The organism is Halorussus limi (genome assembly GCF_023238205.1).
Lineage (GTDB): Archaea > Halobacteriota > Halobacteria > Halobacteriales > Haladaptataceae > Halorussus > Halorussus limi.
Genome location: NZ_CP096659.1, coordinates 2,111,750 through 2,329,310, shown reverse-complemented (window position 1 = coordinate 2,329,310; position 217,561 = coordinate 2,111,750). Strand labels below are relative to the sequence as shown.

Below are 217,561 nucleotides of genomic sequence, written 5' to 3'. Positions count from 1 at the left end.
GCGGTGGGCGAACCCTACCAGTCGGAGGGCGAGGGGTGACGAAGCACGGCGCTTAACTAGTCGGGTCCGCTACGCCGTGACAACAATGGAGTTCTGTGACGAGTGCGGTTCGATGATGAAGGCGGAGGACGAGCTTTGGGTCTGCGATAGCTGCGGCAACAAGACGCCGAAGGACCCCGAGGCCAACTACGTCGTGACCGAAGACCAAGAGGCCAGCGAGGTCATCGAGACCAGCAAGGGCGACGAGCAGAGCGCGCTCCCCACGACCGAGGCCCACTGCCCGGAGTGTGGCAACGACCGCGCGCGCTGGTACATGCAACAGATTCGGGCGGCCGACGAGAGCGAGACGCGGTTCTTCATCTGCACCGAGTGCGAACACAAGTGGCGGGAAGACGACAACTAACGACCTTTTACTGCGCTCGGCAGTTCGCCTCCGTCGAGGGATTCCGTGGCCCGCTCGTTCAGTCGCTTCGCTCCTTCACTCGCGGTAGAAGTACAGGCGTGACGGCGAGAGTCAGTGCGCGAGCCTTCGGTTCGCTGTAACGTGGTTTCCGAGGTCCGCCACGGCTACCCGACGACCTGCCGGACTCGGCCCTTCCCCTCCTTGAGGACGTACTTCAGCACGTCGCCGCCCTCCGGGAGCGAGTAGAGGTCCCCGAGTTCGTCGGGCGACTCGGGGTCGACGCCCGACGCGACGTTCCGGACGCCCTTCACCAGCACGTCGTCGGAGACCGCGAACAGGCGCTCGCGGACCTCCGACCACGTCCGGGCGTCGGCGATGTCGACCGGTTCGTAGGCCACTATCGACCCGCCGTCGAGCGTCTCGGTGAGTCGCTGGAGGGTCACGCCCGCGGTCTCCTCGCCGTTGAGAAACTCCCAGAACCCGCAGGGCATCCCGCGGTACTCCCGGAGGTCGCCGTGGTGGAAGCTCAGGACGCCGTACTCCGGCGCGTCCAGCACGTCGCCCTTCAGGATGCCGAACCCGAAGCGAATCGCCACGTCGGTCTCGCCGACGACCTCGACCGCGCGGTCGGGCAGGACGTTGCCGAAGTCCGGGGCGGGGTCGGGGTCGACCGCCAGCGTCTCCGGGTCGCCGAGTCCCTCGATACTCCCGACCGCTCGCGGTCGCTGATAGGCCGGCGGGTCGCCGAGTTGGACCGCCGCGCCGACCGGCGTCCAGAGCGGATACTCCCGGACCCGGTCGAGGTAGTGGTCGAGACCGCCCCGTTTTCCGCCGGTCGATTCGGTACACCGGACGACCGTCGTCACCTCGGCGTCGGTCCGCGCGAGCATCGACTCGACCGCGCTGGCCTGCCACGCCGGAACGTCGGGCCCGCGAACGAGAAGCGCGACTGACAGTGTCTCGGACATGTGAGTGGTCGCCTCCGAAGACGACGAGTGTCGGCTTTGTTATGGACAGACTTTGCGCTCGAACGCTCGGCCTACGGCAAAACAGGTCGCGATTGCGTTACGGTCGGCGCGCGAAGGTGAGATAGCCCGTGTGACCGACACCCGCGGTCGAGGGCCGCGACCCCCGGTCGTCGAAGTCCATCCGGCGCTGGATGGTCTCGAAGGTCTCCACGTCCGCGAGACCGGCCTCGCGGGCCGACTCGACGGTCTCGCGGGTCTGCTCCACGAACGGGGAGTAGACCGCGACGTAGCCGCCGCGGGCCAGCAGGTCGGGCGCGCGTGCGACGACGTCGGGCGCGTCCTCCGTGTCGAGGGTCAGCACGTCGAACTCGCCGAGGTCGGCGGAGTCGTCGGCCAACGCCTCGGTCAGGTCGCCGGCGCGCACGTCGACTCGGTCGGACACGTCGGCGAGTTCCATGTTCTCGCGGGCCACCTCGGCGAACTCGGGGTCGCGCTCGTAGGTGGTCACGTCCGCGCCCGCCCGACCGAGGTAGGCCGAGAGAACGCCGGTTCCGGTCCCGGCGTCCAGCACGCGGTCGCCCGCCGCGACGCCGGTGTGACCGACGATGAGACCCACGTCGCGGGGCATCATCGGCGCGCCGGTGCGCTCGAAGTGGTTGAACAGGTCGGGACCGCGGAGTCGCCGGACCTCGAACGGTTCGCCCAGATGGGTCTCCAGCGTCTGGCCGGGTTCGACGTCCTCGGGCACGTCGAGGACTCCGAGGTCGGTCTGGAGTTCCTCGCCGGGTTCCCGGAGGTACTCTCGGTCGCCGTGAACCAGCAGGACCGTCACTCTAACCGCTCGACCGCGGCCGCGAGGTCGCCGTCGGTGGCTTCGAGCGCCTCGCGCGCGTCGTCCTCGGTCGCGCCGGTCCGCTGGGCGACGAGTTCGACGTCGCCGTCGGGAATTTCGCTCCCGGCGTCGTCGCCGTCCGCGTCGCCGGACTCGACCGCGCTGGCCTCGCTCGCCGCGCGGGTCTCGGGTTCGCCGACGACCTGATACGTCTCTTGGCCGCGAGCGTCCATCACGGTGATGTCGGGGTTGTCGAACACGAGTTGCTCGCCGTCGCTCTTCGTGATGACGACTTCCTCGGCGTCGAGTTCGTCGACGTCGATACCCATCTGCTTCATCATCTGTTGCATCTTACGAGGGTCGAGACCCCCGCCGCCTCCTCCGAACATACTCGGTTCGTCGGAGCGTGAAGAAATAAGGTTGGCGGACCGCCACCGACGGTGGTCGATTCGGGTCCGTGGTCGTGTGTCGGCAGTCGAGAGATGATTCCGCGGCCGGAACCGCCACCGGAAGCGACCGGGGGCTACTCGTCGGCGCCCTCGCGGACCATCACGGCCATCCCGGTGTCGAAGTCGCCCATCGCGTCGGCCGAGAGTTCGGCCCGGCCCACGCCGAGAAGAGAGCCGTCCTCGTGGACGATTGCCACCTCGTCGCCGGGTCGGACCTCGGGACCGACCGCGGCGACGAACTTCGCGAAGACGTTCTTGCCGTCGCGGACGAACGGTTCGCTCTCGTCGCCGACGACGACTCGGCCCGCCGGAGGTTCGAGGGCGGCCGCGACTCGGCGACCGCCTTCCAGTCCGAGGGTGAACCGGCCGTCGGTGCCGTAGGTCACGAGTCGCCCGGCGTCGGCGATGACCTGCTGTGGCCGCCCCGACGACGACCGCTTGACTTCGAGGTCGTCGCCTTCCGGGAACAGCGTCGCGCCGACGCCCGCCCCGAACTGGTAGTCGGCGGTCGTCCGGAGTCGCGGGAGGTCGTCGGTCTGACTCGAACTCATTGGCCGCGAGTTGGCGTGCCGCGGCGAAAAGGCTTCGTTCTCGTCGTCGCCCCGAGTTTGATACTTGCTAACTAGGGTCTCGACACACCGAAACAATTTAATTATCTATCATTACTTTTATCGGCGGTTACGGTTTGATTTATATTCTTGGAGCGCCTACCCACAGGTACGATGAAAGCAAACCTCGGCCTCGCACTCGTCCTCTTGGCTGGCGTAGTCGTCCTCGGCGTCGCGACCATCCAGACGTTCCCGACCTACGTCCTCTCGGCCGTCGCGGTGCTCGTCATGGCGGCGGGGGCGCTCCTCAGCGGCACCGCGAACGAAGACGGCCGCCCGGTCTGAGGCGGCGCCAGCGGCGAAACTCGTTTTTCTTCAGAGTAGGAAGGTGTCCGGACGCTCGGACATATCCACGAACGCGTCGGCGGCCTCGATGAGTTCCTCGGAGGTCGATTCCGCGAAGCTAGTCACCTCGGTCCGCACGCCCTCGTGGCGGAGATGCGAGCAGAGTCGCGAGAAGTCGCCGTCGCCGGTACAGAGGATGACCGTATCGACGTGGTTGGCCAGCGTCACCGCGTCCAGACTCATGCCCACGTCCCAGTCGGCCTTCTTCGACCCGTCGCCGAACGTCTTGAGTTCCTTGATTTTCGTCTCGAAGCCGATGTCGGCCAGCGCCTCGAAGAACCGCTCCTCGTCCGGACTGTCGGCCTGAATCACGTACGCGATAGCCCGCGTCAACTCCCGGTCCTGCACCGACTTTTCGAGGAGCGCAGAGTAGTCGATGTTTCGGCTATAGACGCTCTGGGCGGTGTGATAGAGGTTTTGGGCGTCAGCGAGGACGGCGACCCGCTGATGCGGGTGAATTTCGGTCATAGAGCATGCTTGGTACTCCCGGCGGTATAAAGGTCCGCCACACCGCTCGCCTGCGACCGTCTCTGGCGCTCGCTCGGGGGAGGTAGCCGCGCACCTGAGACCACTCACTCCGTCGGCGTCGCGCGGTCGGAGAGGTCGAGGGTCTCGGGGTCGAGGTAGTAGTATCGCTCCCACGCGGGCGCGAGACTCACGACCCGAGTGTCGCCGTAGGTCGCTTCGGCGTGGCGCTCGTGGTGGCCGACCAGACAGAGGTCCGGTTCCAGCGCGTCGAGGAGTTCGTCGATTCGCTCGCACCCGGCGTCGTAGCCGTAGTATATCAGGCCGTGCGGGGCCTCGTGCGTGAGAAGCACGTCCACGTCCTCGACCGCCTTCAGGCGCTCGACGTCCTCGCGGACGAAGTGTCGCCTGCGCTCGCCCGCGAGGTCGGCCCGGGTTTCGTCGTACTTCGTCGGTGCGTAGTTGCCCGACAGGCCCGCGACCCGGAGGCCCCGGACCTCTGCGACGGTGCTCGCGAGCAGGTGCGCGTTTCGGACCCTCGCGCCCTCGGGGTTCTCGCCGCGCCGAAGCGCGTCGATGACGTCGAAGTCCTCGTTGTTGCCCGCGACGAAGTAGGTCGGAATCGGCAGGTCGTAGTGGAGCAGGTCGCCGGTCTGGAGTGCGACCTCGGCGTCGCTCTCGCGGTAGGCCGCGAACAGCGCGCGCCGGTCGTCGGGGTCGTCGGCGTGGGCGTCTCCGAGGACGAGCATCGCCGAAGTATCGATGGGCCCGGAGGTAAGGGCTGTGGCCCGGACGGGACGCGTCTACGACGGCGGCGTCGGGTAGGAGGTCAGTTCGAGCGTCGCGGGGTCGAGTTCGTAGTACCGCTTGCCGACCGACGCGATGCCCACGACCCGGGTGTCGCCGTAGGTCGTCTCGGCGTGCTGGTGGTGGTGGCCCACCAGACAGAGGCGGGGTTCGACCGCCTCTATCAGTTCGTCGATGTACTCGCACCCGACCTCGTAGGACTCCGAGACCGGCAAGCCGTGGGGCGCTTCGTGGGTCAACAAAACGTCCACGTCGTCGAGTTGTTTGACCGCCTCCACGTCCTCGCGGACGAAGTGGCGGCGGCGTTCGCCCTGCAGGTTCGGCCGCGGCCGTTCGTACTGGGTCGGTGCGTAGTTGCCCGACAGGCCCGCGACGCGCAGGCCGTCTACTTCGACCGCTTCGTCCGCTATCAGGAAGGCGTTGGTCACGTCGGAACTCTCGACGCGGCCGTGTCGGAGCGCGTCGATGACGTCGAAGTCCTCGTTGTTACCGGCGATGAAGTAGGTCGGAATCGGCAGGTCGTAGTAGAGTAAGTCACCCAACTGCAGCGCCACGTCCGCGTCGGACTCCCGGTAGGCGGCGAACAGCGCGCGCCGATTGTCGGGGTCGTCGGCGTGGGCGTCTCCGAGAACGAGCATTAATCACCGCTTCGGCCGTCGGAAAGATAAAACCCACTCTCGGGCGGCCGCGTTCGGCAGGTTTCGCTGTCGACCCAAAGGTTAAGTTCCCGGCGGTGAGTGGGACGCATATGCACCCCGACGCCACCTCGGCCACACTCGACGCCTCGGCCAGCGGTGGGTCGGTCGGTTTCGCGGGGCTGAAACGCACAAAACCCGGTTACTGATAGGTCCTCGGCGGCGTGGCGACCCGTCGCGGGCCGTACTCGTTCTGCACCACTCTCCGACCAGTCACCAGCGACCCAGTCCCGAACCCAGCACATGACACGCACCGACGAACCCTTCAGCGGGGTCTACCCGGCGATGACGACCCCCTTCGACACGGACGACAGCATCGACTTCGAACAACTCCGAGCGGACGCCCGGCGACTCGCGGACGCGGGCGTGGACGGACTCCTCGCGGTCGGGTCGACCGGCGAGAGCGCGACCCTGAGCCACGACGAACACGTCGAAGTCGTGGACGCCGTCACCGACGCCGTGGACGTGCCCGTTATCGCGGGGTCGGGAAGCAACAACACCCGCGAAGCCCTCGAACTCTCCCGGCGCTCGGCCGACGCCGGGGCCGACGCCCTGCTCCTCATCTCGCCGTACTACAACAAGCCCGAACCCGAAGGGATGGAGCGCCACTACCGGACCATCGCCGACGAGGTGGACGTTCCCCAAATCGTCTACAACGTCCCCTCCCGCACGGGCCGCAACGTTGCGGTCGAGACCGCGGTCTCGCTCGCCGAACACGAAAACATCCAGGGTTACAAGGCCGCCAGCGGCGACCTGAACCGAATCGGCGAGGTAATCGAGCGGACCCGCGACGAGGAGTTCTCGGTCCTCTCGGGCGACGACTTCCTCACGCTCCCGATGCTGTCGCTCGGCGCGACCGGCACCATCAGCGTCTCGGCGAACGTCGAACCCGAGCGCACCGCGGCGCTGGTCGAGGCCGCACGGTCGGGCGACTTCGCCGCGGCCCGCGCGGTTCACGAGGAACTCGCGCCGCTGGTCCGGGCGCTGTTCTCTGAGACCAATCCCATCCCGGTCAAGGAGGCGATGGAGATTCGTGGCTACGGTCCGGCCCACCTCCGCTCGCCGCTGAGTCGCCTCTCCGAGCGACACCGCGCAGAACTTGCGGGTATCCTCGAAGAGTTAGAGGGGGAACCCACTGGAGTACACCAATGAGCGTAGGGGACGACGGAGAATCGACGAACGTCTCGGTCGCGGTCACGGGCGCGACCGGCGAGATGGGCCGGGCGGTCCTCGACGCGGCAGGGGCCCGCGAAGACGTGTCGGTCGCGTTCGCGGTCAACCGCGACGCGCCCCGAGACCCCGCCGAGTCGGTCGCCGGCGTCCGCGTCGAACCGGCCCGCGAGTTCGACCGCCTGCTGGCCGACCGGAGTCCCGACGTCGTCGTGGACTTCACCGGCCCTGCGAGCAGTCAGAACTACGTCGCGGTCGCCGCCGAGGCCGGAGTCGCCAGCGTCGTCGGCACGACCGGGTTCGACGACGAGGGCGAGGCGGCGCTCCGGGAACTCGCCGAGTACGCGCCCGTGCTGAAGGCCTCGAACTTCGGCCGGGGCGTGCAGGCGCTGGTCTCGGCGGTCGAGTCGGCGGTCGCCGACCTGCCGGGCTACGACGTGGAGGTCACCGAGACCCACCACAACCGGAAGCGAGACGCGCCGAGCGGCACCGCCAAGACGATTCTGGAGGCCATCGAAGGCGCTCGCGACGGTGGGACGGCGGACGGCCAGCGCGTCCACGGCCGCGAGGGCGAGGCGCCCCGAGAGGCGGGCGAAATCGGCGTCCACGCGCGCCGGGCCGGCACCATCACGGGCGAACACGAGGTCTTGCTCGCCGGGAATCACGAGGAGGTTCGGCTCACCCACCGCGCCGAGGACCGCGGCGTCTTCGCCGAGGGCGCGCTCGACGCGGCGGTCTGGTTGGCGGGGCGGGAGCCGGGCTGGTACGACTTCGCCGACGTAGTAGACGGAGCAGAGTCGAACGACGCGGAAGCGACCAACGACACCGGAGGCGACGACCGATGAGTCTGGAATCCGACATCGACGACCTGTGGCATCGCTACGACGAAGGCAACCTGTCCGCCGATTCGGCGGGCCCCGAGGAACTCGACGCGCTCGACGCCTTCCTCGACGCGCTCGAAACCGGCGAGGTCCGGGCCGCCGAGAAGCGCGGCGGGGAGTGGGAGTCCAACGAGTGGGTCAAGCGCGGCATCCTGCTGAACTTCGGCCTGCGGTCGATTGCCGGCCGGGAGTACGGCGACGTGACCTACCACGACGTGCTTCCCCTGCGCGAGACCGGGGACCTGCCCGACCGCGGCACCCGAAACACGCCCGACGGGACCGTAATTCGCCGGGGCGCGTACCTCGGTTCGGACTGCATCATGATGAGTCCGAGTTTCGTGAACATCGGCGCGCACGTCGGCGACGGGACGCTCGTGGACTCCTGTGACACCGTGGGGTCGTGCGCCCAAATCGGCGCGGACGTGAAGTTGGGCGCGAACACGCTCGTCGGCGGCGTGCTGGAACCCGTCGAGGACGCGCCGGTCGTGGTCGAGGACGGCGCGTCGCTCGGTGCGGGATGCCGCGTCACCTCCGGGTTCGTCGTGGGCGAGAACTCGGTGGTCGCGGAGAACACCCTGCTCACGCCCCGCATCCCGGTCTACGACCTCGTGGACGAGGAGGTGCTCTACGGCCGCCTGCCGCCCGAGCGCCGGGCGTTCACCCGGTTCGTGGAGTCGTCGGTCGGCGACCACGACCTGTTCGACGGCGGGGCCTACAAGCCCGCGGTCGTGGCGATGGACGTGGAGGAGACCACGATGGAAGCCGTCGAGCGCGAGGAGGCCCTGCGAGAATGAGTAGCGAGAGCGGGTCGACGGCACGGAATCCCCCGGTTCGACGCCTCGCCGACTGGCCCGCCGAGCGCCTCCGGTCGCTGGCCGACGAGTACGGCACGCCCCTCTACGTCTTCGACGTGGAGCGGGCCCGCGAGAACTACCGGCGGATGGCCCGGGCGTTCCCCGAGGCCGACGTCTACTACGCCGCGAAGGCCAACACCGCCCGGCCGGTCCTGCAGGCGCTCGCCGACGAGGGCGCGGGCGTCGAGTGCGCGTCGGCGGGCGAGTTGGCGCGCGCCCTCGACGCGGGAGTCGATGGCTCGCACGTCCACTACACCGCGGTCAACCCGCCCGCCCGGGACCTCGACGTGGCGGTCCGCCTCGCCGAGGAGCATCCGGGCGTGACCGTCACGGCCGGGGCCGAGGACACCCTCGACCGACTCGCCGACCGGGGCTACGACGGCCGGGTCTGCCTGCGGGTCAACCCCGGCGTCGGCGCGGGCCACCACGAGAAAGTATCGACCGGCGCCGACGCCAAGTTCGGCGTGCCCTACGAGCGCGCGGCGGACCTCGCGGAGTCGGCCGACGACGACTTCGAGGTGGTCGGAATCCACGCCCACGCCGGAAGCGGCATCTCGGGCGACGACCTCTCGGCCCACCGGGACCTCGTCGGCCGAATGGGCGAGTTGGCCCGCGAAATCGAGGGTCGCGGCCTCGACCTCGACTTCGTGGACGTGGGCGGCGGCTTCGGCGTTCCCTACTCGCCCGACGAACACCCGCTCGACTTGGAGGCGGTCGCGGAGGCCACCCGCGAGGCGCTGGGCGAAGTGGACGCGACGCTCGCGGTCGAACCCGGCCGGTACCTCGTGGCGGACGCGGGCGTCCTGCTGACCCGGGTCAATACGGTCAAGGAGACGCCGTCGAGCGTCGTGGTCGGGGTCGGCGCGGGGATGACGACGCTCGCGCGCCCCGCCATCTACGACGCCCACCACGAGATTCGGAGCGTCGCGCCCGACGCCGACGAGCGCCCCGAGCGCGAGGTCACGGTCGCCGGGCCGGTCTGCGAGAGCGGCGACTCGCTGGGCGACCACCGGCTCGCCGACCCCGAGCGCGGCGACCTGCTCGCGGTCGGGAACGCGGGCGCTTACGGCTACGAGATGGCGAGTCAGTACAACTCCCGTCCCCGCCCGGCCTCGGTCGTCTTGGACGGCGACGACGACCGACTGGCGCGGCGACGCGAAACGATAGCGGACGTGACGGCGGTAGAACCCGAGGTTGACAGATGAGCATCGAATTCGAGAAGTTCCACGGCACCGGCAACGATTTCGTAGTAGTAGACGCGGACGAGTACGTCCCCGACCGGGGCGCGTTCGCCCGCGAAGTGTGCGACCGACGCGACGGCGTGCGCCTCACCGACGGCGGCGCGGCCGACGGCGGCGCGACGACAGCGCCGACCGACTCGGTGGGGGCGGACGGGGCGCTGTTTCTGGCGCTCGAACCCAAGTTCTCGCCGCCGCGGGCGGTGATGACGCTGGTCCAACCAGACGGGTCGACCGCCGCGATGTGCGGCAACGGCGCGCGGTGCGCCGCGAAGTGGGCCGCCGAGCGTACCGGTGCCGACACCGTGATGCTCGACACGCAGGCCGGGACCCGCCGGGCCGAGATATCGGACGACGAGGTGACCATCGAGATGGGGGCGCCGTCGTTCGCGCCCGGCGACGTACCGCTCGCGCCCGACCGCGAACAACCGCTGGTCGAAGAGACCGTCGAGGGCGTGGAAGTGACCGCGGTGAACACCGGCGTGCCCCACGCCGTCGCATTCGTCGAGGACGTCGACGAGGTGGACCTCGACGCGGTCGCTCCCGCGGTCCGTCACGCCGACGCCTTCCCCGAGGGCGCGAACGTCACGTTCGCGTCGCGGCGGAGCGAGGCCGGCGACGGCGACACCGTCGCCTTCGACCAGCGGACCTACGAGCGCGGCGTCGAGGGCGAGACCAGCGCCTGCGGCACCGGCGCGGTCGCAATCGCGGCGGTCGCCCGGCGAGCGGGCGAAATCGACGGCGACGCGTCGGTCGGCGTCTTCCCGCCGGGCGGTCGCCTCGGCGTGACGTTCCGCGGCGAGCGCGCGAGTCTGACCGGCCCGGCCGAGCGCGAGTTCACGGGCGAGATTTCCTCGACGCCCGAACCGCGGCGAGTCTCCGAGGCCTGAGCCGAAACCGACGGACACCTTCTCATGACATTCGACCCGATAGACTTCCTCGAAGACGCGGTACAGACGACCTCCCACGAGGGCGTGACCGAGATGCGCGACCTGCTGGTGGCGACGCTCGAATCCGCAGGTGCGGACCCCGCCGTAGAAGTGTCGGTGGACGACGCCGGCAACACGCTTGCAGTCCGGGACTCCGGACGGGAGGGACCGCACGTCGTCCTCAACACTCACATCGACACCGTGCCGCCGCACGTCGAGTTCTCCCGAGACGACGAACTGATTCGAGGGCGAGGCTCCTGCGACGCGAAGGGACCGCTGGCGGCGATGCTCGCGGCGTTTCTGGGCGTCGAGGTAGAGCGCGGGCGGGTGACGCTCGCGGTCACGCCCGACGAGGAGACGAACTCGACCGGCGCGGCCGCCCTCGACTTCGACCCGGCCCCCGACGCCGTAATCGTGGGCGAACCGACCGAACTCGACGTGTGCAACGCCGCCAAGGGCCGGTTTCAGGCGACGGTCACGGTCCGGGGCGCGAACGCCCACGCCGCGGAACCCGAGTCGGGCGTCAACGCGGTCCGGGCGGCCGGCGACTTGCTCTCGGCGCTCGACTCGTTCGACGACCGGGAGGACCGCCCGGACGAGAGCGACGCCCTCGGCGACTCGACGCTGACGCCCACGACCATCGAGGGCGGCACTGCCACGAATCAGGTGCCCGCCGAGTGTTCGTTCGTCGTGGACCGCCGGAGCGTCCCGCCCGAGACCGCCGAGGGGTTCCGCGCTGCGCTGGCCGACCACCTCCGAGCGCACGCGCCGGCGGACGTCGGCGTCGAGGTGTCGCTGGCCGAGCGCGAGACGCCGTTTCTGGCGGCGTTCGAGACGCCCGGAGACTCGACGCTGGTCCGGACGCTCCGGGAGGCCGCCGGCGGGACCGTCCGGCCGTTCGGTGCCGCGACCGAGGCGTCGTACTTCGCCGAACTCGCGCCGACGGTCGTGTTCGGACCGGGCGCGCTGGCCGACGACGAGGGCGCGGTGGCCCACGCGCCCCGCGAGTACGTCCGCGTCGCGGAAGTCGAGCAGGCCGGTGAGGCCGTCGAAGAGACGCTGGCGTCGCTCCTCTCCTGAGCCAGACGCTGGTCACGATTCGGAGAGAAAGAGACTCTTGTGACGTTGTGAAAGAATTCTATAGCTGTTTCTAAGGGCGCTAGATATTTCTCTCGGCTCTGTTTCGCCTTCGACGCGCCGTGCGGAGAGCGACCGATTCGTCGGAGCGGCGTTTTATCTAACAACAATTATAGTAGTTAATTATAAGTCTTAGAAGTGTGCAATATATTGCGTAGCATGACAGACGATTCGTCTCACACGAACCGCACCGACCGTCGAACGCTCCTGCGCGCGACCGGCGTCGCGTTGGCCGGCGCGACAGTCACCGCGAGCGGCGCGGCCGCCCGCGGTCCGCCCGAGAGCGACTCACACGTCGCCAAGGCCGACTTCGCGAACGGCATCTCGACCGACCGCATCCGAGAGGTCCGCCGGGCCGCCCGCGCGGAGTACAACGCCCGCGGCGGCGACCTCGACGTAACGCCCGCCGTCTCGAACCCGGACCCCGAGGACGGAACCGTCGTCGCCTACTCTTACAAAATCGACGCGAACGGCGTTCCCCGCCAGTACACCGGCGTCGCAGGCGACGCGAAGTCGGCCGCGCACCTCCACGGGAAGGCCGCACAACGCGCGACGGCCTTCGACCGCGCCTCGACCGCGACCGCCGACGGCGTCACGACTCAGAGCAGTTCGTGGAACGACGTGCTACACGACGAGGCCGACTTCTGCAAGGACCCCTACGGGTGCGTCACGAACAACCTCGACCTCAAGCAGTTGGACGGCGACGGCGATTCCGCGCAGGACGCCTACGCTGTCAAGCACTTCTTCGTGATGGAACCCGGCACGCAGAAGTACGGCTCCGGGTGGGTCAACGACGTCGGCGAACCGAAACACGACTGGAGTCAAAACGACATGGGCAGCGCCGACCTCGACGAGTACGACCCGCTCGGAACCCACGACGGGAGCCAGAGCATCAAGGTATCGGTCGGCACCGGCGGCGCGAATCTCGGCTGGAGTTACACCCAACCCGCGGTCACGACCGTCGACGAGTCGAGTCCGAGCGGCAACTACGCGACGTGGAACGAGGAGTTCAACAGCGACAGCGCCCGCCAGAACACCAACGGCATGAAGCCCGGTAGCTCCTGCTGGATAGACCAAGAGGCCACCGGGAGCGGTCAGTACGACCTGATGGACCTCGTCTCGAAGGGGACCTTCTACGACGGCGGGTGGAGTTCCGACACCTACTACCTCAAGCACACGTTCCACGTCAAGGTGAATTACTGACGCCGAGGCGACCGGACGGGTCGCCGACTCCGCTCAGCGCCGCGTCCACGCCACCGTGCGGTGCGGGAAGTGGTGTCGCCGGACGGCCTCGCTGACGGCGAGGAGACCGGCGACGGCCATCGCCACCGCGCTCGCGCCGAACTCGGTCCGCCAGTTGAAGAAGATTCGACGCGTGAGCAGGTACGTCTCGCCGCCGCGCTCGACGGCCAACGTCCCCTTGGTCTTTCGCGGCCCCGGCAGTTCGGTCGGGTCGCGGAAGACGAGGCGCTCGCCCGCGATGGCCCGCTCGACGGTCCGCTGGTCGCGCGCCGAGAGGTCCCCGAAGGAGACGAGCGACTCGGTTCCCTCGGGGATTTTCTCAACCGTGCCGAGGGACTCGACCTCGTACTCGAGCGCCCCGACGCCGAAGACCATCGCGCCGGTCAGCAGGAAGATACCCGCGAGGAAGAGGCCGAAGTGGAGGGTGTCGCTCATACTCCGAGATGTGTCACGTCTTATAAATTTGTTTCGCCGACGCGAATTCGCCCGCGGTCCGGCGTCACTCCTCGTCGAGCGAACCGGCCATCTCGCCCGCGACGCCGGTGTACCCCGCTGGCGTCAGGTTGAGCAGTTCCTCGCGGGTCGCCTCGTCCACGTCCAACTCCTCGAACAGGTCCCGGAAGTCCTCCAAGGTCACGCGCCGGCCGCGCGTGAGGTCCTTGACGCGCTCGTAAGCGTCGGTGTGGCCCTCGCGCCGGAGGATGGTCTGGACCGCCTCGCCGATGATTTCGGGGGTGGATTCGAGGTCCTCGCGCATGACCTGCTCGTTGGGAACGACCTTGCCGAGTCCGGCCTGTAGTTTGACGTAGCCAAGCAGGCAGTAGGCGAACGCCGCGCCGACGTTTCGCTTGACGGTCGAGTCCGAGAGGTCGCGCTGGAGGCGCGAGGAGGTGACGTAGTCGCCGAGGAACACGAGGTCCGAGTTGGCCTTCGAGAGGTTGCCCTCGCTGTTCTCGAAGTCGATGGGGTTGACCTTGTGTGGCATGGTCGAGGAACCGGTCTCGCCCTCGGCGGCCTCCTGACCGAGGTAGCGGTCGCTGACGTAGCGCCACGCGTCGCGGTCCAAATCGAGCAGGACGTTGTTCGCGCCCCGGAGGGCGTCGAACAGTTCCGCGAGGTCGTCGCAGGGGTTGACCTGCGTGGTGAGCGGTGCCCGTTCGAGACCGAGTCGCTCGACGAACTCGCGGGCGAACGCGGGCCACTCCACGTCGGGGTAGGCCGCGACGTGGGCCGCGTAGGTGCCCGACGCGCCGGCCAACTTGCCCTGTAGTCCGTCGCGGGCGTCCTTCACGCGCCCGATTGCGCGGCCGAGTCGCGAGGCGAAGACGGCCATCTCCCTGCCGAAGGTGGTCGGGGTCGCGGGTTGGCCGTGGGTCCGGGCGAGCATGGGCACGTCCGCGTACTCGCGGGCGAGGTCCCCGAGCGCGTCCCGAACCGCGCGGAGTTCCGGCAGGAGAACCGACTCGACCGCCCCCCGCACCAGCAGGCGGTAGGCGAGGTTGTTCACGTCCTCGCTGGTCAGCGCGAAGTGAATCCACGACGCGGCCGACTCCGCGCCCTCGGGCAGGTTCTCGCGGACGAAGTACTCCACGGCCTTCACGTCGTGGTTGGTCGCCGAGTAGTCGCGGTACCCCTCGGTCTCGATGCGCTTTATCAGGTCGGCGTCGTCCTCGTCGAACTCCTCGTAGAGGTCGCGGAGTCGGCCGCGGGCCGAGTCGTCCAGTTCCAGCGGCGTCGCGTCGAGGTCGGCCAGCGCGACCAGATACTCGACCTCGACCCGGACGCGGGCGCGCATCAGCGCGGCCTCGCTGGCGTACTCGCGCAGGGGTTCGGTCCGCCCGGCGTACCGGCCGTCCAGCGGCGACACGGCGTAGAGGGGGTTCATGTGGCAATCTGGCCGTGCTGTCGGCAAAAGAGTGTCGGTCCGATTCGGCACACTCGTGCATACAACGGTAATAGAAACCGGAATAGCCGCCTAAAGTATGCTCGTTCGTGCATATCATCTCGGTCGAGACCGCAATGCCTTTTTCCTCCGCTGGCGGGAATTCGAACATGACCCGAATCGCTGGGCTCGCAAGCAACCGCGGACGGAACCTGCTCCACATCGCCGACCGCACCCCCGGCGGCGCGCAACTCGAAGTCGTACTGACCAACGACCCGGACGCGCCCGCGCTGGAGGCCGCCGAGAAGCGCGGCGTCCCGACGGAAGTCGTGGCCCGAGACGAGGGCGAGACGCGGCGCGAACACGAACGGCGCGTCGTCGCCGCGCTCGAAGACTACGACTTCGACCTCGTCTGCCTCGACGGGTACATGCGCATCCTCTCGGACGCGTTCCTGGAGGAAACGCCGCTCACGCTCAACGTCCACCCGTCGCTGCTGCCGTCGTTCCCCGGCACGGACGCCCACCGACAGGTCCTCGACGCGGACGTGAAGACCACCGGTTGCACGGTCCACGTCGTCACCGACGCCACCGACGAGGACGGTGCGGTCGTCGAGGACGAGGTGGACGCCGGCCCGGTCGTCACCCAAGAACCGGTTCCGGTCTACGAGGGCGACGACGAGGACGATCTGAAAGAGCGGGTCCTCTACGAGGGCGAGTTCAAGGCCTACCCCCGCGCCGTCCGGTGGTTCGCCGAAGGGCGACTCGACGTTGACACCGAGGCGGGCGAGGTCCGCGTCGAGGGCGACGGAGACGGACAGTTCCCGGCCCGGCGACTCGAAACCGCGGACCGCGCGGCCGACCTCCGGTACGGCGAGAACCCCCATCAGGACGCCGCGCTCTACGGCGACGCCACCTGCGAGGAGGCCAACGTCGTGGACGCGCCCCAGTTGAACGAGGGCGCGAAGGGGATGGGATACAACAACTACAACGACGCCGACGCCGCGCTGAATCTGGTCAAGGAGTTCGACCGGCCGGCCGCCGCGGTCATCAAGCACACCAACCCGGCGGGGTGCGCCACTGCGGACTCGCTCGCGGACGCCTACGACCGAGCGCTCGCCACCGACGCCAAGAGCGCCTTCGGCGGCATCGTCGCGCTCAACCGGGAATGTGACGAGGCCACCGCCGAGCAGATTATCGACTCGTTCAAAGAGGTCGTGGTCGCGCCGGGGTACACCGACGACGCGCTGGCGACCCTCCGAGAGAAGGACAACCTTCGCGTGCTGGACGTCGGGGACGAAGAGACGTTCGCGGACATCTCGGAGACGACCACGGAGAAGGACCTCGTGGGCGGCCGACTCGTGCAGGAGCGCGACCTGCAGGCTCCGACCCGCGACGAGTTGGAGGTCGTCACCGAGAGAGAGCCGACCGACGACCAGTACGAGAGCCTGCTGTTCGCGTGGCAGACCATCAAACACGTCAAGTCCAACGCCATCCTGTTCGCCGACGGGACGGAGACGGTCGGCGTCGGCGCGGGACAGGTCTCGCGGGTGGACGCCGTCGAAATCGCGAAGATGAAGGCCGAGAAGGACGCCGAGGGCAAGTCCGCGGAGGGCGCGGTCATGGCCAGCGACGCCTTCTTCCCCTTCCCGGACGCCGTCGAGGCGGCCGCCGAGGCGGGCATCGAGGCCGTGATTCAACCCGGCGGGTCGGTCAACGACGACGACGTAATCGAGGCCGCCGACGAACACGACATGGCGATGGTGTTCACCGGCAGTCGGTGTTTCCGACACGACTGAGCGAGCGCTAAAGGTCTCTTCTCCGCGGCAAAAGCCGGACGCCTCGGCCGACTCAGTCGGCCTGCGGCGTCCCCTCTGGGCGGTGGTTTGCGCGGCCACTCTCGGCGTACGGGATGGCGCTGACCGCCCGGAACACCGTGACGGGGTCCCGAGACTTCCGCCAGTACCAGCGCGTCTTCGCCCAGAGCCACGCCGCGCGGAACGCCCCGACCTCGGGCGGCGACGAGAACACGTCGTAGTCGAGCGCCCGGACGAGGCGGTGATGCTCGGCGTAGAGTACCGCGGCGTACAGCACCGCGAACTGGCAGTCTTCGGGTAAATACTCGATTCCCGCGACGCCCTCGCGGTACTTCCGTTCGGCGCGCCGCAACTCGTCGGCCATCGCGGCCCGGAAGCCGTCGGTCGGGTTGCAACGCCGAACGTCGGCCTCCGTGACGCCGTGGCGGTCGCGGGTGTCGCCGGGCAGGTAGATGCGGTCGTGGTCCTCGATGTCTTCGCGCACGTCGCGCAGGAAGTTCGTCAACTGGAACGCCTCGCCGAGCGCGACCGCGTGGGGTTTCGCGCGCTCGGGGTCCTCGACGCTCATCACGGCCTGCATCATCACACCGACCGCGGCGGCCGAACCGCGCATGTACTCCTCCAGTTCGTCGTAGGACTCCCAGCGACTCTTCTCGATGTCCGAGAGCATCGCGTCGATGAAGATCTCTATCTCCTCGTCGGGAATCCCGCGCTCCTCGCTGACCTCTTGGAAGGCCGCGAGGACTTCGTCGTCGGTCTCCTTTCGACCCAATGCCTCCGCTCGGAGTCGTTCGAGTCGCTCGCGTTGCTCCTCGGGCGGTGCGTCCGTCGCGCCGTCCACGACCTCGTCGGCGACGCGGAAGAACGCGTAGAGGACGTAGGTCGGCTGGCGAATCCGCTTCGGGAGCAACCGCGTTGCGAAGTGGAACGTTCTGCCGGTTCGCTGCTGAATCGCCTTGCTTCGTCGGAGTTGTCGGTCGGTGACCATTATGTCTCCTGTGTTGTGCAGAGTCCGGCCGAACAGCAGCGCCTCGCAGCATACTGTCTAGGGAATCGTGTGGGTTAATTCTTGGCGTTGGGAAACTCCGCGCGACCGAGGGAACTCGGCGGGCCTTTTTTGTCGCTGGGACGTGATTCGTGTTACCAAGCACCTCACTGGCCGAAGACGATTCCCATGACGAACTCAGACTCCCCCACGACCGACGACGCCGCCTCGACCGACGCACCGTCCGCGGCCAACGAACCGTCCGCGACCGACGTTTCCTCGGCAGAGAGTCCCCCCGAGACAGACGACACCGACCGCGCCGAGGAGTTACAGGCCACGGTCGCGGCGCTGACCGACCGAGTCGCGCAACTCGAACGAGCGGTGACGTGGATGGCCCGCCAGCAGGCCGCCGAGACGGGCAACAGCGTCTGCCCCGAGTGCAACACCGGCGGGGCGCTCCGGGTGTCGCGCTCGCCGACCGGCAAGAAGCAGGTGAAGTGCAAGAACTGCGGCGAGAAGATAAATTGACGGGACGACCGCCGCGGACGAGCGGCGCTGTCCCCCGTTTTGATTAGTCGCCGGTGAGTCGTCCGGTCTATGAACGTTCGACACGGCTTCCTCGTAGAGCGGCTCGCGGACCTCGACGCGAGCGCCGACTGACGGCCGACCGCCACCACGCCTTTTTGCGTCGCTCCCCTCGACTCGGACATGAGTTCTTCCGACGCCGTCACCGAGACGTTAGACGAAGGAACCAACGGACTCGCGGGGAGACTCGGGTCGCTGGCGGAGACGGTCGGGCCGCAACTGGCGCGCCACGCCGAGTCGGGCAACCTCGCGGCCGCCTCCGGCGTCGTCTCGCTGGTCCGCGCCGGGCAGTCCTTCCTGAAGGGCGACCGTAAGCGCGGCGTCCTGCAGGCGCTCGGCGGTCTGTTCTGGGTAGGCGTTGCCCTCGCGCAACGGCGGTCGGGCGGGTCCGGCGGACCCGGCGCGTCCGACGAGCGTCGCGAGTCGGACCTGACCGAAGTCGCCGACACCTCCCCGGACGTGGAGGACGCCGTCGAACCGGGCGGCCGGGACGCGGACCACGCCACGGGCGAGAGCGTCGTCGACACGACCGACGCCGACATCGAGGAGTCCGACACCGCACCGGAGGTCGAGACCGACGCCGACGACGTGGACCAGCGCGACGTGACGGGGGCGACCGACGTGGAGGACGCCGTCGAGGGCGAGACGGAGACCGAGACCGACCGACCCGCGACCGAGAGCGAGGACGCGACGGAACTCGACGAGTCGGCGGAGACGGACGACTCCCCGGAGACCGACGAGGCGACGGCGACCGAGGGCGACGACTGAGGACCGCATCGACCGAGCGGTTTGGGACGTTTCTGCGGACGCGCGTCGGCCCCGCGAGTTTTACGCCTCACTACCCAATTCGGGGATATGACCGACGAACTGCTCATCTACGGGTCGTACGGGTACACGGGTGCGCTCGTCGCCCAAACTGCGGTGGACCGGGGGATGACGCCCGTCCTCGGGGGCCGGACCGCCGAGACGGTCGAGCGACAGGCGACCGACCTCGGTCTCGACCACCGGGTGTTCAGCCTCGAACACCCCGAGGTAATCGAGCGACAGGTCGAGGAGTTCTCGGCGGTGCTGAACTGCGCGGGACCGTTCTCGGAGACCGCCAGACCGCTCTACTCGGCGTGTCTGGACGCCGGGACCGACTACCTCGACATCACCGGCGAGATAGACGTGTTGGAAGCCGTCGCGGGACGCGCCAACGAGGCCGAGGCGAGCGACGTGACCCTGCTCCCGGCGGTGGGGTTCGACGTGGTGCCGACCGACTGCCTCGCGGCCTACCTCGCCACCGAACTCCCGTCGGCGACGCGACTCACGCTCGGTATCGACGGGTTGGGGACGTTCTCGCCGGGCACCGCCAAGTCCATCGTGAAAGGGCTGAGTCGGCCGGGCGCGGTCCGTCAGGACGGCAGGATTCGGACGGTCCCGGCGGCGTGGAAGACCCGCCGCCTCGACTTCGGTCGGGGTCCCAAGCCCGCCGTGACGATTCCGTGGGGCGACGTCTCCTCGGCCCACTACACCACCGGAATCCCGAACATCGAGACCTACGCCACGGTTCCGGAGTACGCCGCGAAAGTGATGACCAAGACCCGGCCGCTCGCGCCGGTGTTCGGGTCGTCCCCGGTCCAGCGCGCGCTGAACGCCGTAATCGACGCGGTCGTCTCGGGACCGACCGCCGAGGAGCGCGCCCGGAGTTCCGCTCGCGTCTGGGGCGAGGTCGAGGACGACGACGGGAACCGGTTCGCGGCCAGAATGCGGACGCCCGACACGTACGACCTGACTGCCCAGACCGCGGTCGAGGCCGCCCGACGCGTCGTCGCGGGCGAGGTCGAGGCGGGGTTCCACACGCCGGCGTCGGCGTTCGGACCGGAGTTCGCGCTGGCGTTCGACGGCGTGGAGCGCCAAGACGTGCGCGAGTCATCGGACGTGGGGGTCGGTATCGAGCGGTAGGGACGCCCGAGAGAAACGAACGGAAAGGCGAACCGTAGCACCGAGCGGGAGAGGCGAACGGAACCCGTCTGTCAGCCGTAGAACTCGTCGCCGCCCGCGCCGCCCGCCCGGAGCATGGCGACCGCCGCCTCGTAGGTCTCGGGATAGGAGTCGGCCTCGACGGCGGTCGTCCGGCCGCCCGCACGCTCGACTCCCGGCGATGCCGCGGCACGCACCGCGAGGTTCGTCGTCGCCCAGTCAGCCTCGATTCGGGTCGGCGACTCCGCGCCGCGGGTCTCGACCTCGCCGCGCTCGGCCCGTTCGACCGCGCGCCGGGCCGCCGCGCGAATCTCCTCGGTCGTCTCGTCGGCCGGGCGACACGCCGCCGTGAAGCGGTCGATTCCCTCCTTGACGGCCACGGTTTCGGGCGCGTCGCCGAGTTCGCCGCGCGCTTCGGCGACCGTCGCGTCGTCGCCGGTGACGAGTCCGACCGGGACGCCCAGCGCGGCCGCGAGTCGAGCGTTCCAGCCGAGTTCGCCGATTTCCTCGCCGCCGACGCGGAGGCGGAGCAGTTCGTGGCCGAAGAAGGTGTGGTTCAGCACCGCGCCGGGAGTCCCGGCCTTGGCGTGGTAGCCGACCAAGAGCGCGCAGTCGTGGTCGGCGTCGAGTCCCTGCATCATCGACCGGGGCTTGGTGTTCCCGCGGACGAGCGTCGCCCGGTCGTCGACCGCCGCCCGGTCGAGGTTCCGCATCGACGAGTGGGAGTCGTTGACCAGTACCTCGGTCGCGCCCCCGGCGCGGGCGCCCTCGATGGCGGCGTTCACGTCGCCGTGGAGCAGTTCCTTCCCGCGGTCGTACTCGGGTTCGCCCCGGACCACGTCCTCGGCGGCCGCGACGCCGGTGATGCCTTCCATGTCTGCGGAGATGAAGACTCGCATGGTCGTACTCACCGAGAGCGAGGATAAAAGCGTTCGGCGGGGAGCGTGTGCGACGAAGCGAAAACCAGTCGCTCTTCGGGTAATTCGGAGTAGAAAAGCCGGTGGAGGGGATTGTGAACCACGGTCGGAGCGAAAGCTCCTCCCTGATTCAAATCCATCCACGTTGGTCTTTCGACGCTCACGAGTAGCGAGCACACGAGGTGCTCAACCTATAGTTCTCGTCAGAAAAAGCCGGTGGAGGGATTTGAACCCTCGGCCTATTCCTTACGAAGGAATCGCTCTAGCCAGTCTGAGCTACACCGGCACGCTCACATTCGTTCGCGTCCCGAGCCTGACCTCGCTGTACTCAGTCAGACACCGGCACGGCACCGTTCTCCGCACCCAAATATAGTCACCAGAAACGGCTTAAGCGTTCCGAAATCGCCCGACGTTAGCGAGACAGTCGCACGTCGAGACAGACGTTGAGTTCGTGGGGCGCGTACGACCGGACGACGTGGCGGGTCTCGACGTCGACCTCGTACTCGGGGTCGGCCGCGGCGCGAATCGCGGCCTCGCCCGGACCGAAGGGGTCGTCCTCGTGCTGGATGTCGTAGTAGTGAATCACGCAGTCGTCGCCAGCGAGTTCGACCGCCGAGTCGAGGAACTCGTCGGCGCTGTGGGGCAGGTTCATCACCACGCGGTCGGCCCAGTCGGCGTAGTCGGGCGCGATTTCTCGAATACCATCACTTCCCTGCGGTCGTGACGAACCCGAGACTACGTCTCGAACGTCCCCTTGAATCGCGGTCACGCGGTCGGCCACGTCGTTGCGGCGGGCGTTCTCCCGGAGGTACTCGACCGCGCGCTCGTTGAGGTCCACGCCGACGACCTCCGCGCCGCGCTTGGCGAACGGAACGACGAAGGGGCCGACCCCGGCGAACATGTCGAAGGCGCGCTCGTCGGCCGAGACCTGCTCGGCGACCCGGTGACGCTCGGTGGCGAGTCGCGGCGAGAAGTACACCTCGGCCACGTCGAGCAGGTACTCACAGCCGTACTCGCGGTGGACCGTCTCCGTTCCGTCTCCGACCAGCACCTCCCAGTCGCGGACCCGCAACTCGCCTTTCACCTTCGAGGCGCGGTTGACCACCGTCTTCGCCGGGACGTCCGAGGCCATCACGGCGTCGGCGATTTCGCGGGCGGTAGCGGGGTCGTCCTCGTCGACGATGACGATGTCGCCGAGTCGCTCGTAGGTGGGTTCGAAGCCGAGCAGGTCCGCCGGCGCGTCGGGCGTCTCGCGCTCACCGACCGACCGGGAGACCACCTCCAGTTCCTCGGGCACCGCCTCGGCGTCGGTCACCGGCAGGTAGAGGAAGCCGTCTTCGACCTCGATTTCGAACTCGGCGGCGAGCAGTCCACGGTCGGCCAACCGCCGGCGGGTCTCCTCGCCACGCTCGCGCTCGACGCGGACGCACGGCACTTCCATGCCTCTCGCTTTTCGGAGCGTCGCGGTAAGCGTGACGCTTCGGGACCGTCACCCGACGCGGGTCGGCCTCCCGATTCGGCGGTGGTCGCGCAGGTGCGCACCGAGGTCGAGCGCGGTCTTGAGCGCGACCAGCAGGACCAGCGCGGGGAGCGGCGACCCGAGCGAGGCGACCAGAAACGCGCCGAAGACGATGGTGAGGTGGAGGACCATCACCCGGCCGTAGGGTCGCATCATCTGTTCGTCGGGTGAGACCGTCAGGTACTCGCCGCCCCGGAGGTAGTTCGTGACGAACGAGACGCCGTGGCTGACCACGAACGACCCGACCGCGAGCAGGAAGGTCGTCGGCGAGGCCCAACCCCACCCGAGGGACCCGACGGGACCGCCGAGAGGACTCGTGCCGACTCCGCCGCCGGGTCCGGCGAGCGCGAACAGCGGGAGCGCGAACACGAACGCGCCGTGAACGACCCAGAAGATTCCGTAGTGGACCACGAAGAAACCCGCCACGGCCGCGTTGTCGGCCCGGTCCGACCGCGGGTCGATTCGCCCGGTCGGCAGGCCCTCGATTCGCCACTCCCACGTCGACTCGGCGTCGGTCCCCTCCGAGCCGTCGCCGGACCCCTCGCTCGCGTCTCCTCCGGCGGCGAGCAGGATTTTCGGGACGTTGAGCGCACCGACGACGCCGCTCTCCAGCCAGTAGAGCAGGAGAACCTCGAAGCCGCTCCACTCCCACCAGACGACGCCCGCGAGCGGCAGGAGGTTGGCGGCGAACAACGCGACGAGGGCACGAGGCGACGAAGCGCGCCGGGGGACGACCATCGACGGGACGACGACGGCGAGGGATATACGCCTTCGGAGCGAACCGGCGGGACCGGCGTCGGTTACGAGGATTCGGGGTCGACGGTCTCGGCGACCTCGCCGGACGCGGGGTCGTCTCGTCGCGTCCGGTCTAGCGCGTCCATCACCCAATTGGCCGAGATACCGTGAACGACGATGGACGCGAGCACGACGAAGCCGACCAGCGCCCAGAGCTTGTCGGCCGCGACGAGTAGCTCCATCTCTCCGAACGACGCCTCGTTGAGCGCGAACGCCAGATAGTAGAACGAACCGATGCCACGGATGCCGAACGACGCGACGACTAGCCGCTCGCTCCACGGCATCGACGTGCCGAGCAGCCCCACGACGCCGGCGACCGGACGGACTACGAGGACGAGCGCGAGACCCACCGCGACGTCGAGCAGAGTCAGCCGAGCCAGCAACCCGCCCGCGATGGCTCCGCCGAACAGTACCAGAACCGTCGCCATCACGATTCGCTCGACCATCACGGCGTAGTCGTGGAGCGCGACGTAGTACTCGTGTTCCCACTCGTAGTGACGGAGTTCGAGCGCGGCGACGAACACCGCGATGAAGCCGTAGCCGTGGACGAGTTCCGTCGCGCCGTACGTGACGAGCGTGACCGCCAGCGCCTCCGCGCCCTCCATGACCTTGCCTAACTGGGTCGTGACGCTCTCGCTGAAGATGACGCGCGCGAGTAGCTGTCCGGCGAGATAGCCCATCACGACGCCGACCACGATTTCGTAGAGGAAGTGGACGAGGAACCACTCGCCGAGCCAATCGAGCGACGTCGTTCCGGCGGCCGCCGCCGTGGCGATGGCGAGGTGAGTGAACGGGAAAGCCAGTCCGTCGTTGAGACCCGCCTCCGAGGTGAGCGCGAACCTGACTTCGCCCTCCTGCTCCTCGGGTTCGATCTCCTCGTCTACCGCTTCCGTCGGGGCCGTGGCCTGCACGTCCGACGCCAACACCGGGTCGGTGGGCGCGACGACGGCCCCGAGCAGGACGGCGGTCGGCAGGAGGGTTCCCAACACGCCCCACCCGAGGAGAGCGGCGGCGACCATCGACAGCGGCATCGTGATGCCGAGGAGACGCCACGTACTCGACCACGCACGCCAGTCGAACGGCCGGTCGAGCTTCAACCCCGCGCCCATCAGCGCGATTATCACGACGAACTCCGTGAGCCGTTCGGCGAGGTCCCCGTGTCTGACCGGGTCGGGGATTTCGACGCCCAACGGGAGTGAGAACAGCACCACTCCGGCGGCGACGTATATCAGCGGGAACGACAGCGGCTTGTCGGAGAGAACGCGCGGCAGGACGACGGCCCCGAAAATTGCGATACCGGCGACCAGTAACGCGGCTTCGTAAGCGGCCATTCGTCACACTATACCGAGTTTTCGCGTAAATGTCCGGGGGCCGGAACCGGAAGGCGGGCCGGTTGCTCGCTCGCAGTCAGACTCGAAAGGCTATAGCATCCCTCGACCCCTACCACCGCTATGCTCACATTCGTCGGTCTGGGTCTCTACGACGAGCGTTCGATTACCGTCGAGGGCCGCGACGCCGTCCGCGACGCCGACCGCGTCTTCGCCGAGTTCTACACCAGTAAACTCCTCGGAGCGACCGTCGAGGACCTCGAAGCGTACCACGACGCCGACATCGAGGTCCGGGACCGCGCGGGCGTCGAACAGGACCCCGAAGCCGTCCTCCGGGCGGGCGAGGAGGGCGACGCGGTGTTCCTCACCGCGGGCGACACCATGATTTCGACCACGCACGTCGACCTCCGACTCCGGGCCGAGGAGCGCGGCGTCGCCACTCGCGTCGTCCACGCGCCGACCGCCGAGTCCGCCGCCAGCGGTCTCACCGGCCTCCAGAACTACCGGTTCGGCAAGGCGACCACCCTCCCGTTCGAGTACGCCCACGGCGCGGACGGCGTCCCGGCCAGCGTCACCGACGCCGTCGACGGGAACCGCGGGCGAGGCCTCCACACGCTGGTCTACCTCGACATCAAAGCCCGGAACGACGAGTACATGACCGCCGACCACGCCGCCGACCTGCTCGCCGACGACTACGGCGACCTACTGGCGGTCGTGGTCGCGCGCGCCGGCAGTCCCGACCCGCTCGTGACCGCCGACCGACTCTCGGAACTGGCCAAGCGTGACTTCGGCGACCCGCTCCACCTGCTCGTGATTCCGGGCGACCTCCACCACGTCGAGGCCGACGCGCTCCGCGAACTCGCGGGCGCTCCGTCGGAACTAGTCGCAGTCGAGTAACGGTCTCTCTTCTCAGCGGCCCTTGCCGTCGGTGGCGACGGAGCGCTCGGCGCCGACTGCCTCGTGGAGGTCGTACTCGTCGCCGGTCACGATGTAGAGAACGTCCTCGCCGACGGTCAGCAGCTCCGGCACCTCGCGGGCGACCGCCCAAGCGATGCCGACCAGCGCGACCACCGAGAAGCTCTGGGCCAGCACGCGGTCGGAGATGAAGTACGACACCATGTTGGGGTTCTCGTAGCCGAGAAGCGCGACGGTCGGGTCCACGAACACCTGAAGCCACTGCTGGCTGAACGCCAGCGTGATGAACACGACCCGCACGAGATTGAGGAACCAGATGATTGGGATGGCGATAGCGATACCCCTCAGCTTCCGGCGGAGGGGCGCCCGCACCGCGGCGATGAGACCGCCGAAGATGGCCATGCTTCCGATGCCTGTACACGCCAGCAAGACGTTCACCGTGAACACCCCGTGGGTGGGGTTGTCGAAACGGTAGGTTCCGTCGATGCCATTCGCCCGCTGTACGACCTCAAACTCGTATCCCAACTGAGTCATCACGAACTCGCCCTGCCACGCGACGGTCTCGATGAGCCACTCCTTCGCGGGCGGAATCATGGTGAACGGCATGTAGATGAGGCCCATGAAGGCGATGGCTCGCGAGAGCAGGAAGAGCGTCTCTCGGCCCTGCAAGAGGAGGTACGCCGCGTAGAGGCAGGCGGGGAGCGCGGCGAGACTCAGCGCGCCCTCGACGAAGCTCTTCTGCTCGAACGCGAAGTGCGGGAACAGCGCGAGCCAGAAGACGCCGAAGACGAGCCACGCGCCCGACGCGAGGTAGCGCGCCCGGCCGCGTCCGCGGCCGTCGTCGTACCAGTCGAGCGACGCCGCCGCGGCGAATAGGCCGACTGCGAGCCACGCGAGTCCGTCTATCAACGCGGAAGTCACTGTTAGACGTGTGAAAGCGACCCCCGGATAAAGAGTTGACGGCTCCGGCCGCGTCGGGTAAGGTCGGCTTAGCGGTACGGAAACAGCTCGTTTCTTCGAGCGAGGGTGCCGTCGCTATCGGGTCGAGTGCACGAAAAATGGGAATCGCGGAAACCGGGAAACCCGGTGGTTAGTTAGCTACGCTTAGTTGCTGCGGCGGAGAGCCAGCAGCGCGGCAGCGACGAGCGCGACGAGCGCCATGCTGACACCGAAGCCGGGGATACTACCGCTGCCACCGTTGGTGGTGGTCTCGGTGGTAGTAGCCTTGGTCGTCGTCTCGGTGGTGGTGGTCGACTCGGTCGTGGTCGTCGTGGTCGTAGTCGTCGTGGTCGTCGTGGTCGACGTACCGTTGTCGGTCGTCGTCTCCTCGACGACGTTCTCGACGATCTGACCGTCGACTTTGTCGCTCGCACCGCTGGACTTGGCGGAGACCGTCAGCTGCGTACCGGTCTCGACGCCACTGAAGTCGAACGGAGCCGAGAAGGTACCGTTGGAGTCAACGGTGGCCGTCGCGGTCCGGACGAACTGGTCAGACTGAACCTGCACGGTGAACTCGCTGCCAGCGGCGATGCTGGTCTCACCGGTGATGTTCGTCTGGCCAGCCTCGACTTCCAGCACGTCGCTGGAGTTCAGGTTGTTGAACTCGAGCGTGCGCTCGGTGACGCTGAAGTTCGTGCTGACCGTCTGGGTGTTCTTCGTGAGGGGGCTGCTCTTGTGGAGCTTGAACTGCGCCATGTACTCGTCGCCCGCCTCGATACCGAGACTGCTCTTCTGGGTGTTGACAACGGCGTAGAACGTGTTGTTCTGACCGTCGAAGTAGACCTTCTGGACGTCCGAGCCGTTGAAGCTGTTACCGTCGGCGTTCGCGCCGGCGTTCGTCTGCGTGAAGTTCAGCGCGTAGTAGTCGTCGGTGCTGTTGTCGAGCTGATCCTGGTTGGTGAGGTTGCCGTAGAGGCCCGATGCCTCGACCTGGACAACAGCGAAGTCCTTCATGGCCGTGGAGTCGTCCTCGGCAACGCTGTCGAGGAGACTGCTCACTTCGTCAGGAACGCTGCTAGCCTGGGGGTGGGTCCACGCCTTCGCGCTGTCGACGGAGCCCGTGCTAAGGACGAGCTGGGTGACGTCCTGGGTCGAGTTAGCGACGCCAGTCGTCATCTCGTAGGTGCCCGAGCCGGATGCGCCCGCGGCGATCGGGGCCGAAATACCGCCCTGGGTGAGGGGGTTGCCCGAGTAAACACTGTGGTTACCGGGAGCCGTGATCGTGTCGTCGCCCTGGGCAGTGAGGAAGTCGGTCGGGTCGTCAGTGTTAGCGGTCGCGTAGGTGTTGAAGTCAACGGTAACCTGGCCGTCTTCGTTGTTGTCGTGAAGCGTGAAGTTGGCCTTCCAGTTGACGTCGGAGCCGCCGATGGTGGCGGTGGTAGTCTTGGTGTTAGTGAGGTTGACGGTGAACGTCGCGTTGTCACCGCGCTGCTGGGAGACGACGCCGTCCGTCGCGAACGACGACTCGGCGTTGCCACCCTCGGTGACGTTGATGCTGGCGTCTGCCGTCGCGCCAGTGTCGTTCACTTCGACGGTGTACGTGTAGTTACCGGCGTCGACACCGCTGAAGTTGACGTTGAGACTGTCCGTCTGGATGTTGTTGATCGCGACACCGCCGTCCTCCAGCACGATAGTCTGGAAGTCGTCGTTCAGCGTGTCGTTCAGCGTGCTGTCCGACAGACCCTCAGCGGTGAAGGTCGCGTTGAAACCAGCGCGCTTGGAGTTGAGGTTGAGCGTCGTCGTGGAGTCGAAGGTGTTGTCGACCTTGTCGTCCTCGAAGGACGCGCTCAGATCCTGGCTCGACACAGTGAAGTTGACGAGGTTCGTACCGTCCGTCTTCTGAAGGATGTAACTTCCGTCAAGGTTGGACGTACCGAACCGGATGTCGCCTTGGTTGTCGGTGAAGACTTCTTTGGCGAGGTCGTTCTGATCGTCCTGAGAGACGATTTCGAGCTTTTCGTTGTTACCAACGGCGGGTTCGAGACTGCCGTTGTAAAGATTCTGTCCTTGCCAGTAGCGCGTGTTGTCGTCCAACTCCGAAGTGCCCTCTGTCGAGTAGTCCGTTACGGCGGCCGCCGACCCTGCAAAGGCGACGGTGCCAGCGAACACCGACAGGACGAGCATCGCAGTCAGGAAGACACTGCGGAATTTGTCGTTTGTCGTTGTCATGGTTTGGATTGGTTATTCGGTCGGCGACAGCACCTTTCCGCTGCCCGTCGGGGGAACCCGGTACCACACCGGGAGTGGGCAACCTGTACTCGCTACTGCCACCATGGGTAGGGGTACAGACGAAAGGTTACGCGCCGGTTATAAGTGCTTTGTGGTCTCGGAATTCCCCCGTTACTGCTTCGCACGCAAATTCGACGAGGCGTTAAACGGACGATTGAAGCTTCGAGAAGGCCAAAACACATGAGACGTTGACGTAGCAGTTCGGGAGAATCGAAATCACAGATATTCGCCGGTTAGAGGCTGTATTGCCGGGATTAACGGGCCAATACGGAAGTTCCGAACGGTGTCACGTCGAACTTCGGAACGTCGATTTTTGCTTATAAAAGAATAGTGAGTGAACGAGTACGCTCGGTGACGTGACGATTCGGGCGTTCAGGGAAAGATAGTCGAACGAATGGTTCTACAACGACAGGTACCCGGCCGAGAAGTTACTACCTAAAGGCGTTCTTCGACCGTAGCTGGCAAAAAAGAGACGCGAATCGTGAACGACCTTATCGACTTCGCCGAAGCGCGAGTAGCGCCGCCGCGAGGAGTGCGACGAGCGCGACACCGATACCGAAGCCGGGGATGCCACCGCCACCGCCGCCCTCGGTGGTCGTCTCCGTCGTCGTTTCGGTGGTCTCCGTCGTCGTGGTCGTCGTGGTAGTCTCAGTCGTGGTCGTCGTGGTGGTTTCAGTCGTGGTCGTCGTTTCCGCCGCCGTGGTCGTCGTCTGCACGGCACCGCCCTCGACGACCATACCGTCGACCTCGGCGCTCGCACCGTTGGCCGTCGCGGAAACCGTGAGTTCGGTTCCCGGTTGCACGTTGCTAAAGTCGAACGGGGCCGAGAACGTTCCGTTCGAGGTGACCGTCGCCTGCGAGGTCCGGACGAACTGGTCGGACTGGACCTGCACGTTGAACGTGGTACCGGGAGCGATGCTGGTCTCCCCGGTGATGTTCGTCTCGCCGGACGGGACGGTGAGCACGTTGCTGGAGTTCAGGTTCGTGAACTCCAAGGTGCGCTCCACGACGCTGAAGGACGCGTTGGCCGTCTGAGTCTGGCTTACGAGCGGACTACTCTCGGCTATCTTGAACGAGGCCCGGTAGTCGTCACCGACCTCGATGTTGTTGGACTGCGTGTCGACGACGGCGAAGAACGTGTTGTTCTGCTCGTCGAAGTAGACCTTCTCGGCGGCAGAACCGTTGAAGAAGTTGCCGCGCGCGTTCGCGCCGGCGTTCGTCTGCGTGAAGTTCAGCGCGTAGGGGTCGCCCGTGCCGTTGTCGAGTTGCGCCTGACTGGTGAGGTTGCCGTAGAGACCGGAGGCGCTGACCTGTACGACCGCGAGGTCCTGCATGGCGATGGAGTCGTCTTGGGCGACGTTCTCGAGGAGTCCGCTGACCTCGTTCGGGAGGTTCGCAGTACTCGTCCGCGGATGGGTCCAGACCTGAGCGCCCGTGACGGACCCGTCTCGCAGGACGATTTGGGTCACGTCCTGCGTCGAATTACCGACGCCGACGGTCGTCTCGTAGGTGCCCGACGCGATGGGGTCACTGATAGCGCCCGGACTCAGGTTGCTCCCGGAGTAGACGCCTTGGGCGCCGTGCGTTCTTACAGCGTCTTCGCCCTCGGCGGTAACGAACGTCGTCGGGTCGGTGGCGCCAGCGGTCGCGTAGGTGTTGAAGTCGAGAGCGACCTGTCCGTCGGTGTTGTTGTCGTAGACGGTGAAGTTGGCCTTCCAGTTGACCGCGTCGCCGCCGATGGTGACAGTGGTACTTCTGGTATTGGTGAGATTCACGGTGAACGAAGCGTTGTCACCGCGCTGCTCCGAAATGACGCCGTCCGTCGCGAACGACGACTGGGCGCTGCCGCCTTCGGTGACGTTGATGTCCGCCGTGGCCGTCGCGCCGGTGTCGTTCACTTCGACGGTGAACGTGTAGTTACCGGCGTCGATACCGCTGAAGTTAGTGGCGAGATTCTCCGACTGGATGCTGTCGATAGCGATTCCGTCTTGGGTCTGAGTCGGCGACTGCGCTCCCTCGTCGAAGACGTTCTCTAGTTGACTCGGCGACAGACCGTCGGCGGTGACTGTCGCGTTATACCCTGCACGTCGGGAGTTGAGGGTGAGTTGAGTCGAGGTGTCGAACTGATTGTCCACCGAAGCGGCGTCGAAGGACGCGGTCAGGTTCTGCGACGCCACCGAGAAGTTCGCGATCAGGTAGTTGTTCTGCGCAGTCTGCAGACGGTAGTCACCTGAAAGTCCCGAAGTTTGCAGCGTAAGACCACCTGTGCCGTTGGTGAACACCTCTTTGGCGAGCTCGGTGGCGTCTCCGTCGCTATCGACCTGCATAACTTCGAGTTTCACGTTGTTTCCGACAGAACCGCTCTGTGCTTGGACGCTTTCGTCGTACTGGACGTCCTGCGACCGTACTGTCTGCCCTTGCCAGTAACGTTCGCCGTCGTTCAGGTCTGCCGCAAGGGCCGTCCCGCCGAACGCGACCGTGCCCGCGAACACGGACGCGACCAACGTGGCCGTCAAGAGAACGCTACGAATCTTGTGATTTGTCGTTGTCATGGTTTGAATCTGTTTGGAGTCGGCGACGGTAGTTTTCCCGGCGAGAGGACGCACAACCGCAGGAGCGCGAGTCGCTCGTACTCGCTACTGCCGCCATGGGTAGGGGTACGATTCAAAAGTTAGGCGCTATTTATAAGTGCCTTGTGGCGCGCTTATCGAGAAATCACCGGTTAGAACTCCCGTAATGCCCGGTTACGAGGATTTCACTCGGGATATTTCTCCGGTGGAACTACGAGCGTTCGGAAGTCGTAGAGTCCCCCGAAGTAAGTAGAGAACGGCGGCGTCACGTGGGACGAAACACGTCGCGAGACGGCCGCAGTACCGACGACGAGCGACCGAAAGCCGAGTCGGGCAGGATCCCGAACGGACCGCTGTCGGTAGAAAAGAGCCGGCGGAGGCCGCTATTCGTCGCGTTCCAGAATCTCGATTTCGTGACCGTCCGCGTCCTTCGTGAAGGCGTAGCGGTTGTCGCAGGACTCGGGGTCGCGGTAGTCCTCGGCGTCGCGTTCCATCAGTGTCGCCCAGTCGTCCTGCAAGTCCTCGGCGCGAACGGCGAGGTGTCCCCACGCCTCGCCCAAGTCGTACGTCCGGCCGTCGTAGTTGTACGTCAGTTCGACGGCCATCGCTTCGTCGGCCGCGCCCTCCGGCTTCATGAAGTAGTTTGCGAAGGTGTCGGACTCCCAGCGGCCGGTGTGTTCGTACTCCAGTTTCCGGGTGTACCAGCCGAGCGCTTCGTCGACGTCCTCGACGCGAATCATGGTGTGGTCGAGGCTCCAGCGCGCACCGTAGTCGCGTTCGACGATTTCGACCTCGTGGCCGTCGGGGTCCTTGACGAAGGCGTACGACCCGCCGCAGGAGTCGGGGTCGCGGTAGTCCTCGACGCCCTCGTCCATCAGTTGCTCGTAGGCGTCGTACACGTCGTCCACGCGCACGGCGATGTGGCCCCACGCGTCTCCCATCTCGTACGTTCGGTCGTCGTGGTTGTACGTGATTTCGAGGACCGCGCCCTCCTCGTGGAGGTCCTCGGGCCCGAGGTAGACGTTGGTGAAGGTGTCGGCTTCCCAGCGACCCTTCTCCTCGTAGTCGAGGTGGTCGCCGTACCAGTCGAGCGTCTCCTCCAAGTCCTCTACGCGCACCATCACGTGGTCGAGCGTGGCGTTCATGACGTTCGAAACGTTGGGTTCCGACACGAAAAGGGCACGGTTCCCGGAACCGAGTGCCGCACAAACGGGGTCGCGCGTACGCGTGAAAGATTTACCAAAGCGCGGTCCGGAGGTCCGACCAGTGGAACCACCACGCCGCGGTCCAGAGCAGGACCGACCCGACCGGAACCGCGAGCAACCCCGGTCGTGCCATTCCGAGGGCGAACCAGAGGTCGCTGATACCCGCCAGCGCGAGCAGACCGCCGGTCACGCGCCGGTCCTCCCAGTTCGGTTCGAGCGTGCCCAGAAGTGCGTTCCCGACAGCGAGGAGGTAGAGCAGGACCGCGACGGGCCACGCGAGCAGTCGGTTCGGGAGTCCGCGCGTGTACACCAGCAGGTAGTCCCAGAGGATCGTGACGTGAATCGGGTCGAGCGACGCCAACCCCCACGCGAAGACTAAATCGCCGGAGGCGAGAACGGTCCACGGGAGCGCGGCGAGCGCGAGTAGCGCGACCGGTCGCCGAAAATCGAGGTCGGCCATTCACTTGCGAACGACGAGTCGAAGCACGTCCTCGTCGGCGAGTTCGTGTTCCGTGCCGACCTGCTGCTCGTCGTGCTTGGCGCTCGGCCCGCTGACGCGGGCGAACCGGAAGCGGTCTTCGAGTTCACCGCCGAGTTTCCGGGCGGCGTCGCCGACGGTCGACCCCTGTTTCATCACCAGCGGTTCGTCGCGGTCGACGCCGCGGCCGGGCTTGTCCATGTAGATTCGCATGAGGCCGAGTTCCTCCCAGATGGTCTGCTTGAGCGAGTCGAGTCCCTTCTCCTTCTGGGCGGAGATGAAGATGGCCTCCTCGGGGTCGATGCCGTGGTCGCGCAGTTCCTCGTTGACGGTCTCGACGTAGTCGGGTTCGATGAGGTCGACCTTGTTGACCGAGACGATGGAGGGGATGTACTCGCGGTTGTCCATCACGCCGTCGACGAGGCGGTCGACGTCCAACTGCTCGCGGATGGTCACGTCGGCGTTGACGTAGCCGTACTCCCGGAGGACTTCCTTGACCACGTCCTCCGAGAGTTCGAGGTCGACGCTCGACGTGACGCGGATGCCGCCTTTGCCCTTCTTCGAGATTTTGACGCTGGGCGGCTCTTGGTCCAGCCGAATCTTGTTCTCGTAGAGTTCCTTCCTCAGACGCTCGTACTGGTCTATCTCGAAGACCGAGAGGACGAACACCACGAGGTCGGCCGCGCGCACGACCGACAGGACCTCCTGTCCGCCGCCCCGGCCGTGGGCCGCGCCCTCGATGAGACCCGGCACGTCGAGCAGTTGGATGTTCGCGCCGTTGTACTGCAACATCCCGGGGTTGACGTTGAGGGTCGTGAACTCGTAGTCCCCGACCTCGCTCTCTGCGGCGGTCAGCGAGTTGAGCAGCGTCGACTTGCCGACGCTGGGGAAGCCGACGAACGCGACGGTCGCGTCGCCGTGCTTCTCGACGTGGTAGCCTTCGCCGCCGCCGGCGGAGGACTGGTTCTCGAGTTTCTCCTTCTTCTCCGCGAGTTTGGCCTTCAGCCGCCCGATGTGGCTCTCGGTGGACTTGTTGTACGGCGTCTCGGCGATTTCCTCGCGGAGGTTCTCGATTTCTTCCTCCAGTCCCATTAGCAGAGAGTGGGCCGTGCGCGCCGAAAAAGCCTTTCTTTCTTGGCAGTCCCCCGACCCTCTGCGAGCGAGAGTACGACGGTGGCGGGCTGGAACGGCCGCCGAGAACGCCCGCCGAGAGAGGACGACGGGATTGGGCGACCCAGAGCGAACGGCCGGGTGCGGTCGACTCCGTGTCAGCGAGTGTCTCGACTCGACGCTTCCGGACGACTGACTTAGCAAGTCTTAAAACCGCTCCGGAGTGTTCGTTTAGGTATGGCTGAGACGATAGAAGTACTCGTCCCCGGCGGGCAGGCGGACCCCGGTCCGCCTCTCGGTCCCGAACTCGGACCGACGCCGGTCAACGTACAGGAGGTCGTCAACGAGATAAACGACCAGACGGAGGCGTTCGACGGTACCGAAGTCCCCGTGACCATCACAGTCGAAGACGACGGTAGCTTCGACATCGAAGTGGGCGTCCCGCCGACGGCGGCGCTCATCAAGGACGAAGCCGGGTTCGACACCGGAAGCGGCGAACCCCAGAAGGACTTCGTCGCGGACCTCTCCATCGACCAGGTCCGAACCATCGCCGAGCAGAAGTCTCCCGACCTGCTCGCGTACGACACCAAGAACGCCGCGAAGGAGATAGTCGGCACCTGCGCCTCGCTCGGCGTCACCATCGAGGGCGACGACGCCCGCGAGTTCAAGGAGAAGGTGGACGCAGGCGAATACGACGACGTTCTGCTCGGCGAAGCGGAAGCGTAACGAGACGAGACTCGGAAAACAAGCGGAGCGAGTTTTCCGGCGTGCTTCCGGAAGAAACCCGAACGTAGACCGCGGTTCTTTTCACTTCCTGCTTCCCGCGTTTCGACAGCGACGGGTCGGTCGCAGACGGTTGGGTCCGTCGGTCGTAGATGGGGGCAATTCGTCCGTCGTGACGAGCGTGTTCACTGCCGACTGGACGGAAGAAGACGAGAAACACCGGCAGTCACGCCACCGACCGACGACGCTCGGACGCTCAGATTTCGAGGGCGCGTTCGAGGTTGGAGGTTCGGGCGGCCCGAACCAGTCCCGGTTCGCGTTCGCTGGTCCGCTCTAAGAACGGGTCGAGGCCGTCGGTGGTTTCGGCGAGTTCGACGGTCCCGGCCTCGCGGTCGTACTCGACGACGCCAGCGTCGACCAGTTTCGGGAGGTGCGCGTGGGCGAGCGACGTCTCGACGGTCGCGGGGTCCGGCGACTCGTCGCCGTCGGCGGTTTGCCACGCCGCGATACGACGGGCGAGTTCGGAGACCGAGGTCCGGCCGTTTCGCTTCACCGTGTAGATGACACCCCGGCGTCGGGCGTCACGGAGGAGGTCGAAAGCCGCGCTTACGTCGTTGATGTTCTGGGTTCCGGTTTGCTCCGACATACATGCATCTCCTGGGTCCGGGGGTACATTAACCGAGGCGACGGTCCCGTCAGTTTCGACGGTCGCGTTCCGACCGTTGCAACTGTTTCAATGTGTGCTTACTGTTTTTTAATGTACCCTGCTCACCCGGTCGGGCGACGGAGGGTCGCGCCGACTCGTCGGCCGCAACCCGTACTGCTTTAACCTATCAGGAACCGAACGTCGAACAATGCTCGCGGGAGTCAACGTCGCGCTCGGGGTGACCGGTAGCATCGCGGCGGTCAAGGTAGTCGAGTTGGCCCACGAACTCCGCCGGCGGGGCGCGTCGGTCCGGGCGGTGATGACCGAAAGCGCTCGGAGCATCGTCCATCCGTGGGCGGTCGAGTTCGCCACCGACAGTCCGGTCGTGACCGAGATCACCGGACAGGTCGAACACGTCGAGTTGTGCGGCCGCGAGGGATGGGCCGACGTACTGCTCGTCGCGCCCGCGACCGCCAACACCGTCGGCAAGATGGCGGGGGCCATCGACGACTCGCCCGTGACCACCTGCGCGACCACCGCGCTCGGGGCGGACGTGCCAGTCGTCGTCGCGCCCGCGATGCACGAACCGATGTACGACCACCCGGGCGTGCTCGACGCCATCGACCGCGTGGAGTCGTGGGGCGTCGAGTTCGTGGACCCGCGAATCGAGGAGGGGAAGGCGAAGATAGCCACCGAGGACGCCATCGCGCTCGACGTCGCGCGCGCCACCTCGCCCGACCGGTTCGCGGGCGCGAACGTCGTCGTCACCAGCGGTGCGACGAGCGAACCCGTCGACCCAGTGCGAGTCCTCTCGAACCGCGCTTCGGGCAAGACCGGCCGGGCGGTCGCGCGCGCCTGCTACGCGCTCGGCGCGGACGTGACGTTGGTCCACCGGGGCGAGGACGTTCCCTACGCCGAAGTCGCCGAAGTCGAAACCGCCGCGGAGATGACGGAGGCGGTCCTCGACCGCGTGGAGGGCGGGGCCGCGGACGCGCTCGTCTCGGCGGCCGCCGTCTCGGACTACACCGTCGAGACCGCCGACGAGAAGATTCGCTCCGGGCAAGACCTGACCCTCGACCTGACGCCGACTCCGAAACTCATCGACGCCGCGCGAGACGCCGGCGACCTCCCCATCGTCGGGTTCAAGGCCGAAACCTCGGGCGACGACGAGGCGATGGTCGCCGCGGCCCGGGAGACGCTCCGGCGCGCGGACCTCTCGTTCGTGGTCGCCAACGACGCCAGCGTGATGGGCGACGACCGGACTCGGACGCTGTTCGTCCGCGAGAACAGCACGCGCGAGTACGAGGGGAGCAAGGACGAGTTGGGGTGGCGGGTCGCCGAGCAGTTGGCCGAGGAGTTGTAGCGCAATCGGATTTTCGACCTCGGCGCGCGCTGAACTGTTTTCGGCGCTCGCGAGGTGCCGTGCGGTCGCGGTGCGATACGGTCGTTGTCGGCAGTAGCTAGCTTCTCGTCGGAGTCCCGATTCACCCGCCGAAACCAACAACCGGACCCCGACTCGTCCGACGCGACAAGCAATCAGAGCTAGCTTAGACAAATATAGAGATGTCTCTTACACCACTATATCCGCGTCAAAGAAATCTACGTCCGAGTCAGTCCGACCGAGACTCGTCCGGTTCTTCGGGCCACTCGGCCTCCTGCCCGTAGAACGGCACGCCCATCTTGTGGGCCGACCGCGAGATGAGGTGCGCGCCGGTCGGCGCGGTCACGAACAGGAAGACGATGCCGACCAGCGAGGTCAGGCCCGCGCCCTGCGGGCCGTAGTAGACGAACCCCGCGAACAGCATCGACGAGGCCCCCAGCGTGGCCGCCTTACTGCTGGCGTGCATCCGGTTGTACACGTCGGGGAACCGAATCAGGCCGATGGTGCCGACCAGCAGGAAGAAGGTCCCGACGGCGACGAGCGCGGCGACGACGAGTTGGTGAATCGCGTTCATGGTTATTCGATGATGTCTCCCTCGATGACGTACTGACTGACCGCGATGGTGCTGATGAACCCGATGATGGCGAGGACGAGGCTCACCGTGACGAACAGGCCGCGACCGGTGGCGAGCGCGAACAGCGCCGCGATGGCGACGACGTTCGTGCCGATGGTGTCGAGCGCGACCATGCGGTCGGGGACCGTCGGCCCCTTGATGACTCGGTAGCCCGCGAGCAGCGTGACCGCGGCCGCGAGTATCAGTCCGGCGTTCACGACCGGTTGCAGGAGCGCGGCTTCACTCGCCATCGGACTCACCTCCCGCGTCCCGCTCGGAGTCGTCGCGCTCGGCCTGTGGACTTCCGGCAGACTCGCTTCGCTCGTCTGCCGACGTTCGAGACTCGCGTCTCTCGCCGCCGTCGGTGCGACCGTCGGCGCGGGGCACGCCCGGAACCTCGGGCACCGGGTCGCCGGGCTTGCGGTCCTCGTCGAAGATGACCAGCGCGTAGTCCTCCCACGCGCGGATGGGTTCGAGAACCGCCTCGCGGTTCCGACCGGTGATGCCGTGGACGTACAGCGTGTTGGTCTCGTCGTCGTAGTCCATGGTCAGAGTGCCGGGAGTCAGCGTGATGGAGTTGGCAATCGTCGTGATGGCGGCGTCGGTCTCGACCCGGAGCGGTACGACCACCACGTCGGGTTCGAGGGGCATGCTCGGCGAGAGGACGCGGTAGGCCACGTCCACGTTCGCGGTCGCCAGTTCCTTGAGGAACAGCGCGACGTAGAGGCCCGCGTAGGGGAGCGCCCGGAGGTTGCGCACGAGCGCGGTCTCCTCGGTGTAGAACCGCCGGAACGCGAACGCGACCGGCAGTCCGAACGCGAGACCGATGAGGAACTCGCCGACGACGGTGGCCGGGTCGAGCGCCACACCGCGGACGAACAACCAGAGGACCGCCAGCAGGACGCCGACGACGGGCCACTTCCGGGACGTCACGCGTGACCACCTCCCCCGGAGCTTTCGACGCCGCCGAGGACGGTGTCGACGTACTCCTGTCGGTTCAGCGCGGCGTGTGCGCCCGCCTCCGCGGCGCGCATCACCACGTCGAAGCCGACGCCGAGCACCGCGATGGCGACGGCCAGCGCGACCACGACCGCGACCAGCGTGAACCGGGTGTCGCCGTGCTGGACGAGCATGGAGGGTTCACCCCAGAAGCCGCGGTTCCACGCCCGCGAGAAGTACGCGATGGTGAGTATCGCGCCGAACAGCGCGACCGGCAGCCCGAGGCCCGACTCCGTCCGACCGGCCGCGTCGAAGACGAGCATCTTCCCGAAGAAGCCCGAGAGCGGCGGGATGCCGACGAGCGCGATGATGCCGACGAAGAACCCGCCCGAGAGCCACGGCGCGGTCTCCGAGAGACCGCCGAGGTCCGGGAACTGCTCGGTGCCGACCGCGTCGTACACCGCGCCGCTCGCCATGAACAGCAGACTCTTCGCGAAGCCGTGGTTCAGGGCGTAGACCAGCGCGGCCGCGACGCCGAGGACCCGAACCTCCGGGTCGGTCGCCGTCGCCGCGATGGCCAGCGGCAGGACGATGAACCCGACCTGTCCGATGGAGGAGTACGCCAGTAAACCGTCGAGGTCGTCGCGGCCGACCGCGCCCAGTCCGCCGACGACGATGCTCGCCCCGGCCATTACGAACAGAATCGGGCCGTAGAACGCCAGCAGGGCGCTCTCGCCCTCGGGGACCGAGAGGCCGGGCAGCGACAGGCCGGAGAAGGCCGCGCCAGCGAACACGGTGAAGTAGACCCGGATGATGGCGTAGACGCCGACCTTCTTGACGACGCCCGCGAGCATCGCCGACACCGGAGCGGGCGCGGCGCGGTACGCGGCGGGCACCCAGAACTGGAACGGCGCGAGTCCGGCCTTGAGCGCGAAGACGGCGAACAGGAGCGCCGAGAGACCGAGGACGGGGGCGACCGAGAAACCGCCGAACGCGGCGGGGTCGGCCACGCGCCGGGAGAGGTCGGCCATGTTGAGCGTCCCGGTGGTCGAGTAGAGGCCGCCGATGGCCAGCAGCATGACCGCGCTCCCGACCAGATTCAGGACGACGTACTGGAGCGCCGCGCGGGTGTGTTCCGGACCGCTGTAGAACACCACGAGGACGTAACTCGACATCAGCATCACCTCGAACCAGACGAACAGGTTGAAGATGTCGCCGGTGAGGAACGACCCCGTGACCCCGACCAGCATGAAGTGGTAGAGGGGGTGGTACGAGACGCGCTGGCCGAAGGTGTCGACGTACGCCGACGAGAACACCAGCGCGGCGAGCGCGATGACCGCCGAGAACGCGAGCATGAACGCCGACAGCGAGTCGGCGACCAGCGTGATTCCGAACGGTGCCTGCCAGCCCGACACTTGATAGCTGTAGACGTTCGTCGCGCCCAGCGGGTCCACCTCCGAGACAAGCCACGCGACGGCCCCGAGGTAGCCGAGGCCGCCGAGCAGGCTGAGCGTCACCTGCGCCCGGCCGAACCTGCGGGTCAGCAGGGTGGCTATCGCCGTGACGAGCGCGACCAACAGCGGTGCGATAACGAACTGTCCGCTCATGCCTTCTCACCCAGTTCGAGCAGGTCGATGGTTCCGTGTTCCTCGTATACCCGGTAGGTCAGCACGAGCGCGAACGCGGTCGTGCCGAAGCCGATGACGATGGCGGTCAGCACGAGCGCCTGCACCAGCGGGTCGGTGACGTGGCCGCCACCGCCGTGCCCGCCGTGGGCGAGGACGGGGACGCTCCCCGAGAGACCGCCCATCGTCACGAGGTAGACGTTCGCCGACTGGCTGATGATGGTGACGCCCCAGACGACGCGCACGATGTCGCGGCGCAGGACGAGGAAGGTCCCCAGCGCGAAGAGGACGCCGAGGACCCCCGCGAGGACGAACTGGGTCATTCGGTTCCCACCACCGCGAGAATCGTGAGGAGCGCTCCGACCACGACGAAGTAGACGCCGAGGTCGAACGCCAGCGCGCTCGCGACGTGCAGTTCGCCGTAAACGGGCAGGTGGTGCAGGACCCAGTAGTCCTGGAGGAGGAAGTTTCCGCCGAACAGGAGCGGAACCAGCCCCGCGACCGCGGCGACCGCCAGTCCGAGTCCGAACGCGAGCTGATAGTTCCCGACGATGCCGTGCTGGATGGACTCTATCAGGACCTCGCGGTTCTGGTGGAGCAGTTCCTCCTCGAGGTAGTTCAGCCCGTAGATGATGTATATCAGCGCGAACGCCGTCACCGTCAGGACTCCGCCGATGAAGCCGCCACCGGGGAGGTTGTGGCCCTGCAGGAGCAGGGCGACGGCGGTCACGAGGATTATCGGTACCACTGTGCGCGTGACCGTTCGTGCGATGACCGTACTCATTGAGTCTCACCTCGTTCGCGCATCGCGACCAGCGTCAGCACCGAGAGGGCGGCCATGGCGACCACAGAAATCTCGCCCATGGTGTCGAACGCCCGGAAGTCCACGAGGATGACGTTGACGATGTTGCCGCCGCCGCCCTCGGGGACCGCCCGGTTCACGAACTCCTCGGCGATGCCGTCGGCGGGCGTGGCCGCGGTCGAGACCAGCACGGTCACGAACACGGTCGCGCCGACGACCGCCGAGAGCGCGCCGTCTCGAATCATCTTCCCGCGGCCAGCGTTCCCGTAGAACGCCGGGAGTCTGTCGAGGACCAACAGGAAGATGACCAGCGTGAGCGTCTCGACGACCAACTGGGTCAGCGCGAGGTCCGGGGCCGAGGCGAGGACGTAGAACACCGCGACCATGAACCCCAGAATCGAGAGCGTCAGCACGCCCGAGATGTGCGAGGGCGCGATGGACACCGCGACCGCGCCGACGATGGCTATCAGCAGGACGAGGACGATGGGCAGCGTCATCCCCTCCGCGAGGGCGAACTCGGGGAGCGTGACGCCCGACGCGGCGTAGCCCGCGAGCGTGAGCGCCGCGACGGTGGCGAGCGCCCACGTCGCGTAGGTCCGCAGTAGACCGTTCTGGACGGTCTCGGCGACGGTGTCGCTGAAGTCGTTCGCGCCGAAGACCGTCGAGTCGTAGTACCAGTTCGCGCGCAGGAGGTTCACGTCGGTCAGTCGGTTCACGCCCCGGTGGAGTCGCCCGTAGAAGGGGTAGGCCGCCGCGCCGAGTACGATAGTCACCGCGCTCATCGCCGCGGCGGGTGTGAGGTGGGTCGGGACGTGGTAACTGAAGCCGCCATGGAGGTCGGCGTCCGGCGCGACCGTGCTGGCCCAGACCTCGGTGACGAAGTGGTCGAACGGCTCGAAGTGGAAGCCGAACGTGCCGAGGACGCCGCCGAGGCTGACCAGCGCCGCCAGAATCCCGAGCAGGAGCGGCGGCGCGAGCATCGCCTTCGGCGGCGAGTGGACCTTGTGGAGGCCCGTGGGCTTCTCGCCGAAGAACAGCATCAGGAACCGAATCGAGTAGAGGAACGTGAAGACGCTCCCGAAGACGGCGACCGCGGGGTAGAGCCACGCGAGACCGCCCGCGTGAGCGGCGGCCTCCCACGCGGCCTCGAACAGGAGTTCCTTCGAGTAGAAGCCGTTGAACGGCGGCACTCCGGCCATCCCGAGCGCCGCGACCGCCGTAATTCCCGCGGTGATGGGCAGGTCCTCGCTGAGACCGCCGAGATTCTCTATCTTCCGCGTCCCGGCCTCGTGGGCGATGATGCCCGCGACGAGGAACAGCGCGGCCTTGAACGTCGCGTGGTTGATGATGTGGAACGCGCCGGTCTCGCCGCCGAGGTCCGAGACGAATCCGAACCCGGCCACGATGAGACCGAGGTGGCTGGCGGTCGAGTACGCCAGCAGTTCCTTGATGTCGGTCGCGCCGACCGCCAAAATCGCGGCGACGGTCATCGTCGTGAGGCCGAGAATCGCGAACGCGAGTTCCCACTCGTGGCTGACCAGCACGGGCCGGAAGCGCCCGAGCAGGTAGACGCCCGCCTTGACCATCGTCGCCGAGTGGAGGAACGCCGAGACCGGGGTGGGCGCCTCCATCGCGTTCGGCAGCCAGATGTGGAGCGGGACCTGCGCGGACTTGGCGGCCGCACCGACCCCGATGAGACCGAGGACGGGCAGGAACAGTCCGGCCTGTCGGAGTTCCTCCTGCACGAGTTCGGGGTTCTCAAGCATGTAGACGATGCTGAACTCGCCCGTGACCGCGTGGAGCAGCAGGAACCCCACGAGCATGAACAGGCCGCCCGAGACGGTGATGAGCATCGACTTGCGGGCGGCGTACTGCGAACTCTTCTGGCGCTGGTAGTGACCGATGAGGATGAACGACGAGAGACTGGTCAGTTCCCAGAACACGAACAGTGCGATGAGGTCGGCGGCGAACGCCACGCCGAGCATCGACCCCATGAACGCGAGCAGCGCCGCGTAGTACTTCGGCTGGCCCGGTTCGCCGTGCATGTACCCGCCCGAGTAGGTCAGGATGAGCACGCCGACGCCGCTGGCGAGGAAGCCAACGAGCAGCGAGAGGCCATCGACGTAGAAGCTCACCGAGACTCCGAGCGAGGGAATCCACGGGAAACTCACCGTTCCGTGGGTGCCGTACTGGCTGGCCACGAGTCCGAAGCAGGCCAGCGCGACCGCGGCCGCGTAGTACGCGGTGCGCTCGCCCAGCGCGCGGTAGACGAGCGGCACCAGTGCCGCGGCGACGAACGGCAGGAACACGACGGCGAGGACCGCCGACGCTGCCGGGTCCGGTGTCGGTTGCACACCCGAGAGTGACTTCGGACCGGACTTAACAGTTCTCAAATCGGGGTCGGACGCAGAATGGTCTCGGCTCGGAACCGCCCCGTCCACATCGATAACCACCCGCAAAGCGCCGCGCGATACCGTCACCTTTTATTCCCGTGTCGAGTACCCCCGACATGGATAAGCTGAAGCAGTCTCTGCTCGACGCGCCGATCATCGAGAAAGACGGCTATCACTACTTCGTCCACCCCATCAGCGACGGGATTCCGGTTCTCGAACCCGGACTGCTCCGAGAGATCGTCATCCAGATTATCCGGAAGGCGGAGTTGGAGGACGTGGACAAAATCGTCACGCCCGCGGCGATGGGCATCCACATCTCGACCGCCGTCTCGCTGATGACCGACATCCCGCTGGTCGTCATCCGCAAGCGCGAGTACGGACTCGACGGCGAGGTCGCGCTCTCCCAGCAGACCGGCTACTCCGAGAACGAGATGTACGTCAACAACGTCAACGAGGGCGACCGCGTCCTCCTGCTCGACGACGTTCTCAGCACCGGTGGCACGATGAAGGCCATCACGGAAGCGCTCGAACACATCGGCGCGGACGTGGCCGACGTGGTCGCGGTCATCAAGAAGGAAGGACCCAACGAGTTGGACGACACCGACTACGACGTGAAGACGCTCATCAACGTGGACGTACAGGACGGCGAAGTCGTCATCACGGACGAACACGGCGACGGGTAGGTCTCCGACGAGAGCGTCTCGACGCGTTTCGGTTCGCGTCCCCGTTCCGGTTCCTTGCAATTTTCTTCCCGTCTACTGATAGGCGGTCTCACGAGTCGCTGAGCCGCGACTATCCGAGTACTAACAGGATATTCGAGAAACCACTAGCCGGAGCGGCGAGAGGACGGAAACCGGGGATTTCGGCAGGCTTCGATGGATGAGAATCCCTGCCGCGTGTGTATGTGTATGATTATCCGAGTACATTGATATTCGACCGGTTCCAAGGGAGAATTACGATGTACACAGTCTCTCAGACTCGGACTGGACGCACAGCCTCCGACGTGAAGAACGGCCGAACCCACCGACGCAAGACGCAGTTCGCGTTCCTATAGTCGGCACCGATTCGACGCTTTCGAGCGACGAAACGAAGCGCAGAACTCGGCTTTTTCGGACGATGTACGGAAGTAGAAGCGAGACGCCGAGCGGTCAGTCCGAGCGCAGCGTCCCGAACGCCGCCACGCGGACGAGGAGGCCGTTCGACGGCGACGGCGAGCGCAACAGCGCGATGCCCGCCCAGAGCATCCCGGTCAGGAACGACCCGGACGCCGAGAACCCCATCCCCATGCTGTAGAAACTCGCGCCGTAGACGACCCCGATGGCGGCCGACGGCAGACTCGTGCCGAGCGGAATCCGCGCGGTGTGGTCCTTGAGGGTCGGCGCGAGGAAGACGATGGAGAAGACGCTTCCCACGAGGAAGACCAAATCTTGCCACATTACGCTACCACCTGCGTCGAGAGTGGTACAGTCATCACTACTCTGTAGAGGCGTCACGGGTGTAACGCTGGTCGGTATATCTATACGTCCGGTCGGCGACCGGGGGTTCGATAGCTAGCGCTGCGGTTCGGTGTCGCGGTTCACGGGTCGCCGACGTCGACCGTTACGCCTCCGCTCGGACGTCGTTCTCTCCGGACGCTACACGCAACGCTCTCGGTCTCGCGTTGCTCGACACGAGAGCGGTGACGGGACCGAGCAAACGCGGTTTGTTTGCGAGGGTCGTCACGCCCGCGAAGCTGAGCGAAGCGAAGTCGAGCGGGCGTGACGGGATTCGAACCACGGTCGGACCCGCTCACTCCGCTACGCGCGACCTCCCTGCTTCGAATCCCTCGGCCCGTTTTCACGCTCGCTGGCGCTCGGCGGAAAACGGGCGTGACGGGATTCGAACCCGCGGTCAGAAGGTTAGGAACCTCCTGCCCTATCCACTAGGCCACACGCCCCGCAAAAGAGGTGAATTATTCGTTACTGGCGTCGGTGGTGCCGGTGTCCGTCTCCGTCTCGGTCACCGGCTCGGTGTCGGTGTTGAGCGACTCCGTGCCGCCCTCCTGCATCTCCTGGAGTTCTTCTTCGACTTCCTGACGCCCCTTCTTGAACTCGCCCATCGCCTCGCCGGTCGAGCGGGCGAGTTTCGGAATCTTGTTCGCGCCGAACAGCAGGACGGCGATGAGGAGGATAACCATCATCTCCATCCCGCCCGGCACGGGTCCGAACAGTGGAATCATCTGTACCATCTCTACCTGAGGATAACTGATTCTAAACTATAGGCTTTTTGCTCGTTGTGCGACGCCGGGAATCGGCCGAACGCGTCCGCACCGAGCGACGCGCGGGGTTTCCGAGACGGTGGCCGGAAATCCCGCGGTCAAGCCGACGCCGCGTCGAGACTCCGGACTCGTCGCCGTCCGTTTCGGTCCGTCGCTGGCCGTCGTTGTCCGTCGTCGGTTTCGTCCCGCTCATCCGCAGATGTCGGAAGAGAACGAGATGGGCCACGAAACGAGGAACCGCCTGCGGGATTCGGAACTGTCTTTTCGCCGACGCACGAACGTCCGGGTACACATGGTCGAAGTCGGAGACACCGCACCGGATTTCACCGCACCGCTCGCGAACGGCGACGTCGAGGAGTTCACCCTCTCGGAGAACCTCGACGAGGCACCCATCGTCCTCGCGTTCTTCCCCGGCGCGTTCACCGGGGTCTGCACCACCGAGATGGCCACGTTCGAGGAGAACCTCGACGACTTCGAGGACGCGACCGTCTACGGCGTCAGCGTGGACGCGCCGTTCTCGCTCAACGAGTTCCGCGACCAGCAGGACCTCAGTTTCGGTCTCGTCAGCGACTCGAACAAGGAGATAATCGACGACTACGACGTCGAGATGGACTTCGACGACATGGGCTACTACGGCGTCGCCAAGCGCGCGGTCTTCGTCGTGGACGACGACGGCGAAGTCGCGTACGAGTGGGTCAGCGACGACCCCGGCGTCGAACCCGACTACGACGAAGTCGTGGACGCCGCGACCGAAGCGGCCGAGTAATCGAGAGTCCGTCCGCGGACTCTTCCGTCGGACTCGCTCCGAAATTTACCGAATTCGCTCGTGAGAGAGTCGTTCGTCTCGGGCGAATTCGCGGTGGCCCGCGGACCGAAACCCGCGGCCGAGGGCTTTTTCTGCTCGGGCACGACTATCCGGTATGAGCGACACCGACGCCGAGGAGTCCGACGACAGTCGCACCTACGACCCCGACGCCGAACACGCCTTCCCCGACCACCGCCTCAACGAGGTGCTGGCGTTCGTCCGGGACGACCCCGAGATACAGACCTACCTCGACGCCCAGAACGTCAACCCGGTCGTCCGGAAGGGGTACAACGACCACGGGCGCAAGCACATCTCCATCGTCCGCAACCGCGCGCTCGGCCTGTACGACCTGCTCAAGCGGGGCGGCGTCGAGTTCAACGGCGCGTCCGAACAGGGTCTCGACGAGGCCGACGAGAGCGTCATCGTCGCGCTGGCGGCGACCATCCACGACATCGGTCACGTCGTCCACCGCGACGAACACGCCTACTGGTCGATTCCGCTCGCGGCCGATCTGCTCGACCGCATCCTCCCCCAGTTCGACTTCTACGGCACCGAGGAGGTCGTCCGGGTCAAGGGCGAGGTCCTCCACGCCATCCTCTGTCACCACACCGAGGAGGACCCGCTCACGACCGAGGCGGGCGTCGTCCGAGTCGCCGATGCCCTCGACATGGAGAAGGGTCGCTCGCGCATGCCCTACGAGAAGGGCGGCCGAGGCATCGACACCGTCTCCAGTCAGGCCATCCAGCGCGTCTCGCTGATGGCCGGCGACGCCGTGCCCGTTCTCGTCGAAATCGAGATGCTGAACGCCGCGGGCGTCTATCAGGTGGACAACCTGTTGAAGGCGAAACTCCGCGATTCGGGGCTGGAGAACGACATCCGCATCGTCGCGGTCAACATCCGCGACGGCGAGAACAATCTGGTCGAGCGGGTCGAACTCTAAAACGACACCTCGAAGCGCGCGCCGCGGTTCGGCCCGGACGCCGACGTCTCCGGGCCGCCGTCCGACTGAACTTTTCGGGGGCGCCCCTCGTCGCCGTCGCCGACGCTCTCGGTTACGCGGACCGACCAGCCGTGAGCGTCGACGACCTGTTTCACGATGGCGAGACCGAGACCTGTCCCGTCGGCGGTGGTCGAGTAGTTGGCCTCGAAGACCGCGTCGCGGTCGGCCGACGGGACGCCGGGGCCGTCGTCCTCGACGTAGAACCCGCCCTCGAACGCACCGACCGTCACTGTGGTCGCACCGTGTTCTACCGCGTTCCGGAACAGGTTCTCGAAGACGTGCGCCAGCAGACTCGAATCGGCCGAGAACGCGGCCGACTCCGCGACGGATAGCGCGGCGTCTCCCGTCTCGACCTGCTGCCACGCGCTCTCGGCGCACGCGTCCAGTTCGACCGTCCGCGCGTCGCCCACGGGGTCGTCGGCCGCCAACACCAGCGCGTCCTCCACGATGGCCTCCATTCGTTCGAGCGACCGGACCAGAATCTCGGCGTCTTCGCCGTCGAGGAGTTCGGCACGGCCGAGCGCCACGTTCAGCGGGTTGCGGAGGTCGTGACTCAGCACGCTCGTCACCGTTTCGAGTCGGTCGTTCTGGGCCGCGAGTTCCAATTCAGCGCGCTTGCGCTCGGTGACCTCGTGGTGGTGGACCAGCACGTACGACTCGGCGTCGTGGACGAACGTGACGGCCCGCATCGTGAACCACCGTCTCCGGTCGGGCGAGTGGCAGGGGTACTCGACGGAGACCGCTTCGCGTTCGCCCTCGACCAGCGACCGAATCGCCTCGCCCGTCCGGACCGCCTCCTCGTCGTTGCTCGCGTCACAGACGGTCAGGTAGTTCTGCCCGACGTGGTCGCGGTCCACGCCGCTCGCCGCCCCGAACTCGCGCCACGCCCGGTTCGTCGCGAGGATGCGACCCGACCGGTCCAGCACCGCGGCTTGGCCCGGAAGCGCGTCGAAACCCGCGCCGAGGGTGGCATCTGAGATAGTCATGCTTTTAGCTGGGTCCGCTACGTCTTATAAAGTACGGAATATGTCAGCGTCGGCGGCCGATTACCGGATGCGGTCGTACACGTCCCGCAACTTCTCGACGGCGTGTTCGACGCTGACCTCGTCGCGGCGCGCCAGACACCGCTCGCGCAGGTCGTCGCGGTCGGTCAGCGTCCGGCGAATCGCGGCCCGGAAGTCGTCGATGTTTCCGCTCTCGTAGTGGTAGCCGGTCTCTCCGTCGTCGATGGTGTCGGCCAGCGCGCCCGCGTTCGCGCCCACGACGGGCGTCCCGCAGGCGTTGGCTTCGAGCGCGACCAGTCCCTGCGTCTCGACCGGACTCGGGAACGCGAAGGCGTCGAGCGCCGAGTAGAACGCGGGCATCTCCTCGCGTTCGAGGAAGCCGAGGAACCGGGCGTCGGCGCCGAGGTCGCTTGCTTGGGCCTCCAAGTCCTCTCGGGCCGGGCCGTCGCCGCCGAAGACGACCGTCACGTCCATGTCGGCGGCGGCCGCGACCAGTTCCGAGAGGCGCTTCTCGTAGCCGTGTCGCCCGGTGTAGCCGACGAGGGGTCGGTCGTCCCGGAGGTCGTGGCGGGCGAGAAAGTCGTCGGTCTCGACGGGTTGGAACCGTTCGGTGTCGATACCGTTCGGTACGACCTCGACGTCCGTGTCCACGCCGACCTCCTCAGTGAGATGGTCGCGGGTCGCCGACGAGGGCGCCAGCACCGCGTCGGCCCGGCCGTAGAACCACCGCTCGTAGGCCTCGGAGACCCGCCCGACCAGCGACGCGACGGAGTCGGTCGGCGAGACGTACGCGGCGTACTCGCGAGTGGGAGTGTGGTACGAAGCCACCAGTGGCACGTCCGTCTTCCGGGCGAGTCGCAGACCGCCGAGACCGATGTTGAAGGGCGTGTGAGCGTGGACGACTTCGGCGTCTCTGACCGCCGCGGGCACCTTCGGCGTCCCGAGTCGGAAGCCGTCGTAGAAGGGAAGCGGGAGGCTCCCGACCGGATGCTCACCGTCGCTCGGTCGGTGACCGTCGGCGTTGGGGTAGACCACGTCCATGCGGCCGCCCGCTCGTTCCCACCGCTCGCGCCACGACGCGATGGTGTAGGTCACGCCGTTGACGGTCGGCAGGTAGGTGTCGGTGAACGCGGCGACCCGTTCCATTGTTGGCCTCTTTGGCAACCGGTAGTTAAGTCCTTTTGAAGTCCGCTCAGGGTCGCACGTCGGGGTCGAACCGTCGAAAGCGGACCGTCACGCCAATCTTCGGTACAGCGACACGAGGTCGTCGCCGACGGCGTCGAGTTCGAACTCGCGGCTCTTCGCGGCGGCGTTGGCACCCAACTGCTCGCGCAGGTCGGGGTCGCGCAGGCGGTCGAGGTTCGCGGCGAAGTCCGTGACCGCGCCGCTCGCTTTCAGGCAGTGGGTGCCATCTTCGAGCCACTCGTAGGTCGGAATGTCCCGGATGACCAGCGGCTTACCACAGGACATCGCTTCGAGCAGCGCGATGCCCTCGTTCTCGTTCTTGCTCGGCCAGAAGAACACGTCGCCCGCCGCGAACGCGCCTTCGATGTCCTCGACGTAGCCCGTGAACTGGCAGTTGTCGGGCGCGCTCTCGACGAGTCGCTTGGTGTCCCTGCTCTTGAGGAACCGGTCGAGTTCGCCGCCCGCGGGGTTGAGGTAGCCGAACCAGACGAAGTCGAGGTCGGGCATCTCGCGGGCGGTCTCGACGAATGCCTCCAGTCCCTTGCGCTTGATGACGTGGCCGACGTTGAAGACCACCGGCGGGTCGAGGTCGTAGCGGTCGAGGTATTTCTGCCGGAGCGACTCGTCGTCGTGGCCCTCGACCTTCGCGGGGTCGAACCCGTTGCTGATGACGGTCTTGGGCGCGTCGGCGTACGCCTCGACGACCCGCCGGTTGTGTTCGGAGGGACAGACGAGGTGGTCGGCCAGCGAGTAGGCGTACCGGAGGTAGGGCTTCATCGGTTTGGCGAGGGCGTTCGAGAACGCGAAGCTCTCCTCGAAGTCCTCGGCGGTCTGGTGAGTGTGGACGAGGACCGGGACGCCAGCGCGCCGGGCGCGCTTGGCGTAGTAGAGCGACTTCGGGCCCATGTTGTTGAGGTGGAGCAGGTCGGCGTCGAGGGTCGGTTCGGCGGTGTACTCGATGCCGTGGCGGTCCAGTATCTTGCGCTGGTTGTCCACCGACTGGGCGTGGCCGCCCGTGATGTACTCCTCCCACTCGAAGTAGTGGCTCACTCGCATTGTCGTCTCTCGGGTGCAGATTCGAAGACGTCGGTTCGGCGGCCGTACAGCCCTGTCACTGTCCGAGCGATGCGTCGGCCCCGACAAAACCCTACCGGAACGGAGCGACCACGCCGAACGGCGACGCGAACGAGTCGACGTCCGGTCGAAGGTGGTCCTCGTTTCAAATAATGGCATCATTTCATATCCTCTGCCGAGAAATCAGTTCCATCGAGTGAAAACCAAAAACTATATTATCCACTCCGAGAATTGGCCCCATGGGGCAACACAGGAACCTTCTATCCTTGTCCTGTCTCGCCCCGGAAACCCCCACCCCCCATTCCCATACTTCATGACGATAGCTCAAGAGCGCATCGAGCGACTCGCTTCGCTCGCCCGCGAGGCCGCCGCGGAGTGTCACGACGACCGCGCCAGAGACTACGTTCGACTCGCGCGTCGGTTGGCCGAGCGCAACCGACTCTCGCTTCCCACGGAGTTCAAGCGCTTCACCTGCGACGCCTGCGACGTTTACCTTCGACCGGGAAAGAACGCCCGCGTCAGGCTACAGGACGGCCACGTCGTCGTCACCTGCGACTGCGGCGAGCAAGCCCGGTATCCCTACGAATGAGCGCGCTCGCGGAGTCGGCACGCCGGGGTAGCACGTGGGTCGGCGACGAACGCGTCCGAGTGTGACCGCGTTCGGCGACTCAACGGGGAGGGACACCTCTATCGATTTGTAATCGAAACAGGAAGAGAGTCAGTCACACACCTCTATCGAAGTGTTCTATCGGATTTCAGTCGTGTAGCGTTCGGCGCGCCTCCCCGGCCGGGGACACGTCTATCGAAGTGTAGCGAACGACGGCGATGGACGGAGAGACACCTCTATCGAAGTGTTCCGGCGTTCGGTGCATTCGACCGTCCGACGGAGAGTTCTGGTCGCTTAGTCTTCGCTCGGCTATCTCGATTCTACCGTTTCACCACGTCCCACTGGTACTCCCCATCACACTACGTTCCACTGTCATTCAACCCTACATCACGTATCACCACTTTCTCGATTCGCCTTCGTCTTCACGGCACTCCGAACTACGGAACACATCGAACACTTCGATAGAGGTGAGTGGGAGGTCTCTCTAGAAGGGGATACGAACAGGTAGATAGAACCCCGGAACGCATCGAAACCACGTCTAGTCCGAGATTCCGAACGTGAACTCCGAATCGACCGTAATCGGACGGCCTCCCACCCACCGTCCCTCCCCGAACACTTCGATAGAGGTGTCTCTCTATTGGACGTAAATCCACAATCAGTGGCGAGAAAGTGACGTTCCACTCGACACGAACACTTCGTCAACACCCCCCGAAAAGCCGAGCGCGTAGCACTGAACCGCGAGAATACGCTATCGTCGGTGAACCTGGAGGCGGAATACACATCGATAACGGCAAGGTTTAATGGGAGGACCGAGACGCCCGTAGCATGGATTCCGACGCCTCAGTTGGAGATACCGAAGAGGGGGACCCTTCTCTCCGCGACGACGAGGCCGATTCGCTCTCCACGGACCCGAAGGACAAGGCGGTGGACGCGGGCGACCCGGAGAAAACGGTCAAGTCGGGTGACACTGCCGAGCGAGCAGCGACGGTCGGTTCGGACGAGGCGATCAGTTCGGGCGGGACGGGCCGTTCAGACGAGACACTTGATTCGGAAGAGAACGTCGAGCAGAGCGAACCACTCGAACCGGGGGAAACGCTCGAACCGGAGGACGCAGTCGCCCCCGGCGACGAGTCGAAGTCCATCGAGGAGATGCTGCTGGACTTCGACGAACAGCAGTCGCTCATCCGGAATCGGTCGCTGCTCAATCCGAACGAGGTGGTAGAGGAGGAACGCATCGTCGGCCGCGACGAGCAGTTGACGCAGGTGACGAAGATGCTCCGGGTCGCAATCGGCGACAACCGGCCGCCGAACCTCTTTCTCTACGGGCCGTCGGGCACGGGGAAGTCGCTCATCATCAATGCGGTGTGCGAGAACATCGGCCGCCTCTGCGATAGCCGGGGGATTCGGTTCGGCGTCATCGAGATGAACTGCCAAGACATCGGTACGCTCGGGTCGGCCGTCTACGAACTCGCGATGAAGGTCGCCGACGAAGCGGGCGTTCCGCTGGAAGTGCCACAGCACGGCGTCTCGACCAAGGAGAAGTGGCGGGAACTCTACCGACTGGTCAACGAGAACTACGACACGGTCGTGTTCGTCCTCGACGAACTCGACATGCTCGTCGGGCGGCGCGACAAGGACCAACCCGCGTTCTCGCGACTCCTCTACCAGCTCTCGCGGGCCGGGTCGAGCAACGACATCACCGCGCAGGTCTCCATCGCGGCCATCACGAACGACACGAAGATGCTCGAATCGGTCGGGAGTCGGGCGCTGAGTTCGTTCACGCCCGAGGACGTCCACTTCGACGACTACGACGCCAACCAACTCCGCGCGATTCTCCGCCATCGCGAAGACGCCTTCCGAGACGACGTGTTGCAGGACGACGTGATTCCGCTCGCGGCCGCGTTCGCCGCCCAGAACCACGGCGACGCCCGCAAAGCCATCGACCTGATGCGCGTGGCGGGCGACCTCGCGGAACGCGAGGGCGCCGACCGGGTCGCCGAACAGCACGTCCGGAAAGCCCAAGACAAGGTCGAGCGCAACCGCGTCCTCGAAGTGACGCGGGGCATCAGCACCCAGAAGAAGCTCTGTCTCTACGCGACCGCCGCCGTGGCGAACGAGGCCGGGAACAGTTCCGCCCGGAGTACGACGGGGTATCGGGTCTACTGCTTCCTCACCGACGCGCTCGACGCCGACCAGTACCACCAAGAGACCTACGTCAACAAGATGAAAGAGCTGACGACCTACTCTATCGTGGAGTCCGAGCGCAAGAGCCACGGGCCGTCCTCAGGGATGTTCATCGAGTTCACGTTTAACGAACAACCCGCGACCATCATGGAGACGCTCGGCGAGGACTCGCGTCTCGGCGACCTGTCGAGCGACGAGGTGACGGCGGTCGTCCGCGCGCAACTCTCGACGGGCGGATAGCGTCGAACAGTTTCTCGCGGCCGCCCGAGTGCTGCCCCAGCGACGCCCCACCGCCGCCCAGCCACGACGCCGAAGCTACTCGGCGAACCGCCGGGCGAGAAACGCGCTGGTCGCCATCTCCACGATACCGAACAGCACGGCCGGGAGCGACGCGCTCGCGGGGAACCCCGCGGCGGTCACGAGCGCCGCCGCGACCGCGAAGTCCCGCATCCCGACCGAGAGGGTGCTGGCGACGCGAACCGGACCGTCCGCCGACAGCGTGCCGACCCATCCGAGCGCGTAGCCCGCGAGGTTGACCGCGAGCGCGCCGACCCCGACCGAGAGGAGTAGACCCGTCTCGCCCCGAATCAGGTCGGCGTTCGCCGCGGTGACGCCGCCGATGATGACGACCACCATGACCGCCGAGACGGTCGTGTAGTACTCGTCGTACCGGCCGACGCGGTCGGTCCATCGCGTCCGCGCACCGACCGCGACTGCCATGGGAGCGACGACCGCGACCGCCAGACTCTCGGCGATGCGCCAGCCGTCGATTTCGAGGCCCGCGCCGAGCAGCGCCGCGACCGCCAGCGGCGTGAACAGCGTGCTTCCGACGCCGATGATTACCAGCGCGGTCGAGGCGAGCGCGGTGTCGCCGTCCGCCAGCGCGGTCATCGTCGGCGTCACCAGTTCGGGCGTGACCGCGCCGAGCAGGACGAACCCCGCGGTCAGACCGGGCGAGAGACCGAGGGCGCGGGCGACGCCGAACGCGACCACCGGCATGGCAGCGTGGCCGAGGAGGATGCGGGCGAGTGCCGACCGGTCCACCGACAGGAACCTCGACGCCGAGAGCGTCAGCGAGACGCTGCCGACCATGACCGCGAGAATCGGGGTCGAGAATCGGACGATGGCGGCGAGTTCGGGAACCGCCACCCCGAGCGCGACCGCCAGCAGCACCCACCCGAACAGATAGTCGTCCACGAGACGCGTCACCCTCATCGAGCGGCGATTGGGCCACGCCCGTCAAAAGGCCGCCGACCGTGCCGGTGCAAGCCCTTTAAGGCGGTTGGCTTCCCAAACGGAACCATGACCGACGAAGACCTCCGAAAGCAGGCCCACGACCTCGACGTGACCGTCTGGGTCGGCAAGTCCGGAATCGACGCGGTGACCGACGAACTCGCCGACCAACTCGCCGACCGCGAACTCGTGAAGGTCAAGTTCCTCCGGGCGGCCCGCGGCGGCACCACGACCGACGAACTCGCCGAGGAACTCGCCGAGCGAGTCGACGCCGACCTCGTCGAGACGCGAGGGAACACCGCGGTGCTGCACTGATGGTCGAGGCGCTACCGTTCTTGGAGCGTCTCCTCGGCGACACGGGCTACGCGCTGGCCGTCACCCAGGCGCTCTACTTCGTCGTCTCGTTCGTCGCCATCTACGTCATCGGCCGTCTGACCGTGATTCCGCTCGCCGGGCGGTTCCTCGACCGGCGCGACCTCGACAACCACGCCAAGAAACCGCTGGTCAAACTCACGAAGTTCGCCGTCGTGTTCGTCGCGGTCACGGTGGCGTTCGGGTTCGCCGACTACGGAAACTTCCTGACCGCGCTGGCGACCATCGCGGCCGCGGCGACCCTCGCCATCGGGTTCGCCATGCAGGACGTCATCGCCAACTTCGTCGCCGGCGTGTTCATCTACACCGACAAGCCGTTCAAAATCGGCGACTGGGTCGAGTGGGACGGCGGGAACTACTCCGGCGTCGTGGAGGACATCGGTCTGCGCGTGACCAGAGTGCGCACCTTCGACAACGAACTGCTGACGGTGCCAAACTCTCAACTGACCGACGGCGTCATCAAGAACCCCGTCGAGGGCGACCGACTCCGCCTGAAGTTCCTGTTCGGCATCGGTTACGACGACGACATCGACCGCGCGACCGAGATTATCGTGTCGGAGGCCGAGGCCCACCCCGACATCATGGACGACCCCGCGCCCTCGGTCCGACTCACGGAACTCGGGGACTCGTCGGTTGGCCTCCAGTCGCGCATCTGGATTTCCGACCCCTCCCGGGGCGACTACGTGAAGACCCGCGGCGAGTACGTGACCGGCGTGAAAGAGCGATTCGACGCGGAGGGAATCGACATCCCGTACCCGAACCGGACGCTGGAAGGCGGACTCGAACTGACGAACGTCGAGACGACGGTCGAAGCGACCGGCGACGACTGAGGCGACCCGCGCCGTTCTGTTTCTCCGTGACCGCGACCGCGCACCGCCAGCGTCGGCGACGGCGGCGGTGACGGCGATAGTGGCGGCATGGCGAGGGTGACGACATGGCGACGGCGGTCACGCACCGAAAACGACAGCGGCCGACGCCGCACCGATTCAAGGTAGAAGGGCAACTTATAAAAGTTGGATTCGAGATGCTGCCACTTGCATGGCACGCGAGCGGTTGGAGAATCCCCCTCCCAGAGTAACGGTTAGTAGCAACACTCCCGATAACGAAGCGCCCTCCCCGCCGACCCACGGTGGTCCGCCGCGATGAAGTACGCCGTAGCGGTGGTCGCCGCGGTATGCGTAGTCGCCGGTGTAAGCACCGGCGCGCTGGCGTACCTCGGCGACGGCGACGACCTCTCGACGGTCGACGAACTGCTGGGGCCGACCGACATCACCGCCGCCGACACCGACGGCGACGGACTCACCGACGGAACCGAACTCGACCGCGCGACCGACCCGACGGTCGCCGACGCCGACGCAGACGACCTGAACGACGGCCGCGAGGTCTCTGCGGGAACTGACCCGGCGGTCGCCGACACTGACACGGACGGACTCGACGATGGCGTCGAACTCTCCTCCGAGACGAATCCGGTCGGCGCGGACACCGACGCGGACGGTCTCGACGACGGTCCGGAGGTCAACGAGTACGGGACGGCCCCCGACGATTCGGACACCGACGGCGACGGCCTGCCCGACCGCGAGGAAGTCACCGCGCGGAGTACGGACCCCGCGCAGGCCGACACCGACGCGGACGGACTCGGCGACGCCGCCGAGGCGAACCAGCGCCCGACGAATCCCACCCGGAGCGACACGGACGGCGACGGACTGGCCGACGGTGCCGAAGTGAACGACCGCGCGACCGACCCGACGGTCGCCGACACCGACGGCGACAACCTCGACGACGGCCCCGAGGTCAGCGAGTACGGGACGGCCCCCGACGATTCGGACACCGACGGCGACCGGTTCCGCGACGGCATCGAGGCCCGGGCCGGGTCGGTACTGTCGGCCGCCGACCCCCTCCGCAAGGACGTGTTCCTCGAACTCGACTACATGCGGGGAACCACCGTACCGGAGGAGAAACTGGAGAAGGTCGAACGCGCGTTCGCGAACGCGCCCGTCGAGAACCCCGACGGGTCGCGCGGAATCTCGCTCCACGTCGACGTCAGCGACTCGCCGGTCGCGCCGGCCAAGAACACGTCGCTGTCCGAGTACGCCCGCACCTACTACCAGTCGGAGTACGACACGCGAGGCTACGGCTACTACCACGCGCTTCTCGTGCGGGAAGTCCCCGACCGCGGCGCTGGCAACCGAGTCGGTCTCACCTCGACCGGGGTCGACGGGATGATAGTCGAACATCGCCCGAGTCGAGTCCGGGTCGCGAAGACGGTGATGCACGAACTCGGTCACAACCTCGGCCTCCATCCGGGCGAGCACCGCGGCATCGACTCCTACGCGGTGAAGCCCGAGCGGTATCCGAGCGTGATGAACTACCACCGACTCGGCCGGTGTGACTGTCACTACGACTACTCGGACGGGTCGAACGCGTCCGGCGACTTCGACGACTGGGCGCACATCGCGTCGGCGCTCGACGAACGGGCACCGAACGCGAGCGCGGCGCCGTCGCTCGTCGGGTAGTCTTCGACGACCGCCGAGTACGTTTCGCGGAATCGAAACAGAACGCAACCACTCTCGCTTCTCTCGGTGCGGTCTCTCGATTAGAACGCGTCGGCCACCTAGCGACCGCTGGTGAGCGTAGCGTCGGAACGACAGTATGAGTGTGGACGCCCGAATTTGCCCGGCGTTCCGTGCCGGGGAATCCCGGTCGCGTCCTCCACCCCGCAACCCTACGAGCGACAGGTGTCCAATGGTCCGCTGCTCGCTTCCGCGCCTGACGGATTGCCATCGGCTAACTCCGACTGCGACACTCCTGCGAGTGCCCGCCGGAGACCGCTGTCCCCGCAGGACGAGGCTTCGAAGTCGGCTTCCGGGGCCCGGCACGGTCTGACCGGACGCCTCCGGGGTTCGGTCCCCGCTAAAGGCCATAGTGCGGGTGGAGAAGCAGGGCCTAACTGCCCGACCTAGTCCATTTCTACGTAAGCAGGTACGGACTTAAGGACTTTTCGCTAATCGCTCGACAGCGGTGTTCCCGAGACGTCGCGAGGAGGAGACGGCCGCCCGAATCACACGAGGGGAATCACGCGGCGGCGAGGATAGCCCACGCGTTGCCCGCGACGACCAGCAGGCCTACGAGGAGGTAGACCGCACTCCCGGCCCGGAAGGTCTGGCGAGCGTCGCTGGTGACGCCGGGCAACAACAGGAGGACCATAGCCGCCATGGTCTTCAGCAGGACGAGACCGCCCAGACCCGCCTCCGCGATGACCGCGGCGGCGACCGGGTTCGCCTCGTCGAGTCCCATCGCCAGACCGATACCGGTCGTAATCACGTCGCCGACCATGACCGTGAGGACCGCGCCGAAGACGGCCGGCGAGACGTAACTCCACCACGACCGGCCCTCGTCGCGGAGGACGTACTCGCGGTCCTCGTCGAGCAGGAACTCGTCGTCCCGGAGCATCCACCGCTCGCGGGCGGCGGGTTCGTCGGCGAGGTCGCCGAGTCCGTCGTCTCGCGCGGCGGTCCGGCGTCGCGGGGACGATGCGGGCGTTCGAGGTGTCTCGGTACCGGCGTCGTTCTCGGACACGACGCGGAGTAACCGCTCTCGGGGCTTTGTTATGCGTCGGCTGACAGGCGTTCACAGGCGTCCTGCGGCGGAGTAACGAGTCGCTACCGGTGGACGGGGGGTCGTCCTACAGCACTTCGCGAGCGAACCATCCGGCGCTGGCCGCGACCGCGACCGACGTCGCGAGGAGGAGCCATCGGTGGTAGTCGAAGGTCGCGTTGGCGGTGAGACTGCCGACGAGGTCGCCGACCGAGACGGCCCACCAGAGGACGAGCAGAGCCATGAACCCGCCGAGGACGACGGTCACGCCCGCCGCGGTCGGCGCGTCGGTCCGGCCGTTGCGCCCGGCCGCGAACACCACGACGGCGACGGTGGCGAACAGGCCGACGACGAGGTGAACCGGCACGAACGTCGGTTCGCTGTAGTAGACCCCGGCCGCGGTGGCGTCGATGAGGAAGTACGGTGCGACGATGGCGGCCAGAACCGCGAGCGCGGCGACGACGCCGACCGTCGGCGCTGGCGTCTCGGACAACCGTTCCTGCGACATGCGCGATGCTTTTCGGGGCGAGAGCAAAAGACCAGCGGTCGAGTCGGAAAAGTCACGTATCACGCGGCGCGACTAGTAGGCATGGGATTCGGAAGCACGGCCAAGAAGGTCCAGAAACTCGCCGACACCGCCGAGAAACTGTACAGCAGGCTCAACGACCTCCGCGAGCAGGTCGCCGAGATGCGCGAGAAACTGGACTCGACCAGCGAGCGCGTCGAGCGACTGGAGCGCGAGAACGCCGAACAGCGCGCACTGCTGGAGGCGCTGGCCGAGGAGCGAGGCATCGACGTGGACGACGTCGAGGCCGCTCCCGTCGAATCGGACGACGGCACGGAGGCCGAGGCGTAGCGTCCCGGAACGCTCGGCGTCGCCCCGCCGGCGATTCGCGAGCGCCGCGAACGCCACACAAAAAAGGTTAACCGCGTTCCCAACTTTTGCCTACCCAATGACGGACCACGAGACGCCGCTCGATTCGGTGCTGGAGACGGTCGGCGAGACGCCGCTCGTCCGGGTGCAGGCGTCGCCCGACGAGGCGCCGGTGTACGCCAAGGTCGAGTCGTTCAACCCCGGCGCGAGCGTCAAGGACCGCATCGGCAAGTACATGGTCGAACGGATGCTGGAGCGGGGCGAACTCGAACCCGGCGGGACCGTCATCGAACCGACCGCCGGGAACACCGGCATCGGGTTCGCCGTCGCGGCGGGCCAGTTGGACGTGAACGCGGTCTTCGTCGTTCCCGAGCGGTTCAGCGTCGAGAAACAGCAGTTGATGGACGCGCTCGGCGCGGAGGTCATCAACACCCCGACCGAGGACGGGATGGGCGGCGCTATCGACCGCGCCCACCAACTCGCCGGCGAGATGGAGAACGCCGTCGTGCCACAGCAGTTCTCGAACCCGCTCAACGTCGAGGCCCACTACGAGACCACCGGGCCGGAAATCTTCGATGCGCTCGACGGCGAGGTCGGCGCGGTCGTCGCCGGATGCGGCACCGCGGGCACGCTGATGGGCATCGCGGAGTACGCGCTGGAGCAGGACCCCGACATCCACGTCACGGCGGTCGAACCCGAGGGGTCGCTCTACTCGGAGACGCAGGGCGAGGACGTGGAGGAAGCCGACTACAAAATCGAGGGCATCGGCACGCACGACCTCGACACGAACGAACTGTTCGACCCGAAACTCGTGGACGAGGTGTTGCAGGTCTCGGACCGCCACGCCCACGACGAACTGAAGCGTCTCGCCGCCGAGGAGGGCCAACTCGTCGCGTCGAGTTCCGGCGCGGCCAGCGCGGCGGCCCGCCACGTCGCCGAGCGCATCCGCGACGGCGAACTCGACGCGCCCCACGACTCGGTCGTGACCGTCTTCGCCGACTCCAGCGAGCGCTACCTGTCGAAGGGCATCTACCGCTCGTTCGAGGAGTGGGAGGGGTAGCGACACGGGAGAACATCCTCTGTATTTCTCTCGACCGCATTTTTGTTTCCCTAAGCAGTGGATTACCGGCCGAGTGCGAGGCCATCGGTCGGTTCCCCTCGCCCCGGCGACGACCCCCGCAAACATTCAAGCGCGCCGACACCCAAGACGGAGGCATGGACGCCGACGCCTTCCCGGACGCGATTCGAGACGCCAAGGCGACCGAACTCGACCGCCTCGGCTCTCAGCAGGCGCTCGTCGCGCTGACCGACGCGGACCTCGACGCCGAACGGGTCCTCCGGGCGGCGGCCCGGAGCGAACGCGCCGCCCGCGAGACGTTCGCCGCGTGGGCCGAGTCGGCAGAGACGGACGGCGAGGGCGACGCCGCCGACGCGTTCGCCGCGCTGGCCGACGAGGAGCGCGACCACTACGACCGGGTAGCGGCCGAACTCGACGCCGAGTTCGACCCCGCCGACGAAACCGACCCGATGCACGACTACCTGCGCGGCCTCGACACCACGGTCGAGCGCGCGGCGGGACTGGTCGGCCGGTCGCTGGCGAGCGACCGGACCCAGTTGCAGGTCGTGAACTTCTTCGTCAACGAGGCCGACGAGCGCCGGGCCGACCTCTTCCGAGACCTGCGCTCGGACACGCAGGCGGGAGTGTCGACCGGAACCGACCTGCTGGCCGCTCACTGCGACGGCGACGAGTGGGAGCGCGCCCGGGAAACCGCCGAGCGGACCGTCCAAATCGCCTACGACGAGTACGCCGAGACGCTGCAGGGGATGGGACTCGACCCGAAGCCGATTTGCTGACTCTCCGCGGGTTTCGGCGGTTCTCTCGGCCTCGGTGTCCGCAGTGAGACCCCGCGACAGCGCGGGCGGGCAGTCTACCGCCAACCGCGTGACTTAGCCGCTTCCCGCAGACCTAACCGTCTTCGTCCCCTACCTATCGCCAATGACGACGAACAGTGCCACTCTCGCCGGTGGATGCTTCTGGTGTACCGAAGCGGCGTTCAAGGAACTCGACGGCGTCGAGGCAGTCACCTCCGGGTACGCGGGCGGCCACGTCGAGGACCCGACCTACGAAGCGGTCTGCTCGGGCGACACCGGCCACGCGGAGGTCGTGCAGGTCGAGTACGACACCGACGTTCTGAGCTACGAGGGCATCTTGAAGGTGTTCTTCACGGTCCACGACCCGACGCAACTCAACCGGCAGGGGCCCGACGTGGGGACCCAGTACCGCTCGGCCGTCTTCTACCACGACGACGACCAGCGCGCGACCGTCGAGCGATTCATCGAGGAGTTGGAGTCCGAAGGGGCTTACGACGAAGACGACATCGTGACCGAAGTCGAACCCCTCGAAACCTTCTACGAGGCGGAGGAACACCACCAGGACTACTACGAGAAGAACCCCAACGACCAGTACTGCTCGATTCAGGCCGAACCCAAGGTCCAGAAGGTCCGCGAGAAGTTCAAGGATAAGGTAAAGCAAGAAACGAGCATGAAGTAGGAGACGCGGGTTATTCCACGTAGATTTTGTAACCGGTATTCATCCGGGGCGAACCGGACGTGAGAGAGCCACACACGTGATTTTCGGCCTAATCTATTAGGTAGTGCTTCTATTATCAACCCCTGTGGAAATAGGAGTAGCGGCAGTCCCCTCCAAGTAAGAGTGCCTCTGACAGCAATCTACTGCCGCATCCATGGGTGACTACTCGATGCCCATGGCGCTTCCCCGCTATTTCGGATTCTGACCCCACTTCATCGAACAGTTCGTAGTGCAGAATTGCGTAACCGTTGTTACGATTTGTAACTCGTCCGGCCTAAATAATTCACCCTAATAATCAAAAACACATCTTGAGTGAAATACTAAATAATACTTATAGCTGAAGTCCGTGATGTGACTCATCGACAGCAACAGCATCTGTCTGCGGCGGACCGAGAAACTTCACGTCGCGTACGATAATTCAGATATCAATCGATCACGTGGCACACCCTGATTGAGACAGCATGGGAAACTCTCACCTATTCTATCGGTTGGATTGCGAAGAGTGCGGTGCTCCCCACATCGGACGAAAGCGGGATGGAACCGTAGAACCTCTCCGTGATGAGTGCCAGATATGCGGTTCGGCAACGTACACCCATCCCCAGACAGATAACAAGGATAGCCACGAAAAGTAGACGCCCTGAATCGCGCAATCCGTGTGCAAACTGAGTACGGTGTTCGCCCGAAAAACGACCCCGGATAAATTAACGAGACGGAAATTTCGGTCCGTGACTCATTCATGGATGTGGTCGAACGCTGTTCTATCTCCCTCCGAAGGGAAAGCCAGCAGACTCTTTGGGTCGCGACCCCTAGGACGTTTGAGATTATAGATGAGTAATCGCACTACAGACGACGAATACGACGTGGATCGCGACGTAGACAGGAACATGGACCCGAACCCGTACGAACGGGGGAAGTGGCTCTCGGGAATCATCGCGCTCCTGGGAGCGTGGCTGATCCTGCAGACGTTCCTGTTCGACATGGTCGCCTCGCAGTTCTGGAACGACCTCATCGTCGGGGCCCTCCTGCTTGGTATTGGCGGCTACAACTACTCGCGGCAGGGCAAGGATCAGGTGGGTAGCGTCGGTGCCGCCGCGATCGCCGCACTCCTCGGCCTCTGGCTTATCGCCGCCCCGTTCATGTTCGGCTGGGACGCCGGAGCTACGGAGGCGGTGAATCCGCTCGTGTTCTGGAACGACATCGTCGTCGGCCTGATCACACTCGGTATCGGTGCCTTCAGCGCGTACGCGGCCCGCGACCAGAAGCGGAAGGCGCGGCAACTCGGACGCGAAACCTAACGCGGTGGCGCCGAGTTTCGAGTTGTGCTACCATGGGGTGGCTTTTGTTCGGCGATAGACCGCAACATTATACTGGGTAAGTATCGCCGAGAATGCGACGACGAGGTCTGCGAAGAGGCTAAAGATGAGGAATAACTGAAATAGCCATTTCTAGAAAGGAACCCGGTTTTCAACAGATAATAGGGTGAACTTCGAGGGTACTCGTATTCCGACATCGGATTATCGCCACTTATTCCGGATAATACTGCGGAAAGCCGAATTGGCTTGAATTCTTTCACAACAGAGTTATCTGTCGGTCTGTCCCAGTTTACCGTAGAGGGAGGGAGACCGATCAATGCGGAAGCAATCGGGCTCGTTGGGACTCCCTCGACACCTCCGAATCGATAGTCAATACGCACCACGAATATTTGATTCTCTGTCTTCAGCACGCATCGACTTGACCTACCGAACAACTGCCAAAAGCGTCGTGCTGAATAGAGGGCGCGTATCTCGCAAGATATGGTCCAAAGCTTGCTACTGGAATCGTTCAATACAGAAGATGAGTTTAGCATAGGAGTATGTTCGTTTCGGCATGGACGATCGAAACAGGCGATAGGTACGTTGCATGCCTATTAGCCTGTGTGCGCTTTACTATCGCCACGAGTGTGGAGCCAGAGTGTTAGCGTCCCAGTTATCACGACCATGCCTGCATTTACGACGAGTAAGAGGAGGCCGCCACTGGCCTTGGCAGGCGCTCGTGACAGCAATGTTATTCCCCCAGCAGCTGCGGCCGGGACGAGTGCGAGGGCAGCGACGACGCCGACTAGCGTGTCTGTCCGTTCTTCGTCGGTCGCTATCCCCGCCGCGATACCCGCCGCGGCAGCGGCAAGGACGCTGTACCAGCCGGCCGTAACGCGTTCCTCAAGTAGTGGTTTCTCAATGAGGTTCTCCGCAGGTGGGAGAACTCCTGTCATGTTCAGTATCACCGTCGTTACCATCGCCCCAGCAGTCGCAGCCAAAAGACCGCCGAACGCGACCAAGGCCCCGAATCCGGCTCGCTTCAACCGGTTGGCAGCAAGGCCAGCGGAAACGAGTTCCAAAGGCGTCAATGCTGGGGCAATGACCATCGCGCCGATGAGGATTGGAATCGAGTTGGTGAGGAGAGCCACGCCAGCAAGCACACCGGACATCGTCATCAAAACAAGATACGACGTATCAAGCCCGACCTGTTCGTAGAGGTTCTCGCACTTTTCGCTGAGTGAGACTCCGGCACACATCTCGAAGAAATACAGGCGTGTCGGGTGAAACAATTGCGGCTATGCGAGAGTGTCTAATAATGGACCTCCTTCCGTAATATTATGCTCTTATTCGCCCATCTACCCTCTCTATTCAGCACGGACCACAAAGACCTGCTCAGTCACGGTCAGAAGCCATGCGCTACAGAGAGGGCGCGTATCTTTCAGCCGTGTCCAGTACTGACCTCGACCACGTGAAATGAGTTGATGTACTCGATACTGTCGGACAGACCAACGTTTTCACTTCGTCCCGACGGCGATATGCATCCGGTTGGTCAGGACGGCGGGCCCGCTCCCTCCGGAACGGTCACGGAGTTTGGTGTCCAGGATTCTCTGAACCTCGGCTATTTGCTCTTCGGTCAGGTCGGCGACCAGTGTTGCGGCGATTGGGTTGCTGTTGACCACCATGTCCCAGAGGTGCTCGGCGGACTGGATCTCCATGTCCCACGTCTCGGTGTCAATGCGGATATCGTTCAGTCTAGCGTCGGCAAGTTGTGCGCGCAGCTTCTCGGCATCCGCCGCCTGGAACGGTAAGGGCGGGGGGTCCATCGGGAGGCCATCGAACCCAGGAATGGCCGCTTGCATTGCCCCCATGAAGAACGTGAGAAACTCTGCCTCCGTCGGCGGACCAAACGCGAGAATCAACACTTGTCCACCCGGTTTCGTGACACGTACCATCTCGCGCACCCCGCGCTGCATGTCCGGAAACAGCGAGACACCGTTCTGGGATGCGGCGACATCGAAGGTGTCGTCCTCGAACTCGAGGGCGTGGCCATCCATGACACGGGCCTCGATATCGGTCAGTTCCTCATCCCGTGCGCGTGCAGTGAGCAACTCGACCATCGCGGGAGAGATGTCGGTCGCCACTACCTCCGCGCCGAGTCGTGCCGCCGGAATGCTGAGTGCTCCGCTGCCGGCGGCCACGTCGAGAAACCGCGTCCCTGAGCCGACATCGACTCTGTCGAGGGCCATCTCCGCGAAGGAGATAGTCAATGGTGTGGCGTACTCGTCGAAGCCAGCTGCGACCTCGTCCCATGCGACCTGCGTTTCGCGGAGGTCCTCAGCGGTCATGGGTGTTCCCCGCTTTGTCAGGCCAGAGGACGGGGCTGTGAAGTCTCCCTCGGAAGTCTATAACTGCATTACCATCTACCGGGTTTGCCTGTATTGTCATAGCAAGACAGGTCCTAGATACGCTACGAGAGAGCAAATAGTTAGCCATCAATTTCCATTGTATTCCCGTGCCATCACGAGGGTGCGAGGAGAACTTCTTTGGAACTGCACCTCTGCTAAATCCACCCACTATATCTTGCACCACCAATACCGACCTGCTCAGAAGTTGTCAGGAAAGCCGTGCTGAATAGATAGCGCGTACGCATCAGAGGCTTTTGACGAAATCGCTCACTACCTGATTGAATTTCTCTGGTTCTTCGACAGTGAGACTGTGTCCACTTTCCTCGAACAGTTCGAATCGAGCCTCGGGAACAAGATCGGCGGTCCGCTTGACCACCGGGACCGAGCGCCACTTTTCGTCCGCGCCAGCACACACCAACATTGGAACGTCTATATCGGGAAGAACTTCTCGGTAATCGCACAGCGTCGCGTCGATAATAATGGCGCTCTTGACGGTTGGCGGTGACCGCGAGTCCTCATCGAGAATCGTCGTCCGCAGATCGTCAGTAGGCGGGTGTTTGAAAGATACGTCGATTGTTTGCTCGATGAAGGCCAGATGATCTGCCTGTATACTTCGGTTGATATCACGGAATCTATCGAGGTCGTAGGTGGGAGCCTCCTCGTTCCCGGCCGGTCCAGGCGCGGCCTCCATATCGACATTCACGAGGCCTCGAATACCATCGGTACCGAACTGATCGACGTATTCCCAGGCGACGAGTGCCCCGAGTGACCATCCGACGAGAACAATCTCATCGAGGTCTTGGTGATCGAGGAAGGCTCTGACGTCACGCGCGTACTGCGGAACCGTGTGCCCCGCTTCCGACTTTTCCGATCGACCGTGACCTCGAAAATCAAGCGCCACAGTCTGGAACTCGTCTGAAAGGTTCATCAGTTGAGGCTCAAAAAATCGAAGTCCGGCCCACGCTCCGTGGAGGAAGACGATCGGTCGCCCCGCCCCTTCCTCCTCGTAATAGAGGTTCGCACCGTTACACTGGCTGACTGGCATAGCAGTGTCGCTACGTTACGCTCAACGATAGTCGTACCGAGGAGACGCAAGCGCCACACTGCATACACCCTCTGTATTCATCACGACCGCCACTGACTTACCCACATACTGTCAGAATTAGCATGGTGAATACAGGGCGCATATCGGTCACGGTTGCCCCGTCGCTAAAGGGAGAAGCCGTCTAAGGAAATGTATGGGGACGATCTTCGTAGCGTTTGGGGGTTCTGAGCACCGAAACACCGTCTTGGAATTCGCCGTTGAACAGGCAGCAGTGAGTGGACACGACCTGTTCGTGTACCACGTTCAGGAATCTGAAGACGAATCTGTCGAGCAAATCCGCGACGAGATCGAGACGGTAATCCAGCGAACAGCTCCGGACGTCACTTTCGAGGTAAAGATACAGGGGAGAGGTGAATTCTCGGATCGAACGAACATCGCGGAAGAGAAACTCCTCACCGACGCGATTCTTGAATCCGACCGCGATTACGAATACGTCGTTATGGGTGATAGGGAACACAATTTCGTCGATGAGCTTCTGCATCCCAGTATGATAGAAACGGTTCTCAAAACACACGCCATCCCCGTCATGTTAGTCCCCGTTTGAGCGATTGAAATATGATCCGGTGACGTTTCGACCCGTAAAACTTAGTGGCTCGATTCGCAACATCTCGCACTCCATTCCTGACACCTTTTCGGTAGGTCATCACAGGACGTGCGAGATACAGGGCGCGTATGCGACACGATAAATGTCCCAACTGAACTCAAGACAGATTGGCACGCAAAGGGGAGATATGCACTAGTTTCCCACAATGAGGTGACCTTCGAATCAGCGCCAGTCTTGGCACTAAAGGGCCCAAAGAGTGAGGCTAAAGCTAGAGAAAGACCTGTCCATTCGTCCTCTTCACCGGATTAGGTTACACCGGTCGCTTCGAGAATACTTGTCATCGACAGTCCCTGGATGATCATGCTTGCGATGACAACTCCAAACACCGCCGACTGAGCTGACCTCCGAAGGGAATGGAAGGTCCGAGACTGAGCGCGAGAGCGATTGGTATTACGCCGTGCATTCCACCCCGAATTATAACGTGCTGATAGCTTACGGGGATGGGGTCCTTGATCACCTGATTCAGGAGATTCACGATTCCGTAGATCACGCCAGCACGGACACCGATCAGAAGAAGAAGCGTAGTTAGCACGACCGGAAGGGTCCTGAGTACTTGGATTGACGATACCTCGATGCCGATGGCAACGAACAGCATCGTTTCGGACAGGAAGACGATTTTCTCCCAAATCTCCCCCAAATACTCGAGGTTCTCCTCACTCAGTGCATACTGTCTGGAGAATGTTCCCAAGACGATGCCTGTGACTACCGTGGCGAGAATTCCACTTACGTGGAGCACGTGTTCCGCGAGGTAAAAGCCCCCGTAGACCCCAACGACCGAAATCATGAAGAGATTCGTCTTGTCGTTCACTACCCGTTGTGTTCGGTACGTGGCGTATCCAATTCCAACACCGACAAGAATGCCACCGAGACTTACAATGAGAAAATTGGTCAAGAATGCCCCCAACCGGTCAAACGAGAAGAGCCCCGTTCCAGTAAGATCCGTGGGTCAGCATCACGTACGAGTGCTAACACCGCCGAGAACAAAACGATAGCAAGTCCATCATCGAGAAGGCTCTCCCCCTCGACAAGAACCGCCAGTCGTGATGGAGCTCCTGATTCCTCAAAGAGCGAGAGGACGGCAACGGGATCTATCGGATAGGCCATCGCTCCAAATAGTAGCATGATTAACAGCGGGATTCCGAAGAGCTTCGCGCCGACCCAGCCGATTGCTAAAATAGCGACAGGGAGCCCAACAAGAACGGTTATTGCAATGATTGGCAGGTTGCGTCGAAACAGATCGTGATCAATCTCCGCGGCGCCATAGAACAGAATCGCGGGTAGAAACACGAAGAGGATCACGTCGTGCGTAAAGAGAGGGGTGAGGCTGAAGCCGAGATACGTCTGGAGAGGAAAAATCGTCAATGTGAATCCGACTGTGACAAGTAAAACGGTGTATGGGAACGTGACTCGGTCTGCCAGAAACCGGACACCGATAGCAATGATGAAGGAGACGAGCACTCCCAATACAACAGCGGTTGTCTCGGCCATGAGTTGTTTGCTCTCTACTGTACCCCTAGCATTTCCGTCTGCTTGAATGGTAAGCAAGAGAGAATGGTCGGTGCGCCATCCTACGTGGCAGCTGGTCTCCCTCATTCTCGATATCGACATGACCGCTGGAAGCAGTGTACCGATCGACCTTCACGCTGCGAAGATGCTTCAACGGGCACAACGTGAAACGATTGCCCTCGATGGAGTCGACCCTGAGAGCATTCTTACTGCTGTTCGAACTGGTGAGTTTGAGGAGACGAGGATCATCTCGGATCAGAGAAACGATCCCCCTCGCAGACCAACTTAACGGCTATTTTGCCGCTGAGGGATTGAAACAAACTGTTGCCGTCTACTGCATACATCCTCTAAATCGCGCAAACCGTGGTGCGTATTGACCATCGATGCAGAAATTTTGGGGGAGTCCCAACGGGACCCGTCGGCACGACTGTGTGGTCTCACTCTCTCATTGTGAGGTGGGTGGGTCGTACGGATAACAGTGTTGTGAAGGGATTCGTACGTCCCCGTCACTCCCGAGATGCCCGTTGATTACGTCCGCATATCCTGTCACTCACTTTCTCAAAACAACAATCTCTGATGAAATTGACAGGGTTTCACGTGATTTGGGGCCGTAGTAGAGGCATGAGTATGAGCAATCAGTCACCGGAGTCTTCGTTCGACGACCAATTGAAGGCGATGGGTCGTCTCGAACGACGCCGCCTGTTGCTCCGGTTAGCGACGGCAGACCGACACACCGAACCTTGTATCGACTTCAGCGACATGGAACGCACTGCGGGGGAACACGACCCGTTAGTAACGATGCACCACCTCCATCTGCCAGTACTGGAGGAACGCAGGTACATCCAGTGGAATCGCGAGACTGACCGGGTTACGAAGGGGCCGCGGTTCGATGAATTGGAGTCGTTTCTTAACCTGTATCAAGACCTGCGACGCGACCGCCTCACCGATTAGGTCCGGTCGATGTCGTCGAGAAGGTCACGCAACGGTTGCCGTCTCCGAGGCCTCGTAACCGACACCGGCGCGGTCCGAACTCCGTCTCGCAGTCGTGCCGGACGTTCGGTCGCCAACCTCCTCCCGAAGTGATGCTCGATTAGCGGGACGTTCGGTTCGCACTAGTGACTGACAGTTTCACAACCACTATGGCGTTGGAAGGCGACTTCTCGCACCACCCGTGACGCAGGAATTAGGCCCTCTCGCTCGAAAGCTGTCGCTACCCTATTACGAAGACGCCCTCCCGGCGCACGATAGATTCCACGCCGAACGAGTCCGCGATTTGGCGATTCGATTGGCGAACGAGTCGGAGGCGACTGTCGACAGAGGCGTTCTCTCCGCAGCAGCGTGGTTACACGACATCGGCCGGCCGCTCGAACGGGTCGGGGAAATCGAAGACCACGACAGGTGGGCCGCGCTCGAAGCGGAGCAACTCCTCGAAGCCGAAGGGGTGACTGCCGACCGAATCGACGCCGTCGAACACTGCATCCGAACGCACAGCATTCGGTCCCGTTCCCCGGAGCCAGAGACCCCCGAGGCGAAGCTACTCTTCGACGCGGACAAGTTGGAAGCCGCCGGCGCACGCGGTATCGTTCGGATGGCGTGTATCGTCGGCGAGCGGTCGGGGAGAGCGGGCGAAAGATACGCGGCAATCGACGACGCGTCGGAGTCCCGAACGGCTACGGCCGACGTCTCGGACATCACTCTCCTCCGAGAGTGGGCGGAAGAACGGCTGAGTTCGTTGCACACCTCGCCCGGCCGTCGCCTCGGAGAGACTCGGCGGAGCTTCATGGAGGACTTCTTCGCGCAGTTCGACGACGAAATCGGCGTCGACGGAGAGCGATAATCCGCTTCGACGCGAAAATCGCCGACTCCTGCCAGTTCTGTCACCCATTTGATTTTAAATCAGTCGAATCGGCGAGTAGATTTATATGAAATTGTCGGAAACGCGAGTTCACGATGGACGACACAGACGATGCGAACGCTGACACGGTGGATTCTCCCCCCGGAAGTCGGCCACTTCGGAGCCGACTCCTCGCCGCTGTGACACCGGCGGCCGTCCGCCGGCGGTACGCGGCGAAGTTCACGCTCTCGATTACGCTGATTATCCTCGTCGTCGGCGCGGCGGGCGCGATAACCTACGTCGACGCGCGGGAGATGGCCCGCGACGAGGCCGAGGCGCAGGTCGCGTCCACCGTGACGCTACAGGCCGACTCGCTGAGTCGCTGGATAGCGGGCCTGCGGACCCAGACCCGCACGCTGTCGGCCCAACAGTCGCTGGCCGACGGTAATCGGACCGAGATACGAAACAGACTCGACGCGGCCCAGAGCCGCTCTTCGATTAACGTGCGGGCGATGTACGTGGTCGACGCCGAGGAGGGCGTGGTCGTCGCCAGCACGAAGCGGACCGTCGAAGGCTGGTCGCTCGACCGCGTCGAGATGCCGTGGTCGAACGCTTCGGTCGCCGCCTCCTTCGAGAGCAGCGACGACGTGTGGACCTCCCGCGCTTACGTCTCGAAGACTACGGCGTTCACCGACAAGGACTCGCCGTGGTACACCGACGACCACAAGTTCATGGCGGTCGCCAGCCCCGTGGCCGGCGCTGACGACACGTATCTGGTCGTCGCGGGCGGCATCGACGACCGCGTGGCGAACCTCCACCAGCCGTCGACCAACCAGACGACGTGGATAGTCGACAGGGACGGCGAGACCGTGCTGGAGAGCGACGCGACGAACGTCTCGTCGGCGGGTCTGCTCGCCGACGGCGGCCCGTCCCTCTCGGATACGGCGGACGGAAGCACCGGAGACGGCGGGAACGCGACGGCCACCGCGGTCCGGGATCGCGGCGACTACGTGGTGGCCTACTCCGCGATTCAGGGCACCGATTGGGTCGCGGCGACCGCGATTCCCAAGCGGGAGGCCTACGCGCTCGGAACCGCCGTCGGGGAGAACATCGGTCTGCTCGTGGCCGCGAGTCTGCTCTCGCTGCTCGCGGTCGGCGCGGTCCTCGGCAGACGGACGGTCCGACCGCTGGCCGACCTCCGCGAGCGGAGTCGACGCATGGAGCGGGGCGAACTCGACGTCGACCTCCGGACCCACCGCGACGACGAGTTCGGCCGACTCTACGCCGCGTTCGCCAGCATGCGCGACGAACTCCGCGAGCAGATGGAGGAGACCGAGCGCCTGAACCGCCACCTCGAACGGAAGGCCGACGACTACAGCGAGGTGATGACCGACTGCGCCGACGGCGACCTCACCCGCCGCATGGACCCCGAGAGCGACAGCGAGGCGATGACCGCCATCGCCGAGGCGTTCAACGGGATGGTGGCCGACATCGAGGCGACGATGGCCGACCTGACCGCGTTCGCCGACGACGTCGCGGCGTCGAGCGAGGTCGTGACCGCCTCCTCCGAGGAGGTCTACTCGGCCAGCGAGCAGGTCACGGCGTCGATTCGAGAGATTTCGGCCGGCGCGGACGACCAGCACGACCAGTTGGGTACCGTCGCGGACGAACTCAGCGGCCTGTCGGCGACCACCGAGGAGATAGCGGCCTCCTCCAACGAGGTCGCGGACTTGGCCGAGGAAACCGCCGAGACCGGCCGCGAAGGCCGCGAGGCGGCCGAAGACGCGGTCCGCGGTCTCGACAAGATCAAGCAGACCTCCGACGAAGCGGTCGCGGAGATAGAGCGCCTCGAATCCGAAGTGACCGAGGTGGACGAACTCATCGAGTTCATCGGCGACATCGCCACCCAGACCAACATGCTCGCGCTCAACGCCTCCATCGAGGTGTCCCGGTCCAGCACCGACGGCGGGAACCCCGAGGGCTTCGCGGCGGTGGCGAACAAGATCAAGGACCTCGCCGAGGAGGCCAAAATCGCCTCGGAGGACATCGAACAGCGCCTCGACCGCATCAAGTCCCAGACCGAGCGCACCGGCGAAGGAGTTCAGTCGGCGAGCGAACAGGTCTCCGAACACGCCGACTCCATCGAGCGCGCGGTGGACGCGTTGGAGGAGATTGCCGACTACGCCCAAGACACCAACACCGGCGTTCAGAAGATAAGCGACGCGACCGAGACGCAGGCCGACGCGACCGAGGAAGTGGTCGCCATGTTCGACGAGGTGTCCCGCATCAGCGAGGCGACGACCGAGGAAGCCGAGAACGTCGCCGCGGCCGCCGAGGAACAGACCACCGCGCTGACCGAGGTTTCCCGCTCGGCCAGCGACCTGACCGCGCAGGCCGAACGCCTCAGAGAGGCGCTCGACCGCTTCGAGACCGACGCCGAGGTCAGCGACCGGTTCACCGGGGACGCCGAGTCCGCCGACGCGACCGAGGACGTTGCACTCCCCGCCGGCGGCGTCGAGGCGGTACTGGACGACGGGGACAACCGGTCGACCGAACCGTCGGACTCGACGTAGCGCGTCGTCCGCCGCATTTCGTGTTCTTCCGTTTCCCGACGGGGGAATCTTGACATAAGGTGATCCGGAGAGGCACACTATGGAACGAGACGCCCGTGGACTCGCTATCAGTCTACTCGGTCTGGCGGTGTTCGTCGTCGGCGTCGGGCTACTGATCGATCTGACGTACTTCGAGAATATACTCCCGCTTCAGGCGATAGAAGGGTTGGGACTGCTGGTCCCTAACCTCGTCGTCGGGGGATACGGGCTGATGGAACTCGGCCGGTACTACGGGACTGCGGGCGGAACTGAGGAATCGAACTACTTCGGACCCCGCTTCTCGGTGCTCAGCGGTCGGAACCCGGCGGCCGTCGAACCGCGCCAGTCGAACGCCACGGCGCTGTGGTTCCGCGTCCTCTGGGTTGGTCTGGCCGGACAGGTCGTCTGGGCGGGACTAACGCTGGCGGGCCTCGTCGAGGGGTTCCCCGGACAGGTGCTGCGTTACACGACGCTGCTGGCGACGGTGCTGGCGGCCTACTACGATATACAGTACGTCGCCAAGTGTGCACGCTGGCCGTGGCCACAGCGGTGGCTCGTGGGCTTCGCCGTCTTTCCGGTGAACCTCGCTATCGCCGTTGCCTACGTCCGGCTCCGCCGGCAGCGACTGACTGAGGCCGGACCGTGCGGTGGCGATGGAGACGCAACTCGACCGACCGACGGGACCGACCGCTCGTGGGCCACTCCCGGGTGGCACTACGTCGTCGCGCTCGCCACTGTCGGCTGGCTCCCAATCCTGCTGGTCAGGGACATCGCTATCGGCACTGGTCCACTTGTCGCGGTGGCCATCCTTGCCGTCTGGCTGGCGCTCCCGGTGGCCATCGCGCTGGACAGCCGCAAGTTCACCGACAGCACTTGGATACCGAAGCGGCGTCGCTGGATAATCGGTGGCCTGCTGCCGGTGTGCAACCTCGTCGTTGGCCCCGCATACCTCCTCCGGCGATACGAGACGACACGGTGAGCGATGCGACGGCTTCCGTCGTAGCCCGGCCAGTGATACACGCACTTAGGAATTGACGCCGAGAATTGCACACGCTGCACGTCGTCCGCGTGTGCAAAACTCCTCCGTTGGTCCGGCGGGAGTCCGGCGTGACGTGCGCCTCGCAGTAGTCGCAGGTGGTCCGCTCAGTGTCCCGTTTCGAGTAGCCAATTCGCGGAAAAGTGATTCGCCATATTTACCAACAACTGATGTCTCTACGGAGGAATACGGATTAGCCACAGAACGATTCGTTTCGGGATGGGCGCTGCAGGATTTGAACCCGCTTCCCTCACCCGTGAAAATAACCTGCGGGCGTGCGGCCCAAGGGGCCGTTCCGGCAGTCGTTTTCACGGGTTCGGACAGGGCCGGTAACACCACTTCGTCTCGGGAGTCCGACACCGAAGTCGCGTGCAGAGCAAGACCCCGCACGCCGCGCGGTGGATTGGGATTCCAATGTCCACCGAAAACGACAACCTCGAACGCATCACCGCAGAACAGGCACTCGAACTCTACCTCCAAGACCGAGAACAAGACGGCGCCGCCCCCAGCACGGTCGCCAGTCATCGCCGACGCCTCCGCCACTTCGTCCGCTGGTTCGACGAGGAAACCGACTACAACGCGCTTGCCGAACTCAACGGGATGGACATCCGCCGGTGGAAGCTCTGGCGGTTCGACGAGAAAGCCAACGGCGACGACTTCTCCCAGAACACGGTCAAGACCCACCTCGACACGCTCCGCGTGTTCGTGAGGTGGGCCGAACAGGTCGATGCCGTCGCCGACGGTCTCGCCGAGAAGGTCAAGTCGCCGAACCGGACGGACGGCCAGCGCGACAACGAGATCGACGACGACCGCGCCAAGGAGATCCTCTCCCACCTCGACCGCTACCGGTACGCCTCGCTGGAACACGCCCTCTTCCACACGCTCTGGTACGGCGTCATCCGCATCGGGGCCGCTCGCTCCATCGACCTCGCCGACGTGGATCTCGAGGACGGGTACATCACGCTCTCGCACTCGCCGGCGGAGCAGACGCCGTTGAAGAACGGCCCCGACTCCGAACGCACGATCTCCATCCGCCCGAAGACGTGTGAACTGCTCAGGGACTACATCGAGGAGAACCGTGTCGACGCCACCGACGAGTACGGACGCGAACCGCTGTTCACGGTCGGTGGTCGTGGGGAAGGCCGCCCGCACGTCAACACGCTGCGGAACCGCATTTACGCCCTCACACGCCCCTGTGAGCGCGGCGACTGCCCCCACGACCGTCGCCCCGAGTCGTGCGAGGCCGCACAATCACGCAACGACGCGTCGAAGTGCCCATCGTCGGAGAGCTCACACGCCGTCCGTCGCGGGTCGATCACGTGGCATCTGCGCACGGAGACGCCGAAACCCGTCGTCTCGGACAGGGCAGACGTGTCCCCCGAGGTGATCGACTCCAACTACAACGAACTCTCCGAACGTGAGAAGGCCGACGTACGTGCCAGCCAGCTCCCCGACGACCTCGGCGACAAGTAATTACTCAACTGCGGCCTTCTCAGACGACTTCTGCCATTCCGTAATCGCCTGTGATGCTTTGACAGCAAGATAGAGGAGCAAAAGCCCAAACACGAAGATTATCCCCTTCTCAAGCTCCGAGAAGGAGGAGAGTTGTGTCCCCGACCAGATGTAGAGTGAAACCGAGTACTGCACAATCACGACGAAGATCAACCCGGCGCGCGATATGTCTCGGGCCAGCGCGTCGAACGCTTCTCGAATGTCGGAGTGCGACTCCACCAACGAGGACACGTTCATCGAGAGCGCAAACAGAACGGCGGTCGCCAACACAAGAGCCAGCGGCTGGATACGAATTGCCAACACCGCAAGTACGAGTAGCGCCAGAAATGCTCCGACGTGGAAGGCCACGATCCCCGAGTTGTTCTGTCGCAGCGCATCGCCCAGATAGTACCCTGTACCCAGTCCGATCAACGCGATCCGGATTGGCGTCACGATTTCCTTCCCCACAACAGCCAGTCCGAGCGAACTCGTCATTCCTCGGTTCAGCACGACGAGGAACAGAATCAGAGCTACACCGGCGACGAATGCCGGGAGATGATACTGCTGGAGTCGTGGAATAAGACCCCTTTGAGTGCCCTCTTCCGCCTCAACACTTCCCATATTATGTTGAGAGATGGAATGTCATCACTTAAAATATATCACTCCAGAACCTCGACACTCGCCTCCTGTAAGCAAGACTGACCCGGGGAATAATGTCGGTAGAATGTGGTGACAAAACCAATGATACTCCAATACCTCCCTCCTTCGGTGATCCGGGCCCTCCCCGAACTCGCACTAATCGCCATCGGATTCGTCGTCGAATGGCACTACGTCAGCCGGATCACCGTCTTCACCAACTCGATGGCGCTCGCCACTCACACCGCGTCCCTCTCGGATCCATCTGCGCTCTTCACCGCCTACGTGGAGTTCGGCATCGTACTCGGCCTATACGGGTTCATCCAATACATCCGCGAGGAGTCCATCGGCCAGCCCTACTACGTCACAGCCTACTACCTCTACTCCTCGATGACAGTCGGACTCATCATCTTCCTCCCTGTGGGAGCCTTCGCCGCGGTCGTACTGGCGACCGTCGCTCACATCGGAATGGCCGTGTGGCGGGGTGGCGTGTCGTCGTGGGTCTACTCGGGGCCACGCCCCTTCGAGGTCACCTACTTCATCAATCAGAACTCGATTCGCTACCCCGACCACGAGATCGGCCGCTGGGTGAGCGTCCCACTGACGGAGGTGTTCGATCGCTAGTTCGACGAGCGATGCTGGACAGCCTCGACAACGAGTAGCCGCCCGGGCACGGATCCACGCCCTCGCGCGGCAGCAGGCCTACTGAAAGTCGCTTAGATCAACGGAGTCCGGCGTCGCCTCCCGGACGTCCCGATCCGACATTCCATCCGAACCCTTCGGTATCTTTGGGACGTTCGTCGACTCCGCATCCTGCTCGAATGCGACGACTTCGAACACCCCGTTCTCGACGCGTGTGTTCAACGCCTCGTATATCATAAAGTAGGGATAGAGCTCCTGAAAGTTCCCGATTCGGTCGGTAGAATACTGATACAGCTTGCGAGTCGGTAGTCCGACGATGCCGGCGCTGATGATCCCGGAGAGGAACCCCACCATTATCCGGTTGAGCGACCGGTGAGATGACGAGATGTTACCGGTCTCCCACTCGAAGACGACGATGTGGCGCTCGCCGTCGATCTCCAGCTCCGCCATCGCATCGAACCACGAGCTGTTGACGAACGCCTCCGGATCGTCCATATACTCGCCGAGCATCTCGACTGCATCGTCGAGCATCGCCATCTCCCGGAGAAGCGATTTGAAGTGCTTTCGGCCAGTTTCCTTCCAAAGCGGCTTGTTGTCGATGTTGTGCTCGAAGATTTTGGTTGCGGGCTTGACACCGTTGGCCTCGGACTCGGGGTAGACGGTGAACTCGCCCGTTCCGGGCGGCCAGTCAACCTCCCGAACCGCCTCCATCGCCTGACGTCGCGCCGCTTGCCATTCATCAGTTTGAGAGAAGTCGCCTTGGTCGACAATCGTGACCTCGCGATCGATTTGCATACCGCCTGTTGGGAATTCGGCTCCCATGAATGCACTGATAGGTGGCCAGACAGACCCCCCTCATAAACCGAGGCGGGTTACACACGTTTAAAACGGAACACCGACATCAGACTAACCAGAAGATGAATCACAACGGAGCTGATCTCAAATGACCGGCCTTCTCTTCCGATCTGCTGGTGACGTCGTCAGCCGAATCCGACGCAAACGCGGCCTCTCGGACAACGAGTTGGCGAAGGACGCTGGTCTCCGTGTCGGCGATCTCCGCGACATCGAATCGGGTGTCCCGCCCACCGACGAACAACTCGACGCCCTCGCCGACTCCCTCGACATCGCCCCCGAAGCCCTCCGCTTCGTCGCCGGCGAGTTCCCCGAGGAACTGCACGACGAACTCGTCGAGGATCCCGACCTCGCACTCGACGCCCTCACCGACGCGTTCGGCGTCGAACTCAACGGCGAGTCCAAACCCGACGGCGAACTGCCCGACCCCTGCTTCTCGACCGAACAGGGCACGCTCTACAACGCCGACTGTCGGGACGTTCTGCCACATCTCGAAGACGAGTCGTTCGACCTGATCTTCGCCGACCCGCCGTTCAACCTTGACAAGGACTACGGCCAGAAGAACGGTGACGACCTCGCCGAGGACGAGTACCTCCGGTGGAGTACCGAGTGGATCGACGAAGCCATTGACCTGCTGAAACCCGGTGGCGCGTTCTGCCTCTACAACCTCCCGAAGTGGAACATCCACTTCGCCCACTACATCAACCGCCGCCTCAACCTCAAGCACTGGATCGCCGTCGACATCAAGTTCGGACTCCCCATCCCGAACCGCCTCTACCCGTCGCACTACTCCCTCCTCTACTTCATCAAGGGCGACAGTCCCAACACGTTCACCCCCGACCGGCTCCCGATCGACACCTGCCCGCACTGCGGCGGCGAGCAGAACGACTACGGCGGCTACAAGTCGAAGATGAACCCCAAGGGCGTCAACCTGACCGACGTCTGGGAGGACATCCCGCCTGTCCGCCACACGAAGTACCTCAACCGCGACGCCAACCAGCTCTCGCTGAAGCTCCTCCACCGCGTCATCGGGATGACGACCGAGGAAGGCGACCGCGTTCTGGATCCGTTCGGCGGCGCCGGCACGACGTACGCCGCCGCCGAAATTATGGGACGCGAGTGGGTCGGTACGGAGATTCACGACTGCTCGCCGATCACCGACCGCTTTGAGGATGGGCTTGACGACGACCGCGAGTACATCGACGAAATCGAGGCCGAACAGAACGTCCTGTTCACCGAAGAGGCCCTCGAGAAGCGGCAGGAGTACAAGGACGAATTCGGATTCAATTTCGAAGACTACGACTTGAGCGAAAGCCCGCTCGGATCCGTCCAGCAGAGCCTCGACTCGTGGGAATAGACTCGGAGGCGTAACCCCCACCCGCATCCGGGTGGGTCAGTCGACGAACTCCCACTCCACTATCTCGCCGAGCGGCTCCGGCCCTTCGTCCTCCTCGGTGTCCAGCCCGACAAGTACGGGCGCCTCACCATCATCCGCAGCATCCCAATAGTCGATCCGTCCCTCCGGCCATCCACGAAGCCGGCGGTCGAGGTCGACGAAAATGCTACCCTCGATGACGCCGGTCACCGTCCGTGTCTCACCGTCCTTGAACACGGTTGTCGGGTCGATGCCAGCGATGTGGAACCACACACCGTCACCGTTCTCGACGGCAGAACGAAGCTCACGATCACTCATACGTCGACGTCACCCGGTCGATTTCGCGCATCTCTCCTTCCCAGTCCTCCACCGGGTTGTCGACCTCCTCGGCGGAGCTGGCGTTACCCTCCCACTCCTCGGCGAACACGACAGTCGGCTGCTGCCACTCCCCACGTTTGGTTTTCGCCGAGACCCTTGCATCGGGGAGTACGAACCCGTTCTCCTCGACGTACTCGTCGTCGACACGCACGTCGAACCAAATCTCGCCCTCGAGCCAACCGTGATCGTCCTTCTCGGGCCCCATCTGTTCGCCAATCGGGCCGACATCCGCCCATACTGTGACGTCGTTGGTAACAATTCTGAGCCGATCACCAGTGTCCACGTCCAGCAATTCGTCAGCTAGATCCTCAGCTCCAGACATCTCTCGGGAGATGATACTGAGGAACTATGTATTCCACGTTCTTCCTCCACGATAGCAACGCCGTAAAACCCGGTCAATCACCGCCGCGCGCCACCGTCGTCATCTGCGTCCACCGCCCCGGGACGGACTCGGACTCCCCGGCCGAATGGCACGCGCATCGACACTCCCCCTCTGCACACTGCACGCGCCGGAGACAGTCACGGCAGACCAGCCACGTCGAGCGTTTCTGAGTCATCGTTGGTAGGGGTAGGATGGTCGTGTGAGGTGGTTACTTGCTGTGCGTGGCGTCGTCGAAGCCCTCGCGCTTGACCGCCTCGCGTAGCTCCTCGTCGTCGTACTGGCCGGTCATCTCGTTGGCGTCGTCGGCTCTGGTGACCTCTTCGTCGATCTCCCCGGACTTCTCGAGCTTCTCCCACCCGTCGGCGAGTTCGTCGTTCTCGTCGGCTTCAGTGACCTCTTCGTCGCCGGCATCCAACTCGTCTTCTCCGGTGTCTTCCTCGTCTGACCCACGACGACGTTCGATTTCCTCTTCCAGATCATCACGGGCCTGTTCGATGAGGTCGACGTTGGGATGGTCGCTGTGCTCCTCGATGATCTGCTCTGCGCCGTTAACCCGCGCCTTGAGCGCCCCTACGGGCCTCTCGTCGTTTTCGATGGATTCGCGCGTCCGATCAAGGTACTCTTCGGCGGTGTCCTCCGTGCGCATCTCGTCGTCCCCGAACATCGGCTCCACGTCATCGTGGAAGCCGTCGGGGAGGTTGTCCGCCTCCTCGGGCGGATGCTCTTCGAGTGCGTCGAGGATGGGTCGGAGGTAGTGGTGGTAGTTCCGCGGCCGGCGCTTGTCCTCCATATCCGCCGCCGTCTCGACGACGATCGGGTCTCCCTCGCCGACGTGTTCTCGGATTAACGACTTGACGCCGCCGCGAGAGTCGATACCCTCGTAGCGGCTGATTGCCGCCAGCACGTCCTGCTTGTCCGTGCGGTCACGCGGCCACGAGGCGATGTGGCCGGGGTTGATCGCCGGGGCGTCGTACCGCCAGAGGATGTCCTGCATCTCGTCGGTGGAGAGCGGCGTCTTGCGGCTCTCCCGCGGGTCGTAGACGAATGAGTCGGTGTCGTACTCGTCGTAGGCCTCGCAGATGAGGATCTCGACCATTCGCTTGTGACTGCCGACGTCTTCGGCGTCTTCGAGCTCCTCGAGCATCTCCAGTTCATCGCCGTCGATTTCGGGTCGCGTCATCGACACCCGGATGTAGTGTCCGGGCTTTGATAAGTCTTGTCCGAATATTCTCTTTCCTCAAAAACAGGTTGAGACAACCGAGGTCGAGGTGTTCTGGACATGTCGTAGAACGTCTCTAACTTGCCGTCTCTAATATGTACACATATTCTCTCTCCTCAAACGTAGGGGTGAAGTGGATGGGTGTCGAGAGCGGTGGTGGACACGACGTCACGGTGGCCATCGCCAACCCCACTTCCACCACGAGTGTCGTGTCAGCGGCGTCGTTGGCGTAGGGCGTCAGCCGTCGTCTTGCCGTTGTCCCGTTATCCTCTCTCCTCAACCACGGGAGAGGAGGGAGAGACTCAATCTCGGTGGAGGCCACCTAGATTCCTTCTGCATTTTCTACTTATACCCCTTCACCACCCCATCGAAAAACAACGTTACAATCTCTAACACTACTACTATTACTTTATAACCATAAGACATAAGTAAAGTATGGTAAGGGGTAGGAAGGTGGGGGTGTGGCGGGGTGGGCGTGGTCTGGAGACGTGGAGAACGCCGGTTGGGTGGTTCTCGCGCCCACCCTTCCCTCCTCTCAGTGTTTGAGGAAATAGAATATATGTACATCTAAGAACGGCACTCTGCGACAACCGCCAGAAGACGCCCCTTTCGGCGGGGCGGCTAACCCCGCTCCTCTTCCCCTATGTTTGAGAAGAGAGAATATGTGTACATCAGGGAGAGGCTACGAGGTGAACGCGAGAGACCGGCGAGAACGACGAACCTCGTCCAGCCGACCCATCCGACCATCCACGACATCGACGCCGACGACGGTGGCGAGAGTGGCCCGGGCGTGGACGACGCGGCGACCGCCGCCAACGCACGGGCGCGATTGGGCCGGGGCGAGGATGCGCGTTCTGCGGCGGCCAAGACTACCATACTAATACTTACGTTTATATTTGGTAAGTTACAAGAAGGTGGACTGAGACGCGCACACCGTGAACATCGAACAACCCGATGAGAACGAGTGTACGGTCGATCTGGGCGACATCAAGGTGAAGGTCGCGGACAAGCCCGACAGTCCCGCGGGACTCCTCGTGGACGTGGACGGCGCCGACGCCTACCCGGTCACCGTCGACCTCAGCCAGTTCCGCGATCAGAAGTAGGATCCGCGCCCGCCGGGCGTCACTCGACGTAGCGGCGGAGCGCGCGGATGTCCTCGGCGAGGTCGTCGAGGTCTTCGTCGTGATCTTCGACTTCCTCTTCGAGTTCCACGATTCGCTGCTTGACCGTACCGTACGTGTCGCGCATCCGATCCAGCTGCTGCTCGATGCGCGCCATCCGCTCCTCGACGGGGAGCGTCTCGCGGTCGTCGTCGTGGTCATCGGCGATGGCGTCGCCGGCGTCGGTCGTCTCGGCGACGCGCGGCGGCATCTGGTGAGGTTCGGCGCGCTCGTCGTCGTGCCACGTCTCGACGAGGCCGCGGTCTTCGAGCTTGTCGAGGCGGTAGCGGATCTGGGCGGAGTCGTCGGCCCAGTGCATCTGTTCGCGCACGGTCGTCGTAGTGACGGCGTGGTCTGCGTCGTGGATGACGTGGAGGACTTGGAGGTCTTCGCTTGCGAGGTCGATGTCGTTCGGCATCTTCTACGTGTTCTGATAGGTTCTCGCCGGCGAAAAGAGCTGCCCGAGAGTTGGGTGGGGTTGGATGCGCGTGACTGATCACGGGGATTTTGCGCGACGCCGGCGCGTGACACCCCGCGGCGTCAGTAATAGACCCGGGGGTGTGGCCGGTAATGGTGTGCTCCCGGGCCGCGTGGCCCACCGTGAGCAGAGGGGAAGAGTGGTCTCTCCCCGCGAGGTGGCTCCCCCTCTCCTCGAGGAAGGGCTGGCTCCCCGAGTATCGAGGCGAAAGGTGGCTCCCCGGCATCGCGCCGGCGGCGCGGCTCCCCCTACTCGCATTCGGGGGTGTTCCAGAAACTCTCGTGAAAACTGGGGTGGCCTACTCCTCGTCGTCTGGTAGGTCATCGAGGAGGTCATCAACGTCCTCGAGGTTCTCGTCGTCGTCGAGCTTCTCCGCGCGGTCAGCGGCGATCTCGACGGCGCGATCAATCTCCGCCTCAAAATCCGCTGCGGAGGGCAGTCTGTCGGCTGCTTCGCCGGCGTCAACGCGCGGGAGTCCCTCGTCGTCCGACCAGCGCGTGTCTCGGTAGTCCGTCACCTCGCCGGGGTCGCCCGAGCGGCGACGCATCGCATCGATCTCATCACGCACAGTCTCGAGATCCGCGCCTGACTTGCGGGCGATCTCCTCGGCACTGCGCACGTCTAGCGTACCGCCGTCCTCGTCGTCGCCGGCGAGCGCGTCGCCGGCCGCCGCGAGGCACTGCTCGATCGTGTCTAGATCTGCGCCGGTCGCCTCGGCGATGTCCTCGGCGCTCACCGTGTCATCGCGGTGGCCGTCGAGGTCGATGTCAAGGTCATCGGCGACCTCGTCGGTCGAGTATTGCTTGTCCTCGTCTTCGATCTCTGCGAGACGGTCGTCGATGACCGCTACCTCGTACTCCGTCATCTCGTCGTCGGGCTGGGTGTCGTCGTCAGTCATCGTCCGAGATCCGCCTCGGTCTCCTCGGCGACATCCTCAACGACCGCGACCTCAACTTCTGCGGCCAGCGCGATGGTCTCGACCGTCGAGGGGCCGTCGACGTCCTCGGCGACCGTGAGGGCGCGCTCTCGGGCCGTCCAGCCGCGCGGCCAGTCCGTGGTGTCGTGCATACGCGTCTCTTCGTTCTCGACCGAGGTAGTATTTTCGCGTATGGCTTGTTTAGGGCATTTTCGCGGCCTCTACACCGGGTTTTACGGAGTCAGAGTACGACGGGTGTGATGGGCGAGAGCCCGTGGGCTTGGTGGAGTCGTCCACCGGTTCTGGAGGGGCCATCCCTCTTTCAGGTCACAAGAGGTCTCGTTGCTGGCGAATCTCGACCACTGGTTCGCCCCAGTCGTCCCACTCGTAGCAGTCCAGCGTCGTCGGCAGCGTGGCGTGCCGGCCGCTCGGGATGGCCGCTTCGGCCTTCGCGCCGCACTCGGGACACTTGGAGACGATGTACGCGTCTCGGCCGCGGTACTCGATACGCAGCTCGTCGTCGATCACGCTCGAGGATCCGGCGACGCCGGCAGAAAAGCGACACCCGGATGCGGGTGGGTTCGGTGGATGAATGTGGTATGAATGGAAGGAGCGGCGCCGTGACGCCGCGCGAACGCCGTAACGCCCCGAATTGAACCGGGCGACAGAGTACTCGCCTCCCGCGGGTCACCTGATCCCGATGAGCCGTAGGCGGGTTCACGGCCCTCCTACCACCGCCGGACGCCGGATTTGAACCGGTCACGGGGGCTTCCTTCTGCCTGTGGAGCCATCACAGAGCGTTCGCATTAGTGACAAATGTTTGACTGGTTAAATGGATATTGCAAAAGGGGAAGTTCGTCTGAAGAGTTCACACCTACACGCGGTCGAAGTGGCTGTACTCGCGTTGGGTCGTCAGGATCGTCGCGTGCCGCAGGCGGCGCTGCACCGCGTCCAGCGACTCGCCCTCGCGTTCGATCATCCGGTAGGCGACCGAGTGTCGCAACGTGTGCGGCGTCACGTCACCGGGCTGGCCGCGCCCGTGCGTCGAGTAGGGCTGGACGCCGGCTTCCTCGGCGAGCTTCCCGACGGCGTTCTCGGCGGCACGCGTCGTCATCCTCGGCGAGGAGCGCGACGGGAACAACGCGTCCGAGTCCTTCCAGCGGTCGCGGAGGTAGTCGCGGATCTCGGCGACCCCTTCGCGAGTCAGGTCGAGCGTCGCCGGCGGGGGCGAGTTCCCGTTCGGGTAGTCCTTCTGGACGTGGGTCGGGAGTCGGAGGGCCTCGTCGTCGAGATCGATCATCTCCACGTCGAGCGCGACGGCCTCGCTCACGCGGAGCCCCCACGTGTAGAGGGCGCGGAGGAGGAGTCGGTCGCGTGCCTGCAGGTACGGCGGGCTGGCGTCGTACACGGCGTGGCGCATCTCGTCGTACTGCTCTGGCTTGACCCAGTACTGCGGGGACTGTTCGGACTGAACTTCGGAATCCATCAGCAACTGGATGATAGTCACTGCTCGCCCAAATGAGCTGCCCGAAATCGGCGGGTTCGGCTGCACCGACGAGACTCAACTTCGCTTTCTGTATGTAGAATCCGAACCCCGTCTGAACAGTTCACACACCATCCTAACCCAAAGTACCAATAAGGCCGGTAGACCCCCGAGACAGTGCCGTTATCCCGATCGCCGGCCTACAGTACGTGTGGGCGTAGCAGACACCCCACGGCACGCAGAGCAACGCCAGAAAGCAGTCGCGGAGATCGTCCGGGCTCACGAACTCGTCGTTGACGAGTGGCCGGACGAACGCCTCGAACGCGTCCGACCGGCACTCCGCCACGACCCGCTCCACCGCTCCCTAGATCCGTCCCCAGTGGAGCGCGAGTTTCTCGCGGCGGTCGAGGCGAAGCGCGAGGAGGTCGAAGTTGAACCGGTCACGATGCGCCCGTCCCGATACGCGCCGCGCGTCCGGGCTGGTTGGCGCGTCGTCAACGCCGACGATTGAACCTCTTCTTGCGGTTTTTCATCGGAACCGAAGGGGGTGGGCTACCGCGCTTCGACGTGCATCACCGCATCCGCCTCGGGATCCACGGCCACCTCGCATCCACACGAGGGGCACTCGCGCAACTCCCCGTCGCTGTCAACGCCCGTGAACGTGATCGTGCCGCGCCCGGGCCGGCGGTCGCACGTCGCCTTGACGACCGCCATCAGTCGTCCTCGCCCTCCGTCCAGTGTTCCTCGTACCAGTCGCCAAGCCGCTCCAACTTCTCGCGCTTCGACGGCTCTCGGTCGCGCGTCATCGTACGAACTCGATGTCGGGGGTGTCGGAAAAAGGCCGGCGCGGGCGGGCTGCTCACATTGCTAGCGCAGTGAGGAGGTCACATCTCGGAGAGGATCTCCGGGACGGCGACGAGCGGCGAGAGCTTGGACTCGCTTCCGTCGGGGCGGGGAGCGTAGGAGACGGGGACGACGGCGGTCTCGACTCCCGACGTCTCCAGCGCCTCACGCGCGAGGGCCGTCTCGATACCCCAGCCGTCGGCGTCCACGCCCATCGCGTCCCACGCGTCTTGCGTCCACGCTCGGTAGCCGCTAAGGATGTCCCACCGTTCCCCGCGCCGGAACTCAAACATCGCCTCGAACGCGAGGTTGCCGAGGTAGCGGTGGGGTGGCCACGCACTGGCGTTGCTTGCGTCGAGTCGCTCTCCGATGGCGTGGTTGGCCTCGCCGGCGCGCAGAGGGTTGAGGAGTCGGTGGGCGTCGGCGGGATCGTACGTGCCGTCGGCGTCAAGCATCACGACGTACTCGGCGTCGATGTGGTCGCGCATCGCCTCGCGGACGGCCTGTCCCTTGCCCGCGCCGGTCTGGACTTCGACGTGCGCGCCGGCGTCACGAGCGAGTTGCGGCGTCCCGTCGGTGGATCCGCCGTCCATCACGAGCACGTCATCGAACCCCTCGTCGCGGAGACCGTCGACCACGTCGGCGACCGTCACGGCCTCGTTGAGCGTGGGGAGGAGGGCGGTAGTATCACTCACGACCACCACCCACGCGTCGCGCGGCCTCGATCTGTTGCTGGTACGCGTGTTCCAGCCGATTGCGGTCGGCTGCGCCGACGTTGACGCCGGCGTTGGCGATGATTGCCGCCGAGAACTCGACGGGAGAGAGCGGCTCGCGGTCGGGATCGTCGATTGCGGCGAGCTGGCCGGCGTAAGCGAGGCGGACGTGTCCCTCGTCGTCTATAGAGTCGGCGTAGTCGGCGACCGCCTCGGCGAACTCGCTGGGCGAGAGCGGGCGGTCGGTCATCGCTCATCACCGGCGTCGTCGCCGAAGTCGAGGTCGGAGGGGTTGAGCCCGTCAAGTTCGTCTTCGATGGCTGCGAGCGTCTCGTCACTCAGGGCGCTGCAGAGCGCGTCTGCAAACTTGATTGCGCCGCGCTGTTGGACGCGTGCGCTCGTATAGGGGTTGGTGTGACCGTCGCCTATCTCGTAGAGACCACGGCAGACCTTGGTCACGTCCCCGCTCGCTCGGAGACGGTTGAGGACGCGGTTGAGTCGCTGCTTGCTAAGATCCGTGCGCTCGCGCAGGAGGTAGGGGGTTGCGCGGTACTCGTCTTCGAGGACATCGAGAACCTTCTCGGATGCGGTCTTGTCGTCGTTCTGTGCTTCCATTTCCGCGTTTGTTATTTGGTTCCTGATACTCTTAGGCGCTGGGATAGCGTAGGTGGTACGGCGTTGTAGCCCACTTCATACCTGTGTTTGTAGGTGTTTACGGAGTAACCCCTACGCCCGAGGAGTTTATACCTATCACCCACTGAACACGAGGTGGATGCGTCACACCGACGACGAATCCGCAACTGACCGCTCTGAAACCAGCCCCTCCGACGACGTACCGCCGGTCGCCGGCGCCCTCGAAGAACTTGAGGAGAAGGTACTGGCCACGGACGGTGGCCAGCCGACTGACGACCGCGACCTCGCCGAGAACGCCCACTACATCGACGATCGCGTCAGCGGCGTCGAGGCGGCGCGCGATCTCGCCGAGTCTCTCCGCGAGGAGCGCACGGAGATCGTCTCGTGGAGCTACGAGCGCGTAGGCCCCACCGAAGCGCAGCGCATCCCCGAGGAGGTGGACTTCGCGGACGCCGAACAGCTGGCCCGCGACGTGGCCGAGCAGACCATTGACGCCACGTGGTACGCCGAGGAGGAGACTGTGCCAGCGGGTAAGACGCCTGCTCTCGGTACAGTCTATGATGACGAGACGCGCTACGTCGTAGCCATCGCCGGCGCCGACCGCGAGCTGGTGATCTACCCGGGTAGCTTCACCGAGACCCGCGACGCCACTCCCGTACCCGACCGCGCCGGCGCGACGGATGACGACGACCAGCTCACGCTCGCCGAGCCGCCGACGTACGGCGACGACTGACCCACCCGCTCCCGCAAATGGTCGAAACCGGGCTTCGTGCCCGGTCGCCCCCGGATTGGCCCCCGGCGGGCCTGACGATGACCGAGGCCCCGCTGACGAGTTGAACCGGCCGTCCTCCAAATATGAGCACGCAGAACCCCTCCACCGACGCACAGCCTACCGACAAACCCAGCGTGCCGCACTGGACGCACGACTACACGGTCGTGCCGCTCGACGGCGACTGCTGGGAGATCATCGACCTCGTAACGGATGCTCGCGCCGCGAGCTACGAGGACGGTCGTACGACCGACGTACTCCTCACCGGCGACAAGGACGACGGGACGGCGGACAAGCACGTTACCGGCGTCGCCGGCGAAGTCGCCACGGCGATGGCGCTCGGCCTCCCCGTGCTGGAGGCACTCGACCTCTCCGTCTCTCCCGACGGCGACGCCGGCGTGGATCTCGAGCTTCGCCGTGGCGTCGAAGAACGCGCCATCGACATCAAGGCGTACGGTGGCGCGCCCGTCGGCGATCCGCCTCGGCTTCTCGTCGAGGAGTCGAAGGCCGAGAGCGGGCCGGCGGACGCCTACGTGCTGGCGCAGACGTGGGACTCCGAGTGGGCCGTCATCCACGGCTGGACGACGCGTGAGGAGTTGCTCGCCGAGGGCTGGCGCGAAGGGCCGCCGACGTGGCAGCAGGAGAACTGGACTATGACCGCCTCGATGCTCCGACCGATCAACGAGTTGGCCGCGTGGGCGGACGGCGTGGGTTGGCAGTGGTAGACCCCCGAGCCGCGAGACGCTTTTACCACCTCCTCGACAAGTAGTGAGTGCCGCCGACACGATACGGCGGCCGTCGGTGGTATCGTCTGTCAGTCAGTCGCTGTCGCGCAGCGTGCGTTTGTCTAACCGCCCCGGGTTCCACCCGGCATCCCTTACTCGACACGATCGACCACAACTCCACAGCGGCGGCACACCACGACTAGCTTGTAGTCGTCGCCGATCTCCTTGTTCTCGACATCTAGATCTGGATCGTTGTCGGGAGAACAGTCACACATCCGATACTCGCCGGCTCCGGCGCGCGGCCATTTACGTCCCACTCGACCGTGGGTCACATCTAAGTGAGCACGGATCCGGGGGGAGGGGGGTACGGCGGGACTAATGGCGCGCGTGCCAGCCCGCGGGCGACGCACGCGACACGCGGCCGCGAAGGGGCGTCTCCTCGCCATCGAGACACAGAAGGAGTCTTCATCACCACTAAAGCGGGTATGCCGTCCTGAGGTGATCGGATCTAGTTCTCCAACAGAGGCATCACGTACTTCAGATGCTGGTACTCCACCGAGTCCTGTTCAAGGTCTTCCTGATTGACAATCTTGACCTCTTTCAGCGAGACGGGGTCTACCGACGGCACACCACCAAACCCATCAGGAAGGCCGTCAATTGGGCCCGACCCTCTATCCTTCAACCGTTCTGTCGTGAACGTGTTCAGCATCACTCGGCCGCCGTTGTAGTGGTTCTTGAACCGCCGGAAGTGCGATCTCGGTGGATTATCGAAATCCTGCGCGATGATCATCTGAAAGTGACTCTGGTAGTGTTCTCTGATCTTCCCTTGCTCAATCTGCTCTCGCTCCACCGCCTTCGCTGCCTCTTTCAAAACCTCTCGTTCGCTGGAGGGGTAGACGTAGGTCATATATCCGCCGTCGTCCATCTCGACGAAGCTCATCTTGATGTTGTCCCCTCGATCGATGTCCTCGTCGTAGTTCCACGCCCGAATGGTTTCCAACGCGACCCGAGCTATCTTCTCGTCATCAAACAGCAGGCCGATGCCCCACATCCCTTGGTCGAACTGGTAGAGGTTCCCCTGCCAAGCATCAGAGTCCCACGTCTCCGGGAGTGGCTGAACGAACATGCTCTGTACCATCAGAGAGATGCGTTCGAAGAACAGGTCAAGACCGGCCAGCACGACAGCGACGACGAAACTGATGGGTGGCGGAATGAGGAGAAGGCTTGTGAGGATGCCGAAAGCGGTGGTCATCCTTGAACCCCACACGACGAAGCCCTCATACTGTTCGTCAAGAACAACCTTCGGCTTCCAACCGTCCATCTCGAAGCGGACGTGCTTCATCAAACTCACTCGCTTCATGTGCAGTCGCGCTCGGGCGACCGTAAGACGAGAATGGAGAGTATCTGCGATAGAGCGGAGACGTCCTAACATACTTACCAGACATCGTCCAATTGTCAAAAATACACCGTTAAGAAACGCTTCTGAGCCCGATCTATCTCTCACGATAGGGACATTAAAAACGTCTACTCGTCGCCGAGCCGCGGGTCGGGGTCGCCGCCCCACTGGTCGCGATGCGCGTCACAGTACCCGCTCTCGTGGCGCGTGCGCTGGCCGCATCCCTCGCCGTGCCGGTTGTGGCCCCGGCACTTCCGCAGTTCGAGTTCGTTGCTCTCGTCGGCGTCATCGCCGTTTTCGTCCTTGTCGAACTCGAAGTCGCCTGTGTCTCCCTCGGAGTCGTACTCGATGGAGGTGGCGTCGATGTCGCGGAACTGCATCATCTCGTCGCGAATCACCATCCAACTGGACGAGTCCTCCTCCAGCCCCGCGCCGATGGTGGCCTCTTTCTTGCTCTCCTTCTGGCAGAAGAGTACCATCCGGCGCACGTCCTTCGGGATGTCCTTCCCTGTGTGCGCGATTAGGATCAGGTGGCAGTTGTACTTCCGTAGGAGCTTGATGAGCTGGCTCAGGGCCTTTCCTGCAGACATATCGGCGTACTGCAAGACCTGTGCGGCCTCGTCCCAAACGAATGCCTTTGTGCCATCCGTCTCTTCCAGCCACTCCTCTAGCTCCATCCACGACTCCACATCGGGGAACGGGTCGCTTCGGTTGTTGCTGGAGACTTCGAGGCCCCCGTACGGGAGGTGTTCGATGATCGCTTCTTCGAGGATCCTGTAGGCGAAGTCCGTCTTGCCGACGCCGGTCGGGCCTTCCGGCGGCGGTGGGGCGTACAGGACGAGGTTGAGCATATGATCCCGGTCAGACGGACGGAATAGCCGGTTCACTTCGTCACTCAGGTCGCGGTCGCCGGCGTCGACGCGATTGTCGGTCAAGCCGCTCGAGGCGGACAGTGTGTCGAGGTTCCCTTCCCGACGGGCGTCGCGGAGTGTCTCCGTCCGTGCCTTGCGAGCGAGCGCGGCTCGGAGTGGATTGTCCTCAGCGACGCCCGCTCGGTCGAACATCATCAACAAGTCCGCAGCATCGTCGATGTCGGTCTGGTAGGCGTCAAGTACGGCGTCGATGTTGCCACCGTCAATCAGTTCGCGAATCTGTCCGGCCTTGTAGCCGTTGTCGTCACTCACTTCGCCGGATCTAGAGAATCAGGTGGGAAATGTCACTCCCCGTCGGGGGTCTCCTCGTCGCCCGTCGCGTCGTCGGTGTCGCCGATCTCGTCGCCCTCGCAGTCCACGTCGAGGTCGTCGAAGATGTCCTCGAGGTGATCGCGGGTCACGGACGTGTGCTGGGTGAGCTGCTCCTCGGCTTCGGACGCGATCTGCCGCGCGGCGGCGTTCTCGCTCGCCACCGAGATACCGGGGAGGGCGTACAGGAGCTTGCGGAGCCCGCGAACCTCGTCCTCGAGCTGGTTGCGGTTGGAGTGGATCGCCGACTTCCCACGGACGATGATTTCACGGTCGTTGTGGAGGCCGCTCAGGACGCCCTTGCCCTCGTTCCGCTCAGGGTCGAACTCTCGGACGAGCTTGCATCGACCCGACGTCGTGCGGAGCGTGACGCTGCTACCCTCGACCATCTCGATGTCGCTGGCCAACTCGGGCGTCCCGCGGTACATCGCCACCTTGCCGTCCTCGTCGCCGAGGGCCGCATCCACCACGTCTTCGGCGTCCTCGTCGATGAGGTAGACGTAGGAGCCGTCGCGCCAGTACGAGATGATGATGTAGACGGGGACGGCGGAGATGGCGGCGGCGATGGCCGTCCCGACCGCGATCAGCCGCGTCTGATTGTTGAGGCTGTTCCATATCTCGTTCGGGGCGGGCGCGTGCCCGAACAGTACCGCGGCCGCGTACGCGCCACCGACGACCGTAAGGGTGAGTCTGACCTTGTGCGCGGCGAACGTCTTCTTCGCCTTGTCGATGGCATCGTCATCCTCGTCACCCCGAACGAACGGCGGCGAGATGTACGTCTCGCGGGCGAGGTCGTACCACCGGGACTGCTCGCGGTGGCGGATCCACGCAAAGATGAGTCCGAGGTCGAGGATCGCGCCGATTGCCCCGCTGATGACGGCGATTTGGATCAAGTCCGTGCTTGGGTCGTTGATGAACGCCCACAGGCTGCCGTCCGGCGACTTGAACACGTAGAGCTGGCCGCTCGCCCCCAACGTGATGACTGGGGCGGAACCGCGGGGGTTGGTCACCTCCATCCCGACGCGCGTGTAGCCGCTGGAGACGGTGACGGTCTTGGTGGGCACTTTGCTCCCCGTCCCGCGATCGGCGGCGATGATGTAACCGCTGTCCGTGATTGTGATTTGGTGGGGGTAATCGGCCTTCAAGGTGAGAGTCACCGTCGAACCCTCCCACGTCACGTTGGTGATGCAGAGCGCCGGCGAGATGCGCGTCTGGCACGACTGGTCGTAGTTCTTCTGCGGTTCGCTGGAACTAGATCCTCCTGACTCGGCGGCGTTCTTGAGCGCGCGCTGGAGCGCATCCTTGCTCGGGATGGAGACGCCTTGCTCCTCGGCCTTGGTCATCCACGACCGCACGGCTTGCCGATCGGCCTGCGAAAGCTTGTCCATATTACCCGGCGAGAGGAGCCACGAGACGACACGTCGCCGTTGTTCGGCGGACAGGTCGCCCGGATCCTTCAGCACGAGCTGCATAATCTGATTCTTCTCCGCCGACTGCTGCCCCTTGTCGGAGTCGTCGGCTGGCGTCGCGGTCGTCGTCTCGTTCGCTGTCTGAGCCACCGCCAGTCCCGCGCCCGACGAAAGGACTAGCAAGAGGACTGCAGCGGTGATTACGCCACGTTTCACGTATCAAGAATTTAATATTTCGGACGGGAAAAGCCCCGCCCGACGGTACCCCATCTACCTCGTCGGCGACCGACTACCGCTCCTCGGAGATCATCTGCGCCGTCCCGGCGAGACTCACCAGAGCGAGGATCGCGACGACGCCCAGAATCGGGTTCGTCGGATCAATCGCGGCGAGGTCTTGGATCGGTGTGAACCCGAGCGCGTTGAGTCCGTACAGGCCCGCCGCAACGTCCGTGGTGATCTCCGCGCCGTGTCGTACGTCGTCCGTGTCGATTTCGACCATAATCCTTGGTTTGAGTTGATTGAGAGGCTGTTTAGAGGGGACTATGCCACGTCAGAGGTCTTCGCGGATGGCGGCAATCGCGCCGAGACTGACGAGCGCGACCAGCGCCGCGACGGCGGGGTTGCTCTCTGCCCAACCGACAATGTCGGAGGAGCTGCTACCCGACGTGCCGCCGCTCGTTGAGTCGGACGAGTAGAACACGCCCGTACTCGACACGTTCGACTTGTCCACGCCGTGGACGTGGAGCGTGTAGTTGCCGTACGTCGTCTCGACGGGGACTTCGACGGTCACCGGCGTCGAGGACGGAGTGAGCGTCGTGTTGCCGAGTTCCGTGCCGTTGTGGAGGACGGTCACGGTCACCTCGTTGGTGGAATTGATCTCGGCGTAGACGCTGCTCACCGTCTTGCTGGTGTTCGCCGAGACGGTGTACTCGAGACGGGGGTAGCTCGGGTAGGCGTCGGAACCGTCGCCGATGCCGTCACCGTCCGAGTCCATCGCGAGGGACGGACTGTACGTCTGGTTCGCCGAGAGGTCGCTCCACGTCTTGGACTCGGAGATGTAGCCCGACTTGCTCACGACGACTTCGACCGTCTGGTTGCCCGTCACGGAGAGCGAGTAGCTCCCGTCCGATGCGGTCGTCGTCTCGGCGAGCTTCGTACCGTTGCCGTCGTACGCGATGACGGTCGCGTTGCCGATGGCCGTACCTGACGAGTCCGTCACGTTACCGCTGATGGTGTACGTCGATGCTGCCGACGCGAGGAACGCGCCGCCGGCAACGACCGCCAGCAGCGCCATCAGAGCGCCAAAAGCCTTCAGAACCGTAGTGTTAGTGTTTGTACTGTTCATTCTTGATTATCGAGTGTACGCTACGTAGTAGACGGCCGCAAGACCGACTGCCGCGTAGAGCAGTCCGCCCCACGTCGTCGTGGTCACGATGTCACCGACGGAGGGAAGGAGCGGGACGAGCGCAAGCACGACCAACTCTCCGCCGACGACGAGTCGTTCAACGTCGTCAGTCGTCGCGTCCGTTACCGAACTCCACGCGTCGTTGGCCGCGCCGACGAGCAGGTAGGACACGATCGCGATGACCGTGCCGTACGTCGCCGTGACGCCGCCGACGGTGAGCGTGGAGTCCAGCGCCAGCTGTATGCCGTTGAACTCGAAGCCCCCGAAGAGGAACCCGGGGACGGAGAGCACGCCCACGACGAACGCGGGGATCAGAGCTGCCTGAAATGCGTCGTAGATTTGGTTGTTCGCCACTACATCCTGATATTCACACTTCAGGTAGGAAAAGTGACACTCCCGAGCGGGGTGTTACGGTCGTCGCCCGTGCAACACTACGCCCGCGACGACAAGGCCAAGCACTGTACCGACGAGGGTCAGCGACACCCCATCAGGCTGCGTCGCGCCGCTCTCCGCGGCGACCGCGCCACCCGTCGACGTCGTCGAGTACCCGACGGAACTAGACGCTTGGCCCGTCACCTCGACCGTGTACTCCGTCGCATCAGCGTACGCAGAGGGGATGTCCACCGACGCGACAGAGGGCGACTCCTGCGGCGTGACGGTCTTGTTGGCGACGAGCGTGGGCGGGACGTAGGAGACGTTATACACGCCCGTGTACCCGATCTCCGCGCTCGGCGAAGATCCGGCCGGTGACACCGTGACCTTCCACCGCCACCGCGAGTAGTCCAGTCCGCTCACGTCCGTGGAAACGGTCGCCGCCGAGGAGACGGTCTGCGAGTCGACCGTCACCCACGTACCACTGTCCGTGTATCCCTGAGCCTCCAGCGTGACTTCCGCGCCGGTTACGCTCGGGATGCTCGCCGACATCTCCGTGGCGTTGCCGGCATCCTTGGCCGAGGCGGTGTACGTGGCTCCGCTCGTCTGGGCGAGGAGGGAGATCTCGCTGGAGTTGAGCGTCTGGCCGTACCACCGACCGGCGTCGAGGTAGCCGTCCTCCAGCGGTCTGTAGGTCGACCCGTAGCCGTTATTGCCGAAGTAGAGGGTACCATCGAAGGTCATCCCAGTCGTGACGGTCTTGGAGGCCTTCTTCTCTCCATCGACGTACAGGATGAGTTCGCCGGTGTTGGTGTTGTAGGTAGCGGCGTAGTGGTGGTACGCCGAGAGATCGTAGTCCGACGGCGGTGTCCACGACACGATCTGCATATTGGAACCGGGGTTGACCCCGGCCTCAATAGCGCCACTGCCCCGGTTGTATCTAATCTGAATCACGGGATTGCCGTTCGCGGCGAGCATATCATACCCACTCCCACCGTCGATCCGAGCGGCCACGGCGACCGTGGCGTTGCTCGTCGACGAGATGGAACGACTGGTGGCATCGCTAGCCGAGGTCACGCGGCCGGCCGAGTCACCCGTCCAAACGTGCTTCGTGGTCTTGGTGGGCCAGTCATCGTCGACGAACACTTCCGAGGATGGTGGGACGGGTGGCGTCACCCGAGCGACCGCAGACTCGCCGGATCCATCGATCGTCCAATTGCCGCTGTACGTGGCGTTGTTCAGTTCGTTCGCCGTATCCGTGTCCTTGAGCTGCTCTTGGTACGATCCGCCGACGTAGACCTCGATAGTTGTCTCTGTCTGGTTCTGCAGTTCGACCCACACCGACGAGACGCTCTCGTTCGCGCCGGGCGTGAGCGTCGAACTGTGAGTGGATGCCGCCCACGCCCCGCCGCCCACGACGACGGCGAGCACGACGGCGAGAGCGGCGATGATAGTTGGTTTTCGCACGTAAGAATGTCAACAGTCAAGAAGGAAAAGCCGCACTCCCGGCCGGGTCAAGCGTAGCTGATGTAGTAGTACGCGGCGACGCCGAGGAGGAAGTACGCGAGACCCGGAACGAGGTTGCTCGTGACCCACTCGCCGAGCGCCGGCACGAACGTCACTAACACGATGCTGGCCGCATCCAACGCGATCACCTTCTGACCGCGCTCCGAGATCTCGCCGACCGAGTCCCGCTGGACGAGCCACGCCGCGACGAGCGCCGCGGCGGCAAGAACCGTTCCCCACATCACGGGTTCGCCGCCGATGTTGACGGTGTCCATCAGCGTCCAGCCGGTCGCGTACTCCGGTACCACGTCGGCGAGGCCGGCGGATGCCAGCGACCCCGCGACGTAGAGCGGGCCGAGAACTGACTCTGCCCAGTCTGCCGTGTTCCTGTCGATCACTACCAGATTGTCAACGATAGAGAAAGAAAAGCCCCACCCGCATCCGGGGGGTCACAGCCCGGACGGCAACAGCCAGTCCTGCAACGCCGCCCGCGCCGCCTCCAACACAGCCGCCGGATCCACCCCCATCACGAGGGCCGCGACGACGATGACGGCCGCGACGAACGCCAGCCGCGCGACGAGCTGCACGGCGTCCAGCGCGGGGCCGATCCCACTCACCGTCAACGCGAGGTCAATGATGCGTCCGATCATCGCCGACCACCCAGACTCGACAGCACGCCGAGTCCGACAATCGCGCCGCCGACGAGCATCATCTGTCGATTGCTCAACTCGGGGATGCTGAACCCGCTACCGCCGCCGGAGCCGCCCGACGTGTCCGGTTCGCGCTCCTCCAGTTCCTGCCGGAGGTCGGACATCCGTTCGAGCAGTTGCTGGTACTCCGTCGTGTTCGACGTGCGGTACACGTACTTCGTCGTCGTGACGTTCGAGATGCTGCTCCCGTCCTTCGCCGTGATCGAGTCGATGCGGAACTCGCCCGTCACCTCGACGGCCTCGCCGCCGGTAGTCGCGATCCAGACGGGGCCGCTGATGTTGGACGCGTTGTAGGTCGTACCCGCCTGCCACGAGCCGTTCGGCGCGGATTCGGCCATCACGAGACCGGTGTACGTATCGCCATTGTAGGTGACGTTCATCGTGCCGACGCCATTGAGTTCCGGCGTCGAGACGCCCATACTCGCGAGCGCCGCCACCACGTCCGACATCGAGTCGCCCTCCGTGCCGTACTGGTGGATCTTCGTCGTCTTGCTGATTACGTCCGTCGCGTTGATCTTGCCGTCCGAGAACGCCTCGTACGTCTTATTCGCGTACGTGTCCGTCTCGTTCTTCACCTCTTTATTCATCTGGACGCTGGTGTCCCAGAGTTGCTCGTAGTCGCGGAAGTCGATGAGCATCTGCGGCTCCATCGAGGAGTCGAAGTTGCCTGAGACGTAGATACCGACAGTACTAGCAGCGAAGTTGTTGTCGTTCGGGTCGGGGTCGAGTCCTGCGCCGGGATAGTACCAGTAGTTGATCTCGTAAGTCCCGCCGCCCCGGTAGTCAGCGATATGCCAACCGATGGCGGGGACAGTTACTTCGGTTCCATTCGCTAGCGTCACCGTGCGATTCTCGATGCCCTTGTAATAGACGTCGACGCCATAGTCATCGTCAGTCCCTTTGAACTCACGGTTGGCGAACTCGAACAGCCTTTGACCGTCATTCTCGGCTTCGGGCCACCCAACTTCAGACGAAGTGTTCGTCCCGTTTTTATCAGCGTGGAGGAGGCCCTCAGTTGCGGCTCGCTCGTTGAGGCTCCGGAACGCCGAAACCTCAGTGCGCCACTCGGCGAGGATGTTGCGCTGGATGCGGCTGTAGTAGTCCTCTTCAGCCTGTTTGGCATCGGCGCGAGCGACTGCTAGCGACGTACCATTCTGATACGCCTCGGCGAGTTCGGTTTCACCGTGCGTCCACGCGACCGTCTTGCTATCCTGCAACCGGTTGTTCATCGTCGAGAGGAAGGGATCCGTCGCGGAGTCCTGAGCGATGGCCGCCGAGTAGATGTCTACCTTGGTCTGGTTGTCCTGCGCTTCCTTGACATCCTCCACAGCGTTCTCCACTTGGTTCTCAACCGCACACTCCTTCGCCACGTGGCCAAAGGTGATGACGTAGAGACCGCCCTCTGCGCCCTGACACTTCTCATCTCCAACCGCCGCCTCGGCGACGCCGACGATTGACGGGCCGAGGGGCTGGAAGACGACGAGTACGATGAGGAGGAGGGCCGTCAGTGCCTGTCTATCCATCACGTATAACTCGTCTGTCAGGACGGATAAGCCCCACTCGCGGTGGGGTAGGCAGCCCCGGACGCCGGCGTTTATCCGGTAATCGCGTCTCGGATTGAGGTGGGTCGCGCCGACCTCGCCGACTCCATCTCACCCCCGGCTGGCGCGGCCCCCGAACCACCACCCCGGATGCGGGGGCGGATAGGACGACCGCCTCGATGAAGGTGTGGGACTCCCCCTTGGTCGGTGGGACGACAAGGGACGGAGCGCCGGCCGAACTTTATGTTCCTCTGACGCGATGGCAGTTGATACCGCGTGACGACGCGGGGGCGTAACACGTGACGGGATGGACTCTCGACACCGTAACCGCTCTGCGACTTAAAGGATACCCCAGACCCCACCGCCGTCTGGTGGATTCCGAGTTAATTGCGAGGAAGTGGGCGCTACAGGATTTGAACCCGTGGCAGCTTGGTCCGAAGCCAAGTACTCTGTCCAGACTGAGCTAAGCGCCCGCATCCAGTTCTACTGGCTCGCTCGTTTTAAACACAATGGTTTCGACCGGCCGTGCGGTAGCGTACCGAACCTCAGTCGGAGACGACGCCGTCCCAGTCGATGCGGTCGATGACGCAGCCGCCGCAGTCGGGGCAGGTTTGACGGTCGAGCGAGAACGTCGCGCCGCAGTCCTTGCACTCGTAGGTCTCCTCGGGGTCGGCCGTCCGGACCACGCGAGCAAGTTTTTCGGCGAGACTCATACTGCCACGAACGCCTCTTTCTACGAACTGCGTTAAGACAGTTTTCATTCGCCCAGCCGAAAACCAGAGATAGAGCGTCTAAAACAGTATTTTATGCGGCCGTCCAGATTGGCGTTAACTGCAGTTTGAGGCTCGCTACGCCGAGAACGTCAGGCCGAGGTGCGTCGCGACCGCCTCGTCGGCGCTCGGCTTCGACCCGTCCCTTCGGTGCGCGGCCTCGTCAGTTCCATCGGCGCGAGACGCCCTGAGGAGTGCGGTGAGGTTGCGCCGGACCAACGCGGCGTCGGCCTCCGAGAGGCCGTCGAACAGGTCGGGACCGAGCGCGCGCCGGAGGTCAGCGCCGAGGTCGGGGCGGTCACCCCGGCGGTCGTCGGCCGCGGCGCGGTGGGCGCGCAGGCGAAGCCACGTCCGGACCGTCGCGCTTAGATACCGGCGGGCCAGTCGCTCGGGGTCGGGCGCGCCCGGAATCGTGGCGAGGTAGGCCGCGGCGTTCGAGTCGGCGACGGCGACGTTCTCGGCGACCCACTCTCGGACCGCCGACGGGTCGGCGTCCGGGTCGAGCGCGTCGGCGGCGCGCTCGCAGAGTTCGGCCTCCTCGTCGGCCACGCGGTGGAAGGCGTCGCCGACGACGACGGTGTCCGCGCCCGCGTCGAGCATCGCCTCGGCGCGCTTCCGGGAGTCGATGCCGCCGCCGTACCAGAGCCGCGACCACGTCAGACTCTCCGAGATGGCGTCGAGCGTTTCGGCGGCCTCGTCGCCGCCGTAGGTGCCAGAGTACTCGAGGTAGACGAGTTCGCTTTCGAGGTGGCGCTCGGCCGCCATCCCGCGCTGTTTGGCCTCGCGGGGCGACAGCAGGTCCGACTCGGCGACGTTGGCCTCGCGGGCCGCGGCGCTGTCGGGGTTCTGGATGACGTACGCCTCGAACACGGCGTCCGCGAGGAGCCACGAGGTGGCGAAGTCCGCGAGCGCACCCGTAGCGAAGGCGGGGAGCCACGGCAGTCGCTCTCGGAGCATCTCGGGCACCATCTCCTCGCGGATGTACTCGGCCCCTTCTCCCAACTGGCCGACCAGCGACTCGGAGTCGCCGTTCAGCACCTCGGGGATGGCCAGCAGGTCGGCCTGCTCGCGGGTCCGCGGAGTGACGTGGCGCGGACCGCTCGGTTCGTGGAAGACGGGGACCGAGGCGGGGCCCAGCAGGTCGAACGTCTCCTCGGTGTTCGCGGCGTTCACGTCGGCCGACCCGCCGACCGACACCGCGCTGGTGTGTCTGAGATAGAGGGGGTAGAGCAGCGGGAGTTTCTTGGCGTCCTCGGGGTCGACCTTGGTGACGTGGGTCCAGTCGGCCGGGACCGGGTTGGTGTCCACCGGGAGGGCGGTCCGGGCGGCCAGCGAGGCCCCGCGACCGAGGCGACCGAGCAGACGCGCAGCGCCGTCGAAACTCGTCATACAGGCTACGACCCGGCGTGAGATAGATAAATAGCTCGCTTCGCGGAGGCGTTGCGGACGACGTCCCGGCCGACCGGAATAACACAACCCTGAAATACCGCGGCGGGCGACTCTCGACCACATGGGTAGCGTTCGGTCACGAATCCCGGCGACCGCGCGGGCGCTGTTCGGCCACCTCGCCGAGTCGCGGGACCCGCGGGTCGCGACGATGGTGTTGCTCCGCAACGAAGTCGAGTCCGAAATCGAGTCGATGACCGAGCGCCTGTTTCTGAGCGTCGAGCGCGACCTCCAGCGGGCGCGCGAGGCGGGCGACCTCGACCCCGTGCCCGGCGCGGAAGACGAGCGCGCCCGCTTCGACTACGACACGCGTCTGGTCCTGCCCGCGCTGTTGACGCTCGGGCGCATCCACGTCATGGCCGGCGACGTGCCACTCGCCCGAATCCGCCGCGACGTGGACCGTGAATTCGTCGCCCGCGGACGGGAGACGACCCGAAACGTGGTCCGCGCACTGCTCGACGGCGACATGCGAGACGCCATCAACGACGACGAGTACGAGGACTTCGAGACGAACCTCCGCCCGCGGGAGCGCGTGGCCGAACTCGCTCAAGAGAGTCTCTGGGAAGGCGTCGAATCGTGGTTCGAGAGCGACGACACGCCCGCGGAAGTCCGGGCGGCCTACGAGCGGGCGGTCGAACTCTCCGAGCGCCATCAGGACGAGGACGAGGCGTTCCGCGACCTGCTCGACCGGTTCCACGACTCGGCGGCGGGGTCCGACGAGCGCGCGGCGGTCGTCGAGGCCATCCGCGAGGAGTACAAGTTCGCCGACGCCGACGGGGCCGACCTCTTCGACGCGGCGGCCGACCTGCCGTACTTCGCGACCCAGTACGCCCGCGTCGGCGTCCTCTACGAGGACATGCTCAACATGTACGAGGCCGACCTCGACGTGGACCTCGGCGAGGGGTTCAAGCGCGCCATCGTCCTGCTGGTCGTCGGCGCGCAAATCGGTCTCGACGACACCGACGACTACCCCGAGGACAGGCGCACGCAACTCACGCCCGTCACCGCCGAGTTGAGCGTGGCCGACGACCGGTCGGCCGGCGTCGAGCGCCTCCGGCGCATCGTGAACGCCTACCTCGACCGGGCCGACGAGTGCGTCGACGACGGCGACCACCTCACGCGCATCGCGGTCGAGTACGTGCGCCAGCAGTCGCTCGACCGCATCGACCGACTCGACTCGTGACGGCCGACCACGGCGAGCGCACCGACCCAGATTCCGCGAGCCGCTAGTAATCAAAAAGAATATAAGCGGAAGCGGATATTTTACTGCCAGACGGCGCCGGGAACGGGAGTGGCCGCGGCCCCGTTCCGGTCGCAACTTGACGCGAGGAACCGCCATGTACGGATTGGGAGAGGTCTGTCCGGGGGTCGAGGTCGAACCGGGGACGAACCTCCTGGTGGCCGGGCCGCCGATGACGGGCAAACGAACTCTCGCTCTGGAGATTCTCGCGCACGGAAGCCGTCGCGGGGACGGCGCTATCGTCGTCACGACCAAAGACGGCGGCGAAGACGTGCGCGAGGACTTCCGCGAGATGCTCGGCCGCGACGGGGGTGCGCCACTCGGTATCGTGGACTGTGTCTCCAAACAGCAGGGAATGAACCCCTCCCCGAGCGACGACATCACCTACGCCTCCTCGCCCAAGGATATGACCGGTATCGGAATTCAATTGTCGGAGTTCCTGCAGGGCTTCTACAAGGACCGGGGCGTCCAGCGCAACCGCATCCTGTTGCACTCGCTCTCGACGCTCCTGATGTACTCGAATCTCCAGACCGTCTTCCGGTTCCTCCACGTGTTCACCGGTCGGGTCCAGAGCGCCGACGCGCTGGGCATCTTCGTCATCGACTCGACGGCCCACGACCAGCAGACGATGAGCACGCTCCAGCAGTTGTTCGACGGCCAAATCGAGGTCCGAGAGGGGGAGGACGACCGGTCGGAACTCCGCGTGAAGGGCATCGGCGACGACACCGACTGGCGGCCCGTCGTCGGTCGCTGAGGGCTCGGCCGCCGGGTTCGATGGCGCACGCGTCCCGCGAAACCACCCCCAGACCGTCGCTACCTCAACCCTTTTGCCCGCAGGCGGCGTCACGTGACCTATGCCCGTAGAGAGCGACGCCGAACTGCGCGAAATTCTGGGGATGACTCGCGTCGCGGTGGTCGGGTGTTCCTCGACGCCCGGCAAGGACGCCCACGAGATTCCGAAGTACCTGCTCGACAGCGGCTACGAGGTGGTGCCGGTCAACCCGACGACCGACGAGATTTTCGGGCGGACGGCCTACGACTCCCTCTCGGCGGTCGAGGAGCAGGTCGACATCGTGGACGTGTTCCGGCCGAGCGACGAGGTGGCCGGCATCGTCGACGAGGCGCTGGACCGCGACGACGTGGCGGTGGTTTGGACGCAACTCGGCATCGCCGACGACGAGGCGGCCGCGCGCGCCGAGGACGCCGGACTCCGCGTCGTACAGGACAAGTGCATCAAGGTCGAACACCAGCGACTGGTGTCCTGAGAAAACAGCGAACGCTCGTTTTTCGACCGCCCGTTGGAGTCGCCTGCGCTCCTCGTCCACCTACCTGAACCGACGGACGAGTCGGAGCAACAGCGATACCGCGGTTCCGATACCCGGGACCCGCGACGAGAGCGCCGCGGCACCGACCAGTAGGAGAGCGCTCTTCTTGCGCCCGCGGGCGAACGCCATCGCGGCGTCCACCAGCGTCGAGACGATGCTGAGTTTGTTCATCGACTTGGAGTCGAGGTTAGCCATCAACCGGATTACGACGGCCGCGCGTAAATAGGCACCTCGCACAGGCCCTTCGATTCACCCCCGAACAGTCTCCTCGCTTCACGCTCCAACAGTCCCCTCGCTTCACCCTCGCACGACCCTCTCGCGAGTGCGACCCTCGGAGGCGTTTTGTCGGTCGAGCGCGTACTCGCTCCTAATGAGTAGCGCGGACACCCCCACCGTCTTTCTCGACTTGGACGACACCATCTGCGAGCACCCCCGCTCGACCGCCGACCGACTCGCCGACGCCTTCGACGCGGCGGGCGTCGAACCGTTCTTCGGCGTGTCGGACTTCCGGCGGTGGCTGGCGCGAGTGACGGCCGACTCGGCGGTCGAACTCCGCGAGAAGTGTTTCACCGGCATCGCCGACGAGCAGGGCCGCGAGTCCGCCGACGCGCTCGCGGTGGCCCGCGCCTACGAGGACCCCGACCCCACCGAGGTGCGATTCCTCCCCGGCGCGGAGGCGGCGCTGGACGCCCTCGGCGCAGACCACGACCTCGCGCTCGTGACCAACGGCGACCGCGAGACCCAGCGGGCGAAGTTGGCCGCGCTGGACATCGCCGACCGGTTCGCCGCGGCGACGTTCGCGGGGTCGACCGGCGTGGTAAAGCCCGACCCCGACCCGTTCCACCGGACGCTCTCGGCGCTGGACTGCTCGGCCGACGAGGCGGTCCACGTCGGCAACTCCCTGCGTTCGGACGTGGCGGGCGCGCAGGCCGCCGGCGTGGAGGCGGTCTGGTTGGCCCGCGTCGAGGAGGACGCCGACCACGTGCCGGAGTACCGAATCGACTCGATGCACGACCTGCACGCGCCGCCGTGGGCGTAACTCGGGTCCCGAATCCTACGGCGCGAACGCCGCCACATCGTTTTCACCTCGCGAGTCGTACGGTCGGGTATGACCGACGACGAGCGTTCCCCGGAAGCGACCGACGACGCCCCGTCGATTTCGCCCGCGGACCTCCACGAGCGAATCCGGCGCGGCGAGCGCGTCTCGCTGCTCGACGTGCGCAACCGCGACGAGTTCGAGGCGTGGCGCATCACGGGCGACAGCGTCGACGCCACGCGGGTCACGTACGCCGAGTTCGCGGCCGCGAAGGCCCGCGACGAGGTCGGCGAGTTCGTCGCGGACCTCGACCTCCGAGAGCCGGTGGTCACGGTCTGCCCCCGTGGGGAGGTCAGCGCGACCGTCGCCGAACTCCTGCGCGAGGAGGGCATCGAGGCCCGGAACCTCGACTCCGGGATGGCGGGGTGGGCGCGAGTGTACGTTTCGCGAGAGCTTCCGACCGACGCGGCCGACCGGACGGGCGACGTGACCGTCCTCCAGTACGACCGGCCCGCGAGCGGCTGTCTCGCCCATCTGGTCGTCTCCAGCGACGAAGCCGCGGTCATCGACCCCCTGCGGGCGTTCGCCGACCGGTACGTCGCCGACGCGGCGGAGCGCGGTGCCGACCTCGTACGGGCAATCGACACCCACGTCCACGCCGACCACGTCTCGGGCGTCCGCCGACTCGCCGACGAGACCGGCGCCGAGGCCGTCCTCCCGGCGGGCGCGGACGAGCGCGGACTCGCGTTCGACGCCACCCCGCTCCGAGACGGCGACGAGATTCGGGTCGGCGACGCGACCCTGACCGCGCTTCACGCGCCCGGACACACGACCGAACTGACTGCACTTCGACTCGGCGGCGTGCTGTTCACGGGCGACGCGCTCTTCGCAGATAGCTTCGGCAGGCCCGATTTGGAGCGAGGCGACGATGGCGCCCGCGACCTCGCGGGCACGCTCTACGACACCTTGACCGACCGCCTGCTCGCGCTCCCCGACGAGACGCTGGTCGCGCCGGGCCACCGGACGCCCGACGCCGCGCCGAACCCCGACGCGAACGGGACCTTCGCCGCCGAAATCGGCGAGGTTCGCGAGCGCCTCCGGATTCCGGACGACGAGGCGGCGTTCGTGGACCGAGTCCTCGACTCGCTCCCGCCGCGGCCCGCCAACTACGAGGACATCGTCGCGGCGAATCTGGGTCTGGAGTCGCTGGACGACGAGGCGGCGTTCGAGATAGAATTAGGGCCGAACAACTGCGCGGTCGGGGCCGAGGGCGATTAACCGGCGTCGCTCGACTCGTTCGTCTCGACGTGCCGGCCGTCCTTCCGGTCGTGGTCGCCCTCCTCGTCGTCGGGCAGGGTGGCGGCGTCGGACTGCTCGGTCTCCTCGGGGTCCATCTCCTCGTCCACGCGCTCTAACTCCTCCTCGACCTCCTCGTCGCGTTCGGCCTGCATCTCCTCGCGCCGGTCGTCTTGGCCTTCGGCGGTCTCTTCGTCTACCATGTCCGAACCTTGCCCCGCGACAGTCTTTGGCATGTTGGCCCTCCGTCGATTCGGTCCGACGCTCGCCGGAAGCGCAAACCCTTCCACGCCGTACTCCGTTCGTCCGACATGGAAATCGACCCCGACGAGGTTCCCTCGCTGTACCGGACGCTCGCGGGCGCGGTCGTACCCCGACCCATCGCGTGGGTCAGCACGACCGGCCCCGGGGGAGCGGACAACCTCGCGCCCTACAGTTTCTTCAACGTGGTCGCGGTCGACCCGCCGGTCGTGATGTTCTCGCCGGTGGACGACTCGGACGCGCCCGACGGTCTGAAGGACACGCCGCGGAACGTCCGCGAGACCGAGGAGTTCGTCGTCAACGTCGTCACCGAGTCCGTCGCCGAAGCGATGAACGAGACCGCAGCGACCCTCCCGGCGGGCGAGAGCGAGTTCGACCGCGCCGCGGTCACGCGGGCCGAATCGACCGTCGTCGCCCCGCCCCGCGTGGCGGAGTCGCCGATCGCCTTCGAGTGCTCGCTCTACGAGATGGTCGACGTGGGCGGGTCCACGATGGTCCTCGGCGAAGTCGAACGAGTCCACCTCGACGACGACGTGACGACCGACGGGAAGATGGACGTGGAGAAACTGGACGCCGTCGGTCGCCTGTCGGGGAGTCTGTACGCGACGACCGACGACCGATTCTCGATGGAGCGCCCGCCCTGAGGCCCGCCCGTTCGCTCGGTGAAACGTGGTACTACGCCGCGAACCGTGACAACGGTTTTATCGCTGGGACCGATTGCCTGAGGTAGACGACCGAGAGCCGAATTGCGACGGAGCATCCTCGAACATGGAAGAACGCATCGAACGAACCGACGAACCGGTAACGCCGGACAGAATCGCGAACGACCTCCTCGACCTCGGCGTCGAACCGGGCGACACCCTGCTGGTCCACTCGTCGCTCTCCTCGCTCGGGTGGGTCACGGGCGGTGCGCCCGCGGTCGTGAACGCACTGATGGAGGTCGTCACGTCCGAGGGAACGCTCGTGATGCCGACTCACTCGCCTCAGTACACCGACCCCTCTCGCTGGCGGAACCCGCCGGTCCCGGACGACTGGGAGGACGTGATTCGGACCGAGCGCCCGGCCTACCGCCCGGCGGTGACGCCGACGCGGAGCGTGGGCGCGATTCCGGAGTGCTTCCGGACGTATCCCGAGGTCCGCCGGAGTCGCCACCCGACCTACTCGTTCGCGGCGTGGGGTGTCGACGCCGAGGCCATCGTCGCCGACCACCCCTACGAAAACGGACTCGGCGAGGAATCACCGCTCGCGGAAATCTACGACCGCGACGGGACGATTCTGATGCTCGGGACCGAGTTCGACACGAACACCTCGTTCCACCTCGCGGAGCATCGGAGCGACCACGAGCAGGAGGTTTCGACCCACGAGACGACCGTCGTCGGCGACGACGGCGACCCCGAGAGAATCACCCTCGAACACCTCTCGTACGAGGCCGACGACTTCGCCGACGCGGGTCGGGACTTCGAGGAGGACCACCCCGAGGCGGTGACGGAAGGGACGGTCGGTCCCGCGGACGCGAAACTAGTCTCTCAGCGGGCCGCGGTGGACTACGGTACGGAGTGGTTCGAGAAGAATCGAGAGTAACGAGACGAGCGGAAGCGCGGTCAGTCGTCGGCGGCCGCGGCCTCGCTCTCCATCGCTCCGGCCTCGTCCTCGATGCTCGGCGGGTACTTGCCGCGGTCCAGTTTCAGGTCGCTCTGGGGTCGCGCCATGCAGGTCAGCGCGTACTCTTCGGCCTCCTCGTCGGTGAGGCCGCGGGCCGCGGGTTGGGTCACGTCGCCCGCCACGATTTCGGCCGAGCAGGCCAGACACATCCCGACGCGACAGGAGTACTCCTGCGCGATGCCCTCCTCGATGCACTTGCTCAGGATGGTCTCCTTGTCCGAGACTTCGATGGTCTCGCCCGTGCCGACGAACTCGACGGTGTACTCGGTCATGCCTCGTGCTACGAAACTCCGTCACTTTACTCTTTATCGCCGGGGCTGTCGCCAGAGGGCCGACAGAATGTCGCTTCGCGTATAAAGAGTTTTGCCCCCTCCGTCACGTAGCCGAATGCATGACTACGCACGAGTGCGACATCGTCGTCGTCGGGGCGGGGACGGCGGGTTGCTACGCCGCCGCGACCGCGGCGCGAGAAGGGTACGATGTCGTCGTCGTCGAGCGCAAGGACGAGGAGGAGGCCGGACACATCGCCTGCGGTGACGCCCTGAAGGGCGCGGACGCCTTCCCCGAGGCCATCCCGAAGTCCCAGTTGGAACCGTCGTTCACCAACACGGGCGTCGACCACGGCCGGTTCGAGATACCCCAAGAGAACACGGTCCTCGAAATCCCGGTGCCCGGCGAGTTGGCGGTCATCGACCGGTGGGAGTACGGCCGACGCATCATCGAGGGCGCCGAGCGCGCGGGCGTCGAGTTCCACTACAACACGGTGGTCAAGGACGTGACCCAGCGCGAGGACGGCCGCGTCACGGGCGTCCGGGGCAAGCGGAAGGGCGACATCCAGCGCTACGACGCCGACGTGGTCGTGGACGCCGCGGGGTCGCTGTCGATTCTGCAGGACAAGGCCGACCTCGAAGGCCCGACGTTCGACACCAACGTCACCTACTCGCAGTTCTGCTCGGCCTACCGCGAAATCGTGGAGGTCGAGGAACCGGTGCCGTGGGACGACGCGCTCGTGTTCAAGCCCACCGAACGCGCCGCGGGCTACCTCTGGTACTTCCCGCGGACCGACACCGAAATCAACGCCGGACTCGGCTTCCAGATGACCGAGGAGCCGATGCATCTGGTGGACGACCTCAAGCGGGACCTCCGGGCCCGACCCGAGTTCGAGAACGCGACGGTCGAGGACAAACTCGGCGCGGCGCTCCCGACCCGCCGCCCCTACGACTCGGCGACCGCGCCGGGGTTCATGGCGGTCGGCGACGCCGCCGGCCACGTCAACCCGACTACCGGCGGCGGCATCGCGGGCGCGGCCTACGCGGGCAAGTACGCCGCCGAGGCCGCCATCGACGCCATCGAGGACGGCGACGTGGGCGAGACCAACCTCTGGGAGTACAATCAGCGCGTGATGGACCACTTCGGCGCGCGCTACGCCGGTCTCGACGTGTACAATATCTTCTCGACCGCGGTGGACGTCGACGACCTGATGGGACTGCTCGGTGCGCTCCCGGCGACCAAACTCGCCGAGGCGCTCTACTCGGGCAGCGCGAACGTCGGGTGGTGGCTCAAGATTCAGACCGCCATCAAGTCGGTCGGCCACTGGGACCTCATCTACGACCTCTACCAGACCAAGAGCCTCGCCGACGACCTCATCGACCACTACGAGCGGTATCCCAGTCGTCCGCAGGGCCTCGAACCGTGGCAGCGCAAGCGCGACTCGATTATGGAGGATATCTACGAGACGACCGGCGCGGACCCCAAGTATTGAGGCCGACGCGGAAATATCCGACAGAAAACACTTACTCTCGGCGTCCGCGGATTCCGTAGATGGCCTCCGACTACTCCAGACGCCGCGTTTTCCGACTCACCAGCGCCGCCGTCGCCGGCACCTCGGTCGCCGCGCTCGCCGGCTGTTCGTCGCTCGGACTCGGCCGGACCTGCGAACTCCACCACGAGGTTTTGGACGGAGACAGTAGCTACGGCGGAACGGAACTCGCCTACGCGGAACTTTCCGACCGGGCGAAGGAACTGTTCCGAAAGGCGCTGAAGCAGGACAGTTACGTCGTCCCCTACCGCGGGGGCAACGCTCCGCCGGAGTTCTCGTACTCCGACGAGGCGAGCGCCTACATCATCGACTACGAGGGGACGAACTACACGCTCATGACGTACACTAGCCAAGGCTGTACCGTCGGATAAGAGGTACTATTCGACCTGCTCGCGGAGGTCTTCGACCTCCTTCTCGATTCGGCTCAGGGCGGCGTCGGCGTCCATGTAGCCTTTATCGTACTCGTCGTACACCGTGTCCGTCTCGCTCAGGAACTCCGAAACTGCGTCTTCGAGGTCACTCATACCGTATCCGACGCGGAGCATCGAGAAAGGCTTGGTGAAATCGTGCCGGTTCGACGGTCCACGCGTCTGCCAACCTCCGCGCGAACGGAGCGAGCGCGGGTCGCCGTCGCGGTGCGGTTCGCACCGGCAGTTCGACCGCGAGCGAGGAGCGAAGCGACGAGCGAGCGGGCCAAGTGAGGACCAGAACGAGCGAAGCGAGTGACGGGACGAACGCAGTGCTTTTCATGAAAGTTTTGCCAGGGAGAGCGCGCCTACGGCGCGCTCGACCGCAGCAAAAGTTTCATTGGAACATACGGAGCGGCTGGGCCTGCGAACTCTCGTCGGTCTCGGCCTCCTGCATCTGCTGGGCCAGTTGCTCCTTCTGCTCGGTGATGTCCTCGGCGCGGTCCACGAGGTCGTCGGTGTCCACCTCCACGTCCGCCAGCGGGGCGATGCCGCGTTCGATGAGGATGCGGGCGGCCTCCGGGTCGGGGAACTGCGGGTCGCTCTCCACGACGAGGCCGAGCGAGTCGAGGCCGCGAGCGCCCGCCTCGTGCAGGAGCGCGCCCGTGGGACCGCTGACAGCGCCGCGCTCGTTCGGCGCGTCGATGTCCTGCTCGTCGAGTCGGCCGCCCGCGTCGCCGGTCGCGACGCCGTAGAGCGACGGAATCTCGTCGGCCTCCTTCTGATTCGGAAGGCCGCTCATGTAGATGGCGGTGGCGTCGCGGTCGTCGAGCCAATCGCTGATGCACCCGGCGAAATCCGAGGCCGCCGACGCCGACACCGGAACGTCGCTCTGGAGCGCCACGAGGTCGCGCTCCGCGTCGGCGTAGAGTCGGACCGGCGGTCGAAGCTCTCGACTCGACTCCTCGTAGACCGCGAGTCGGGGTAGACCGTCGCAGTCGATGCTGGCGTAGTAGGTCATGTCGAACGTATCCACCAGGTGGTCGGTCGCGATTTTGCCGACCAGTCCGACGCCCGGCAGGCCCTCGACCAGCGTCGGTCGGTCCAACTCCACGTCCTCGGCGACGACGGTGACGTTTGCCATGTGAGAATGATGCGTCAGCGGCCGCATAAAGGTCCGGGCTATCGACGGTGCGTGGTTGTCGGTTCGGACGACGGTCGATTCGGTCGGCGGTCAGTTCGGTCGAGGGCCGGCCGGATGTCGGTCGGTTCGGCCCGTTCTCTGGCGTCGGACCGACCGCTCACCGGTCCTCGACCGGTTCGCGGGTGTCGCAGTGAGGGCACCTGCTCCGGTAGGGGTCGAGGTTCCGACCGCATATCCGGCAGGGGCGCGTCTCGTCGGGGACGCCGGTCTCCACGCTCTCGCCGTCGGAGCGCAACTGCGACCACCCGGCCCGCACCGCCAGCGCCGCGCCGACCAGAAGGATCCCGCCCGCCAGCACCGGCGCGAACTGCGAGGTCTGGCCGGTCCGGAGCGCGCCCGCTGACTCCCGAAGCGCGTCGGTGCCGAACAGTTGGACGCCCGGCACGGCGACGATGGCCGCGAGCAGCGCCAGTCGGAGTACCGTTCCCTCGCTCGGTCCGTCGCGTCCTCGTCCGCGTCTGCCGTTCATGTCCGCGGCGACACACGACGCCGTGAAAACAGTTCGGGTCCGAGCCTACGTCTCGGACTCGGGGTCGGACGTGTACGCCATTTCGAGTTGGAGTCGCGCCGAGCAGGAGACGTTCTCCACGTCGAAGTCGACCCCCTCGACCTGTTCGTTCAGGTAGCCGTTGCACCGGCCCTCCTCGATGATGTTCTCGATGGTTGCCGGGGAGCCACACTCCGGGCAGTCGAAGAAGTAGCCGTCGTTGCTCTCGTGGATGGCGTCGGGTTCGAGTTCCATGCGCGCGGCCTCGTCCCAGTCGATGTCGTCGGGCGCGTTCGCGTTTGCCATAGGACAGGTGACGGGAGATGCACGGGTAACGGCTACGGCCGACGAGCACACCGCTCCCTTCCGAAACCCACAAACGCCGCTCGCCCGAACCCTCCACCGATGGAGAAACTGGAGCGCTACGAACCGCTTGTCGAGGACTTCGACGCCTTCCTCGACGCCTGCGAGCGCCCGCTCCCCTCGGTCGTCAGGGTCAACACCATCGAGACGACCCCGGAGCGAGCGAAGGCGGCGCTGGACGAGGAGGGCGTCGGGTGGACCGGCCGCGAGTGGTCCGACACCGTGCTGGAGTTGGACACCGACAACCCCGGAAGCACGTGGGCGTCGTACCACGGGTGGATTCACGGGCAGGAGGAGGTCTCGGCGATTCCCGCGGAAGTCCTCGCGCCCGAACCCGGCGAGCGCGTCTGGGACGCCTGCGCCGCGCCGGGGAGCAAGACCACTCAACTCGCCGCGCTGATGGACGACGCGGGACTGGTCGTCGCCAACGACAACAACCTCGGGCGACTCTCGGCTCTGCGGTTCAACACCGAGCGACTAGGTGTAACCAACACCGCGGTCACGAACACCGACTCGCGGAACTTCTCGCTCAAGCCCTTCGATTTCGACGCTTTCGACAAGGCGCTCGTGGACGTGCCCTGCTCCTGTGAGGGGACCATCCGGAAGAACCCGACCGCGCTGGACGACTGGACGATGGACCACGTCCGGAGCGTCGCCGGAGTCCAGAAGGGCATCCTCACTCGCGCGATTCAGGCCACGAAGGAGGGCGGCACCGTGGTCTACTCGACCTGCACGTTCGCGCCCGAGGAGAACGAGGCGGTCCTCGACTACGCGCTCGAAGAGGAGGACTGCCGACTCGTGGAGTTCGACGTCGGTCTCGACTCGCGGCCCGGCGTCACCGAGTTCGAGGGCGAGACCTACGACGAGAGCGTCCGGAAGGCCCAGCGGTTCTACCCCCACCACAACGACACGGGCGGGTTCTTCTGCGCGAAACTGGAGGTGGAGGGATGACCGAAACGTCGAACGACGGCCAGCAGTTCGACCGCCTGCCCGCCACCGCCGACGACCGCGAGGTCGAGGGGCGCGCGACCCGCGAGGAGGTCCTGAACTGGTGGGACCAGCGGTTCGAAATCCCGCCCGAGACCTTCGAGGAGTACTCGTTCTGGGAGAAGGGCAAGGGCAAAATCTGGATTCTCCGCGGGAACGTCGCCTCGCCGATTCGCATCGAAGCCCTCGGCATGAAGTTCCTCCGGACCCGCCAGGAACACTGGAAGCCGACGACGAACGCGGTCCAGCGGTTCGGCCGCGAGGCCGAGAAGAACGTAATCGAACTCACCCGCGAGCAGGCCCGCCGGTTCGTCCGCGGCGAGGACCAGGAGTTGGACTGGGACGGCGACTGGGGGTATCTGGTTGCCACGCACGAACTCGCGGGCGAGTCCGAACCGCTCGGCGTCGGCCTGTTCGTCCACGGCGAACTCAAGAGTCCGGTGCCGAAGGGCCGCCAGCGCGACCTGTAGGCTCTTCCTTCCCGATTGTGTTCTCATCTAACAAAATTTTCCTCGATAACTGCGACCGTAACCAGCGTTATTCGGGTAGGTTGTTGCAAAAGGTATTAGTGAGATATGCTTTCTCCCTACCCTATGAAGGGTGAGGAATTTGAGAGACAACTCTACGATTTATACAAAAGAGAAGGGTTCGATGTTTCTCTCACACCAAGGACGAACGACAAGGGTGTTGACCTCCTCCTAAAGAAGAGTGGGCGCACAATCGCGATTCAAGCGAAGGGGTATGCGGAGGGAAATAAAGTCGGTAGTTCGGCAATTCAGAAGGCTTCTGGACTGCTGGCTCGAGTCGATATCGACGAGGTCGTTGTAGCCACCTCCAGTTCATTCACAACCCCGGCGCGAGAAATCGCCAAAAACCGAGGAGTGAAACTTAGGCGGTTTAGTAGCACGTCCCGACAGACACACAAACGAAGTGGCGCCACAAAATCGAAACAGAGACAGAGTAACAGTTCTACTTCTAGTCCCCCTACGTACTCTAGCCGGACAACCGAGGCAGAGGAATACACCTGCCCCAACTGCGGGAAGTCGATGAAACGAACCGGGTGGAGTCCGTACTATCACCACTTCAAGAACTGCGAACTTCCCGAAGAGAAGCCTGCACCGCTTTCCGAGGACCAGTGGGTGAAAGTTCAGAAGAGGACAAAGCAACAGGCAAACGAGGGCAGCGCTAATGACGGGACCACCGCGTCGAGGTGCACGCGAGAGGACAACAGTAGCCAAGATACTCCTTCTGAGTCTAACAATCCAGATGTCGACGATAATGAATCCGGAGCGAAGGAGTACTTTTGCCCAACCTGTGGCGAGAGAATGAAACGGACTGGATGGAGTCCGTACTACCACCACTTCAAGAACTGCGAACTCCCCGAAGAGAAGCCTGCACAACTTTCCGAGGAGCAATGGCTGAAGGTCCAAGAAAACATAAAGCAATCTGAGAGTGACGGCGGCGGCGAGAGTAGAAGTACCGCGTTGAGGTTCACGTCAAAGGCCAATAGTAGCCAAGATAGCCCCTCCGAATCTAGCAATCAAAGTACCGACGACGATAGTTCGGCGCAGTATTCCTCTGCTTACGAGAACTACAGAGCCAAAGAGGAAGAAGATACAAAACCCGGAGGATTCGTTGCTTGGCTTCGCTCCCTTCTCTAATCTTCCGCCTTACCGATTCTCCCCGAAACCGTTCACGCTCCGCCTCGTCCGTAGCTAACGATAGAGATCGAAGGCGGTAACTTAACGGGCCTCTCACTTCTTCGGACGGATGGTCCCGCCGCTCAGTCCCTCCCACTCGACGGCGAAACCCAACTCCGAGAGGACCGCGCTCGCGTCCTCTATTCCCCGCTCTGAGAGCACCGCTTCGGCCTCAGAGAACGCCATCCCCGCCTCGATGTCGTCCCGCAGGGCCGCCAGCACGCCGGGCCGGACGAGCGTCCGCCCGACGCGCTCGTGGTCCGGAAACGTCTTCTCCTCGATGGCGTCCTCGCTGACGCCGTGTTCGTCCGCCAGCGCGGCGAGCGAAATCGCGTCGGCCTCCGGGACGAGTTCGTCGGGGAGGTTCGCGGCGCTCTCGGCGACCAGTTGCTCCTCGTAGCGCCGGAGGACGTCGCGCACGTCCTTGAGTCGAATCGTCCCCGAGTAGGGAATCGCGCGGTGGTCGCGGGCCGCTATCTCCTCGCCGACGCCCAGACTCTCGTCCACCGCGACGACCAGTTCCACGTCCTCGACCGATTCGAGTTGGCCCAGTTTCTTCTCGACGTACTCGGGCGTCCAGAAGCCCATGATCTCGAAGAAAACCCGGAAGTCGGCGTGCTCGCCGTCGGACTCGTCCGACGAGGTCCCCCTCGCTACGCTCGCGGGACTGTAGTCGAACGCGAAGTCCGGAATCATCACCCGTGCGCCGGTTTCGAGCGGTTCGGGTTCGCGCGTCAACTCCCAGTCGAAGTCCAGCGACTCGAACCGGGCGGCGAAGTCGGCCTCGACGCCGCTGTCGAAGGTCACGTCCCCGACCGGTTCGACGCCCGGCACGCGCACTGGGTCGGCGTCGGACAGCGAGAGCGTGCGGTCGGTGCCGTAGTCGTCGATGGTCGCCGCGAGCGTCCACGAGTCGGCCTTGGCGACGGTCCGGAGCAGGCGCGCGAACCGGGTGCCGTACCGCCGGGTCGACCGGAAGAGGGCGTCGGGGCCGGTGACGACGACTTCGCGGTCCGAGAGCGCCCTCTCGTCGCCGTCGGTCTTGCGAATCTCGTACATCAGGCGGAGGCGCTTGACCGCCGAGACCAGCGCCTTCGGGTCGGAGGTGCGGACCCGGAGTTCGGTCGCGTCGAACAACGCCGTCTGGGCCAGCGAGAGGTTGTACTGCGCGAGCAGTTGGTCGGGGTCCCACCGCGCCTCGAACTCGGCGAGGACCTGTCGTTCGTCCAAGTCGGCGTACAGCGAGTCGGCGACTTCCCCGGGGTCGGCCGCGAGGCGGTCGCCCGCCCGTTCGAGCGCTCGCTCGCGTTCGCTCTCGGAGACTACGCCGACCCGTTCGGCGGACTCGAAGGCGACCCGGCGGGCCCGCTCCGGGGGGACCGCGGCGCGGGTCTCGAAGACGGCCTCGCGGTCGAGGAGTTTGGCGAACCCCCGGACGAGTTTGAAGTGGTCAGCCTCGCCTTCGAGGTCGGCGAGCGCCGCGTCGAGTTCGCTCCGGGGTTCGCCGACGTGACCCTGAAACGTGCCGAGGACCCGCGCGGCCAGCGGCCGGTGTTCCCGGCCCGCGAACTGGGGCGCGTATCCCCCGCCCGCTCTGGAGACGCGCAGCAGGTCCTTGGTCAGCATACCCGGAGAGAGGAGCGGCGCGTACAAAAACCGTCGGAAGACAGAAGACTCATTCCGCTGGACTGGGACTCCCGGCTATGCGAAGGCGCGACACCCTACGGAACTGTGCGCTCCTCGGCGCGACGGGCGGCCTCGGTCTCCTCGCGGGATGCGCGGGCAGCGACGGCCCGAGGGCCTCGCTGGAGGTGACGGAGACCAACTTCCGGGAGGGCGACTCCGGCGCGCTGGTCATCGACGTTACGGTCGAGAACACGGGCGACGCGAAGGGGTCGGGCACCCTCTACGTGACCGTGACCGCCGCCGAGTCGGCGACCGGGGACGAACTCGCGGACGACGGGACCGTCGCCACCGACGCGAGCCGCGAGAAGGTGGACGTGACGCTCCCGGCGGGCGAACGCGAGACCGTGACGGTCGAGTTCGAGTTCACTTACGCCCAGTTCGAGCGCAAGGGGTCCATCAACGCCGACGTCCGGCAGTTCGACGGGTAGCCTACCGACGCCGCTCGGCCACGCGCTCCTCCGCTGTCTCGGCGCTGACGACCTCGTAGAGCAGCGCGGCCCGGCCGTCCTCGTTCGGGCGGAGGACGCGACCGAGTCGCTGGGTGAACTCGCGTTCGCTCCCGCTCCCCGAGAGCAGGACCGCGACGTTGGCGTCGGGCACGTCCACGCCCTCGTCCAACACGTTCGAGGTCACGATGCGCGAGTAGTCGCCTTCCCGAAACCGACCCAAGATTTCCCGGCGCTCGGCCGCGCCGGTCTGGTGCGTGACGGCGGGGAGAAGGAATCGCTCGGAGAGGCGATAGACGAGGTCGTTGTGCGCCGTGAAGACGATGACCCGGTCGTCGCGGTGGTCGGCGAGGACTCCTTCGAGGGCCTCGACCTTCGCGTCGCTGTTCATCATGATTTCGCGGGCGCGCTGTTTGGCGAGCAGGGCCTCGCGGGCCTCGGGGTCGGACCCCGACCGCTTGACCAGTTCCTGATAGTCGCTCCCGCTCTGCATGCGGATGTTCGACCGGGCGAGGTAGTTCGTGAACACCTCGTTGGCCGCCTCGTAGCGCTCGCGCTCCGCCGGGGTCAGTTCGACTTCGAGGCGCTTGATGTCGTAGGGCGCGAGGTGGTCGCCCGCTAGTTCGTCGGGGTCGATGGCGTAGACTCGGTCGCCGACGAGGTCCGCGACCACCTCGTGTGCGCCGTCCGGGCGCTCGAACGTCGCGGTCAGGCCCATCCGGGCGGGCGCGGCCAGCAGGCGAGCGATGTCGCGGTAGCCCTCGCCGCCGAGGTGGTGGACCTCGTCGAAGACGGCGAGTCCGAACCGGTCGCCCAGTTCGTCGGCCCGGAGGTACGCCGAGTCGTAGGTCGAGACGGTCAGGGCTTCGACGTTCTGCTCGCCGCCGCCCAATTGACCGACCGGGACGCCGAACGCCGACTCCAACTCGCGTCGCCACTGCTCTAACAGGTCGATGGTCGGGACCACGACGATAGTCGCGGTCTGCAACCGCTCGATGGCTTTCAGGCCGATGACGGTCTTGCCGCTCCCGGTCGGGAGTTCGAGCACGCCCCGCCGCCCCGCCGCCTCCCACGCCGAGAGGGCGTCGCGCTGGTACTCCCGGAGTTCGTAGGCCGAGGCCACGTCGGGGAGGTCGGGCGCGTCGAGGACCGAGTCCTCGTAGGTCGCCCCCTGCCGGTCCAGCGCCTCCCGGAGCGCGGCGTACCGGAACCCGGGCGCTCGCCGGGTCTTCGACCGCGCGTCGGTCTCGGTGTGGGGCAGGTCGAGGTCGGCGTCGCTCTCGACTCGGACGGTCCCGTCCTCGAAGGTCAGCGTCGCGTCGGCCACGTTGGTGGTCTCTCGGTGCCCGCGGGACATAAACGGCTTGCCGTGATTCGGCGCGTTCCGTGGTCTCGCGGTCTCCCGGTCTCGCGGTCTCAGAGCCCTCAGTTCAGCGGTCTCGCGCTCACCCCGGCGTGCGTTCGTCCGCGGCAGACGCTCGCGAGCGACACATCGAGTCACCCGTTTCTGAGCGACGGGCAGACAGGTTAAGTTCCCAGACGGCGTTATTTCGATAGAGACTCATGGGGGACCAAGACAAGCGTCAGGCGGTGCGACTCGTGGACCGAATCATCGAGGAAGTCGCCGCGTGGCCCCACGTCGAGACCAACGAACACCGGTTCGAGGGCCGGGAGTTCACGCTCGGCCCGCGGGAGGTCGGCCACGTCCACCGGTGGGGTATCGTGGACGTGCCGTTCACCGAGCGCCTGCGCGACACTCTCGTCGAGGAGGGGAAGACCGAGGAGCACCACGTCGTCCCGGAGTCGGGGTGGACGACCCGCTACGTCGAGGACGACGAGGACGTAGAGCAGGCAATCTGGCTGTTGCGCCTGTCGTATCTCTACCACGTCAACAACCTGAAGAAGACGCCCGCCGGCGCGGAGAAGTTCGAGGAAATCGACGTGGCGGAGGAACTGGCCGAACTGGACGTGAGCGACCAGATTCGGGCGGCGTTCGAGCGCCGCGGCGTGATGGGGTCGTGAGTGTTCGGGGTCACGTCCCGCGGAGTCGCCACCCGGTCCGCTTTCTGAATCCTTAAACGCGCCCAACCGTTTGTATCGCATATGACCGACGAGGAAGCCACCGAGCAGGTGCGGGAGGACGCCGAGGAGACCGGAGACGCCCGAACCGACGCCGGCGAGGACGCCGACGCGGCCGCCGAGGAATCGGAGACCGAGGCCGAGACCGACCACCTCGGCACGGAGAGCACCAGACTCGTCGCGGAAGTCGCCACGCAGGACGCGAAACTCGCCGCCGACCTCGAAGGCCATCTCGCGGGTCTCGAAGCGGACAGGGAGGAGGCCGAGGAGCGGGTCGACGACCTCGAATCCAAACTCAAGCGCAACCGCGCGGACTTCAAGAACTACAAGAAGCGCGCGAAGAAGCGCCAGGAGCAGATGAAAGACCGCGCCACCGAGGACCTCGTGGAGAACCTGCTGGACGTGCGCGACAACCTCAAGCGCGCCGTCGAGGACGACCACGAGAACGTCGAGAGCCTCAAGGAGGGCGTCGAGATGACGCTCAAGGAACTCGACCGCGTGTTCGAAGACGAGGACGTCGAGGAGATAGCGCCCGAACCCGGCGCCGAGACCGACCCCCAGCGCCACGAGGTGATGATGCAGGTCGAGAGCGACCAACCCGAGGGCACCGTCGCGGACGTGTACCAACCCGGCTACGAGATGGGCGAGAAGGTCCTCCGCGCCGCGCAGGTGACGGTCAGCGAGGGCGGCGACGAGCAGTAACGCCCACCGCAGGGCGAACGCGACGACGTTCGAATCGGGATTCCGACCGACGAGTAGAATTGCGGTCGGATATATAAGTATGTCATTCTCGGACACAGGGAAATTCCAAAACCGCAAGACGGCGGTAGAATCGCTGCTCGAGGCCTCACGTCGAGACTAGCAAGGCTTAAACGGAAGAACCCGCAACGTATCGAACAAGATGGCGAGCAACAAGATTCTGGGCATCGACCTCGGCACCACGAACAGCGCGTTCGCGGTCATGGAGGGCGGCGACCCGGAGATCATCGTCAACAGCGAGGGCGAGCGAACCACGCCCTCGGTCGTCGCCTTCGACGACGGCGAGCGCCTCGTCGGGAAACCCGCCAAGAACCAGGCGGTTCAGAACCCCGAGCGCACGATTCAGTCCATCAAGCGCCACATGGGCGACGAGGACTACACCGTCGAAATCGACGGAGAGGAGTACACTCCCGAGCAGATTTCGGCGATGACCCTCCAGAAGATAAAGCGCGACGCCGAGGAGTACCTCGGCGACGACGTCGAGAAGGCGGTCATCACGGTCCCGGCATACTTCAACGACAAGCAGCGCCAAGCGACCAAGGACGCCGGCGAAATCGCCGGGTTCGAGGTCGAGCGCATCGTCAACGAACCGACCGCCGCGTCGATGGCGTACGGACTCGACGACGAGTCCGACCAGACGGTCCTCGTCTACGACCTCGGCGGGGGCACTTTCGACGTCTCCATCCTCGACCTCGGCGGCGGCGTCTACGAGGTCGTCGCCACCAACGGTGACAACGACCTCGGGGGCGACGACTGGGACGAGGCCATCATCGACTACCTCGCCGACGAGTTCGAGAACGAACACGGCATCGACCTCCGCGAGGACCGACAGGCCCTCCAGCGCCTGAAGGACGCCGCGGAGGAGGCTAAAATCGAACTCTCCTCTCGGAAGGAGACCGACATCAACCTCCCGTTCATCACGGCGACCGACGAGGGTCCGGTCCACCTCGAACAGAGCATCACCCGCGCGAAGTTCGAGAGTCTAACCTCGGACCTCATCGAGCGCACGGTCGGCCCGACCGAGCAAGCGCTCGAAGACGCCGATTACTCGAAGAGCGACATCGACGAAGTGATTCTGGTCGGCGGTTCGACCCGGATGCCCCAAGTGCAGGAGAAGGTCGAGGAGATGACCGGCCAAGAGCCGAAGAAGAACGTCAACCCCGACGAGGCCGTCGCGCTCGGCGCGGCGATTCAGGGCGGCGTCCTCAGCGGCGACGTGGACGACATCGTCCTGCTCGACGTGACGCCTCTCTCGCTCGGTATCGAGGTCAAGGGCGGCCTCTTCGAGCGTCTCATCGACAAGAACACCACCATCCCGACCGAGGAGTCGAAGGTGTTCACCACGGCCGCGGACAACCAGACCTCCGTGCAGGTCCGAGTGTTCCAGGGCGAGCGCGAAATCGCCGAGGAGAACGAACTGCTCGGCGAGTTCCAGTTGACGGGCATCCCGCCCGCGCCGGCCGGAACCCCCCAAATCGAGGTCGGGTTCAACATCGACGAGAACGGCATCGTCAACGTCACGGCCGAGGACCAAGGGTCGGGTAACTCCGAGGAGATTACCATCGAGGGCGGCGCCGGTCTCTCCGACGAGCAGATCGAGCAGATGCAGGAGGAAGCCGAGAAACACGAGGAGGAAGACCAGCAGCGCCGCGAGCGCATCGAGGCCCGAAACGAGGCCGAGAGCGCGGTCCAGCGCGCCGAGACCCTGCTCGACGAGAACGAGGAGGAAATCGACGACGACCTGAAGGCCGACATCGAGGCCGAAATCGAGAGCGTACAGGAGGTTCTGGGCGACGAGGACGCCACGAAGGAGGACCTCGAAGACGCGACCGAGAGCCTCAGCGAGCAACTGCAGGAGATCGGCAAGCAGATGTACCAGCAGCAGGCCCAGGCCGGTGCCGGCGGTGCGGGCGCTGGCGCGGGCCCCGGCGGCGCTGGTCCCGGCGGTGCGGCGGGTGCCGGACCCGGCGGGATGGGCGGTCAGGCCGGACCCGGCGGTGCCGGTGGCGGCGACGGCGAGGAGTACGTGGACGCCGACTTCGAGGACGTCGACGAGGACGACGACGAGTAACGTCGCTCGCGCGTTCGACCCGCGATACGGCAACGGACCCTTGAAGTAACTCCATCTTTTATCGACTCACAACGAATGAGCGAGGACTTCTACGACATACTCGGCGTGAGCAGGGACGCCGACGAGGACGAGATAAAATCGGCCTACCGCGACAAGGCGACCGACTACCACCCCGACGTGAGCGACGACCCGAACGCCGAGGAGAAGTTCAAAAAGCTCCAGAAGGCCAAGGAAGTGCTGACCGACGAGGAGAAGCGACAGGCCTACGACCAGATGGGTCACGAGCGGTTCGAGCAGGCCGAGAAGCGCGGCGGCTTCGACGGCGGCGCCGGCGGTGCCGGTCGGGGCGGCATGGGCGGCCAAGGCGGCATGGGCGGCCAAGGCGGCATGGGCGGCCAAGGCGGCATGGGCGACATCTTCGAGCAGTTCTTCGGCGGCGGCAGTGGCCGCCAGTCTAACCGGCCCCAGAAGGGCCAAGACCTCCGGACGCGCCTGACCATCGACCTCGAAGACGCCTACGAGGGCGTCCAGAAGCAGGTCAGCGTCCGCCGTCCCGAGCGCTGTGACGACTGCGACGGCGAGGGCCACCCGCCGGGCACAGACTCGCACACCTGTCAGGAGTGCAACGGCCGCGGACAGGTCACGCAGGTCCAGCAGACGCCGCTCGGCCGAGTCCAGCAGACCCAGACCTGTCGCCACTGCGGCGGCGAGGGCGAAATCTACGCCGAGACATGCTCGACCTGCGGCGGCGACGGCACGGTCCGCAAGGAGGCCACGCTGTCGGTCGAAGTCCCGGCGGGCATCCAGTCGGGCCAGAGCCTCCAGATGGAGGGCGAGGGCGCGCCCGGCCCGAACGGCGGCCCGAACGGCGACCTGCTCATCGAGGTCGAAATCGAGGACCACCCCGACTTCGAGCGCGACGGCGACGACCTCCGACGACAGGAACCCATCTCGTTCCCGCAGGCGACGTTCGGCGACACCGTCGAGATTCCGACTCTCGACGGCACCGTCGAGATGGACGTGCCCGCGGGCACCCAGAGCGGCGAGACGTTCCGTCTCAAGGGCAAGGGGATGCCCCGACTCCGGCGGCGCGGGCAGGGGGACCTCTACGTGCAGGTGCAGGTCGTGACGCCCGAGAGCCTGAACGACGAGCAGAGGGAGGCGCTCGAACAGTTCGCCGAGGCCGGCGGCGAGGAGGTCAGCGTCGAGGAAGGCTTCTTCGAGAAGATAAAGAACTCGTTCTAAACGACCGTTTACTGCGGGCGGCGCGTTCAGGGTCGCCCTCGCAAACGCTCGACCAAAACCGCTGCACTCCTCCCGCCACTCGCTTCGTCTTCGGCTTTTCGCGCCGAAGGCTCGGAGGACCGAAGGTACTCCGGCGCTCGGTATGGTCGTCGCTCGGGCCGCTCGCTCGGGCTCTGCCCTCGCTCGCGGTCCAGCAGCGCACCCGATTGGGGGACCGTCACGCGACCCGGCCCGTCGGCTTATGCGCGTTCGTCCCCCAGTTCGACTCGAATGAGCGAGACCGACCAGGAGACGCTAAACGGCGTAACCGTCGGCGTCTTCGTCGCTCCAGAAGGCACAGAGGACGTCGAGTTCACCGAGTCGAAGGCCGCCGTCGCCGACGCGGGGGCCAGCGTCGAGATCCTGAGTAGCGAAACCGGAGAGGCCCGGACCGTCGACAACGACCTCGAGTGGGCCGAGTCGTACGAAATCGACGCGACGTTCTCGGACGTCTCGGCCGACGACTACGACGCGCTGGTTATCCCCGGCGGCACCGTAGGCGCGGACAAACTCCGCGCGAACGAGGACGCCGTGACCCTCGTCCGGGAACACGTCGCGGACGACAAGCCCGTCGGCGTCATCTGTCACGGGCCGTGGGTGCTGGTCGAGGCCGACGCCGTCGAGGGAAGGACGCTGACCTCGTATCCGAGTCTCCAGACCGACGTGCGCAACGCGGGCGGCGAGTGGGTCGACGAGGAAGTCGTCACCGACGAGGGGTTCGTGACGAGTCGCAAGCCCGACGACCTCCCGGCGTTCCGCGAGGAGATAGTCGAGACGTTCGCGGCGGAATCCCGGTAGGCCCCGCCGACGGGGCCGAGGTTTTTGACGGCGGCCTTCCTACTCGATAGCGATGCCGCCAGCGCCGAAGTACCCGTCGTTCGCCGCCGTCACGATGCTCGTTCTCGGCCTGCTCGTCATGCTCGCGCGGGCCTCGCAGGCCATGTTCGAGGGCGGCCCCGACGGCGACGCGGCGTCGGGGACCGACGACACCGACGCCGATTCTGACTCCCGCGCCGGGGTTCCCGCGACCGGTGCGGCCCGCATCGAGCGCCACCGCGACACCGGCCGGTCGCGGGCCGAGCGCCGCGCTCGCGACGTTCTCGACGAGGACGACGGCGACCCGTGGAACGGCGAGCGGACCGACGAATCGCCGTGGGACGAGCGCGGGTCGGAGACCGACGCCCGGCGAGCGAGCGAGCGAGAGGCGTCCGAACGCTACGAGCAGAACGTCCTCGAGTTCTCGACCGGCACCCTGCTGGCGAACGTCGCGCTGAGTCAGGGCCTGTTCGGCGTGGCCATCGTCGGCGCGGCGTGGTTGGCCGACGTGCCGCCGGTCGCGCTCGGCGTCGAGACGGGCAATCCGTGGAGCGTCGGCCTGCCCGCGGTCGGAGTCGGCGTGGCCGTCGGCGTCGCGCTCTACGCCGCCAACGAACTCGCCGCGAAGGTCGTGGACGCCGCGGGAATCGACTACTCCGAGGGCCTGCGCGAGTCGCTCGCGCCCGACACGCTCGGCGGGTGGGCCGTCCTGCTCGGGGTCGTCCTGCCCGTCATCGCGGGGTTCGAGGAACTGCTCTTCCGGGCGGCGCTGGTCGGCGCGTTCGCCGCCGGATTCGGCGTCTCGCCGTGGCTCTTGGCGGCGTTCTCGACCGTCGCGTTCGCCATCGGTCACGGCGCGCAGGGACCCGGCGGCGTCGCGGTGACGGGTCTGCTCGGGTTCGCGCTGGCGGCCGCGTTCGTCCTCACCGAGAGCCTGCTGGTCGTGGTGGTCGCCCACTACCTCGTCAACGCGCTGGAGTTCGGCGTCCACGAGGGACTGGGCATCGAGTGGGTCTGAGCAGAACGCTTTTGGTTCGACGCCGGGAACACGTCAACAGTTCAAACTATGGCGGGCGTTTCTGTCGCCGCGCCCGCCGACGGGGCGGACGCCACGGACGGGTTCTTCGGCCTCGTCGTCGGTCTCTACGCGGCCGCAGTCGCGGCCCCGGCGGTCGCAATCGGCGTCGCGCTGGCGTGGACGACCGACCCCGGCGCGCTGTTCGCCGTCCTGCTCGGACCCGGCACGCTCGTCGCGGCCGTCGTCGGGTGGGTCGGTCGCCGTGAGACCGTGGCCGTCCGACTCGGCGCGACCCGGTGGGTCTGGGCCGCGGTAGCGCTCCCGTTCGCCAACCTCGCCGCCCTGTTCGGCGCTGACCTCGCGGGCGCCGAGGCCCCGCTCGGACCGGTCGTGGGTCTCGCGCTCGTCGGTGCGCTGGCGGGGTTGATTACGTCCATTGGTCTCGTCACGGCGTCGCACAACCGCCACGCGAAGGCGCTGCTGGCCGACGCCCCGCCGGTCGTCGAGTTCAGCGCCCGCGGCCCGGCACGTGACCGGCGACGCGCGAAGTGGGCCGCCGGCAGCCTGCTCGTCGTGAGCAGTGCAGGCTTCGTCGCGGGGATACTGCTGGAGTTCGACCTGCTCCAGTCGCTGTTCCAGATACTCTTCCCGATAGCGGCGGGGTTCTACGGGAGTTTGAACGAGCGCGAACTCCGGATTTCCCCGGCGGGACTCGTCACCGGGAGTCCGGTCCACAAGCGACTCCTCTCGTGGTCTACCTTCGAGAGCTACGACGTGACCGACGAGGTACTCGTGGTCCGGCGGGCGGGGTGGTCGTTGTGGGGCCTTCGGGACGTTCGCCGGGACGCCACCGAGATAGAGGACCCCGAGGCGGTGGCGGCGGCGCTCGGGGAGTTTCTCCCCCGGCGTGAGGAGCGATAACTCGACAGCGGTGCAGTCGCGGTGCAATACACCAGCGGTCGCGCTACGAAGCCGTTACTGTATTCCACCGGTTGTGCCACCGCTTGGGAACGGAGTGACCGAGCGGACCGAGGAACCCCTCGAAGGAGCGCCGACGGCGCTCGGTCGGTGCGAGCGCCGTAAAAGGTTGAGTAAGGTACTTGGCACGCCCCCGCAACATTTGCCACACGGAGGATACTATGGATACGCTCGAAGACGTAGACGAGGTCCGCCACGAACCCAGCGACGAGTTCGTGGCATCGACCAACGTCTACCAGTTCATGCAGGAGTACGGCATCGAGGGCTACGAGGAGTTGATAGAGCGGACGACCTCGGAGGTGCCGGGGGTCGAGGAGTCGGGCGTCGAGTGGTTCTGGGACGAGATGGTCGAGTACCTCGGCATCGACTTCTACGAGGACTACGATACGATTCGGGACGACAGCGATGGCCCGCAGTTCTCGGAGTGGTACGAGGGCGGCGAGATAAACGTCGCTCACAACGTTGTCGACCGCCACGCGGCCCCCGACAGCGAGACCCGCAACAAGGTCGCCTGCATCTGGGAGGGCGAGGACGGCGAGGTCCGCGAGGTAACGTTCCACGAACTCGCCCGCCAGTCGAACAAGGTCGCCAACGCGCTCGAAGCGCGCGGCGTCGGGGCGGGCGACGCGGTGGGTCTCTACATGCCGATGGTGCCGGAGGTCATCTCCATCCTCTACGGCGCGTTCAAGGTCGGGGCCATCGCCGTCCCCATCTTCTCCGGATTCGGCGTGGACGCGACCGCGACCCGCATCGAGGACCCCGAGTGTTCGGTGCTGTTCACCGCCGACGGCTTCTACCGCCGGGGGAGCGAGGTGTTCCTGAAGGGCACCGCCGACGAGGCCATCGAGCAGGCGGGCCACGTCGAGCACACCATCGTCTACGACCGGTTCGGCAGTAGCGAGGCGCAACGCGCCTCGGGCGGCGAGGGCGACGGCGGGACGGAGATTCCGTGGCACGACGACCGCGACGAGTGGTGGGACGAGGCGGTCGAGACCCAGAGCGACGAGTACGACACGCGGTCGATGGACTCGAACGACGAGTCGATGCTCCTCTACTCGTCGGGCACCACCGGCAAGCCGAAGGGCATCGTCCACACCCACGCCGGCGCGCTGATGCAGGCCGCCAAGGAGATTTACTTCGGCTTCGACCACAAACCGGAGGACCGGTTCTTCTGGGTCAGCGACATCGGGTGGATGATGGGTCCGTGGACGCTCATCGGCAACCACGCGTTCGGCGGCACGGTCTTCATGTACGAGGGCGCGCCCGACCACCCCGAACCCGACCGGTTCTGGGAGATGATAGACCGGCACGCCATCTCGACGTTCGGCATCTCGCCGACGGCGATTCGCGCCCTGCGGAAGTACGGCGACGAACACGTCGAGCGCCACGACCTCTCGACGCTCCGTCTTCTGGGTTCGACCGGCGAACCGTGGGACCCCGAGAGTTGGCAGTGGTTCTACGAGAAGGTCGGCGGCGGCGAGGCGCCCATCATCAATATCTCGGGCGGCACCGAAATCATGGGCTGTTTCCTCATGCCGATGCCCATCCAGTCGCTCAAGCCCTGCACGCTCGGCGGGCCGGGCCTCGGGATGGACATCGACATCGTGAACTCGCAGGGCGAGTCCATCGCCGACACCCACGAGCGGGGCTTCCTCGTCGCTCGCGACTCCTGTCCCTCGATGACCAAGAGCCTCTGGGAGGGCGACGAGCGTTACTTGGAGGAGTACTGGTCCACCTTCGAGGACCCGCCGCTGTGGGACCACGGCGACTGGGCCCAGAAGGACGAGGACGGTTTCTGGTTCCTCCACGGCCGCGCCGACGACGCCATCAACGTGGCGGGCCGGAAGGTCGGCCCCGCGGAAGTCGAGGGCGCGCTCATCGACCACGAGGCCGTCAATCAGGCCGCCGCGGTCGGGGTCCCGGACGAGACGACCGGACAGGCCGTGGTCGCCTACGTCATCCTCGAAGACGGCTTCGAGGTCGGCGACGCGCTCCGCGAGGAGTTGCGCGAGCAGGTCGGCCAAGAACTGGGGAAACCGTTCAAGCCCCGCGAGGTGCTGTTCGTCTCCGAGTTCCCCAAGACCCAGAGCGGGAAAATCATCCGGCGGGCCATCGAGGCGACCTACACCGGCGAGGACCTCGGCGACATGTCCTCCATCGAGAACCCCGAGGCGCTGGACGAACTGGAAGCGGCGGAGTAGCGGCCTACTCCTCGACCCACTCGTCGCGGAGCAGGCCGTAGACGTACTCGTCGCGGTACGCGCCTTCGACGAAGTTGTTCTCCCGAAGTTTCCCTTCGAGCGTGAATCCGAGACGGTCCAGCAAGGCCTGAGAGGGGTTATTGTGAGAGTACACGTGCGCCTCGACGCCCCGGACCGCCCGCGATTCGAAGAGGTGGTCGAGGAAGAGCGCCATCGCCTCGGTCGCGTACCCCTCGCCGTGGTACGCCGGCAGGAGCCAGTAGGAGACCTTACCGCGGGGCTGGTCGAGTTCCCACGCGTTCACGGTTCCGATGGGAGTCGGTTCGGCGTCGCTCGCCGAGGACGCGTCCCCGTCGCTCGTCGGAGTCGGCTCCGCCTCGGCTCCGGCGGTCTGCTCCCCGCCGTCCGACTCCTCCGTAGACAGGCAGACGAGCAGGTTGGCGCTGTCGTCTCGCTCGACCCAGTCCTCGACGGTCTCCTCGGCCTGCGCGAGGTTCGTCGGGTCGGCCAACCCGAGCGGACCGCGGACCGCGGGATGGTTGCGGCCGCGCTGGTAGAACGCCGCGTCGTCGCGTTCGACGGTGTAGAGGGCGGTGCGCTCGCCGTGCGCGAAAGCTACGCCGGGCATAGGATTTCTGTCGGACGGGCGAGGGAAACCAGTTTCGTTCGGTCGCTTAGGCACATGACGCGACGACTTCGACCGTGGCGTTCGCTCCGACCCACACCTCGGTCGTACAGTGGTCGTACGGTCCCGTGACCGCGAACGATTTCGGTTCGCGGCCGTCCACGGAGACGACGAGTCGGTACTCCTCGCCCGCCTGAGTCGCGTTCGACCACGAGACAGACTCGTTCGGTCTGAGCGACGCTACCTCCTCGGCGAACACGTCTTGCGACTCGCCGGACGCGTTCGCGGGAATCACCTCGATTCGGACGGTGTGGTTCGCGTCGTCGTCGTTCGAGACGTGGAGGTCGTCCATCGCCGACGGGGCCTGTCCGATGCCGAGGAACGCGACGGCGAAGACGCCGCCGACGAGCAGTGCGAAGGCCGCGAAGCCACCGAGCCAGAGTGTGAGTCCCTTCCAGAAGACGGAGTCGGTCATTCGATTGCGGTCGCGGGGGGCAGAGTGGTAAGTTTTCTGTTATCTCACTCGAACAGCTTCTGCTCGCGGTCTATCGACTCGATTTTCGCCACGTCGGCGGCGTCGAGTTCGAGGTCGAGCGCGGCGAGGTTCTCCCGGAGGTGGTCGTCGCTCGCCGACCGCGGAATCGGGACGACGTTGTCCTTCCCCGCGAGCCACGCCAGACTCACCTGCGCGGGCGTCGCGCCGTGCTTCTCGGCGATTTCCCGAACCTCGGGCACGTCGAACACCTCGCCCTGCGCGAGCGGCGAGTACGCCACCAGCGCGTAGCCGTGGCGCTGCGCGTCGGCGAGCAGGGCGTCCTGCTGGTAGAGCGGGTGCATCTCGACCTGATTCGCCGCGAGCGGCGCGTCCAGAATCTCGCGGGCCGCGGCCACCTGCTCGGCGTCGAAGTTGCTGACGCCCACCGCGCGGACCCGGCCCTCCTCGCGGAGGCGGTCGAACGCGGGCAGGGTCGCCTCGGGGTCGTAGGTGTCGATGGGTCGGTGGACGTAGAGTAGGTCGACGTAGCCGACGCCGAGTTCGGAGAGGCTCTCGCGCGTGCTGGCCAACACGTCGTCGGGCGCGAGGCTGTCGGCCCACACCTTCGTCGCCAGCGAGAGGTCCGCCCGCTCGACAGACGCGCGCTCGACGCCCCGGCCCACGACGGCCTCGTTCTCGTATATCTGTGCGGTGTCGAGGTGGCGATACCCCGTCTCTATCGCCGCCGCGATGCGGTCGGCGTCGTCGATGCCCATCGTCCCGAGTCCGAGCCTCGGCGTCACTGCCAGCGGGTCGTCGCTCATACCGTCCCGTTTGCGTCGGGACAGTTAGTCTATCCGAACGTCGGCCGGTCGGACGACCGCCTCCTCGGGGGCGTCGTTCGACCCGACTGCGAAGTCGCCCGTCGCGTCGTCGTCGGGGAACAGCACCGCCGCGCCCGCGAACAGGGGCGCGACCACGCCCGCGACGACCGTGCCGGGGTTCGAGAGCGGCGCCCGGACCGCCACCTCGTCGCCGGGTTCGAGACCCCACTCGTCGGCCACCTCGCGCGCGGCGGCCAGCAGGTCGGCGTGCGAGAACTCGCGGACGGGGCGGTCGTCCGCCCCGTCACGCCCCTCGTCCGCGACGAGCGCGACCGACTCGGGGTCGACCGGCGTCTCGGGGAACGCGGGGTTCTCGCTCCACACGTCGCGCTCGAAGTGGGCGATAGCCGGGTCGTCGGGCGGGCCGCCGTAGCCCACGCGCTGGCATCCCGGCGGGACCTCGTAGCCGGCGATTTCGTCGCGGGGCGCGACGACGACGCGAGCGTCGAAGTCGGCGGCTTCTCCGCCGCGAGCGTCGGGCGGGCCGAACCGCGTCCTCGCGCCCAACAGGGCCGCGCCGAGGAACGAGAAGACGGCCTCCGGTTCGGGGTCGTCGGCGACCGCGACGCCGGCCTCGGCGTGAACTCCCCGCCGCCGCCAGAAGTTGCCGGTCTTCCACGCGGTGGTGCAGAACCGGTGGTAGTCGTAGGTCCGGTTCTCGCGCGGCGCGACGAGGGCCGCGTCGCCGCTTCGGCGTTCGCGAGCCACGAGGTCGCCCAGTCGGTCCATGGGCGACGGTTCGGCGAGCGACGGAAAAGTTGCGTCGGTTCGGTGGCCCGAAGATGGTATGGCCACTTCTGAAGTGTGTATTTCTGTCCGAGAGACAGATTTTTATTTCTCCAACGATTCGGAGGTCGATTTCGGCGCACGGTCGAACGGCGTAGTTCGTCCGCGGTGGTCGGTGGGCCGGGCAGTTCACGGGGCGTCCTCACCCGAACTATTATGTCAATTGTGCCAGAAATACGGTTTAGATGTCAGATACGGAGAAACCCGCGGCGGTCGCGCGTCACGCGCTCGGCCGCCTCGTGGCGTACGCTCGGGAGTTCGGCCTGATAGCCGCCTACGCAGTCGTCACCGTCGCCATCTGTGCGCCGACCGTCATCGGGACCGGAGCGGCGATTTACTGGCTGAGCGTCGAACTCGGATTGGAAGGTACCGTGAGGACGGTCTACTTCGGCGTCGGCGTGGTGGTCATCATGTTCGTGTTCGCCATGCTCCACCGGTTCGTCGAGCGACTCGGCCGCGAACTGCTCGGTCCCACCCGGGAACCGTGGTATCAGGTCTGAGGAGTCTCGAAAACGACGACCGAGGGGAGGCGGCCGGGCGTCTACTCCGCCGGGACTTCCTCGAACTCGATTTCGGTGTCGTCGGACCCGCCCGACAGTAGCGTGCCGAGGGCCACCGAACCGCCGGTCAGCAGGCCGACCTTCGTGCCGTCACCGCCGACCGCACGGACGGCGAGGGTTGCGACGACGAACGCGACGATACCGCTCAGGAGGCTCTTTTTGAGTCCCATGTTCCACGCTACGGTATGTCGGTTAAAATAGGCACCTATCGTTTCCGGTCGGCGGAAAGAACCTGTCGAAGCGCTCGAAATACGTCTAGAGAAAGGGTCCGCGTTACTGCGGACTCGGACTGCCGGTGCCCGAGCGGCCGACCTGCCGTTCGAGCGCCGACCCGGTGATGTTCTTCAGGCGGTCCACGAGGCTGTCCTTCTCGGCCTCGCCTTCGAGAGCGACCTCCAGCACTTCGCTGATGTGGGAGACGGGGATGATTTCGATCTGCTCCTCGTACTCCTCTTCGATCATCACGTCGTCCTCGTTGGCGGCCGGGATGATGACGCGGTCGAGACCCGCCTTCGCGGCGGCCTCGATTTTGTGCGTCACGCCGCCGACCGGCAGCACGTCGCCCCGGACCGACAGCGACCCGGTCATCGCGAGGTCCTGTGCGACCGGGATGTCTTCGAGCGCCGAGATGACGGCCGTGGCGACCGTGATGGACGCCGAGTCGCCGTCGACGCCCTGTTGGCCGGCCTGCACGAACTGGATGTGAACGTCGCGCTCGGTGATGTCCTCGTCGCTGAACTTCTTGATGATGGCCGAGACGTTCTGGACCGCTTCCATGGCCATCTCCTTGAGTTGACCGGTGGCGATGACTTCGCCCGGTCCCTGCGAGGGCGTCACTTCCGCCATCACGGGCAGGACGATACCGCTGTCCTCGCCCATGACCGCGAGACCGTTGACGCGGCCGACGACCTCGCCCTGGTTGACGGTGAGTTCGTAGTCCTTGCGGCGCTCGATGTAGTCGTCGGCGACCTGCTGCTCGATGGAGCGCGAGCGGCGCTTGGCCTGCAGCACGTCCTCGCGCTCGGTCTGGTCCTTGTTCGCGGCGCGAGCGATGTCGCCCGCGACCCGGACGAGACCGCCGAGGTCCCGAAGCTTGAGCGTGAGGTGGTCCTTACGGCCCGACCGGCGCTGGGCTTCGAGGATGACCTCCTCGACCGCATCCTCGTCGAAGTGAGGCAGGCGGCCGTCCTTCTCGACCTCTTGGGCGATGAACCGAGTGTACTTCCGGCGCATCTCGGGGGTGTCGTCGATGGTGTCGTCCATGTACACCTCGTACCCGTACCCCTTGATGCGCGACCGGAGCGCGGGGTGCATGTTCTCCATCGCGTCCATGTTCCCCGCGGCGATCATGATGAAGTCGCAGGGGACGGGTTCGGTCTGGACCATCGCGCCCGAGGAGCGCTCGGACTGGCCCGTGATGGAGAACTCGCCCTCCTGAATCGCGGTCATCAGCTTCTGCTGGGACCGGATGTCGAGGGTGTTTATCTCGTCGACGAACAGCACGCCCTTGCTGGCCTTGTGGATGGCCCCCGGTTCGACGCGGTCGTGGCTCGGGGTCTCCATGCCGCCGGACTGGAAGGGGTCGTGGCGCACGTCGCCCAGCAGCGCACCGGCGTGGGCGCCGGTCGCGTCCTCGAACGGCGCGGTGGTCTGGTCGGCGTGGTTGACCAGCAGGTTCGGAATCATCGCGTCGTTGCCGCGCGACCCGTAGCGGAACGCGAGGTAGATGACGCCGGCCGCGAGGATGCCCAGCAGCGGTCGGGTCGCGATGAGAAGCGCGTAGCCGACCACGATGGCGATGATGACCCACATCAGGAACGACCGCATCTGGTTTCGCTTGCGGGCCTCCTCCTTGTGGGCCTCGATTATCTGCTCGCCTTTGCCCGCCGGGACGGTCCGAACCTTGGGTTCGTTGCCGTCGTCGGGGTTGTGGTAGACGAGTACGTCCTGTAGGTCCTCCTTCGGCAGGAGTTCGCTCATCGCCTTCGCCAGCATCGACTTGCCCGTTCCGGGCGTGCCGATCATCATCACGTGACGGCGCTGCTTGGCCGCCTTTTGCACCACGTCGCGGGCGTGGTCCTGACCGATTACCTGATCCACCAGTCGGTCGGGAATGTCTATCTCTTCGGTGGTCTCGATGTCAAGTCCGCCCAGAAGGTCGGCCTCGACAGCCTCGTCGTCCGAGATGTCGGGTTCGACGTCGCTGCCGAGGTCTTCGAACGCCGAGCCCCCCTGCTCGGACGTTTGCTCCTCCGGCGGAGCCTCGTTATCGGTGTCCTTACTCATAGAACTGTCCTGTACGTGCTAAATGCAGGGCTGGAGAATTGATATACTTTCTCCCTCGATTCGCCCGAGGCGGTTACGTCCAACTCACCGCGATAGAGGCTGAAAACGGGCTTTCGTCCGAACGCGACGACTCGCCACGCTTATAAAACCTCCCCGTGGAACGCTACTGTATGACTCGCGGGTTCTACATCGGCCGGTTCCAACCCTATCACAACGGCCACCACAACGTGGTCCAGAGCATCGCCGAGGAGGTAGACGAGTTAGTCCTCGGCATCGGGAGCGCGGGCGACTCCCACAGCCAACACGACCCGTTCACGGCGGGCGAGCGCATCATGATGATAACCAAGTCGCTGGTCGACTCTGACCTCGTGACCTACGCGGTCCCCATCGAGGACTTGGACCGCAACTCGGTGTGGGTCAGCCACGTCCAGAGCATGAGTCCGGACTTCGACGTTGCCTACTCGAACAACCCGCTGGTCATCCAACTCTTCGAGGAGGCGGGCGTCGAGGTGCGCCAGTCGCCGATGTACAACCGCGACGTGCTGGAGGGCACGGAAGTCCGCGACCGAATGATAGAAGGCGACGACTGGGAGAAGTTGGTGCCGGACGCCGTGGTCGAGGTCGTAGAGGAAACCGGCGGTCTAGAGCGGATTCAGCGAGTGAGCGACTCGGACAGCAACGGGGAGTAAGCGAGCGATACGCGTTTCGACGGGCACGCCGATTATGCGTGTTCGTCCGATAGACGCTACATGGACTACGGCGACCTCCGCATCGATTACGAGTCGCACTCGAACGTCCGAGAACTGCTCGACTGTCTCGTCTTCGCGCTCGAAGGCATCAGCCTGGAGTTCGAGAAGTGGGACACGCGACACGTGAAAGGCCCCGGTCTCTACGTCGCCGTCGTGACCGGGCCGACGGTGGCCGAGTTCGCCGACCCGATGGGGAACAACCAGTGGCCGGTGGGCCGGTGTCGGACCGTCTGCGATGGACTGGACGACTTCTACGAAACCGCACGCGACGTCGCCCGAACCCGGGACGGAGCCGTCGTCGTCAGCGTCGACGACGTGATTCAGCGCCAGATGGTTCGGTTCCGGGACCTGAAATCGGACCATTCCGGCCCGCGGAACGCGGAAATCGCTGACTACGAGGACTGGATGGGCGCTCGTCACATGAGCGCGCTCGACACGTCGGCGCGCCCGAACGTCGTCTCGACGCTGACGCTGAGCGAGGAGACCGGGCGCGTGACGGTCTTCCAGCGGGGGACGTTCGAGACGTACACCCGGGCGGAACTCGGCGGCGACTGGAACGCCAGGACCGGTCAGTGAGCCTCTTCTACTTGCGCTTCTCGACAACCGGTGTTCCAATCGCTTTTACTGAACCGGCACTGAACTGCCAGACATGATAACGCTCGCATCGGACTTCGGGACGCCCTACCCGGCGGCGATGAAGGGCGTGATGTTACAGCGAACCGACGCGCGACTGGTAGACGTCGCCCACGACTTCCCCCGGCAAGACGTGCGGACAGCGGCGTTCTGGCTTCGGGAGGTTCTACCCTACTTCCCGCCCGCGGTCCACCTCGTCGTCGTGGACCCCGGCGTCGGCACCGATAGGGCGGCGCTCGCGGTACGGGCGGGCGACCACGCGCTCGTCGGTCCGGACAACGGCGTCCTGCTCCCGGCGGCCCGCGAGTTGACCGCGCGTGAGGGCGACGAAATCGAGGTCTTCGAGGTCGAGTACGCGGACAGCGAGGCGCATCCCGCCTCGGAAACGCGAGCGGTGGAACCGCGAGCGATAAGTTCCACGTTCCACGGCCGCGACGTGTTCGCGCCCGCCGCCGCCGAGATTCACGAGGCGGGCGTCGAGGACTTCCACGAGCGCGACGACGTAGTGGCCGTCGGCGAGTACGAGGACCTCCGCTTCCCGGACCCGACGCTCGACGGCGACGTGGCGGTCGGCGAAGTCCTCGTCGTGGACGGGTTCGGCAACGCCGTCACCAACCTCCCCGGCGAACTGCTCGACGGTCGGGAGTCGGTCGCGGTGAACGGCGAGTCGGTACCCGTCGTGCGGGCCTACGCGGAACTGCCCGCGGGCGACCGCCTCGTCACGGTCGGAAGCCACGGCAACGTCGAGTTGGCGGTCAACCGCGGCCGCGGCGACGACGCGTTCGGGGTCACGGTCGGCGACGAAATCAGAGTCGAGTGAGTCGTCAGCCGCCGGGCCTCCGCCGAGCTACACCCACCGCTCCACGCTCTCGATGCCGTCTTCGATCTTCTCGCGCTCGAAGTAGAGCAGTTCGACCCCGACCACCGCGACTGCGATGGCGACGACCGAGAAGAAGACGCTGCGCTGGTCGGCGTAGAGGTGCCAGAGCATCAGCGGCAGAAACAGCGCCGTCCCGACGACGCCGACCGCCGGGACCGCCGCCCGGACCTCCTCGCGGTCGCGCTGAGCGAACGCGAGGTAGCTCATCGCGCCGAAGACGACGATGAACGACAGCGACGCGAACGACGTGATTCCCCGGAGACTCCCGTAGGTCGTGAACGCCGCGGTCAGCGCGCCGAGAACCAGCAGCGTCCGCGCGGGCGCACCGTCGGCGTCCGCGCGCCCGACTTCGCTCGGCAGGAGGTCGTCCTGAAGCATGCCCTTGGCGAACCGGGCGCTGCTGAACAGGGTCGCGTTGATGGCGCTCCCGGTCGAGAACAGCGCCGCGACCGCGATGAGGGTGAACCCGACCGACCCCATGAACGGCCGCGCCGCGACGGCGAGAGCGGTCTCGGGGTGGTTCTGCACCACCGACGACTTCGCGAGGCTCGTCGTCACGACCGCCACCACGACGTAGACGAACGTCGCTATCGGAATCGAGACGTATATTGCCTTCGGGAGAATGGTCTCGACGTCCTCGATGTCGTCCTGGTCGTAGGTCAGCAGTTGCCACCCCTGAAACGCCACGAACGAGACGGCCGCGGCCATGACGGGACCGACCGTCAGCCCGAGTTGCGAGCGACCGAACTCCAGTTTCCCGTGAGTGGAGCCGTAGTACAGCCCCCAGAGACCGAACAGCAGTAGGACTCCGACCTTCAGCCCGACCATGACGTTCTCCGACGTGCCGGTCGCCTGCGCACCGAGGAAGTTCAGGCCGACGAACCCCGCCACCGCGACCACCGAAACGACCGGCCGCAGGGGGAGTCCGGCGACGTGGTGGACGCCGACCAGTCTCTCGAAGAAGCTCCCGAACGCGAACGCGTACATCGCCATCGAGCCGACGTAGCCGACCAGAAGCGTCCAGCCGGCCATCCCCGCGAACGTCGGGTTCCCGAGGAACTCCTCGATGTACGTGACCGACCCGCCGCTCGAGTCGCTCAGGCGGTTGAGTTGCACGTAGGAGTAGCCCGCGCACGTCGCCACGACGCCCGCGACGACGAACGCCGCCCACGAGAGCGACCCCGACATCTTCGCAACGACGCCGAGAACCGCGAAGATACCGCCGCCGATCATGCCTCCGAGCGCGATCGACACGGCCTCCGTCAGACCGAGTTTCTCGGTCATGCGCTGCGAACGTTGGCGCCGGTCACGTATCAGCCTTCGACGACTACTTGTGCATTGTGGCCGAGTGCGATTCAGAGTTCGGTCTCCACGACGTGGCCCCACCGGTCCATCCCCTCGGACTCGTAGAAGGCGAGCGCGTCGTCGTTACCGTCTCGAACCGCCAGCGCGACGTACTCGCAGTCTCGGTCGTCGGCCCACGACTCGACGAACCCGAGAAGGTCCGCGCCGTAGCTCTCGCCGCGATGGGCCTCGTCCACCACGAAGTCGTGAATCCACGCGTGGCGGGCGTGATGGAGGACGCGCTGGACGGAGATTCCGGCGACGGCGACCAGCGACCCGTCGGCGACGAGACCGAAGAGTCGGTAGTCGTCCTCGTCGGCCCACGACCGGACGAACGCCTCGTCGGCGTCGGTCCACAGTTGTCGCAGAATCGGAAGCGCGGCGGTCCACTCCGCCTCGGTGGTCAGTTCCTCGACGCGCCGCTCGACCATGCGTGGAGCGTCACAGCGCAGTCGGAAGGGGCTTTCGCCGGGGTCGGCGCGTTCGCCCGTCGCGTCTCAGGCGCGCTCGCCCGCCTCGTCGTCGTACCGGGACGCGACGCTGACCAGTCCGAACAGGAGCGCTAGCACGCTCGCGGTCACGACCACGCCGAACGCGGCCATCGAGACCGGCGTCATCTGGAACGAGACCACGCCGAGCAGGTCCATTGCCACGGCCCGCTCCTGTCCCGACGCGCCGACGACGGCGCCGATACCGCCCGCCACGAGGACGATGACGACGGACACCGCGGCGAAGATGGGTCGGCTCGAAATCGTCGAGTCGGTGTTCACGCTCGGCGGTTGGGGCCGACTTCGATTATGCGTATCGGTACCGACTCGGCGGAGGCAGCGCGGAACGACGAACGACAGACGCGATTTCGAGATTTACGGTCGGCGTGGTCGGTCAGCGGTACTGGTTCAGGCGCTCTTTCAAGTCCTTCGCCGCGTCTCCGGCCGCGTCGGCGTAAGATTGGTCCGAATCCTCGCCGGCGAAGATGATGCCGCGGGTGGAGTTGACCAGACCCGCGCCGTTGGTCGCGGTGGCGTAGGTCGCGGCCGCTTCGGCGTCGCCCCCCTGCGCGCCGACGCCGGGAACGAGGAAGGGCAGGTCGGGGACGCGCTCGCGGACCGTCCGGAGTTCGTCGGGCGTGGTCGCGCCCACGACGAGACCGACGTTCCGGTTGCCGTCCGCGCTCCACTCGCTGGCGAGGTCGGCGACCCGCTCGTAGACGAGGTCACCGTCGGCGAGTTCGAGTTCCTGCACGTCCGCGCCGCCGGGGTTCGAGGTCCGACAGAGCAGGAAGCATCCGGCCGTCTCGCGGTCGAGGAACGGCGCGAGCGAGTCCCGGCCGAGGAAGGGGTTGAGCGTGATGGCGTCCACCGAATTCAGCACCTCGGCGTACTGTCGGGAGGTGTTGCCGATGTCGGCGCGCTTGGCGTCGAGCAGGACCGGAACGCCCTTTTCGCGGGCGTACTCGACGGTCTTCTCCAGCGCTCGCCAGCCGTCGGAGTCCTCGTAGAACGCGGCGTTGGGCTTGAACACGGCGGCGTGTTCGTGGGTCGCGTCGACGATGCGGCGATTGAACTCCCAGCGCGGCAGGTCGGCGTCCCTGACCGCGGCGGGCAGGCGCTCCTCGTCGGGGTCGAGTCCGACGGAGACGATGCTGTCGATTTCCGCGATGCGGTCGGCGAGTCGGTCGAAGAACGCGGTCATTGACTGGGCGTCTGTTTCCGGGGCGGCGATACAAAGGTTGCTACTCGGCGGGCGGGCCGGGACGACCGCAGACCCCGGCGGTGACTAGCGTCACTCCGGCTATCAGCCTTTTCCGCTTCTGGACCGAAACCGGGGTAATGGTCCCGACTCGTTCCCCGAAGCTTCCGCGAGGTGACGCGAAGCGCCGGATGCCGGTACCACCGACTGTCCGGTGTGGACCGGTGTTTCCGAGCGCCGAACCGAAGGCGTCCGACTCTCCGGTGGAGACCGAGCGATGAGCAAACTCGTCGTCCTGGTCGGCGAACTCATGCTGGTGTTGGGTATCGCCGCGGTCGTCCGTGCTCTGGCGAGGCGCGTCCGCATCCCGTTTACGGTCGTCCTCGTGCTCGTCGGGTTCGCCATCTCGGTCTCCCGGTTCCACCTCAGCCTCGGACTCTCGCCGGACCTCATCATGAAGGTGTTGCTCCCGACCATCATCTTTCAGGGCGCCGAAGAGACCAAGCCGGGACACTTCGGCGACGTGCTCCCCGAGGCGATTCTGATGGTGGTCGTCGGACTCCCGTTCGCCGTGCTACTCCTCGGGTTGCTGGGAAGCTACGCGTTCGGCGTACCCGTCGTCATCGCGCTCCTGTACGCCGTCATCGTCTACCCCATCGACCCGGTCGCCGTGCTGGCTATCTTCCGGGACACGGACGCTCCGGCGCGACTCGGCGTCCTCGCCGAGACCGAGAGTCACCTGAGCGAGGGGTTCGCCATCGTGACGTTCTCGACGCTGCTCGCGCTGGTCTGGGAACAGGTACAGACCGGGCGCTCGATAGAGGGACTCGTCACCGTCTCGGAACTCGTCAACCTCGCCGTCGAGATTACGTGGGTGAGCCTCGGCGGTCTCGTCGTCGGTGCCGTAACGGGCGGTCTCGTCCTACTCGTCCTGCAGTACACGGTCGAGGAGATGTCCCAGTTGCTGTTCCTGATTATCCTCCCGTACGGCAGTTATCTCCTCGCCGAGGAGGTACTCCACCTGAGCGGGGTCCTCGCGGTCGTCTCGGCGGGACTGTTGATCGGCACCTACGGGAAGGCGAACGTGATTCGCCCGGAGAGCGTGGAGTTCATCGAGGAAATCTGGCGGACAGCGGCGTTCCTCGCTACCACCGTCCTCTTCGTGCTGGTCGGCATCCGCGTGCCGGTAAACCACTTGCTCAACTTCACGCCGCTCATCCTCGTCGCTACGCTGCTGGTGTTCTTCGTCCGGGCCGTGTCCGTGTACCCGGTTATCAAACTGGTGAACCGGACGAGTACGGGGAAGATTCCGCTGGACTACCAGCACGTCCTCGTCTGGGGCGGGATGCACACGGTCATCCCGATAGCGCTCTTCCTGACCGTCCCAGACGCGCTCCCGTACCACGACAAACTCGGTGCGATGGTGTTCGGAGTGGCGGTCCTGAGTATCGTCGTGCAGGGGCTCCTGATGCCCTACGTCCTCCGGACCACCGAAACGATGGGACCGATGGAAAGTGCCGTCGACTCGGACTGAACGGCCCGGCAAACGACGTCGCGGTCCTACCGCTCGCTGACGAGCGAAATCTTGCCGACGTGGTCGCCCGCCTCGGCGTAGCGGTGGGCGTCGGCGACGCCCGCCGCGGTCAACTCGAACCGCTCGTCGTCCAGCACCGGTTCGAGACCGCCGTCTTCGACGACCTCGTTGATTCGCCGGAGGCGCTCGCCGACGCGCTCGCGGCCCTGCCCGCGGAGGACCGGCAGGATGACGAGGACCACGCCGAGCGAGAGCGCCTTCTGGTGCATCGCCGAGAGGTCCTGTCTCGAACTCGACTCGGTGGTGACGACCCGCTCGAAGGGCGCGACCGCCTCGAACGCGGTCGGGAGGTGGTCGTCGCCCACCGGGTCGAACACCACGTCGAACCCCTCGCCGCCCGCGTACTCGGCGACGTACTCCTCGGTGTCGGTCGCGGTGTAGTCGATGGTCGCGGACGCGCCGAGGTCCGCGGCGAACTCGCGCTTGCGCTCGGTCGAACCGGTGGCGTACACGTCCGCGCCGAGCCAGTCGGCCAGTTGGACGCCGACGTGGCCGACGCCGCCCGCGCCGCCGTAGACGAGCGTCGAGTCGCCCTCGCCCGCGTCGGCCTTGTCGACCAGCATCTCCCACGCCGTGAGACCCACGACCGGGAGCGCCGCGGCCTCGGCGAACGACAGCGACTCGGGGACGGGCGCGAGCAGGTCGGCGTGAGCGGGCACGTACTCGGCGTACGCCCCCTGCGCGCCGGTGACGCCCCCGACCATGCCGTACACCTCGTCGCCCGCCTCGAAGGCCGTCACGTCGTCGCCGACCGCCTCGACGACGCCCGCGGCGTCACAACCCAGAACGGCGGGGAAGTCGGGCGCGAACGGCGGCAGGTCGCCGGCGCGTATCTTGTACTCGACGGGGTTGACGCTCGACGCCTCGACCCGGACTAGCGCCTCCTCCGGGCCGGGGTCGGGCCGGTCGAACTCGCGGTCCTCGAAGACCTCCGGGTCGCCGAACTCCTCGATGGCGACCGCGTGCATGGTGTCGGTCACGGCCGAGTCATTTCGGCTTCAGGGGCGAAAGTCCGTCGGCCGATGGGGGCCGCGCCCGGTCGCCGCGTCCCGAGGGTTCAAAAAGGATTCCGACGAATCACCGACCATGAGAGCGTTCGCCCCCGGAAGCGTCACCGCCGTCTTCGCGCCCGCAGAGACCGCAGACCAGTCGAAGGGCGCGAGCGTGGCCGTGGCCGACGGCGTGGTCGCGGACGTGACGCCCGCCGAGCGACGGCACGCCGACCCGGTCGTCGCGGTCGGCGGCGAACCGACCGACTTCGAACCGGTGGAACTGGCGCTCCGCGAGTTGGACGTGCCGGCGCGCGCCGACCTCACCGCCGAGGTTCCCATCGGTCGGGGATTCGGCGCGAGCGGGGCCGCGACCCTCGCCGCGCTACTCGCCGCGAACGCCGAGTTCGGACTGGACTACTCGCGCGAGCAACTGGTAGAGGTGGCCCACCGTGCAGAGGTCGAGGCCGGGACCGGCCTCGGCGACGTGTTCGTCCAGAACCGCGGCGGACTGGTCGTCGGCGACGGCGGCGACCCCCGGAAGTACGAGCGCGAGACGCCCGTCGAGTACGCCTCGTTCGGTCCCATCGCGACCGAGGAGGCGCTGGCCGACGACGACCTGATGGCCGCCGTCGCCCGCGAGGGGTCGGCCACTCTCGACGCGCTTCCCGACGACCCCTCGCTGGCGCGCGTGACCCGCGACTCGTGGGCGTTCGCGCAGGCCGTCGACCTGCCGACCGACGAGGTCCGGGAGGCGGTCGCCGAGGTGGAGGCGGCGGGCGGAGTCGCCAGCATGGCGATGGTCGGCGAGACGGTGTTCGCGGTGGGCGTCGAGGGCGTCCTGCCGAACCGGACCGAGGTGTGTCCCGACGGCGCGAAACTGCTGTGACCGCCCGTTCTGTCACTGAGAGTCGCCGACTCGTCTGCCACCGAGACTAAGACCGTCGTGAGTGTCGTAGGGAACCCCGACAACGGGGTCGAGACCGAACCATGACACGGACAGAAATCGGCGTCGTCACGCCAGTACAGAGGCGCACAATCGGTTCAGTTTCCGCCTCCGCGAGTCCACGCGGTGGCATCGGGGCGGATTCGCGATGAGCGTGGACCTGAAACCCGTCGAGGAGCAGGTGATGGTAATCACCGGCGCGTCGTCGGGCATCGGCCTGACGACCGCGCGGATGGCCGCCGACCGGGGCGCGCGGGTCGTTCTCGCCGCTCGGAGCGAGGACGCGCTTCGGGACCTGACCGACGAGATAACGCAGTCCGGCGGAGAGGCGACCTACGTCGTCGCCGACGTGAGCGACCGCGACGACGTGCGCGAAATCGCCGAGACGGCCCGGGACGCCTACGGCGGATTCGACACGTGGGTCAACGTCGCCGGCGCCTTCCTCTACGGTAAACTGGAGGAGACGCCGGTCGAGGAGATGCGCGAGCAGTTCGACACCAACGTCTGGGGACTGCTCTACGGGTCGCTGGAGGCCGCCGACCTCCTGAAGGAGCGCGGCGGCGCGATAATCAACATCGGGAGCGTCGCCTCGGACCGCGCCATCCCGCTTCAGGGTAGCTACTCGGCGAGCAAACACGCCGTCAAGGGGTTCACCGACGCGCTTCGCATGGAACTGGAACAGGAGGGCGCGCCCGTCTCGGTGACGCTCGTCAAACCGGCGTCCATCGACACGCCGTACCCGGACCACGCGAAGAACTACATGGACGAGGAGGCGACCCTACCGCCGCCCATTTACACCCCCGAGACGGTTGCCCGGGCGATACTCCACGCCGCGGAACACCCGCAGCGGGACGTGTACGTCGGCGGCGGTGCCAAGGGCATGGCCGCGCTCGGCTACTACGCCGCCGGTCTGATGGACACCATCATGGAGAAACTGTTCGTCCCGATGCAGAAGAAGGACCGCCCGGCGCGCTCGGACGAGAACAACCTCGACGGTCCGACCGGGGACCTCGAAGAGCGCGGCGACTACGACCGACACGTCTCGGAGACCAGCGCCTACACGGAGGCCTCACAGCGGCGGAGCCTGACCGGTCTCGCGCTCGCGGGTCTGGGTGCGGTCGGACTGGCGCTGTACGGCCGCTATCGGTCGAAGCGGCGTAGCTCGGAATCCGGCGACGGCGAACACGAATCGGAAACGAGGACGGTCAGGACCGCACCGCGGACTCGCCGCTGAGAACGGAGTCGCGCGATTTCGGTCTCACTCCGCCGAGATTACGTCGTCGATGCGGGCTATCATCGTCGCAGCCTCGGTCGCCGACTCGAACGCCTCGCGCTTGACCGCGGCGGGGTCGAAGACGCCCGCCTCCACGGGGTCGCCGATTTCGCCGTGCTGACCGGTCGCGATGATACCGGCCCGGCCCTCCTCGTCGTCGTTCGCGGCCCGGAGGTCGACCAGTCCGTCGATGGGGTCCATACCGGTGTTCTCCGCGAGAGTGCGGGGCAGAACGTCCACCGCGTCGGCGAACGCCTCGACCGCGAGTTGCTTGCGGCCCTCGATGCTCGCGGCCTCCTCCCGGACGTGGTCGGCGACGACGATTTCGGTCGCGCCGGCGCCCGCGACCACGCCGCCGGAGTCGAGCGCGGCAGTTACGACGTCGAGCGCGTCCGAGAGGGCGCGCTCCAGTTCGTCCACGACGTGTTCCGTGCCGCCCCGGACGAGCATCGTGACCGCCTCCGCGGCCGCGCCGCCCTCCACGAACGCGAGATCGTCGTCGCCGAACGTCCGGACGCGGACGGCGTCGGCGCGCCCGAGGTCGGCGTCCTCGATGTCGGCGACCTTGCTCGTCCGACTCGCGCCGGTCGCCGACGCGACGGCGGCGGCCTCGTCGTCGCTCACGCTCTCGAACGCGAGGATGCCGGCGTCCGCGAGGTAGGCGGCCGGGCGGTCGTCGATGGAGTCGGTCGAGAAGACCACGTCCACGCCCGCGTCGGCGAGAGCGTCGGCGTACTCCCGCAACTCGCGGTCCTCGGCGTCCATCGCGGCGGTGAGTTGGTCGACGCTCTCGACGCTGTACTCGGCGTCGATTTCGGCCTCGCGGACGCCGAACTTCTCGTCCACGACCGCGATGGCGGCGTCCTCGACTTCGCGGGGCGCGTTGTCGTGGACCGGTTCGGCCTCGCTGATGACGCCAGCCACGAGTTCGGTGGCCGACGACGACCCGCCGGTCTGCGTGTGGACCCGAACGTCGTCGCGGACGACGCCGTCGTCGCCTTCGACGTGGCGAACCGCACGGACGACCTCCTCGGCCAGTTTCTCGGTCGTCACGTCGCCGGTCCCCTTCCCGGTCATGCTCGATTCCGCGACGTGTCGCAGGAGTTCGTCGTCCAACTCGTCGTCGCGGACGAGTCCGTCGATGGCGTCGAGCGCGATGTCGCGGGCCTCGGCGTACCCCTCCACGATGGTCGTCGGGTGGACGTCGTCGTCCAGCAGGTTCTCGGCCTTCGAGAGCAGTTCGCCCGCGAGGACCGCGGCCGTCGTCGTGCCGTCGCCCACCTCGTCCTCCTGGGCCTCGGCGACTTCGACTATCATCTGGGCCGCGGGGTGTTCGATGTCCATCGTGTTCAGGATGGTCGCCCCGTCGTTGGTGATGGTCACGTCGCCGGTGTCTGTCACCAGCATCTTGTCCATCCCACGGGGTCCGAGCGTGGTGCGTACGGACTCGCTGACCGCCTTTCCGGCGGCGATGTTCGACGACTGGGCGTCTCTGCCTTGCGTTCGTTCGGTGTCCTCCGAGAGGACGAACATCGGTCGTCCGCCCATGCGTGGCTGTCCGGATGGTGATTCGGCCATAGTGCTTCCCCGTCTAAAAGATGTTTAAACTTCTATATAAATATTTCTCCGGTCGTCCGGATACTGATGGCACCGAGTTATTTCCGCGCTGGGAGCAGGGCCGGGTGGCGTGACGCCTCGCCGATTTTGTCTTTATCGAAAATCGTCTTCTCGTTCACCAAGCGAAGTCAGGGGAATACCACGACTTTTTTGTAATAGCGGTTCCCTCACTTCGGATGAGTGAGTTCAGAAGATGTCAGAAGAAATCTCTAAGCACGGTGCGGACGACCGCGTGCTGACCGCGAACGACGATATCTCGGGGGTGAGCCGATAATGCGAGGACGGAACCACGAGTGGTGGCCGAACCAGTTGAACCTGGACGTCCTCGACCAGAACACCGAAGACGTGGGTCCGTACGGCGAGGACTTCGACTACGCCGAGGAGTTCCAGAAGCTCGACCTCGAAGAGGTGAAGGCCGACCTCAAGGACCTGATGACGACGTCGCAGGACTGGTGGCCGGCCGACTACGGCCACTACGGACCCTTCTTCATCCGGATGGCGTGGCACGCCGCCGGAACCTACCGCACCGTCGACGGCCGCGGCGGCGCGTCCGGCGGGACCCAGCGCTTCGCCCCGCTCAACAGTTGGCCCGACAACGGGAACCTCGACAAGGCCCGCCGACTGCTCGAACCTATCAAGCAGAAGTACGGCCGCAAGCTCTCGTGGGCCGACCTGATTATTCTGGCCGGGAACGTCGCCCTCGAATCGATGGGCATGGAGACGCTCGGCTGGGCCGGCGGACGCGAGGACGAGTTCGAGCCCGACGAGGCCGTCTTCTGGGGGCCCGAGGAAGAGTGGGAAGCGCCTCAGGACCAGCGCATCGACGAGGACGGGGAACTCGCGGAACCCCTCGGCGCCACCGTGATGGGCCTCATCTACGTGGACCCCGAGGGTCCGAACGGCAATCCGGAGCCGCTCCAGTCTGCGGACCGAATCCGCGAAGCGTTCGGCCGCATGGCGATGAGCGACGAGGAGACGGCCGCGCTCATCGCGGGCGGGCACACGTTCGGCAAGTCCCACGGCGCCGACGATTCGGACATGGGTCCCGAACCCGAGGCCGCTCCCATCGAGGACCAGGGCCTCGGCTGGACCGACTCCGGCAAGGGCTCGGACACGACCACGAGCGGCATCGAGGGCGCGTGGAACGCCTGGCCGACGATGTGGGACACCTCCTACCTCGACAACCTGCTCGACTACGAGTGGGAACTGACCGAGAGCCCCGCCGGGGCCAAGCAGTGGGAACCGGTCGAGGAGGAGGCCCACGACACCGTGCCGGACGCCCACGACCCGTCCGAGAAGCACGCCCCGATGATGATGACCACGGACCTCGCCCTCAAGCGTGACCCCGAGTTCCGGGAGATAATCGAGGGCTTCCGCGACAACCCGCCGGAGTTCCTCGAGGCCTTCGCTCGGGCGTGGTACAAGCTCATCCACCGCGACATGGGCCCGCCCGAGCGGTTCCTCGGTCCGGACGTCCCGGACGAGACTATGCTCTGGCAGGACCCGCTCCCCGACGCCGACTACGACCTCATCGGGGACGAGGAGGCCCAACAGCTCAAGGCCGAGATTCTCGACTCGGAGCTGTCGGTCTCCCAGCTAGTCAAGACCGCGTGGGCGGCGGCGGCGACCTACCGCGACAGCGACAAGCGCGGCGGCGTCAACGGCGCTCGCATCCGCCTCGAACCCCAGCGTAGCTGGGAAGTCAACGAACCTGCCCAGCTAGAGGCGGTGCTGGAGACCTACGAGTCGATTCAGGAGGAGTTCAACGGCTCGCGAAACGACGACGTGCGCGTCTCGCTCGCCGACCTCATCGTGCTGGGCGGCAACGCGGCCGTCGAGGAAGCCGCGGCGGACGCCGGGTACGACGTCGAGATTCCGTTCGAACCCGGCCGCACCGACGCCACCCAAGAGCAGACCGACGAGGAGTCGTTCGAGGTGCTCAAGCCAGAGGTCGACGGGTTCCGCAACTACTTCGGCGGCGAGTACGACGTCGCGGCCGAGGAGATGCTGGTCGACCACGCCGACCTGCTCGACCTGACGGCCTCCGAGATGACCGTCCTGGTCGGCGGCATGCGCGCGCTGGGCGCGAACTATCAGGACTCGGACCTCGGCGTCTTCACCGACGAACCGGGGACGCTGACCAACGACTTCTTCGTCAACCTGCTCGACATGGACTACGAGTGGAAGCAGGCTTCGGAGTCACGTGAGGTCTACGAACTGCGCGACCGCGAGACGGGCGACGTCGAGTGGGAGGCAAGCCGCGTGGACCTGATTTTCGGCTCGAACTCCCGGCTTCGGACCATCGCGGACGTCTACGCGTCCGAGGAGGACAAGTTCGTGGAGGACTTCGTCGACGCGTGGCACAAGGTCATGACCAACGACCGCTTCGACCTCGAGTAATCCCGCTCGCGTCTCGCGGGACCTCTCGCCGTTCTCTCTCCGACCGTTCTCCCGGTTTTCGCCGCGGTTTTTTCGACTCGCCCCGACTCCGACGCGCCGGGCGCACGACCGACACTAAAAAATAGGGTAGTTCCGAAGGGCGATACGATGCTGGAGTTGGAGCATCGCTTTCGGGTGGTGGACGTGCACGCGCGCCTCAACGCAGACGCCGGAGGCGTCCAGACCCGCGGGCGGGCAATCAGTCCCGACAGGTTAGAGCGAGAAATGCATCAGGCGGGCGTCGTCCGGTCGGTCGTGTTCCCCGGCGAACGCGACGGCGGGAGCTACGTCAGCGCGAACAACGCCGTCGCGCGCCGGAGCGTGGACCGGCCGTTCCTCGCGTTCGCCCGCATCAACGGGCCGCGCGACCCCGGCGAGCGGGCCTCCTCGCGCCTGCGGAACCTCACCGCGCGCCGGAAGGACCACCACACCTCGCCGGAGGACGTGGAACAGTACGCCTACGACGACCGGTTCCACGGGTTCAAACTCAACCCGGCCGAGGACGGACTGCCCGACGACGAGACCCTCGACCAGTTGGAGGACGTCGGCCTGCCGGTCCTCGTCCACGGCGGCGAGGGGTTCACGCCGACCGCCGCCGAGGACACCCTGCTCTCGCGGTCGTTCCCGGTCGTGCTGGCCCACTTCGGCGGCCACCCGCTGAACCGCGACCTGATGACCGACGCGGTGGACCTGCTGGAGCGGTGCGACAACTGCTATCTCGACACGAGTTACGTCCGGTACCGGGACCTGCTGGAGCGCGCGGTGATGGAACACCCCGACCGCGTGCTGTTCGGGAGCGGCGCGCCGAGTTCCCACCCGAACGTGGCGGTCATGGAGATTCTGACCCTCGACGTGCCGGAGGACGCGATGCGGAAGGTGTTCGACAAGAACGCTCGGCGGGTCCTCGGCGACTCGCTTCCCGACGACTTCTGAGTTCGGCGACAGTTCCGCCCCGACGACTCGCCCGGCGGTTCGCGTCTCGACCGCTCGGACTCTCTCGACGCCGTCGCGGCCATCGCCGGGCGAAACCATTAGGTGCAAGCCGACGATGTGTACTCGGGGCGGAACCGGATGTCAGACAACGGGAACAACGGGACCGACGGTGGCGACGACCGTGACGAGGAGGCGAGCACGGACGGCGACCGAGACGAGGACTCCGGCGACCGGAGCGACCGCGAGGAATCGACCGACGAGTCGGTCGGGAGCGTGACGCTCTCGCTCGACGCGACGCTCGAACTCCTCGCCAATCACGACCGGCGGGCGATCATCTCCTACCTCCGGGACGCGACCCGTCAGACCGCGACGGCGGACGAACTGGCCGACCACCTCGTCGAGCGGAGGGCGGCGCGGACCGGCGAGCGGCCCGGCCGAAGTCACGTCCTCTCGACGCTCCACCACATCCATCTCCCGAAACTGGTCGACGCGGGCGTGGTCGACTACGACGCCCGTAGGCAGGAGGTTCGTTACTGGGGAAGCGAACGACTCGAAACGTGGCACGAGCGCATCGAGGCCCGCGACGGCGACTAATCGGGCATGTATCGGGCGACCGCGTCCGACGCGACGGCGGGCCCGGTAAAAGTTAGATAGTCGGTGTCCGCCTCGCGTTCGGCGGCGACCGCGAGAAACGGTTCGAGGTCCTCGACGCCGCCGGCGAGCGACACCACCTCGTCGGCGTCTTCGTAGTCCACGATGTCGGCCTCCGAGAGTTTCGGGAGGTGGGTGTGGACGAGCGAGGCCACTGCGCGCTGTCGGTCGTCCGCGAGACCTGCGGCGGTGACGACATCTGCGAGTTCGCCGACGGACGCCGGACCGCTTCGTCGGAGAGCGTAGATGACGCGCCGTCGGTATGCGCTACGGAGGAGATCGCACGAACGGTCGATTCGTTCGCTGACAGTTGTCCTGTCCTGTCGTACCATCGAGTAGCGGTACGACTATCTTGTACTTAAACGCAGGATTCGTTCCCGTACCGTTTTGTATTTTTGTTCGTACCGTTGCAACCGTTTCACGCCGACTCCTCGGCCAGTGCTACCGGCCCTGTCGGAGTCGTCAGTAGCGGACCAAGACCGACCCGAGCGGCGACGGAGTCACTGTTCCGGTTCTTCGACGGGGTCGTCGACCGTCTCGGGCGCGGTCCGCCAGTCGTACAGTTCGACCGCCCGGTCGGCCCGGGCCGAGAGTCCGTTGGGGTTTCTGGCGTCGCTTCGGTCTCTGAGACGCGACCAGAGACCGTCCTTGGACCCGACCGCGATGCTCTTGGTCACGCGCTTGCCGCTTCCGATCCATCCCGACGGCGTCTGTTCGCCCCGAATCACGTCGCTCGCGTTCGACGCCGCGTCGGACACCGCGTCTCGGAACGTCCGCGCGAAGACACCGGGCCGCGGGCCGTAGTTCTTCACGAGTCGATAGGCCAGCGCGCGGTACTTCCACCCCCAGTCCCGGTCGTCGTCCTCGTCGTCGTCGGCGTCGTCGTGAATCACGCAGACCGACGGGGACCACGCCACCTCGTAGTCGTTGGCGGCGAGTCGGTGGGCGCAGTCGCGCGCGCCGCCGGTGACGAGGTACTCGTCGAACCCGTCCACCGCTTCGATGGCCTCGCGAGTGAACGCGACGTTCCCGCCCTCGAAGTAAGTCACCTCTCGCCCGTCGATGGTCCGCGACTCCTCGGTCTCGGCGGTCACGCCCGCCCGGACCGAACGGTGGACCGGTCCGGTCACCGCGTCGGTGTCGGCGTCCGCGAGTGCGTCGCGGACGCCCTCGGCCCACGTGGGTTCGACCGCGTTGTCCTGCCCGACCAGCGCGATGGCGTCGCCGCTGGCGGTCGAGAGGCCGGCGTTGCGCGCGACGTTGAGTTTCCGGTCGGAGACCTCTATCAGCACGTCCACGTCGTCGCGCTCTCGTATCATCCCGGTGGTCCCGTCGGCCGAGGGGCCGTTGACGACGACCACTTCGGCGTCGGGAGCGTAGGCCGCGAGCGCGTCGAGACACGACGCGAGGCGCTCGCGACCGTTGAGCGTCGGAACCACCACGGATAGCTCCATACCCCCGAATCTCCTGCCCGAGCCTTAAAAACAGTTCGGCCTCTGTTCACCGAATCGTCACTCCGCGTAAAGGTCTGTGACGGTACTTCCGCCCGAGGTCCGCCGACTCACATCGAGCGAGACCCGACCAGTCACTCCACGCGAGTGTTCCAGTAGGACACCGACGCGAAGTAGTCGCCGATGGGCGACTCGCCGATGGACGTATCGAGGTTCCGAATCTGGCCCGCGATAGCGCCCGGAATCTTCCGGTAGAAACCGTACGGGAGTATCCAGTCGTGTTCGGCGTCCACGAGGTGGAGGTCGGCCTCGTCTAGCAGTTTGTCCACGTCGGCCCGCGAGTAGAGGTGCGACCCCATCGGGAGCAACCAGTTGTAGACGCTCCGGGTGCTCCGGGCGTTGAAGGTGTCGAAGACGACCCGCTCCTTGGCGACCCGACGCATCTCCGAGAGGAAGGTCGCGGGCGTGTCCGCGAGGTGGAAAAATCGCATCGCGAACACGGTGTCGAAATGGTCGTCGGGGAACGGGAGGCGACCCGCGTCGCCGCGCATGAACTCGAGGTGGTCGGCGACCCCGGCGTTCCGGGCCTTCTGGCGGCCCTGCTGGAGCATCGCCGCCGAGATGTCCAGACCGACGATGTCGGCCCCGCGTTCGGCCAGCATGACGGTGAACCTGCCGGTCCCGCAGGCTATCTCTAGCACGTTCTGGTCTTCCAGCGGGCCGATGGCGTCGAGGACGGCCTGTTTCTCCCGGCGGTCGATGAGACGCCCGCCGCGGGAGAATCGCTTGTCTTCGTACTCCTCGGCGACTTCGTCGGCCTGGTACCACTCCGCTCCTTTCACGCTTCTCGTCTCCATGTAGTCCGCGGGGGGACTAAAACGGTATTGGAACCGTCTCGCGACTGACCGCTTCGCGCGACGGGGCGAAGTTCTTTGCTCCTCGCCACCGTGCTGCACGCGAGGAGACGAATGACGACCTGCAAGCGATGCGGACGCCCCCTCGACGCCGCGGACCTCGTTCGACACGAGCGAGGCCGCTTCGTCGTCGTCCACTGTCCGGACTGCAAGTTTCCGCTCGGCCGGTACAACCGCCACGGCGACGACCCGGGGACCGACGGCCCGCGCGAGTAGCGCTTACTCACCGCTGGTGACGACGCGGTCAGGTCGAATTCGAACGATGACGCGCGGACCGGCCTCCTCGCCGTGGTTGGGATACTCCTCGACGTCCATGTAGCGGCGCGCGAGTTCGTCGATGTGTTCGACAGCGCCGTCCTCGGTGACTTCGACGACCTCGCCTCGGACCGAGACGTACCGGTAGGGGTCGTCGGGGTCCATCACGCAGACGCCGACCTTGGGGTCGCGCTCGACGTTCTTCGTCTTCCGGCGACCGCGCGCGGTGTTGACCAGCAGGTGCCCCTCGTCGTCGCGGTCTATCCAAACTGGCGTCACCTGCGGGGTGCCCCCGGGCATCAGGGTGGCGAAGTTGGCGAACGTCTCGCGTTCGAACAGGTCGCGGAACGCCTCGGGAATCGACTCCATGCCGCACGCAACGTGTTCGCCCGACGTAGGTTTTGCCGCCTCGCTACGGACGAAACTCATTTAAGGTGACATAATATGTCCTTAAGGAGTATAGAGTGTACTGATAAACATATAGCCAACATTTACCCGTCTCTTCCGGAGTGAGGTAGGTATGAGCACGACCACGGACGAGTCACCCGTCGCCGAACAGTTATCTGACGACTTCCGCGAACGCCTGCGCGAACTCCCCCCGAGCGCCAAGTTGGTCGCCAAGGTGCTGGAGACCGACGCGCCCCTCTCGCAGGGCCAACTCGCCGAGGAGTCGCTGCTGCCCGACCGTACGGTACGCTACGCCCTGAACCGCCTCGAAGAGGAGGACCTCGTGGACTCGCGCTACAGCTTTCAGGACGCCCGCAAGCAGGTCTACTTCCTCGACCGCTGACGACGTCTCCGCCTCGCAGTAGACTCACCGACACTTTTCTCGCTGGCGCACCTCCGGTCCGACATGGACATCCGGCAGGTCTCGGTCCCGACCCAGACGCTCGCGCCGACCGGGGCGACCAACGCCTACGTCGTCGGCGACGAGGAGGCGATTCTGGTGGACCCGGCGGGCCGAACCGACGACCTCGACGCCGCGGTCGCGTCGGCGTCGGTCGAACACGTCCTCGTCACGCACGCCCACCCCGACCACGTGGGCGGAGTCGCTCACTACGCTGAGTCGTGCGACGCGACCGTCTGGGCGCGCGCGGGCCGAGAGCGACGATTCGAGCGCGCCACCGGCGTCGCGCCCGACCGGACCTTCCGCGAGGGGACGACCGTCGCCGGCGCGACGGTCGTGGAGACGCCGGGCCACGCGCCCGACCACGTCGCGCTCGCGGCAGACGGTGCGATGCTGACCGGCGACCTCGTCGTCTCGGCCGGGAGCGTGGTCGTCGGCGCGGACGAGGGCGACGTGCGGGCCTACCTCACCTCGCTGCGGCGACTCTACGCACGGAACCCGGACCGACTCTACCCCGGCCACGGTCCCGCTATCGACGACCCGCGGGCCGAAATCGAGCGCCTGCTCCGCCACCGACTCGACCGCGAGGCGACGGTTCTCGCGGCGGTCCGCGGTGGCGCGACCACGCTGGACGAAATTCTCGACGCAGCCTACGACAAGGACCTCTCCGGCGTCCGGGACCTCGCGCGAACCACGACCGCCGCGCACCTCGAGAAGTTGGCCGTCGAGGGGAAGGTCTCGTGGGACGGCCAGCGAGCGAACGCGGCGGACGCCGACGCGTAGCGGCGGCGGCCGACGGGCGGTTCGTAGCGAGTCGGCGGGGAGGTTCGCTCCGGAGTCGCGCCCCGATAAACACCCTTTTGCTCGCGAGACCCCACCTCCGGATGTGCAGAGTCTCGAATCGGAACTGGAGCGCGCCCGGGACCTCGACACCGACGACCTCGCGGACGCCATCGAGACCATCGGTTTCGAGTGTACCCGGTGTGGCGCGTGCTGTAAGAGCGCGGAACCGGACTCCGCGGACGGCCGAGTAGCGAGCGACGCGGAGCGTCCCTCGGACCGTGCGAGCGGCGATAGCCGCGAGCAGACGGCGGCGTCGCCAGACGCCGAAGCCGACGAACCGCACACGGCCACCGTCTTCCCCGACGAGGTCCGGGCGTTGCAGGACGCCACCGACTACGACTGGCGCGACGTGGCCCGGCCGATGCCCTACGGTCTCGACGGCGGTGACGGCGCGGCCGACGAGTCGTCCGGAACCGAACCCACCGGCGAGACGTTCGAGTGGGCGCTCCAGACCGACGCCTGCGGCGATTGCGTCTTTTACGAGGAGGGAGAGGCGACGGAGTCGCCTCACGGAGACGGCGAAGCCGTCGGAGCAGACGGCACGGGCGCCTGCACGGTCCACGACGACCGACCGCTCATCTGCCGGACCTACCCGTTTTCCGTCGCGCTCGGCGGGACGAGTCAACCGATGGGCGAGGCAGTAGACGAGGAGGGCGTGGTCCGCGCCCACGAGTGCGAGGGGTTGGGCAGAGATATCTCGCGGGAGGACGCCGAGGACCTCGCGGCGGCGCTCAAGGAGCGGGCGGTCCGAGAACTGGAGGAAGCAATTGGGGTCCGCGACGAGTACGAACCCGCTCACCCCGACGAAGGCGTCGTCGTCCACGACTCGGAGGGAGCGAAGCGCCCCGACGGGTCGGTCTACGACGGGTAAGCACCGCGGGCAGGGCCGTGCGAAGGACTGCGAGTGTGGCCGCGCGAAGGTCTGCGCGGGCGGGCACTTGCGGGCGTACCACGAAAGATTGGTAAACCGTTCTTTAGATCTACTCTATATAGTTAAAACATAGCTGTAGTTGTCTCCAGCTCCGACCGGTCACCGCTCGTTGCGAGCGAGAGAGTACCGGGAGGACGCGGACCGGCCGGTCACGCGTCGGGGAGAGCCGCCGGTGTCGGCGACCGTCCTGCGGTAAAAAGAGTCGGCTTAGAAGTCTTCTTCGATGATTTCGCCGACAGCGAAGTTGGACTTGACTTCCGTAATCTCGACCTTGACGCGCTCGCCGATTTCGGCGTCGGGGACGATGATGACGTAGCCGCGCTCGACGCGGGCGATGCCGTCGCCCTGCTTGCCGATGTCCTCGACTTCGACGTAGCGCACTTCGCCCTCCTCGACGGGGGGTTGCGGTTCGGACGGTGCGCCGCCGCTCTCGGACTGCGACTGGGACTGGGACTTCGACTCGGACTGCTGAGCGGAGTCGGAGTCGTCCGAGATGAGCGCGACGCGGTAGGTCTCGCCCGGTTCTACCGACCCGGTTTCGATTTCTCGACGCGGTACTTCGACGACGTACTTGTCGTCTTCGATAGTTACGTCAGCACTGAACAGACACAGGAGTTTGTCAGAGATCTCCAAGGCTATATACCTCCGTTCGAAGCCAAGTGGTCAGCGCGTAAAGAATTTTACTCAACGGTAGTTTCCTGCGCGTGCGGCGGCGAGTCGCTCTCTGGTCCCCGTTCGCGGCGAAAGCCCGGTTCGAGACCGTCACCACCGCCTCAGTTTCGTCGCGCTTCGCTCGGGAGGACTTCGGAGCCTCCCGACTCCCCGCTCGGGTGTCGTCCCGTCCGCGGTGGACTGCGTGTGGTTGGAATCGCCGGACCGCTCGCGGTGGATTCGGAGTTCACCTCGTCTCCCCCGTTCGACGGTCGTTTCGCGCGGTCTTCGCATCGTTTCGAACCTCGCCAGACGTGTGAACGGGCTAACATTGATACGCTCCGACCTACGAGGTGATAGTATGGCTACCGATTCGTCGCGGGAGTGGACCGGTTACGACAAACTCGCCGGACTGGTCGCACTGGCGCTCATGGCGGGCTACTACGTGACGCCGATACAGCAGACCGTCGGCGGGGCGATGCACGCGATGCTCGGCCCGGCCACGACCATCCTGCCGTTCTCGGTGCTGATACTGCTGCTCGCGGGAACGACCGGTCTCTCGTCGGCCGTCCTCCAGACGAAGCTACGGAATCGCGAGCGCATGGAACGTCTTCAGGAGCGCATGTCGGACCTGCGCGACCGGTTGGAGTCCACCCGCGAGCGCGACGACGAGGACGCCGTCGAGGAACTTCGAGCGGAACAGCGGGACCTCACCGGCGAGTACCTCGCCGCGATGAAGACGCAACTCCGGCCAGCGGTGTGGAGCATGCTCGTCTCGGTCCCGGTGTTCCTGTGGCTTCGCTGGGTGTTCGTCGCCCCGAGCGTCGCCGTCGCCCCGGCGGCGTTCGCGCTCCCGCTCGTCGGTCACGTCGCGTGGACCGCGACGCTGGTCGGCCCGCTCAAGGTCTGGCTCGCGTGGTACGTCGGCTGTTCGCTCTCGACCGGTCTCCTCGCCCGAAAAGCAGTCGCGCGACTCGCGTGAGTATTCGGACGCCCCGCGCCGCCCTCAGTCCGCGCCTTCCGGCCGTTCCGCGGTGGTGAACGCCGTCAGGTCCACGCCCACGTCGGCGTCGAGGTCCGCGGGCGAGTCGTAGGGCCGGTTCACGATGACGTTTCCGGCGCGCTGTTTTCCGAGACCCGGAATCGCGGTGAGTTCGTCCATCGTCGCGCTGTTGAGGTCGAGCGGATGGACCACGCCCGTCACCGAGCGATAGCCGTGGTCTACCACCGCCACGTCCACGGTCTGGCCGAGTTCTCGCTCGCCCGGAATCCCGACCAGCAGGGGGTAGGTCCCGAGTTGGCGGCCGAACGTCCTGCCGCCCTCGTGGTATTCGAGGTGAACGTCGGGCAGAATCGTGCCCGCCGGGGCGAGGCGCTGGAGCATCGGGTTGTCGATGTCCTCGCGGACCTCGGTCTTGTACTGCTTGAACAGCTTCTTGTGATCCTTGGCGATGTCCGCGCCGACGTCGCTCATCTCCGTGCCGTCGAAGGCCATGACCTGCCGGATGTTGACCCGCCGCAGCATCAGCCCCTCGTCGTACACCCGGTTCAGGAACTCCTTGTTGTGGTCGAACGTCTCCTCGCGCTCGCCCTTCAGTCCGTGGAGCAGGTTGATGCCGGGCAGGAGCTTCGGGAGGCGGTTCGCGGCGTCTCGGCCGTGGGTGGGCGCGTCGGCGGGGTCCTCGCCGGGTCGCCACCCGGCCTCCTCGTTGACGATTTTGACCGCCTCGAAGCACTCCTCGGCGGTCACGTTGAGGTTGTTCTCCTCCTGCACGCGCGGGTCGGCCGATTCGAGGCCGAAGGCGGCGGTGTCGCCCGGGGTGTTGTGTTCGGCGATGACTCGGATGCCCTCCCGGGCCAACTCGGGCCACTCGACCACCGTGATGGGGTTCATGTTGTCGAGGTGGAGCGTCTCGATGTCGGGCGCGACCTCCCGAATCCCGCCGTAGAGGTCGCGAAGCGCGTCGGGGTTGGGTTTCTCGCCGTCGCCGCCGTAGGCGAGGATGTCGGCCTGTCGCCCGAGTCGGAAGTGCCTCGCTCCGCGCTCGTAGAGCGTCTGGACTTCGCTGACGACGGACGGGGGCCGCCGGAACGACGGGTTGCCGTACAGCGGTTCCGTGCAGAACGAACACCGGTAGGGACACCCCCGCGAGGTCTCCATCTCGCAGATGAGGTAGTCGGGGTGGTTGGGGTGCTGTTCGATGACGAACGCGCCGTCGGCGGCCCACCGGTCTATCTCCTCGTTGTCGCGCATCCGGTTGTTGAACCCCTCCAACCCGCTCTCCAGCAGGTCGTAGGCCGCGGCTTCCACGTCGCCTTTCGCCACGAAGTCGAAGTCGAGGTCGTCGCGCTCGGTCTCGGTCGCACCGGCGTTCTCGTCGCCGACGCCGAACTTGACGGGGCCGCCCATCAGACTGGTCCCCTGCGCGGTCCACGCCATCTTGCGCACTTCGTCGGGTTCGGCGGGGGTGCCGCCGACGTACTTTCCCGGCACGGTCATTCCGCCGATGTAGACGAACAGGTCGGCGTCCTCCACGTCGCGCCACTTCCCGGAGTCGTCCCGCAACTCGTCGATGGTGTGGTACGTGACGTTCTCCGCCGGAACGCCCGCGTCCACGATGGCCCCGGCGGTGTACCGGGGGTACGTCGAGATGTACGGCGGGACGCCGAAGTGGGCCGGTTCGTCGACGTACCCGTCCACGAGGGTCACGTCGAGGTCCGCGAGGTCGGTCATAGACCACGGTTGCCTCTCGACGGGTAAAACGGTGACTACACGGGGCGAAAGTGGCCCGGTCGCGCGCCGGGAATCGACTGCCGACCACAGGTCGATTCCCCGGCGCGGTCGGCCGACGACGCCGTCACGCCCGGCGTAGACTGGGTTGCTCGCCGGCGTTGTACGGAGCCTAAAGTCACTGTTCGCGCCGTTCACGCGAGTTCATCTCCGGACCCGTTTGACGCCGCTCGGCCCGTGGAATGCCACGTGTTCGGCGTGCGACAGTAGGCGCCCCGGAACAATGGCCGGTTCGGTCCAACGAACGGTCGACGATTGGCATGTCCGAACGAGACTCCTCTCGCGACGGTATCGAACGACGCGGCGTCCTCGCGGCGCTGGCGACCGGTGTCGGCGGCGTCGGTCTGGCGCGCAGTTCGTTCGCCCGTGAAACGGGCACGCTCGACGCGACCCAGTACGTCGTCGAGCAGGGCGACCGGTGCGTCCCGATAACGCCGCTCTCGGGCGACGAGACCGTCGAATCCTTCTACGACTACCGGACGCCGCACACGGCGCCGTCCGGGGAAGCCTACAGTTCCTACGGTACGACCGACCTCCAGCGCCCCGAGACCAGCGTCTGCTTCCTCTACGACGGCCCCGAGGGACTGAGTCTGGTCGTCGTCCACGACAAACTGAACGACGGCACCTCCGGCGGCGCGGTGACGTTCGACCTCCGAGTGGCTACCCCCGGCACCACCGCGTGGGTCGTCGGCGACGACGACTACGACGCCCCGACCAACTACGACGAGTTCACCCGGACCGACGCGGGGTGGACCGTCGATTGGACGTGGGCCAGCGGCCGGTCCGACGGCGGGGCGCTCCGACCGCTCGGCGACGACTTCACCGTGACCATCGACCCGCGTTTCAACGAGAACGCCGCCCTCTACGGAAACCCCTACGAGGGCGAACTCACCGAGTGGCAGGTCCTCTCGGGCGACCGGAGCGACCCCGACCGATTCTCGCTGGCGATGGACCAACCACTCACGATTCGGGCGGGAACCTGCGGCGCGGCGACGACCACGGCGACGCGGACCGAGACGACCGAAGAAACGACGACGGAAGAGACGACCGAAGACGCCGACGAGGAGCAGTCCTCCGACCCGATTCACGCCGAGTTGGAGATACTCCCCGGCAAGGTGAACCCCCGGAGCCACGGCCGCCTCCCGGTCGTGGTCCGCTCGACCGACGAGTTCGACGCGACCCGCGTGGCCCGCGGGAGCGTCGAGTTCGGACCGAGCGCCGCGGGCCCGGTGAAGCGAATCCGGACCGACGCCGACGGCCGCGCGGACCTGAAACTCCACTTCCGACTGGACGCGACCGGCATCGACTGGGACACCGACGAGGTGGAACTGACCGGCGAAACCGAGAGCGGCCGGGAGGTCGTCTGCGTCGCCGACGTGGAACTGGTTCCGCGGGGCGACGGTGACGACAACGAGGAGGACGAGAACGGCGACAGAGACGAGGGAGACGGTGACGACGAGGACGGTGACAGCAAGCACGGCGAGGACGGAGACGGGGAGAAAGAGGCCGAGCGCAAAGAGGACGACGAGCGGGCGGAAGACCACGACGAGAGCGGTGGGGAGGAGTCAGACGAGGACGGAGCGGAGGATACCGAGAGCGACCACGGGCGCGGAAACGGAAAGGGCCACGGGGGCGGAAAAGGTCACGGAAACGGGAACGGTCACGGAAACGACGACAACCCCGGGCGAGGACGTGGTCGCGGGAAGGGTCGCGACGGGGACGACTGACCCGACGGCGGACGACCGACCCAGAATCGCCGAAGCCCTCGCGTTTATAGTCACCGCGCCGTAAGATTCGGCTATGCCCGCGACGCTCGAAGTGAAGTGTACGAACGACGAGTGCGAGATGGACATGTTCGAGATGCATTACACCTACGACATGCCCGACGACGTGGGGGTCTCGGACTTCCAGTGCCCCTACTGCGGCGGAACCGATTGCCTCCGAGAAATCGAGCTATGACCCTGCGAGAAATCGGCCAGTCGGTCGGAAACGCGGTCCTCCAGCGCGTCGGCCGGGCCGCGAGCAAAGTTCAGGAGTCCAAGCCCCTCCCCGTGGACCTGCTGGAGAGCGACGACGCCTACCTCGTGGTGTTCGACGCGCCGGGCGCGACCGGCAGCGACGTGCAGGTCCGGTACGCCGACGGCGCGGTCCACGTCCGCATCGACCGGTTTCGGGACTTCTACGGGGGGTTCGAGATGCTGTTCCCGGGTCGGGGGCTATCGCTCGACGGGAAGGCCGACCTGCCCGCCGACGCCGCGGTCGAGGCCGAGGAGGCGTCGGCGACCCTGACCGAGAACGGAACGCTCCGAGTCCGCGTACCCAAGCGCGCCGAATCGACCGACGACTCCGTCGCGGAGTCCGTCGAGGCGTAGGCCGGCGCGCGGTTCCCCGCTCTCGGACTCGACGCGACGGACGTTCGACACCGGCGGGCGCTTTCCGTTTTTGCTCCTACACGAACACCTAACCGTCAGACGCTCGACCGTTCGGTATGAGCGATACGACCGACCGAGTCGAGCGTCTGCTCGACGAACTCACTCGCGACGAGAAGTTCCGACTGGTCAGCGGCGCCGCGGACCCCGAGAGAACGGCGACGGGGTACTTGCCCGGCGTCGAGCGCCTCGACGTCCCCGAGTTCAGACTGGTCGACGGACCGCTGGGCGTGCGCGCCGAGGGAGAGCGCGCGACGGCGTTCCCGGCCTCGCTCGCGCTGGCGGCGACGTTCGACCCCGAACTGGCGCGCGAACAGGGCGCGGCGATGGCCCGCGAGGCGAAGGCCCACAATCAAGACGCGCTGCTCGCGCCGGGCGCGAACCTCGTCCGCGTGCCCCACTGCGGCCGCAACTTCGAGTACTTCTCCGAAGACCCGCAACTGGCGGCCGACCTCACCGCGGGCGTCGTCGAGGGGATTCACGACGAGGACGTGGTCGCGACGGTGAAACACTACGTCGCCAACAATCAGGAGTCCAACCGCACGCGGGTCAGCGCCGAGGTGGACGAGCGGACGCTCCGCGAACTCTACCTCCCGGCGTTCCGCGCGGCCGTGGACGCCGGCGTCGGGTCGGTGATGACCGCCTACAACAGGGTGAACGGCACCCACCTGAGCGACCACCGCGAACTGGTCTCGGAGGTTCTCAAAGGCGAGTGGGGGTTCGAGGGGTACGTCGTCTCCGACTGGTACGGGGTCGAGAGTACCGTCGGCGCGGCGAACGCCGGACTCGACCTGGAGATGCCGGGCGTCTCCCCGGCCGCCATCCGCGAGGCGGACGACGGCGGCGACGCGTCGCCGGACGCCGCCGACGTGTCGTCGCTCGACGGCATCCCGGACCCGACGAAGGCGGGCCTCTTCGGCGAACCGCTGGCCGAGGCCATCGACGACGGAGCGGTCTCCGCCGACCGACTCGACGACATGGCGGCGCGAGTCCTCGGCCAGATGGAGCGAATCGGACTGCTCGACGGCGACCGAGACGACGGGGCTATCGACACGCCCGCCCACCGCGACCTCGCGGAACGAATCGCGGCCCGCGGGACGGTCCTGCTCGAGAACGACGACGTCCTGCCGCTGGACGACGGAACCGACGTCGCACTAATCGGACCGAACGTTCGCGAGGCGACAGTCGGCGGCGGCGGGTCGTCGGAGACGACCCCGTTCCGGTCGGTCGCCCCCGCGGAGGGAATCGACGCTCGCGCCGACGGCGAGGTGACCGTCGCGCGCGGCGTCCCCGAAATCGAGGACGTCTCGCTGTTCGACCTGCTTCCCTACATAGACGACTCCGACGAGGCGGGCGGGGACGCGGAGACGACCCCGGACCCCTCGATAGACGAGGCGGTCGCGGCCGCTGAGGACGCCGACGTCGCCGTGGTTGTCGTGCGCGACGCCACCACCGAGGCCCGCGACCGCGAGACCCTCGAACTCCCCGGTCGACAGGACGAACTGGTCGAGGCAGTCGCCGACGCGACCGAGCGGACGGTCGTCGTCGTCAACTCCAGCGGGCCGGTGGAACTGCCGTGGCACGACGACGTCGAGGCCCTGCTCGCGGCGTGGTACCCCGGGCAGGCCCACGGTGACGCGCTCGCCGACGTGCTGTACGGCGACCGCGACCCCGGCGGACGCCTCCCGGTCACCTTCGGCCCCGAAGAAGCGTTCCCCGCGACCGACGAAACCCAGTATCCGGGCGTTGACGACACGGTCGAGTACGCGGAAGGGCTTTTCGTCGGGTATCGGCACTTCGACGCCGCGGACGTCGAACCGACCTACCCGTTCGGCCACGGGGACTCCTATGCGGAGTTCCGGTACCGGGACGCGGAGTCGCTCGGCGACGCGGTCCGCGTCACCGTCGAGAACTGCGCCGAGCGCCCCGGTCGAGAAGTGGTGCAGGCGTACGTCCGCCCGCCTGCGGCCCCGGAGGGCGTCGAGCGACCAGTTCGGGAACTCGCCGGCACCGCCGCGGTCGGACTCGACCCCGGCGAGAGCCGAACGGTAGAAATCGACCTCGACGACCGGGCGTTCGCCCGCTACGACCCCGACGACGGGTGGGTCACCGACGAGGGGACCTACACCGTCGAGGTCGGTCGGTCGTCGCGAGACGTTCGAGCGACGGTCGAGACCGAGCGGTAGGCGTCACTCGACGGTCATGCCCTCGACCACCTCGAACTCCTCGTCGCCGTCGAACCGGGTCGGGGCGAACTCCGGCAGGGGGTTCTCGCCGAGGACGGCCTCGGCGGCCGCCTCGCCCAGCGCCGGGGAGCGCATGAATCCGTGGCCCTGCCACCCGGCGGCGACGAACAGGCCGTCGCGCAACTCCCCGAGCAGGGGGTCGCGGTCGGGCGTCGCCACGCAGAGTCCGGCCCACGCCTCCCGGACCGCGCCGAACTCGCCGAGTCGGCGACCGAGTCGCTCGCAGGTCATCTCGCAGAACTCCCGGTCGGCGTCGCGGGTCCAGTCGTCGGGGTCGCTCTCTACTTCTTCGGTGCCGTCGCCCGCGAGCAGGCCCTCCGGGTGGGGCCGGAGGTAGTAGCCCGCAGTCGCGTCGTAGCACATCGGGAGGTCGGCCCGGCGCTCGGCGTCGAACCCCGCGGTCAGCGCCTGCACGCGGTAGGGTTTGAGCGCGACCGGAATCCCAGCGATAGCGAGCAGGCGCTTGGTGTGAGCGCCCGCGGCGACCAGTATCGCGTCGAACGACTCCGAGGCGTCTTCCTCTCCGACGGGGCGCACTCGGCGGTCGTCGGCGTCGAGTCGGACCTCGGTGTCGGTCCGAATCTCCGCGCCCGCTTCCTCCGCCTTCCGAGCGAGCAGGCGGGCGTAGCTCTCGGAGTCGGTGTGGCCCGCGTTCTCGGCGACGGCCGCGACGCCCGCGTCCGACCAGTCCGCCGCGGGGAACCGCTCCCGGAGGTCTTCGGGGTCTGCGATCGCGACGGCCCGGCCGGCGTCTCGCATCCGGGGTACCTGCTCGCGGATGGCCGCTGCGCGGCGCTCGTCGCCCTCGTGGGCGAACCAGACGTACGGGTTCTCGCGGAACTCGAAGTCGCCCTCGCCGGAGAACTCCCGGAAGCGCGCCATCGCTCGGTCGCCGACGCGGGCGTCCTCCGGCGAGGCGAAGGCGTCGTAGAGGACGCCCGCGGCCCGGCCGGTGCTTCCGCCCGCGATTTCGTCCTTCTCGTAGACGACGACCGACGCGCCCCGCCGGGCGAGGTCGTAGGCCGCGGTGACGCCGACCGCGCCGCCGCCGACGACTGCGACTCGGGTCGCTCGCTCGTCCCCGCCGGTCATTTGTGACCCCGGGGCCAGAGCGATTCGAGGTCCTGCTCGGCCACCCACTCTACGAGCGCGGCGAGGTCGTCGCTCGCGTGGTCGAGCAGTTTCTCGCCGACCTCGCGGGACCCCTCGGTGGGTTCGCCGACCGCGCCGCTCTCGGTGAAGTCGATGGCGTCGAAGCCGACCGACGCGCCGCGGACCGACTTGCCCCACGAGTCGCCGCCCTCGTCCTCGGCGGCCCGGAGCGCCGACTCGCGGACGAGGTCCTCCGCGACGGCGAGCATCACGCTGGTCTCGACCGCGTCGGCGTGGCCCAGCGAGGTGTCGAGTTCCTCCTCGATGAGGGCGTCGAGGTTCGACCACCAGTTCCACGGCGCGGCGAACGCGACCTCTTCGTCGCGCAGACCGCGGGCCGCCCGCCGGAGCGCTCCGGAGTTTCCGCCGTGGCCGTTGACGATGACTGCCTTCTCGAGTCCGTGGTGGGCCGCGCTCGCCACGATGTCGGCGACGTAGCGCTCGAAGGTTTCGGGGTCGGTCCAGAGCGTCCCGTCGAACTGGCGGTGGTGGGCGCTGACGCCGACCGGAATCGGCGGGAAGACGACGGCATCGGGGTGGTCGGCGACCGTCTCGGCGACCGCCCGGGCCGCGAGGAAGTCGGTACCGAGCGGGAGCGCGGGGCCGTGCTGTTCGACGCTACCGGTCGGGAGAACCGCGACCGACGCGTCGTCGAAGGCGTCGGCCGCCGTGGTCGTAGTGTGTTCGTGGAGATACGTGCGACTCATGGCGGGGAGAAAGGCCAGCGGGCACTTAGAGGTGTGCCCGCCGGAAAAGGGCGACAGTTGTCGAGTCGGTCCTCTCGGAGTTCTCGCTCGGAGTCCGGAACGGCGCTACCGTTCTCGTCCGACGACTTCGTTCCGGAGGGTGCCGACGCCCTCGTAGGTGATTTCGACCTCGTCGCCGGGTTCGACCAGTCCCGGGTTCGCGGGACTGCCGAACGCGACCACGTCGCCCGGACGGAGCGTGAACCGCTCGGAGAGGTACGAGACGATTTCGTAGGGGTCGAACAGCATCAGTTCGGTGTTGGCCTCCTGTCGGCGCTCGCCCGACACGTCGGTCCACATGTCGATGCCGGTCGGGTCGACGTCGGTCTCGACCCACGGGCCGAGCGGTCCCGAGGCGTCGAACGCCTTCCGGGCGGTCCGGCCCTGCTGGTCGAGCGCGTCCACGTCGTTCATCACGGTGTACCCGCGGACGACTTCGGGGACTTCCTCGGGATCGAGATTCCGGCACCGTTCGTCGACGACGGCCGCCAACTCGCCCGCGTAGGTGAGTTCGTCGGTGAACGACGGGTACGGAATCGGCCGGTCGTGGGCGATCAGGGAGGCCGGCGGCTTGACGAAGAAGTCCGGTTCCTCGGGGCGCTCGTACTCCATCTGGTCGAGCGTCTCGGCGTAGTTCCGGCCGACGCAGTACAGCGCGGTCGGTTCGCACGGCGGGAGCAGTCGCCCGTCGCGGCCGACCTCGTAGGTGCCGTCGTCGGTTCGAACGGTACCGTCCTCGTAGCGGCCCGAGACCGGTCCCTCCGGCGTCAGCAGGCGTGCGAGTCGCATAGTCGGGGTTCGGAACTGAGCGGGAAAGAGATACCGACTCCGGAACGCCGGCGGTCGGCGGGCGTCAGTTCGCGAACTCCTCGACGCCGCGGGCGGGGTAGCCGACCACGAGGTCGGCGCCCGCCTCCTTCAGGTCGGCGACGCGTTCGCCGACCGCCGCGGGCGACCCGACCAGCGCGTAGTCCCGACTCGCGGCCGAGAGGACCTCTCGCGCTCGGCCGGTCGCGGTTCGGTCCGTGGCCGCGCCCTCGGGGAGCGCGCTCGCCACGGGGCCGCGCCGGGCGGCGTACGCGCCCACCGCGTCCAACACCGCGTCGTCGTCGTCGGTGAGGACGGTGGGCGCGTACACCGCGAGTTCGCCGTCGAATCCGGCGGCCCTGAGCGCTCGCAGGTCGCGCTCGGTGGTTCGCGAGAGGAGTTCAAACTGGGTGGCACCGGTCGCCAGCGCGAGGCGCTCGACGCCCTCGGTGCCGACCCACGCCGCGGGGTCGCGCTCGACCGCTGCCCGGAGTCTGGGCGCGACCGCCTTCCGGCGTTCGTCCTCTGAGAGGTAGGCCGCGTGCCCGGCCACGGCGACCCGCTGGACTTCGTCGGGGACGCGGTCGTACCCCGAGTCGTCGCCGAGCGGGTCGAACCCCTCGGCTCTGACGGGCGTGGTCAGGCGGACCTCCAACTCCTCCGCGAGACCTGCCAGCGTCTCGGCGTCCGGCAGGTGTTCGCGCCCCTCGTAGTCGATGGCCACCGTCTCGAAGGGTAACTCGGCCGCGCGCGACACGTCGCACTCCGCGGGCTTGAGCGCGGCGGCGTCCAATCCAGTCTCGGCGATAGTCTCGCCAGTAGTTAGCATGCGCGAACACCTCCAGTAACAGTTACTCGTCGTCGTACTCTACTGCTCGTGCGGAACGCGATCCATCGTCTGTGCGACCATGTAGCCACTCGTACCCGCGGGAGGGTGAAAAGCGTATCGGCGCGGTCGATACTTACCGAGGCGGCGGAGCGAAACGCGTCGTCCGCCCGCCCTCGCGGGTCACGGGGACGCCCCGTCCTCACGGGGACGACCTCCCCCGAATCTCAGTCCTGCCGAACGTCGGCGTCGGGGTCCACGACCCTGTCGACTTCCTCCGGCGCGCGCCAGTCGGTGGTCAGTTCCAGCAGTTGCACCAGAATCCGAGCGGTCGCGCCCCAGACCGTGTACCCGTTCACGCGGAAGAAGTGGACGATGGCCTCGCCGTACTGGGGGTGCCGGCGGCGCTCGACCTCGTGGTTGTCGGGGTCGAGCAGGCCATCGACCGGCAGGACCGCGATTTCGGCCACCTCGCGCTCGTCGGGGGTGTACTCGCGGTCGGGCACCCGGGCGACGTAGGGCGTGACCGCGTACCGACTGGTCGTCCGGATGTCGTCGAGTCTGCCCACCACGTCCGCCTCGTCGGCGCGAAGCCCGATTTCCTCCTCGGCCTCGCGGAGCGCGGTGGCCCGGAGGTCGGCGTCGCTCGGTTCGCGCCCGCCGCCGGGGAAACTCATCTGGCCGGCGTGTTCCCCGAGGTGGTCGGCTCGTTTCGTGAACAGCAGGTAGTAGTCGCTCCCGCGAGTCACGACCGGCGCTAAGACCGCCGCGTCGTGGTCCTCGTCGGCGACGGTCTGTGGCACGTGTTCGGCCACGCGACCAAGCTCCATACCCGGAACGTCGTACCGCGTCGCCTTAATTCGTCCGTCCGCGGACGGACCTGCGACTGTTCGACCCGTGATAGCACTACTCGAACGCCCGGTCGAGCGTCTCGCGCACCTCGTCGGCCTCGACGGGCGCCCACGCTTCGAGGTCGTAGCTCACGTCGAGCAGTTCCTGGGCACGCTCGGCGTCGCCCGCGGCGGCAATCGTCCGCGCCTCCTCGGCGAGACGCTCGGCGACCGCTTCGCCGAGTCCCTCGCGGTCCAACTCGCGGTCGGGCACGTCGAGGATGTGGGGCAGGTCCTCGCCGTTCTCCGGCACCGTCGGGAAGGCGACCGGACCGGCGACCAGCAGCGTTTCGGCCGCGTCGTCGTCCGATTCGGCGTCGTACTCGGTTTCCACGAGGTAGTAGTCCGCGACCGCGCGCTCGATTTCGGCTCCGAACGCCTCGCGCTCGACGTCCTTGCCCTGCTTGAACGCGAGTTCGACCAGCGCCTGTTCGAGTTCGTCGCGGGCGAGACCGCCGAACAGGTCCACCACTCCGGCGAGTTCGTCTTTGGTGTCGGCCATTCGTTATCGAGCGGTTCTCGCGGGGGCTTAGTTGTTCGGGAAGCGGGAGTCGGTTGCGGTCGGCCGGTGCCGACTCCACGACGCGACCCGCGGTCGATTCCCTGTCGGGCCAGCAGATGGGACTGATGAACGGTCGGCCTGCTCGCGCGAACGTTGAAATACGAGTACGGGACGAACCTCGCCCGGACGCTTCGCGCGGTTGCGGACAGGGAGGCGGCGACTCGGCCGCCAGCGTCGATGACCCCGCGACCGCCAGTCCGACTACCTCGAGAGAGCTGAGCCACCCGCCACTGCTGACGGCGGAGAGCGACCGCTACGCGAAGTAGTCGGCGAGTCGCTCGGCGGCCTCCTCGACGCGGGGCGTGACGAGCGCGAACCGAAGCCAGTCGTCGCGCGACTCGCCGAACGCCTCGCCGGGCATTCCCGCCACGCCCGCCTCGTCCACGAGTCGCTCGACGTTCGCCAGCGTCCCGGGGAAGTCGGGGAACCGCGCCATCACGTAGAACGCGCCGTCGGGCGTCGAGTAGTCGGCACCCGCCGCGTCGAGCGCGTCGGTGAACGTCGCGACCCGCTCGCGCAGTAACTCGCGGTTCGCCTCGTAGTACGCCGGGTCGGTGTTCCGGAGCGCGCGGAGGACCGCGTACTGGCCGGGTCGAGTAGTGGCGACGTTGGTCAGCATGTGACGCGTCTTGGCTACGTCCACCAGCGATTCGGGGAAGACGGCGTACCCCACTCGAAACCCGGTGATGGCGAACGTCTTCGAGTAAGAGTTCGTGACGACGCGGTGGTCGGAGTCGAACGACAGCGCCGAGGTGAACTCCCCGGAGAAGTCGAAGTGGTCGTACACCTCGTCGCTGACCAGCAGGGCGTCGTACTCCTCGGCGATAGCCACGAGTTCGCGCATCGTCGCCTCGTCGTAGACCGCCCCGGTGGGGTTGTTGGGCGTGTTGACCACGATTCCGGCGGTCTCCTCGCTCGCGGCCTCCCGCACCGCTTCGGGGTCGAGAGAGCCGTCTTCGGCGGTGGCGACGTATCGCGCGGTCGCGCCGAGCATCGTCGTCTTGCCGGGGTAGTACGGGTAGACGGGGTCGGTCAGCACGAACTCGGACCCGCGTTCGCGCTCCAGCGCCCGGGCCATGGCGAGGTAGTTCGCCTCGCCGCCGCCGTTGGTCACGACGACCTGCGACCGGTCGACGTTCCGACGCCCCGCTATCTCCTCGCGGAGCGCCGTCAACCCCTCGCTCGGCGGATACTGGAAGTCGGCCCCGCCGAGGTCGGCGTACTCGTGGAGTCCCTCGCTGATGGCGTCGGGCGACCCCCAGTCGGGGTTGCCGCTCACCATGTCCACCACGTCCCGGTCGGCGTCCGCGGCGTACTGCATCACGTGGAAGAACAGCGGCGTGTCGTAGTCCATACGCCAACGCTCGGACGCCGAGAAGGTCTTTCTTTCGACCGCCGGGTTCGACAATCCCACGGGATTAACTTCGCCCGCGCCGTATCTCGACGGGATGACGAAGGCAGACCCCGAGGCGGTCCGGTCGTACTACGACTACGTCGACGCCGAGGAGTACGAGGAGGTGTTCTCGCTGTTCGCCGACGACGTGACCTACGACCGGCCCGGCCAGTCACACCTCGACGGTATGGCCGAGTTCCGCGAGTTCTACCTCGAAGACCGACCGCTCGAAGACGGAGACCACGAAGTCCACCAGTTGGTCGCGGAGGGCGACACGGTGGCGGTCCGCGGGCGATTCGCCGGCACGCAGGACGGCGAGGAGGTCGCCTTCGACTTCGCGGACTTCCACCGGTTCGACGACGACGGCAAAATCACGTCGCGGTGGACCTACACCGACCGCGACGAGGTGTAGCCGACGCTACGCCCGCCGTCCTCTCGGAGAAGAGTCGGTCGGGAGCGTTCGGCGTGCTCCGGATTAGCGCGCCTGCGCTCGCTCGATCCACGACGAGATGCGCTTGTCCGAGAGGCCCGTCTCGTCGGCGAGTTGGCTTGCGTCGGCCTTCGCCAGTTCGGTCACGTCGGCGACCCCCGCGTCTCGGAGGCGCTCGGCGTAGGCCGGGCCGATGCCCTTGACCTCTTCGAGCGCTTCGCCCTCGCCGACCGGTTCCTCGGCGGCCGCGTCGGGTTCGGGTTCCTCGTCCTCGGTGTCCTCGGGGGTCGGTTCGGGTTCGTCGCCCGCGGACTGGTCGGGTTCGGCCGCGTCCGTCGAGGGTTGGACCGCCTCGGCGGGTTCGGCCGCGTCGTCGAGTCCGGTCTCGGCGCTCTCGCTCCCCTCGGGCGCCGTCGTCACGTCTTCGGTCGAGATGCCCGTCTCGGCGTCTTCGGCCTCGGTCTCGTCGGCATCTTCGGTCGTCTCGACTTCGTCGGCGTCTTCGACGTCGTCAGTTTCCTCGACCTCGTCGGTCTCGGTGGGTTCGCTTTCGTCCGCAGTTTCGGTCTCGGTCGGTTCGGCTTCTTCGATGTCCGGAACGTCGTCGGATTCGGTCGCGTCGGCAGACTCGGTCGGCTGGGTGGACTCCTCCGCGCCGGCGTCGACGCCCTTGACGGCGCTCTCGGCTTCCACGTTTGGTTCGGCCGACTCGTCGGGTTCGCGCTCGATGGTCACGCCGGACTCGGTCCGACGCACCTTCGAGCGGTCCTCCTCGAGCCCAAGCAACGACTTCAGCTTAGTGAGCAGTCCCATTTGCGCGACAGTAGACGGCCGCGCCACTTAAAGCCGTGCCCGAAGCGCCTCGTTCATCGCGTCCACGGGCGCGTCCCGACCCGTCCACAGCTCGAACGCTTCGACTCCCTGATACAACAGCATCCACGCGCCGTCGATGGTCGTCGCGCCGCGCTCCCGGGCCTCCCGCAGGAGTCGCGTGTCGAGCGGCCGGTAGACCGCATCGAGTACAGCGAGGTCGCCGTGGAGCGTCTCGGACGGGACCGGCGACCGGTCTTCCTCCATGCCGACGCTGGTCGCGTTGACCAGCACGTCGGCGTCCGGGACGCGGGTTTCGAGCGTGTCGAGACCGCCGGCGGTCGCCCGCTCCGCGCCGTCGGGGGTCCCGCGGCCCACGTCCGCGACGAGTCGCTCGGCGCGCTCCGCGGTCCGGTTGGCGACGTGGACCGCCGCGCCGGCGTCCGCCAGCGCGAAGGCGGCCGCGCGGGCCGCGCCGCCGGCGCCGACCACGACCGCGTTTCGGTCCGCGAGCGTCACGTCGTGATGGGCGAACGACCGGCGCACGCCCGCCGCGTCGGTGTTGTGACCGGTCGGCAGGTCGTCTGCCGAGTCGTCGCCGTCCGAGAAGTCGATGGTGTTGACCGCGCCGATGCGGGCCGCGAGGTCGTCGGGTTCCACGTAGGCCAGCGCGTCCTGTTTGAACGGAATCGTGACGTTCAGACCCGCGACGCCGAGCGCCCGCGCGCCTTCGATTGCCGCGCCGAGGTCGTCGGGGGCCGGTTCGAAGGTGACGTACCGAGCGTCGGTTCCGAGTTCGTCGTACGCCGCCTCGTGCATCGGCGGCGACAGCGAGTGGCCGACGGGGTTACCGAGGAGTCCGAACACGTCCATGCCCGGCGCAAGGTCGGCGAGCGGGTTAACGACTGGGTTCTGCGACCCGCGGCCGGTTCTCAGAATATATAATCATCCAAGTACTTATCTGGGCTCTCTGATTCGGACGCCAGTAGAGAACAGATGATACCGCTCCAAACGTTGGCAGGTTTGTTCGTCTCGGTGGACACGATATATCTCCTCGGGGGCATCCTCCTCCTGTATCTCGGTGCGGAGTTGCTGGTCGACAGCGCCTCGTCGCTGGCCATCGGCTACGGCATCGCGCCGGCGACGGTCGGCGTCACCGTCGTCGCGTTCTCGACGACCGCGCCCGAACTGTTCGTCAGTATCGTCGGTGGCATCGGGATTTCGAGCGACATCGGACTGGGCAACATCATCGGGTCGAACATCGCCAACCTCGGTTTGGTCCTCGGCGCGTCGGCGCTCGTCCAACCGCTATCGGTCGACTCGAAACTGCTCTGGCGACACGGCCCGTTCATGCTCGCGGCCGCGGTCCTGCTCGTCGTCCTCGGGAGCGACGGGACGCTCGGCCAGTTCGACGGCGCGGGGATGCTCGCCCTGCTGGCCGTCTTCACCGGATACATGGTCTATCAATCCCGGTCCGCGGACGACGAGGTTCTCCCCGACGAGATGCAGGTCGAGGCCGACTCCGAGTCGGTCAGCGCCCGGCAGGTCGCGATGCTGGTGGGCGCGGGGGTCTGTCTCCTCGGCGGTTCGGTCGGTCTCGTGCAGGGCGGCACCGGTCTCCTCCGGTCGTTCGGCTTCGACGACCTCTTCATCGGCATCACCATCATCGCGTTCGGTACCTCGCTGCCCGAACTGGCCACCTCGCTGGTGAGTTCGCTCCGCGACGAGGCCGAGTTCAGCATCGGTAACGTCGTCGGGTCGAACATCTACAACGTCCTCGCGGTCATCGGTCTCCTCGCGCTAGTTCACCCCCTGTCGGTGAACGCCAGCGTCCAGACGTTCCACTTCCCGGTGATGATAGCCTTCACCGTCGGTGCGATGGCGCTGATGGCCTTCGGTCGTCACATCTCCCGCCCGAGCGGCGTCGCCCTGGTCGGGGCCTACGGCGGGTTCGTCTACCTCCTGCTGCCCTGAGGGATAACGCAAGACCTACTTTTCGGGGTGAGCTATCCTCGGACAGAATGTTGAGTCGTTTACGACACCCGCTCTCCGCAGTCGGCGCGACGACGGCGCTCACACTCCCGTGGGTCTACGTCTGGGCGACGGGGTCGGCCCACGCGTTGGGCGACCTCACGACGGTCGTACTGAGCGGTCTCGCCGTGCTCGGAGCCTCCTTCATGCTCGCATGGGCCGCCGAAACGGCCGAAAAAGATGTCCCGCGTGCGTTCGCGCTGGCGGTTCTCGCCGTCCTCGCGGTCGCACCGGAGTACGCGGTCGACGCGCTCTACGCGTGGCAGGCGGGTGCGAACGCCGGAACGCCGCTCGGGGCCGAGAAGGCGAACCTCGCTGTCGCGAACATGACCGGCGCGAACCGCATCCTCATCGGTCTCGGCTGGTCGGGCATCGCGCTGTTCACGGTGTATCGCTCCCGCAGTTCCGAGGACCCCGCCGTAGTTCAGAAGCCCGGGTTCCTGAAGAGTAAGGTCAGAATCGACCGCGACCTCGCGACCGAAATCGCGTTCCTGCTCGCCGCGACCGCGTACGCCTTCTTCGTGCCGCTGGGCCACGGTATCGGCATGCTCGACACCGCCGTCCTCGTGAGCCTGTACGCGATTTACATCGGCATCGTCATCCGGGGCGAAGTCGAGGAACACGAGGAGCAGGTCGGGGTTCCGGGGTACTTCCAGTCGCTCCCGAGATTCCCCCGAATCGCGTCGGTACTGCTCATGTTCAGCTACTCGGGCGCGATGATTTACACCGCGGTCCACCCGTTCGCCGAGGGTCTCGAACATCTCGGTACCAGCCTCGGCATCCCGCCGTTCTTCATGATTCAGTGGATCGCCCCGCTGGCCTCCGAGTCGCCCGAACTCATCGTGGTCGCCTACCTCGTCAACAAGGCGCGCTCGACCGCCGGGTTCAACGCGCTCATCTCCTCGAAGCTCAACCAGTGGACGCTGCTCATCGGGACGCTCGCGGTCGTCTACAGCATCGCCTCGGGGGCCATCGGGACGCTCCCGTTCGACGAGAAACAGCAGGCCGAAATCTGGATCACCGCGGCCCAGAGCTTCTTCGCGCTCGGCGTCCTGGCGAACTTCGAAATCAGCGTCAGGGAAGCGCTCGTCCTGCTCGTGCTGTTCGTCTCGCAGGTCGTCGCCGAGTTCTTCGTCATCCAGACGGTACCCGAACCGCGCGCCGGCGAACTGAGCATGCTCATCCTCTACGCCTACACCGCGGTCTACGCGGTTCTCGGCGTGGCGCTGTTCGTCTCGCGGCGCGACGAACTCCGAGCCATCTTCGACCGCACGGCCGCAAACGCTCGCAACGCCCTGCCCGGCGGGTCCGAACCGGTCGAACACGCGGACTGAGACCGTCCGTCTCCGACGACGCTATCTGCCCGTCGCCGACGGGGCGACGCTATCCACCTCGTCGTCTTCGACGACGCTATCCGCCCGTCGTCTCCGACGACGCTATCCGACGCGCTTTTCTTTCGGTCCGGCCGTAGTGTCGGCCGTGATTGCCATCGTCGTCAGCAGAGCCGACTCGGCCTCCGAACACATCGGCGACCACCTGCTAGACCTCGCGGACTGGGAGACCCGCGAGGACGACGCGCGACCCGACGCCGAGGGCGGCGGCCGGTTCTACCGCACGGAGGACTTCGAACTCCGGGAGTTCGACGCCCTCCACCTCGAAATCGAGGACGCGGCCGCGGCGTTCGGGTCGCCGGACGCCGCGGGGGCCGACGCGCCCGACCTGCTCGTGTTCGCCTCGCGCCACTCCGGGGACACCGGGCCGCTCCTGACGGCCCACTTCACGGGCAACTTCGGTCCCGCCGAGTACGGCGGCGTCGAGGGCGGTCTCGCGGAGGCGTGCCCGAACGCCCACGCCCGCCTGCTGGAGGCGTTCGCGGAGCGCGCGCCCGACGGCTACGAGGTCGGCATGGAGTGTACGCACCACGGCCCCTCCGAGGTCGGCGTCCCCTCGCTGTTCGCGGAACTGGGGAGCGACGAGTCCGAGTGGGAAGACCCCGAGGGCGCTCGAGCGGTCGCGCGCGGAATCCTCGACTTGGCGGGGGTCGAACCCCACCGCGAGCGCCAGTTGGTCGGGTTCGGCGGCGGCCACTACGCCCCCCGGTTCGAGCGCGTCGAACGCGAGACCGACTGGGCGGTCGGTCACATCGCGGCCGACTGGATGCTGGACGCGATGGGGTCGCCCGAGCGCAACCGCGAGGTGATTCGTCGGGCCTTCGAGGAGAGTCGCGCCGACCGCGCGGTAATCGAGGGCGAGTATCCCGAACTGAAGCGGGTCGTGGCGGACCTCGGCTACGACGCGGTCAGCGAGACGTGGGTCCGGGAGACCACCGGGGTTCCGCTCGCGCTCGTCGAGGGACTCGAAGCCGACCTCTCGCCGATTTCGGCGGGCCTGCGGTTCGGCGACGCCGCGCGGGAGTACGACCCCGAGGCGACCGAGTACGAACTCGTCGACCTGCCGAACGACCTGCTCGCGGAGGCCCAGAGCATCGACGCCGATGCGACCCGCGAGGCGGTCGCCTCCCGCGCGCTCGCCTTCGAGACCGAGCAGAGCGGAAGCCGCGCGGCGGGCCGTGCTGCGGTCCGCGGGCCGGACGACGCGGAGGCGCTGGTCGAGGCGCTGGCCGACGTGCTCCGGACCAAGTACGACTCGGTCGCGCGCGAGGACGGCGCGGTAGTCGCGCGCGAGACCGCTTTCGACCCGGAGAAGGCCCGCACGCTCGGCGTCGAGGAGGGACCGGCGTTCGGCAAACTCTCGGCCGGAGAGCCGGTCACGGTGAGCGGTCGAGAGATAGACCCTCAGAAGGTTCGGAGCGAACGAGTCCGCGAGTTTCCGGTCTGATTCGAGACCGGCGGGGACCGCGTCCGTCCGACCGGAAACGTCGAACGACCGTCCGGGTCACCAGTTCCACGGGGCTTCGTCCGGGTCGACGATGCGGCGTCGCTCCTCGATGGAGTCTATCTTCTCCATATCGTCGTCGTCCAACTCCACCCCGAGACTCAGCCAGTTCTCTCGGAGGTGGTCCTCGCTGGTGGACTCGGGGATGGCGGTCACGCCTTTCTCGCGGAGCCACGCGAGGCTGACCTGTTCGGGCGTCGCACCGTATTTCCCGGCCACTTCCCGCAGCTCGCCGACTGCTTCGAGGTTCCCGCGGGCGATGGGCGAGTACGCCACCAGTTCGACGTTCACGTCGTCGCGCGCGCAGAACTCCCGGAGTTCGGTCTGGGGGAGCAGCGGGTGCATCTCGACCTGATTGGCGAATATCGGTTCGTCCGCCACCTCGACGGCCTCCTCCAGCAGGTCCACCGTGAAGTTGCTCACGCCGATTCTCTCGATGAGGCCCTCCTCGCGGAGGTCCGCGAAGGCGTCGAGGGTGTCGGTGACCTCGTAGTCGCCGGTCGGCCAGTGGACGTACAGCAGGTCGATGTACTCCATCCCGAGTCGGTCGAGGCTCTCCTCGACGCTCCTGAACACGTGGTCGTAGTCGAGGTCCTCGGGGCTGACCTTCGTCGCCACGAAGAGGTCCTCGCGGGGCACGCCCACCTGAGCGACGGCGTCGCCCACGGCGGTCTCGTTGTAGTAGCCCTCTCGTCGTTCGGTCGCGTCTACGTGCCGATACCCCACGTCGAGCGCTCGTCGCACGCTCTCGACGCACTCGTCGTAGTCCGCGTTCGGGTACGTGCCGAGACCGAGCATCGGCATCTCGCGAATCCTCGGCGCGGTGAAGTCGGTGACGTCGCCCTCGACTTCGGTGGCCTCGATTTCGGCGGGTCGAGTCGCATCGACCGCGGCGTCGACCGGACGCGTCCCCGCTTCGTGGTCTCGCTCGCGCGCTCCCTCGGCCTCCGTGCGACTGGCTCCGTCGGTCGCTCCCCCGTCGCCGCGACGCTCGGCGAGTAGCATTCCCGCGAGCAGCGCGAGTGCGAGCGTCACACCGTTCCGAACGCGCTTGTCCGTTGCGACGCTCCGCAGCGTCTCCCGTCGGTCGGCCCTCCCGTTCGCGTCCCCGCCTCCGGCCGAGGCGGAGGCCATCAGTTCGCGCACGCGAGTCACGCCGCGGGTCAGTCTCGTCGGCGTTCCCCGGGTCTCCCCGGCGCTCGCCTCGCGGCGTCGTCTGCCGAGCGAGGCGGCCGCGAGGGCCAGACCGTCCCGCAGGTACCCGCTTGCACCGTCCCGATTCCCTCCGTTACGCTCCCGGTCGTCGCTCTCGGTCTCCGGTCTGAGCATGCGGTCTCGGTTCGACTGACGCGGACTTTTCGGTTGTGGCAGTCCGCTCGACGGCGGAGAGCGGTGGCGGCGATGCACGTCGCGACCGTGTCGTCCCCGTTACCTGTCGCGTTCTGTCCGACGATGAGAGCGCCCCGGCAGCACCGAGAGTTAGTGTATAGTATGTAACTTGTATCGGCAGTGTAGAGTCAAATGCTAGCATACGTCAGACATTCGTCCGACATAGAGGGGAAAGATAATTACGCTCCGTTCTCAAGCCAACTTCAGCATGGACTCGCTAGTCGAAGACGCCATCGAGGAAGCCGAGGGGGGACAGCAGGAGTCCCGACAGGCCAGTTCGGGGACCGGGGCGCAGTCGCAGGCCGCGAATGCGTCGGGGACGATGACCGACGAAGAACTCAAGGACGTACTGCAGGACCTCCAGACCGACATCACCGTCGTCGGTTGCGGCGGGGCCGGTGGCAACACGGTCAATCGCATGGCAGAAGAAGGCATCCACGGCGCGAAGCTCGTGGCCGCCAACACGGACGTACAGCACCTCGTGGAGATCGAGGCCGACACCAAGATTCTGATGGGCGAGCAGAAGACCCAAGGTCGGGGCGCAGGTTCGCTCCCGCAGGTCGGCGAGGAGGCCGCCCTCGAAAGTCAGGACGAGATTTACGACGCGATTCAGGGCTCGGACATGGTGTTCGTCACCGCCGGACTCGGCGGCGGAACCGGCACCGGTTCGGCGCCCGTGGTCGCCAAGGCCGCCCGCGAGTCGGGCGCGCTGACCATCTCCATCGTGACGACGCCGTTCACCGCGGAGGGCGAGGTCCGCCGGACCAACGCCGAGGCCGGACTGGAGCGCCTGCGCGACGTGAGCGACACGGTCATCGTCGTGCCCAACGACCGCCTGCTCGACTCGGTGGGTAAACTCCCCGTCCGGCAGGCGTTCAAGGTCGCCGACGAGGTGCTGATGCGCTCGGTCAAGGGCATCACCGAACTCATCACCAAGCCCGGTCTCGTCAACCTCGACTTCGCCGACGTTCGGACCGTCATGGAGAAGGGCGGCGTGGCGATGATAGGTCTCGGCGAGAGCGACTCGGACTCGAAGGCCCAAGACTCGGTGAAGTCGGCGATGCGCTCGCCGCTGCTCGACGTGGACATCTCGGGCGCGAACTCCGCGCTCGTGAACGTCACGGGCGGCAACGACATGTCCATCGAGGAGGCCGAGGGCGTGGTCGAGGAGATATACGACCGCATCGACCCCGACGCGCGTATCATCTGGGGGACCTCCATCGACGAGGAACTCGACGGCGAGATGCGCACGATGATAGTCGTCACCGGCGTCGAGTCGCCCCAGATTTACGGCCGCAACGAGGCCCAGCAGGCCAAGGCCAACAAGCGACTCCAAGACATCGACTACGTCGAGTAGTCCGACGCCTTCGCGCGACGATTCGGGAGCTATCGGGTGCCGCCCTGCCCCGTTCTCCTCTCACTCGCAGTCTCGGGAGCGACTGCTTCGTGACGATTGCGGACGGATTCTCTCCGCCGACTGGGATGCGCTCGATTTCCGGCCTGCCAGCGGACGCTCGACGCGACCGTCGCGCGTGTCTCGAAGCAATAGATAGAAAAAGGACGCTCTCTAAGCCCCGATAACATGGACGTCAAGCTCGACCTCTCGTCGTACGTGCGAGTCCTCAAACTCGCCAGCACGCCCTCGTGGGAGGAGTTCTCGAAGATTTCGAAGATCGCCGGTGCGGGAATCATCCTCGTGGGACTGCTCGGCTTTATCATCTTCGCCATCATGAGTTTCCTCCCAGCGTAGGTGATTCAGAATGGCAATGTACGCAGTCAAGACGACGGCGAGTCAGGAGCGCACCGTGGCGGACATGATTATCAACCGGGAGGAGCCGGAGATTCACGCCGCGCTCGCGCCCGACTCGCTGACGAGTTACGTGATGGTCGAGGCGGACAACGACGCGGTCATCTCCCGCGTCCTCGAAGAGATTCCCCACGCCCGGAGCATGGTGCCCGGCGCGAGCGACATCTCCGAGGTAGAACACTTCCTCTCGCCGACCCCCGACGTGGAGGGCATCGCCGAGGGCGACATCGTGGAACTCATCGCCGGGCCGTTCAAGGGCGAGAAGGCGCAGGTCCAGCGCATCGACGAAGGCAAGGACCAAGTGACGGTCGAACTGTACGAGGCGACGGTTCCGATTCCGGTGACGGTTCGGGGCGACCAGATTCGCGTTCTCGACTCCGAAGAGCGGTAACGCCGTTCGGGGGCTTGGGACCTCTCTTTCTGCGGGATTTCGACGCGAATCGCCGACCCGAGTAGCGACTGCTCCTCCGACTTGGGCCTCGGCACTGCGCCTCGAACGAGTCTTCAGGAACGCTCGCACACGCGACTGCGTCTACACACCGAGTCTCGCGCGAGCAATTGCTATCGTCGGATACGGTGTAACGCCGCTTCGAGCGGGGAAAGCGCTCGAAACGTGATAGCAGAAAAGTGCCCCGCCCCAATCCCGACTTCAGGCTTCGACGGCCAGTCCGGCCTCGCGGAGCGCGTCCTCGGCCGAAGACCCGTCGTGGACCACCGACGTCACCGCCCGCGTAATCGCTTCGGGGTCGTCGTGTTGGAACACCGACCGACCCATCGAGACGCCCGCCGCGCCCGCGTCCATCGCACCGCGGACCGCGTCGAGGGTCGCGCGGTCGCCCGCCGGTTCGCCGCCGGCGATGACGACCGGGAGTCGGGTCGATTCCACGACGCGCTCGAAGCTCTCGGCGTCGCCGCTGTAGCCGGTCTTGACCACGTCACAGCCGACTTCCTCGGCGAGGCGGACGGCGTGGCCCAGACTCTCGGCGTCGTGTTCGTCCACGCCCGGCCCGCGGGCGTAGGCCATCGCCAGCACGGGCATCCCGTACTCGTCGGCCTCGTCGGTGAGTTCGGCCAGTTGTGCCATCTGCTCGCGCTCGTACTTGCTCCCGACGTTGATGTGGAACGAGACCGCGTCCGCGCCCGCCCGGACCGCTTCCGTGACGGTGCCGGTCAGGCGCTTGTCGTTGTTGTCCGGGCCGATGGAGGTCGAGGCGTTGAGGTGGACGACGTAGCCCGCGCCGTTCTTGTTGTCGTGGACCCGCGGCGCGATGCCCTTCTGGGTCAGGACCGCGTCCGCGCCGCCGCGCGTCACCGCGTCGATGGTCGATTCGATGTCCACCAGTCCCTTCACCGCGCCGAGGGTGATGCCGTGGTCCATCGGGACGATTACGTGTTTCCCGTCTGTGCCGATGCGTTCGAGTCGTGCCGCAGTTCCTACGTCCATAGTATGTGAATGTGTGGCAAGACGTCGTTATTTGCCTTCCGGTTCCGGTACTTCTGTCGCGCCGTCGAGCGCCCCCTGCTTGAGTTCGCGCGCCTTGGCTTCGAGTCGGTCGGCGACGTTCTCCCCGGACGCTACGATGTCCACGAACTCGCTCCCGACGACGACGCCGTCAGCGCCGCCCGCGACGATTTCTCTGGCGTGTTCCCGCTCGCTGATGCCGAACCCGACCGCCTTCGGCAGGTCGGTTTCGGCGAGGCGGTCGAGGCTTCCGTGGGTCTCGCTGCTCACGTCCGAGCGCGCGCCGGTCGTGCCGAGTCGCCCCTGCACGTAGACGAACCCGCTCGCACGGTCGAGCATCCGCCCGAGTCGCTCGTCGGTCGTCGTCGGCGCGACGATGAACACGAGATCGAGACCGTGGTCCTCGCAGGCCGCCTTCAGCGGGGCGCTCTCGTCCACCGGCAGGTCCGGGACGATGAGACCCGAGATGCCCGCCTCGGCGGCGGCCGCCACGAAGGGTTCGGGCCCCTCCTCGGACCCGTACTGGTATATCAGATTGTAGTACGTCATGCAGACCAGCGGGACGTCCACCTCCTCGCTCAACTCCGCCGCGAGGTCGAAGTAGCGGTCGGGCGTCATCCCGGCGTCGAGCGCCCGGCGGATGGCCTGCTGGATGGTCGGCCCCTCCGCGATGGGTTCGGAGAACGGCAGGCCGAGTTCGATTACGTCGGCCCCGCCGCGGGCCAGCGCCCGGACGTACTCCGCGGTCGATTCGGCGTCCGGGTCGCCCGCCACGACGTAGGAGAGCAGCGCCGGTCCGTCGGCGAAGGCCGCCTCGACGTCGCTCTCGGTCGCGCTCTCGTCCGCTCCGCCCGCGCCGTCACTGCTCACCGTCGAACACCTCCATCGTCGGCGCGGCGTCGAGATTCCGCCTGGCGCTCTCCTCGATGACCGTGTCGAGGTCCTTGTCGCCCCGCCCCGAGACGTTGACGACTACGAGGTCGCCCAGTTCGTCGGGATGTTCCTCCAGATACGCCAGCGCGTGACTGGATTCGAGCGCGGGGATGATGCCCTCCGTCTTCGAGAGTCGGTGGAAGGCCTCCAGCGCGGCGTCGTCGCCGACGTTGACCGGCGTCACCCGGCCCTCGTCGGCGAGATGCGCCAGTTCCGGGCCGACCCCCGAGTAGTCGAGGCCAGCGCTCACGCTGTGGGATTCGAGAATCTGGCCGTCCCGACTCTGGAGGAGTTTGGTGCGCGCGCCGTGGAGGACGCCGTCGTCGCCCGTCGAGAGCGACGCCGAGTGGGGCGCGAGTTCCTCCTCCTCGTCGATGGCGAGGCCCGACCCGCCGGCCTCCACGGCCACGAGGTCCACGTCCCCGTCGCCGACGAACTCGTGGAACGCGCCCATCGTGTTCGACCCGCCGCCGGCGCAGGCGACCACGCTGTCAGGGAGTCGCCCCGCCTTCGCCCGAATCTGGTCGCGGGCCTCCTCGGAGATGACCGACTGGAAGTCTCGGACCATGCGGGGGAACGGGTGCGGACCCACGACCGACCCGATGACGTAGTGGGTGTCCTCGACGTTGGTCGCCCAGTCGCGCATCGTCTCGTTGATGGCCTCCTTGAGCGTGCCCGACCCGATGTCCACCGGGTTCACCTCGGCGTCGTGGATGCGCATCCGGAAGACGTTGGGCCGCTGGCGGTTGATGTCGGTCCGGCCCATGTAGATTTCGCAGTCCACGTCGAGGTGCGCGCAGGCCATCGCTGTCGCGGTGCCGTGCTGGCCCGCGCCGGTCTCGGCGACGATGCGCTCCTTTCCCATGTACTTGGCCAGCAGGACTTGGCCGAGCGCGTTGTTCAACTTGTGGGCGCCGCCGTGGAGCAGGTCCTCGCGCTTCAGGTAGACCTCCCGGTCGTAGCGCTCGCTCAGGCGGTCCGCGCGCTGGAGCGGCGTCGGCCGCCCGCCGAAGTCCCGCAAACGCTGTCGGAACTCGTCCATGAACCCGTCCTCGTTGTCGAGGACGTAGCGCTCGTACGCGTCTGTCAACTCCTCGATGGCGGGCATCAGCGCCTCGGGGACGTACTGGCCGCCGTACTCGCCGAACTTCGATTCGCTGCTCATGTCTGTGTCACCGTCGTCATGCTCGTGTCAGTCTCCGCGTGTTCTCGGTTACGTTGCTGAGGGGGTCGTCCCCTCGACTCTCGGAGTCGTCGGCCGCCGAAACGCCGTCCATAATCGCGCTCCCTATCAGCAGGCCGTCGGCGCCCGCCTCGACCATCCGGCGGGCGTCGGCGGGCGCGCCGATACCGCTCTCCGCGACCAACGTCACGTCGTCGGGCGCTTCGGGCGCGACGCTCTCGAAGGTTTCGAGGTCCACCTCCAGTCGGGCCAAGTCGCGATTGTTGACGCCGACGATTTCGGCCCCGGCGTCGAGGGCCGCCCGCAGTTCCTCGCGGTCGTGGACCTCCACGAGCGGTTGGAACCCGCGCTCGTTCGCGGCCGCGACCAGTCCCGACAGGTCGTCCACGAACCGGGCGATGAGCAGGACGGCGTCGGCTCTCACCGTGTCGAGTTGGGCCTCGCGCAGTACGAAGTCCTTCCGGAGGACGGGCACGTCCACCGCCTCCCGGATTCGACGCAGGTTCTCGGGCGACCCGCCGAAGTGGTCGGGTTCGGTGAGGACCGAGAGGGCGGCCGCCCCGCCCTCGACCATCGCCTCGGCGAGCGCCACGGGGTCCTCCTCGCGGGTCCCCTCCGTGGTCGGACTCGTCGGCTTCACTTCCGCGATGACTGGCGCGCGCCCGTCTGCCTCGGCGTCTGCGAGCGCCGCGGGGAGCGACCGCGCGTCCACCGAGACCGGCCCCCTGTCGGGGTCACCGCGGGCCTCGGCGGACCGCAGGATGGCGGCGACTGCGGGCGCGAGTTCGTCGCTGTCGTTCATCGTTGTACACCAACGGACGGAATTGTACATAAGACTTGCGCTGGGTCCGTCGCGTGCGCGGAATCTTCAAGTCCGGACCGCCCGAATCGGGCGACATGGACGACATTGGCGACGCACTCGACGGCGACGGCGTCACTGGCATCTTCGCGCGCGAGTCGTCGTATCTGGACCGATACGTCCAACTCGGGACCGCGAGCGGTCGGGTCCTCAGCGTCTCGTTCCCGGAGGTTCCCGACGAGGAGGCCGCCGAGGACCACGACCTGCTCGACCGCATCTTCGACTACCTCGACGGCATCGAGGACGACGACTTCTCGGACGTGGTGGTCGCGCTCACGGTTCCGACCTACAAGCGCCGCGTGCTGGAGTCCGTCCGCGGAATTCCCTACGGCGACCAGGTGAACGTCGAGACGCTGACCCGGATGACCAGCGGCATCGACCACACCGACGAGGAGGACCTGGATCTGGTCCGGACCGCGCTCGACGAGAACCCCGCGCCGCTCCTGATTCCGGACCACCGAGTCCGAGACGGGCCGAGCGCCGCACCGGCCGCGGTCGAACAGAAGTTGCGCTCGCTGGAGGGGTTGTGAGCGGGCGACGCGACGCACTGCAGAGCACCGCCGCGCACTGTCGCACACCGCCGCGCAATTTTCGCGGCGACCGATAACAGAACCACTAAACGCGCGCCGTAAAAAAGAAGAGTCATGCAGCGCGAGCCGCAGAACTTCGGGCGCGTCCTCTCCTCGATGTGTACCGTGCCCCACCCCGACGCCCGCGAGGCCGCCCGGCGGTTCCTCGCCGACAACCCCGGCGACCCCACGACCTACCCTGCGGTCGCCGAACTGGAGCGCGAGGCCGTCGAACTTCTCGGCGAGATAACCGGCCTCGACGACCCGCACGGCTACGTCGCCAGCGGCGGGACCGAGGCCAACCTGCAGGCCGTCAGGGCCGCGCGGAACCTCGCGGACGGCGACGACCCGAACGTCGTCGCGCCCGAGAGCGCCCACTTCAGTTTCCAGAAGGCCGCCGACGTGCTGGGCGTGGAACTCCGACTCGCGCCCGTGGACGACGACCGGCGAGTCGACCTCGACGCCGTCCGGCGACTCGCCGACGACGAGACCGCGCTGATAGCCGGCGTGGCCGGGACCACCGAGTACGGCCGCGTGGACCCGATTCCGGACCTCGGCGAAGTCGCCCGCGAGGTCGGGGCGCTCCTCCACGTGGACGCCGCGTGGGGCGGATTCGTCCTGCCGTTCACCGACTGGGCGTGGAACTTCGCCGACGCCCCCGTCGACACGATGGCTATCGACCCGCACAAGATGGGGCGCGCGCCGGTCCCCGCGGGCGGCTTTCTCGCCCGCGACGAGGCGACGCTGGACGCGCTCGCCGTGGACACGCCGTACCTCGAATCGACTTCGCAGGCGACGCTGACCGGCACTCGGAGCGGCGCGGGCGTCGCCGGCGCGAAGGCCGCGATGGACGCCCTCTGGCGCGAGGGCTACCGCGAGAACTACGAGCGCGGACAGGCCAACGCCGAGTGGGTCGCCGACGCGCTCGAATCCCGGGGCTACGGGGTCGTCGACCCCGTCCTCCCGCTGGTCGCCGCCGACATCCCCCGCGAGGAGATTTCGGCGCTCCAGTCGGCGGGGTGGCGGGTCTCGCCCACCGCGACCGGCGAGTTGCGAATCGTCTGCATGCCCCACGTCACTCGCGAGATGCTGGAGGAGTTCCTCGCGGACCTCGACTCGGTCTGAGCGCCCGCCCGAACAGCTTTTTCCGTCTCGTCGGCGTCCGTGGGACCCATACGATGGAGTCGCCCGACCCGGCCGCCGATTCGTCCCCGCCCGAATCCGGCGACGGACCGCCGACGCCCGAACCCCCGGACCCGCCGGAGGGGTACCGCGAACCGGTCGCGTTCGAGTATCCGGCGGTGTGGTTGTCGGTCGGGTCGCTCGTCCTGTTCGTCGCCGCGTACCTCGGGTTCGGGCGACTGATGGGCGCGCTCCGGGCCGACACCGCGCTGGAGTTCACGGTCGGCCCGACCGGAATCGGCGTCGTCGCGCTCCTGTCGGTCGGTACCATCGTCGTCCACGAACTCGTCCACGGACTGGTCTACCGCCTGCTCGGCTACCGGGTCCAGTACGGTCTCGCGCTGAACATGGGCGCGGCCTACGCCGCCGCCTTCGGCCAGTTCCAGACCCGCTGGGACAACCTGCGGGTCGGACTCACGCCGCTGGTCGCGTTCACGGTCGTCCTGACGCCCCTGCTCGCGGGGCCGTTGGTGGTCGCGCTCGCGGCGTTCCTCGTCCTCGTCGTAAACACCGGGGGCGCAATCGGGGACCTCTACCTCTCGTGGCGAATCCTCCGGATGCCCGAGGGAACCCTGCTCTACGACATCGACGCGCGCCACTCCTACGTCTACTACCCCGAAGCGTGAGCGTCGCTCCGGCGGACGCAGGCGCTCAGGACTCGGCGGTCCCGGTGTCGGACCCCGCGTCGGTGCCGGGGTCGCTCTGGGCGTCGGAACTCGACCGCACGTCGCGCTGAGCGTCGCCGCCGATGCGCTCTATCTCCGCGCCGAGGGCGTTGCGCTTGACGCTCCGGAGGCCCTTCTCGGCGGCCCGCCGGGAGGAGTAGCCCTGCCCCGAGTCGGCGATGGTGTTGCCGTTGTCGTGGACGAGTCGCCAGCGCCACTTGCCGTCCTTGCCCTCGTAGACCTCGAAGGAGGCCTTCGCGGGCGGTTCGAACGCCTCGACGGTCGAGCCGTCGAGTTGGCGCATCTCGACCCGACCGCCGGTCCACCGCCGGACGGATCGCTTGGTGGCGTCTCTCCCCTTGCGGACCAGCGAGGGGGCGACTCGCTCGACGGTGTCGAGCGCGTCGAACGCGTCCGACACCAGCGAGGACGACGAAAAGTCCCGGACAAGCACGCGCTCGCCGTCCCGGTAGAGCGAAATCGAGAGCCCCCGCCACTCGACGCCGTCGGTCTCCGGCGGTTCGGGCGGTTCGACTGCGGTTCCCTCCTCGGTCCACGTCTCGTCGCGCCGGTAGTCGATTTCGGCGGTCGCCGCCGCGAGTTCGGCGTCGTCGCTCCGGTACGAGAGTCGGGCGCGGAGTCGCGGGTGCGCGACGAGGGTGTACTCGTGGTCGAACATGGACTCGTTTAGCGGCCGGACGTGCTTGAGTCTGTTCGCCGGGGGTCGGGTCCGACGGGCGATTCTGTCACGGAATCGCGCGAGAAACGAAGACAAAAAGCTCATAACGGTGCTTCGCTCTCATCCACCTGTGTTCGGCATCGTTGCCCCCGCGCTCGTCGACGGCGTCGCTCTCGGGTCCTTCGAGTGGTTGGAACACGTCGTCGAGACCACTACGGGGTGGGCGGGTCTCGCCATCATCTTCGTCTACTCGTTTCTCATCGCGTTCGCGCTCCCCGGCGTGAGCGAGGTGGTGCTGGCCGCGCCGCTGGACCTCGGTCTCTCGCAGGCCGGGCGACTCGCGCTCATCATCGTCGTCAGCGGCCTCGGCAAGGCGGTCGGGAGCGTCTTCGCGTTCCACATCGGCCAAGAGGCGAAGGAGTCGGGTCCAGTCATCGGCTTCCTCCGGCGCTCGCGGTTCGACGTCGTCGAGTGGTCCGAAAACAAGACGCTCCAACTCGCCCGCAAGTGGGGCTACGTCGGGATGGCGCTGGCGCTGTCGGTCCCCTTCTTCCCCGACACGCTCTCCATCTACGCCTTCGCGGTCCTCGAAGAGGACTACGTCAAGTTCGCGCTGGCGACGTTCGCCGGGAGCGTCGGCCGACTCCTCGTGACCCTCTTTCTCGTCGGGTCGACGGTCGCCGCGCTCTGAACCGCCCGAGCGACGAGCGGCGTTCGCTCACAGTTCTTTCCTCATGCAGGTCGCCGAACTCGGACAGAGGTCGGCGAACTCGGTCGTCTGCCGGATACTCGCCGGAACTCGCTCCCGCTCGACTTCCTCGTATCCGCGCCGGCGGAAGAACGCCGCCGCGGTCGTGGTCAACAGGTACAGCGTCTCCACGCCGTTCGCCTGCGCACGGTCCTCCAGCGCGTCGCACAGCGACGTTCCGTAGCCACGCCCGCGCTTCGATTCCGGAACGACGACCGACCGGAGGAGACCGTTCGACCCGTACGTTTCGACACCGCCGATGCCGACGACCGCCGCGTCGGCCGAGGCGACGAAGAAACGCCCCGACTCCAGTCGCACGTCGCTGTGCGGAAGTCCGTTCGCCTTCAGCAGGGCCTCGACCCGGTCGGCGTCCGCGGCGTCCGCCTTCCGGAGCGTTATCGAAGAGTCAGTCATGTGTTCGGAGTGAACTCCCGTTTCGGGACTCGGTTTTCTCGTCGCGGTACTCGGGTTTTGCGTCTCGGGACTCCGTTTCGGCGGGCGTTCCCAGCGGAGGGATGGCTCGACGGCCCGGAGCGTCGGTCAGCACGGGTCATCGGTGGGAGCCCGTGCGACCGTAATTCGGGCCGTTCCGCCCACGTCGAGCGCGAACCCCCCGCACTCGCTGAAACAGCGGGCCAGTCGGTAGGTGCGGCGTCCGACGGCGAGAAGGCCGGCGGTAGCCGCGACGGCGGCGGTGCCTGTCACGGGGTGGGTGGCGACCCAAATCGCGAGGGGAATCGCCACCATCGCTACGTAACTCACGAAGATGCTCCGCCACGTGAGGTGTCTGTGCGACAAACGGTATCGCGAGTCCGGTGGTGGTCCGTGCATCGGTTATCTCGTCTCCCGTCGGTGAATCGCGGTGATGCGGCGCGATGCGGTCGGCGCGCCGTTCCGTTTCGCTCGGTCCCGTCCGCCGACGACTGCGGTCACGCGGACCGACCCCCGCGCGACGAGTCAGACTCCGACGCCGGTTTCTTCCCTTCGATAGTCGCGGCGACGAGGTAATCGCTCAAATCGTGTTCGTCGTCCCACTCGCGGACGAACTCCTCGCTCTCCGCCTTCGGTTCGATCGACACGTCCGCGAATCCGGCGTCGGTCAGCATCGCTTCGAGCGCGGAAATCGGCGACGCGCCGCCGACGCAGGCCGCCACCGACGCCGGGTCGGCCCGCAGGTCGGCCGGTAGGTCGGCGGTCAACACGACGTCCGAGACGGCGAGGCGTCCGCCCGGTCGGAGGACGCGATACGCCTCGCGGAACACGCGGCGCTTGTCGGGCGAGAGGTTGACGACGCAGTTCGAGAGAATCACGTCGACGGACGCGTCGGCGACCGGGAGGTGTTCGATTTCGCCGAGTCGGAACTCGACGTTCGACGCGTCGTTCGTCTCGGCGTTCTCGCGGGCCTTCTCGACCATCTCGGGCGTCATATCGACGCCCACGACGCGGCCGGCCGACCCGACCTCTCGGGCCGCGAGGAAGCAGTCGAATCCGCCGCCGGAACCGAGGTCGAGGACGGTGTCGCCCTCCTCCAAGTCGGCTATCGCGGTCGGATTGCCGCAACCGAGGCTGGCGTCCGCTCCCGCGTCGACGGCGTCGAGGTCGGCGTCGGAGTAGCCGCGTCGGTGCGCCCGGTCGGTGGCGTCGTCCGGGTCGCTGTCGGTGTCGTCGCTCTCGCAGCAGTCGGTGTCGCAACACGACGACTCCTCCGTGGCGATTCGCGCGTACCGCTCGCGCACGGCGGTGCGCTGGTCCGCGGCGTCGAGGCCGTCACCGTCGAGGCTGTCGGCATCGGCGTCGGCGGCGGACGCGTCGTCAGTCATCGTCGAGTGACCTCGTGTCGTCGAGAACGTCGAGGAGTCGCTGCGCGCGCGGCGTCGCGGTGTAGTACCGCCAGCGGCCCTCCTTCCGGCGCTCGACCAGTCCGGCGGCGAAGAGCCGCGAGAGCGCTTGACTGACCGCGCCTTGGCTCACTCCGAGCGCGGGTTCCAACTCGCAGACGCAGACGTCCTCGTCGGCCTCGGCGATGAGTCGGAGCGCTTCGTACCGAGTGTCGTTGCCCAAGGTCGCGAGCGTCTGAACGTCGTCGGCTACCTCCGATTCCGGCAGGGAGTGGCCGACCGAACAGCAACCAGTCGCCTCCGGGCCTCTCTCGTCGGGAGTCTGACCGCTCGTCTCCTGTCCACTCATTTTAGCACGTGCTAATATTAGGCTCTGCTAATATAAGCGTTCGGGTGGCACGGGCGACGGGCGGTCGAGGAGAGACGCTACGGCGGAACCGAGGAGTCGAGCACCGTCGCGCACGGCCTCCGGCGACAGCGGCCGTCGCCGAAGACTTACGGGCGGTCCGGCCCGAATCGGTGGTATGCAGCGAATCGAGGTGAGCGGCCGTGGCGGATAGCTCGCGGGTCGTGCAGGCGTCGGTCGTACTTATCGGAGCGGTCGTGGCGGTGGCGCTCGGATGGCTCCTGTTCGTCGAGGTGCCCGAGGGCAACCTCGCGCGTCTCCTCGGAGTCGTGCTGGCCGTCCTCGGGGGCGTCCTCGGCGCGCGAGCGGCCGGAAGCCTCGCCTCCGGGTGGTTCGCCGACTACGACGTGGCGGAGGTGGCCGTCGAAGGTCCCATCACCCGGGACGGCGGCGGGAGCTCGATTCCGCCGCGGCCCGGCGGCACGCCCGCCGACGACGTCGTGGAGCAAATCGAGACCGCCGACGAGGACGACGCCGCCCGGGCCCTGCTCCTGCGACTCAACACGCCCGGCGGCGAAGTGGTGCCCAGCGACGACATCCGACTCGCGGCCGAGCGGTTCGACGGTCCGACGGTCGCCTACGCGACGGACGTGTGCGCCAGCGGCGGCTACTGGATAGCCAGCGGCTGTGACGCCATCTACGCTCGCGAGGGGAGCATCGTCGGCTCCATCGGCGTCATCGGTTCGCGGGTCAACGCCAAGGGAGCGGCCGACAAGTTGGGGCTGGAGTACGAGCGCTTGGCGGCGGGCAAGTACAAGGACGCGGGCACGTCGCTCAAAGAGATGACCGAGGACGAGCGCGAGTACCTGCAGGGCATCATCGACGGCTACTACGAGGAGTTCGTCGAGCGCGTGACCGACGGCCGGGAGTTGAGCGACGAGCAGGTCCGGGACACCGAGGCGAGGGTCTACCTCGGCGACGACGCCGAGTCCATCGGTCTCGTGGACGAACTCGCCACGAAACGACAGGTCGAGGACCGACTCGCGGCCGACCTCGGCGTCGAGGAGGTCACCGTCGAGGAGTTCGAACCGGAGCGCGGCGTGATGGACCGCCTCCGCGGCGGGTCCCAAGCGGTCGCGTACGCCTTCGGCGCGGGCATCGCCAGCGCCCTCGGCGCCGAGGACGGCAAGAGCGTGGACGGCTTCGAGTTCGAGTTGCGGTAGCCGGAGCGTCGATTCGGCAATCTACGTCGTTTCTAAACGTGGCTATATATTCTTTAAAGCCACATCGTTAATTCCAATTTCGGCGCGTGCGGGCGCGTCGGCCGCGGCCGACGCGCCCACCACGCGAGGAACGAGGACCGCAAGCCGGAGTGAAACGGGAGCGAGGACCGCAGTCGGTCGGAGAGGAGGTGGCGCGGTGCCGTGGGGTCGGTCGCGGTCTGATTGGCGTCGGCGACGGCGCGGTTCGCTGTTGCGGTGCGGGGTCCGCCCGTAGAACGTCACGAACCGCCGAGAGCGGTCGAACCGACTCCGCGAACACCGACCGCTACCGAACTCCGAAGACCGGAGAAAGCGAAAACCTGCGAACCCGAGTAGACGGAAGGCTATCTCACTTGAACCGGAACGTCTCCAGATTCTTCGGCGCGAACGTCCGCATGTTGAACTCGTGGTAGAGCGACGACGAGAGGTCCTGCGTCGAGGACTCGTCGCCGTGGACGCACAGCACCTTCTCGGGCCGGGGGTTCATCGTCTTCACGAAGTTCATCAGGCCCTGCCGGTCGGCGTGGCCGGAGAAGCCGTCGACCGTCTCCACGTCGAGTTCGAGCGAGAGTTTGCCGTTACGGCCGCCGCCGCGGTTCATCGGAATCTCGTCCCACCCGTTCTGGATGCGTCGGCCCAGCGTCCCCTGCGCCTGATAGCCGACGAACGTCATCGTGTTGTCGGGGTCGCCGCCGAGGTGTTCGAGCCACGACATGATGGGGCCGCCCGTGACCATGCCGGAGGTCGAGAGGATGATGCACTGGTCGCCGTCGGCCACGTCCTGTCGTTCCTCCTCGCCGCCGTCGATGTGGTTGAACTGGTCGGCGAGGAAGGGGTTCTCGTCCTCGTGGAAGATGCGGTCCCGGAGGTCGTCGCGCAGGTACTCGGGGTAGGTCGTGTGGATGGCGGTCGCCTCCCAGATCATGCCGTCGAGGTGGACCGGCATCTCGGGGATGTCGCCGTTTCGCATCGCCTCCTCGATGACGAGCATCATCTCCTGGGACCGACCCACCGCGAAGGCCGGGATGACGACCTTCCCGCCCTTCTCGTAGGTGTCGTTGATGACCTCCTTGAGTCTGCGCTCGGAGTCCTCTTGGTCGGTCTGGTAGTCGTTGCGACCGCCGTAGGTCGACTCCAGCACGAGCGTCTCGACTCGGGGGAAGTCGTTGACCGCGCCGTTGAACAGGCGGGTGTCGTCGTAGTGGATGTCGCCCGAGAACGCGACGTTGTAGAGGCCGTCGCCGATGTGGAAGTGCGAGACGGCCGACCCGAGGATGTGGCCCGCGTTGTGGAGGGTGAGTTTCACGTCGGGCGCGATGTCGGTCACGTCGCCGTACTCCAGCGGGATGGTGTGCTTGATGGCCTCCCGGACCATCTCCGAGTCGTAGGGCGGCGTGCGACCTTCCTTGGCGGCCACGTCGAGGTAGTCGAGTTGGAGCAGGCCCATCAGGTCGCGGGTCGGTTCCGTCGTGTAGATGGGGCCGTCGTAGCCGTACTTGAACAGGAGCGGAATCAGCGCCGAGTGGTCGAGGTGGGCGTGGGTCAACACCACCGCGTCGATGGTGTTGGCGCCCGCGCCCAGCGCCTCCTCGACTTGGAGGTAGGGAACCTCGTCCTCCGCGCCGGGTTTGTCGCCGCAGTCGATGAGAACGCGCGTCTCGGGCGTCGAGAGAATGAACGAGGCCCGACCGACCTCCCGACAACAGCCGAGAGTCGTGATGCGTACGTACTCGTCGTCGGACATCTCCTCGCGGTGAATCTGGCGACCCACCTTCTCCAAGATGCTCCGGCGCTCGTCGCGCTCCTGTTTCAGGAAGTTCCGGACGTTCGAGACCGTCGAGGACTCGATGGGCGGGGTCCGGACGACTTCCGGAGTCCAGCCGACCTCTTGGGTAATCTCACGGAGGGTCGAACCGTGCTTGCCGATGACCATCCCCGGCTTCTCGGCCTCGATGACCACCTCGCCGGTGTCGGCGTGGAAGTCGAGGTCGGTCACGCCGGCCTCCTCGGGGATGACGTCGAGCACTTGCTCGCGGGCGTCTTCGGGCCGCGACAGCACGTCCGGGTCGGGCCGGACGGTGATGCGCTTGCGAAGTTGGCTGGCCAACTGCCGGATGAGGTCGCCGTTCCGGGCGAACTTCTTGGGGTCGCGCGTGTACACGACCAGTTCCGGGCCTTCGTACTTCACGTCGGATACCGAGATGTCGCTCGGTAACTCGGTCGTAATCTCTGCTCGCAGGTCCTCTAATTGCTGGTCTACTTTACTCATAGTGAAAAAGTGGTTCCGTCTGTCCGTACTGTCACTCCGCTCGCGTTCGGGCCGACCGGTCGCGCGCCACCGCGTGCTAACTGCTCACGGTCGCACGTTCGACCGGTCGAGATGCCGTCAAGACTACGATGCAGAGTACAGCACAGCATAGATTTCCTTCTCCGCGGGATATGGAACTCGCGCGTCGGCGAGTCGTCCACGTCCCCGGGACCACCGGGGAAGACCGGACGCTCACTCGGGGACGCAGGAAAACCCGCTTATGCGGCATTAGTTGCCGATGTTATAAAAGCCTTCTCAATGCGGGCAACCGCGCCGCCTACGGCGGGCGTGCGAGGCCCAACGGCGTCCGAACGCGTCCGCTCGAAAACAGAAACCGAAAGCACAGGTCCAAGTCGGCGGGCGTCGTCGCCTCCGATATGCGAATGACTCCCGAGCGCGTCGCCGACGAGTACGAGTGGGTCCGCGGCCGGGCCGACGTTGTGGTTCCGCTGGTCAACGAGGTCCGGACGGGTCTCGGCGACCTGTTCGACACCGAGGTCGGCGAGGTCGACGCCGACGCCTACCGCGAGGCGGTCGATACCGTCTTCGCCGACGGCGACCGCGCGGTCAACGTCGCCGCGCTAGTCGCCGTTCTCCGCGAGTTGGACGTGGAGGGCGACTATCCGGGGTTCGTGGTGGACGAGATTCTGGGTCGTGAACTCGCCGGAACTATCGCGGGGACCCAACCGCTCAGACTGCTCGGCGAGGCGACGTTCCACTACGCGGACGTGAGCGTCCACGCCGACGAGGACCGCGAGGCCGCGGGCGCGGACGATTTAGACGCCGCTCTCGCGGCCGGGTTCCAGACGCGACTCCCGGGGTGGGACTGGCGCGAGAGCGAGAGTCCGTTCGCCGTCGAACGCGCTGACGACTAACTCTCCTCGTCGTCGGCCACCTCGTCGCCCTCCCACCCTTCGACGTAGACCCGGTCGTCGCTCACGCCCTGCTCGTCGAGGTAGTCCTGCGTGTCCACCACCATCTGGGGCACGCCGCAGACGTAGAAGTCCCGGCCGCCGAAGCCGTCCAGATAGTCGGCGAGGTGGTCCTGCACGTGGCCCTCCGCTCCCGGCCACCCCTCGTCGGCCTCCGAGAGGACGTAGGTCACGTCGAAGTCCGGGTAATCGGCCGCCAGTTGGTCGAGCGTCTCGCGGTAGATGACGTTCTCCTCGTCCTTCTCGCCGAAGAAGAAGTGCGCGCGGCCGGTCCCCTCCCGGACGTACTGCTTGGCCATCGCTATCATCGGCGTGATGCCGGTCCCCGTCGAAACGAAGGCCACGTCCGAATCGAGGTCCCGGAGGTAGAGGTTCCCGCCCAGTTCTTCGATTTCGATTCGGTCGCCCGGCGTCCGCTCGTGCATCCACGTCGAGGCGACGCCGTCGGGGTAGCGCTTGACGGCGAGCGTGATTCGCTCGGAACCGGGCATCGCCGTCGCGGTGTAAGGCCGGACGACTTCGTCGTCTTCGTCGCCCGAAGCCTCGTCCACCGCCGGACTCTCGGAACGGGGGAAGTGGACGTGGGTGTGCTGGCCGGGGTCGAAGTCGAACCGATAGCCGTCGGATTCGAGGACGAACTGCTCGACCGTCGGCGTCATCTGGTGGACGGACGTGACCGTGACTTCGTGGGTGTCGGTCATCGTGGAGTCGGGGGTGATACGCCGGACGTTCGGATAACTCGGGTGGCCGACAGACCCGTTGGGGCTACTCTAAGACTCCGCTGTCCCGGAGTCGCTGGCGGCCGAGTTTCCGAACGTCCACGTCTCCGGCCCGGACCGACTCGACCGAAACGAAGCGGGCGTCGGCGGCGTCGGACCCGGCCGCCACCTCGCCGTCGGTCGAAGCGCGGTCGATGCGGAAGTTTATCGAGCGGTAGTTCGCCCGCGGTCCCGCCGAGAGGACCGTCCCGACGAGGGCCAGCGCCTCGGGGTCCGCGACGAATCCGGTCTCCTCCCGGAGTTCGCGGGCGGCCGCCTCGCGGGCGGGTTCGTCGTACTCGGGGTGTCCCGCCGGGAGGTCCCAGCGACCGGCGTCTCGGCCACCGTCGCGCTGGATGAGTAACACGCGGTCCTCGTCCCGGACGGTCACGCTCGTCGTCGGCACCGACTGGCGCCACCACGTCTGCTCGCAGGACGAGCAGTGGTTCCGTTCTCTGCCTTCGAATTCGACGGTCGTGAGTTCCGCGCCGCAGTCCGGGCAGTAGTCGGCCAAGACGGCTATCATCGTCCGGGCAATCGTACCGGACGCTCTTGAATTGATGGTATTCCGACAGGTATATCTCGGCCGCGTTCGACCGGGCGACCATGCAGTCCGCCACGCTCTGTTACCTCCTCCGGCCCGAGAGCGAGGAGGTCCTGCTCATCCGGAAGAAGCGCGGTCTCGGCGAGGGCAAGTTCGTCGGTCCCGGCGGAAAGGTCGAGGACGGCGAGACCCCGAGCGAGTGCGTCGTGCGCGAGGTCGAAGAGGAGATTCGAGTCACGCCCCGCGACCCCGAGAAGGTCGGCGAGTTCAGATTTATCTTCGGCGACGAGCCCCGGATGTTCGTCCACGTCTTCCGCGCCGAGGAGTTCGCCGGAGAGCCAGAACCGACCCCGGAGGCCGACCCCGAGTGGTTCGACTACGAGTCGGTTCCCTACGACGAAATGTGGGAGGACGACCGCTACTGGTTACCCCACCTACTCGACGGCGAGACCTTCGCGGGCGAGTTCGTCTTCGACGCCGAGGGCGACGAACTGCGCGAGTGGGCGGTCGAGACCGGCGTGCGAGAGGTGGACGCGATTGAGACGTTCTGACGCCGTTCTCCTCGGCACGCCGACCGCCTCGCGGACGGGTCGAACAGTTACCATAGCTTCACCGCATTTAAGACCACATCGAAGAAACTCCTACGCAATGACCGACGACGAGCAGGAACTCGGCATCACCGAGCGAAAGGAGTACAGTCCCGGAGAGTGGTACGCGGAGGTCGTCCAGAAGGCCGAACTCGCCGACTACGCGCCCATGGGCGGGTTCATCGTCACTCGCCCCCGCGGGTACGCCCTCTGGGAGGGCGTCCAGGAGTTCCTCGACGAGAAGTTCAAGTCGACCGGCGCGCAGAACGCCTACTTCCCCGCGCTCATCCCAGAGAGCTACCTCGAACGCGAGAGCGACATCGTGGAGGGGTTCGACCCCGAAGTCGCGTGGGTCACCCACGGCGGCCACGAGGAACTCGAAGAGCGCCTCGCGTTCCGGCCCACCAGCGAGTCCATCATCACGCCGTTCATGAGCAACTGGGTCCGGAGCCACCGCGACCTGCCCCTGCGCCTGAACCAGTGGTGTAGCGTCATCCGGTGGGAGGCCACCGAGACCAAGCCGTTCTTCCGGACCAAGGAGTTCCTCTGGCAGGAGGGCCACACCGCCCACGAGTCCGAGGACGAGGCGTGGGACGAGACGATGACCCGCCTCGACCAGTACGAGAGCCTCTACGAGGACGTGCTGGCCATCCCGGTCCTCCGGGGTCGCAAGCCCGCACACGACAAGTTCCCCGGCGCCCACACCACCACGACCGTCGAGGCGCTGATGCCCGACGGCAAGTCGGTGCAGGGCGGCACCTCCCACTACCTCGGACAGGGCTTCGCGGAGGCCTACGACCTGACCTACACCGACGAGGACGAGGAGGAAGCCGTCGCGCACACGACCTCGTGGGGCCTCTCGTGGCGCGCGCTCGGCGCGCTCATCATGACCCACTCCGACGACCAAGGCTTCGTCTGCCCGCCCAGAATCGCGCCCGAGCAGGTCGTCATCGTCCCCATCTGGAACGAGGACAACCGCGAGGAGGTCCTCGACTACGCCGAGGGCGTCGCCGAGGACTTAGACGACGCGGGCGTCCGCGTCGAACTCGACGACCGCGACGAGCGCAACCCCGGCTTCAAGTTCAACGAGTGGGAACTGAAGGGCGTCCCCGTCCGCATCGAAATCGGCCCCAACGAGGTCGAGGACGACGAGCTAACCGTGGTCCACCGCCCCGACGGCGAGGACACCGTCGAGGACCGCGAGAACGTCGGCGAGACTATCGAGGACCACTTCGACCAAGTGTACGCGAAGCTCTACGACGCCGCGAAGGAGAATCTGGAGGAGAACGTCCGCGAGGCCTACGAGACCTCCCAGATCCTGGGCACCATCGGCCAGCACGGCGGCTACGTCAAGACGCCGTGGTGTGGCGACCAAGCGTGCGAGCAGGTCATCAAGGAGGAGATAGCCGCGGAAATCGTGATGGTTCCGATGGACCGCGACGAGGAACCCATCGGCGACGAGTGCGGCGTCTGCGGCGACGAGGCAGAGGAGACGGCGTACTTCGCGAAGTCGTACTGAGCGCCGTCGATATTTTTTGGTCTGTTTTTGTGGTCCGTCACTGTGTCTCAAGACGAGTTGTAAGAGAACTCTTTGAGAGAGACGGTATCGAGGGAGCTAGCTACTGCTTGAGCCGTCGAATCTACCGCAACCGCACGGCGACGGCCTCACGCCGTCCCAACATCCTGCAGTCCTCGGTCACTCCGCTCCCTGCGGCCCTCGTCTCTCACGCGAACCGGCACGACACGGAGACCGCGTCACCGCGTGCCTGAGTAGCAACCGACGAGCGCCTAGTCGCTCTCGTGGGGCACCGACAGCACGACCGCTTCGCCCGAGAGAACTCGCTCGTCTTCAGTTTCGGCGACCGTCTCGACCCGTAGCCTATCGTCGCCCAACTCTTCCTCGACGGTCACCCTCGCGGTCACGGTCTGGCCCGGACGGACCGAATTCTCGAAGGTCAAATCCTGCGAGAGGTAGACGATGTCGCCCGGCAAGTCCGCGAGCGCGGCGCTCACGACCCCCGCCGACAGCATCCCGTGGGCGACTCGACCGCCGAAGAGGGCCTCGGCGGCGTACTCGTCGTCGCGGTGGATGGGGTTGTCGTCGCCGGTCAAGTCGGCGTAGGCGTCGATGGTCTCCTCGGTGACGGTCAGACTCGCCTCGGCGGCGTCCTCGACAGTTGCGACTGGCATGGTCGAACGTCGCGCCCGCGGCATCTGGCGTTCGTCGAGGAGATGCCCACGTCGGGGCCGGCGAAGATAGACCGGCAGGCCGTGAAGGCGGAGTTCGGCGAAGAGTGAGACTCTGAAGGTAATCCTCGCGCGAAGTAGGTTCGCGGAGAGTGAGAAGCGGCGACCGACCGGCGGTGGGCGGTGGCCGGTGGCTACAGCAGTCGTTCCTTGACGAACCGCGCCAGCGTGGGGATGTCCTCGGTGTGGAAGAGTTTCAGGATGCCGCGGACGCTCCCCGCGTTGGCCTTGCGGAGCGCGTCGGCGTCCACGCGGTTCAGGTCGCGGATGAGGGTGTCGTAGCGCTCGTTGGGCACGAGGTAGAGCAGTTGGGTCATCAGGAGTCGCCGCCGCATCTTCGGGGCGACCCGTTCGTGCCAGAGGTCGTCGTAGACGGCGAGTCTCTCGGCGGAGGTGTCTCGGTCGCTCGACATGAAACACCGGTCGGCGGTGACCGCCGCCGCCCGGCCCGACTTCATGCAGGTGTAGATGCCTTCGCCCCAGAGGGGGTCGATGGTCGGCACCGTGTCGCCGACGGCCATGAAGTTGTCCGTGCTGAAGCCGTCGGGCATCTGGATGTGGGCCGACCCGCGGTGCTGTTTCCCGGCGATACGCTCGGCGGCCTCGAACCGGGGGTCGTTGTCGAGCCAGTACTGGAGGTAGCCGTCGATGCTCATCCCGTCCTTGGCGTAGTCGCGGTGGGCCTCGTTCTGGATGTAGCAGAGGCCGACCTTCGCGGTGTCCTCGCCCGTGTGGAAAATCCACGAGTAGCCCCCCGGCGCGAGGTCGTGGTCGAGGCGCAGCATCATCGCGTCGCTGAGGTCGGCGTAGCCGTCGGCGTCGATGTCGATGCCCTCCAGTTCGTACTCGACGCCGATGGCCTGGTGTTCGCGTTCGAGACCGGTCACGCCGAGGTCCTTGGCCAGCGGCGCGGCCGGACCGGTCGCGTCGACGACGATGTCGCCGTAGACCTCCTGGTCGCCGTTGAACCGAACGCCGACGATGTCGCCGTCGTCCATGATGGGCTTGGACACCCGAGCGTCGAACCAGTACTCCGCACCGTCCTCGCGGGCGTCCTCCACGAGGAAGTTCTTGAAGTCGGCGAACTCCAAGACCGCGCCGGGTTGGCGGCGGACGTAGTGTTCGCTGGGCGACTCCAGCACCACGTCGTCGGTGTAGTTCATCACCACGTCGTCGGGGATGCCGAACGACCCCATCATCGAGGGGAAGGTCCCGGCCGTGGACTTGTTGCTCTGGGCGGGGAACTCGTCCTCGGCCTCGGTTTCGAGGACGACCACGTCGTAGCCGCGCTCGGCCAAGTCCCGCGCGCACTGTGCGCCCGCCGGTCCCGCGCCCGCGATCACGACGTCGAAGTGGTCAGACATAGAGTGGCTCCTCGGAGGTGGTCGCAGACGGCGTTACTGTCCCGAACCCGCGGACCGCGGCGTCGCCGGTCGGTCGGCGAGGTCCGCTCGCCGGTGTCGTATTCGTCCGCAGTCATCTCTACTTCGTGTATTCACCTCTCCTTTAAAAAACGGACGCAAACGCTCTCGCACGGGAATTCTGTTGGCGCGGACCGGGCAAAAGACGAGTCGTGTCAGCGGGTAATCGAGTCCGCCCGTCGGTCGGTTCAGTTGGAGTCGTCCGCCCCGGTCGCGGTCGTCGTCTGCTCGCCTCCGGTCGTCCGCTCGCTCCCGCTCGTCGTCTGGCCGCTTCGGGTCGTGGCTGTCGCACTGCCACGCGTCGCTGTCGCGACCGTCGCGGACCCGCCGTCGCGCCGGTGGACCACCTCGACGGTCCGCGGGACTCGGTCGCGGAATCGGAGGTCGGCGGCGTACTCGACGGTTCCGACGCACTGGGTGCAGACGCCCGCGGCCGGTTCGGTGGTGGCGACCGTCACCCGGAGCGTGTCGGCCGAGGGGGCCGCGACTCCGGCCAGTTTCGCGCCGTAGCACGGGTTGGGAACGCGAATCGACCCCGACACCTCGACCGATCGCTCGCCGAACGAGACGTTGGCGTCGTCGGCCGACCCGCAGGACCCCGAGAACGCGGTGAACGTCCGGGAGACCACCTCGGGCGGACATTCGGCTTCGGTCGTAACGGTCTCGGACCGCACTCGCCCGTCGGCCGTGACCGCCACGTCCGTCCGCGAGTCGTTGCAGTCGAACCGTGCGCGGGACACCTCGACGGTCCCGCCCGACGCGGTCGCTCGGGCGGTCGTCGCGGCGTCGGTCGTCGCGGTCCCGTTCGCTCCGTCGCTCGTTCCCGCACCGGGCCGCACCGCCAGCGCGTAGTCGCCGGGTTCGAGCAATCGAATCGTCAGGTAGCCGTCCGCCGGAAACTCGATACGCCGGTCCAGCGCCGCCCCGCGCTGGTCGCCGCGCCGGACCAGTCGGAGACCGATGGTCCGCGCCCGGTCGCTGTCGTTCCAGACTCGAATCGCGTGCGGCCGGTTGTTCTCGGGGTTCCGGACGCCCGCCCGCGTGCCGACCGAAATCGTCGCGAACGGTCGGTCGGCCGACGACTGGACGCCGGCGAATCCTCGTCCGTCGCTCGTCGTGGTCGCCCTCGTTGTCGGTCCCGTCGCGGTCACCTCGGCGTCCCGTTCGGCCCCTCGCGTTCGCGTCCCGAGCAGGCCCGCCAGTCCGGTCGCCCCCGCGCCGACGACCCCCAGTAGCTCCCGTCGATGCATGGACTACGCCACGGCGCGTCCCCGGATACGCTTGGGGGCCGCTCCGGGTCGCTCCATCGTCGGCGGACGCTCGGTGAGCGACTTCCGTCCGGTGGATTTCCATCCGTTCGCTCCAGACGACGCGCCTTCGGAACGACGAGCGCTACGCTTCACGACCGTGAAAATACAGTGTTCGACGCGAGAGAATAGCCCGAAGAACCCGCACAAAGACCGAAACTGGGAGAATCGGCAGTCAGACCGTCAGTAGAACTCGCGGACGAGGTCCATCGCGCCCTCGGGCGCGCCGTCCGGGATGTCGGCCATGTTGGAGTCGAGGCCGTGGAGTTCCGAGTAGGGAACGCTCTCCTCGTTCTGGTAGAGGATGCCCTGATACTCCTTGTCGGCGTCTAGAATCTTCTCTTTGGCCGCGTCGCGGTCGGTCGGGTCGTGGTCCTCGTCGTCGAGGTCCACGATGGAGTCGCGGAAGTAGTCGTAGGTGTCCACGTCGTTGAACGTCACGCACGGCGAGAAGACGTTCACGAAGCCGAAACCGTCGTGTTCGATGGCCTTCTGGACGATTTCGGTGTGGCGCTGGGCGTCCGTGGAGAACGACTGGGCGATGAAGCTCCCGCCCGCCGAGAGGGCGAGCGCGAGGGGGTTGACCGGCGGCTGTTTCGGCCCCTCGGGGGTCGTGCTGGTCTCGAAGTCCTCGCGGGACGTCGGCGAGGCTTGACCCTTCGTCAGGCCGTAGATGCGGTTGTCCATGACCACGTAGGTCATGTCCACGTTCCGGCGGACCGCGTGGATGAAGTGGCCCGCGCCGATGGAGTAGCCGTCGCCGTCACCGCCCGCGACCATCACTTCGAGGTCGGGGTTGGCGAGTTTGACGCCCGTGCCCACGGGGAGCGCCCGGCCGTGGACGCCGTGGAGCGCGTAGCTGTGCATGTAGGTACCGATTTTGCCGGAACAACCGATGCCCGCCACGACGAAGGTGTTGTCGGGGTCGTTGCCCGTGTTCGCCAGCGCCTTCATCATGCCGTTCATCGTGCCGAAGTCCCCGCAACCCGGGCACCACGTCGGCTGCTTGTCGGATTTGAAGTCCGTGAATCTAACTTCTGAACTCATGCTGTAACCTCCTCGCTCTGGAGTTGCTCTTTGATGTCCTCTGCCAGTTCGTCCGCCTTGAACCTGACGCCGTTGTACTTGTTCACGCGCTTGACGCGCGTAAGTGCGTCGTGTTCGAGGACGTCGGCGAACTGTCCGCTCTCGTTACACTCCACGACGATGACCTCGTCGGCCGCCTCGATGTCGTCGCTGAGGTCGGGCCGCGGGAAGATGTACGGGACCGAGAGGAACCGCACGTCGATGTCCTCCTCGTCGAGGAACTCGAGGGCCTCGCGCATCGCGCCCTCGTTGGACCCCCACGAGATGACGAGGTTGTCCGAGTCCGAATCGCCGAACTCGCGGGGACTCCAGTCCTCTTGCTCTTTGGCGGTCTCGACCTTCCGGTTGCGCTTGTCCACCTGCTCGATGCGGACGTCGGTGTCCTCGGTCCGGCGACCGAGCGAGTTGTGTTCGAGACCAGTAGACATGTGAGCGGCGTTCTTCGTGCCGGGGAGCGCGCGCGGACTCACGCCGTCCGCCGTCGAGAAGTGAGGCTGGAAGCGGTCGCGCTCGTCGGTCCACGCCTCGACCTCGTCGTCGTCGACGATTTTGCCGCGGTCGATTTCGACCGCGTCCATGTCGAACGTCTCCGGTTCGAAGGTCTGCTCGGTGACGGCCATCGAGAGGTCCGCGAGCAGGAAGACCGGCGTCTGGTACTTCTCGGCGAGGTTGAACGCCTCGACGGTCTTCTGGAAACACTCGGCGACGTTCGTCGGCGCGAGGACGAACCGCGGAATCTCGCCGTGGCCGCCGTACAGCGTCATGTTGAGGTCGCCCTGCTCCTGCTTGGTCGGCATCCCCGTGGAGGGACCCGAGCGCATCACGTCGGCGATGACCAGCGGCGTCTCGCTGGTCGCAACGAGACCGAACGTCTCGGTCATCAGGTCGATGCCCGGTCCGGAGGTCGCGGTCATCGAGCGCGCGCCGGCGCGGGCCGCGCCCAGCGCCATGTTGATGGCCGAGAGTTCGTCCTCGGCCTGCACGACTTCGCCGCCGAACTGTTCGATGCGGCCCGTGAGATACTCCATCACGTCGGTCGCGGGGGTGATGGGATACCCGGCGTAGAACCGGCAACCGGCCGCGATTGCGCCCATCCCGATGGCTTGGTCGCCGTTCAGGAGGACGTAGTCGTTGTCGGTGGTGTCGAGGTCGTAGTCGAACTCGTGGTCGAACTCCTCGGCCACGAACTCCTGGCCCTTCCGGGCGGCCTCCTTGTTGTTGGAGACGATGGACTCGCCCTTGCTGCCGAACTTCTTCTCCAGCGCGGAGTCGAGGTTCTCGATGGGGAAGTTGGTCACTTCGCAGGCCGCGCCCAGCGCGACGATGTTCTGCATGATGGCACCGCCCGCCTCCTCGGCGAGACGCTGGAGGGGAACCGAGAGCCCGGTCATTTCGCCCGGAATCTCGATGTCCTCCATCTCGGTGCGCTCACCGTCGTAGATGATGACGCTGTCGTCGTGGAGTTCGTCGAGGTTCTCGTCGATGGTGCGCTCGGTCAGCGCCACGAGGATGTCGAGGCGGTCCACGACGCTCTCGACGCGGTCGGTCGAACTACGAATCTTGTACGCGGTGTAGCCTCCGCGAATCCGGGACGCGAAGTCCTTCGAAGTGAAAACGTGTCGTCCTGCGCGGGAAAGCGCTTGCGCGAAGATTTTCCCAGTAGAGTCAATCCCATCGCCGGCCTCTCCGCCGATGGCCCAGTTCAGGTCGTCTGGCATTCCTAACTAGCGGGTAATTCACGCCAAATCAAAAGCCTTCTGAAGCGCCTTTCGCGGCAATCGCTTCCGACACTGAATCGGGCGCTGAGTCGCAGACTCTTTAATCGCGCCTCGGCAAGAAACCCGCATGGACGGAACCGAAGTCGCGGTTCGCTCGGTCGAGTCGGTCGGAAGCGACACCATCGCGCTGACGCTGGAGACGCCCGGGACGTTCGACGCCCACCCGGGCCAGTTCGTCCAGTTAGCCGCGACGATAGACGGCGAGGAGGTCACGCGCCACTACACGCTCTCGTCGCCCAATGCCGACGAGACCTTCGAGACGACAGTCGAGGTGGACCCCGAGGGAACGCTCGGCCCCTACCTCGCCGACCTCGAACCCGGCGATACCGTCGAAATCGCCGGTCCGTTCGGCGACTCGTACTACGAGGGCGAGGACAGCGTCGTCGTCCTCGCGGGCGGGCCGGGCGTGGGCCCCGCGGTCGGTATCGGAGAGCGCGCGAGCGCCGACGGAGCGACCGTCACGGTGGTCTACGAGGACGACGACCCCGCCCACGAGGAGCGTCTGAGCGCCCTCGCCGACGCGGGCGCGACGGTCGTCGTGACCGACGACGTGAGCGGCGAAGACGTACTGGAGGTCCTCGCCGACGCGCAGGGCCAGACGTTCGTCTACGGCTTCGCGGACTTCCTCGACCGGGCGACCGCCGCGCTCGACGCCGCGAACGTCGACTCCGAGGACGCCAAGACCGAGAACTTCGGTCCCGCACCCGACTCGGACGCGTAACGAACGCGCCGCGGCCGAAACCGGAGAACGTATCAATTTTCGACACTACTCCGCGAATCGATGCCGACAGACATCAACGCGGAGACCGTCGAGCGCAGGACGGACCGCCTGCTCGCGGAGTACGGCGACGTTCCCGTGAAGGAACGGACGTGGGAACGCTCGCCCGAGCGGTTCGCACGGGAGGTCCGGCAGGCCGAAGACGGCTACGTCGGCGGGGCCTACGCGTGGGTCGTCCGGCGACCCGACGAGGCCACCGACCTCACCGAGTCGATGCCGCCCGAGGCCGAGGACGACCGGAAGCGCGCGCTCATGATTCTCGGCCGGGGTGCCGACCGGTGGGGATTAGCCGGCGGCGGGTTAGAGGACGGCGAGACTCACGAGGAGGCCGCGCGCCGGGAGGTCCGCGAGGAGACCGGCGTCGAGTGCGACCTGACCGACCTGTTCTTGCTCCGCCACGTCACGGTGGTCTCTGAGGGCGACTCGGAGCGCCGAATTCACTTCCTCTACGCCTTCTTCGACGCGACCTACGAGGGCGGGTCGATTACCGTTCAACCGGGCGAACTCGACGGCGCGGCGTGGTTCGCCGAACCGCCCGAGCGCCTGCTCCCCGCCAACGAGCGCCGGGCCGAGTCGTGGTCGCCCGAAGTGGACCCCGACTCGTCCGAGTAGCCCGGACGCTCGCCGTCGGCCGCGTCGCCGCTTCGACGTCCGGCCGCGTCGGTCAGTGTTCCACGAACTCTATCAGCACGCCGCCCGTCGATTTGGGGTGGAGGAAGGCGACGTCGTGACCCCACGCGCCGGGACGCGGGTCGTCGTCTATCAGTTCGACGCCGTGGTCGCGCGCGGTGTCGAGCGCCGCCCGGACGTCGCCGGTTTCGAGCGCGACGTGGTGGATGCCCGGCCCGTTCCCGTCGAGATACCGCGAGATAGTGCCGTCTTCGAGCGGTTCGAGCAACTCGAAGTAGCTCTCGCCGAACTCGAGGAAGACGACCCGGAGGCCGTCGAACTCCTCCTCGTGAGCGACCGGCGCGTCGAACAGGTCGGCGTACAGGTCCGCGAGTTCTCCCGCCTCCTCGGTGGCGATTCCGACGTGGTCGATGTGCATGTGCGCCGATATCGGGTCGGCGAGACATAGTTCTCGCGGACTCGGCCGCGGGACGAGGTCCCACACCGTCCGGAGCTTTTTCGTCGGCGGACGCGAACCCCGCGGTATGCGAGCGGTCTTCTTCGACCTCGACGGCACGCTGGTCTCGCTCCCCGACGATTTCGCGGGTGTCTTCGAGGCGGCGCTGGCCGCCCTCGGCGTCCGCGCCGACGCCGAGCGCCACGAGTACTTCACCGAGTCGTTCTTCGACTCGCTCGACGAGTGTCGCCCCGACCCCTACCGAGCGGCGATGGCCGACCTCCGCACCGAGTTCGACCTCGACCCGTCCGCCGAAGCGCTGGCCGAGCGCTACGTCGAGCGCGAAGCGGCCGCGACGGCGCTCCGGCCGGGCGCCCGCGAGGCCCTCGACTCGCTCGCGGCGACCGAGGCCGACGGGTCGGCCGCCGAAGTCGCGCTCGGCGTCCTGACCAACGGCGGCGCGCGCGGGCAGCGCCGGAAACTCGCCGTTCACGGACTCGCCGACTACTTCGACGCCGTCGTGGTCTCGGCCGAGGTCGGCGCGGCCAAGCCCGACCCGGAAATCTTCGCGGCCGCGCGGGACGCAGTTCCGGCCGACGAGTACGCCTTCGTCGCCGACGACCTCGACCGGGACGTGCGCCCCGCTCGACGCGCGGGATTCACCGGCGTCTACGTGACCGAAAACGGAGAGCCCGAACCGGTGGCCGGAGACAGCGCAGAAGGACCCGACGCAGTGGTCGGGTCGCTCCGCGAGGTCCCCGCCCTGTTCGAGTAGGGTCGGAGTCGTCCGAGCGAACCCCGCCCGAGTCGTTAGCTTCCGCTGCTGTTTCCGCCGGTGCTGTTTCCGTTACCGCCGCTGGTGCCGTTTCCGCTACCGCCTCCGCCGCCCGACTGGTGAATCTGCATCAGTTGGACCGAGAGGTTCGCGGCCCCCGGGCCCGGAATCTGGGGGACGAAGCCGGCGAACTCCTGCGCGTTGACCGGCCACCTCAGTTTGTCGTAGCCGTAGACCATGTACGGGAAGTCGAGGTAGATGCGCTCGACGGCCTTCCGGGCGAGTTGGTTGCGCTTCTCGGCCTGCATGGTCGACCGGGCGCGCGAGATGAGGTCGTCGGCCCCGGCGTCGGCGAGACCGTACCCCATCGCGTTGTTGAGTTGGGTCGTGGTGTTCTTCTGGTCGTAGCCCTCCTTCTTGGAGTGGTCGTCGGCGTTGTCGCTGTGGAAGATGTTGTAGAGCGTCCCCGTGGCGAACGGCGAGAGGTCGCTCCACCCCATCGGGTAGATGTCGAAGTCCTCCTGGGAGTACACCCGGCCGAGCATCGTGTTGAACGTCATGACCTTCGTGACGGCCGGGATGCCGAGTTTCTGCATCATGTCCACCCACCGGGCCGACATCTTGGCCAGTTTCGGCGTGTCCTTCGCGGGGTAGATGAACACCTGTAGCGGGCCGCCCTTGATTTCGGGGATGGTCTTGCCGTTGACCCGAATCTCCTCCTGCACGCCCTGTTTCTGGCGGAGCACCTGCGACTGGACCGGACCGAAACTGTAGTCGTGCTTGGCCTTCGACTGGCCGCCCGTGACGCCGGTCAGCGTGCCGGGGTACTGCTTGCCGACGTAGTTGCCCGAGTCGCCGTCGATGACCTTTCCTTCAGTCAGGAACGACTTGATGCCGTCGTAGTCCGGAACGCCCGGTTCCTTCTGGCGGAACTCGAAGGCGTTGGTCGCGGGCGATTCGAGGAGTTTGGCGTTCGGAGACGCCTTCTCCGGCCGGACCGCCGAGTACCCCGGCGGCATCACGAAGTCGCCCATGAACTCGTAGCCCTCCTGCAGGCGCTCGGTCCAGTAGTAGTCGTCGAACACCATCGAAGTCGCCTGCCGGAACGTCGCGTCGTCCAGCGGCTGTCTCCGCATGTTGTACGCGAAGTAGCCGAAGCCGGTGTCGTAGCCGGGCACCAGCTTCTGGCCCTGATTCTGCTTGACCTTCGAAATCTTCGAGACGTTGATGGTGCTGTAGACGCTGTCGATGTTCCCCCGGAGGAACGCCTGCTGGAGCGCCGAGTCGCTCCCGAATATCTTGAACCGGACCGCGTCCAGGAACGGCCCGCCCGACATCAGTTTGTTCACGTTGTCGCGCCACTTCAGGTCGCCGAGCGGGTAGTCGTCGCGGAACTCGACCTCTATCGCGGTCGATTGGGCGTATCTCGTGACCGTGCCCGGTCCCGTCCCGACCGGACCGCCGTTCTCCGTCGGCGAGTAGTCCCGGTAGCTGTCCACGTTCGACCAGATGTGCTTCGGCAGGATGGGCACCGCGAGTTGGTTGCTCGCGTAGGTCCCGATGGGCTTTTTCAGCTTCATGTGTACGTCCCAGTCGCCCGTCGAGGCCTTCTCGACCGTCTTGATTGGCTGGATGGTCGAGGCGTAGCGACCCGGCTCCTGCTCTTTCATGTAGTCGTACGTGAAAATCACGTCCTCGACGGTCAGCTTCTCGCCGTCGGTCCACGTCAGCCCCTGCCGGACGTTGAAGTACACGTCCGGTTGCGGGTTCGCCTTCCCCTCCGGCATCTCGACCGTCCAGTCGGTGTAGACGTTCGGTCGAACCTCGAACTCCACGGGGTCCACCACCGTCCCGCCGTCGTACACCATGTCCAGAATCGCCCACGAGTACGCCGACGAGGTCGAGAGCGGGTTCAACCCCTTCGGCTGCTGGCCCATCCCCATCGTGAAGATGCCGCCCTGCTGTACGTTCTGGGCCGTCGCGTCGGTAGCCTCGGTTATCGTCGCGCCTCGCTCCGTCTCGGTCTCGCTCTCCTCGGCGTCCGCCGCGCCGGGGAACGAGAGCGCCACCGCCCCCGCACCGCTTGCTTGAAGAAACTTGCGCCGACCGGTATCGAACTCTGGGTTGTCCTCACCCATGGAGGGGGCTAGCTATTCTCACACAAGAGGTGAACGGCCAACAAAGAACCTCTTTACGTCGGTTCGACCCGAGAGCGGTCGCGGCCGACGCCGGCCTCGGCCGGGTGCCGAAAGGTTGTTGTCGCGTGACTTCGACCACCCGCTAATGACCGACTGGGAGTGCGGCATCGACGGTTGCGGCGAGGCGTTCGACGACGTCGAGGAGGCCATCGTGCATCAGACGACCGACCACAAGCGCCGCGAGTGCAAGGTCTGCGGGTCGGTGGTCCCCGACGGCTACTTCGCCATCCGACACGCCTTCGACGAACACTCGCGCGCGGAGTACGTCCGGGCCTACGGCGCGAGCGCCGCGGAGGTCCGCCAGCGCGAGCGGGTCCGCGACGCCATCGAGGACGACGCCGACCTCCAGCAGGTCGTGAACCGACTCGACGAAGTCACGGGCGGTCTCTGAGGTCCGAAGTTCGGGAAACAGCAGAGGTTCGCAAAACGGTCACGGTCCCCCTGCGCCGTTCGACCCACCGCGCCACATCTTTTTAGGCTCTGACAGCCAATTCACAGCTATGTACGTCCGGGACGCGAAAAACAGGGAGGAAGTCTGGCTGTTGGACCACATCGAGGCGATGGGTCTCGACGAAACCGCGTTCCGCTCTCGCGACTACGTGGTCGCCATCGACGAGACCTCCGGCGAGAAGGCGGGGTTCGGCCGCATCCGCATCCACAAGACCGACGACCGGGAGCTCTGCGAACTCACCAGTATCGGCGTGCTGGAGGAGTGGCGCAGGCAGGGCGTCGGCGCGCACGTAATCGAGCGACTGGTCGAGCAGTCCCGCGACCACGGCTTCGACGCCGTGTTCTCGCTGACGAGCGCGACCGACTACCTCTCGCAGTTCGGCTTCCGCGGCGTCGAATCGAGCGACCTGCCCGAGAAACTCCGCGAGCGACTCGACGCCAAGCGCGAGAACATCGACCCCGACGCGGTCGGGATGGTCCTCGACGCCGACGAGTTCGTCATGCCCGACCGCCTCCGCGAGCGGTTCAAGCGCGCCCAACCCCGCGAGCAGGAACCCGAACCCGAGGAGTCCGCAGAGGACTTCGGCATCGACCCCAACAGCGCGACCTACAAGTACGACACCGGCGGGTGAGCCGGCGGGCGAAGACCGGCCGAACCGCCGCGTTAGAGCGACCAGCCGTCGCTCATCCCTCTCGACCAGTGTTCGTCGTACCGCCACACCAACTGCGAACTCCCGTCCTTCTCGAACGTCACCGAGTCGCCGACCGTCACCTCGTCGTCGGGAGCCTTCTCCGTTAGCTCGTGCCACGGATACGTCGAGACCTCGTCGCCGTGGAGTCGCCGTATCGCCAGCCGTCGGGCCGGAACCGACTCGCCGCCGGTGTGAGACATCGTCGCCGAACCCTCGGCCGGTCGGTAATCGACGGCGAACGACGCGTCGGGTTTCGCCGGAATGGTCGGTGGCTCCCGCTCGGCGTCGCCGACGGTCTCGATTTCGTCGGCCGACGAAATCGAGATGCGAAGCCGACCCGACTCCCAACTGTAGCTCCCGTCCAGCAGTCCCGTCGCCGCCACGCAGTCGCCCCGCTGGAACCAGTCCTCGTTGAACCGCTTCCATCCCGGCGGTGTGAGTTCGGCCAACCCGGTGCCGTCGTGGACCACCATCAGACCGTCGACGAACTTGACGACGACGCCCCTGATAGACACGTCTCTGTTCCGGTCGGGGTCGACGTCGTCCCACAGCGGGCCGAGTGCGTCCGCGCCCGGTTCGCACTTCGTCGAGAGCAGGCCGGCGCATCCGCTCGTCGAGATTGCTACACCGACGCTCGCCAGTACGTCGCGTCGTTTCACGTGACCGGAGAGTACGCCCGCTAGAAAAAACGGTGTCGATGTGGCTCGCCGCCTACGTCAACTGGTCGTAGTCGTAGTTCTCGGTCAGGTCGACGAGGCGGTCGAGGAACTCCTCTTCCTCTTCGAGGTTCTCGTGGAGGAGGTCGCCCGCCTCGTCCATGCCGAGTCGGTCCGCGAGTTTGGCGAGGTTGCCGTAGGTGGCTATCTCGTAGTGTTCGGTCTTTTGACCCGCGGTCACGTCGAACACGTCGATTTCTCCCTGCTCGGGGTTCGAGTCGAGGAACTCGTCGTGTTCCTCTATCATGCCCTGCGTGGCCTCGCACTCCTCGTCGCCGGGCGAGGCGTCTACCAACTCGAAGACCTGTTCGAGGCGGTCGATTTGGCCCTCGGTCTCCTGCTGGTGGTCGCGGAACGCTTGGGCTATCTCGTCGTGTTCGACTTCCTCGGCCATCTCGCCGAGCGCCTCGTCGATGCGCTGCTCGGCGTCGTAGATGTCTTTCAGTTCGTTCTCGAACAGGTGGTTGAGGGAATTCGCGCTCATAGTACAAGACAAAGAAGGCCATCGACGCGGGTAAACTCGGTGGCTCCCGTGTGAGACTGTCGCTATAAAGGTCGGGAGTCGACGGTCAATGACGCGCCGCGCTCGTCGCTCTCCCGACGAGTCGGCGTCGAACGCCGTCGAGTCGGGTCCTCACTCCGCCCAGTAGGCTTCGCCGGGTTGCTCGCGGAAGACCGCGCGCTGGAGCAGGTCCACCGCCTTCTCCAGTCCCTCGCGGGAACTGGTCAGCGCGTCCTCGTGTTCGATGGAGAGCGCGCCGTCGTAGCCCACCATGCGGAGGGTGCTCACGACGTCCTTCCAGTGTTCTTCGCCGTGGCCGTAGCCGACCGACCGGAACAGCCACGAGCGGTCCTCGACCTCGTCGTAAGAGGTCGTGTCGAGGACGCCCTTGGTGCGGGCCTCGGCGTCGTAGACCTTGGTGTCCTTGGCGTGGAAGTGGTGGATGGCGTCGCGCTCGCCCAAGAATCGGATGGCGTCGGTCACGTCGATGCCTTGCCAGTAGAGGTGCGAGGGGTCGAAGTTCGCGCCGATGTGTTCGTTGGTCTCTTCGCGCAATCGGACCATCCCCGATGGTTCGTACACCAGCATGTTGGGGTGCATCTCGATGGCGATATCGACACCGTGGTCGGCCGCGTGGGACGCGAGGTCCGACCAGTACGGGATGGCGACTTCCTCCCACTGATAGTCGTGAGCGTCCGCGTGTTCGCCCGGCCACGGCGCCGTCACCCAGTTCGGCGTCTCGTCGTTCGGACTGCCAGCAGGAAGTCCCGAGAAACACGTGACCGTGTTCACGTCCAGTTGGTCGGCGAGTTCGATAGCCTCCCGGAGTTCGGTGTCGGCCTCCTCTGCAATTTCTTCGTCGGGATGAAGCGGGTTATTGTGCGTCGCCAGCGCCGAAATGCGTAAGTCGTGTTCGTCCAGCAGGGCGAGCAGTTCCGACTGCGCCTCGTCGTCATCCAGATACTCGGCGCGCGGCAGATGGTCCTCGCCGGGGTGGCCGCCGCACCCGAGTTCGACTGCACTGACCCCGATATCGCGGAGGTATTCGGCGGTCGCTTCGAGCGATTCGTTTCCGAACGGAACGGTGAGTACTCCTACGTCCATGATTTCTGAAATCGGTGAGTGTGGTCGATTGCGTTCGCGAGTCGCTACTGGCGCGGTTTCTCGGGCGACCTTTCGGGCGCCGGGACTGCCTCGTCGCTCGACTCCGAGAGGTCGACCGCGCGACCGGTCTCGGCCGACCGGTAGATGGCGTCGATGACGCGCTGGACGGTCAGCGCCTGCTCGACGGTGTTTCGGTCGGGCGCTTCGCCGGCGCGGACCGCGTCGAAGAAGGCCCGCTGTTCGCGCTTGTGAGTGTCGTTGCTCCGGGTCTCGACCGCGGCGTCCTCGAAGTGGGCCGCGCCGGCGTCGCTCACGCGGTGGACGGTCAGGTCGCCCGTCTCACGGTCGAACGTGGCGCCGCCGTCGGTCCCCTGCGCGACGAACTCGTTGGTCGGCGGGCGGTTGGTCGCCCACGCGACTTCCAGCGAAATCGACTGGCCTTCGGCGGTCCGAATGTACGCCGAGGCGTGGTCGTCCACGTCGAAGTCGGCGTCTTCCACGTCCTCGCCGTACATTTCGAGGTAGGTGTAGTCGTCGCGGCCGCCGAACTCCGAGCGGGTGTTGCCGGTGACTTCGACGACCTCGGGGAAGTCGAGGAAGTGGAGCGCGAGGTCGATGGCGTGGACGCCGATGTCCAACAGGGCGCCGCCGCCAGCGACCGCCTTGGACGTGAACCACGACCCGCGGCCGGGGATGCCCCGGCGCCGGACCCAGTTGGCCTCGACGTGCGTGAGGTCGCCGAAGCGACCCTCGTCCTGATACGACTTGAACACCTCGACGCCGGGGCTGAACCGGTTGTTGAACCCGACCATGCAGAAGGCGTCGGCGTCGCGCGCCGCGGCGGCGATTCGCTCGGCGCTGTCGAGCGTGTTGGCCAGCGGTTTCTCCAAGAGAACGTCGACGCCGGACTCCAAGGCCTCGACGGCGTACTCCTCGTGGAACTTGTTCGGGGTGGTGACGATGGCCGCGTCGATGCCCTCGTCGTAGAGGGCGTCGAAGGTCTCGAACGTGGGAACGTCGTAGGCCGCCTCGAAGCGGTCGCGGGCGTCGGCGCTGATGTCGACGCCGCCGACGAGTCGCCCCGGCGTGTCCGCTATGCGTTCCGCGTGGTGATGGCCGATGCCACCCAGTCCGACGATACCGACTCGAATCGAATGTTGTGAAGCGTCTCTCGTCATTTGTTCTCGGTTTCGTGTCGAAATATTGTTAGCTAGAGTCTATCAGTAGAGCTGCTGTTCGCGCTGCTCGCGCTCCTCCTCGCGGGACTCGTCGCGCCGACGCGCCCGCCAGTTGGCGGCCAGGCGGGCGGCGGCGGGGAGAAACTTGTTCTTGCAGTCGAGCGCGAACGACACGATGCCGTACGCCCAGAAGAAGAACAGGAGCGTGCCCGCGCCGAAGTACACCAGCGCCGCCTCCGACATGGTCAGTCGTCCCCCTCCGCCGGGGTCGCCCGGTCGTCGTCCGCCGCGTCCGCCTCGTCCGCGACCAGCGAGTGCGTGATGGCCTCGCCGGTGTCGGTGTCGAAGAGGTGGACGCTCTCGCGGTCGAAGACCACCTCGACCGGTTCGTCCGAGTCGATGTCGGCGTCGGGGTCGACCGACATGAGCAACTGGTCGACCTCGGCCGCCTCGCCGCCCATGGCGGTGTCGTCGCCGGTCTCGCCGGTTTCGAGGTAGACGAATATCTCGTCGCCCATCGGTTCCAGCACGTCGGTCCTCGCGTCGAGCGGGTCGGTCTGGTGGGCGACCTGCCCCGCGACGTCCGCGAGATGCACGTCCTCGGGTCGGATTCCGAGCGTGACCCGGTCGCCCGGTTCGACGCCGACCGCCTCGGGGTCGAACGCCACGTCGAAGTCGGGCGTCGAGAGGCCCGCGGACGTGACCTCCCCCTCGACGAAGTTCATGGAGGGCGACCCGATGAACCCCGCGACGAACAGATTCGCCGGCTCGTTGTAGCAGACGAGCGGCGGGGCAATCTGTTGGAGTTCGCCGCCGTCGATGATGGCGATGCGGTCGGACATCGTCATCGCCTCGGCCTGGTCGTGGGTCACGTAGATGATGGTGGTGTCCAGTTCTTTGTGGAGGCGCTGGAGTTCCGTCCGCATGTGAACCCGCAACTTCGCGTCGAGGTTCGCCAGCGGTTCGTCCATCAGGAACACTTCGGGTTCCCGGACGATTGCGCGGGCGATGGCGACGCGCTGGCGCTGCCCGCCCGACATCTCGTCGGGCATGCGGTCCAACATCCCCTCCAACTGGACGATGTCGGAGGCGCGCTCGACCCGCCGGTCTATCTCCTCTTTCGGGTAGTCCCGAAGTCGGAGCCCGAAGCTGATGTTGTCGTAGACGTCCATGTGGGGGAACAGCGCGATGTTCTGGAACACCATCGCGATTCCCCTGTCCTTCGGCGGCAGGTCTGTTACCTCGCGGTCCGCGATGGAGATGGTGCCGGACGTCGGTTTCGTGAGTCCGGCGATGGTCTCCAGCGTGGTCGATTTGCCACACCCCGAGGGGCCGACCAAGGTGACGAACTCGCCGTCCTCGATGTCGAGGTTCATGTCGTTCACCGCGACGACGTCTCCGTACTCCTTCGTCACGTCTTCTAAGTTTACGTCTCCCATCGTGGAATCACTCCTTGAGCGCTCCCGCGGTCAGTCCGCTCACGATTTTCTCCTGTGCGATGACGACCAACACCGCGACCGGAAGCACGCCGACGATGCTCGCGGCCGCCATCAAGTTGTACATCTGTGAGTACTGGCCCTGATACGCCAGTATGCCCTGCACGAGAGGCGCCCAGTTGTTCTGGGACGCGAAGAACTGGGCGAGTTTGGACGCGACCTGTCCGTCGTTCATCAGGAAAGAGAAGAAGAACTCGTTGTACACCGAGATGAACGTCAGCACGCCCGCCGTCGCCACTCCGGGCGCCGACAGCGGCATGATGACCCGGAACAGCGCCCCGAGTCGCGTCGTCCCCTCGATGCGCGCCGCGTCCTCCAATCCGTCCGGAATCTGCCCGTAGAACGTCGTCAGGATGAAGATGGACAGCGGCATGAACAGCGCCGTGAACGGCATCACCATCGGGGCCGGCGTGTTGTACAGGTTCGGACTCGACACCGAGACGCCGAACAGGCCGACGGTGACGTTCCCGGTGAACAGTTGGAACAGCGGCAGCAGGAACGCCGCGGGCGGGAAGTACGACACCGCCAGTATCAGCAGCATCAGCGGCCGCCGCCCGGGGAAGTCGAGTCTGCCGAACACGTAGCCCGCGAGGCTGGCGATGACCAGCACGATGGCGGTCGTAGTGATGCCCAGCACGAAGCTGTTCAGCACGTAGATGTGCAGCGGCACCGTCTCGAAGATGGTGAGGAACGCCCCGGGGTTGAACCCGTGCGGCACCGGCGGGAAGCCGAAACTGGTGATGGCCTCGTTCGGCGTCACCGCGAGCACCAACAGCCAGTAGAACGGGAACAGCGTCGTGAACAGGAAGAACGCCGTCACGACGTAGAACATCGCGCGGTAGACGCGCTCGGGGTTCCGGATGGCCTTGGAGACCCACCGACCGAACGGCCCCTTCGAGGCGTCCGCGTCGGCGTCGATGCCGACCGTGTCCGACTGCTGGGCCATCAGACGCCACCTCCCTGCGCGTCGGCGAACTTGGCGATGTACACCGACACCGCCACCGCGATGATGCCCGCGGTGATGAACGCGATGGCCGCGGCGGTCCCGTACTGGCGCGAACTGAACGCCGAGACGACCAGACACGAGAGCGACGGCACCGTGCTACAACTCGTGACGGTCTCGATGAGACCGAAGATTCGGAGCGCGCCGATGGTGCGGAACAGCATCGCGACCAGCACCGTCGGCAGGACCAGCGGCAGGGTTATCATCGTGAACTGCTGCCACTTGCTCGCGCCCGTGACGCGGGCCACCTCGTAGAGATTGCGGTCGATGCTCTGGAGGCCCGCGAGGATGAGCAGGGCCATGAACGCAGAGGTCTTCCAGACGTCCGCGACCACGAGGATTATCATCGAGTCCACGCTGTTCGACAGCGGCGTGCTGCTGAAGACGCCCAGATTCTGGAGCGGGTCCACGAGGAACCCGATGTTGGGCTGGAACAGCAGGAAGAAGATCATCCCCTGAATCACGATGGGCACCGCCCACGGCAGGATGATGGCGACCCGGACCCACCGCCGCCCGCGGAAGTCCTGGTCGAGGACCAGCGCCTGTCCGAAGCCGATGACCGTCTCGAAGAAGACGCTCACGATGGTGAAGATGAACGTCACCGTCAGCGCCGCCGTGAACGGGTTCGCGATGCCGTGGACGAACGGGAACTGGCCGTTCCACACCACGGTCGGCAACAGCGGCCGTACCAGCAGGGCCGACCGCTGCCCGGTGAGCAACTCGACGTAGTTGGTCAACCCGACGAACTCGCCGACGGTGCCGGTACCGACGAGTTGGTCGGCGTGGAGCGAGAGTTCGAACGTCCTGATCAGGGGCCAGAACGCGATGACGCCGAGGATGAGCAACGCCGGGGTCAGCAGCAGGTACGCGAACGCCGCGTCGCCGAGGTTCTCCATCCAGCGGACGGCGCGGACGTACGGGCCGCTCCGACGGCTCTCGCGCTCGAAGTCGTCTGTCGAATGGTCAGTCGCCATTGTGTGACCTCGTGGCTCAGACGCTGTCCTCTATCTGCTTGATGGTGCTCTTGAGGTTCGTCATGGCCTTCTTCGGGGGCTTCTGTCCGGAGACAGTGGCGTTGGCCGCCTGCGCGATTTTGCTGCGCTCTTGGGGCCACGCGACCGTCACCGGTCGGGGAATCGCGTTCTCGCCAGCGAGGCGGAACGTCTCCATGTATCGGCCCATGATGGGGATGTTCTTCGCGGTGTCCGAATCCAGCATCGACGGTCGCGGCGGCATCCAGCCGATTTCCTCGAGGAGGTTGAACTGGACTTGCTTGTTCGTCATCGCCTTGAGGACCTCCAGCGCGGCCTCCTTCTTCGTCGTGTTCGGGTTGACCGCGGTGTGCCAGCCGCCGAGCGCGGCGGTCGCGCCGCCGGTTCCCTCGTACTTGGCCTCCTCCGGAGAGACGCCGTGCGGGATGGGCATGACGCCGAGGTCCTTGCCCAGCGCGTCCTCGGCACCGCTGATGTTGACGGCGTACGGCCAGTTGCGATGCATCACGGCGTTGCCGTTCGTGAACGGTTTCCGCGACGGCTCCTCGGACCACTGGAGGACGGACTGCGGCGAGATGTTACCCGTGACGCCGTCGAGACCGTGTTTGTCGCTCTCGCCGTTGACGAACGTCCGGAGCATGCGGAGCGAATCGACGACCGGTTTCTCGTCGACCGTGATGGGTCGGTCGCCGACCGGCCCGAACAGGTTGTCGAGACCGCCGAAGTAAGTGCCGCCGTAGCTCGACAGGAACTCGTTGAAGGTACAGCACGACAGGCCCGCGTAGGACTTGAACTGGAACGTGAACCCGTAGTCCACGTCGCTCTGTTTCTTCACGTCGGCGGTAATCTTCGAGAAGCGCTTCCACTTCATCGAGGAGGTGGACCATCCGGAGGTGTCGTATCCGGCGTCCTGCACGAGGTCCTTCCGGTACTGCATCGTCGGGAAGTCGGGGTACATCGGAATCGCGAACAGGTCGTCGTTCGGCCCCTTCGCGGTGCCGACGCTCGCGCTGAAGTACTCGTCCTCGACCATCTTGGCCGTGTCCGGAATCTCCTTGCTCAGGTTGAGCAGTTGGTCGCGCACGATGAACGGGAGCGTCCAACCGTTGTCCATCATCAGCAGCGAGGGCTTCTTGCGACCCGAGGACAGCCACTGGGTGTACTTGTTCTGTCGCTTGTTCGTAATGTCTGAACCGGCGATGGGTTCGACTTCGATGTCCTTCGAGAGGCCCGCGTTGTGGAGCCACTTGTTGAACTTC

Annotated in this window: 233 protein-coding genes, 3 tRNA genes, 1 other RNA gene and 1 pseudogene (2 of these 238 cut by a window edge); 101 read left to right on the top strand and 137 right to left on the bottom strand. The window is 66.1% G+C overall.

The genetic code is table 11. The features are described from left to right. Both M0R89_RS12050 and M0R89_RS12045 read left to right on the top strand, forming a co-directional pair. Positions 1-39, top strand: the final stretch of a protein-coding gene (locus tag M0R89_RS12050; protein WP_248649332.1) for a DUF5789 family protein. Its footprint begins 219 nt before the window's first position; 39 of the gene's 258 nt are visible here — the last part of the coding sequence; its start codon lies beyond the left edge, outside the window; it ends in the stop codon at positions 37-39. Between the two features lie 46 nt (positions 40-85). After that, on the top strand, positions 86-403 hold the full coding sequence (locus M0R89_RS12045) for a transcription factor S (RefSeq protein WP_248649331.1): 318 nt from the start codon (positions 86-88) through the stop codon (positions 401-403). 164 nt (positions 404-567) lie between these two features. Here the strand turns inward: M0R89_RS12045 and M0R89_RS12040 are convergent, their stop codons facing one another. From M0R89_RS12040 to M0R89_RS12025, 4 genes are all read right to left on the bottom strand, one after another. Continuing rightward, positions 568-1,371: a formyltransferase family protein gene (locus tag M0R89_RS12040; RefSeq protein WP_248649330.1), complete on the bottom strand. Its 804-nt coding sequence runs from the start codon at positions 1,369-1,371 to the stop codon at positions 568-570. A gap of 97 nt (positions 1,372-1,468) precedes the next feature. After that, positions 1,469-2,203: a tRNA (adenine-N1)-methyltransferase gene (locus tag M0R89_RS12035; RefSeq protein WP_248649329.1), complete on the bottom strand. Its 735-nt coding sequence runs from the start codon at positions 2,201-2,203 to the stop codon at positions 1,469-1,471. Further along, positions 2,200-2,592, bottom strand: coding sequence for a nascent polypeptide-associated complex protein (locus tag M0R89_RS12030; RefSeq protein WP_248649328.1), 393 nt, complete (start codon positions 2,590-2,592; stop codon positions 2,200-2,202). Before M0R89_RS12030 ends, M0R89_RS12035 begins: the two co-directional genes overlap by 4 nt. A gap of 134 nt (positions 2,593-2,726) precedes the next feature. Next, positions 2,727-3,203: a PUA domain-containing protein gene (locus tag M0R89_RS12025; RefSeq protein WP_248649327.1), complete on the bottom strand. Its 477-nt coding sequence runs from the start codon at positions 3,201-3,203 to the stop codon at positions 2,727-2,729. Between the two features lie 171 nt (positions 3,204-3,374). On the opposite strand from M0R89_RS12025, the gene M0R89_RS12020 reads away from it, so the two are divergent. After that, entirely contained in the window at positions 3,375-3,545 is a 171-nt protein-coding gene (locus M0R89_RS12020) for a hypothetical protein (protein ID WP_248649326.1), read from the top strand. A gap of 30 nt (positions 3,546-3,575) precedes the next feature. Here M0R89_RS12020 and M0R89_RS12015 read toward each other — a convergent pair whose 3' ends face one another. From M0R89_RS12015 to M0R89_RS12005, 3 genes are all read right to left on the bottom strand, one after another. Beyond that, complete coding sequence (locus tag M0R89_RS12015) at positions 3,576-4,073, bottom strand: LabA-like NYN domain-containing protein (RefSeq protein WP_248649325.1); 498 nt, start codon at positions 4,071-4,073, stop codon at positions 3,576-3,578. Between the two features lie 104 nt (positions 4,074-4,177). After that, complete coding sequence (locus M0R89_RS12010) at positions 4,178-4,819, bottom strand: metallophosphoesterase family protein (RefSeq protein ID WP_248649324.1); 642 nt, start codon at positions 4,817-4,819, stop codon at positions 4,178-4,180. Between the two features lie 54 nt (positions 4,820-4,873). Then, the gene (locus tag M0R89_RS12005; RefSeq protein ID WP_248649323.1) at positions 4,874-5,515 is read right to left on the bottom strand and encodes a metallophosphoesterase family protein; all 642 of its coding nucleotides are present in this window, start codon (positions 5,513-5,515) and stop codon (positions 4,874-4,876) included. A gap of 300 nt (positions 5,516-5,815) precedes the next feature. Between M0R89_RS12005 and dapA the strand changes: the two genes are divergently transcribed. The 7 genes from dapA (at position 5,816) to M0R89_RS11970 (ending at position 12,984) form a co-directional block, all read left to right on the top strand. Next, entirely contained in the window at positions 5,816-6,724 is a 909-nt protein-coding gene (gene dapA / locus M0R89_RS12000; RefSeq protein ID WP_248649322.1) for a 4-hydroxy-tetrahydrodipicolinate synthase, read from the top strand. Beyond that, positions 6,721-7,587: a 4-hydroxy-tetrahydrodipicolinate reductase gene (gene dapB, locus M0R89_RS11995; protein ID WP_248649321.1), complete on the top strand. Its 867-nt coding sequence runs from the start codon at positions 6,721-6,723 to the stop codon at positions 7,585-7,587. The genes dapA and dapB overlap by 4 nt, the downstream gene beginning before the upstream one ends. Then, positions 7,584-8,417: a 2,3,4,5-tetrahydropyridine-2,6-dicarboxylate N-succinyltransferase gene (locus M0R89_RS11990; RefSeq protein WP_248649320.1), complete on the top strand. Its 834-nt coding sequence runs from the start codon at positions 7,584-7,586 to the stop codon at positions 8,415-8,417. Before dapB ends, M0R89_RS11990 begins: the two co-directional genes overlap by 4 nt. Then, positions 8,414-9,682 (top strand): diaminopimelate decarboxylase, encoded by a 1,269-nt coding sequence (gene lysA, locus M0R89_RS11985; RefSeq protein ID WP_248649319.1) that lies wholly within the window; start codon positions 8,414-8,416, stop codon positions 9,680-9,682. Before M0R89_RS11990 ends, lysA begins: the two co-directional genes overlap by 4 nt. After that, complete coding sequence (dapF, locus tag M0R89_RS11980; protein ID WP_248649318.1) at positions 9,679-10,605, top strand: diaminopimelate epimerase; 927 nt, start codon at positions 9,679-9,681, stop codon at positions 10,603-10,605. Before lysA ends, dapF begins: the two co-directional genes overlap by 4 nt. A gap of 24 nt (positions 10,606-10,629) precedes the next feature. Continuing rightward, positions 10,630-11,724 carry a M20 family metallopeptidase gene (locus M0R89_RS11975; RefSeq protein WP_248649317.1) on the top strand — a complete coding sequence of 365 codons (1,095 nt, stop codon included), beginning with the start codon at positions 10,630-10,632 and terminating at the stop codon, positions 11,722-11,724. A gap of 216 nt (positions 11,725-11,940) precedes the next feature. Then, positions 11,941-12,984: a hypothetical protein gene (locus M0R89_RS11970; RefSeq protein WP_248649316.1), complete on the top strand. Its 1,044-nt coding sequence runs from the start codon at positions 11,941-11,943 to the stop codon at positions 12,982-12,984. Positions 12,985-13,017: 33 nt separating this feature from the next. Here M0R89_RS11970 and M0R89_RS11965 read toward each other — a convergent pair whose 3' ends face one another. Then, the gene (locus tag M0R89_RS11965) at positions 13,018-13,458 is read right to left on the bottom strand and encodes a DUF7979 domain-containing protein (protein WP_248649315.1); all 441 of its coding nucleotides are present in this window, start codon (positions 13,456-13,458) and stop codon (positions 13,018-13,020) included. A 64-nt stretch (positions 13,459-13,522) separates the two neighbouring features. Further along, positions 13,523-14,908, bottom strand: coding sequence for an adenylosuccinate lyase (purB, locus tag M0R89_RS11960; RefSeq protein WP_248649314.1), 1,386 nt, complete (start codon positions 14,906-14,908; stop codon positions 13,523-13,525). A 167-nt stretch (positions 14,909-15,075) separates the two neighbouring features. Here purB and purH point away from each other — a divergent pair, with 167 nt between their 5' ends. After that, positions 15,076-16,701, top strand: coding sequence for a bifunctional phosphoribosylaminoimidazolecarboxamide formyltransferase/IMP cyclohydrolase (purH, locus tag M0R89_RS11955; RefSeq protein ID WP_248649313.1), 1,626 nt, complete (start codon positions 15,076-15,078; stop codon positions 16,699-16,701). 52 nt (positions 16,702-16,753) lie between these two features. Here purH and M0R89_RS11950 read toward each other — a convergent pair whose 3' ends face one another. Continuing rightward, positions 16,754-17,707 (bottom strand): phytoene/squalene synthase family protein, encoded by a 954-nt coding sequence (locus M0R89_RS11950; protein ID WP_248649312.1) that lies wholly within the window; start codon positions 17,705-17,707, stop codon positions 16,754-16,756. A gap of 186 nt (positions 17,708-17,893) precedes the next feature. On the opposite strand from M0R89_RS11950, the gene M0R89_RS11945 reads away from it, so the two are divergent. From M0R89_RS11945 to M0R89_RS11935, 3 genes are all read left to right on the top strand, one after another. Next, positions 17,894-18,232, top strand: a complete 339-nt coding sequence (locus M0R89_RS11945; RefSeq protein ID WP_248649311.1) for a zinc ribbon domain-containing protein — start codon at positions 17,894-17,896, stop codon at positions 18,230-18,232. Positions 18,233-18,412: 180 nt separating this feature from the next. Then, positions 18,413-19,057: a hypothetical protein gene (locus M0R89_RS11940; protein ID WP_248649310.1), complete on the top strand. Its 645-nt coding sequence runs from the start codon at positions 18,413-18,415 to the stop codon at positions 19,055-19,057. A gap of 87 nt (positions 19,058-19,144) precedes the next feature. Beyond that, a complete protein-coding gene (locus M0R89_RS11935; protein WP_248649309.1) occupies positions 19,145-20,233 on the top strand; it encodes a saccharopine dehydrogenase family protein in 1,089 nt (362 codons plus the stop codon). 71 nt (positions 20,234-20,304) lie between these two features. Here the strand turns inward: M0R89_RS11935 and M0R89_RS11930 are convergent, their stop codons facing one another. From M0R89_RS11930 to M0R89_RS11910, 5 genes are all read right to left on the bottom strand, one after another. Further along, the gene (locus tag M0R89_RS11930; protein WP_248649308.1) at positions 20,305-21,150 is read right to left on the bottom strand and encodes a M55 family metallopeptidase; all 846 of its coding nucleotides are present in this window, start codon (positions 21,148-21,150) and stop codon (positions 20,305-20,307) included. Positions 21,151-21,379: 229 nt separating this feature from the next. Beyond that, positions 21,380-21,454: transfer RNA gene (locus tag M0R89_RS11925), tRNA-Thr, on the bottom strand. Between the two features lie 126 nt (positions 21,455-21,580). Beyond that, a complete protein-coding gene (locus M0R89_RS11920) occupies positions 21,581-22,609 on the bottom strand; it encodes a class I SAM-dependent methyltransferase (RefSeq protein WP_248649307.1) in 1,029 nt (342 codons plus the stop codon). A gap of 48 nt (positions 22,610-22,657) precedes the next feature. Continuing rightward, on the bottom strand, positions 22,658-23,425 hold the full coding sequence (locus tag M0R89_RS11915) for a DUF6498-containing protein (RefSeq protein WP_248649306.1): 768 nt from the start codon (positions 23,423-23,425) through the stop codon (positions 22,658-22,660). Positions 23,426-23,487: 62 nt separating this feature from the next. Next, positions 23,488-24,813 carry a cation:proton antiporter gene (locus tag M0R89_RS11910; RefSeq protein ID WP_248649305.1) on the bottom strand — a complete coding sequence of 442 codons (1,326 nt, stop codon included), beginning with the start codon at positions 24,811-24,813 and terminating at the stop codon, positions 23,488-23,490. Between the two features lie 120 nt (positions 24,814-24,933). On the opposite strand from M0R89_RS11910, the gene dph5 reads away from it, so the two are divergent. Next, positions 24,934-25,707, top strand: a complete 774-nt coding sequence (dph5, locus tag M0R89_RS11905; RefSeq protein WP_248649304.1) for a diphthine synthase — start codon at positions 24,934-24,936, stop codon at positions 25,705-25,707. A gap of 12 nt (positions 25,708-25,719) precedes the next feature. Here dph5 and artA read toward each other — a convergent pair whose 3' ends face one another. From artA to M0R89_RS11875, 6 genes are all read right to left on the bottom strand, one after another. Then, positions 25,720-26,646, bottom strand: a complete 927-nt coding sequence (artA, locus tag M0R89_RS11900) for an archaeosortase A (protein ID WP_248649303.1) — start codon at positions 26,644-26,646, stop codon at positions 25,720-25,722. Positions 26,647-26,829: 183 nt separating this feature from the next. Further along, complete coding sequence (locus M0R89_RS11895) at positions 26,830-28,893, bottom strand: DUF7827 domain-containing protein (protein WP_248649302.1); 2,064 nt, start codon at positions 28,891-28,893, stop codon at positions 26,830-26,832. 551 nt (positions 28,894-29,444) lie between these two features. Then, positions 29,445-31,505 (bottom strand): DUF7827 domain-containing protein, encoded by a 2,061-nt coding sequence (locus M0R89_RS11890; protein WP_248649301.1) that lies wholly within the window; start codon positions 31,503-31,505, stop codon positions 29,445-29,447. Positions 31,506-31,906: 401 nt separating this feature from the next. Further along, positions 31,907-32,668, bottom strand: a complete 762-nt coding sequence (locus M0R89_RS11885) for a VOC family protein (RefSeq protein WP_248649300.1) — start codon at positions 32,666-32,668, stop codon at positions 31,907-31,909. A 91-nt stretch (positions 32,669-32,759) separates the two neighbouring features. After that, positions 32,760-33,188, bottom strand: a complete 429-nt coding sequence (locus tag M0R89_RS11880; protein ID WP_248649299.1) for a TIGR04206 family protein — start codon at positions 33,186-33,188, stop codon at positions 32,760-32,762. Then, positions 33,189-34,298 carry an OBG GTPase family GTP-binding protein gene (locus M0R89_RS11875; RefSeq protein ID WP_248649298.1) on the bottom strand — a complete coding sequence of 370 codons (1,110 nt, stop codon included), beginning with the start codon at positions 34,296-34,298 and terminating at the stop codon, positions 33,189-33,191. Positions 34,299-34,553: 255 nt separating this feature from the next. Between M0R89_RS11875 and M0R89_RS11870 the strand changes: the two genes are divergently transcribed. Further along, positions 34,554-35,042, top strand: a complete 489-nt coding sequence (locus M0R89_RS11870; RefSeq protein WP_248649297.1) for a 50S ribosomal protein L11 — start codon at positions 34,554-34,556, stop codon at positions 35,040-35,042. 253 nt (positions 35,043-35,295) lie between these two features. Here the strand turns inward: M0R89_RS11870 and M0R89_RS11865 are convergent, their stop codons facing one another. After that, a complete protein-coding gene (locus M0R89_RS11865; RefSeq protein WP_248649296.1) occupies positions 35,296-35,685 on the bottom strand; it encodes a DUF7344 domain-containing protein in 390 nt (129 codons plus the stop codon). Positions 35,686-35,893: 208 nt separating this feature from the next. Here M0R89_RS11865 and coaBC point away from each other — a divergent pair, with 208 nt between their 5' ends. Next, positions 35,894-37,048, top strand: coding sequence for a bifunctional phosphopantothenoylcysteine decarboxylase/phosphopantothenate--cysteine ligase CoaBC (coaBC, locus tag M0R89_RS11860; RefSeq protein WP_248649295.1), 1,155 nt, complete (start codon positions 35,894-35,896; stop codon positions 37,046-37,048). 247 nt (positions 37,049-37,295) lie between these two features. Here the strand turns inward: coaBC and mnhG are convergent, their stop codons facing one another. From mnhG to mbhE, 7 genes are read right to left on the bottom strand one after another with little or no spacing between them, the layout of a single operon-like run. Next, the gene (gene mnhG / locus M0R89_RS11855; RefSeq protein WP_248649294.1) at positions 37,296-37,640 is read right to left on the bottom strand and encodes a monovalent cation/H(+) antiporter subunit G; all 345 of its coding nucleotides are present in this window, start codon (positions 37,638-37,640) and stop codon (positions 37,296-37,298) included. A 2-nt stretch (positions 37,641-37,642) separates the two neighbouring features. Next, positions 37,643-37,930: an MrpF/PhaF family protein gene (locus tag M0R89_RS11850; protein WP_248649293.1), complete on the bottom strand. Its 288-nt coding sequence runs from the start codon at positions 37,928-37,930 to the stop codon at positions 37,643-37,645. Continuing rightward, a complete protein-coding gene (locus tag M0R89_RS11845; RefSeq protein WP_368408830.1) occupies positions 37,920-38,612 on the bottom strand; it encodes a Na+/H+ antiporter subunit E in 693 nt (230 codons plus the stop codon). Before M0R89_RS11845 ends, M0R89_RS11850 begins: the two co-directional genes overlap by 11 nt. Continuing rightward, complete coding sequence (locus M0R89_RS11840; RefSeq protein ID WP_248649292.1) at positions 38,609-40,225, bottom strand: complex I subunit 5 family protein; 1,617 nt, start codon at positions 40,223-40,225, stop codon at positions 38,609-38,611. Before M0R89_RS11840 ends, M0R89_RS11845 begins: the two co-directional genes overlap by 4 nt. Then, positions 40,222-40,566 (bottom strand): sodium:proton antiporter, encoded by a 345-nt coding sequence (locus tag M0R89_RS11835; protein WP_248649291.1) that lies wholly within the window; start codon positions 40,564-40,566, stop codon positions 40,222-40,224. Before M0R89_RS11835 ends, M0R89_RS11840 begins: the two co-directional genes overlap by 4 nt. Then, positions 40,563-41,027: an MnhB domain-containing protein gene (locus tag M0R89_RS11830; RefSeq protein WP_248649290.1), complete on the bottom strand. Its 465-nt coding sequence runs from the start codon at positions 41,025-41,027 to the stop codon at positions 40,563-40,565. The genes M0R89_RS11835 and M0R89_RS11830 overlap by 4 nt, the downstream gene beginning before the upstream one ends. Further along, positions 41,024-43,399 carry a hydrogen gas-evolving membrane-bound hydrogenase subunit E gene (mbhE, locus tag M0R89_RS11825; RefSeq protein WP_248649289.1) on the bottom strand — a complete coding sequence of 792 codons (2,376 nt, stop codon included), beginning with the start codon at positions 43,397-43,399 and terminating at the stop codon, positions 41,024-41,026. The genes M0R89_RS11830 and mbhE overlap by 4 nt, the downstream gene beginning before the upstream one ends. Positions 43,400-43,554: 155 nt before the next feature. Between mbhE and hpt the strand changes: the two genes are divergently transcribed. Then, positions 43,555-44,121 (top strand): hypoxanthine/guanine phosphoribosyltransferase, encoded by a 567-nt coding sequence (gene hpt / locus M0R89_RS11820; RefSeq protein ID WP_248649288.1) that lies wholly within the window; start codon positions 43,555-43,557, stop codon positions 44,119-44,121. Positions 44,122-44,586: 465 nt separating this feature from the next. Here the strand turns inward: hpt and M0R89_RS11815 are convergent, their stop codons facing one another. The 3 genes from M0R89_RS11815 to M0R89_RS11805 form a co-directional block, all read right to left on the bottom strand. After that, positions 44,587-44,874 (bottom strand): hypothetical protein, encoded by a 288-nt coding sequence (locus tag M0R89_RS11815; protein ID WP_248649287.1) that lies wholly within the window; start codon positions 44,872-44,874, stop codon positions 44,587-44,589. 427 nt (positions 44,875-45,301) lie between these two features. Next, a tRNA-Arg gene (locus M0R89_RS11810) sits at positions 45,302-45,374 on the bottom strand. A 15-nt stretch (positions 45,375-45,389) separates the two neighbouring features. Continuing rightward, positions 45,390-45,665 (bottom strand): Sec-independent protein translocase subunit TatA/TatB, encoded by a 276-nt coding sequence (locus M0R89_RS11805; protein ID WP_248649286.1) that lies wholly within the window; start codon positions 45,663-45,665, stop codon positions 45,390-45,392. A 322-nt stretch (positions 45,666-45,987) separates the two neighbouring features. Between M0R89_RS11805 and M0R89_RS11800 the strand changes: the two genes are divergently transcribed. Both M0R89_RS11800 and M0R89_RS11795 read left to right on the top strand, forming a co-directional pair. Continuing rightward, on the top strand, positions 45,988-46,461 hold the full coding sequence (locus M0R89_RS11800) for a redoxin domain-containing protein (RefSeq protein ID WP_248649285.1): 474 nt from the start codon (positions 45,988-45,990) through the stop codon (positions 46,459-46,461). Positions 46,462-46,615: 154 nt separating this feature from the next. Beyond that, positions 46,616-47,440, top strand: coding sequence for an HD domain-containing protein (locus M0R89_RS11795; RefSeq protein WP_248649284.1), 825 nt, complete (start codon positions 46,616-46,618; stop codon positions 47,438-47,440). Here M0R89_RS11795 and M0R89_RS11790 read toward each other — a convergent pair. From M0R89_RS11790 to M0R89_RS11780, 3 genes are all read right to left on the bottom strand, one after another. After that, a complete protein-coding gene (locus M0R89_RS11790) occupies positions 47,437-48,486 on the bottom strand; it encodes a PAS domain-containing sensor histidine kinase (RefSeq protein WP_248649283.1) in 1,050 nt (349 codons plus the stop codon). The two genes, M0R89_RS11795 and M0R89_RS11790, sit on opposite strands and share 4 nt — an antisense overlap. A 60-nt stretch (positions 48,487-48,546) precedes the next feature. Further along, a complete protein-coding gene (locus M0R89_RS11785) occupies positions 48,547-49,650 on the bottom strand; it encodes a glycosyltransferase family 4 protein (RefSeq protein WP_248649282.1) in 1,104 nt (367 codons plus the stop codon). Between the two features lie 87 nt (positions 49,651-49,737). Then, entirely contained in the window at positions 49,738-50,745 is a 1,008-nt protein-coding gene (locus M0R89_RS11780) for a glycosyltransferase family 4 protein (RefSeq protein ID WP_248649281.1), read from the bottom strand. 331 nt (positions 50,746-51,076) lie between these two features. Between M0R89_RS11780 and M0R89_RS11775 the strand changes: the two genes are divergently transcribed. Further along, positions 51,077-51,352, top strand: a complete 276-nt coding sequence (locus tag M0R89_RS11775) for a ribonuclease P protein component 4 (RefSeq protein ID WP_248649280.1) — start codon at positions 51,077-51,079, stop codon at positions 51,350-51,352. 1,167 nt (positions 51,353-52,519) lie between these two features. Continuing rightward, positions 52,520-53,794, top strand: a complete 1,275-nt coding sequence (locus tag M0R89_RS11770) for an orc1/cdc6 family replication initiation protein (RefSeq protein WP_248652265.1) — start codon at positions 52,520-52,522, stop codon at positions 53,792-53,794. Positions 53,795-53,869: 75 nt separating this feature from the next. Here the strand turns inward: M0R89_RS11770 and M0R89_RS11765 are convergent, their stop codons facing one another. Further along, complete coding sequence (locus M0R89_RS11765; protein ID WP_248649279.1) at positions 53,870-54,769, bottom strand: bile acid:sodium symporter family protein; 900 nt, start codon at positions 54,767-54,769, stop codon at positions 53,870-53,872. 87 nt (positions 54,770-54,856) lie between these two features. On the opposite strand from M0R89_RS11765, the gene M0R89_RS11760 reads away from it, so the two are divergent. From M0R89_RS11760 to M0R89_RS11750, 3 genes are all read left to right on the top strand, one after another. Continuing rightward, positions 54,857-55,102 carry a YhbY family RNA-binding protein gene (locus M0R89_RS11760; protein ID WP_248649278.1) on the top strand — a complete coding sequence of 82 codons (246 nt, stop codon included), beginning with the start codon at positions 54,857-54,859 and terminating at the stop codon, positions 55,100-55,102. Further along, positions 55,102-55,989 (top strand): mechanosensitive ion channel family protein, encoded by an 888-nt coding sequence (locus M0R89_RS11755; RefSeq protein WP_248649277.1) that lies wholly within the window; start codon positions 55,102-55,104, stop codon positions 55,987-55,989. Before M0R89_RS11760 ends, M0R89_RS11755 begins: the two co-directional genes overlap by 1 nt. Positions 55,990-56,301: 312 nt before the next feature. Beyond that, on the top strand, positions 56,302-57,672 hold the full coding sequence (locus tag M0R89_RS11750) for a zinc metalloprotease (protein ID WP_248649276.1): 1,371 nt from the start codon (positions 56,302-56,304) through the stop codon (positions 57,670-57,672). A gap of 140 nt (positions 57,673-57,812) precedes the next feature. On the opposite strand, the gene ffs is transcribed toward M0R89_RS11750, so the two are convergent. From ffs to M0R89_RS11735, 3 genes are all read right to left on the bottom strand, one after another. After that, positions 57,813-58,126, bottom strand: an RNA gene (gene ffs, locus M0R89_RS11745) — signal recognition particle sRNA. A gap of 105 nt (positions 58,127-58,231) precedes the next feature. Continuing rightward, positions 58,232-58,735, bottom strand: coding sequence for a DUF5658 family protein (locus M0R89_RS11740; protein WP_248649275.1), 504 nt, complete (start codon positions 58,733-58,735; stop codon positions 58,232-58,234). Between the two features lie 106 nt (positions 58,736-58,841). Next, on the bottom strand, positions 58,842-59,261 hold the full coding sequence (locus M0R89_RS11735; RefSeq protein ID WP_248649274.1) for a DUF7548 family protein: 420 nt from the start codon (positions 59,259-59,261) through the stop codon (positions 58,842-58,844). 81 nt (positions 59,262-59,342) lie between these two features. Here M0R89_RS11735 and M0R89_RS11730 point away from each other — a divergent pair, with 81 nt between their 5' ends. The 5 genes from M0R89_RS11730 to M0R89_RS11710 all read left to right on the top strand — a co-directional run bounded on the left by M0R89_RS11730 (position 59,343) and on the right by M0R89_RS11710 (position 63,512). Further along, positions 59,343-59,609, top strand: a complete 267-nt coding sequence (locus M0R89_RS11730; protein WP_248649273.1) for a DUF5798 family protein — start codon at positions 59,343-59,345, stop codon at positions 59,607-59,609. Positions 59,610-59,706: 97 nt separating this feature from the next. Beyond that, complete coding sequence (locus M0R89_RS11725; protein WP_248649272.1) at positions 59,707-60,687, top strand: PLP-dependent cysteine synthase family protein; 981 nt, start codon at positions 59,707-59,709, stop codon at positions 60,685-60,687. Between the two features lie 155 nt (positions 60,688-60,842). Then, positions 60,843-61,481, top strand: a complete 639-nt coding sequence (locus M0R89_RS11720; protein WP_248649271.1) for a ferritin family protein — start codon at positions 60,843-60,845, stop codon at positions 61,479-61,481. A gap of 142 nt (positions 61,482-61,623) precedes the next feature. Beyond that, positions 61,624-62,178 carry a peptide-methionine (S)-S-oxide reductase MsrA gene (msrA, locus tag M0R89_RS11715; RefSeq protein ID WP_248649270.1) on the top strand — a complete coding sequence of 185 codons (555 nt, stop codon included), beginning with the start codon at positions 61,624-61,626 and terminating at the stop codon, positions 62,176-62,178. 866 nt (positions 62,179-63,044) lie between these two features. Continuing rightward, entirely contained in the window at positions 63,045-63,512 is a 468-nt protein-coding gene (locus M0R89_RS11710; RefSeq protein ID WP_248649269.1) for an SPW repeat domain-containing protein, read from the top strand. Between the two features lie 611 nt (positions 63,513-64,123). Here the strand turns inward: M0R89_RS11710 and M0R89_RS11705 are convergent. The 3 genes from M0R89_RS11705 to M0R89_RS11695 form a co-directional block, all read right to left on the bottom strand. After that, positions 64,124-64,768 (bottom strand): DUF389 domain-containing protein, encoded by a 645-nt coding sequence (locus M0R89_RS11705; RefSeq protein ID WP_248649268.1) that lies wholly within the window; start codon positions 64,766-64,768, stop codon positions 64,124-64,126. 258 nt (positions 64,769-65,026) lie between these two features. Beyond that, positions 65,027-65,857, bottom strand: coding sequence for a class I SAM-dependent methyltransferase (locus tag M0R89_RS11700; protein ID WP_248649267.1), 831 nt, complete (start codon positions 65,855-65,857; stop codon positions 65,027-65,029). Between the two features lie 304 nt (positions 65,858-66,161). After that, positions 66,162-66,962 carry an alpha/beta fold hydrolase gene (locus tag M0R89_RS11695; RefSeq protein WP_248649266.1) on the bottom strand — a complete coding sequence of 267 codons (801 nt, stop codon included), beginning with the start codon at positions 66,960-66,962 and terminating at the stop codon, positions 66,162-66,164. Between the two features lie 193 nt (positions 66,963-67,155). On the opposite strand from M0R89_RS11695, the gene M0R89_RS11690 reads away from it, so the two are divergent. Next, the gene (locus M0R89_RS11690; protein ID WP_248649265.1) at positions 67,156-67,566 is read left to right on the top strand and encodes a universal stress protein; all 411 of its coding nucleotides are present in this window, start codon (positions 67,156-67,158) and stop codon (positions 67,564-67,566) included. Positions 67,567-67,924: 358 nt separating this feature from the next. Here M0R89_RS11690 and M0R89_RS23310 read toward each other — a convergent pair whose 3' ends face one another. Both M0R89_RS23310 and M0R89_RS23305 read right to left on the bottom strand, forming a co-directional pair. After that, positions 67,925-68,518: a cation:proton antiporter domain-containing protein gene (locus tag M0R89_RS23310; RefSeq protein WP_256478320.1), complete on the bottom strand. Its 594-nt coding sequence runs from the start codon at positions 68,516-68,518 to the stop codon at positions 67,925-67,927. Beyond that, a complete protein-coding gene (locus M0R89_RS23305) occupies positions 68,515-69,114 on the bottom strand; it encodes a cation:proton antiporter domain-containing protein (RefSeq protein WP_256478319.1) in 600 nt (199 codons plus the stop codon). Before M0R89_RS23305 ends, M0R89_RS23310 begins: the two co-directional genes overlap by 4 nt. A 1,189-nt stretch (positions 69,115-70,303) precedes the next feature. Between M0R89_RS23305 and M0R89_RS11680 the strand changes: the two genes are divergently transcribed. The 4 genes from M0R89_RS11680 (at position 70,304) to M0R89_RS11665 (ending at position 76,066) form a co-directional block, all read left to right on the top strand. Further along, on the top strand, positions 70,304-70,969 hold the full coding sequence (locus tag M0R89_RS11680) for an HD domain-containing protein (protein WP_248649264.1): 666 nt from the start codon (positions 70,304-70,306) through the stop codon (positions 70,967-70,969). A gap of 197 nt (positions 70,970-71,166) precedes the next feature. Then, positions 71,167-73,539: a methyl-accepting chemotaxis protein gene (locus tag M0R89_RS11675; protein ID WP_248649263.1), complete on the top strand. Its 2,373-nt coding sequence runs from the start codon at positions 71,167-71,169 to the stop codon at positions 73,537-73,539. Positions 73,540-73,618: 79 nt separating this feature from the next. Next, a complete protein-coding gene (locus tag M0R89_RS11670; protein ID WP_248649262.1) occupies positions 73,619-74,536 on the top strand; it encodes a hypothetical protein in 918 nt (305 codons plus the stop codon). 471 nt (positions 74,537-75,007) lie between these two features. Continuing rightward, positions 75,008-76,066 (top strand): tyrosine-type recombinase/integrase, encoded by a 1,059-nt coding sequence (locus M0R89_RS11665; protein WP_248649261.1) that lies wholly within the window; start codon positions 75,008-75,010, stop codon positions 76,064-76,066. Here M0R89_RS11665 and M0R89_RS11660 read toward each other — a convergent pair whose 3' ends face one another. Continuing rightward, complete coding sequence (locus M0R89_RS11660) at positions 76,067-76,705, bottom strand: hypothetical protein (RefSeq protein ID WP_248649260.1); 639 nt, start codon at positions 76,703-76,705, stop codon at positions 76,067-76,069. Between the two features lie 120 nt (positions 76,706-76,825). Between M0R89_RS11660 and M0R89_RS11655 the strand changes: the two genes are divergently transcribed. Continuing rightward, positions 76,826-77,344, top strand: coding sequence for a YidH family protein (locus M0R89_RS11655; RefSeq protein ID WP_248649259.1), 519 nt, complete (start codon positions 76,826-76,828; stop codon positions 77,342-77,344). Between the two features lie 78 nt (positions 77,345-77,422). Here M0R89_RS11655 and M0R89_RS11650 read toward each other — a convergent pair whose 3' ends face one another. Beyond that, positions 77,423-78,157 carry a PDDEXK family nuclease gene (locus M0R89_RS11650; RefSeq protein WP_248649258.1) on the bottom strand — a complete coding sequence of 245 codons (735 nt, stop codon included), beginning with the start codon at positions 78,155-78,157 and terminating at the stop codon, positions 77,423-77,425. Between the two features lie 148 nt (positions 78,158-78,305). On the opposite strand from M0R89_RS11650, the gene M0R89_RS11645 reads away from it, so the two are divergent. After that, positions 78,306-79,571, top strand: a complete 1,266-nt coding sequence (locus tag M0R89_RS11645) for a DNA methyltransferase (RefSeq protein ID WP_248649257.1) — start codon at positions 78,306-78,308, stop codon at positions 79,569-79,571. 36 nt (positions 79,572-79,607) lie between these two features. Here the strand turns inward: M0R89_RS11645 and M0R89_RS11640 are convergent, their stop codons facing one another. The 4 genes from M0R89_RS11640 to M0R89_RS11625 all read right to left on the bottom strand — a co-directional run bounded on the left by M0R89_RS11640 (position 79,608) and on the right by M0R89_RS11625 (position 81,890). Next, positions 79,608-79,907, bottom strand: a complete 300-nt coding sequence (locus M0R89_RS11640) for a hypothetical protein (protein ID WP_248649256.1) — start codon at positions 79,905-79,907, stop codon at positions 79,608-79,610. Continuing rightward, positions 79,900-80,289, bottom strand: coding sequence for a hypothetical protein (locus tag M0R89_RS11635; protein WP_248649255.1), 390 nt, complete (start codon positions 80,287-80,289; stop codon positions 79,900-79,902). The genes M0R89_RS11640 and M0R89_RS11635 overlap by 8 nt, the downstream gene beginning before the upstream one ends. Before the next feature lie 268 nt (positions 80,290-80,557). Then, a complete protein-coding gene (locus M0R89_RS11630) occupies positions 80,558-81,529 on the bottom strand; it encodes a hypothetical protein (RefSeq protein WP_248649254.1) in 972 nt (323 codons plus the stop codon). A gap of 115 nt (positions 81,530-81,644) precedes the next feature. Then, positions 81,645-81,890: a hypothetical protein gene (locus M0R89_RS11625; RefSeq protein ID WP_248649253.1), complete on the bottom strand. Its 246-nt coding sequence runs from the start codon at positions 81,888-81,890 to the stop codon at positions 81,645-81,647. Positions 81,891-82,503: 613 nt separating this feature from the next. Between M0R89_RS11625 and M0R89_RS11620 the strand changes: the two genes are divergently transcribed. Further along, a complete protein-coding gene (locus M0R89_RS11620) occupies positions 82,504-82,671 on the top strand; it encodes a hypothetical protein (protein WP_248649252.1) in 168 nt (55 codons plus the stop codon). Between the two features lie 19 nt (positions 82,672-82,690). Here M0R89_RS11620 and M0R89_RS11615 read toward each other — a convergent pair whose 3' ends face one another. The 5 genes from M0R89_RS11615 to M0R89_RS11595 form a co-directional block, all read right to left on the bottom strand. Continuing rightward, positions 82,691-83,146 carry a hypothetical protein gene (locus tag M0R89_RS11615; RefSeq protein WP_248649251.1) on the bottom strand — a complete coding sequence of 152 codons (456 nt, stop codon included), beginning with the start codon at positions 83,144-83,146 and terminating at the stop codon, positions 82,691-82,693. A 358-nt stretch (positions 83,147-83,504) separates the two neighbouring features. Next, on the bottom strand, positions 83,505-84,104 hold the full coding sequence (locus tag M0R89_RS11610) for a hypothetical protein (RefSeq protein ID WP_248649250.1): 600 nt from the start codon (positions 84,102-84,104) through the stop codon (positions 83,505-83,507). Continuing rightward, on the bottom strand, positions 84,101-84,274 hold the full coding sequence (locus M0R89_RS11605) for a hypothetical protein (RefSeq protein WP_248649249.1): 174 nt from the start codon (positions 84,272-84,274) through the stop codon (positions 84,101-84,103). Before M0R89_RS11605 ends, M0R89_RS11610 begins: the two co-directional genes overlap by 4 nt. A gap of 175 nt (positions 84,275-84,449) precedes the next feature. Next, on the bottom strand, positions 84,450-84,650 hold the full coding sequence (locus tag M0R89_RS11600) for a hypothetical protein (protein ID WP_248649248.1): 201 nt from the start codon (positions 84,648-84,650) through the stop codon (positions 84,450-84,452). 346 nt (positions 84,651-84,996) lie between these two features. Continuing rightward, on the bottom strand, positions 84,997-85,608 hold the full coding sequence (locus M0R89_RS11595) for a tyrosine-type recombinase/integrase (protein ID WP_248649247.1): 612 nt from the start codon (positions 85,606-85,608) through the stop codon (positions 84,997-84,999). Positions 85,609-85,816: 208 nt separating this feature from the next. Between M0R89_RS11595 and M0R89_RS11590 the strand changes: the two genes are divergently transcribed. Beyond that, the gene (locus tag M0R89_RS11590) at positions 85,817-86,116 is read left to right on the top strand and encodes a hypothetical protein (RefSeq protein WP_248649246.1); all 300 of its coding nucleotides are present in this window, start codon (positions 85,817-85,819) and stop codon (positions 86,114-86,116) included. Between the two features lie 41 nt (positions 86,117-86,157). Here M0R89_RS11590 and M0R89_RS11585 read toward each other — a convergent pair whose 3' ends face one another. The 4 genes from M0R89_RS11585 to M0R89_RS11570 all read right to left on the bottom strand — a co-directional run bounded on the left by M0R89_RS11585 (position 86,158) and on the right by M0R89_RS11570 (position 87,776). Next, a complete protein-coding gene (locus tag M0R89_RS11585) occupies positions 86,158-86,319 on the bottom strand; it encodes a hypothetical protein (protein WP_248649245.1) in 162 nt (53 codons plus the stop codon). Between the two features lie 170 nt (positions 86,320-86,489). Next, entirely contained in the window at positions 86,490-87,143 is a 654-nt protein-coding gene (locus tag M0R89_RS11580) for a glycosyltransferase family 2 protein (protein WP_248649244.1), read from the bottom strand. Then, entirely contained in the window at positions 87,136-87,411 is a 276-nt protein-coding gene (locus M0R89_RS11575; protein ID WP_248649243.1) for a hypothetical protein, read from the bottom strand. Before M0R89_RS11575 ends, M0R89_RS11580 begins: the two co-directional genes overlap by 8 nt. Continuing rightward, on the bottom strand, positions 87,408-87,776 hold the full coding sequence (locus tag M0R89_RS11570) for a MarR family transcriptional regulator (protein WP_248649242.1): 369 nt from the start codon (positions 87,774-87,776) through the stop codon (positions 87,408-87,410). Before M0R89_RS11570 ends, M0R89_RS11575 begins: the two co-directional genes overlap by 4 nt. A 157-nt stretch (positions 87,777-87,933) precedes the next feature. Between M0R89_RS11570 and M0R89_RS11565 the strand changes: the two genes are divergently transcribed. Beyond that, positions 87,934-88,527, top strand: a complete 594-nt coding sequence (locus tag M0R89_RS11565; RefSeq protein WP_248649241.1) for a hypothetical protein — start codon at positions 87,934-87,936, stop codon at positions 88,525-88,527. A 122-nt stretch (positions 88,528-88,649) separates the two neighbouring features. Further along, positions 88,650-89,288 (top strand): hypothetical protein, encoded by a 639-nt coding sequence (locus tag M0R89_RS11560; RefSeq protein WP_248649240.1) that lies wholly within the window; start codon positions 88,650-88,652, stop codon positions 89,286-89,288. A 508-nt stretch (positions 89,289-89,796) separates the two neighbouring features. On the opposite strand, the gene M0R89_RS11555 is transcribed toward M0R89_RS11560, so the two are convergent. The 13 genes from M0R89_RS11555 to M0R89_RS11495 all read right to left on the bottom strand — a co-directional run bounded on the left by M0R89_RS11555 (position 89,797) and on the right by M0R89_RS11495 (position 101,027). Further along, entirely contained in the window at positions 89,797-90,630 is an 834-nt protein-coding gene (locus M0R89_RS11555; RefSeq protein ID WP_248649239.1) for a hypothetical protein, read from the bottom strand. Positions 90,631-90,812: 182 nt separating this feature from the next. Next, on the bottom strand, positions 90,813-91,868 hold the full coding sequence (locus tag M0R89_RS11550) for a hypothetical protein (RefSeq protein WP_248649238.1): 1,056 nt from the start codon (positions 91,866-91,868) through the stop codon (positions 90,813-90,815). A gap of 32 nt (positions 91,869-91,900) precedes the next feature. After that, positions 91,901-93,550 (bottom strand): DUF8063 family protein, encoded by a 1,650-nt coding sequence (locus tag M0R89_RS11545; protein ID WP_248649237.1) that lies wholly within the window; start codon positions 93,548-93,550, stop codon positions 91,901-91,903. Between the two features lie 73 nt (positions 93,551-93,623). Continuing rightward, positions 93,624-93,833: a hypothetical protein gene (locus tag M0R89_RS11540; RefSeq protein WP_248649236.1), complete on the bottom strand. Its 210-nt coding sequence runs from the start codon at positions 93,831-93,833 to the stop codon at positions 93,624-93,626. 51 nt (positions 93,834-93,884) lie between these two features. Then, complete coding sequence (locus M0R89_RS11535; RefSeq protein ID WP_248649235.1) at positions 93,885-94,628, bottom strand: carboxypeptidase-like regulatory domain-containing protein; 744 nt, start codon at positions 94,626-94,628, stop codon at positions 93,885-93,887. Positions 94,629-94,685: 57 nt separating this feature from the next. Continuing rightward, on the bottom strand, positions 94,686-95,093 hold the full coding sequence (locus M0R89_RS11530) for a DUF8023 family protein (RefSeq protein ID WP_248649234.1): 408 nt from the start codon (positions 95,091-95,093) through the stop codon (positions 94,686-94,688). A gap of 54 nt (positions 95,094-95,147) precedes the next feature. Continuing rightward, the gene (locus M0R89_RS11525) at positions 95,148-96,578 is read right to left on the bottom strand and encodes a LamG-like jellyroll fold domain-containing protein (RefSeq protein ID WP_248649233.1); all 1,431 of its coding nucleotides are present in this window, start codon (positions 96,576-96,578) and stop codon (positions 95,148-95,150) included. A gap of 47 nt (positions 96,579-96,625) precedes the next feature. Beyond that, positions 96,626-97,015 carry a DUF8023 family protein gene (locus M0R89_RS11520; RefSeq protein WP_248649232.1) on the bottom strand — a complete coding sequence of 130 codons (390 nt, stop codon included), beginning with the start codon at positions 97,013-97,015 and terminating at the stop codon, positions 96,626-96,628. Between the two features lie 51 nt (positions 97,016-97,066). Then, a complete protein-coding gene (locus M0R89_RS11515) occupies positions 97,067-97,267 on the bottom strand; it encodes a hypothetical protein (RefSeq protein ID WP_248649231.1) in 201 nt (66 codons plus the stop codon). Beyond that, positions 97,264-98,850 (bottom strand): Env/VP5 family phage fusion protein, encoded by a 1,587-nt coding sequence (locus M0R89_RS11510; RefSeq protein ID WP_248649230.1) that lies wholly within the window; start codon positions 98,848-98,850, stop codon positions 97,264-97,266. Before M0R89_RS11510 ends, M0R89_RS11515 begins: the two co-directional genes overlap by 4 nt. Positions 98,851-99,266: 416 nt before the next feature. After that, positions 99,267-99,341: transfer RNA gene (locus tag M0R89_RS11505), tRNA-Arg, on the bottom strand. Positions 99,342-99,413: 72 nt separating this feature from the next. Then, the gene (locus M0R89_RS11500) at positions 99,414-99,581 is read right to left on the bottom strand and encodes a hypothetical protein (RefSeq protein WP_248649229.1); all 168 of its coding nucleotides are present in this window, start codon (positions 99,579-99,581) and stop codon (positions 99,414-99,416) included. A 135-nt stretch (positions 99,582-99,716) separates the two neighbouring features. Beyond that, positions 99,717-101,027 (bottom strand): geranylgeranylglyceryl/heptaprenylglyceryl phosphate synthase, encoded by a 1,311-nt coding sequence (locus M0R89_RS11495; protein WP_248649228.1) that lies wholly within the window; start codon positions 101,025-101,027, stop codon positions 99,717-99,719. Positions 101,028-101,148: 121 nt separating this feature from the next. On the opposite strand from M0R89_RS11495, the gene M0R89_RS11490 reads away from it, so the two are divergent. The 3 genes from M0R89_RS11490 to M0R89_RS11480 all read left to right on the top strand — a co-directional run bounded on the left by M0R89_RS11490 (position 101,149) and on the right by M0R89_RS11480 (position 103,589). Next, positions 101,149-102,267: a hypothetical protein gene (locus M0R89_RS11490; protein ID WP_248649227.1), complete on the top strand. Its 1,119-nt coding sequence runs from the start codon at positions 101,149-101,151 to the stop codon at positions 102,265-102,267. A 154-nt stretch (positions 102,268-102,421) separates the two neighbouring features. Then, entirely contained in the window at positions 102,422-103,078 is a 657-nt protein-coding gene (locus M0R89_RS11485; protein ID WP_248649226.1) for an RAD55 family ATPase, read from the top strand. Between the two features lie 100 nt (positions 103,079-103,178). Then, the gene (locus tag M0R89_RS11480; protein ID WP_248649225.1) at positions 103,179-103,589 is read left to right on the top strand and encodes a CoA-binding protein; all 411 of its coding nucleotides are present in this window, start codon (positions 103,179-103,181) and stop codon (positions 103,587-103,589) included. Between the two features lie 60 nt (positions 103,590-103,649). Here M0R89_RS11480 and M0R89_RS11475 read toward each other — a convergent pair whose 3' ends face one another. After that, entirely contained in the window at positions 103,650-103,844 is a 195-nt protein-coding gene (locus tag M0R89_RS11475) for a hypothetical protein (RefSeq protein WP_248649224.1), read from the bottom strand. A 175-nt stretch (positions 103,845-104,019) separates the two neighbouring features. Here M0R89_RS11475 and M0R89_RS11470 point away from each other — a divergent pair, with 175 nt between their 5' ends. After that, a complete protein-coding gene (locus M0R89_RS11470) occupies positions 104,020-104,688 on the top strand; it encodes an HAD family hydrolase (protein WP_248649223.1) in 669 nt (222 codons plus the stop codon). A 69-nt stretch (positions 104,689-104,757) separates the two neighbouring features. Then, on the top strand, positions 104,758-105,963 hold the full coding sequence (locus M0R89_RS11465) for an MBL fold metallo-hydrolase (protein ID WP_248649222.1): 1,206 nt from the start codon (positions 104,758-104,760) through the stop codon (positions 105,961-105,963). Here the strand turns inward: M0R89_RS11465 and M0R89_RS11460 are convergent. Beyond that, positions 105,960-106,184: a hypothetical protein gene (locus M0R89_RS11460; protein WP_248649221.1), complete on the bottom strand. Its 225-nt coding sequence runs from the start codon at positions 106,182-106,184 to the stop codon at positions 105,960-105,962. The two genes, M0R89_RS11465 and M0R89_RS11460, sit on opposite strands and share 4 nt — an antisense overlap. A gap of 108 nt (positions 106,185-106,292) precedes the next feature. Here M0R89_RS11460 and M0R89_RS11455 point away from each other — a divergent pair, with 108 nt between their 5' ends. Together M0R89_RS11455 and M0R89_RS11450 are read left to right on the top strand one after the other, a co-directional pair. Continuing rightward, the gene (locus tag M0R89_RS11455) at positions 106,293-106,886 is read left to right on the top strand and encodes a flavin reductase family protein (RefSeq protein WP_248649220.1); all 594 of its coding nucleotides are present in this window, start codon (positions 106,293-106,295) and stop codon (positions 106,884-106,886) included. 124 nt (positions 106,887-107,010) lie between these two features. Continuing rightward, positions 107,011-107,823, top strand: a complete 813-nt coding sequence (locus M0R89_RS11450; RefSeq protein ID WP_248649219.1) for an AAC(3) family N-acetyltransferase — start codon at positions 107,011-107,013, stop codon at positions 107,821-107,823. Between the two features lie 20 nt (positions 107,824-107,843). Here the strand turns inward: M0R89_RS11450 and M0R89_RS11445 are convergent, their stop codons facing one another. Beyond that, on the bottom strand, positions 107,844-108,176 hold the full coding sequence (locus M0R89_RS11445; RefSeq protein WP_248649218.1) for a 2Fe-2S iron-sulfur cluster-binding protein: 333 nt from the start codon (positions 108,174-108,176) through the stop codon (positions 107,844-107,846). 119 nt (positions 108,177-108,295) lie between these two features. On the opposite strand from M0R89_RS11445, the gene M0R89_RS11440 reads away from it, so the two are divergent. Both M0R89_RS11440 and M0R89_RS11435 read left to right on the top strand, forming a co-directional pair. Next, the gene (locus M0R89_RS11440) at positions 108,296-109,666 is read left to right on the top strand and encodes a geranylgeranyl reductase family protein (protein WP_248649217.1); all 1,371 of its coding nucleotides are present in this window, start codon (positions 108,296-108,298) and stop codon (positions 109,664-109,666) included. 59 nt (positions 109,667-109,725) lie between these two features. After that, complete coding sequence (locus tag M0R89_RS11435) at positions 109,726-110,094, top strand: DUF7979 domain-containing protein (protein ID WP_248649216.1); 369 nt, start codon at positions 109,726-109,728, stop codon at positions 110,092-110,094. A gap of 6 nt (positions 110,095-110,100) precedes the next feature. Here the strand turns inward: M0R89_RS11435 and M0R89_RS11430 are convergent, their stop codons facing one another. From M0R89_RS11430 to M0R89_RS11415, 4 genes are all read right to left on the bottom strand, one after another. After that, complete coding sequence (locus M0R89_RS11430; protein ID WP_248649215.1) at positions 110,101-110,247, bottom strand: hypothetical protein; 147 nt, start codon at positions 110,245-110,247, stop codon at positions 110,101-110,103. A gap of 280 nt (positions 110,248-110,527) precedes the next feature. Beyond that, positions 110,528-111,274, bottom strand: coding sequence for a proteasome assembly chaperone family protein (locus M0R89_RS11425; RefSeq protein WP_248649214.1), 747 nt, complete (start codon positions 111,272-111,274; stop codon positions 110,528-110,530). 157 nt (positions 111,275-111,431) lie between these two features. Continuing rightward, a complete protein-coding gene (locus M0R89_RS11420) occupies positions 111,432-111,803 on the bottom strand; it encodes a hypothetical protein (protein ID WP_248649213.1) in 372 nt (123 codons plus the stop codon). A 45-nt stretch (positions 111,804-111,848) separates the two neighbouring features. Next, positions 111,849-112,127 carry a hypothetical protein gene (locus M0R89_RS11415; protein ID WP_248649212.1) on the bottom strand — a complete coding sequence of 93 codons (279 nt, stop codon included), beginning with the start codon at positions 112,125-112,127 and terminating at the stop codon, positions 111,849-111,851. A 99-nt stretch (positions 112,128-112,226) separates the two neighbouring features. On the opposite strand from M0R89_RS11415, the gene M0R89_RS11410 reads away from it, so the two are divergent. The 3 genes from M0R89_RS11410 (at position 112,227) to M0R89_RS11400 (ending at position 114,832) form a co-directional block, all read left to right on the top strand. Then, positions 112,227-113,135 carry an RsmB/NOP family class I SAM-dependent RNA methyltransferase gene (locus tag M0R89_RS11410; RefSeq protein ID WP_248649211.1) on the top strand — a complete coding sequence of 303 codons (909 nt, stop codon included), beginning with the start codon at positions 112,227-112,229 and terminating at the stop codon, positions 113,133-113,135. Next, positions 113,132-113,641, top strand: a complete 510-nt coding sequence (locus M0R89_RS11405; RefSeq protein WP_248649210.1) for a DUF7122 family protein — start codon at positions 113,132-113,134, stop codon at positions 113,639-113,641. Before M0R89_RS11410 ends, M0R89_RS11405 begins: the two co-directional genes overlap by 4 nt. A gap of 123 nt (positions 113,642-113,764) precedes the next feature. Further along, on the top strand, positions 113,765-114,832 hold the full coding sequence (locus tag M0R89_RS11400) for a restriction endonuclease (RefSeq protein WP_248649209.1): 1,068 nt from the start codon (positions 113,765-113,767) through the stop codon (positions 114,830-114,832). Positions 114,833-114,925: 93 nt separating this feature from the next. Here M0R89_RS11400 and M0R89_RS11395 read toward each other — a convergent pair whose 3' ends face one another. Beyond that, positions 114,926-116,497 carry a DUF790 family protein gene (locus M0R89_RS11395; protein WP_248649208.1) on the bottom strand — a complete coding sequence of 524 codons (1,572 nt, stop codon included), beginning with the start codon at positions 116,495-116,497 and terminating at the stop codon, positions 114,926-114,928. Between the two features lie 77 nt (positions 116,498-116,574). On the opposite strand from M0R89_RS11395, the gene M0R89_RS11390 reads away from it, so the two are divergent. Continuing rightward, positions 116,575-116,985 carry a hypothetical protein gene (locus M0R89_RS11390; RefSeq protein ID WP_248649207.1) on the top strand — a complete coding sequence of 137 codons (411 nt, stop codon included), beginning with the start codon at positions 116,575-116,577 and terminating at the stop codon, positions 116,983-116,985. Between the two features lies 1 nt (position 116,986). Here the strand turns inward: M0R89_RS11390 and M0R89_RS11385 are convergent, their stop codons facing one another. After that, complete coding sequence (locus M0R89_RS11385) at positions 116,987-118,360, bottom strand: DEAD/DEAH box helicase (RefSeq protein ID WP_248649206.1); 1,374 nt, start codon at positions 118,358-118,360, stop codon at positions 116,987-116,989. Positions 118,361-118,566: 206 nt separating this feature from the next. Here M0R89_RS11385 and M0R89_RS11380 point away from each other — a divergent pair, with 206 nt between their 5' ends. The 8 genes from M0R89_RS11380 to M0R89_RS11345 all read left to right on the top strand — a co-directional run bounded on the left by M0R89_RS11380 (position 118,567) and on the right by M0R89_RS11345 (position 128,209). Continuing rightward, positions 118,567-119,025: a luciferase domain-containing protein gene (locus tag M0R89_RS11380; RefSeq protein ID WP_248649205.1), complete on the top strand. Its 459-nt coding sequence runs from the start codon at positions 118,567-118,569 to the stop codon at positions 119,023-119,025. Positions 119,026-119,106: 81 nt separating this feature from the next. After that, positions 119,107-119,784: a nucleotide exchange factor GrpE gene (locus M0R89_RS11375; RefSeq protein ID WP_248649204.1), complete on the top strand. Its 678-nt coding sequence runs from the start codon at positions 119,107-119,109 to the stop codon at positions 119,782-119,784. Positions 119,785-119,983: 199 nt separating this feature from the next. Further along, positions 119,984-121,912, top strand: a complete 1,929-nt coding sequence (gene dnaK, locus M0R89_RS11370; protein ID WP_248649203.1) for a molecular chaperone DnaK — start codon at positions 119,984-119,986, stop codon at positions 121,910-121,912. 75 nt (positions 121,913-121,987) lie between these two features. Then, the gene (gene dnaJ, locus M0R89_RS11365) at positions 121,988-123,157 is read left to right on the top strand and encodes a molecular chaperone DnaJ (RefSeq protein WP_248649202.1); all 1,170 of its coding nucleotides are present in this window, start codon (positions 121,988-121,990) and stop codon (positions 123,155-123,157) included. A gap of 270 nt (positions 123,158-123,427) precedes the next feature. After that, positions 123,428-123,994, top strand: coding sequence for a type 1 glutamine amidotransferase domain-containing protein (locus tag M0R89_RS11360; protein WP_248649201.1), 567 nt, complete (start codon positions 123,428-123,430; stop codon positions 123,992-123,994). Between the two features lie 52 nt (positions 123,995-124,046). Then, complete coding sequence (locus tag M0R89_RS11355; protein WP_248649200.1) at positions 124,047-125,030, top strand: CPBP family intramembrane glutamic endopeptidase; 984 nt, start codon at positions 124,047-124,049, stop codon at positions 125,028-125,030. A gap of 48 nt (positions 125,031-125,078) precedes the next feature. Then, positions 125,079-125,951: a hypothetical protein gene (locus tag M0R89_RS11350; protein ID WP_248649199.1), complete on the top strand. Its 873-nt coding sequence runs from the start codon at positions 125,079-125,081 to the stop codon at positions 125,949-125,951. 218 nt (positions 125,952-126,169) lie between these two features. Beyond that, the gene (locus M0R89_RS11345) at positions 126,170-128,209 is read left to right on the top strand and encodes an AMP-binding protein (RefSeq protein WP_248649198.1); all 2,040 of its coding nucleotides are present in this window, start codon (positions 126,170-126,172) and stop codon (positions 128,207-128,209) included. Positions 128,210-128,213: 4 nt separating this feature from the next. On the opposite strand, the gene M0R89_RS11340 is transcribed toward M0R89_RS11345, so the two are convergent. The 4 genes from M0R89_RS11340 to M0R89_RS11325 are packed head-to-tail and all read right to left on the bottom strand — an operon-like array spanning position 128,214 to position 130,922. Beyond that, positions 128,214-128,837 (bottom strand): GNAT family N-acetyltransferase, encoded by a 624-nt coding sequence (locus M0R89_RS11340; protein WP_248649197.1) that lies wholly within the window; start codon positions 128,835-128,837, stop codon positions 128,214-128,216. Between the two features lie 46 nt (positions 128,838-128,883). Beyond that, positions 128,884-129,309, bottom strand: coding sequence for an Ig-like domain-containing protein (locus M0R89_RS11335; protein WP_248649196.1), 426 nt, complete (start codon positions 129,307-129,309; stop codon positions 128,884-128,886). A 44-nt stretch (positions 129,310-129,353) separates the two neighbouring features. Continuing rightward, positions 129,354-130,133 (bottom strand): aldo/keto reductase, encoded by a 780-nt coding sequence (locus M0R89_RS11330; protein ID WP_248649195.1) that lies wholly within the window; start codon positions 130,131-130,133, stop codon positions 129,354-129,356. 24 nt (positions 130,134-130,157) lie between these two features. Next, the gene (locus M0R89_RS11325) at positions 130,158-130,922 is read right to left on the bottom strand and encodes an acyl-CoA synthetase family protein (RefSeq protein ID WP_248649194.1); all 765 of its coding nucleotides are present in this window, start codon (positions 130,920-130,922) and stop codon (positions 130,158-130,160) included. A 242-nt stretch (positions 130,923-131,164) separates the two neighbouring features. On the opposite strand from M0R89_RS11325, the gene M0R89_RS11320 reads away from it, so the two are divergent. Then, positions 131,165-131,479 carry a hypothetical protein gene (locus M0R89_RS11320; protein ID WP_248649193.1) on the top strand — a complete coding sequence of 105 codons (315 nt, stop codon included), beginning with the start codon at positions 131,165-131,167 and terminating at the stop codon, positions 131,477-131,479. Between the two features lie 41 nt (positions 131,480-131,520). On the opposite strand, the gene M0R89_RS11315 is transcribed toward M0R89_RS11320, so the two are convergent. Both M0R89_RS11315 and lonB read right to left on the bottom strand, forming a co-directional pair. Beyond that, positions 131,521-131,709 (bottom strand): hypothetical protein, encoded by a 189-nt coding sequence (locus M0R89_RS11315; RefSeq protein ID WP_248649192.1) that lies wholly within the window; start codon positions 131,707-131,709, stop codon positions 131,521-131,523. A 103-nt stretch (positions 131,710-131,812) separates the two neighbouring features. After that, the gene (lonB, locus tag M0R89_RS11310; protein WP_248649191.1) at positions 131,813-133,825 is read right to left on the bottom strand and encodes an ATP-dependent protease LonB; all 2,013 of its coding nucleotides are present in this window, start codon (positions 133,823-133,825) and stop codon (positions 131,813-131,815) included. 170 nt (positions 133,826-133,995) lie between these two features. Between lonB and M0R89_RS11305 the strand changes: the two genes are divergently transcribed. The 3 genes from M0R89_RS11305 to M0R89_RS11295 all read left to right on the top strand — a co-directional run bounded on the left by M0R89_RS11305 (position 133,996) and on the right by M0R89_RS11295 (position 136,027). Then, positions 133,996-134,514, top strand: coding sequence for a nicotinamide-nucleotide adenylyltransferase (locus M0R89_RS11305; protein ID WP_248649190.1), 519 nt, complete (start codon positions 133,996-133,998; stop codon positions 134,512-134,514). Positions 134,515-134,574: 60 nt separating this feature from the next. Beyond that, complete coding sequence (locus M0R89_RS11300) at positions 134,575-135,150, top strand: diadenylate cyclase (RefSeq protein ID WP_248649189.1); 576 nt, start codon at positions 134,575-134,577, stop codon at positions 135,148-135,150. A 73-nt stretch (positions 135,151-135,223) separates the two neighbouring features. Then, entirely contained in the window at positions 135,224-136,027 is an 804-nt protein-coding gene (locus M0R89_RS11295; RefSeq protein ID WP_248649188.1) for an SAM hydrolase/SAM-dependent halogenase family protein, read from the top strand. 27 nt (positions 136,028-136,054) lie between these two features. On the opposite strand, the gene M0R89_RS11290 is transcribed toward M0R89_RS11295, so the two are convergent. The 4 genes from M0R89_RS11290 to pyrF form a co-directional block, all read right to left on the bottom strand. After that, a complete protein-coding gene (locus M0R89_RS11290; RefSeq protein WP_248649187.1) occupies positions 136,055-137,371 on the bottom strand; it encodes an APC family permease in 1,317 nt (438 codons plus the stop codon). A gap of 71 nt (positions 137,372-137,442) precedes the next feature. Beyond that, positions 137,443-137,862: a GNAT family N-acetyltransferase gene (locus tag M0R89_RS11285; RefSeq protein WP_248649186.1), complete on the bottom strand. Its 420-nt coding sequence runs from the start codon at positions 137,860-137,862 to the stop codon at positions 137,443-137,445. A gap of 66 nt (positions 137,863-137,928) precedes the next feature. Continuing rightward, the gene (locus M0R89_RS11280) at positions 137,929-138,201 is read right to left on the bottom strand and encodes a DUF7520 family protein (protein WP_248649185.1); all 273 of its coding nucleotides are present in this window, start codon (positions 138,199-138,201) and stop codon (positions 137,929-137,931) included. A gap of 112 nt (positions 138,202-138,313) precedes the next feature. Beyond that, positions 138,314-139,123: an orotidine-5'-phosphate decarboxylase gene (gene pyrF, locus M0R89_RS11275; protein ID WP_248649184.1), complete on the bottom strand. Its 810-nt coding sequence runs from the start codon at positions 139,121-139,123 to the stop codon at positions 138,314-138,316. 274 nt (positions 139,124-139,397) lie between these two features. Between pyrF and M0R89_RS11270 the strand changes: the two genes are divergently transcribed. Beyond that, positions 139,398-140,654: a cation:proton antiporter gene (locus tag M0R89_RS11270; protein ID WP_248649183.1), complete on the top strand. Its 1,257-nt coding sequence runs from the start codon at positions 139,398-139,400 to the stop codon at positions 140,652-140,654. A 26-nt stretch (positions 140,655-140,680) separates the two neighbouring features. Here M0R89_RS11270 and M0R89_RS11265 read toward each other — a convergent pair whose 3' ends face one another. Continuing rightward, on the bottom strand, positions 140,681-141,694 hold the full coding sequence (locus M0R89_RS11265) for a zinc-binding dehydrogenase (RefSeq protein WP_248649182.1): 1,014 nt from the start codon (positions 141,692-141,694) through the stop codon (positions 140,681-140,683). A 106-nt stretch (positions 141,695-141,800) separates the two neighbouring features. On the opposite strand from M0R89_RS11265, the gene M0R89_RS11260 reads away from it, so the two are divergent. Both M0R89_RS11260 and M0R89_RS11255 read left to right on the top strand, forming a co-directional pair. Continuing rightward, on the top strand, positions 141,801-142,592 hold the full coding sequence (locus M0R89_RS11260) for a GHMP family kinase ATP-binding protein (RefSeq protein ID WP_248649181.1): 792 nt from the start codon (positions 141,801-141,803) through the stop codon (positions 142,590-142,592). Between the two features lie 205 nt (positions 142,593-142,797). Beyond that, on the top strand, positions 142,798-143,883 hold the full coding sequence (locus tag M0R89_RS11255; protein WP_248649180.1) for an SDR family oxidoreductase: 1,086 nt from the start codon (positions 142,798-142,800) through the stop codon (positions 143,881-143,883). 24 nt (positions 143,884-143,907) lie between these two features. On the opposite strand, the gene thsA is transcribed toward M0R89_RS11255, so the two are convergent. Further along, positions 143,908-145,470: a thermosome subunit alpha gene (gene thsA / locus M0R89_RS11250; RefSeq protein WP_248652264.1), complete on the bottom strand. Its 1,563-nt coding sequence runs from the start codon at positions 145,468-145,470 to the stop codon at positions 143,908-143,910. A gap of 342 nt (positions 145,471-145,812) precedes the next feature. On the opposite strand from thsA, the gene katG reads away from it, so the two are divergent. The 3 genes from katG to M0R89_RS11235 all read left to right on the top strand — a co-directional run bounded on the left by katG (position 145,813) and on the right by M0R89_RS11235 (position 149,505). Continuing rightward, entirely contained in the window at positions 145,813-147,939 is a 2,127-nt protein-coding gene (gene katG, locus M0R89_RS11245) for a catalase/peroxidase HPI (protein WP_248649179.1), read from the top strand. 147 nt (positions 147,940-148,086) lie between these two features. After that, complete coding sequence (locus M0R89_RS11240) at positions 148,087-148,911, top strand: amidohydrolase family protein (protein ID WP_248649178.1); 825 nt, start codon at positions 148,087-148,089, stop codon at positions 148,909-148,911. Between the two features lie 138 nt (positions 148,912-149,049). After that, positions 149,050-149,505: a DUF7344 domain-containing protein gene (locus tag M0R89_RS11235; protein ID WP_248649177.1), complete on the top strand. Its 456-nt coding sequence runs from the start codon at positions 149,050-149,052 to the stop codon at positions 149,503-149,505. Here the strand turns inward: M0R89_RS11235 and M0R89_RS11230 are convergent. The 3 genes from M0R89_RS11230 to M0R89_RS11220 form a co-directional block, all read right to left on the bottom strand. Next, positions 149,502-149,894, bottom strand: coding sequence for a DUF7344 domain-containing protein (locus M0R89_RS11230; RefSeq protein WP_248649176.1), 393 nt, complete (start codon positions 149,892-149,894; stop codon positions 149,502-149,504). The genes M0R89_RS11235 and M0R89_RS11230 overlap by 4 nt on opposite strands. Positions 149,895-150,062: 168 nt before the next feature. Continuing rightward, entirely contained in the window at positions 150,063-151,016 is a 954-nt protein-coding gene (locus M0R89_RS11225; RefSeq protein ID WP_248649175.1) for a glycosyltransferase family 2 protein, read from the bottom strand. Between the two features lie 131 nt (positions 151,017-151,147). Continuing rightward, positions 151,148-151,855, bottom strand: a complete 708-nt coding sequence (locus M0R89_RS11220) for a class I SAM-dependent methyltransferase (protein WP_248652263.1) — start codon at positions 151,853-151,855, stop codon at positions 151,148-151,150. Positions 151,856-151,981: 126 nt separating this feature from the next. Between M0R89_RS11220 and M0R89_RS11215 the strand changes: the two genes are divergently transcribed. Beyond that, positions 151,982-152,143: a hypothetical protein gene (locus M0R89_RS11215; RefSeq protein WP_248649174.1), complete on the top strand. Its 162-nt coding sequence runs from the start codon at positions 151,982-151,984 to the stop codon at positions 152,141-152,143. Positions 152,144-152,146: 3 nt separating this feature from the next. Here M0R89_RS11215 and M0R89_RS11210 read toward each other — a convergent pair whose 3' ends face one another. Beyond that, on the bottom strand, positions 152,147-152,551 hold the full coding sequence (locus M0R89_RS11210; RefSeq protein ID WP_248649173.1) for a PPOX class F420-dependent oxidoreductase: 405 nt from the start codon (positions 152,549-152,551) through the stop codon (positions 152,147-152,149). Positions 152,552-152,702: 151 nt separating this feature from the next. Between M0R89_RS11210 and M0R89_RS11205 the strand changes: the two genes are divergently transcribed. The 3 genes from M0R89_RS11205 (at position 152,703) to M0R89_RS11195 (ending at position 154,743) form a co-directional block, all read left to right on the top strand. Beyond that, positions 152,703-152,972 (top strand): MarR family transcriptional regulator, encoded by a 270-nt coding sequence (locus tag M0R89_RS11205; protein WP_248649172.1) that lies wholly within the window; start codon positions 152,703-152,705, stop codon positions 152,970-152,972. 63 nt (positions 152,973-153,035) lie between these two features. After that, the gene (locus M0R89_RS11200; protein WP_248649171.1) at positions 153,036-153,812 is read left to right on the top strand and encodes an MBL fold metallo-hydrolase; all 777 of its coding nucleotides are present in this window, start codon (positions 153,036-153,038) and stop codon (positions 153,810-153,812) included. 103 nt (positions 153,813-153,915) lie between these two features. After that, positions 153,916-154,743 carry a YkgJ family cysteine cluster protein gene (locus M0R89_RS11195; protein WP_248649170.1) on the top strand — a complete coding sequence of 276 codons (828 nt, stop codon included), beginning with the start codon at positions 153,916-153,918 and terminating at the stop codon, positions 154,741-154,743. A 267-nt stretch (positions 154,744-155,010) separates the two neighbouring features. On the opposite strand, the gene M0R89_RS11190 is transcribed toward M0R89_RS11195, so the two are convergent. Continuing rightward, entirely contained in the window at positions 155,011-155,436 is a 426-nt protein-coding gene (locus M0R89_RS11190) for a TRAM domain-containing protein (protein WP_248649169.1), read from the bottom strand. Positions 155,437-155,815: 379 nt separating this feature from the next. Between M0R89_RS11190 and M0R89_RS11185 the strand changes: the two genes are divergently transcribed. Further along, positions 155,816-156,436, top strand: a complete 621-nt coding sequence (locus M0R89_RS11185; RefSeq protein ID WP_248649168.1) for a DUF106 domain-containing protein — start codon at positions 155,816-155,818, stop codon at positions 156,434-156,436. Between the two features lie 24 nt (positions 156,437-156,460). Here the strand turns inward: M0R89_RS11185 and M0R89_RS11180 are convergent, their stop codons facing one another. Further along, positions 156,461-158,188 (bottom strand): radical SAM protein, encoded by a 1,728-nt coding sequence (locus tag M0R89_RS11180; protein WP_248649167.1) that lies wholly within the window; start codon positions 158,186-158,188, stop codon positions 156,461-156,463. Between the two features lie 317 nt (positions 158,189-158,505). Here M0R89_RS11180 and M0R89_RS11175 point away from each other — a divergent pair, with 317 nt between their 5' ends. From M0R89_RS11175 to M0R89_RS11160, 4 genes and pseudogenes are all read left to right on the top strand, one after another. Continuing rightward, entirely contained in the window at positions 158,506-159,972 is a 1,467-nt protein-coding gene (locus M0R89_RS11175) for a hypothetical protein (protein WP_248649166.1), read from the top strand. 73 nt (positions 159,973-160,045) lie between these two features. Next, positions 160,046-160,204 carry a DUF7559 family protein gene (locus tag M0R89_RS11170; RefSeq protein ID WP_248649165.1) on the top strand — a complete coding sequence of 53 codons (159 nt, stop codon included), beginning with the start codon at positions 160,046-160,048 and terminating at the stop codon, positions 160,202-160,204. Continuing rightward, positions 160,201-160,608 (top strand): annotated as a pseudogene (locus tag M0R89_RS11165) (Hsp20 family protein); the annotation flags it as partial. The gene M0R89_RS11170 and the pseudogene M0R89_RS11165, both read left to right, overlap by 4 nt. 125 nt (positions 160,609-160,733) lie before the next feature. Then, on the top strand, positions 160,734-162,860 hold the full coding sequence (locus M0R89_RS11160; RefSeq protein WP_248649164.1) for a beta-glucosidase family protein: 2,127 nt from the start codon (positions 160,734-160,736) through the stop codon (positions 162,858-162,860). A 3-nt stretch (positions 162,861-162,863) separates the two neighbouring features. Here the strand turns inward: M0R89_RS11160 and M0R89_RS11155 are convergent, their stop codons facing one another. From M0R89_RS11155 to M0R89_RS11125, 7 genes are all read right to left on the bottom strand, one after another. Then, entirely contained in the window at positions 162,864-164,012 is a 1,149-nt protein-coding gene (locus M0R89_RS11155) for an NAD(P)/FAD-dependent oxidoreductase (protein WP_248649163.1), read from the bottom strand. Beyond that, positions 164,009-164,779: a creatininase family protein gene (locus M0R89_RS11150; RefSeq protein ID WP_248649162.1), complete on the bottom strand. Its 771-nt coding sequence runs from the start codon at positions 164,777-164,779 to the stop codon at positions 164,009-164,011. Before M0R89_RS11150 ends, M0R89_RS11155 begins: the two co-directional genes overlap by 4 nt. A 105-nt stretch (positions 164,780-164,884) precedes the next feature. Continuing rightward, positions 164,885-165,607 carry a fumarylacetoacetate hydrolase family protein gene (locus M0R89_RS11145; protein WP_248649161.1) on the bottom strand — a complete coding sequence of 241 codons (723 nt, stop codon included), beginning with the start codon at positions 165,605-165,607 and terminating at the stop codon, positions 164,885-164,887. A gap of 64 nt (positions 165,608-165,671) precedes the next feature. Beyond that, on the bottom strand, positions 165,672-166,454 hold the full coding sequence (locus tag M0R89_RS11140; RefSeq protein ID WP_248649160.1) for a DUF7388 family protein: 783 nt from the start codon (positions 166,452-166,454) through the stop codon (positions 165,672-165,674). 224 nt (positions 166,455-166,678) lie between these two features. After that, entirely contained in the window at positions 166,679-167,281 is a 603-nt protein-coding gene (locus M0R89_RS11135) for an NUDIX hydrolase (RefSeq protein ID WP_248649159.1), read from the bottom strand. Positions 167,282-167,357: 76 nt separating this feature from the next. Then, the gene (locus M0R89_RS11130) at positions 167,358-167,843 is read right to left on the bottom strand and encodes a DUF7109 family protein (protein WP_248649158.1); all 486 of its coding nucleotides are present in this window, start codon (positions 167,841-167,843) and stop codon (positions 167,358-167,360) included. Between the two features lie 313 nt (positions 167,844-168,156). Continuing rightward, positions 168,157-169,257 carry a pyridoxal phosphate-dependent aminotransferase gene (locus M0R89_RS11125; protein WP_248649157.1) on the bottom strand — a complete coding sequence of 367 codons (1,101 nt, stop codon included), beginning with the start codon at positions 169,255-169,257 and terminating at the stop codon, positions 168,157-168,159. A gap of 94 nt (positions 169,258-169,351) precedes the next feature. On the opposite strand from M0R89_RS11125, the gene M0R89_RS11120 reads away from it, so the two are divergent. Then, positions 169,352-169,708: a nuclear transport factor 2 family protein gene (locus tag M0R89_RS11120; RefSeq protein ID WP_248649156.1), complete on the top strand. Its 357-nt coding sequence runs from the start codon at positions 169,352-169,354 to the stop codon at positions 169,706-169,708. A 63-nt stretch (positions 169,709-169,771) separates the two neighbouring features. On the opposite strand, the gene M0R89_RS11115 is transcribed toward M0R89_RS11120, so the two are convergent. Both M0R89_RS11115 and M0R89_RS11110 read right to left on the bottom strand, forming a co-directional pair. Continuing rightward, positions 169,772-170,539 (bottom strand): helix-hairpin-helix domain-containing protein, encoded by a 768-nt coding sequence (locus M0R89_RS11115; RefSeq protein ID WP_248649155.1) that lies wholly within the window; start codon positions 170,537-170,539, stop codon positions 169,772-169,774. A gap of 27 nt (positions 170,540-170,566) precedes the next feature. Beyond that, positions 170,567-171,409, bottom strand: a complete 843-nt coding sequence (locus M0R89_RS11110) for a shikimate dehydrogenase (RefSeq protein WP_248649154.1) — start codon at positions 171,407-171,409, stop codon at positions 170,567-170,569. Positions 171,410-171,532: 123 nt separating this feature from the next. On the opposite strand from M0R89_RS11110, the gene M0R89_RS11105 reads away from it, so the two are divergent. From M0R89_RS11105 to M0R89_RS11095, 3 genes are all read left to right on the top strand, one after another. After that, positions 171,533-172,510, top strand: a complete 978-nt coding sequence (locus tag M0R89_RS11105) for a calcium/sodium antiporter (RefSeq protein WP_248649153.1) — start codon at positions 171,533-171,535, stop codon at positions 172,508-172,510. Between the two features lie 47 nt (positions 172,511-172,557). Further along, positions 172,558-173,901 (top strand): calcium:cation antiporter family protein, encoded by a 1,344-nt coding sequence (locus tag M0R89_RS11100; protein ID WP_248649152.1) that lies wholly within the window; start codon positions 172,558-172,560, stop codon positions 173,899-173,901. A gap of 145 nt (positions 173,902-174,046) precedes the next feature. Further along, positions 174,047-175,405: a D-aminoacyl-tRNA deacylase gene (locus M0R89_RS11095; RefSeq protein ID WP_248649151.1), complete on the top strand. Its 1,359-nt coding sequence runs from the start codon at positions 174,047-174,049 to the stop codon at positions 175,403-175,405. Positions 175,406-175,462: 57 nt separating this feature from the next. On the opposite strand, the gene M0R89_RS23440 is transcribed toward M0R89_RS11095, so the two are convergent. Beyond that, positions 175,463-176,791: an aldo/keto reductase gene (locus tag M0R89_RS23440; protein WP_368408829.1), complete on the bottom strand. Its 1,329-nt coding sequence runs from the start codon at positions 176,789-176,791 to the stop codon at positions 175,463-175,465. Between the two features lie 268 nt (positions 176,792-177,059). Between M0R89_RS23440 and ftsZ the strand changes: the two genes are divergently transcribed. From ftsZ to M0R89_RS11075, 3 genes are all read left to right on the top strand, one after another. Further along, positions 177,060-178,208, top strand: coding sequence for a cell division protein FtsZ (gene ftsZ / locus M0R89_RS11085; protein ID WP_248649150.1), 1,149 nt, complete (start codon positions 177,060-177,062; stop codon positions 178,206-178,208). A gap of 225 nt (positions 178,209-178,433) precedes the next feature. After that, a complete protein-coding gene (locus M0R89_RS11080) occupies positions 178,434-178,601 on the top strand; it encodes a protein translocase SEC61 complex subunit gamma (protein WP_135851823.1) in 168 nt (55 codons plus the stop codon). A gap of 10 nt (positions 178,602-178,611) precedes the next feature. Continuing rightward, on the top strand, positions 178,612-179,049 hold the full coding sequence (locus tag M0R89_RS11075; RefSeq protein ID WP_135851822.1) for a transcription elongation factor Spt5: 438 nt from the start codon (positions 178,612-178,614) through the stop codon (positions 179,047-179,049). A 258-nt stretch (positions 179,050-179,307) separates the two neighbouring features. Here the strand turns inward: M0R89_RS11075 and M0R89_RS11070 are convergent, their stop codons facing one another. From M0R89_RS11070 to trpC, 4 genes are read right to left on the bottom strand one after another with little or no spacing between them, the layout of a single operon-like run. Then, on the bottom strand, positions 179,308-180,102 hold the full coding sequence (locus M0R89_RS11070; protein ID WP_248649149.1) for a 2-amino-3,7-dideoxy-D-threo-hept-6-ulosonate synthase: 795 nt from the start codon (positions 180,100-180,102) through the stop codon (positions 179,308-179,310). A 27-nt stretch (positions 180,103-180,129) separates the two neighbouring features. Next, the gene (gene trpA, locus M0R89_RS11065) at positions 180,130-180,990 is read right to left on the bottom strand and encodes a tryptophan synthase subunit alpha (protein WP_248649148.1); all 861 of its coding nucleotides are present in this window, start codon (positions 180,988-180,990) and stop codon (positions 180,130-180,132) included. Continuing rightward, entirely contained in the window at positions 180,980-182,218 is a 1,239-nt protein-coding gene (gene trpB / locus M0R89_RS11060; protein WP_248649147.1) for a tryptophan synthase subunit beta, read from the bottom strand. Before trpB ends, trpA begins: the two co-directional genes overlap by 11 nt. 16 nt (positions 182,219-182,234) lie before the next feature. Next, positions 182,235-183,038, bottom strand: coding sequence for an indole-3-glycerol phosphate synthase (gene trpC, locus M0R89_RS11055; protein WP_248649146.1), 804 nt, complete (start codon positions 183,036-183,038; stop codon positions 182,235-182,237). Between the two features lie 95 nt (positions 183,039-183,133). Between trpC and M0R89_RS11050 the strand changes: the two genes are divergently transcribed. From M0R89_RS11050 to M0R89_RS11040, 3 genes are all read left to right on the top strand, one after another. Beyond that, entirely contained in the window at positions 183,134-183,625 is a 492-nt protein-coding gene (locus M0R89_RS11050) for an MGMT family protein (RefSeq protein ID WP_248649145.1), read from the top strand. Between the two features lie 114 nt (positions 183,626-183,739). After that, on the top strand, positions 183,740-184,789 hold the full coding sequence (mfnA, locus tag M0R89_RS11045; protein ID WP_248649144.1) for a tyrosine decarboxylase MfnA: 1,050 nt from the start codon (positions 183,740-183,742) through the stop codon (positions 184,787-184,789). A gap of 53 nt (positions 184,790-184,842) precedes the next feature. Further along, the gene (locus M0R89_RS11040) at positions 184,843-185,472 is read left to right on the top strand and encodes a DUF3267 domain-containing protein (RefSeq protein ID WP_248649143.1); all 630 of its coding nucleotides are present in this window, start codon (positions 184,843-184,845) and stop codon (positions 185,470-185,472) included. Positions 185,473-185,497: 25 nt separating this feature from the next. Here the strand turns inward: M0R89_RS11040 and M0R89_RS11035 are convergent, their stop codons facing one another. Continuing rightward, positions 185,498-186,190 (bottom strand): HVO_2922 family protein, encoded by a 693-nt coding sequence (locus tag M0R89_RS11035; protein ID WP_248649142.1) that lies wholly within the window; start codon positions 186,188-186,190, stop codon positions 185,498-185,500. Between the two features lie 139 nt (positions 186,191-186,329). Between M0R89_RS11035 and M0R89_RS11030 the strand changes: the two genes are divergently transcribed. Continuing rightward, positions 186,330-186,881 (top strand): YqaA family protein, encoded by a 552-nt coding sequence (locus tag M0R89_RS11030; RefSeq protein WP_248652261.1) that lies wholly within the window; start codon positions 186,330-186,332, stop codon positions 186,879-186,881. Between the two features lie 27 nt (positions 186,882-186,908). On the opposite strand, the gene arsN2 is transcribed toward M0R89_RS11030, so the two are convergent. The 4 genes from arsN2 to M0R89_RS11010 form a co-directional block, all read right to left on the bottom strand. Further along, complete coding sequence (gene arsN2, locus M0R89_RS11025) at positions 186,909-187,352, bottom strand: arsenic resistance N-acetyltransferase ArsN2 (protein WP_248649141.1); 444 nt, start codon at positions 187,350-187,352, stop codon at positions 186,909-186,911. A 126-nt stretch (positions 187,353-187,478) separates the two neighbouring features. Next, positions 187,479-187,700: a hypothetical protein gene (locus M0R89_RS11020; protein WP_248649140.1), complete on the bottom strand. Its 222-nt coding sequence runs from the start codon at positions 187,698-187,700 to the stop codon at positions 187,479-187,481. A 167-nt stretch (positions 187,701-187,867) separates the two neighbouring features. Beyond that, the gene (arsM, locus tag M0R89_RS11015) at positions 187,868-188,758 is read right to left on the bottom strand and encodes an arsenite methyltransferase (RefSeq protein ID WP_248649139.1); all 891 of its coding nucleotides are present in this window, start codon (positions 188,756-188,758) and stop codon (positions 187,868-187,870) included. Further along, positions 188,751-189,125 carry an ArsR/SmtB family transcription factor gene (locus M0R89_RS11010; protein WP_248649138.1) on the bottom strand — a complete coding sequence of 125 codons (375 nt, stop codon included), beginning with the start codon at positions 189,123-189,125 and terminating at the stop codon, positions 188,751-188,753. Before M0R89_RS11010 ends, arsM begins: the two co-directional genes overlap by 8 nt. A 200-nt stretch (positions 189,126-189,325) precedes the next feature. Here M0R89_RS11010 and sppA point away from each other — a divergent pair, with 200 nt between their 5' ends. Further along, entirely contained in the window at positions 189,326-190,345 is a 1,020-nt protein-coding gene (sppA, locus tag M0R89_RS11005; protein WP_248649137.1) for a signal peptide peptidase SppA, read from the top strand. Between the two features lie 388 nt (positions 190,346-190,733). On the opposite strand, the gene M0R89_RS11000 is transcribed toward sppA, so the two are convergent. Continuing rightward, entirely contained in the window at positions 190,734-192,653 is a 1,920-nt protein-coding gene (locus tag M0R89_RS11000; protein WP_248649136.1) for a beta-CASP ribonuclease aCPSF1, read from the bottom strand. Positions 192,654-193,069: 416 nt separating this feature from the next. Between M0R89_RS11000 and M0R89_RS10995 the strand changes: the two genes are divergently transcribed. After that, positions 193,070-193,567 carry a DUF7984 family protein gene (locus M0R89_RS10995; protein WP_248649135.1) on the top strand — a complete coding sequence of 166 codons (498 nt, stop codon included), beginning with the start codon at positions 193,070-193,072 and terminating at the stop codon, positions 193,565-193,567. Here M0R89_RS10995 and M0R89_RS10990 read toward each other — a convergent pair. Both M0R89_RS10990 and M0R89_RS10985 read right to left on the bottom strand, forming a co-directional pair. Continuing rightward, on the bottom strand, positions 193,564-194,325 hold the full coding sequence (locus M0R89_RS10990; protein WP_248649134.1) for a ferredoxin--NADP reductase: 762 nt from the start codon (positions 194,323-194,325) through the stop codon (positions 193,564-193,566). The two genes, M0R89_RS10995 and M0R89_RS10990, sit on opposite strands and share 4 nt — an antisense overlap. A 64-nt stretch (positions 194,326-194,389) precedes the next feature. Further along, positions 194,390-194,908, bottom strand: a complete 519-nt coding sequence (locus tag M0R89_RS10985) for an NUDIX hydrolase (protein ID WP_248649133.1) — start codon at positions 194,906-194,908, stop codon at positions 194,390-194,392. A gap of 80 nt (positions 194,909-194,988) precedes the next feature. Here M0R89_RS10985 and M0R89_RS10980 point away from each other — a divergent pair, with 80 nt between their 5' ends. After that, positions 194,989-195,477 carry an 8-oxo-dGTP diphosphatase gene (locus M0R89_RS10980; RefSeq protein WP_248649132.1) on the top strand — a complete coding sequence of 163 codons (489 nt, stop codon included), beginning with the start codon at positions 194,989-194,991 and terminating at the stop codon, positions 195,475-195,477. A 97-nt stretch (positions 195,478-195,574) separates the two neighbouring features. Next, positions 195,575-197,032, top strand: coding sequence for a proline--tRNA ligase (gene proS, locus M0R89_RS10975; protein WP_248649131.1), 1,458 nt, complete (start codon positions 195,575-195,577; stop codon positions 197,030-197,032). A 269-nt stretch (positions 197,033-197,301) separates the two neighbouring features. Here the strand turns inward: proS and M0R89_RS10970 are convergent, their stop codons facing one another. From M0R89_RS10970 to M0R89_RS10950, 5 genes are all read right to left on the bottom strand, one after another. Further along, positions 197,302-197,703 (bottom strand): MaoC family dehydratase, encoded by a 402-nt coding sequence (locus M0R89_RS10970; RefSeq protein ID WP_248649130.1) that lies wholly within the window; start codon positions 197,701-197,703, stop codon positions 197,302-197,304. Positions 197,704-197,894: 191 nt separating this feature from the next. Then, positions 197,895-199,124 carry a digeranylgeranylglycerophospholipid reductase gene (locus M0R89_RS10965; protein ID WP_248649129.1) on the bottom strand — a complete coding sequence of 410 codons (1,230 nt, stop codon included), beginning with the start codon at positions 199,122-199,124 and terminating at the stop codon, positions 197,895-197,897. A gap of 245 nt (positions 199,125-199,369) precedes the next feature. Then, entirely contained in the window at positions 199,370-200,431 is a 1,062-nt protein-coding gene (locus M0R89_RS10960; RefSeq protein WP_248649128.1) for a hypothetical protein, read from the bottom strand. 240 nt (positions 200,432-200,671) lie between these two features. Then, positions 200,672-201,535 (bottom strand): 2-oxoacid:ferredoxin oxidoreductase subunit beta, encoded by an 864-nt coding sequence (locus M0R89_RS10955; protein WP_248649127.1) that lies wholly within the window; start codon positions 201,533-201,535, stop codon positions 200,672-200,674. Next, positions 201,532-203,292, bottom strand: coding sequence for a 2-oxoacid:acceptor oxidoreductase subunit alpha (locus M0R89_RS10950; RefSeq protein WP_248649126.1), 1,761 nt, complete (start codon positions 203,290-203,292; stop codon positions 201,532-201,534). Before M0R89_RS10950 ends, M0R89_RS10955 begins: the two co-directional genes overlap by 4 nt. 127 nt (positions 203,293-203,419) lie before the next feature. Between M0R89_RS10950 and M0R89_RS10945 the strand changes: the two genes are divergently transcribed. Then, positions 203,420-204,073 carry an FAD-dependent oxidoreductase gene (locus M0R89_RS10945; protein WP_248649125.1) on the top strand — a complete coding sequence of 218 codons (654 nt, stop codon included), beginning with the start codon at positions 203,420-203,422 and terminating at the stop codon, positions 204,071-204,073. A gap of 60 nt (positions 204,074-204,133) precedes the next feature. Next, the gene (locus M0R89_RS10940) at positions 204,134-204,742 is read left to right on the top strand and encodes an NUDIX hydrolase (protein WP_248649124.1); all 609 of its coding nucleotides are present in this window, start codon (positions 204,134-204,136) and stop codon (positions 204,740-204,742) included. A gap of 52 nt (positions 204,743-204,794) precedes the next feature. On the opposite strand, the gene mce is transcribed toward M0R89_RS10940, so the two are convergent. Beyond that, entirely contained in the window at positions 204,795-205,178 is a 384-nt protein-coding gene (gene mce / locus M0R89_RS10935; RefSeq protein WP_248649123.1) for a methylmalonyl-CoA epimerase, read from the bottom strand. Positions 205,179-205,284: 106 nt separating this feature from the next. Between mce and M0R89_RS10930 the strand changes: the two genes are divergently transcribed. Further along, positions 205,285-205,971 (top strand): HAD family hydrolase, encoded by a 687-nt coding sequence (locus M0R89_RS10930; RefSeq protein ID WP_248649122.1) that lies wholly within the window; start codon positions 205,285-205,287, stop codon positions 205,969-205,971. A gap of 35 nt (positions 205,972-206,006) precedes the next feature. Here the strand turns inward: M0R89_RS10930 and M0R89_RS10925 are convergent, their stop codons facing one another. Then, positions 206,007-208,109: an ABC transporter substrate-binding protein gene (locus M0R89_RS10925; protein ID WP_248649121.1), complete on the bottom strand. Its 2,103-nt coding sequence runs from the start codon at positions 208,107-208,109 to the stop codon at positions 206,007-206,009. A gap of 145 nt (positions 208,110-208,254) precedes the next feature. Here M0R89_RS10925 and M0R89_RS10920 point away from each other — a divergent pair, with 145 nt between their 5' ends. Next, positions 208,255-208,560 (top strand): DUF7565 family protein, encoded by a 306-nt coding sequence (locus M0R89_RS10920; RefSeq protein ID WP_248649120.1) that lies wholly within the window; start codon positions 208,255-208,257, stop codon positions 208,558-208,560. Positions 208,561-208,669: 109 nt separating this feature from the next. Further along, on the top strand, positions 208,670-209,251 hold the full coding sequence (locus M0R89_RS10915; RefSeq protein WP_248649119.1) for a GNAT family N-acetyltransferase: 582 nt from the start codon (positions 208,670-208,672) through the stop codon (positions 209,249-209,251). Positions 209,252-209,283: 32 nt separating this feature from the next. Here M0R89_RS10915 and M0R89_RS10910 read toward each other — a convergent pair whose 3' ends face one another. The 9 genes from M0R89_RS10910 to M0R89_RS10870 all read right to left on the bottom strand — a co-directional run. Next, complete coding sequence (locus tag M0R89_RS10910) at positions 209,284-209,970, bottom strand: hypothetical protein (RefSeq protein ID WP_248649118.1); 687 nt, start codon at positions 209,968-209,970, stop codon at positions 209,284-209,286. Between the two features lie 52 nt (positions 209,971-210,022). Further along, on the bottom strand, positions 210,023-210,511 hold the full coding sequence (locus tag M0R89_RS10905) for a YciE/YciF ferroxidase family protein (RefSeq protein WP_248649117.1): 489 nt from the start codon (positions 210,509-210,511) through the stop codon (positions 210,023-210,025). Positions 210,512-210,661: 150 nt separating this feature from the next. Continuing rightward, entirely contained in the window at positions 210,662-211,633 is a 972-nt protein-coding gene (locus M0R89_RS10900; RefSeq protein ID WP_248649116.1) for a sugar phosphate isomerase/epimerase family protein, read from the bottom strand. A gap of 44 nt (positions 211,634-211,677) precedes the next feature. After that, complete coding sequence (locus M0R89_RS10895; protein WP_248649115.1) at positions 211,678-212,811, bottom strand: Gfo/Idh/MocA family protein; 1,134 nt, start codon at positions 212,809-212,811, stop codon at positions 211,678-211,680. A gap of 42 nt (positions 212,812-212,853) precedes the next feature. Further along, positions 212,854-213,054: a DUF8005 family protein gene (locus tag M0R89_RS10890; RefSeq protein WP_248649114.1), complete on the bottom strand. Its 201-nt coding sequence runs from the start codon at positions 213,052-213,054 to the stop codon at positions 212,854-212,856. Between the two features lie 2 nt (positions 213,055-213,056). Next, positions 213,057-214,250 carry an ABC transporter ATP-binding protein gene (locus M0R89_RS10885; protein ID WP_248649113.1) on the bottom strand — a complete coding sequence of 398 codons (1,194 nt, stop codon included), beginning with the start codon at positions 214,248-214,250 and terminating at the stop codon, positions 213,057-213,059. 7 nt (positions 214,251-214,257) lie between these two features. Further along, on the bottom strand, positions 214,258-215,253 hold the full coding sequence (locus M0R89_RS10880; RefSeq protein WP_248649112.1) for a carbohydrate ABC transporter permease: 996 nt from the start codon (positions 215,251-215,253) through the stop codon (positions 214,258-214,260). Next, the gene (locus M0R89_RS10875; protein WP_248649111.1) at positions 215,253-216,284 is read right to left on the bottom strand and encodes a carbohydrate ABC transporter permease; all 1,032 of its coding nucleotides are present in this window, start codon (positions 216,282-216,284) and stop codon (positions 215,253-215,255) included. Before M0R89_RS10875 ends, M0R89_RS10880 begins: the two co-directional genes overlap by 1 nt. Before the next feature lie 16 nt (positions 216,285-216,300). Beyond that, on the bottom strand, positions 216,301-217,561 hold the 3' portion of the coding sequence (locus tag M0R89_RS10870) for an extracellular solute-binding protein (RefSeq protein ID WP_248649110.1). It continues 212 nt past the right edge of the window; 1,261 of the gene's 1,473 nt are visible here — the last part of the coding sequence; its start codon lies off the right edge, out of view; the stop codon is at positions 216,301-216,303.

What these genes read in the sequence shown, in the direction of transcription:
- M0R89_RS12045 (WP_248649331.1), top strand. Translation starts at nt 86, where the DNA reads ATGGAGTTCTGTGACGAGTGCGGTTCGATGATGAAGGCGGAGGACGAG.
- M0R89_RS12040 (WP_248649330.1), bottom strand. Translation starts at nt 1,371, where the DNA reads ATGTCCGAGACACTGTCAGTCGCGCTTCTCGTTCGCGGGCCCGACGTT.
- M0R89_RS12030 (WP_248649328.1), bottom strand. Translation starts at nt 2,592, where the DNA reads ATGTTCGGAGGAGGCGGCGGGGGTCTCGACCCTCGTAAGATGCAACAG.
- M0R89_RS12025 (WP_248649327.1), bottom strand. Translation starts at nt 3,203, where the DNA reads ATGAGTTCGAGTCAGACCGACGACCTCCCGCGACTCCGGACGACCGCC.
- M0R89_RS12020 (WP_248649326.1), top strand. Translation starts at nt 3,375, where the DNA reads ATGAAAGCAAACCTCGGCCTCGCACTCGTCCTCTTGGCTGGCGTAGTC.
- M0R89_RS12015 (WP_248649325.1), bottom strand. Translation starts at nt 4,073, where the DNA reads ATGACCGAAATTCACCCGCATCAGCGGGTCGCCGTCCTCGCTGACGCC.
- M0R89_RS12010 (WP_248649324.1), bottom strand. Translation starts at nt 4,819, where the DNA reads ATGCTCGTCCTCGGAGACGCCCACGCCGACGACCCCGACGACCGGCGC.
- M0R89_RS12005 (WP_248649323.1), bottom strand. Translation starts at nt 5,515, where the DNA reads ATGCTCGTTCTCGGAGACGCCCACGCCGACGACCCCGACAATCGGCGC.
- dapA (WP_248649322.1), top strand. Translation starts at nt 5,816, where the DNA reads ATGACACGCACCGACGAACCCTTCAGCGGGGTCTACCCGGCGATGACG.
- dapB (WP_248649321.1), top strand. Translation starts at nt 6,721, where the DNA reads ATGAGCGTAGGGGACGACGGAGAATCGACGAACGTCTCGGTCGCGGTC.
- M0R89_RS11990 (WP_248649320.1), top strand. Translation starts at nt 7,584, where the DNA reads ATGAGTCTGGAATCCGACATCGACGACCTGTGGCATCGCTACGACGAA.
- lysA (WP_248649319.1), top strand. Translation starts at nt 8,414, where the DNA reads ATGAGTAGCGAGAGCGGGTCGACGGCACGGAATCCCCCGGTTCGACGC.
- dapF (WP_248649318.1), top strand. Translation starts at nt 9,679, where the DNA reads ATGAGCATCGAATTCGAGAAGTTCCACGGCACCGGCAACGATTTCGTA.
- M0R89_RS11975 (WP_248649317.1), top strand. Translation starts at nt 10,630, where the DNA reads ATGACATTCGACCCGATAGACTTCCTCGAAGACGCGGTACAGACGACC.
- M0R89_RS11970 (WP_248649316.1), top strand. Translation starts at nt 11,941, where the DNA reads ATGACAGACGATTCGTCTCACACGAACCGCACCGACCGTCGAACGCTC.
- M0R89_RS11965 (WP_248649315.1), bottom strand. Translation starts at nt 13,458, where the DNA reads ATGAGCGACACCCTCCACTTCGGCCTCTTCCTCGCGGGTATCTTCCTG.
- purB (WP_248649314.1), bottom strand. Translation starts at nt 14,908, where the DNA reads ATGAACCCCCTCTACGCCGTGTCGCCGCTGGACGGCCGGTACGCCGGG.
- purH (WP_248649313.1), top strand. Translation starts at nt 15,076, where the DNA reads ATGACCCGAATCGCTGGGCTCGCAAGCAACCGCGGACGGAACCTGCTC.
- M0R89_RS11950 (WP_248649312.1), bottom strand. Translation starts at nt 17,707, where the DNA reads ATGGTCACCGACCGACAACTCCGACGAAGCAAGGCGATTCAGCAGCGA.
- M0R89_RS11945 (WP_248649311.1), top strand. Translation starts at nt 17,894, where the DNA reads ATGACGAACTCAGACTCCCCCACGACCGACGACGCCGCCTCGACCGAC.
- M0R89_RS11940 (WP_248649310.1), top strand. Translation starts at nt 18,413, where the DNA reads ATGAGTTCTTCCGACGCCGTCACCGAGACGTTAGACGAAGGAACCAAC.
- M0R89_RS11935 (WP_248649309.1), top strand. Translation starts at nt 19,145, where the DNA reads ATGACCGACGAACTGCTCATCTACGGGTCGTACGGGTACACGGGTGCG.
- M0R89_RS11930 (WP_248649308.1), bottom strand. Translation starts at nt 21,150, where the DNA reads ATGCGAGTCTTCATCTCCGCAGACATGGAAGGCATCACCGGCGTCGCG.
- M0R89_RS11920 (WP_248649307.1), bottom strand. Translation starts at nt 22,609, where the DNA reads ATGGAAGTGCCGTGCGTCCGCGTCGAGCGCGAGCGTGGCGAGGAGACC.
- M0R89_RS11915 (WP_248649306.1), bottom strand. Translation starts at nt 23,425, where the DNA reads ATGGTCGTCCCCCGGCGCGCTTCGTCGCCTCGTGCCCTCGTCGCGTTG.
- M0R89_RS11910 (WP_248649305.1), bottom strand. Translation starts at nt 24,813, where the DNA reads ATGGCCGCTTACGAAGCCGCGTTACTGGTCGCCGGTATCGCAATTTTC.
- dph5 (WP_248649304.1), top strand. Translation starts at nt 24,934, where the DNA reads ATGCTCACATTCGTCGGTCTGGGTCTCTACGACGAGCGTTCGATTACC.
- M0R89_RS11895 (WP_248649302.1), bottom strand. Translation starts at nt 28,893, where the DNA reads ATGACAACGACAAACGACAAATTCCGCAGTGTCTTCCTGACTGCGATG.
- M0R89_RS11890 (WP_248649301.1), bottom strand. Translation starts at nt 31,505, where the DNA reads ATGACAACGACAAATCACAAGATTCGTAGCGTTCTCTTGACGGCCACG.
- M0R89_RS11885 (WP_248649300.1), bottom strand. Translation starts at nt 32,668, where the DNA reads ATGAACGCCACGCTCGACCACGTGATGGTGCGCGTAGAGGACTTGGAG.
- M0R89_RS11880 (WP_248649299.1), bottom strand. Translation starts at nt 33,188, where the DNA reads ATGGCCGACCTCGATTTTCGGCGACCGGTCGCGCTACTCGCGCTCGCC.
- M0R89_RS11875 (WP_248649298.1), bottom strand. Translation starts at nt 34,298, where the DNA reads ATGGGACTGGAGGAAGAAATCGAGAACCTCCGCGAGGAAATCGCCGAG.
- M0R89_RS11870 (WP_248649297.1), top strand. Translation starts at nt 34,554, where the DNA reads ATGGCTGAGACGATAGAAGTACTCGTCCCCGGCGGGCAGGCGGACCCC.
- M0R89_RS11865 (WP_248649296.1), bottom strand. Translation starts at nt 35,685, where the DNA reads ATGTCGGAGCAAACCGGAACCCAGAACATCAACGACGTAAGCGCGGCT.
- coaBC (WP_248649295.1), top strand. Translation starts at nt 35,894, where the DNA reads ATGCTCGCGGGAGTCAACGTCGCGCTCGGGGTGACCGGTAGCATCGCG.
- mnhG (WP_248649294.1), bottom strand. Translation starts at nt 37,640, where the DNA reads ATGAACGCGATTCACCAACTCGTCGTCGCCGCGCTCGTCGCCGTCGGG.
- M0R89_RS11850 (WP_248649293.1), bottom strand. Translation starts at nt 37,930, where the DNA reads ATGGCGAGTGAAGCCGCGCTCCTGCAACCGGTCGTGAACGCCGGACTG.
- M0R89_RS11840 (WP_248649292.1), bottom strand. Translation starts at nt 40,225, where the DNA reads ATGAGCGGACAGTTCGTTATCGCACCGCTGTTGGTCGCGCTCGTCACG.
- M0R89_RS11835 (WP_248649291.1), bottom strand. Translation starts at nt 40,566, where the DNA reads ATGACCCAGTTCGTCCTCGCGGGGGTCCTCGGCGTCCTCTTCGCGCTG.
- M0R89_RS11830 (WP_248649290.1), bottom strand. Translation starts at nt 41,027, where the DNA reads ATGAGTACGGTCATCGCACGAACGGTCACGCGCACAGTGGTACCGATA.
- hpt (WP_248649288.1), top strand. Translation starts at nt 43,555, where the DNA reads ATGGATAAGCTGAAGCAGTCTCTGCTCGACGCGCCGATCATCGAGAAA.
- M0R89_RS11815 (WP_248649287.1), bottom strand. Translation starts at nt 44,874, where the DNA reads ATGTGGCAAGATTTGGTCTTCCTCGTGGGAAGCGTCTTCTCCATCGTC.
- M0R89_RS11805 (WP_248649286.1), bottom strand. Translation starts at nt 45,665, where the DNA reads ATGGTACAGATGATTCCACTGTTCGGACCCGTGCCGGGCGGGATGGAG.
- M0R89_RS11800 (WP_248649285.1), top strand. Translation starts at nt 45,988, where the DNA reads ATGGTCGAAGTCGGAGACACCGCACCGGATTTCACCGCACCGCTCGCG.
- M0R89_RS11795 (WP_248649284.1), top strand. Translation starts at nt 46,616, where the DNA reads ATGAGCGACACCGACGCCGAGGAGTCCGACGACAGTCGCACCTACGAC.
- M0R89_RS11790 (WP_248649283.1), bottom strand. Translation starts at nt 48,486, where the DNA reads ATGACTATCTCAGATGCCACCCTCGGCGCGGGTTTCGACGCGCTTCCG.
- M0R89_RS11785 (WP_248649282.1), bottom strand. Translation starts at nt 49,650, where the DNA reads ATGGAACGGGTCGCCGCGTTCACCGACACCTACCTGCCGACCGTCAAC.
- M0R89_RS11780 (WP_248649281.1), bottom strand. Translation starts at nt 50,745, where the DNA reads ATGCGAGTGAGCCACTACTTCGAGTGGGAGGAGTACATCACGGGCGGC.
- M0R89_RS11775 (WP_248649280.1), top strand. Translation starts at nt 51,077, where the DNA reads ATGACGATAGCTCAAGAGCGCATCGAGCGACTCGCTTCGCTCGCCCGC.
- M0R89_RS11770 (WP_248652265.1), top strand. Translation starts at nt 52,520, where the DNA reads ATGCTGCTGGACTTCGACGAACAGCAGTCGCTCATCCGGAATCGGTCG.
- M0R89_RS11765 (WP_248649279.1), bottom strand. Translation starts at nt 54,769, where the DNA reads ATGAGGGTGACGCGTCTCGTGGACGACTATCTGTTCGGGTGGGTGCTG.
- M0R89_RS11760 (WP_248649278.1), top strand. Translation starts at nt 54,857, where the DNA reads ATGACCGACGAAGACCTCCGAAAGCAGGCCCACGACCTCGACGTGACC.
- M0R89_RS11755 (WP_248649277.1), top strand. Translation starts at nt 55,102, where the DNA reads ATGGTCGAGGCGCTACCGTTCTTGGAGCGTCTCCTCGGCGACACGGGC.
- M0R89_RS11750 (WP_248649276.1), top strand. Translation starts at nt 56,302, where the DNA reads ATGAAGTACGCCGTAGCGGTGGTCGCCGCGGTATGCGTAGTCGCCGGT.
- M0R89_RS11735 (WP_248649274.1), bottom strand. Translation starts at nt 59,261, where the DNA reads ATGTCGCAGGAACGGTTGTCCGAGACGCCAGCGCCGACGGTCGGCGTC.
- M0R89_RS11730 (WP_248649273.1), top strand. Translation starts at nt 59,343, where the DNA reads ATGGGATTCGGAAGCACGGCCAAGAAGGTCCAGAAACTCGCCGACACC.
- M0R89_RS11725 (WP_248649272.1), top strand. Translation starts at nt 59,707, where the DNA reads ATGACGGACCACGAGACGCCGCTCGATTCGGTGCTGGAGACGGTCGGC.
- M0R89_RS11720 (WP_248649271.1), top strand. Translation starts at nt 60,843, where the DNA reads ATGGACGCCGACGCCTTCCCGGACGCGATTCGAGACGCCAAGGCGACC.
- msrA (WP_248649270.1), top strand. Translation starts at nt 61,624, where the DNA reads ATGACGACGAACAGTGCCACTCTCGCCGGTGGATGCTTCTGGTGTACC.
- M0R89_RS11710 (WP_248649269.1), top strand. Translation starts at nt 63,045, where the DNA reads ATGAGTAATCGCACTACAGACGACGAATACGACGTGGATCGCGACGTA.
- M0R89_RS11705 (WP_248649268.1), bottom strand. Translation starts at nt 64,768, where the DNA reads ATGTGTGCCGGAGTCTCACTCAGCGAAAAGTGCGAGAACCTCTACGAA.
- M0R89_RS11700 (WP_248649267.1), bottom strand. Translation starts at nt 65,857, where the DNA reads ATGACCGCTGAGGACCTCCGCGAAACGCAGGTCGCATGGGACGAGGTC.
- M0R89_RS11695 (WP_248649266.1), bottom strand. Translation starts at nt 66,962, where the DNA reads ATGCCAGTCAGCCAGTGTAACGGTGCGAACCTCTATTACGAGGAGGAA.
- M0R89_RS11690 (WP_248649265.1), top strand. Translation starts at nt 67,156, where the DNA reads ATGGGGACGATCTTCGTAGCGTTTGGGGGTTCTGAGCACCGAAACACC.
- M0R89_RS23305 (WP_256478319.1), bottom strand. Translation starts at nt 69,114, where the DNA reads ATGGCCGAGACAACCGCTGTTGTATTGGGAGTGCTCGTCTCCTTCATC.
- M0R89_RS11670 (WP_248649262.1), top strand. Translation starts at nt 73,619, where the DNA reads ATGGAACGAGACGCCCGTGGACTCGCTATCAGTCTACTCGGTCTGGCG.
- M0R89_RS11665 (WP_248649261.1), top strand. Translation starts at nt 75,008, where the DNA reads ATGTCCACCGAAAACGACAACCTCGAACGCATCACCGCAGAACAGGCA.
- M0R89_RS11660 (WP_248649260.1), bottom strand. Translation starts at nt 76,705, where the DNA reads ATGGGAAGTGTTGAGGCGGAAGAGGGCACTCAAAGGGGTCTTATTCCA.
- M0R89_RS11655 (WP_248649259.1), top strand. Translation starts at nt 76,826, where the DNA reads ATGATACTCCAATACCTCCCTCCTTCGGTGATCCGGGCCCTCCCCGAA.
- M0R89_RS11650 (WP_248649258.1), bottom strand. Translation starts at nt 78,157, where the DNA reads ATGCAAATCGATCGCGAGGTCACGATTGTCGACCAAGGCGACTTCTCT.
- M0R89_RS11645 (WP_248649257.1), top strand. Translation starts at nt 78,306, where the DNA reads ATGACCGGCCTTCTCTTCCGATCTGCTGGTGACGTCGTCAGCCGAATC.
- M0R89_RS11640 (WP_248649256.1), bottom strand. Translation starts at nt 79,907, where the DNA reads ATGAGTGATCGTGAGCTTCGTTCTGCCGTCGAGAACGGTGACGGTGTG.
- M0R89_RS11635 (WP_248649255.1), bottom strand. Translation starts at nt 80,289, where the DNA reads ATGTCTGGAGCTGAGGATCTAGCTGACGAATTGCTGGACGTGGACACT.
- M0R89_RS11630 (WP_248649254.1), bottom strand. Translation starts at nt 81,529, where the DNA reads ATGACGCGACCCGAAATCGACGGCGATGAACTGGAGATGCTCGAGGAG.
- M0R89_RS11615 (WP_248649251.1), bottom strand. Translation starts at nt 83,146, where the DNA reads ATGCCGAACGACATCGACCTCGCAAGCGAAGACCTCCAAGTCCTCCAC.
- M0R89_RS11610 (WP_248649250.1), bottom strand. Translation starts at nt 84,104, where the DNA reads ATGACTGACGACGACACCCAGCCCGACGACGAGATGACGGAGTACGAG.
- M0R89_RS11605 (WP_248649249.1), bottom strand. Translation starts at nt 84,274, where the DNA reads ATGCACGACACCACGGACTGGCCGCGCGGCTGGACGGCCCGAGAGCGC.
- M0R89_RS11595 (WP_248649247.1), bottom strand. Translation starts at nt 85,608, where the DNA reads ATGGATTCCGAAGTTCAGTCCGAACAGTCCCCGCAGTACTGGGTCAAG.
- M0R89_RS11585 (WP_248649245.1), bottom strand. Translation starts at nt 86,319, where the DNA reads ATGGCGGTCGTCAAGGCGACGTGCGACCGCCGGCCCGGGCGCGGCACG.
- M0R89_RS11575 (WP_248649243.1), bottom strand. Translation starts at nt 87,411, where the DNA reads ATGACCGACCGCCCGCTCTCGCCCAGCGAGTTCGCCGAGGCGGTCGCC.
- M0R89_RS11570 (WP_248649242.1), bottom strand. Translation starts at nt 87,776, where the DNA reads ATGGAAGCACAGAACGACGACAAGACCGCATCCGAGAAGGTTCTCGAT.
- M0R89_RS11565 (WP_248649241.1), top strand. Translation starts at nt 87,934, where the DNA reads ATGCGTCACACCGACGACGAATCCGCAACTGACCGCTCTGAAACCAGC.
- M0R89_RS11560 (WP_248649240.1), top strand. Translation starts at nt 88,650, where the DNA reads ATGAGCACGCAGAACCCCTCCACCGACGCACAGCCTACCGACAAACCC.
- M0R89_RS11555 (WP_248649239.1), bottom strand. Translation starts at nt 90,630, where the DNA reads ATGAAGCACGTCCGCTTCGAGATGGACGGTTGGAAGCCGAAGGTTGTT.
- M0R89_RS11540 (WP_248649236.1), bottom strand. Translation starts at nt 93,833, where the DNA reads ATGGTCGAAATCGACACGGACGACGTACGACACGGCGCGGAGATCACC.
- M0R89_RS11535 (WP_248649235.1), bottom strand. Translation starts at nt 94,628, where the DNA reads ATGGCGCTGCTGGCGGTCGTTGCCGGCGGCGCGTTCCTCGCGTCGGCA.
- M0R89_RS11515 (WP_248649231.1), bottom strand. Translation starts at nt 97,267, where the DNA reads ATGATCGGACGCATCATTGACCTCGCGTTGACGGTGAGTGGGATCGGC.
- M0R89_RS11510 (WP_248649230.1), bottom strand. Translation starts at nt 98,850, where the DNA reads ATGGATAGACAGGCACTGACGGCCCTCCTCCTCATCGTACTCGTCGTC.
- M0R89_RS11500 (WP_248649229.1), bottom strand. Translation starts at nt 99,581, where the DNA reads ATGAGTCTCGCCGAAAAACTTGCTCGCGTGGTCCGGACGGCCGACCCC.
- M0R89_RS11495 (WP_248649228.1), bottom strand. Translation starts at nt 101,027, where the DNA reads ATGACGAGTTTCGACGGCGCTGCGCGTCTGCTCGGTCGCCTCGGTCGC.
- M0R89_RS11490 (WP_248649227.1), top strand. Translation starts at nt 101,149, where the DNA reads ATGGGTAGCGTTCGGTCACGAATCCCGGCGACCGCGCGGGCGCTGTTC.
- M0R89_RS11485 (WP_248649226.1), top strand. Translation starts at nt 102,422, where the DNA reads ATGTACGGATTGGGAGAGGTCTGTCCGGGGGTCGAGGTCGAACCGGGG.
- M0R89_RS11480 (WP_248649225.1), top strand. Translation starts at nt 103,179, where the DNA reads ATGCCCGTAGAGAGCGACGCCGAACTGCGCGAAATTCTGGGGATGACT.
- M0R89_RS11475 (WP_248649224.1), bottom strand. Translation starts at nt 103,844, where the DNA reads ATGGCTAACCTCGACTCCAAGTCGATGAACAAACTCAGCATCGTCTCG.
- M0R89_RS11470 (WP_248649223.1), top strand. Translation starts at nt 104,020, where the DNA reads ATGAGTAGCGCGGACACCCCCACCGTCTTTCTCGACTTGGACGACACC.
- M0R89_RS11465 (WP_248649222.1), top strand. Translation starts at nt 104,758, where the DNA reads ATGACCGACGACGAGCGTTCCCCGGAAGCGACCGACGACGCCCCGTCG.
- M0R89_RS11460 (WP_248649221.1), bottom strand. Translation starts at nt 106,184, where the DNA reads ATGGTAGACGAAGAGACCGCCGAAGGCCAAGACGACCGGCGCGAGGAG.
- M0R89_RS11455 (WP_248649220.1), top strand. Translation starts at nt 106,293, where the DNA reads ATGGAAATCGACCCCGACGAGGTTCCCTCGCTGTACCGGACGCTCGCG.
- M0R89_RS11450 (WP_248649219.1), top strand. Translation starts at nt 107,011, where the DNA reads ATGGAAGAACGCATCGAACGAACCGACGAACCGGTAACGCCGGACAGA.
- M0R89_RS11445 (WP_248649218.1), bottom strand. Translation starts at nt 108,176, where the DNA reads ATGACCGAGTACACCGTCGAGTTCGTCGGCACGGGCGAGACCATCGAA.
- M0R89_RS11440 (WP_248649217.1), top strand. Translation starts at nt 108,296, where the DNA reads ATGACTACGCACGAGTGCGACATCGTCGTCGTCGGGGCGGGGACGGCG.
- M0R89_RS11435 (WP_248649216.1), top strand. Translation starts at nt 109,726, where the DNA reads ATGGCCTCCGACTACTCCAGACGCCGCGTTTTCCGACTCACCAGCGCC.
- M0R89_RS11430 (WP_248649215.1), bottom strand. Translation starts at nt 110,247, where the DNA reads ATGAGTGACCTCGAAGACGCAGTTTCGGAGTTCCTGAGCGAGACGGAC.
- M0R89_RS11425 (WP_248649214.1), bottom strand. Translation starts at nt 111,274, where the DNA reads ATGGCAAACGTCACCGTCGTCGCCGAGGACGTGGAGTTGGACCGACCG.
- M0R89_RS11420 (WP_248649213.1), bottom strand. Translation starts at nt 111,803, where the DNA reads ATGAACGGCAGACGCGGACGAGGACGCGACGGACCGAGCGAGGGAACG.
- M0R89_RS11415 (WP_248649212.1), bottom strand. Translation starts at nt 112,127, where the DNA reads ATGGCAAACGCGAACGCGCCCGACGACATCGACTGGGACGAGGCCGCG.
- M0R89_RS11410 (WP_248649211.1), top strand. Translation starts at nt 112,227, where the DNA reads ATGGAGAAACTGGAGCGCTACGAACCGCTTGTCGAGGACTTCGACGCC.
- M0R89_RS11405 (WP_248649210.1), top strand. Translation starts at nt 113,132, where the DNA reads ATGACCGAAACGTCGAACGACGGCCAGCAGTTCGACCGCCTGCCCGCC.
- M0R89_RS11400 (WP_248649209.1), top strand. Translation starts at nt 113,765, where the DNA reads ATGAAGGGTGAGGAATTTGAGAGACAACTCTACGATTTATACAAAAGA.
- M0R89_RS11395 (WP_248649208.1), bottom strand. Translation starts at nt 116,497, where the DNA reads ATGCTGACCAAGGACCTGCTGCGCGTCTCCAGAGCGGGCGGGGGATAC.
- M0R89_RS11390 (WP_248649207.1), top strand. Translation starts at nt 116,575, where the DNA reads ATGCGAAGGCGCGACACCCTACGGAACTGTGCGCTCCTCGGCGCGACG.
- M0R89_RS11385 (WP_248649206.1), bottom strand. Translation starts at nt 118,360, where the DNA reads ATGTCCCGCGGGCACCGAGAGACCACCAACGTGGCCGACGCGACGCTG.
- M0R89_RS11380 (WP_248649205.1), top strand. Translation starts at nt 118,567, where the DNA reads ATGGGGGACCAAGACAAGCGTCAGGCGGTGCGACTCGTGGACCGAATC.
- M0R89_RS11375 (WP_248649204.1), top strand. Translation starts at nt 119,107, where the DNA reads ATGACCGACGAGGAAGCCACCGAGCAGGTGCGGGAGGACGCCGAGGAG.
- dnaK (WP_248649203.1), top strand. Translation starts at nt 119,984, where the DNA reads ATGGCGAGCAACAAGATTCTGGGCATCGACCTCGGCACCACGAACAGC.
- dnaJ (WP_248649202.1), top strand. Translation starts at nt 121,988, where the DNA reads ATGAGCGAGGACTTCTACGACATACTCGGCGTGAGCAGGGACGCCGAC.
- M0R89_RS11360 (WP_248649201.1), top strand. Translation starts at nt 123,428, where the DNA reads ATGAGCGAGACCGACCAGGAGACGCTAAACGGCGTAACCGTCGGCGTC.
- M0R89_RS11355 (WP_248649200.1), top strand. Translation starts at nt 124,047, where the DNA reads ATGCCGCCAGCGCCGAAGTACCCGTCGTTCGCCGCCGTCACGATGCTC.
- M0R89_RS11350 (WP_248649199.1), top strand. Translation starts at nt 125,079, where the DNA reads ATGGCGGGCGTTTCTGTCGCCGCGCCCGCCGACGGGGCGGACGCCACG.
- M0R89_RS11345 (WP_248649198.1), top strand. Translation starts at nt 126,170, where the DNA reads ATGGATACGCTCGAAGACGTAGACGAGGTCCGCCACGAACCCAGCGAC.
- M0R89_RS11340 (WP_248649197.1), bottom strand. Translation starts at nt 128,837, where the DNA reads ATGCCCGGCGTAGCTTTCGCGCACGGCGAGCGCACCGCCCTCTACACC.
- M0R89_RS11335 (WP_248649196.1), bottom strand. Translation starts at nt 129,309, where the DNA reads ATGACCGACTCCGTCTTCTGGAAGGGACTCACACTCTGGCTCGGTGGC.
- M0R89_RS11330 (WP_248649195.1), bottom strand. Translation starts at nt 130,133, where the DNA reads ATGAGCGACGACCCGCTGGCAGTGACGCCGAGGCTCGGACTCGGGACG.
- M0R89_RS11325 (WP_248649194.1), bottom strand. Translation starts at nt 130,922, where the DNA reads ATGGACCGACTGGGCGACCTCGTGGCTCGCGAACGCCGAAGCGGCGAC.
- M0R89_RS11320 (WP_248649193.1), top strand. Translation starts at nt 131,165, where the DNA reads ATGTCAGATACGGAGAAACCCGCGGCGGTCGCGCGTCACGCGCTCGGC.
- M0R89_RS11315 (WP_248649192.1), bottom strand. Translation starts at nt 131,709, where the DNA reads ATGGGACTCAAAAAGAGCCTCCTGAGCGGTATCGTCGCGTTCGTCGTC.
- lonB (WP_248649191.1), bottom strand. Translation starts at nt 133,825, where the DNA reads ATGAGTAAGGACACCGATAACGAGGCTCCGCCGGAGGAGCAAACGTCC.
- M0R89_RS11305 (WP_248649190.1), top strand. Translation starts at nt 133,996, where the DNA reads ATGACTCGCGGGTTCTACATCGGCCGGTTCCAACCCTATCACAACGGC.
- M0R89_RS11300 (WP_248649189.1), top strand. Translation starts at nt 134,575, where the DNA reads ATGGACTACGGCGACCTCCGCATCGATTACGAGTCGCACTCGAACGTC.
- M0R89_RS11295 (WP_248649188.1), top strand. Translation starts at nt 135,224, where the DNA reads ATGATAACGCTCGCATCGGACTTCGGGACGCCCTACCCGGCGGCGATG.
- M0R89_RS11290 (WP_248649187.1), bottom strand. Translation starts at nt 137,371, where the DNA reads ATGACCGAGAAACTCGGTCTGACGGAGGCCGTGTCGATCGCGCTCGGA.
- M0R89_RS11285 (WP_248649186.1), bottom strand. Translation starts at nt 137,862, where the DNA reads ATGGTCGAGCGGCGCGTCGAGGAACTGACCACCGAGGCGGAGTGGACC.
- pyrF (WP_248649184.1), bottom strand. Translation starts at nt 139,123, where the DNA reads ATGACCGCGTTCTTCGACCGACTCGCCGACCGCATCGCGGAAATCGAC.
- M0R89_RS11270 (WP_248649183.1), top strand. Translation starts at nt 139,398, where the DNA reads ATGAGCAAACTCGTCGTCCTGGTCGGCGAACTCATGCTGGTGTTGGGT.
- M0R89_RS11260 (WP_248649181.1), top strand. Translation starts at nt 141,801, where the DNA reads ATGAGAGCGTTCGCCCCCGGAAGCGTCACCGCCGTCTTCGCGCCCGCA.
- M0R89_RS11255 (WP_248649180.1), top strand. Translation starts at nt 142,798, where the DNA reads ATGAGCGTGGACCTGAAACCCGTCGAGGAGCAGGTGATGGTAATCACC.
- thsA (WP_248652264.1), bottom strand. Translation starts at nt 145,470, where the DNA reads ATGGGCGGACGACCGATGTTCGTCCTCTCGGAGGACACCGAACGAACG.
- katG (WP_248649179.1), top strand. Translation starts at nt 145,813, where the DNA reads ATGCGAGGACGGAACCACGAGTGGTGGCCGAACCAGTTGAACCTGGAC.
- M0R89_RS11240 (WP_248649178.1), top strand. Translation starts at nt 148,087, where the DNA reads ATGCTGGAGTTGGAGCATCGCTTTCGGGTGGTGGACGTGCACGCGCGC.
- M0R89_RS11235 (WP_248649177.1), top strand. Translation starts at nt 149,050, where the DNA reads ATGTCAGACAACGGGAACAACGGGACCGACGGTGGCGACGACCGTGAC.
- M0R89_RS11230 (WP_248649176.1), bottom strand. Translation starts at nt 149,894, where the DNA reads ATGGTACGACAGGACAGGACAACTGTCAGCGAACGAATCGACCGTTCG.
- M0R89_RS11225 (WP_248649175.1), bottom strand. Translation starts at nt 151,016, where the DNA reads ATGGAGCTATCCGTGGTGGTTCCGACGCTCAACGGTCGCGAGCGCCTC.
- M0R89_RS11215 (WP_248649174.1), top strand. Translation starts at nt 151,982, where the DNA reads ATGACGACCTGCAAGCGATGCGGACGCCCCCTCGACGCCGCGGACCTC.
- M0R89_RS11210 (WP_248649173.1), bottom strand. Translation starts at nt 152,551, where the DNA reads ATGGAGTCGATTCCCGAGGCGTTCCGCGACCTGTTCGAACGCGAGACG.
- M0R89_RS11205 (WP_248649172.1), top strand. Translation starts at nt 152,703, where the DNA reads ATGAGCACGACCACGGACGAGTCACCCGTCGCCGAACAGTTATCTGAC.
- M0R89_RS11200 (WP_248649171.1), top strand. Translation starts at nt 153,036, where the DNA reads ATGGACATCCGGCAGGTCTCGGTCCCGACCCAGACGCTCGCGCCGACC.
- M0R89_RS11185 (WP_248649168.1), top strand. Translation starts at nt 155,816, where the DNA reads ATGGCTACCGATTCGTCGCGGGAGTGGACCGGTTACGACAAACTCGCC.
- M0R89_RS11180 (WP_248649167.1), bottom strand. Translation starts at nt 158,188, where the DNA reads ATGACCGACCTCGCGGACCTCGACGTGACCCTCGTGGACGGGTACGTC.
- M0R89_RS11175 (WP_248649166.1), top strand. Translation starts at nt 158,506, where the DNA reads ATGTCCGAACGAGACTCCTCTCGCGACGGTATCGAACGACGCGGCGTC.
- M0R89_RS11170 (WP_248649165.1), top strand. Translation starts at nt 160,046, where the DNA reads ATGCCCGCGACGCTCGAAGTGAAGTGTACGAACGACGAGTGCGAGATG.
- M0R89_RS11160 (WP_248649164.1), top strand. Translation starts at nt 160,734, where the DNA reads ATGAGCGATACGACCGACCGAGTCGAGCGTCTGCTCGACGAACTCACT.
- M0R89_RS11155 (WP_248649163.1), bottom strand. Translation starts at nt 164,012, where the DNA reads ATGACCGGCGGGGACGAGCGAGCGACCCGAGTCGCAGTCGTCGGCGGC.
- M0R89_RS11150 (WP_248649162.1), bottom strand. Translation starts at nt 164,779, where the DNA reads ATGAGTCGCACGTATCTCCACGAACACACTACGACCACGGCGGCCGAC.
- M0R89_RS11145 (WP_248649161.1), bottom strand. Translation starts at nt 165,607, where the DNA reads ATGCGACTCGCACGCCTGCTGACGCCGGAGGGACCGGTCTCGGGCCGC.
- M0R89_RS11140 (WP_248649160.1), bottom strand. Translation starts at nt 166,454, where the DNA reads ATGCTAACTACTGGCGAGACTATCGCCGAGACTGGATTGGACGCCGCC.
- M0R89_RS11135 (WP_248649159.1), bottom strand. Translation starts at nt 167,281, where the DNA reads ATGGAGCTTGGTCGCGTGGCCGAACACGTGCCACAGACCGTCGCCGAC.
- M0R89_RS11130 (WP_248649158.1), bottom strand. Translation starts at nt 167,843, where the DNA reads ATGGCCGACACCAAAGACGAACTCGCCGGAGTGGTGGACCTGTTCGGC.
- M0R89_RS11125 (WP_248649157.1), bottom strand. Translation starts at nt 169,257, where the DNA reads ATGGACTACGACACGCCGCTGTTCTTCCACGTGATGCAGTACGCCGCG.
- M0R89_RS11120 (WP_248649156.1), top strand. Translation starts at nt 169,352, where the DNA reads ATGACGAAGGCAGACCCCGAGGCGGTCCGGTCGTACTACGACTACGTC.
- M0R89_RS11115 (WP_248649155.1), bottom strand. Translation starts at nt 170,539, where the DNA reads ATGGGACTGCTCACTAAGCTGAAGTCGTTGCTTGGGCTCGAGGAGGAC.
- M0R89_RS11110 (WP_248649154.1), bottom strand. Translation starts at nt 171,409, where the DNA reads ATGGACGTGTTCGGACTCCTCGGTAACCCCGTCGGCCACTCGCTGTCG.
- M0R89_RS11105 (WP_248649153.1), top strand. Translation starts at nt 171,533, where the DNA reads ATGATACCGCTCCAAACGTTGGCAGGTTTGTTCGTCTCGGTGGACACG.
- M0R89_RS11100 (WP_248649152.1), top strand. Translation starts at nt 172,558, where the DNA reads ATGTTGAGTCGTTTACGACACCCGCTCTCCGCAGTCGGCGCGACGACG.
- M0R89_RS23440 (WP_368408829.1), bottom strand. Translation starts at nt 176,791, where the DNA reads ATGCTCAGACCGGAGACCGAGAGCGACGACCGGGAGCGTAACGGAGGG.
- ftsZ (WP_248649150.1), top strand. Translation starts at nt 177,060, where the DNA reads ATGGACTCGCTAGTCGAAGACGCCATCGAGGAAGCCGAGGGGGGACAG.
- M0R89_RS11080 (WP_135851823.1), top strand. Translation starts at nt 178,434, where the DNA reads ATGGACGTCAAGCTCGACCTCTCGTCGTACGTGCGAGTCCTCAAACTC.
- M0R89_RS11075 (WP_135851822.1), top strand. Translation starts at nt 178,612, where the DNA reads ATGGCAATGTACGCAGTCAAGACGACGGCGAGTCAGGAGCGCACCGTG.
- M0R89_RS11070 (WP_248649149.1), bottom strand. Translation starts at nt 180,102, where the DNA reads ATGGACGTAGGAACTGCGGCACGACTCGAACGCATCGGCACAGACGGG.
- trpB (WP_248649147.1), bottom strand. Translation starts at nt 182,218, where the DNA reads ATGAGCAGCGAATCGAAGTTCGGCGAGTACGGCGGCCAGTACGTCCCC.
- trpC (WP_248649146.1), bottom strand. Translation starts at nt 183,038, where the DNA reads ATGAACGACAGCGACGAACTCGCGCCCGCAGTCGCCGCCATCCTGCGG.
- M0R89_RS11050 (WP_248649145.1), top strand. Translation starts at nt 183,134, where the DNA reads ATGGACGACATTGGCGACGCACTCGACGGCGACGGCGTCACTGGCATC.
- mfnA (WP_248649144.1), top strand. Translation starts at nt 183,740, where the DNA reads ATGCAGCGCGAGCCGCAGAACTTCGGGCGCGTCCTCTCCTCGATGTGT.
- M0R89_RS11040 (WP_248649143.1), top strand. Translation starts at nt 184,843, where the DNA reads ATGGAGTCGCCCGACCCGGCCGCCGATTCGTCCCCGCCCGAATCCGGC.
- M0R89_RS11035 (WP_248649142.1), bottom strand. Translation starts at nt 186,190, where the DNA reads ATGTTCGACCACGAGTACACCCTCGTCGCGCACCCGCGACTCCGCGCC.
- arsN2 (WP_248649141.1), bottom strand. Translation starts at nt 187,352, where the DNA reads ATGACTGACTCTTCGATAACGCTCCGGAAGGCGGACGCCGCGGACGCC.
- arsM (WP_248649139.1), bottom strand. Translation starts at nt 188,758, where the DNA reads ATGACTGACGACGCGTCCGCCGCCGACGCCGATGCCGACAGCCTCGAC.
- M0R89_RS11010 (WP_248649138.1), bottom strand. Translation starts at nt 189,125, where the DNA reads ATGAGTGGACAGGAGACGAGCGGTCAGACTCCCGACGAGAGAGGCCCG.
- M0R89_RS11000 (WP_248649136.1), bottom strand. Translation starts at nt 192,653, where the DNA reads ATGAGTAAAGTAGACCAGCAATTAGAGGACCTGCGAGCAGAGATTACG.
- M0R89_RS10995 (WP_248649135.1), top strand. Translation starts at nt 193,070, where the DNA reads ATGCGAATGACTCCCGAGCGCGTCGCCGACGAGTACGAGTGGGTCCGC.
- M0R89_RS10990 (WP_248649134.1), bottom strand. Translation starts at nt 194,325, where the DNA reads ATGACCGACACCCACGAAGTCACGGTCACGTCCGTCCACCAGATGACG.
- M0R89_RS10985 (WP_248649133.1), bottom strand. Translation starts at nt 194,908, where the DNA reads ATGATAGCCGTCTTGGCCGACTACTGCCCGGACTGCGGCGCGGAACTC.
- M0R89_RS10980 (WP_248649132.1), top strand. Translation starts at nt 194,989, where the DNA reads ATGCAGTCCGCCACGCTCTGTTACCTCCTCCGGCCCGAGAGCGAGGAG.
- proS (WP_248649131.1), top strand. Translation starts at nt 195,575, where the DNA reads ATGACCGACGACGAGCAGGAACTCGGCATCACCGAGCGAAAGGAGTAC.
- M0R89_RS10970 (WP_248649130.1), bottom strand. Translation starts at nt 197,703, where the DNA reads ATGCCAGTCGCAACTGTCGAGGACGCCGCCGAGGCGAGTCTGACCGTC.
- M0R89_RS10965 (WP_248649129.1), bottom strand. Translation starts at nt 199,124, where the DNA reads ATGTCTGACCACTTCGACGTCGTGATCGCGGGCGCGGGACCGGCGGGC.
- M0R89_RS10960 (WP_248649128.1), bottom strand. Translation starts at nt 200,431, where the DNA reads ATGCATCGACGGGAGCTACTGGGGGTCGTCGGCGCGGGGGCGACCGGA.
- M0R89_RS10955 (WP_248649127.1), bottom strand. Translation starts at nt 201,535, where the DNA reads ATGAGTTCAGAAGTTAGATTCACGGACTTCAAATCCGACAAGCAGCCG.
- M0R89_RS10950 (WP_248649126.1), bottom strand. Translation starts at nt 203,292, where the DNA reads ATGCCAGACGACCTGAACTGGGCCATCGGCGGAGAGGCCGGCGATGGG.
- M0R89_RS10945 (WP_248649125.1), top strand. Translation starts at nt 203,420, where the DNA reads ATGGACGGAACCGAAGTCGCGGTTCGCTCGGTCGAGTCGGTCGGAAGC.
- M0R89_RS10940 (WP_248649124.1), top strand. Translation starts at nt 204,134, where the DNA reads ATGCCGACAGACATCAACGCGGAGACCGTCGAGCGCAGGACGGACCGC.
- mce (WP_248649123.1), bottom strand. Translation starts at nt 205,178, where the DNA reads ATGCACATCGACCACGTCGGAATCGCCACCGAGGAGGCGGGAGAACTC.
- M0R89_RS10930 (WP_248649122.1), top strand. Translation starts at nt 205,285, where the DNA reads ATGCGAGCGGTCTTCTTCGACCTCGACGGCACGCTGGTCTCGCTCCCC.
- M0R89_RS10925 (WP_248649121.1), bottom strand. Translation starts at nt 208,109, where the DNA reads ATGGGTGAGGACAACCCAGAGTTCGATACCGGTCGGCGCAAGTTTCTT.
- M0R89_RS10920 (WP_248649120.1), top strand. Translation starts at nt 208,255, where the DNA reads ATGACCGACTGGGAGTGCGGCATCGACGGTTGCGGCGAGGCGTTCGAC.
- M0R89_RS10915 (WP_248649119.1), top strand. Translation starts at nt 208,670, where the DNA reads ATGTACGTCCGGGACGCGAAAAACAGGGAGGAAGTCTGGCTGTTGGAC.
- M0R89_RS10905 (WP_248649117.1), bottom strand. Translation starts at nt 210,511, where the DNA reads ATGAGCGCGAATTCCCTCAACCACCTGTTCGAGAACGAACTGAAAGAC.
- M0R89_RS10900 (WP_248649116.1), bottom strand. Translation starts at nt 211,633, where the DNA reads ATGGACGTAGGAGTACTCACCGTTCCGTTCGGAAACGAATCGCTCGAA.
- M0R89_RS10895 (WP_248649115.1), bottom strand. Translation starts at nt 212,811, where the DNA reads ATGACGAGAGACGCTTCACAACATTCGATTCGAGTCGGTATCGTCGGA.
- M0R89_RS10890 (WP_248649114.1), bottom strand. Translation starts at nt 213,054, where the DNA reads ATGTCGGAGGCGGCGCTGGTGTACTTCGGCGCGGGCACGCTCCTGTTC.
- M0R89_RS10885 (WP_248649113.1), bottom strand. Translation starts at nt 214,250, where the DNA reads ATGGGAGACGTAAACTTAGAAGACGTGACGAAGGAGTACGGAGACGTC.
- M0R89_RS10880 (WP_248649112.1), bottom strand. Translation starts at nt 215,253, where the DNA reads ATGGCCCAGCAGTCGGACACGGTCGGCATCGACGCCGACGCGGACGCC.
- M0R89_RS10875 (WP_248649111.1), bottom strand. Translation starts at nt 216,284, where the DNA reads ATGGCGACTGACCATTCGACAGACGACTTCGAGCGCGAGAGCCGTCGG.